Annotated in this window: 204 protein-coding genes and 1 tRNA gene (2 of these 205 only partly in view); 90 read left to right on the top strand and 115 right to left on the bottom strand. The window is 64.3% G+C overall.

The features are described 5' to 3' along the window. From C936_RS0104245 to glnE, 3 genes are all read right to left on the bottom strand, one after another. On the bottom strand, positions 1 to 11 hold the 5' end (the start) of the coding sequence (locus C936_RS0104245; protein WP_018137983.1) for a zinc-finger domain-containing protein. It extends 214 nt beyond the left edge of the window; 11 of the gene's 225 nt are visible here — the first part of the coding sequence; it begins with the start codon at positions 9 to 11; its stop codon lies off the left edge, out of view. Between the two features lie 317 nt (positions 12 to 328). Further along, the gene (locus C936_RS0104240; protein ID WP_018139068.1) at positions 329 to 1,249 is read right to left on the bottom strand and encodes a branched-chain amino acid transaminase; all 921 of its coding nucleotides are present in this window, start codon (positions 1,247 to 1,249) and stop codon (positions 329 to 331) included. A 13-nt stretch (positions 1,250 to 1,262) separates the two neighbouring features. Beyond that, positions 1,263 to 4,190: a bifunctional [glutamate--ammonia ligase]-adenylyl-L-tyrosine phosphorylase/[glutamate--ammonia-ligase] adenylyltransferase gene (gene glnE, locus C936_RS0104235; RefSeq protein ID WP_018649235.1), complete on the bottom strand. Its 2,928-nt coding sequence runs from the start codon at positions 4,188 to 4,190 to the stop codon at positions 1,263 to 1,265. Between the two features lie 433 nt (positions 4,191 to 4,623). On the opposite strand from glnE, the gene C936_RS0104230 reads away from it, so the two are divergent. The 5 genes from C936_RS0104230 (at position 4,624) to C936_RS0104210 (ending at position 14,723) form a co-directional block, all read left to right on the top strand. Further along, on the top strand, positions 4,624 to 5,661 hold the full coding sequence (locus C936_RS0104230; RefSeq protein WP_018175313.1) for a Fe(3+) ABC transporter substrate-binding protein: 1,038 nt from the start codon (positions 4,624 to 4,626) through the stop codon (positions 5,659 to 5,661). A 217-nt stretch (positions 5,662 to 5,878) separates the two neighbouring features. Further along, positions 5,879 to 7,558, top strand: coding sequence for an iron ABC transporter permease (locus C936_RS0104225; RefSeq protein WP_018649234.1), 1,680 nt, complete (start codon positions 5,879 to 5,881; stop codon positions 7,556 to 7,558). Position 7,559: 1 nt separating this feature from the next. After that, positions 7,560 to 8,675: an ABC transporter ATP-binding protein gene (locus C936_RS0104220; RefSeq protein ID WP_018649233.1), complete on the top strand. Its 1,116-nt coding sequence runs from the start codon at positions 7,560 to 7,562 to the stop codon at positions 8,673 to 8,675. Between the two features lie 172 nt (positions 8,676 to 8,847). Then, positions 8,848 to 10,578, top strand: a complete 1,731-nt coding sequence (locus C936_RS0104215; protein WP_018649232.1) for an autotransporter assembly complex family protein — start codon at positions 8,848 to 8,850, stop codon at positions 10,576 to 10,578. Further along, positions 10,575 to 14,723 carry a translocation/assembly module TamB domain-containing protein gene (locus C936_RS0104210; protein ID WP_018649231.1) on the top strand — a complete coding sequence of 1,383 codons (4,149 nt, stop codon included), beginning with the start codon at positions 10,575 to 10,577 and terminating at the stop codon, positions 14,721 to 14,723. The genes C936_RS0104215 and C936_RS0104210 overlap by 4 nt, the downstream gene beginning before the upstream one ends. Positions 14,724 to 14,751: 28 nt before the next feature. Here C936_RS0104210 and C936_RS0104205 read toward each other — a convergent pair whose 3' ends face one another. Together C936_RS0104205 and C936_RS0104200 are read right to left on the bottom strand one after the other, a co-directional pair. After that, entirely contained in the window at positions 14,752 to 15,615 is an 864-nt protein-coding gene (locus C936_RS0104205; RefSeq protein ID WP_018649230.1) for an NAD(P)-dependent oxidoreductase, read from the bottom strand. A gap of 189 nt (positions 15,616 to 15,804) precedes the next feature. Further along, positions 15,805 to 17,172 carry a hypothetical protein gene (locus C936_RS0104200; RefSeq protein ID WP_018649229.1) on the bottom strand — a complete coding sequence of 456 codons (1,368 nt, stop codon included), beginning with the start codon at positions 17,170 to 17,172 and terminating at the stop codon, positions 15,805 to 15,807. Between the two features lie 127 nt (positions 17,173 to 17,299). On the opposite strand from C936_RS0104200, the gene C936_RS0104195 reads away from it, so the two are divergent. Beyond that, positions 17,300 to 18,406: a DUF563 domain-containing protein gene (locus C936_RS0104195; RefSeq protein ID WP_081616831.1), complete on the top strand. Its 1,107-nt coding sequence runs from the start codon at positions 17,300 to 17,302 to the stop codon at positions 18,404 to 18,406. A gap of 67 nt (positions 18,407 to 18,473) precedes the next feature. Here the strand turns inward: C936_RS0104195 and C936_RS0104190 are convergent, their stop codons facing one another. From C936_RS0104190 to C936_RS14910, 3 genes are all read right to left on the bottom strand, one after another. Continuing rightward, positions 18,474 to 19,466: a hypothetical protein gene (locus C936_RS0104190; protein ID WP_018649228.1), complete on the bottom strand. Its 993-nt coding sequence runs from the start codon at positions 19,464 to 19,466 to the stop codon at positions 18,474 to 18,476. Next, positions 19,453 to 20,466, bottom strand: coding sequence for an HEXXH motif-containing putative peptide modification protein (locus C936_RS0104185; RefSeq protein ID WP_018175305.1), 1,014 nt, complete (start codon positions 20,464 to 20,466; stop codon positions 19,453 to 19,455). The genes C936_RS0104190 and C936_RS0104185 overlap by 14 nt, the downstream gene beginning before the upstream one ends. 70 nt (positions 20,467 to 20,536) lie before the next feature. Next, positions 20,537 to 20,716, bottom strand: a complete 180-nt coding sequence (locus C936_RS14910; RefSeq protein ID WP_155988197.1) for a hypothetical protein — start codon at positions 20,714 to 20,716, stop codon at positions 20,537 to 20,539. A 288-nt stretch (positions 20,717 to 21,004) separates the two neighbouring features. Between C936_RS14910 and C936_RS0104180 the strand changes: the two genes are divergently transcribed. Together C936_RS0104180 and C936_RS0104175 are read left to right on the top strand one after the other, a co-directional pair. Then, positions 21,005 to 21,967 carry a UDP-glucuronic acid decarboxylase family protein gene (locus C936_RS0104180; RefSeq protein ID WP_018175304.1) on the top strand — a complete coding sequence of 321 codons (963 nt, stop codon included), beginning with the start codon at positions 21,005 to 21,007 and terminating at the stop codon, positions 21,965 to 21,967. A 34-nt stretch (positions 21,968 to 22,001) separates the two neighbouring features. Next, on the top strand, positions 22,002 to 23,183 hold the full coding sequence (locus tag C936_RS0104175) for a DUF563 domain-containing protein (protein WP_231363201.1): 1,182 nt from the start codon (positions 22,002 to 22,004) through the stop codon (positions 23,181 to 23,183). Between the two features lie 88 nt (positions 23,184 to 23,271). On the opposite strand, the gene C936_RS0104170 is transcribed toward C936_RS0104175, so the two are convergent. From C936_RS0104170 to C936_RS0104100, 15 genes are all read right to left on the bottom strand, one after another. Then, complete coding sequence (locus tag C936_RS0104170; RefSeq protein ID WP_018175302.1) at positions 23,272 to 24,408, bottom strand: glycosyltransferase family 4 protein; 1,137 nt, start codon at positions 24,406 to 24,408, stop codon at positions 23,272 to 23,274. Between the two features lie 165 nt (positions 24,409 to 24,573). After that, on the bottom strand, positions 24,574 to 25,707 hold the full coding sequence (locus C936_RS0104165; protein ID WP_018175301.1) for a glycosyltransferase family 4 protein: 1,134 nt from the start codon (positions 25,705 to 25,707) through the stop codon (positions 24,574 to 24,576). A 322-nt stretch (positions 25,708 to 26,029) separates the two neighbouring features. Further along, the gene (locus C936_RS14215) at positions 26,030 to 26,962 is read right to left on the bottom strand and encodes a hypothetical protein (RefSeq protein ID WP_231363202.1); all 933 of its coding nucleotides are present in this window, start codon (positions 26,960 to 26,962) and stop codon (positions 26,030 to 26,032) included. 64 nt (positions 26,963 to 27,026) lie between these two features. Beyond that, positions 27,027 to 29,363, bottom strand: coding sequence for a glycosyltransferase (locus C936_RS0104155; RefSeq protein ID WP_231363203.1), 2,337 nt, complete (start codon positions 29,361 to 29,363; stop codon positions 27,027 to 27,029). Further along, positions 29,360 to 30,814, bottom strand: coding sequence for a hypothetical protein (locus tag C936_RS0104150; protein WP_018175298.1), 1,455 nt, complete (start codon positions 30,812 to 30,814; stop codon positions 29,360 to 29,362). Before C936_RS0104150 ends, C936_RS0104155 begins: the two co-directional genes overlap by 4 nt. 164 nt (positions 30,815 to 30,978) lie before the next feature. Further along, positions 30,979 to 31,638, bottom strand: a complete 660-nt coding sequence (locus C936_RS0104145) for an HAD family hydrolase (RefSeq protein WP_018175297.1) — start codon at positions 31,636 to 31,638, stop codon at positions 30,979 to 30,981. 1 nt (position 31,639) lies between these two features. Continuing rightward, entirely contained in the window at positions 31,640 to 32,371 is a 732-nt protein-coding gene (locus C936_RS0104140; RefSeq protein ID WP_081616832.1) for a 3-deoxy-manno-octulosonate cytidylyltransferase, read from the bottom strand. 2 nt (positions 32,372 to 32,373) lie between these two features. Next, positions 32,374 to 33,459, bottom strand: coding sequence for a hypothetical protein (locus C936_RS15000; RefSeq protein WP_196800026.1), 1,086 nt, complete (start codon positions 33,457 to 33,459; stop codon positions 32,374 to 32,376). Positions 33,460 to 33,561: 102 nt separating this feature from the next. Beyond that, positions 33,562 to 35,247: a hypothetical protein gene (locus tag C936_RS0104130; RefSeq protein WP_018649222.1), complete on the bottom strand. Its 1,686-nt coding sequence runs from the start codon at positions 35,245 to 35,247 to the stop codon at positions 33,562 to 33,564. A gap of 428 nt (positions 35,248 to 35,675) precedes the next feature. Beyond that, positions 35,676 to 36,056, bottom strand: coding sequence for a type II toxin-antitoxin system VapC family toxin (locus C936_RS0104125; RefSeq protein ID WP_018649221.1), 381 nt, complete (start codon positions 36,054 to 36,056; stop codon positions 35,676 to 35,678). After that, positions 36,053 to 36,259: an AbrB/MazE/SpoVT family DNA-binding domain-containing protein gene (locus C936_RS0104120; protein ID WP_018137571.1), complete on the bottom strand. Its 207-nt coding sequence runs from the start codon at positions 36,257 to 36,259 to the stop codon at positions 36,053 to 36,055. Before C936_RS0104120 ends, C936_RS0104125 begins: the two co-directional genes overlap by 4 nt. A gap of 160 nt (positions 36,260 to 36,419) precedes the next feature. Then, positions 36,420 to 38,147, bottom strand: coding sequence for a hypothetical protein (locus C936_RS0104115; protein WP_018649220.1), 1,728 nt, complete (start codon positions 38,145 to 38,147; stop codon positions 36,420 to 36,422). Between the two features lie 234 nt (positions 38,148 to 38,381). Next, positions 38,382 to 39,827, bottom strand: coding sequence for a hypothetical protein (locus C936_RS0104110; RefSeq protein WP_018649219.1), 1,446 nt, complete (start codon positions 39,825 to 39,827; stop codon positions 38,382 to 38,384). 40 nt (positions 39,828 to 39,867) lie between these two features. Beyond that, entirely contained in the window at positions 39,868 to 41,535 is a 1,668-nt protein-coding gene (locus tag C936_RS0104105) for a hypothetical protein (RefSeq protein ID WP_231363259.1), read from the bottom strand. Positions 41,536 to 41,590: 55 nt separating this feature from the next. Further along, entirely contained in the window at positions 41,591 to 42,634 is a 1,044-nt protein-coding gene (locus tag C936_RS0104100; RefSeq protein WP_018649217.1) for an MraY family glycosyltransferase, read from the bottom strand. A gap of 526 nt (positions 42,635 to 43,160) precedes the next feature. Between C936_RS0104100 and C936_RS15090 the strand changes: the two genes are divergently transcribed. Genes C936_RS15090 through C936_RS0104085 form a run of 3 tightly spaced genes read left to right on the top strand, consistent with a single transcriptional unit; the run spans position 43,161 to position 46,791 of the window. Beyond that, positions 43,161 to 44,000 (top strand): hypothetical protein, encoded by an 840-nt coding sequence (locus C936_RS15090; RefSeq protein WP_231363204.1) that lies wholly within the window; start codon positions 43,161 to 43,163, stop codon positions 43,998 to 44,000. Between the two features lie 11 nt (positions 44,001 to 44,011). Beyond that, complete coding sequence (locus C936_RS14210) at positions 44,012 to 44,845, top strand: class I SAM-dependent methyltransferase (protein ID WP_018649215.1); 834 nt, start codon at positions 44,012 to 44,014, stop codon at positions 44,843 to 44,845. Then, positions 44,842 to 46,791 carry an ATP-grasp domain-containing protein gene (locus tag C936_RS0104085; protein WP_018649214.1) on the top strand — a complete coding sequence of 650 codons (1,950 nt, stop codon included), beginning with the start codon at positions 44,842 to 44,844 and terminating at the stop codon, positions 46,789 to 46,791. The genes C936_RS14210 and C936_RS0104085 overlap by 4 nt, the downstream gene beginning before the upstream one ends. A 125-nt stretch (positions 46,792 to 46,916) precedes the next feature. On the opposite strand, the gene C936_RS0104080 is transcribed toward C936_RS0104085, so the two are convergent. The 4 genes from C936_RS0104080 to C936_RS0104065 all read right to left on the bottom strand — a co-directional run bounded on the left by C936_RS0104080 (position 46,917) and on the right by C936_RS0104065 (position 51,975). Then, a complete protein-coding gene (locus C936_RS0104080; protein WP_018649213.1) occupies positions 46,917 to 47,720 on the bottom strand; it encodes a hypothetical protein in 804 nt (267 codons plus the stop codon). Beyond that, a complete protein-coding gene (locus C936_RS15085; protein WP_231363257.1) occupies positions 47,717 to 48,139 on the bottom strand; it encodes a hypothetical protein in 423 nt (140 codons plus the stop codon). Before C936_RS15085 ends, C936_RS0104080 begins: the two co-directional genes overlap by 4 nt. A 1,141-nt stretch (positions 48,140 to 49,280) precedes the next feature. Next, complete coding sequence (locus C936_RS14900) at positions 49,281 to 50,573, bottom strand: hypothetical protein (RefSeq protein WP_155988199.1); 1,293 nt, start codon at positions 50,571 to 50,573, stop codon at positions 49,281 to 49,283. A gap of 484 nt (positions 50,574 to 51,057) precedes the next feature. Beyond that, entirely contained in the window at positions 51,058 to 51,975 is a 918-nt protein-coding gene (locus C936_RS0104065; RefSeq protein ID WP_018649209.1) for a glycosyltransferase family 2 protein, read from the bottom strand. Between the two features lie 306 nt (positions 51,976 to 52,281). On the opposite strand from C936_RS0104065, the gene C936_RS0104060 reads away from it, so the two are divergent. Beyond that, positions 52,282 to 53,208 (top strand): glycosyltransferase family 2 protein, encoded by a 927-nt coding sequence (locus C936_RS0104060; protein WP_018649208.1) that lies wholly within the window; start codon positions 52,282 to 52,284, stop codon positions 53,206 to 53,208. Between the two features lie 198 nt (positions 53,209 to 53,406). Beyond that, positions 53,407 to 54,339, top strand: a complete 933-nt coding sequence (locus C936_RS0104055) for a hypothetical protein (RefSeq protein ID WP_018649207.1) — start codon at positions 53,407 to 53,409, stop codon at positions 54,337 to 54,339. A gap of 255 nt (positions 54,340 to 54,594) precedes the next feature. Here C936_RS0104055 and C936_RS0104050 read toward each other — a convergent pair whose 3' ends face one another. The 19 genes from C936_RS0104050 to gspE (C936_RS0103950) form a co-directional block, all read right to left on the bottom strand. Then, positions 54,595 to 57,909: a glycosyltransferase gene (locus C936_RS0104050; protein ID WP_018649206.1), complete on the bottom strand. Its 3,315-nt coding sequence runs from the start codon at positions 57,907 to 57,909 to the stop codon at positions 54,595 to 54,597. Positions 57,910 to 57,926: 17 nt separating this feature from the next. Further along, positions 57,927 to 59,837, bottom strand: a complete 1,911-nt coding sequence (locus tag C936_RS15080) for a glycosyltransferase family 2 protein (RefSeq protein ID WP_231363256.1) — start codon at positions 59,835 to 59,837, stop codon at positions 57,927 to 57,929. Continuing rightward, complete coding sequence (locus C936_RS0104035) at positions 59,834 to 60,079, bottom strand: hypothetical protein (protein WP_018649203.1); 246 nt, start codon at positions 60,077 to 60,079, stop codon at positions 59,834 to 59,836. Before C936_RS0104035 ends, C936_RS15080 begins: the two co-directional genes overlap by 4 nt. Further along, positions 60,076 to 60,546, bottom strand: a complete 471-nt coding sequence (locus C936_RS0104030; RefSeq protein WP_231363206.1) for a sulfotransferase family 2 domain-containing protein — start codon at positions 60,544 to 60,546, stop codon at positions 60,076 to 60,078. Before C936_RS0104030 ends, C936_RS0104035 begins: the two co-directional genes overlap by 4 nt. Positions 60,547 to 60,797: 251 nt before the next feature. Further along, the gene (locus C936_RS0104025; protein WP_018649201.1) at positions 60,798 to 61,502 is read right to left on the bottom strand and encodes a sulfotransferase; all 705 of its coding nucleotides are present in this window, start codon (positions 61,500 to 61,502) and stop codon (positions 60,798 to 60,800) included. 107 nt (positions 61,503 to 61,609) lie between these two features. Further along, positions 61,610 to 63,442 carry a hypothetical protein gene (locus C936_RS0104020; RefSeq protein WP_018649200.1) on the bottom strand — a complete coding sequence of 611 codons (1,833 nt, stop codon included), beginning with the start codon at positions 63,440 to 63,442 and terminating at the stop codon, positions 61,610 to 61,612. Positions 63,443 to 63,960: 518 nt separating this feature from the next. Beyond that, a complete protein-coding gene (locus C936_RS0104015; RefSeq protein WP_018649199.1) occupies positions 63,961 to 64,905 on the bottom strand; it encodes a peptidylprolyl isomerase in 945 nt (314 codons plus the stop codon). Positions 64,906 to 65,154: 249 nt separating this feature from the next. Beyond that, the gene (locus tag C936_RS0104010; RefSeq protein WP_231363207.1) at positions 65,155 to 66,567 is read right to left on the bottom strand and encodes a hypothetical protein; all 1,413 of its coding nucleotides are present in this window, start codon (positions 66,565 to 66,567) and stop codon (positions 65,155 to 65,157) included. Between the two features lie 625 nt (positions 66,568 to 67,192). Then, positions 67,193 to 69,490: a type II secretion system secretin GspD gene (gspD, locus tag C936_RS0104000; RefSeq protein WP_018649197.1), complete on the bottom strand. Its 2,298-nt coding sequence runs from the start codon at positions 69,488 to 69,490 to the stop codon at positions 67,193 to 67,195. 116 nt (positions 69,491 to 69,606) lie between these two features. Next, complete coding sequence (locus C936_RS0103995; protein WP_231363208.1) at positions 69,607 to 70,170, bottom strand: hypothetical protein; 564 nt, start codon at positions 70,168 to 70,170, stop codon at positions 69,607 to 69,609. Further along, positions 70,167 to 70,790 (bottom strand): type II secretion system protein GspM, encoded by a 624-nt coding sequence (gspM, locus tag C936_RS0103990; protein WP_018175279.1) that lies wholly within the window; start codon positions 70,788 to 70,790, stop codon positions 70,167 to 70,169. Before gspM (C936_RS0103990) ends, C936_RS0103995 begins: the two co-directional genes overlap by 4 nt. Then, entirely contained in the window at positions 70,787 to 71,983 is a 1,197-nt protein-coding gene (locus C936_RS0103985; protein ID WP_018175278.1) for a PilN domain-containing protein, read from the bottom strand. The genes gspM (C936_RS0103990) and C936_RS0103985 overlap by 4 nt, the downstream gene beginning before the upstream one ends. A 146-nt stretch (positions 71,984 to 72,129) precedes the next feature. Next, entirely contained in the window at positions 72,130 to 72,975 is an 846-nt protein-coding gene (locus C936_RS0103980) for a general secretion pathway protein GspK (RefSeq protein WP_018175277.1), read from the bottom strand. Between the two features lie 44 nt (positions 72,976 to 73,019). Continuing rightward, on the bottom strand, positions 73,020 to 73,709 hold the full coding sequence (locus C936_RS0103975) for a prepilin-type N-terminal cleavage/methylation domain-containing protein (RefSeq protein WP_081617398.1): 690 nt from the start codon (positions 73,707 to 73,709) through the stop codon (positions 73,020 to 73,022). Then, complete coding sequence (locus C936_RS0103970) at positions 73,706 to 74,098, bottom strand: prepilin-type N-terminal cleavage/methylation domain-containing protein (RefSeq protein ID WP_231362981.1); 393 nt, start codon at positions 74,096 to 74,098, stop codon at positions 73,706 to 73,708. Before C936_RS0103970 ends, C936_RS0103975 begins: the two co-directional genes overlap by 4 nt. Beyond that, a complete protein-coding gene (locus C936_RS0103965) occupies positions 74,098 to 74,568 on the bottom strand; it encodes a GspH/FimT family pseudopilin (protein WP_018175274.1) in 471 nt (156 codons plus the stop codon). Before C936_RS0103965 ends, C936_RS0103970 begins: the two co-directional genes overlap by 1 nt. Before the next feature lie 167 nt (positions 74,569 to 74,735). Next, positions 74,736 to 75,173 (bottom strand): type II secretion system major pseudopilin GspG, encoded by a 438-nt coding sequence (gene gspG / locus C936_RS0103960; protein ID WP_018175273.1) that lies wholly within the window; start codon positions 75,171 to 75,173, stop codon positions 74,736 to 74,738. Positions 75,174 to 75,293: 120 nt separating this feature from the next. Then, positions 75,294 to 76,499, bottom strand: a complete 1,206-nt coding sequence (locus C936_RS0103955) for a type II secretion system F family protein (protein ID WP_018175272.1) — start codon at positions 76,497 to 76,499, stop codon at positions 75,294 to 75,296. A 2-nt stretch (positions 76,500 to 76,501) separates the two neighbouring features. Continuing rightward, the gene (gene gspE / locus C936_RS0103950; RefSeq protein WP_018175271.1) at positions 76,502 to 78,238 is read right to left on the bottom strand and encodes a type II secretion system ATPase GspE; all 1,737 of its coding nucleotides are present in this window, start codon (positions 78,236 to 78,238) and stop codon (positions 76,502 to 76,504) included. A gap of 392 nt (positions 78,239 to 78,630) precedes the next feature. On the opposite strand from gspE (C936_RS0103950), the gene rfbB reads away from it, so the two are divergent. From rfbB to rfbD, 4 genes are read left to right on the top strand one after another with little or no spacing between them, the layout of a single operon-like run. Beyond that, positions 78,631 to 79,719: a dTDP-glucose 4,6-dehydratase gene (gene rfbB, locus C936_RS0103945; protein WP_018175270.1), complete on the top strand. Its 1,089-nt coding sequence runs from the start codon at positions 78,631 to 78,633 to the stop codon at positions 79,717 to 79,719. Positions 79,720 to 79,759: 40 nt separating this feature from the next. Next, entirely contained in the window at positions 79,760 to 80,674 is a 915-nt protein-coding gene (gene rfbA, locus C936_RS0103940) for a glucose-1-phosphate thymidylyltransferase RfbA (RefSeq protein WP_018175269.1), read from the top strand. Further along, positions 80,671 to 81,237, top strand: coding sequence for a dTDP-4-dehydrorhamnose 3,5-epimerase (gene rfbC / locus C936_RS0103935; protein WP_018175268.1), 567 nt, complete (start codon positions 80,671 to 80,673; stop codon positions 81,235 to 81,237). The genes rfbA and rfbC overlap by 4 nt, the downstream gene beginning before the upstream one ends. Beyond that, positions 81,234 to 82,100, top strand: a complete 867-nt coding sequence (gene rfbD / locus C936_RS0103930) for a dTDP-4-dehydrorhamnose reductase (RefSeq protein WP_018175267.1) — start codon at positions 81,234 to 81,236, stop codon at positions 82,098 to 82,100. Before rfbC ends, rfbD begins: the two co-directional genes overlap by 4 nt. Positions 82,101 to 82,258: 158 nt before the next feature. Here the strand turns inward: rfbD and C936_RS0103925 are convergent, their stop codons facing one another. The 5 genes from C936_RS0103925 to C936_RS0103905 all read right to left on the bottom strand — a co-directional run bounded on the left by C936_RS0103925 (position 82,259) and on the right by C936_RS0103905 (position 86,624). After that, positions 82,259 to 82,759 carry a thioredoxin fold domain-containing protein gene (locus tag C936_RS0103925; RefSeq protein WP_018175266.1) on the bottom strand — a complete coding sequence of 167 codons (501 nt, stop codon included), beginning with the start codon at positions 82,757 to 82,759 and terminating at the stop codon, positions 82,259 to 82,261. A gap of 190 nt (positions 82,760 to 82,949) precedes the next feature. Beyond that, the gene (locus C936_RS0103920; protein ID WP_018993115.1) at positions 82,950 to 83,591 is read right to left on the bottom strand and encodes an OmpA family protein; all 642 of its coding nucleotides are present in this window, start codon (positions 83,589 to 83,591) and stop codon (positions 82,950 to 82,952) included. 412 nt (positions 83,592 to 84,003) lie between these two features. Then, positions 84,004 to 85,662 (bottom strand): chaperonin GroEL, encoded by a 1,659-nt coding sequence (gene groL, locus C936_RS0103915; protein WP_018649196.1) that lies wholly within the window; start codon positions 85,660 to 85,662, stop codon positions 84,004 to 84,006. 50 nt (positions 85,663 to 85,712) lie between these two features. Further along, on the bottom strand, positions 85,713 to 86,003 hold the full coding sequence (gene groES, locus C936_RS0103910; RefSeq protein ID WP_018139058.1) for a co-chaperone GroES: 291 nt from the start codon (positions 86,001 to 86,003) through the stop codon (positions 85,713 to 85,715). Between the two features lie 135 nt (positions 86,004 to 86,138). Continuing rightward, positions 86,139 to 86,624, bottom strand: coding sequence for an FxsA family protein (locus C936_RS0103905; protein WP_018139057.1), 486 nt, complete (start codon positions 86,622 to 86,624; stop codon positions 86,139 to 86,141). Positions 86,625 to 86,813: 189 nt separating this feature from the next. On the opposite strand from C936_RS0103905, the gene C936_RS0103900 reads away from it, so the two are divergent. The 6 genes from C936_RS0103900 (at position 86,814) to C936_RS0103875 (ending at position 92,919) form a co-directional block, all read left to right on the top strand. Continuing rightward, a complete protein-coding gene (locus C936_RS0103900; protein ID WP_018139056.1) occupies positions 86,814 to 87,368 on the top strand; it encodes a thioredoxin family protein in 555 nt (184 codons plus the stop codon). Positions 87,369 to 87,508: 140 nt separating this feature from the next. Then, entirely contained in the window at positions 87,509 to 88,771 is a 1,263-nt protein-coding gene (locus tag C936_RS0103895; protein ID WP_018175265.1) for a TolC family protein, read from the top strand. Positions 88,772 to 88,774: 3 nt separating this feature from the next. After that, the gene (locus C936_RS0103890; RefSeq protein WP_018175264.1) at positions 88,775 to 89,638 is read left to right on the top strand and encodes an efflux RND transporter periplasmic adaptor subunit; all 864 of its coding nucleotides are present in this window, start codon (positions 88,775 to 88,777) and stop codon (positions 89,636 to 89,638) included. A 13-nt stretch (positions 89,639 to 89,651) separates the two neighbouring features. Continuing rightward, on the top strand, positions 89,652 to 89,999 hold the full coding sequence (cutA, locus tag C936_RS0103885; protein ID WP_018649195.1) for a divalent-cation tolerance protein CutA: 348 nt from the start codon (positions 89,652 to 89,654) through the stop codon (positions 89,997 to 89,999). Next, positions 89,987 to 92,356 (top strand): protein-disulfide reductase DsbD, encoded by a 2,370-nt coding sequence (gene dsbD / locus C936_RS0103880; RefSeq protein ID WP_018175262.1) that lies wholly within the window; start codon positions 89,987 to 89,989, stop codon positions 92,354 to 92,356. Before cutA ends, dsbD begins: the two co-directional genes overlap by 13 nt. Further along, positions 92,353 to 92,919, top strand: coding sequence for a TlpA disulfide reductase family protein (locus tag C936_RS0103875; RefSeq protein WP_018175261.1), 567 nt, complete (start codon positions 92,353 to 92,355; stop codon positions 92,917 to 92,919). Before dsbD ends, C936_RS0103875 begins: the two co-directional genes overlap by 4 nt. On the opposite strand, the gene C936_RS0103870 is transcribed toward C936_RS0103875, so the two are convergent. After that, positions 92,916 to 93,794, bottom strand: a complete 879-nt coding sequence (locus C936_RS0103870) for a PfkB family carbohydrate kinase (protein WP_018175260.1) — start codon at positions 93,792 to 93,794, stop codon at positions 92,916 to 92,918. The genes C936_RS0103875 and C936_RS0103870 overlap by 4 nt on opposite strands. A gap of 115 nt (positions 93,795 to 93,909) precedes the next feature. Here C936_RS0103870 and C936_RS0103865 point away from each other — a divergent pair, with 115 nt between their 5' ends. Beyond that, complete coding sequence (locus C936_RS0103865) at positions 93,910 to 94,320, top strand: nuclear transport factor 2 family protein (protein WP_018175259.1); 411 nt, start codon at positions 93,910 to 93,912, stop codon at positions 94,318 to 94,320. After that, positions 94,320 to 94,757: a nuclear transport factor 2 family protein gene (locus tag C936_RS0103860; RefSeq protein WP_018175258.1), complete on the top strand. Its 438-nt coding sequence runs from the start codon at positions 94,320 to 94,322 to the stop codon at positions 94,755 to 94,757. Before C936_RS0103865 ends, C936_RS0103860 begins: the two co-directional genes overlap by 1 nt. Positions 94,758 to 94,784: 27 nt before the next feature. Here C936_RS0103860 and C936_RS0103855 read toward each other — a convergent pair whose 3' ends face one another. The 7 genes from C936_RS0103855 to C936_RS0103825 all read right to left on the bottom strand — a co-directional run bounded on the left by C936_RS0103855 (position 94,785) and on the right by C936_RS0103825 (position 101,933). Beyond that, on the bottom strand, positions 94,785 to 95,327 hold the full coding sequence (locus C936_RS0103855) for a shikimate kinase (RefSeq protein WP_018175257.1): 543 nt from the start codon (positions 95,325 to 95,327) through the stop codon (positions 94,785 to 94,787). A gap of 83 nt (positions 95,328 to 95,410) precedes the next feature. Beyond that, entirely contained in the window at positions 95,411 to 96,982 is a 1,572-nt protein-coding gene (locus tag C936_RS0103850; protein ID WP_018862868.1) for an Ig domain-containing protein, read from the bottom strand. A 42-nt stretch (positions 96,983 to 97,024) separates the two neighbouring features. Further along, entirely contained in the window at positions 97,025 to 99,151 is a 2,127-nt protein-coding gene (pilQ, locus tag C936_RS0103845; protein ID WP_018649193.1) for a type IV pilus secretin PilQ, read from the bottom strand. Positions 99,152 to 99,182: 31 nt separating this feature from the next. Beyond that, positions 99,183 to 99,725 carry a pilus assembly protein PilP gene (locus C936_RS0103840; RefSeq protein WP_018175254.1) on the bottom strand — a complete coding sequence of 181 codons (543 nt, stop codon included), beginning with the start codon at positions 99,723 to 99,725 and terminating at the stop codon, positions 99,183 to 99,185. Beyond that, the gene (locus tag C936_RS0103835; protein ID WP_018175253.1) at positions 99,725 to 100,306 is read right to left on the bottom strand and encodes a type 4a pilus biogenesis protein PilO; all 582 of its coding nucleotides are present in this window, start codon (positions 100,304 to 100,306) and stop codon (positions 99,725 to 99,727) included. The genes C936_RS0103840 and C936_RS0103835 overlap by 1 nt, the downstream gene beginning before the upstream one ends. Beyond that, complete coding sequence (locus C936_RS0103830; protein ID WP_018139043.1) at positions 100,306 to 100,869, bottom strand: PilN domain-containing protein; 564 nt, start codon at positions 100,867 to 100,869, stop codon at positions 100,306 to 100,308. The genes C936_RS0103835 and C936_RS0103830 overlap by 1 nt, the downstream gene beginning before the upstream one ends. Next, the gene (locus C936_RS0103825) at positions 100,866 to 101,933 is read right to left on the bottom strand and encodes a pilus assembly protein PilM (protein ID WP_018175252.1); all 1,068 of its coding nucleotides are present in this window, start codon (positions 101,931 to 101,933) and stop codon (positions 100,866 to 100,868) included. The genes C936_RS0103830 and C936_RS0103825 overlap by 4 nt, the downstream gene beginning before the upstream one ends. 143 nt (positions 101,934 to 102,076) lie before the next feature. Here C936_RS0103825 and C936_RS0103820 point away from each other — a divergent pair, with 143 nt between their 5' ends. Further along, entirely contained in the window at positions 102,077 to 104,449 is a 2,373-nt protein-coding gene (locus tag C936_RS0103820; RefSeq protein WP_018175251.1) for a penicillin-binding protein 1A, read from the top strand. After that, positions 104,449 to 105,078 (top strand): hypothetical protein, encoded by a 630-nt coding sequence (locus C936_RS0103815; RefSeq protein WP_012981687.1) that lies wholly within the window; start codon positions 104,449 to 104,451, stop codon positions 105,076 to 105,078. Before C936_RS0103820 ends, C936_RS0103815 begins: the two co-directional genes overlap by 1 nt. 21 nt (positions 105,079 to 105,099) lie before the next feature. Here C936_RS0103815 and hemE read toward each other — a convergent pair whose 3' ends face one another. The 4 genes from hemE to rpsU form a co-directional block, all read right to left on the bottom strand. After that, positions 105,100 to 106,158: a uroporphyrinogen decarboxylase gene (hemE, locus tag C936_RS0103810; RefSeq protein ID WP_018175250.1), complete on the bottom strand. Its 1,059-nt coding sequence runs from the start codon at positions 106,156 to 106,158 to the stop codon at positions 105,100 to 105,102. An 8-nt stretch (positions 106,159 to 106,166) separates the two neighbouring features. Continuing rightward, a complete protein-coding gene (locus C936_RS0103805) occupies positions 106,167 to 107,570 on the bottom strand; it encodes an FAD-dependent oxidoreductase (protein WP_018175249.1) in 1,404 nt (467 codons plus the stop codon). 388 nt (positions 107,571 to 107,958) lie between these two features. Next, positions 107,959 to 108,402 carry a GatB/YqeY domain-containing protein gene (locus C936_RS0103800; protein ID WP_018175248.1) on the bottom strand — a complete coding sequence of 148 codons (444 nt, stop codon included), beginning with the start codon at positions 108,400 to 108,402 and terminating at the stop codon, positions 107,959 to 107,961. 42 nt (positions 108,403 to 108,444) lie between these two features. Then, entirely contained in the window at positions 108,445 to 108,660 is a 216-nt protein-coding gene (gene rpsU / locus C936_RS0103795; RefSeq protein WP_012981683.1) for a 30S ribosomal protein S21, read from the bottom strand. Positions 108,661 to 108,836: 176 nt separating this feature from the next. Here rpsU and aroB point away from each other — a divergent pair, with 176 nt between their 5' ends. From aroB to C936_RS14890, 10 genes are all read left to right on the top strand, one after another. Beyond that, positions 108,837 to 109,961 (top strand): 3-dehydroquinate synthase, encoded by a 1,125-nt coding sequence (gene aroB / locus C936_RS0103790; protein ID WP_018862931.1) that lies wholly within the window; start codon positions 108,837 to 108,839, stop codon positions 109,959 to 109,961. Then, complete coding sequence (locus C936_RS0103785; protein ID WP_018175246.1) at positions 109,951 to 111,141, top strand: deoxyguanosinetriphosphate triphosphohydrolase; 1,191 nt, start codon at positions 109,951 to 109,953, stop codon at positions 111,139 to 111,141. Before aroB ends, C936_RS0103785 begins: the two co-directional genes overlap by 11 nt. A gap of 11 nt (positions 111,142 to 111,152) precedes the next feature. Next, entirely contained in the window at positions 111,153 to 112,997 is a 1,845-nt protein-coding gene (locus C936_RS0103780; protein ID WP_026278805.1) for an SPOR domain-containing protein, read from the top strand. Between the two features lie 161 nt (positions 112,998 to 113,158). Then, a complete protein-coding gene (gltB, locus tag C936_RS0103775; protein ID WP_018175245.1) occupies positions 113,159 to 117,622 on the top strand; it encodes a glutamate synthase large subunit in 4,464 nt (1,487 codons plus the stop codon). A gap of 434 nt (positions 117,623 to 118,056) precedes the next feature. Continuing rightward, complete coding sequence (dnaG, locus tag C936_RS0103770) at positions 118,057 to 119,841, top strand: DNA primase (protein ID WP_018175244.1); 1,785 nt, start codon at positions 118,057 to 118,059, stop codon at positions 119,839 to 119,841. Between the two features lie 215 nt (positions 119,842 to 120,056). Beyond that, positions 120,057 to 121,967, top strand: a complete 1,911-nt coding sequence (gene rpoD / locus C936_RS0103765) for an RNA polymerase sigma factor RpoD (protein ID WP_018175243.1) — start codon at positions 120,057 to 120,059, stop codon at positions 121,965 to 121,967. Positions 121,968 to 122,062: 95 nt separating this feature from the next. Beyond that, positions 122,063 to 122,139: transfer RNA gene (locus tag C936_RS0103760), tRNA-Ile, on the top strand. Positions 122,140 to 122,376: 237 nt separating this feature from the next. Further along, positions 122,377 to 123,063 carry a hypothetical protein gene (locus tag C936_RS14895; protein ID WP_155988200.1) on the top strand — a complete coding sequence of 229 codons (687 nt, stop codon included), beginning with the start codon at positions 122,377 to 122,379 and terminating at the stop codon, positions 123,061 to 123,063. After that, the gene (locus C936_RS0103755; RefSeq protein WP_018175242.1) at positions 123,053 to 123,592 is read left to right on the top strand and encodes a hypothetical protein; all 540 of its coding nucleotides are present in this window, start codon (positions 123,053 to 123,055) and stop codon (positions 123,590 to 123,592) included. The genes C936_RS14895 and C936_RS0103755 overlap by 11 nt, the downstream gene beginning before the upstream one ends. A 4-nt stretch (positions 123,593 to 123,596) precedes the next feature. Continuing rightward, positions 123,597 to 124,061, top strand: a complete 465-nt coding sequence (locus C936_RS14890; RefSeq protein WP_155988201.1) for a hypothetical protein — start codon at positions 123,597 to 123,599, stop codon at positions 124,059 to 124,061. A gap of 206 nt (positions 124,062 to 124,267) precedes the next feature. Here the strand turns inward: C936_RS14890 and C936_RS0103750 are convergent, their stop codons facing one another. Next, a complete protein-coding gene (locus tag C936_RS0103750; protein WP_018175241.1) occupies positions 124,268 to 124,696 on the bottom strand; it encodes a hypothetical protein in 429 nt (142 codons plus the stop codon). A 247-nt stretch (positions 124,697 to 124,943) separates the two neighbouring features. On the opposite strand from C936_RS0103750, the gene ddaH reads away from it, so the two are divergent. From ddaH to lnt, 5 genes are all read left to right on the top strand, one after another. Continuing rightward, the gene (gene ddaH / locus C936_RS0103745) at positions 124,944 to 125,756 is read left to right on the top strand and encodes a dimethylargininase (protein ID WP_369699441.1); all 813 of its coding nucleotides are present in this window, start codon (positions 124,944 to 124,946) and stop codon (positions 125,754 to 125,756) included. Between the two features lie 266 nt (positions 125,757 to 126,022). Next, positions 126,023 to 127,570: a TolC family protein gene (locus C936_RS0103740; protein WP_018175239.1), complete on the top strand. Its 1,548-nt coding sequence runs from the start codon at positions 126,023 to 126,025 to the stop codon at positions 127,568 to 127,570. Between the two features lie 153 nt (positions 127,571 to 127,723). Then, on the top strand, positions 127,724 to 128,131 hold the full coding sequence (locus C936_RS0103735) for a hypothetical protein (RefSeq protein ID WP_018175238.1): 408 nt from the start codon (positions 127,724 to 127,726) through the stop codon (positions 128,129 to 128,131). Positions 128,132 to 128,178: 47 nt separating this feature from the next. Next, a complete protein-coding gene (locus tag C936_RS0103730) occupies positions 128,179 to 128,583 on the top strand; it encodes a hypothetical protein (protein WP_018175237.1) in 405 nt (134 codons plus the stop codon). 86 nt (positions 128,584 to 128,669) lie between these two features. Continuing rightward, positions 128,670 to 130,205, top strand: coding sequence for an apolipoprotein N-acyltransferase (gene lnt, locus C936_RS0103725; RefSeq protein ID WP_018175236.1), 1,536 nt, complete (start codon positions 128,670 to 128,672; stop codon positions 130,203 to 130,205). On the opposite strand, the gene C936_RS0103720 is transcribed toward lnt, so the two are convergent. The 7 genes from C936_RS0103720 to C936_RS0103690 all read right to left on the bottom strand — a co-directional run bounded on the left by C936_RS0103720 (position 130,183) and on the right by C936_RS0103690 (position 140,146). Beyond that, positions 130,183 to 131,364: an ABC transporter permease gene (locus C936_RS0103720; RefSeq protein WP_018175235.1), complete on the bottom strand. Its 1,182-nt coding sequence runs from the start codon at positions 131,362 to 131,364 to the stop codon at positions 130,183 to 130,185. The two genes, lnt and C936_RS0103720, sit on opposite strands and share 23 nt — an antisense overlap. A gap of 8 nt (positions 131,365 to 131,372) precedes the next feature. Further along, positions 131,373 to 132,059 (bottom strand): ABC transporter ATP-binding protein, encoded by a 687-nt coding sequence (locus tag C936_RS0103715; RefSeq protein WP_018175234.1) that lies wholly within the window; start codon positions 132,057 to 132,059, stop codon positions 131,373 to 131,375. Then, entirely contained in the window at positions 132,056 to 133,831 is a 1,776-nt protein-coding gene (locus C936_RS0103710) for an HlyD family efflux transporter periplasmic adaptor subunit (protein ID WP_018139024.1), read from the bottom strand. Before C936_RS0103710 ends, C936_RS0103715 begins: the two co-directional genes overlap by 4 nt. Next, on the bottom strand, positions 133,828 to 135,345 hold the full coding sequence (locus tag C936_RS0103705; protein WP_018175233.1) for a TolC family protein: 1,518 nt from the start codon (positions 135,343 to 135,345) through the stop codon (positions 133,828 to 133,830). The genes C936_RS0103710 and C936_RS0103705 overlap by 4 nt, the downstream gene beginning before the upstream one ends. A gap of 206 nt (positions 135,346 to 135,551) precedes the next feature. Beyond that, entirely contained in the window at positions 135,552 to 135,944 is a 393-nt protein-coding gene (locus C936_RS0103700) for a hypothetical protein (RefSeq protein ID WP_018175232.1), read from the bottom strand. 229 nt (positions 135,945 to 136,173) lie between these two features. Beyond that, a complete protein-coding gene (locus C936_RS0103695) occupies positions 136,174 to 136,866 on the bottom strand; it encodes a hypothetical protein (protein ID WP_018175231.1) in 693 nt (230 codons plus the stop codon). A gap of 19 nt (positions 136,867 to 136,885) precedes the next feature. Beyond that, positions 136,886 to 140,146: an LAGLIDADG family homing endonuclease gene (locus C936_RS0103690; protein WP_018175230.1), complete on the bottom strand. Its 3,261-nt coding sequence runs from the start codon at positions 140,144 to 140,146 to the stop codon at positions 136,886 to 136,888. A 305-nt stretch (positions 140,147 to 140,451) separates the two neighbouring features. Here C936_RS0103690 and gspC point away from each other — a divergent pair, with 305 nt between their 5' ends. Genes gspC through C936_RS0103625 form a run of 13 tightly spaced genes read left to right on the top strand, consistent with a single transcriptional unit; the run spans position 140,452 to position 152,267 of the window. Beyond that, on the top strand, positions 140,452 to 141,336 hold the full coding sequence (gene gspC / locus C936_RS0103685; protein ID WP_018175229.1) for a type II secretion system protein GspC: 885 nt from the start codon (positions 140,452 to 140,454) through the stop codon (positions 141,334 to 141,336). Beyond that, complete coding sequence (gene gspD, locus C936_RS0103680) at positions 141,333 to 143,252, top strand: type II secretion system secretin GspD (RefSeq protein WP_018175228.1); 1,920 nt, start codon at positions 141,333 to 141,335, stop codon at positions 143,250 to 143,252. The genes gspC and gspD (C936_RS0103680) overlap by 4 nt, the downstream gene beginning before the upstream one ends. Before the next feature lie 48 nt (positions 143,253 to 143,300). Next, positions 143,301 to 144,809: a type II secretion system ATPase GspE gene (gene gspE / locus C936_RS0103675; protein ID WP_051074790.1), complete on the top strand. Its 1,509-nt coding sequence runs from the start codon at positions 143,301 to 143,303 to the stop codon at positions 144,807 to 144,809. A 4-nt stretch (positions 144,810 to 144,813) separates the two neighbouring features. Next, positions 144,814 to 146,040, top strand: coding sequence for a type II secretion system inner membrane protein GspF (gene gspF / locus C936_RS0103670; protein WP_018175226.1), 1,227 nt, complete (start codon positions 144,814 to 144,816; stop codon positions 146,038 to 146,040). A 2-nt stretch (positions 146,041 to 146,042) separates the two neighbouring features. Beyond that, positions 146,043 to 146,513, top strand: a complete 471-nt coding sequence (gene gspG / locus C936_RS0103665) for a type II secretion system major pseudopilin GspG (RefSeq protein ID WP_018175225.1) — start codon at positions 146,043 to 146,045, stop codon at positions 146,511 to 146,513. Positions 146,514 to 146,521: 8 nt separating this feature from the next. Continuing rightward, complete coding sequence (locus tag C936_RS0103660; RefSeq protein ID WP_018175224.1) at positions 146,522 to 147,082, top strand: GspH/FimT family pseudopilin; 561 nt, start codon at positions 146,522 to 146,524, stop codon at positions 147,080 to 147,082. Next, positions 147,079 to 147,471 carry a type II secretion system minor pseudopilin GspI gene (gspI, locus tag C936_RS0103655; protein ID WP_018649192.1) on the top strand — a complete coding sequence of 131 codons (393 nt, stop codon included), beginning with the start codon at positions 147,079 to 147,081 and terminating at the stop codon, positions 147,469 to 147,471. Before C936_RS0103660 ends, gspI begins: the two co-directional genes overlap by 4 nt. Further along, entirely contained in the window at positions 147,458 to 148,144 is a 687-nt protein-coding gene (gene gspJ / locus C936_RS0103650) for a type II secretion system minor pseudopilin GspJ (protein WP_018175222.1), read from the top strand. Before gspI ends, gspJ begins: the two co-directional genes overlap by 14 nt. Next, complete coding sequence (locus C936_RS0103645) at positions 148,141 to 148,941, top strand: general secretion pathway protein GspK (RefSeq protein ID WP_018175221.1); 801 nt, start codon at positions 148,141 to 148,143, stop codon at positions 148,939 to 148,941. Before gspJ ends, C936_RS0103645 begins: the two co-directional genes overlap by 4 nt. 48 nt (positions 148,942 to 148,989) lie before the next feature. Next, entirely contained in the window at positions 148,990 to 150,282 is a 1,293-nt protein-coding gene (gene gspL / locus C936_RS0103640) for a type II secretion system protein GspL (protein WP_018175220.1), read from the top strand. Next, the gene (gene gspM / locus C936_RS0103635) at positions 150,279 to 150,779 is read left to right on the top strand and encodes a type II secretion system protein GspM (RefSeq protein ID WP_018175219.1); all 501 of its coding nucleotides are present in this window, start codon (positions 150,279 to 150,281) and stop codon (positions 150,777 to 150,779) included. Before gspL ends, gspM (C936_RS0103635) begins: the two co-directional genes overlap by 4 nt. Position 150,780: 1 nt before the next feature. After that, a complete protein-coding gene (gene gspN / locus C936_RS0103630) occupies positions 150,781 to 151,599 on the top strand; it encodes a type II secretion system protein N (RefSeq protein WP_018175218.1) in 819 nt (272 codons plus the stop codon). Beyond that, positions 151,575 to 152,267, top strand: coding sequence for an outer membrane protein assembly factor BamD (locus C936_RS0103625; RefSeq protein ID WP_018175217.1), 693 nt, complete (start codon positions 151,575 to 151,577; stop codon positions 152,265 to 152,267). The genes gspN and C936_RS0103625 overlap by 25 nt, the downstream gene beginning before the upstream one ends. A 164-nt stretch (positions 152,268 to 152,431) precedes the next feature. Here the strand turns inward: C936_RS0103625 and C936_RS0103620 are convergent, their stop codons facing one another. Next, positions 152,432 to 153,031 carry a hypothetical protein gene (locus C936_RS0103620; RefSeq protein ID WP_018175216.1) on the bottom strand — a complete coding sequence of 200 codons (600 nt, stop codon included), beginning with the start codon at positions 153,029 to 153,031 and terminating at the stop codon, positions 152,432 to 152,434. A 585-nt stretch (positions 153,032 to 153,616) separates the two neighbouring features. Here C936_RS0103620 and C936_RS0103615 point away from each other — a divergent pair. Beyond that, the gene (locus C936_RS0103615; RefSeq protein ID WP_231362980.1) at positions 153,617 to 155,017 is read left to right on the top strand and encodes a hypothetical protein; all 1,401 of its coding nucleotides are present in this window, start codon (positions 153,617 to 153,619) and stop codon (positions 155,015 to 155,017) included. Positions 155,018 to 155,300: 283 nt separating this feature from the next. On the opposite strand, the gene C936_RS0103610 is transcribed toward C936_RS0103615, so the two are convergent. The 4 genes from C936_RS0103610 to C936_RS0103595 all read right to left on the bottom strand — a co-directional run bounded on the left by C936_RS0103610 (position 155,301) and on the right by C936_RS0103595 (position 160,410). After that, the gene (locus tag C936_RS0103610) at positions 155,301 to 156,410 is read right to left on the bottom strand and encodes a glycoside hydrolase family 3 protein (RefSeq protein WP_255325687.1); all 1,110 of its coding nucleotides are present in this window, start codon (positions 156,408 to 156,410) and stop codon (positions 155,301 to 155,303) included. A 522-nt stretch (positions 156,411 to 156,932) separates the two neighbouring features. Further along, on the bottom strand, positions 156,933 to 157,583 hold the full coding sequence (locus tag C936_RS0103605; protein ID WP_369699443.1) for a 2OG-Fe(II) oxygenase: 651 nt from the start codon (positions 157,581 to 157,583) through the stop codon (positions 156,933 to 156,935). A gap of 359 nt (positions 157,584 to 157,942) precedes the next feature. Next, entirely contained in the window at positions 157,943 to 158,779 is an 837-nt protein-coding gene (locus tag C936_RS0103600; RefSeq protein ID WP_026278804.1) for a DMT family transporter, read from the bottom strand. A gap of 281 nt (positions 158,780 to 159,060) precedes the next feature. Next, a complete protein-coding gene (locus C936_RS0103595) occupies positions 159,061 to 160,410 on the bottom strand; it encodes an ABC transporter substrate-binding protein (protein WP_038038457.1) in 1,350 nt (449 codons plus the stop codon). A gap of 434 nt (positions 160,411 to 160,844) precedes the next feature. On the opposite strand from C936_RS0103595, the gene C936_RS0103590 reads away from it, so the two are divergent. Next, positions 160,845 to 161,600 carry a GntR family transcriptional regulator gene (locus tag C936_RS0103590; protein WP_018175210.1) on the top strand — a complete coding sequence of 252 codons (756 nt, stop codon included), beginning with the start codon at positions 160,845 to 160,847 and terminating at the stop codon, positions 161,598 to 161,600. An 88-nt stretch (positions 161,601 to 161,688) separates the two neighbouring features. Here C936_RS0103590 and C936_RS0103585 read toward each other — a convergent pair whose 3' ends face one another. The 23 genes from C936_RS0103585 to C936_RS0103475 form a co-directional block, all read right to left on the bottom strand. After that, complete coding sequence (locus tag C936_RS0103585; RefSeq protein ID WP_018175209.1) at positions 161,689 to 162,507, bottom strand: sulfite exporter TauE/SafE family protein; 819 nt, start codon at positions 162,505 to 162,507, stop codon at positions 161,689 to 161,691. 67 nt (positions 162,508 to 162,574) lie between these two features. Continuing rightward, positions 162,575 to 164,170, bottom strand: a complete 1,596-nt coding sequence (locus C936_RS0103580) for a gamma-glutamyltransferase family protein (protein WP_018175208.1) — start codon at positions 164,168 to 164,170, stop codon at positions 162,575 to 162,577. Positions 164,171 to 164,181: 11 nt separating this feature from the next. Continuing rightward, entirely contained in the window at positions 164,182 to 165,708 is a 1,527-nt protein-coding gene (locus C936_RS0103575; protein WP_018175207.1) for a tripartite tricarboxylate transporter permease, read from the bottom strand. Continuing rightward, positions 165,696 to 166,298 (bottom strand): tripartite tricarboxylate transporter TctB family protein, encoded by a 603-nt coding sequence (locus C936_RS0103570; RefSeq protein ID WP_231362979.1) that lies wholly within the window; start codon positions 166,296 to 166,298, stop codon positions 165,696 to 165,698. Before C936_RS0103570 ends, C936_RS0103575 begins: the two co-directional genes overlap by 13 nt. 17 nt (positions 166,299 to 166,315) lie before the next feature. Then, the gene (locus tag C936_RS0103565; RefSeq protein ID WP_018175205.1) at positions 166,316 to 166,798 is read right to left on the bottom strand and encodes a RidA family protein; all 483 of its coding nucleotides are present in this window, start codon (positions 166,796 to 166,798) and stop codon (positions 166,316 to 166,318) included. A gap of 42 nt (positions 166,799 to 166,840) precedes the next feature. Continuing rightward, entirely contained in the window at positions 166,841 to 167,833 is a 993-nt protein-coding gene (locus C936_RS0103560) for a tripartite tricarboxylate transporter substrate binding protein (protein ID WP_018175204.1), read from the bottom strand. A 453-nt stretch (positions 167,834 to 168,286) separates the two neighbouring features. Next, positions 168,287 to 168,733, bottom strand: a complete 447-nt coding sequence (locus C936_RS0103555) for an Lrp/AsnC family transcriptional regulator (RefSeq protein WP_018141519.1) — start codon at positions 168,731 to 168,733, stop codon at positions 168,287 to 168,289. Between the two features lie 232 nt (positions 168,734 to 168,965). Continuing rightward, positions 168,966 to 169,943 (bottom strand): electron transfer flavoprotein subunit alpha/FixB family protein, encoded by a 978-nt coding sequence (locus C936_RS0103550; RefSeq protein ID WP_018175203.1) that lies wholly within the window; start codon positions 169,941 to 169,943, stop codon positions 168,966 to 168,968. Between the two features lies 1 nt (position 169,944). Continuing rightward, positions 169,945 to 170,694 carry an electron transfer flavoprotein subunit beta/FixA family protein gene (locus C936_RS0103545; RefSeq protein WP_018175202.1) on the bottom strand — a complete coding sequence of 250 codons (750 nt, stop codon included), beginning with the start codon at positions 170,692 to 170,694 and terminating at the stop codon, positions 169,945 to 169,947. A 50-nt stretch (positions 170,695 to 170,744) separates the two neighbouring features. Next, positions 170,745 to 172,379 (bottom strand): electron transfer flavoprotein-ubiquinone oxidoreductase, encoded by a 1,635-nt coding sequence (locus C936_RS0103540; RefSeq protein ID WP_018175201.1) that lies wholly within the window; start codon positions 172,377 to 172,379, stop codon positions 170,745 to 170,747. Positions 172,380 to 172,410: 31 nt separating this feature from the next. Beyond that, positions 172,411 to 173,187: a ferredoxin--NADP reductase gene (locus C936_RS0103535; RefSeq protein WP_018175200.1), complete on the bottom strand. Its 777-nt coding sequence runs from the start codon at positions 173,185 to 173,187 to the stop codon at positions 172,411 to 172,413. A gap of 5 nt (positions 173,188 to 173,192) precedes the next feature. Then, positions 173,193 to 173,543: a gamma-butyrobetaine hydroxylase-like domain-containing protein gene (locus C936_RS0103530; RefSeq protein WP_018175199.1), complete on the bottom strand. Its 351-nt coding sequence runs from the start codon at positions 173,541 to 173,543 to the stop codon at positions 173,193 to 173,195. Beyond that, entirely contained in the window at positions 173,543 to 173,767 is a 225-nt protein-coding gene (locus C936_RS0103525) for a hypothetical protein (protein WP_018175198.1), read from the bottom strand. The genes C936_RS0103530 and C936_RS0103525 overlap by 1 nt, the downstream gene beginning before the upstream one ends. Before the next feature lie 6 nt (positions 173,768 to 173,773). After that, on the bottom strand, positions 173,774 to 174,097 hold the full coding sequence (fdxA, locus tag C936_RS0103520; protein WP_018141512.1) for a ferredoxin FdxA: 324 nt from the start codon (positions 174,095 to 174,097) through the stop codon (positions 173,774 to 173,776). Between the two features lie 51 nt (positions 174,098 to 174,148). Further along, entirely contained in the window at positions 174,149 to 175,108 is a 960-nt protein-coding gene (locus tag C936_RS0103515; RefSeq protein WP_018175197.1) for a HEAT repeat domain-containing protein, read from the bottom strand. Positions 175,109 to 175,119: 11 nt separating this feature from the next. Then, a complete protein-coding gene (locus C936_RS0103510; protein ID WP_017942684.1) occupies positions 175,120 to 175,353 on the bottom strand; it encodes a ferredoxin family protein in 234 nt (77 codons plus the stop codon). A 12-nt stretch (positions 175,354 to 175,365) separates the two neighbouring features. Then, positions 175,366 to 177,111, bottom strand: a complete 1,746-nt coding sequence (locus C936_RS0103505; RefSeq protein ID WP_018175196.1) for a fumarate reductase/succinate dehydrogenase flavoprotein subunit — start codon at positions 177,109 to 177,111, stop codon at positions 175,366 to 175,368. Continuing rightward, a complete protein-coding gene (locus C936_RS0103500; RefSeq protein ID WP_081616834.1) occupies positions 177,108 to 177,899 on the bottom strand; it encodes a GntR family transcriptional regulator in 792 nt (263 codons plus the stop codon). Before C936_RS0103500 ends, C936_RS0103505 begins: the two co-directional genes overlap by 4 nt. Positions 177,900 to 177,958: 59 nt before the next feature. Continuing rightward, the gene (locus C936_RS0103495; RefSeq protein ID WP_038038461.1) at positions 177,959 to 178,837 is read right to left on the bottom strand and encodes an ABC transporter ATP-binding protein; all 879 of its coding nucleotides are present in this window, start codon (positions 178,835 to 178,837) and stop codon (positions 177,959 to 177,961) included. A gap of 47 nt (positions 178,838 to 178,884) precedes the next feature. Then, positions 178,885 to 179,652 (bottom strand): ABC transporter permease subunit, encoded by a 768-nt coding sequence (locus C936_RS0103490; protein ID WP_018175193.1) that lies wholly within the window; start codon positions 179,650 to 179,652, stop codon positions 178,885 to 178,887. Positions 179,653 to 180,188: 536 nt separating this feature from the next. After that, positions 180,189 to 180,971, bottom strand: a complete 783-nt coding sequence (locus tag C936_RS0103485) for a molybdopterin-binding protein (RefSeq protein WP_018175192.1) — start codon at positions 180,969 to 180,971, stop codon at positions 180,189 to 180,191. A 6-nt stretch (positions 180,972 to 180,977) separates the two neighbouring features. Then, positions 180,978 to 182,072, bottom strand: a complete 1,095-nt coding sequence (hemH, locus tag C936_RS0103480) for a ferrochelatase (RefSeq protein WP_018175191.1) — start codon at positions 182,070 to 182,072, stop codon at positions 180,978 to 180,980. Positions 182,073 to 182,181: 109 nt separating this feature from the next. Further along, positions 182,182 to 182,763 carry an HNH endonuclease gene (locus C936_RS0103475; RefSeq protein WP_018139016.1) on the bottom strand — a complete coding sequence of 194 codons (582 nt, stop codon included), beginning with the start codon at positions 182,761 to 182,763 and terminating at the stop codon, positions 182,182 to 182,184. Between the two features lie 391 nt (positions 182,764 to 183,154). On the opposite strand from C936_RS0103475, the gene C936_RS0103470 reads away from it, so the two are divergent. The 8 genes from C936_RS0103470 to C936_RS0103435 all read left to right on the top strand — a co-directional run bounded on the left by C936_RS0103470 (position 183,155) and on the right by C936_RS0103435 (position 196,186). Then, entirely contained in the window at positions 183,155 to 184,288 is a 1,134-nt protein-coding gene (locus C936_RS0103470) for an NAD(P) transhydrogenase subunit alpha (protein ID WP_018649190.1), read from the top strand. Further along, positions 184,285 to 184,596 carry an NAD(P) transhydrogenase subunit alpha gene (locus C936_RS0103465; protein WP_012981664.1) on the top strand — a complete coding sequence of 104 codons (312 nt, stop codon included), beginning with the start codon at positions 184,285 to 184,287 and terminating at the stop codon, positions 184,594 to 184,596. The genes C936_RS0103470 and C936_RS0103465 overlap by 4 nt, the downstream gene beginning before the upstream one ends. Continuing rightward, positions 184,593 to 185,981, top strand: coding sequence for an NAD(P)(+) transhydrogenase (Re/Si-specific) subunit beta (locus tag C936_RS0103460; protein ID WP_018139014.1), 1,389 nt, complete (start codon positions 184,593 to 184,595; stop codon positions 185,979 to 185,981). The genes C936_RS0103465 and C936_RS0103460 overlap by 4 nt, the downstream gene beginning before the upstream one ends. Positions 185,982 to 186,358: 377 nt before the next feature. Continuing rightward, complete coding sequence (locus C936_RS0103455) at positions 186,359 to 188,554, top strand: primosomal protein N' (protein WP_018175190.1); 2,196 nt, start codon at positions 186,359 to 186,361, stop codon at positions 188,552 to 188,554. Between the two features lie 75 nt (positions 188,555 to 188,629). Further along, positions 188,630 to 190,393 (top strand): arginine--tRNA ligase, encoded by a 1,764-nt coding sequence (gene argS, locus C936_RS0103450; protein ID WP_018175189.1) that lies wholly within the window; start codon positions 188,630 to 188,632, stop codon positions 190,391 to 190,393. 3 nt (positions 190,394 to 190,396) lie between these two features. Then, complete coding sequence (locus C936_RS0103445; RefSeq protein WP_018175188.1) at positions 190,397 to 190,981, top strand: SPOR domain-containing protein; 585 nt, start codon at positions 190,397 to 190,399, stop codon at positions 190,979 to 190,981. Beyond that, positions 190,981 to 194,904 (top strand): ATP-dependent RNA helicase HrpA, encoded by a 3,924-nt coding sequence (hrpA, locus tag C936_RS0103440; protein ID WP_018175187.1) that lies wholly within the window; start codon positions 190,981 to 190,983, stop codon positions 194,902 to 194,904. The genes C936_RS0103445 and hrpA overlap by 1 nt, the downstream gene beginning before the upstream one ends. A 25-nt stretch (positions 194,905 to 194,929) precedes the next feature. Further along, positions 194,930 to 196,186 carry an FAD-dependent oxidoreductase gene (locus C936_RS0103435; RefSeq protein ID WP_018175186.1) on the top strand — a complete coding sequence of 419 codons (1,257 nt, stop codon included), beginning with the start codon at positions 194,930 to 194,932 and terminating at the stop codon, positions 196,184 to 196,186. 117 nt (positions 196,187 to 196,303) lie between these two features. On the opposite strand, the gene C936_RS0103430 is transcribed toward C936_RS0103435, so the two are convergent. The 3 genes from C936_RS0103430 to C936_RS0103420 are packed head-to-tail and all read right to left on the bottom strand — an operon-like array spanning position 196,304 to position 198,706. Continuing rightward, on the bottom strand, positions 196,304 to 197,626 hold the full coding sequence (locus tag C936_RS0103430; RefSeq protein WP_018175185.1) for a HAMP domain-containing sensor histidine kinase: 1,323 nt from the start codon (positions 197,624 to 197,626) through the stop codon (positions 196,304 to 196,306). A 40-nt stretch (positions 197,627 to 197,666) separates the two neighbouring features. Further along, on the bottom strand, positions 197,667 to 198,383 hold the full coding sequence (locus tag C936_RS0103425) for a response regulator transcription factor (RefSeq protein ID WP_018139007.1): 717 nt from the start codon (positions 198,381 to 198,383) through the stop codon (positions 197,667 to 197,669). Further along, the gene (locus C936_RS0103420; protein ID WP_018139006.1) at positions 198,380 to 198,706 is read right to left on the bottom strand and encodes a PepSY domain-containing protein; all 327 of its coding nucleotides are present in this window, start codon (positions 198,704 to 198,706) and stop codon (positions 198,380 to 198,382) included. The genes C936_RS0103425 and C936_RS0103420 overlap by 4 nt, the downstream gene beginning before the upstream one ends. Positions 198,707 to 198,802: 96 nt before the next feature. Between C936_RS0103420 and C936_RS0103415 the strand changes: the two genes are divergently transcribed. After that, the gene (locus tag C936_RS0103415; RefSeq protein WP_018139005.1) at positions 198,803 to 199,117 is read left to right on the top strand and encodes a DUF2288 domain-containing protein; all 315 of its coding nucleotides are present in this window, start codon (positions 198,803 to 198,805) and stop codon (positions 199,115 to 199,117) included. Between the two features lie 7 nt (positions 199,118 to 199,124). Then, positions 199,125 to 199,520 carry a DUF3775 domain-containing protein gene (locus C936_RS0103410; RefSeq protein ID WP_018139004.1) on the top strand — a complete coding sequence of 132 codons (396 nt, stop codon included), beginning with the start codon at positions 199,125 to 199,127 and terminating at the stop codon, positions 199,518 to 199,520. A 29-nt stretch (positions 199,521 to 199,549) separates the two neighbouring features. On the opposite strand, the gene C936_RS0103405 is transcribed toward C936_RS0103410, so the two are convergent. Continuing rightward, complete coding sequence (locus tag C936_RS0103405; RefSeq protein WP_018139003.1) at positions 199,550 to 199,861, bottom strand: PilZ domain-containing protein; 312 nt, start codon at positions 199,859 to 199,861, stop codon at positions 199,550 to 199,552. 228 nt (positions 199,862 to 200,089) lie between these two features. Between C936_RS0103405 and C936_RS0103400 the strand changes: the two genes are divergently transcribed. Together C936_RS0103400 and C936_RS0103395 are read left to right on the top strand one after the other, a co-directional pair. After that, positions 200,090 to 200,404 carry a c-type cytochrome gene (locus C936_RS0103400; protein ID WP_018139002.1) on the top strand — a complete coding sequence of 105 codons (315 nt, stop codon included), beginning with the start codon at positions 200,090 to 200,092 and terminating at the stop codon, positions 200,402 to 200,404. 18 nt (positions 200,405 to 200,422) lie between these two features. Then, on the top strand, positions 200,423 to 201,718 hold the full coding sequence (locus C936_RS0103395) for an NAD(P)/FAD-dependent oxidoreductase (RefSeq protein ID WP_018139001.1): 1,296 nt from the start codon (positions 200,423 to 200,425) through the stop codon (positions 201,716 to 201,718). A 78-nt stretch (positions 201,719 to 201,796) separates the two neighbouring features. Here C936_RS0103395 and C936_RS0103390 read toward each other — a convergent pair whose 3' ends face one another. Further along, on the bottom strand, positions 201,797 to 201,997 hold the full coding sequence (locus tag C936_RS0103390; RefSeq protein WP_017926214.1) for a YdcH family protein: 201 nt from the start codon (positions 201,995 to 201,997) through the stop codon (positions 201,797 to 201,799). An 89-nt stretch (positions 201,998 to 202,086) separates the two neighbouring features. Here C936_RS0103390 and C936_RS0103385 point away from each other — a divergent pair, with 89 nt between their 5' ends. After that, a complete protein-coding gene (locus tag C936_RS0103385; protein WP_018175184.1) occupies positions 202,087 to 202,857 on the top strand; it encodes a carboxylesterase in 771 nt (256 codons plus the stop codon). A 102-nt stretch (positions 202,858 to 202,959) separates the two neighbouring features. Here the strand turns inward: C936_RS0103385 and C936_RS0103380 are convergent, their stop codons facing one another. Continuing rightward, complete coding sequence (locus C936_RS0103380) at positions 202,960 to 203,700, bottom strand: ferredoxin--NADP reductase (RefSeq protein ID WP_018175183.1); 741 nt, start codon at positions 203,698 to 203,700, stop codon at positions 202,960 to 202,962. A 149-nt stretch (positions 203,701 to 203,849) separates the two neighbouring features. Between C936_RS0103380 and C936_RS0103375 the strand changes: the two genes are divergently transcribed. Next, positions 203,850 to 204,431 carry a thioredoxin family protein gene (locus C936_RS0103375; protein ID WP_018138998.1) on the top strand — a complete coding sequence of 194 codons (582 nt, stop codon included), beginning with the start codon at positions 203,850 to 203,852 and terminating at the stop codon, positions 204,429 to 204,431. 81 nt (positions 204,432 to 204,512) lie between these two features. Then, positions 204,513 to 205,043, top strand: coding sequence for a hypothetical protein (locus C936_RS0103370; protein WP_018138997.1), 531 nt, complete (start codon positions 204,513 to 204,515; stop codon positions 205,041 to 205,043). Positions 205,044 to 205,249: 206 nt separating this feature from the next. On the opposite strand, the gene C936_RS0103365 is transcribed toward C936_RS0103370, so the two are convergent. After that, the gene (locus C936_RS0103365; RefSeq protein WP_018175182.1) at positions 205,250 to 205,606 is read right to left on the bottom strand and encodes a hypothetical protein; all 357 of its coding nucleotides are present in this window, start codon (positions 205,604 to 205,606) and stop codon (positions 205,250 to 205,252) included. Positions 205,607 to 205,692: 86 nt separating this feature from the next. On the opposite strand from C936_RS0103365, the gene C936_RS0103360 reads away from it, so the two are divergent. Continuing rightward, a complete protein-coding gene (locus C936_RS0103360; RefSeq protein ID WP_018649187.1) occupies positions 205,693 to 205,899 on the top strand; it encodes a hypothetical protein in 207 nt (68 codons plus the stop codon). A 160-nt stretch (positions 205,900 to 206,059) separates the two neighbouring features. Here C936_RS0103360 and nadA read toward each other — a convergent pair whose 3' ends face one another. After that, positions 206,060 to 207,142 carry a quinolinate synthase NadA gene (gene nadA / locus C936_RS0103355; protein ID WP_018649186.1) on the bottom strand — a complete coding sequence of 361 codons (1,083 nt, stop codon included), beginning with the start codon at positions 207,140 to 207,142 and terminating at the stop codon, positions 206,060 to 206,062. A 135-nt stretch (positions 207,143 to 207,277) separates the two neighbouring features. Here nadA and C936_RS0103350 point away from each other — a divergent pair, with 135 nt between their 5' ends. After that, on the top strand, positions 207,278 to 207,709 hold the full coding sequence (locus C936_RS0103350) for a hypothetical protein (RefSeq protein ID WP_018175180.1): 432 nt from the start codon (positions 207,278 to 207,280) through the stop codon (positions 207,707 to 207,709). Further along, positions 207,706 to 208,245: a protein disulfide oxidoreductase gene (locus tag C936_RS0103345; protein ID WP_019592238.1), complete on the top strand. Its 540-nt coding sequence runs from the start codon at positions 207,706 to 207,708 to the stop codon at positions 208,243 to 208,245. Before C936_RS0103350 ends, C936_RS0103345 begins: the two co-directional genes overlap by 4 nt. A 113-nt stretch (positions 208,246 to 208,358) precedes the next feature. Here the strand turns inward: C936_RS0103345 and C936_RS0103340 are convergent, their stop codons facing one another. Together C936_RS0103340 and C936_RS0103335 are read right to left on the bottom strand one after the other, a co-directional pair. After that, positions 208,359 to 209,240 (bottom strand): SUMF1/EgtB/PvdO family nonheme iron enzyme, encoded by an 882-nt coding sequence (locus C936_RS0103340; protein WP_018862867.1) that lies wholly within the window; start codon positions 209,238 to 209,240, stop codon positions 208,359 to 208,361. A 197-nt stretch (positions 209,241 to 209,437) separates the two neighbouring features. Beyond that, positions 209,438 to 209,869 carry a type IV pilin protein gene (locus C936_RS0103335; protein WP_018649183.1) on the bottom strand — a complete coding sequence of 144 codons (432 nt, stop codon included), beginning with the start codon at positions 209,867 to 209,869 and terminating at the stop codon, positions 209,438 to 209,440. 173 nt (positions 209,870 to 210,042) lie between these two features. Between C936_RS0103335 and C936_RS0103325 the strand changes: the two genes are divergently transcribed. From C936_RS0103325 to C936_RS0103270, 12 genes are all read left to right on the top strand, one after another. After that, positions 210,043 to 210,594, top strand: coding sequence for a GspH/FimT family pseudopilin (locus C936_RS0103325; RefSeq protein WP_255325688.1), 552 nt, complete (start codon positions 210,043 to 210,045; stop codon positions 210,592 to 210,594). Next, positions 210,594 to 211,367: a PilW family protein gene (locus C936_RS0103320; RefSeq protein WP_255325689.1), complete on the top strand. Its 774-nt coding sequence runs from the start codon at positions 210,594 to 210,596 to the stop codon at positions 211,365 to 211,367. The genes C936_RS0103325 and C936_RS0103320 overlap by 1 nt, the downstream gene beginning before the upstream one ends. Before the next feature lie 83 nt (positions 211,368 to 211,450). After that, positions 211,451 to 212,614 carry a pilus assembly PilX N-terminal domain-containing protein gene (locus C936_RS0103315; RefSeq protein WP_018649179.1) on the top strand — a complete coding sequence of 388 codons (1,164 nt, stop codon included), beginning with the start codon at positions 211,451 to 211,453 and terminating at the stop codon, positions 212,612 to 212,614. Then, the gene (locus tag C936_RS0103310; protein WP_018649178.1) at positions 212,611 to 214,473 is read left to right on the top strand and encodes a hypothetical protein; all 1,863 of its coding nucleotides are present in this window, start codon (positions 212,611 to 212,613) and stop codon (positions 214,471 to 214,473) included. The genes C936_RS0103315 and C936_RS0103310 overlap by 4 nt, the downstream gene beginning before the upstream one ends. 144 nt (positions 214,474 to 214,617) lie before the next feature. After that, complete coding sequence (locus tag C936_RS0103305; RefSeq protein ID WP_018649177.1) at positions 214,618 to 215,142, top strand: GspH/FimT family pseudopilin; 525 nt, start codon at positions 214,618 to 214,620, stop codon at positions 215,140 to 215,142. A gap of 92 nt (positions 215,143 to 215,234) precedes the next feature. Then, positions 215,235 to 215,753, top strand: a complete 519-nt coding sequence (locus C936_RS0103300; RefSeq protein ID WP_018649176.1) for a GspH/FimT family pseudopilin — start codon at positions 215,235 to 215,237, stop codon at positions 215,751 to 215,753. A gap of 9 nt (positions 215,754 to 215,762) precedes the next feature. Further along, positions 215,763 to 216,233 (top strand): type IV pilus modification protein PilV, encoded by a 471-nt coding sequence (gene pilV, locus C936_RS0103295; RefSeq protein WP_038038469.1) that lies wholly within the window; start codon positions 215,763 to 215,765, stop codon positions 216,231 to 216,233. Further along, positions 216,230 to 217,264, top strand: coding sequence for a PilW family protein (locus C936_RS0103290; RefSeq protein ID WP_018862866.1), 1,035 nt, complete (start codon positions 216,230 to 216,232; stop codon positions 217,262 to 217,264). Before pilV ends, C936_RS0103290 begins: the two co-directional genes overlap by 4 nt. 2 nt (positions 217,265 to 217,266) lie before the next feature. Next, positions 217,267 to 217,764: a PilX N-terminal domain-containing pilus assembly protein gene (locus C936_RS0103285; protein WP_018649173.1), complete on the top strand. Its 498-nt coding sequence runs from the start codon at positions 217,267 to 217,269 to the stop codon at positions 217,762 to 217,764. Positions 217,765 to 217,795: 31 nt separating this feature from the next. After that, on the top strand, positions 217,796 to 221,320 hold the full coding sequence (locus C936_RS0103280) for a pilus assembly protein (RefSeq protein ID WP_231363209.1): 3,525 nt from the start codon (positions 217,796 to 217,798) through the stop codon (positions 221,318 to 221,320). A 13-nt stretch (positions 221,321 to 221,333) separates the two neighbouring features. After that, complete coding sequence (locus tag C936_RS0103275) at positions 221,334 to 221,645, top strand: hypothetical protein (protein ID WP_018649171.1); 312 nt, start codon at positions 221,334 to 221,336, stop codon at positions 221,643 to 221,645. Further along, positions 221,642 to 222,055: a type IV pilin protein gene (locus C936_RS0103270; protein ID WP_018649170.1), complete on the top strand. Its 414-nt coding sequence runs from the start codon at positions 221,642 to 221,644 to the stop codon at positions 222,053 to 222,055. Before C936_RS0103275 ends, C936_RS0103270 begins: the two co-directional genes overlap by 4 nt. A gap of 123 nt (positions 222,056 to 222,178) precedes the next feature. Here the strand turns inward: C936_RS0103270 and typA are convergent, their stop codons facing one another. From typA to speA, 3 genes are all read right to left on the bottom strand, one after another. After that, the gene (typA, locus tag C936_RS0103265) at positions 222,179 to 223,999 is read right to left on the bottom strand and encodes a translational GTPase TypA (protein WP_018175170.1); all 1,821 of its coding nucleotides are present in this window, start codon (positions 223,997 to 223,999) and stop codon (positions 222,179 to 222,181) included. Positions 224,000 to 224,416: 417 nt separating this feature from the next. Further along, the gene (locus C936_RS0103260) at positions 224,417 to 224,665 is read right to left on the bottom strand and encodes a YcgL domain-containing protein (RefSeq protein ID WP_018138978.1); all 249 of its coding nucleotides are present in this window, start codon (positions 224,663 to 224,665) and stop codon (positions 224,417 to 224,419) included. Positions 224,666 to 224,669: 4 nt separating this feature from the next. Further along, positions 224,670 to 226,574: a biosynthetic arginine decarboxylase gene (gene speA / locus C936_RS0103255; protein ID WP_018175169.1), complete on the bottom strand. Its 1,905-nt coding sequence runs from the start codon at positions 226,572 to 226,574 to the stop codon at positions 224,670 to 224,672. A gap of 314 nt (positions 226,575 to 226,888) precedes the next feature. On the opposite strand from speA, the gene speE reads away from it, so the two are divergent. From speE to C936_RS0103240, 3 genes are all read left to right on the top strand, one after another. Then, positions 226,889 to 227,740: a polyamine aminopropyltransferase gene (speE, locus tag C936_RS0103250; RefSeq protein ID WP_018175168.1), complete on the top strand. Its 852-nt coding sequence runs from the start codon at positions 226,889 to 226,891 to the stop codon at positions 227,738 to 227,740. Positions 227,741 to 228,057: 317 nt separating this feature from the next. Then, on the top strand, positions 228,058 to 228,285 hold the full coding sequence (locus C936_RS0103245; RefSeq protein WP_012981615.1) for a ParD-like family protein: 228 nt from the start codon (positions 228,058 to 228,060) through the stop codon (positions 228,283 to 228,285). Continuing rightward, the gene (locus C936_RS0103240) at positions 228,285 to 228,569 is read left to right on the top strand and encodes a type II toxin-antitoxin system RelE/ParE family toxin (RefSeq protein WP_018175167.1); all 285 of its coding nucleotides are present in this window, start codon (positions 228,285 to 228,287) and stop codon (positions 228,567 to 228,569) included. The genes C936_RS0103245 and C936_RS0103240 overlap by 1 nt, the downstream gene beginning before the upstream one ends. Positions 228,570 to 228,857: 288 nt before the next feature. Here the strand turns inward: C936_RS0103240 and fetB are convergent, their stop codons facing one another. The 3 genes from fetB to C936_RS0103225 all read right to left on the bottom strand — a co-directional run. Next, positions 228,858 to 229,664 carry an iron export ABC transporter permease subunit FetB gene (gene fetB / locus C936_RS0103235; protein WP_012981613.1) on the bottom strand — a complete coding sequence of 269 codons (807 nt, stop codon included), beginning with the start codon at positions 229,662 to 229,664 and terminating at the stop codon, positions 228,858 to 228,860. After that, the gene (locus tag C936_RS0103230) at positions 229,655 to 230,275 is read right to left on the bottom strand and encodes an ATP-binding cassette domain-containing protein (RefSeq protein WP_018175166.1); all 621 of its coding nucleotides are present in this window, start codon (positions 230,273 to 230,275) and stop codon (positions 229,655 to 229,657) included. Before C936_RS0103230 ends, fetB begins: the two co-directional genes overlap by 10 nt. Before the next feature lie 202 nt (positions 230,276 to 230,477). Then, positions 230,478 to 230,686, bottom strand: partial view of an ammonium transporter gene (locus C936_RS0103225; RefSeq protein WP_018138249.1) — the end only. It continues 1,045 nt past the right edge of the window; only the last 209 of its 1,254 coding nucleotides appear in the window; the start codon falls outside the window, past its right edge — the gene reads right to left on this strand; its stop codon occupies positions 230,478 to 230,480.

Raw genomic sequence — 230,686 nt, 5'->3', positions numbered from 1 at the left:
GGATTGACCATGGTTTTCGTCTCGCGTGTTGGGGAAACACTGATTAATGCACGCGCTCGCGCTCGAGTCGCTTTTGCGTGCGAACAAGGCGCGGTGACTGCCGTGCAGTCATTCTGCACAAGGGAACCGCAACGCCGTTCCCGCGCCCGTTGTGATCAAAAACGGGCGGCCGAGCCCCGTCTTTCAATAGCTTGTGGGGGTTGGCACCCCAGGTTCCCCGATCCTGCGTTGCGCCGCTTGCGGGTAGGACCACTACCCGCTGCACGACGCGCCTTGTCTCGGAAAACCTGGGGTGCCAACGCGAGCGTGTGCATTAATCAGTGTTTCCCTAGAGGTAGGTCAGCCAGCCGTCGTGCTGACGGTCGCGGCCCTGTACGACATCAAAATAGCGCGATTGCAGGCGTTCGGTAATCGGCCCGCGGGTGCCGGAGCCGATCGGGCGGTCGTCGACCTCGCGGATCGGGGTCACCTCGGCGGCGGTACCGGTGAAGAAGGCCTCGTCGGCAATGTACACCTCGTCGCGGGTGATGCGCTTCTCCACCACGCGCAGGCCTTCCTCCTCGGCCAGGGTGATCACCGTGCGGCGGGTGATGCCGTCCAGCGCGGAGGTCAGGTCCGGGGTGACCAGCACGCCATCGCGCACCAGGAAGATGTTCTCGCCACTGCCCTCGGCCACGTAGCCCTCGGTATCCAGCAGCATGGCCTCGTCGTAGCCGCAGCGGGTCGCCTCCTGCAGGGCCAGCATCGAGTTCATGTAGTTGCCGTTGGCCTTGGCCTTGCACATCGTCACATTCACGTGGTGCCGGCTGTAGGACGAGGTGCGGATGCGGATGCCCTTCTCCATGCCCTCGTCGCCCAGATAGGCGCCCCAGTGCCAGGCCGCGACCATCGCGTGCACATTGAGGTTGTCCGCGCGCAGGCCCATGCCCTCGGAACCGAGGAAGCACATCGGGCGCAGGTAGGCGCTCTCCAGGCCGTTGTCGCGGACCGAGGCGATCTGTGCCTCGTTCAGGTCGTCGGCCGAGTACGGGATGGTCATGCCGAGGATCTTGGCGGAGTTGAACAGGCGCCGGGTGTGGTCCTGCAGGCGAAAGATCGCCGGGCCGCGCTCGGTCTTGTAGGCGCGCACGCCCTCGAACACGCCCATGCCGTAATGCAGGGTGTGGGTCAGTACGTGGGTCTGCGCCTCGCGCCAGGGCACCATCTGCCCGTCCAGCCAGATCACCCCGTCGCGGTCGGCCATCGACATGTCTTGTATCCCTCTAGGCGTTCTTGTTGGCGGCCGGATCCGGCGCGCCGAACAGGTCATTCCAGGTTTCGATTATGCGGTCGCGCACCGCCAGCAGCTCGTCGTCCGGCTCCTCGACCCGGGCCTCCCGGCCCGCCAGCGTCAGGCGATGGATGCGGTTGCGCAAATCCCGATAGGCATCCGCCAGCACCTCGCTCAGGTCCTCGCCGATCACGCCCTCGCGCCCGAGGGTCTCCAACGTGCGGATCTTGTCCGGCCAGTTGCAGACGGCGGGATGGTCGTGGGCGGATACCAAAACCCAGTATTGAACCATGAATTCGATATCAGTGATACCGCCCCGGTCGCGCTTGAGATGGAAGCCCTGGCCCTTTTTCGAGGCGTGCTCGGCCAGCATGCGCTGGCGCATCTCGACGACCTCCGCCCGCAGGGCATCGGTGTCGCGTTCGCGGGTCAGCACCTCGCGGCGCAGGGCATCGAACCGCTTGCCCAGCTCAGGATCACCGGCGACGAAGCGGGCGCGCACCAGTGCCTGATGCTCCCAGGTCCAGGCGGATTCGTCCTGATAACGCCGGAAGGCCTGCAGCCCGCTGACCAGCAGACCGGAGGTGCCGCTCGGGCGCAGCCGCGTATCCACCTCGTACAGCCTGCCGGCCGCGGTAAAGGCCCCCAGCAGATGGACCACGCGCTGCGCGACCCGGGCAAAGAACTCGGTGTTGTCGATCACCTTCGGCCCGGCGGTCTGCGCGTCCTCGCCCTCGGAATCATGCAGGAATACGACGTCCAGATCGGAGCCATATCCGAGCTCGAAGCCGCCCAGCTTGCCGTAGCCGATCACCGCGAAGCGCGCCGGGCGCAGGTCGTCGCCCTCGCCGCAGCGCGGCGCGCCGTGACGCTCGACCAGCTTGTCCCAGGCGAGCTTGAGCACCCGCTCGAGCATCACCTCCGCCAGCCAGGTCAGGTGGTCGGAGACCTTCATCAACGGCAGAAAGCCCATGATGTCGGCCGCCGCCACGCGCAGCGTCTGCACCTGCTTGAACTGGCGCAGGCGGTCCAGCATCTGCTCGTGGTCCTCACCCGGGAACTGCGCGAGCTCCGCCTCCAGTTCCTCGCGCATCCCGTCCCGGTCCGGCGGGGCATACAGGGCACGCGGGTCGAGCAACTCGTCCAGCAGGACGGGGAAGCGCGTCAGCTGCTCGCTGATCCAGGGGCTGGCCGCGACCAGCTTGACCAGCTGCGACAGCGCCAGCGGATTCTCGACCAGCAGCGACAGATACACCGAGCGGCGGGCGATGGTACGTACCATCTGAAGGGCGCGGGGCAGCACTGCGTCCGGGGCATCCATCTCGGCCAGGGCCCCGATCAGCAGCGGCATCAGACGATCCAGCCGTTGGCGTCCCGTGGTGCTCATCGCGCGCACGCCGGGGCTCTCGCGCAAATCCACGAGCCCCTCCAGGGCCGCTCCGGGGTCGTCGAAGCCGAGGGAGGACAAGGCCTCCCGTGCCACATCGTCATCCAGCGAGCCTTGCCACAGGCGATGCAACTGCTGTTCGCGGTCCGCCTCGGGCGAGCTGTCCATGGACTCGGCATCGTCGCGCTGCGGGGCGGTAAACACCTGTTCGAAGTGCGCATGCACCCGGCGCTGCTCGCGCACCAGCGCCGCCTCGAAGGTCACCTCGCTGTCGAATCCCAGCGACAGGGCCAGGCGGGTCCGGTCGCCGGCAGAGCGCGGCAGACGGTGGGTCTGCTGATCGTTGAGCATCTGCAGGCGGTTTTCGACCCGGCGCAGAAAGCGATAACTGCGCTCCAGTTGGTCGACCGCGTAGCCCGGCAGCAGGTCGCGCGCTCGCAGCACCTCCATCACGCCCAGCAGGTCTCGCCGTTGGAGGGCCTGGTCGCGCCCGCCGCGAATCAACTGGAACGACTGGGCGATGAACTCGATCTCGCGGATCCCGCCCTCGCCATGCTTGACGTCCTCGTAGCGCCCCCGCCGGGCGGACTCGTCGTTGATCATCTGCTTGAGTTCGCGCAGGTTCGCGAGCGTGCCGTAGTCCAGATAGCGGCGGTAGATGAACGGACGCAGACGCTTCATCAGCGCATCCCCCGCGGCCGCATCGCCCGCCAGCGGACGCGCCTTGATCAGGGCGTAGCGCTCCCACTCGCGACCATGCGCCTGGTAGTAGTCCTCCATCGCATCGAAGTGCATTACCAGCGGGCCCGAGTCGCCGAACGGGCGCAGGCGCATGTCCACGCGATAGCAAAAACCGTCGGCGGTCACCTCGGACAGCGCCGCGATCAGGGCACGCCCCAGCTTCTGAAAGTACGCACCGTTATCCAGGACCCGCTCGCCATCAGTCTCGCCGGACTGGGCGTAGGCGAAGATCAGGTCGATATCGGAGGAAAAATTCAGCTCACCACCACCGAGCTTCCCGAGCCCCAGCACGACCAGCGACTGAGGTGCGCCGTCGGCCCCACGCGGCTGCCCGTGGCGACCCTGGTAGTGGCGGTCGAGCCAGTCCAGCGCGCCCTGGATCAGGCCCTGGGCAAGCCGACTGAGGTCGTGCATGACCTCGTCCAGGTCCGCGCGCCCTTCCAGGTCCCGCCAGGCGATGCGGATCATCTCGCGATGGCGCACCTCCCGCAGCGCGTGCTTCAGCGGCCCCTCGCCCTCGGCCTTCTCCAGCGCGGCGCCCAGCATCGCGGCAAAGGCGTCGTCATCCCGCGCGGGCACCCGCCCCTTGTCATCCAGGGTGTCGAGCAGATAGTCCGGATGCCGACCCACCGTCTGGGCGAGGTAATGGCTGAAGGCCAGCGGGCTGGCCGACTGACCCGACAGGCTGCCGGGCCAGTCGGCCTTTTCGCCAAGGTCCTGCAATAGGTGCTCGACCTCCTCGTCCAGGAAGGGGGGCAGGGCTTCGGGGGTATCAGGCAGGGGCTTGTCCATGGGCCAAGCTTAGGGAAACACTGATCAATTTACACGCTCGCGCTCGAGTCGCTTTTGCGTGCGAACAAGGCGCGGCGACTGCCGTGCAGTCATTCTGCACAAGGGAGCCGCAACGCCGTTCCCGCGCCCGTTGTGATCAAAAACGGGCGGCCGAGCCCCTTCGGGGTTGGCACCCCAGGTTCCCCGATCCTGCGTTGCGCCGCTTGCGGGTAGAACCACTACCCGCTGCACGACGCGCCTTGTCTCGGAAAACCTGGGGTGCCAACGCGAGTGTGTAAATTGGTCAGTGTTTCCCTTAGGAAACACCGGCCGACGCGCATGCCACCCCCTTGGAAAGGTGCAAAGCCCCAACTCGGTGGCAGAAAATCGTTGACAAGGATGAGAACACAAATAACAATCGTTCTCGTCTAATTTGATCAATGGAAGATTCAGTATGTCGTTTCGCCCCCTTTCCTGGCTGGTGATGGCCGCCGCAGCCGTGGCCGTCTCCATGCCCCTGGTCGGCTGCAGCCCGGCCGACGAAGATGAAGTGAACCTCTACTCGGCGCGGCAGGAGAACCTGATCCAGCCCCTGCTCGAGCAGTTCACCGAGGAGACCGGCATCAAGGTCAATCTGGTCACCGGCAGCGCGGACAGCCTGCTGCAGCGCCTGCGCCACGAGGGACGCAACTCGCCCGCGGACGTGCTGATCACCGTGGACGCCGGGCGCCTGCACCACGCCCAGCAGGCGGGTGTGCTGCAGGCTGTGGAATCCGACACGCTGGCCGAGAACATCCCCGAGCGCTATCGCGATCCCGAAGGCGAGTGGTACGGCCTGTCGCTGCGCGCGCGCCCAATCCTCTATCACAAGGACCGGGTCGATCCGGACGACCTGTCCACCTACGAGGCCCTGACCGACGAGCAATGGGAAGGTCGTATCTGCATCCGCTCGTCCGACAACGTCTACAACCAGTCGCTGGTGGCCGCGATGATCGCGACCGAGGGCGCGGAGGCCGCCGAGGCCTGGGCCGCCGGCATCGTGAACAACATGGCGCGCCGGCCGCAGGGCGGCGACCGGGACCAGATTCGCGCGGTGGCCGACGGGGTTTGTGATGTTGCCATCGCCAACACCTACTACCTGGGGCTGATGCTGGACGGCGATGGTAGCGACCGCGATGTCGCCGAACAGATCGGCGTCTTCTGGCCCAACCAGGACGACCGCGGCACACACGTGAACATCAGTGGTGCGGGCGTAACGGCACATGCCCCGAACCGCGACAACGCCATCCGCCTGATCGAGTTTCTGACCTCGCAGGAGGCGCAACAGTGGTACGCCGAGGCAAACCAGGAATACCCGATCCGGGATGACGTGCCGGCCAGCGAGATCCTGCAGGGCTTTGGCGAGTTCAAGTCCGACGACATCGAGCTGCACCTGCTGGGCGACAACAATAGCGAGGCGGTGCGAATCATGGACCGCGTACGCTGGCGCTGATGCCCCTCGGGTCCACGCGTTTCGCAAGCCCCCGGCTCCGTCCGGGGGCTTACTGTTTCTGCGAAGCCTTTAATGGGGGAGCAGTCTTGGTGGTATTCGAAACAAGAACCTTTATTATTCGCACTCCATGAGCGCCCAGCCCTCCAACCCAGCCCTGCCCGCTACGCGAACCATTTCTCGGGGCCGGCCGCGACTGTCGTTCAGTCTGTGGTCGGTCGTGGCGATTACGGTGGCGCTGGTGCTCGCACTGCCGGTGCTGGTGATCTTCGGGCACGTGTTCATCCCCGCGGGCGAGGTCTGGGAACACCTGCGCCAGACGGTACTGGCCGATTACGTCACCAACTCCCTGGCCCTGCTGGTCGGTGTCGGCATCGGGGTGCTGCTGATCGGCGTCCCGGTCGCCTGGCTGGTGAGCATGTGCGAGTTCCCCGGACGCAGCATCTTTCAGTGGGCGCTGATGCTGCCGCTGGCGATGCCGGCCTACATCATCGCCTACACCTATACCGGCATGCTGGACTTCTCCGGGCCGGTGCAGAGCCTGATCCGCGACCTGACCGGGCTGGGCTACGGGGAGTACTTCTTCCCCGAGATCCGCTCGCTCGGCGGGGCGATGGTCATGCTGATGCTGGTGCTCTATCCGTATGTGTACCTGCTCAGTCGCGCGGCCTTTCTCGAACAATCGGTCTGTGTGCTGGAGGTCTCGCGCACGCTCGGTCAGGGGCCATTCGGCGGATTTCGTCGCGTGGCCCTGCCGCTGGCCCGCCCGGCGATCATCGCCGGGCTGACGCTTGCGCTGATGGAGGTGCTCGCGGACTACGGTACGGTCGCCTACTTCGGCATCAGCACCTTTACCACCGGCGTGTTCCGCACCTGGTACGGGCTGGGCGACCCAGCCGCCGCCGCGCAGCTCTCGGCGGTGCTGCTGACTTTCGTTTTCATACTCATCGTGCTGGAGCGCTGGTCGCGCGCAAAGGCCCGCTTCCATCACACCAGCCGCCGCTACTCCACCCTGCCGCGCTATCGCCTGCAGGGCTGGAAGGCCGCAGCGGCGTTCACCGCCTGCCTGCTACCGGTGGTGCTCGGGTTCCTGCTGCCCGCTGCCCAGCTCACGATCTGGGCGGCACAAACCACCGACCACTGGATGAACGCCCGCTTCGCCGAGCTGGTGTTCAACACCTTCTGGCTGGCGGTGGCCGCTGCCGTGATCGCAGTAGTCCTGGCCCTGGTTCTGGCCTACGCCAAGCGCATGCAAGGCGGGACCTTTACCAACCTCGCCGTGCGCGTGGCGGGCATGGGCTACGCGATCCCCGGCACGGTGATCGCGATTGGCGTGATGATCCCGTTCGCCGCCTTCGACAACGCCTTGGACGGCTTCATGCGCGACACCTTCGGGCTGTCGACCGGGCTGCTGCTGTCCGGCACCGTGTTCGCCCTGCTGTTCGCCTACGCGGTGCGCTTTCTCGCGGTCTCGCTGCAGACCGTGGAGGCGGGGCTGGGCAAGATCCAGCCAAGCATGGACGACGCCGCCCGTTCGCTCGGCATGCGTCCCCTGCAGACCCTGACCCGCGTACACCTGCCGATCATGCGCGGCACCCTGCTGACGGCGCTGTTGCTGGTCTTTGTCGATGTACTCAAGGAGCTGCCCGCGACGCTGATCCTGCGCCCGTTCGATTTCAACACCCTCGCGGTGCGCGCCTTCGAGCTGGCCGGCGACGAACGGCTGGCGGAATCCTCCAGTGCCGCACTGGCCATCGTGCTGGTCGGGCTGGTTCCCGTTATCCTGCTGTCGATGACCATCGGTCGCTCGCGGCCCGGTCAGGGCGCACCCGACCAGCGCCCGGACACCGAGGCCGACGCGCCACAGAAACCGCTCCCCATGCCCGCCGGTACGACCTGACATGACACAAGCCGCTACTTCCAACGCCGCCATCCAGGTCACCCATACGCCACTGCTGGAACTGGATAGCATCGACATCGGCTATGACGGCAAGGCTGTGGTGCACGGGGTCTCGCTGGCCCTGCCCGAGGGGCAGATCGGCTGCCTGCTGGGCCCCTCCGGTTGCGGCAAGACCACCCTGCTGCGCGCGATTGCGGGCTTCGAACCGGTGATGCGCGGGGCCATTCATCTGGGCGGGCGGGCCGTCAGCGAGCCCGGACACACTGTGCCCCCGGAACGCCGTGGCGTCGGCATGGTGTTCCAGGATTTCGCGCTGTTTCCGCACCTGAGTGTCGCCGACAACATCGCCTTCGGCATCCGCGACTGGAGCCGCGATGCACGTGCCGATCGCGTTCAGACACTGCTGAAGCTCGTCGGCCTGTCCGGATACGGCGACTCCTATCCGCACGCCCTGTCCGGCGGCCAGCAGCAGCGCATCGCACTGGCGCGCGCCCTGGCGCCGAAACCCGCGCTCCTGCTGCTGGACGAGCCCTTCTCCAGCATGGACGTGGAGCTGCGCGGTGACCTGGCCCGCGAGGTGCGGCGCATCCTGCGTGCGGAGCACACCACCGCGATCCTGGTGACCCATGACCAGCACGAGGCCTTCGCCTTTGCTGACCGCATCGCGGTGATCCACCAGGGCCGCATTGCGCAATGGGATACCGCCTACAACCTGTACCACCGCCCGGCCGACCGCTTTGTCGCGGACTTTGTCGGCGAGGGCACACTGATCCCCGGCATGGTATGCACCGAGGACCAGGTCGACACGGCCTTTGGCGAGATCCAGGGTTCGATGTCCGAGCAGCTCCCGCCGGGCACTGCGGTGGACGTGCTGGTACGCCCGGACGATATCGCCATCGACAACGAACAGGGCACGGTGCAAACCGAGATCCTGGACAAGGCCTTCCGCGGGGCTGACTTCCTCTACACCCTGAGGCTCCCCGACGGGATCAGCGTGCTGTGCATCGCACCCAGCCACGACAACTTCGTGATCGGCGAGCATGTGCGCCTGCGCCTGGACTTCACCCATCTGGTGGTGTTCTCGCGCGGGAGCGGAGTGGACTGCCCGAGCGTCTGAACCCAGGGGAGACACTGACGTGATCCTTGTCGGGAACTCACGTCCGCGGCAAGACACTGATAGGGACGCCCCCTTTTCCCAAAGCCCTGCGGCTTCCCGCTATCATCGATCCATGACCCTTCTTCCTCGCCCGCATCCATTTTCCCTGCTGCATGCGCATGCGGTTCGGCGGATGAGATGGATCGGGATTCTGCTGGCGCTGCTGGCATTCCCCCTGGCGGCCGACGAGGACAATGGCCCGGTACCGGGCCTGGTGCTGGAGGGCGGCACGGAGCTCCAGCGCGAGAACATTCGCAACAGCCTCAACCTGGCGCGTCAGCCCTGCGACCTGCCCGGCTTTCGCGAGCGCCGCCTGCTACGCGATATGGAGGAGCGAGCCCGCAATGCCCTGCGCGCCGTCGGCCACTACGATGCCGAACTGGACCTGAGTCTGGAACGCGACAACGACGGCTGCTGGGACCTGCACCTGACGTTCGATCCCGGCCCTCCGACCACAGTGGAAACCGTCGACATCCAGGTCACCGGCGAGGGGGTCGGCGATCTCGCGTTCGAGGCCGTACTCAGCCAGACCGACATCCAGGAAGGCGATGTCCTGCGCCATGACCGCTACGACACCCTGCGCAATCGCATGACGCGGATTGCGGCGGATCGCGGCTATTTCGACGCGGACCTGCACACCCGCCGCCTGGAGGTCGACCGCGAAAACCGCACCGCGACCATCCGCCTGCACATGGACACCGGGGAGCGCTACCGCATCGGCCGGGTCACGCTGGACCAGGACATCCTGGCGCCAGAGTTCGTCGAGCGCATGATCCCTTTCGAGGAGGGCGACCCCTACAGCTCCTCGCAGATCATCGCGCTGCAGCGAAACCTGAATGACTCGGGGTACTTTTCCGGCGTACGGGTACGCCCCCTGCGTGACGAGGCCGAGGACCGCCACGTCCCGATCGTGGCCGAGTTCGAGCCTCGTCGGCGGCACAGCTACGAGGCCGGCATCGGCTACTCCACCGATATCGGCCCGCGCCTGCGCTTTCGTTTCGAGAACCGCTATGCCAACAAGCGCGGTCACCGCTATCACGCGGAGCTGGAGGCCTCCCCGGTACGCTCCGGTGTGGGCTTCAACTACGCGATCCCGCTGCGTGACCCGCTGCGCGAGCAGCTGAACCTGTTCACGACCTACCGCACCGAGGACACCGATTCCCAGCAGTCGGACCGCTTCCAGATCGGGGCCAACCGCGTGCTGCAGCGAACCGGCGGCTGGCAAACCACCGAGGGCCTGCGCTACGAGTACGAGGACTACACCGTCGGCGAAGAGACGGATCGCAGCCGCCTGCTGATCCCGTCTTACCGCATCGGCCGCATGGAGGCGGACGACCCGATGACCCCACGCCGCGGCTACCGCTTCGATATCACCGTGCAGGGGGCCCAGGAAGAGCTGCTATCCAGCACCTCGTTCGCTCAGGTGCTGGCCAGCGGCAAAGTCGTACGCGCCATCGGCCCGGGACGGGTCCTGGCCCGCGCCGATGCCGGATTCACCGAGGTGGATTCGGTCCACGAACTACCCAGTTCCCTGCGCTTTTTCGCCGGCGGGGACGCCAGCATCCGCGGCTACGGCTACCAGAAGGTCGGCCCGACCAACGAGGACGGCGACGTGATCGGCGGGCGCCACAAGGTGGTCGGCAGCCTGGAGTACGACATCCCGGTTCGCGGCAACTGGAGCGCCGCCGCCTTTGTGGATGCAGGCAACGTCGTCAACGAATGGACCGAGTTCGACCCGGTCTACGGCGTCGGCGTGGGCGTGCGCTGGCGTTCGCCCGTGGGACCGATCCGCGTCGACTTCGCCCACGGCCCGGATTCCGATGACGACTTCCGCATCCACTTCTCCATGGGGCCGGACCTGTGAGGCGCCTGGGCAAGACACTGCTGTGGCTGATCGGCGGGGTCCTGCTGCTCCTGGTCCTGGTGATCGGGAGTTTGGTCGCCCTGCTCGCCTCCGAGAGCGGCACGCGCTGGCTGGTCGAACAGGCCGAGCAGCACGCCCCAGTGGATCTGCGCATCGAACGCGTGGAGGGCACGCTGTTCACCGAGCTCGCAATCCACGGTCTCTACCTGTCCCTGCCGGACGGCCCCCGCATCGAACTGGACGAGGGCCGCCTGGGCATCGACGCCCGCGCCGGCCTGCGCGGTGAGCTGCGGATCCCGGTTGTACATGCGACCGGGCTGCTGATCGACCTGCCACCCGAGGCGATCGATGACGACGAAGAGCCCTTCGAACTACCCGATGCGATCCGCCTCCCATTGGCCGTGCAGCTGGAGGATGTCCTGCTGAGCGACCTGCGGGTCTACCGCGAAGGCGAGCCGCTGGTCACCATCACGCAGATCGCGGCCCAGGCCCGCGCCAGCGGCGCCCTGATCGAACTCCAGCACCTCGACCTGGACATGCCGGAGATCCAGGCACGATTACAGGCGCGGGTCGAGACTGAAGGTGACTACGCGGTGAACGCCGAGGGCACCTGGACCTCGCCCCTGCCGGACGCCGTGGCCGAAGGCCTCGACACCAGCGAGGCACAGGGGCGGCTGGAGCTGGACGGACACCTGCGTGAGCGCCTGCGGCTGCATCACGCCCTGAGCGCCGGCATGGATCTGACCCTGCAGGCCGAGGTGGTCAATGTGCTGGAGGACCCGCGCTTCGACATCGAGGCCACCTGGACCCCGTTCGCCTACCGTCTCGCCCCGGACCAGACCGCGCATCTCGCCATGGGACGGCTGCGTGCTTCCGGCGAGCCCGACGACTGGTCGCTGGGCCTGGATGGCGGCGCCCGGCTGGACGACATGCCGGCAGTCGAACTCGTGCTACAGGCCCATGGCGATTTGTCCATGGCCGAGATCGAGTCACTGAGGCTGGATTCCGAGGCCGGACGCCTGGCGCTCGCCGGACCCATCCGCTTCGACGAGGTCCTCGACTGGGACCTGCAACTGGCGCTCGACGACCTCGACCCCGCCCCCCTGGGTCTGGAAATGGACGCCGGCCTGGAACGCCTGCGGGCCACCCTGCGGGGCCGCCTCCCGCTGGACGGCGAACAGACACCGCTCGCGGCCCTGGAAGCCGCGATCGACATCGACGAGCTGCGAGGCCACTTCGAGGACCACGCCCTGACCGGACAGCTGGGCCTGACGCTCGCGGACGGTACGGCCCGCCTGCGCGAGAGCGAACTCAAGGTCGACGAAGACGCCCTGACGGCCGCCCTCAGTGGACAGGTCGCGGGGCTGGGCGGGGACCTGTCCGATCCGGGGCACGCGCTGGATCTCGAAATGGATCTGGCACTGACCGCACCGGATCTCGCGCGCCTGCAGGAAGAGTTGGAAGGTCACCTGGATCAGCTGCGCATCGCCGTGTCCGGCCGCTATACCCCCGCCTCGGGACAGCTCCAGGCCCAGCTGCGCCTGGACCCCCTGCGGGCTGAAAGTCATGGCATTGGCGTGACCGGCGACGGGCGCGTGGACCTGACCGAGAGCGGCGCCCGGATCGATCGCCTGCGCCTGGCGATGGACGACGGCGGGCGCCTGGATCTGGCGGGAGACGTGGGCTGGGCCGAGGGTCTCGACTGGGACCTCGCACTGCAGGCCGAGGCATTGGACCCGGCCATCATCACACCCGAGGCACCCGGCCGCCTCGACCTGACACTCAGCACCCGCGGCGGGCAGGCCGAGGACGGCGTACTGCATCTGCAGGCCGAACTGGAGCGCCTGACCGGCACCCTGCGCGAGCAGCCGGTCGAAGGGCGCGGCCGAGCCGAGCTGGAAGGCGATGCCCTGACGGTCGAACAACTGGAGCTGGCGCTCGGCGCCAACACCCTGAGCGCACAGGGCCGCTGGACCGAGGTGCTGGATTTCCGCCTGCGGGTAGATGCCCCGGAACTGCAGCAGCTATGGCCCGACCTTGCGGGACAACTGAACCTGGATGCGCACGTCACCGGGTCTCCCGAGGCGCCACAGGTAGCGGCCGAAGGCGACGGTGCCGGCCTCCGGCTGGGGGATATCGCGCTGGCGCGGCTGCAGCTGAACGCCGAGGCCGGGCTCGCGGAAGACACCCCCGCCCGGCTGGACCTGCGGCTGGAGGACCTGGAACCGGCCACCGGGATCCACCTGGCCGACGTGCACCTGAGGGCCTCGGGGACCGTCGACGACCATCGCCTGGATCTGGACGTGGATGGCCGGGAACTGGGTACGCTGGCACTGGCGATGGCGGGGGGCTTCGACCTCGACGCCACGCACTGGAGCGGCCGGCTGACCCGCCTGGACCTGACGCAACCCCAGGCGGGCGACTGGTCGTTGCCGTCCCCGGTCGGCCTGGAAGGCGGCCCGGAGTCCGCAGACCTCGAGCGTCTGTGCCTGGCCCGGGAAGGCGGGCGAATCTGCGCCGAAGGTCGCTGGCAGGAGGCGACAGGCGGAGACTTCAGTGCACTCCTGGAGAACCTGGAGCTTGGCTGGCTGGAGCCCCTGTTGCCGCCTGAACTGGGCATCGAGGGGCAGATCAATGCCGAGGCCAGTGGCCGCCTGGATGAGCAGGGGCGCATCGACGCGGATCTGGCCGTACACCCGACGGATGGGCGCCTGATGGTGCGCGACGAGGATGGCGAGTTGCAGGATGTGCCCTACCGGGATGTCCATCTCGATGCGCGGGTACGCGACCGCGACGTGGATGTCGATTTTCGACTCGGCTTTCTCGATGGCGGTATCGCACGGGCGACACTCGAACTACGTCCCGACGGCGACGATACGCGCATCGATGGCGATTTCGAGGCCCGCCTCGATGATCTGTCCTGGATTGCGGCGGCAAGCCCCGACATTCAGCGCCTTCGCGGCGTGCTCGATGCCCGGCTGACCTTCGGTGGACGCCTGGACGCCCCGCTGGTCGAGGGCGCTGTGCGCTTTACCGACGGGGGCGTGCTGATCCCGGATGCCGGGATCGACATCCTGATCCCCGAGGTCACCGCCAACGTCGTCTCCGCCGAGGAGATGACCCTGGACGGGCGGCTGGAGTCAGGCGATGGCGCCATCGACCTCGCGGGTCGCGTGGACCTGGGGGACGATGGACCGCGTGCCGAGATGCAGCTGCGTGGAGAAGACTTCCTCGCCGTGAATCGGGTGGACGCCGAGGCGACGATCACACCGGACCTGGAGCTGGTGTTCACCCCCGAGGATGGCATCCGCGTGCGCGGGGAGGTGCTGCTGCCCTGGGCACGGATCCGTCCGCCGGACCTACCCCCGGGCGCGATCCGCGTCTCCGGAGACGAGATCATCCTGGGTGAGGAACTGGAAGAGGCGCAGGCGCTGAAGACGGATATCCGAATCCGTATCCGCCTGGGTGACGACGTGCGCTTTGACGGCCACGGGCTTACTGCACGCTTTGCCGGCGAGGTGGATGTCGAGGAGATTGCCGGGCGCCCCACCCAGCTGTTCGGGGAGATTCGCATCCCCGAGGGGCGCTTCAATGCTTACGGACAGGATCTGCGAGTCGACCGAGGCATCCTGCTGTTCCAGGGGCCTGCGGAAACACCGGAACTGGACCTGCGCGCCGTGCGCACGGTACGCGAGTACAACGTAACGGTGGGCCTCGAGATCGGCGGGACCCCGGACAACCTGCGCTCGAGGGTGTTCTCGGAACCCGCGATGGACGAGACCGAAGCCATGGCCTTTCTGCTGACCGGACGGCCACTCTCGGGGGCGTCGGAGTCGGACGGCAACATGATCGCGTCGGCGGCCGCGGCCTACGGCCTGGAACAAAGCGCGCTGATCACCCAGCGGATCGGGACGGAACTGGGGCTGGACGAGGTCACGATTGATACCGAAGGCGGTATCGAGGAGAGCGCCCTGACCCTGGGGCTGTATCTGTCCCCGCGCCTGCTGCTGCGCTACTCCGTGGGCCTGTTCGACAATACCTCGCGGGTGTTGCTGAGCTACGAGCTCAGCCGGCGGTTGACGCTGGAGACCTCCTCCGGCACCACCGAGCAGACGGTAGACCTCATCTACCGGATCGAACGCTAAGCCAGCCGAACCTTTCGGAAACGATCCCTTAGAGAATGGCCAGGTCGTCCCGAGTCGGCCTGAACGGCCGAGGCATGTGGCCCAGGACCGCTCGTGCATGTAGCGACGGAAACTCCATGTCCCGGTTCATGCGCGCCACCATTGCCGGCGTCCACCCGCGGAACCGAGGGAGAACACGGGCCGACCGCACCGCCCACTGCAGCAATGGCCACGGCAAAGTCACAACGCGTGGCGTGCGGCCCAACGCCTCGAAGACCCGTTCCACCATTTCGCGATAGGACAGCACTTCTCCCCCAGCGAACTCGAACACCCCCGTTACACGGGGATCAGCAACCAGCAAGTGCAGGCATGCCGCCGCCAGATCATCCGCGTGTACCGGCTGACGCTTTCCTCTGGCTGGCCCCTCAACCGGGAAAAAACCAAACCGTTCGATAAAACGTGCGATCGCCGAAACACTCTGATCGCGACCGCCACCCCAGATCAGCGTGGGCCGCAGGATTATGGCTCGCGTGGACAGCGCTCCCTGCATCACCCGACTTTCGCTGTCCGCAAGACGGCGCGCCAGGGCTCGCTCCGACGCCACCGGCGAATCACGCTTGGTTTGCACGCTGGTGGAACTGAACGCCACCAGACGGCGCAACCCGCGCTCGCGCAGTACCGGTAGCAGCTCAGGCAACAGCCAGATCGGCGCGACATGCACAAGCGAAGCGGCCTTGGGCAGGCGGGCCAATTGCGCCGGATCCGCCAGGTCGATTTCGCAACGCTCGACAGTCCCGCCGAACTCCGGCGGATTCCGCCCGACCACAATCGGCTCGAGCCCGCTGGCCTGCAAACGCGGCACAAGGTAATGCGCGACCGCCGAACTCGCGCCGGTTACCAGAACCCTGTTCACGCCCTTCCCTTCCAGCCGCCAGCGGCCTGTCGGGTGTGGACGTCCATCGCGAGCGCGTTGGGAGAGCGGGTCAATTTTCTTGGTTTCTCGAGGGACATGGTGGGAAGCACCTAAAGAGAGAGGAAGGGAAATTGCCCTCCCGCGCTCGCGGCATATCAATCGCAGCTCCAGTCGACAGCAAGCGCGCGATCATACGCTTCCGGTGGCATCGGGTGCAGATGCGCGCGCCCGGCTACCCTGATGTTCTGCGTCACCCCCATGGACCGAGCGCATCACCCGGTCGTGCAGGGAGGCCAGAGGGATCACCTTTTTATCGGCCTCTGTTGCCTGCTCCGCAGTGTCGATCAAGTAACCAGTGGAGTCATGGTGGCCGTTCTTAATCGCCACCAACGAGACGTGAACGGCGAGGTCGGGAATCACTCGACCTGTTGAGCTCACGACTCGCGTCCCCGGGCGTATCTCGTGCGCATACGTCAGGCTCACGAACAGTTCCGCACCGCGATTATCGACCTCCTCGAACAATGATCGCCCCTCTGCGTCACAAGCGTCCCGTAGTACACGTTCTCCAGACCACGCCGCCTCGGCATCCGAAAACCGCACCAGGAAGTCACGCGACATCCGCGGCTCCACCGCCACGACCCCGTCGATACCCATCTGTCGCAGGAAATCGGCATGGTCGGTCAGCCGATAGTAAAAGGTCAGTTCCGGATACGGCACCTGCTGCAGTCCCGTAGCCAGAATCAAACGCACCTGCGGAAAACGGGCACGAAGCTCGCGCAACATACGGTCGTACAGGGCGTACACCTCAAGCACCGGATCTGCTTCTGCCGCCACATACCACTTCGGATTGCGGCGCCCCGTCTCTCCCACCGAGGAATTAAAAAAGTAGTGATGCTGGATATGCGCGCCGGCATTGAGGAACAGCACCGAAAGATCCGGCTGATGCTTCCGGTACAGCACTGTATGGAGGTCAAACAGTAGCAAATCCAGCAGCATTGCCCGCAGCCAATGCTGGCGGATGCCACGGGCGAACAGGCGCGCATAAACCGGATAATGACGTGGCCGCGCATAGCGCAACAGGCCAACGAGCACATCCAGCATAGTTCGTGCCCCTGCCCCTCCTGTTGCGTTGGTGTTCACCGCCTGGGCCACTGCCCCCGCCAGACGCCGCACCAGCGGCGCCCCGGATGCCGGCGTGCCCGTCCATGGGTCGGGAACAAAATACGGAGAACTACGCAGCCGGTTTTCCGCGTTCATGGGCGAGATCGCCCCCACCTGAAAACCTTGTCGCTCCAGGTCTTCGAAAAACTGCGGAACCGGCTTCCCGACGATATCGCCAAGCCGGAATACGCCGTGGTCCTCGTACGGGCGGCCGGTATGCACCGTGACCCACTGAATCCAGGGCTCCAGCCACTCATAACGTTTTTCCGCCTGCGTGCGGGTCAATCCGTGCTCGCGCACCAACTCGCGAAACCCGGGCAGGTACCCGCGCTCCACATATCGCTGCACATACTCGAAGTTGATCTCGTTCAGCCCCAGCAGAATCGTCCGACCCATGCCTCCCCTCCGTGCTCCGCAGCGCGTACGATAGCAGCCGCCGGCTCCTGACAGGGTACGCGCACTGGACAAGTTCACTCGCATTCGACAACTCGCCCGACGACTGGCCCTCAGGGCCGTTCACCGCATGGAAGACGCGATCTCGGTCCGAGCTGAGCGACAGTTCAACGGATTCTGGATTCCCGTCGACCGTCAGGCCCTGAACCGGGACGAGCAAGGCGTGCCTGCCAATCCAAAGCGTTCCAATACCGACTGGCACACAGGGTCATCCATCCAGGCGCATGGGGTATGCCGCATCAAGCAGGCCAGAATCCGTTTCTTTGCGCCCAACCGGTACCCGCACGGAGGGCACCTGGATCGCCGTGGCGTCGTGTTCACCCGCCACTCTCGCCGGGTCGCCTATCCGCACGCCCCTCGCATTCTGCAACGCCAGATCCGCGAGATCGCTTCCCGAGGCTCCTTCATCCCACGCGCCAACACGCACCTGCCCGGACGCGCAGCACTACTGGGTAACGCCGTCCCCGACGCGAGCAACTACTACCACTTCTGGATCGACTCCATCGGAGACCTGCTGTTCCTGCAAAAGGTGCTTCCCATGGAACTGCAGCCCGACTACTGGCTGATGTCACACGCGGGGCAACCCTGGCAATACGAAATTATGGACATGCTCGGCATTGATCATGACCGCGTTATTCCTTTCAGCGATCACTCGCACATCGTGGCCGACGAATTGCTGGTGCCGGTGCGCGACAAGCGTCTTGAGCATCTCATGCCCGGCCTCGTCGAATGCATCCGCGGCGCCAGCCCCGTGCCGACACGTCATGAGAGCTCCAGGCGGGCTTTGTACATCACGCGTAACGACTCGCGTCGCCGCCCCGTACAGAACGAAACTGCCGTCCAGGACCTTGTCTTGCACCACGGCTTCGAGGTACGCAGCCTCTCCGGCATGTCCGTAGCTGATCAAATCGAACTCTTCGCCTCAGCGGACATCGTGGTGGCCACCCACGGAGCCGGACTGACCAACCTGATGTGGTGTCAGCCCGGAACGACCGTGATCGAACTCCTCCCGAACCGCCACCAGTTTCCATGCTTCTACAACATCTCCCGGCAGCGCAGCCTGCACCATCAGATTATTCACTGCTCTCAGCCGGGAACCGAAAGAGGCCTCACCGCCCCCATGTCCGTCCCGCTGGAGCCATTGGAGATCGCGCTGGAACAACATAGGACCGCCTGAATACAGCTAGCATCACCTAGGGGTTGGCGCCCACGCTCCAGCCTCAAAAGTTACATCCGTCGCGTCGTTACCGCATCGGGGGTGTCCTCCGCCATTGCCCCGTTCGCCAGAGATGGACCAGACGCCGCGCCAGTGAGCGATCGTCCGGCAGCGGGATCGCGGGCCCCGAGGGTGGACCGTCGATCTCGGCCATCGCATCCTGCAACCGTTCCCGCGCCAGTCGGCAGGCCTCCAGACGGATGGCATATGGGTGTGTGCGCACCCGGCTCACGGTCGGGTTGGTGTTGATCTCGTAGACCTGGGGCCGCCCGCCCACCAGCGAAAAATCCGCCCGGCCATACTCCACATAGCCCCGCTCGAAGGCGGGCAGCAGGGCATCGCCATAGGGGTTCCGCTCCACCTGTGCGTATTCCTCTTCGTAATGCGCCTGCCCGGCGATGCCCAGCTCGCCGGACTTCGCATGCCAGCAGGACTGGTGCACGCTGAGCGCCGGCACCGTGCGCTCGCCGACCCGATAGGCGGCCAGTTTCCGGTACAGCCCCTCCGCGAGCGGCGTCGCACAGTACTGCACGACCATCAACTCCCGCAGTGGGATCCCGTCGTCCAGCGCCCGGGCAATGGCCCGCTCCAGGGCCTGCTCATCCACCAGCAGGTCCGTCAGCACCCCGCGATGCGCCGAATCGGTCCGCAGGAATACGGGAAACGCCTCCGCTGGCGGCCGCTCATGCACCCGCCAGACACCAAAGTCGTTCCAGCCGTCGTGCGCCAGATCCCGGAGCAGGCGAAACCGCGAACTGACCCGGGCAGGATCATTCAGGGCCCGCGCACCCGCCTCCCGCACGCGGCGATAGACGCGCGCGGCCATCTCCAGATCCCAGAAGTCCAGCCGGTCGAAATCCGTAAAGATGAAGGTCGCGCGCGGCAGACGCCGCATACGGAACAGCCGCTCGTAGGGGATCACACGGAACCGCATGCGCCGCGACCGCTCCAGGACCCGGTGGGTACGGTCATGCGCCCGGGTGCAGAACAGAACGATCACGGCGCCATCATCCGGCGGCACACTGCATATAGTCCCGGGCACCGGCCATGAGCGCCTGACCGTGCCGGGTCAACTGCCCATGGTCCGCAACCACCCACTCACCGGCCCGGAAATTCCGGGCATCCTCGGCCATCGCCGCCTGCGCCTCGCGCGCCTCCGGCTCGGTCAGCAGGCCGGATGCCAGCAGCCGCGCCATGGCCCAGTGCATGCGCGCGGAGACAAAGGTCGCATGGTAGATACCATCCATCGGCCGGAGATCCTCGCGCAACGGCGACGGATACCGATCGGCGTCCTCATTCAGCACCAGCGGCTCACGCGTACAAAACCCGAACAGCAGGCTGTGGGCACTCTCGTGGGCGATCACCTCGGCCATCGCGATACGCGACCGGTGCAACTGCGCATTCAGAAACAGCGCCCCCCACAACTGGAAATGGGACCCGCCGTGAAACTCGCCGGAATCGTCGGGTCCGCCCACGACCCCCACCACGTCGCGCACAATGGCCTCCACCTCGGCCGCCAGCTCCGGGACGCCCTGGCGCAGCAACCCGAGGCCGGCGTGATAGCGGCGTACGAAGTCCTCCGCCACCGACGGCGGTGGCGGATGCAGACTCAGACCATCCGGCATCCCGCCCGCCATCCGGTCCCGATAGAGACGATCACGATCTGACCGCTCCGGGGGCACAAGCACCCCCACCTGCTGCCCCGCCGGCACCGGCTGCTCACCGCACATTCGCCGCAGCAGCGCCTGCGCCGACTCCAGCTCGCCATCCAGCAGCAGCACGACCAGGTCGTAATAGCGCCCGAACAGTCCGGGCGCATGCGGCAGCCCCGCCTCCAGCCGCTCCAGCAGTGCGGTCACCGGCAGATCCGCCACCCCCGTTACCTGCGCTCGAAAACGCTCGACCACATGCTCCAGGCTGGCACCGAGCTCACGGTGCATGGCCCGATCCAGCGCACGCGCCCGGTCGGCATCCGGCTCGAAACCAAAACTCACCGCATCACCGACCAGGCCCGCAGCCACCTGTGGGCCTGCGCGTCCAGCGCAGACCCGTGATTTCCGTCACTCAGGTTCCCGAGAGCAGGGGTCGAAGCTATGGAAGCGGCTTGGCGCCCACCTTCCCACCAACCTTGGAGCCCAGCAGCACATCGGAGGTCGACTGAGGGCCACCAGGGGGCTTCACACCAACCTTCCCCCCGCAACTGGCGACCCGCTGCAACCGGAAACCCAGCAGACGCGACATATCCAGATCCACCCGCTTCGAATCACTCATCAACACACTCCCCATGTATCCCGTTATGACACCATCATTGCGTGGCGCCCAATCGAGTGTAGTCCAGAGCCCCGTAACCTTGCAGCCCCCCGGTACGCCCGCAGGCCCGGGTCCTGCACCATGCGGGCCACCCCGCCACCAATCCCTGTCCCGCCTGGGAAACCGCCGCCGTCCCGGGCAACCATCAGCCCGCCGGGTCGAGGGTCCGGCCGGGGCGCTTCCAGCACCCGTGCCCGTGTAGAATCCGGGCAGCAGCTCCTTCATCCCCGTCCACCGCAAGAGGCGCCCATGCCACAGCGTCCGCGCAAGCACATCCTGGTCACCGGCGGTGCCGGCTTCATCGGCACGCATCTGTGCACCCGACTGCTGCAGGCCGGCCACGCGGTCACCTGCGTCGACAACTTCTGGACCGGCTCCCGGGACAACCTTCGCCACCTCGCCGGCCACCCGCAGTTCGAGATCATCCAGCACGACATCACCGAGCCGCTGCGGGTCGATGCCGACGAGATCTACAACCTGGCCTGCCCCGGCTCGCCAACGCACTACCAGGCCGATCCGATTCGGACCACCCGAACGAACGTGCTGGGCGCAATCAACATGCTGGAACTCGCAAGGTGCACCGGCGCCCGGATCCTGCAGGCCTCCACCAGTGAGGTCTACGGCGACCCCGAACAGCATCCACAAACGGAGAGCTACCCCGGAAGCGTCAACCCGGCCGGGCCGCGGGCCTGTTACGACGAGGGCAAACGTTGCGCAGAGACACTGTTCTTCGACTACCATCGACGGCACGGTGTCCCCATCAGGGTTGCACGGCTGTTCAACACCTACGGCCCGGGCATGCGCCCGGGCGACGGCCGCGTCATACCGACCTTCATCCTCGCGGCCCTTAGCGACGAACCCCTCACGGTTCATGGCGACGGCAACCAGACCCGCTCGTTCTGCCATATCGACGACCTGCTGACCGGGCTGATCGGAATCATGCAGTCCGAGGACTCCCTCATCGGCCCCGTGAACCTGGGCAACCCGGAAGAAATCACCATCGGCGAACTGGCCCGGCAGATACTCGAGATCACCGGCTCCGCCTCACCGCTTATCCACGCCCCAGCGCTGGCCGACGACCCGAAGAAGCGCTGCCCGGACATCACCCGCGCCCGACAAGAACTGGGCTGGAACCCGGCCACACCACTGGATGCAGGCATACGGCACACCGTCGCCTGGTACGCAGCCCGAAGCGCCAGCAACCCCGCCTGAACTACAACCCGCCCCTAACAGACTGATCAACGACGTGCGCCAGCCTCGCCTTCCGAACAAGACCCTGCAAGCTGGGCGCACACTCCTGCGCCCAGCCGTCTACTGGCTAGAAGATCGTCTTTCGGTGCAGGCCGCCGGACTGGGTGACGAGCACTGGATCGCGCTTGAACGGCATGTCCTGGACAACCCCCCGGCAGCCCGAGCGACCTGCCTTCCAGACGAGGACAGCGACTGGCGGCTACACCCGGTCAGCGACCTGACGGGCATTATCCGGCTCGACCAGGCCAGGGTCCTGTTTCTGCCGAACCGGGTGAGCCAGAACGCCGGCTTCCCGGGCCACAGGGCAGCGGTCTTCAATCGCCACGCCCGCCGCGTGTCATACCCGCATACGCCCAATATCCTGGGCCGCAAGCTCCGAGCCGCGGCGCACGGGCAGTCGTACACACGGGGGCACCCGCCCAAGCACCTGCGAGGGCGCGTGGCACTACTGGGCAACGCCACCTCCGACACCAGCAATTACTATCACTTCCTGATCGATTCCATCGGCGACTTCCTGTTCCTGCAGCAGACCCTGCCCACGGAGCTGCAACCGGACCGTTTGCTGCTGTCACATGCGGCACAGCCCTGGCAATACGAGATCCTGGATCTGCTTGGCATTGAACGCGACCGGATCATCGGCTTCAACGAACACAGGCAGATCGTGGCCGAAGAACTGCTGGTACCCGTCCGCGACAAGGGTGGCACACGCCTGACACCCGGCCTTTGTGACCGCATCCGCGATGCCATGCCCCTACCCCCGGATCGGCAGCACCTCGGCCGCGCGCTTTACATCACTCGTTCGGACTCGCCCCGCCGGCCCGTCCAGAACGAGGCCGCCGTCCGCGAACTGGTACAGCAGCACGGCTTCGAAGTACATGCCCTCTCTGGCATGCCGGTCGCCGAGCAGATCGGCCGCTTCGCCGCAGCGGACATCGTGGTAGCCACCCACGGTGCCGGGCTGACCAACCTGATTTGGTGCGAACCCGGAACCACGGTCATCGAGCTCCTCCCGAACCGGCACCGGGTTCCATGCTTCCAGCGCATCTGCCAGGAGCGAGGGCTAAACTACCAGCTCCTCCCCTGCCCCCAGCCAGGAACCGAACGCGGACTCACGGCCGCCATGGACGTCCCGCTGCCGGCACTGGCCGCCGCCCTCCAGCGCCACTGGACCCCTTGACCACCCAACAGGGCTTCGCGCGCTGGGCGCGCCGAATAAGCACTTGCCAGCAGCACGGGCAGGTCGACTGCCGCGGGATCGCGACCACCTACAAGACCTCCGTGTACAGCTCAATATGCCTGCGGCAGCAGTATTCAAGCGAATAATGCTGCCGCACCCGAGCCTGGTTACGCGCTGCCACTGCCAGCAACTCGCCCGGATTCAAGAGGAAATGGACCAGCGCAGTTGCAAACCCGGGCGCATCATTGTGGATAAAACGGACATCGCCGATCACCTCCTGAGGCCCACCACTGTCGGTACTCAACACGGCACACCCTGAACTCATTGCCTCGACTAGCACCCGCCCGAACGACTCACAACCGGGCTTGGTAGTCAGCACGAAAACATCCAGTTCCTCGTAAAAGCCAACCATGCTCGCGGGCGGACGATTCACCTCTCCGACAAAGCGTTGGCCCAGCCCCCCCTCCAGCGCCCGGAACATCGCCTCCACCGCACGCAACTCCGAAGTCTCCGAACACCCCACAGCCATATGCCATTCGACGACACCGGGGACGCGTTCCTCGACCCGCCGAACAATCTCGACCGCGAGCGGCCAGTCTTTCCAGTCCGCATACCGCCCGGAAAACCCGACCACGAGCCTGCCCCCTGCCGCATCCCGTCGCGGCCCCCTGGGTCCCAGCCCCTCATATGCCGGTCCGGCCGGATTGCCGATCACTTGAATGCGCAGTGCACCATCAACTTGCCGCACAATCGGCTCCCAATACCGCCGATTCAGCTCTGTCGTACATACCATCGCATCCAGGTCGCGCAGAGCCCATCGCAACAGGCCGCGCACCACCGGACCGTACTTGGTAAAAATACCCCGCTCGGTATGCACCAAGGCGCTCCCCCCAGGCAGCACCCTGCACCGACGCAGCAGCACGACCGCCAGCAAACTCGCCTGCCCCTGGGTATGGATCAGATCCGGCCGCTCCTCGCAAACCAGCCGCCGCAGGCGCAGCACAAACGCCAGGACCGAGAAAGGGTTTCGAAATACTTTCTTCAGGCGGTCGCGATGCGCCACCGACCGGTACTCGACTCGATTACGACGGTCAGGCGCCCTCCCCGGCTGCACGACCACCATCCGGAACTGATCCTGCAGATACTCGGCGATGATGCGGGTCGACTCCTGCTCCCCACCCACCGTCTCCAGCCCATTGTCGGTGCACAGCATCACGGTCTTCATACGCACCCCGCCCCCTGTCCAGGCGGACCCGGCCGTGCCATTGCGCTCGCAAGACGGACCACGCCGTGCTGCGGCTGCCTTACCGGCTGCACGCCGGATACTGGCCGACAGCTGGCGAGTTCAGTCACGCCAGCAACACTCGCCTTCCGGAGCACCCAACCCGATCTACACATGCGCACGCAGGATCTCGATGTAACGCCGCACCTGGACATCCACCGCATACGGCCGAACATCCTCCTGGCCCTGCAGCCCCATCTCGCGCCACCATGGACGATCGGCCCACGCACGATCAAACCCCCTGCGAAACCCCCCCGCCGAAACCTGATCAATATGCCAGCCCGACACCCCATCCCTGACCAATCGACCGGGCATTCCTCCCCGACAGCAGAGCACCGGCTTGCCACTCGCGAGGCCTTCCGCTACCGACCTCCCGAACGGCTCCACGCCCTCTCTCCCGTGCACGGCGACATCAATCGTCCGATAGATGCGCCCAACGTCCTTCACCTCCCCCAGCAAATGCACCTGTCGATTTCCACACCGCTCGATCAGCCGAGTTACCCGCCGACCATACCGCGTCTCAACGCCACGGCCCGCTATCACCAGTCGCGCGCCTTCATCGAAAGCACGGGACTCCGAAAAGCCCCGCACCATAGGCTCGACCGCTTTGGCCGCAACCACGCGCGTCAACGATCCGAATACCGGCCTGTCCGAATCCACTCCACAACCCTCAATGAGCAATCCCTCACTCGGCGCAGCATGTTGGGGCGGCTTACTAAATCCCGGATACACAATGCCGACCTTGGGCCAGCGGATCGCATCAGCCGTGAACTCGCTGTTGGCAATCACATGCACCGGGTAGCGCCGCAAAACGGTACCCACAAACATTCTCGCCCCCAAACTCCCAGGCCGCTCCGGAACGTGCCAGAAGGCGGGGATACCCAGATGTTCGGCAAGCGCCCCCGCCACCATCAGGAGATGCGTCTTTCTTACCAGCACACAGCAGACCTGCTGCCCAGCCGGCAGCCGTTTGGCGACCCGTTCCGCTGCCCGCGGACTTTCACGCCACACGTGCGCGCCCTTGAAAACTTTCTGCCAACCGTCGTGCGCCAACGCGGGGAAATTCGGCAACCAGGCATAGTCCGTCCCGAAGAGCTCTCGGTAAGCCGAAGTAGCAGGGCCATCACCCACGATCACCCCGTAAACCGAGACCCCCTCGGCGCGCAATGCCTTTACAAACCCGATTTCGGAGGAAAACACCCCGCCACCATCGCCACCCCCGACCAGTCTGATCACCAGCACATTGGCCCCCTGATAGCTAAAACCTGCCCTCGCCCCCAAGCACTCCGACCGAGGTACGCCGCACGCCCCGGGCTCACGCACGAAGTACTCAGCATTCCAAGCGAACTCCCATGGGTACCAACCCTGAGGGAACGATGGCCCCAACCGTTTCCAGCCGATGCCACTTAACGCGCTCCTCTTGTGAACCGCGAACGCCATGAACCGAACGTAACGCGATCGCTCTCAAGTCAGAGCCTTGACCACAATGCGAGACTCGGAACCAGTGTTCCGCTCGTAAAACCCCTGCGCTGCAAGGCGAAGTGTCGAACTGGACAGAGCCCCATCAGGAATCCTGATACGCCCACAAATCACTATCGATTTCCAGCATCTGCAGGTTCTCCAGCGCACTGCTGAACCAGCTCGCAATCACGGCGGGAAGGCATGCCTCCTCAAACAGACTCAACTCGTACGGGCCATTCATACGCTTGCATTCCACACCCGTGTCTCGACTGACTTGCTCAAGCCAACTGTCGCTTTCGGCGGGATGTGGAATGTAGGTCCAGTTAAGCTCGGGATGAAGCGCCATGGCCTCACACAACCATCGGAGATACTGCTTGCTGGAAACCTCTCCGCGCTCAACGAACGGCGCACCCAGAAAATGGCCGGACGAATCCGCCCCCTTCCGCGCCACCCCGAACATCGAACGAACCCAGCGATACTCGTTAGCCACCACGGGGAATCCAGCCTCTTCCGCCAGCGCCGAGTAGCGCGTGAACATCAGATCCGGCCGACTCCGCAACATGAACCTGCCGTACATCAGCCGATACAGAAGGGCCGCCGCCAGATTCACCAGCCTGCCTCGACTTGCAACACCAAGCCACCAATCCGCACCTGCCCCCCATTCAGCACAGGCCTTGAGGTACGACGCGGTGCTCGTGCCATCGTCGGCGAAAACGGTCTCCGCCCCCGCTTTCGCCGCCATATAACGCATGTCGCGATTCCACTGGTTCGTTACCACGACCCTGTCAATCAAGAAATCGGAAAAGCGTGCCAGTATTCGCAGGACCGCTCGGCGGTTTCGCAACAATGCCGTAACCGCCCGCCAGGGCTTTCCGTCAGGCGCCGGAAGCTCGAGACGCAAAGGGAGCACTTCGTCAAACGCCGCAAACAACGGCTCGGGAAGCGCCGCAGCAGCGGCGTAGTGCTCCCACCGCCGCTGGAACAGGATCAGAACCGGCCTGGCGCTTGCATCGCCGAGTGCATATCGCGCTTCCACTGCGTTCAGCACCTGTAGTGGCGTAGAGGCGAGATAGAGCTCGACACTCGGGGAAGCGTTTGATTCAGACCGCCCCATTGGCCCCATCTTCATGCTGCCGCACCGCATCAAGCAGCGAAGCTCTAGCTCGCGCCGAGACAAATGTCATGGCCAAATTCTTCGCACCGTCCAATGCATCAACTCGACCGGGCTGTTCCCTGAACAACTTGTCCAGCCACCGTCGGCTTCGACGCGCCAGCTCCTTCTCTACAATCCCGAGCTGCGGTCCCTCCAGAAGCTGTGCAGCATCCGCGCGACACCGCAGCAGAGAGCGCCACCAACCGTTTACTTTATTTTCATCTTTGACGCCACTGGTAATCGAACCCGGCGTGCGCCGCCATCGATATACGCATCCACGAAAATGGCTTGTCCGGCGTGAGCGCAGGTGAGCCTGCAACACGACCGGCATGTCCTCGTAGCAATCCCACTCGGGAAACCGCAACCCGGCATCCATCCAGAATGCGCGGCGGTAAATCTTCGCTGTCACAACGGTATCCGCCAGCAGTGCCGGCTGGTCTCTCCAACCCACGAGGCCCGACGGCAGCGTGTTGAACCCCGGAAAGACCTTGCGCACAGGCTGATCCGCCCCGCAGCGAAGCATCCGCCCCAGCACGACGTCGGCCTGATCCCGTTCGGCCACGGACAGCAAACGTCCGAAAGCACCGGCTGGAATCACATCGTCCGAATCCACGAACGCGAGGAACTGCCCCCGGGCCTGGTCCACACCCGCATTCCGCGCGCCACCCAGTCCCTGGTGGGCTGCCTGAACGAGCTGGACACTGCCATGCGTTCGCTGCCACGCGCGGGCTACATCTGCTGTTCGATCCGTACTACCATCATCGACCACGATGATTTCCGTGCTCGGGATTCCGCCGATACGGAGCGAAGCCAGGCATTTCCGCAACCATCGTTCCGCCTGAAAGGCAGGAACAATTACCGATAGCAGCGGGCGCTGGCCGCTTTGGGCACTCACCGTCATGCTTGGCGACAGCACTTCCTGCCCGGTGTCGGCGACAAGCTCTTGCTGCGGCATGGGAACGGGCCGGACATCAATCCCGCTACCGCTCTCGTGCCGGCGATAGAACGCGTCGGCTGCCCCGAAAATGGCCGCCTGGTTCGCCTTGCGCTTTTTCGACAACGTACTTTTGAAAGCGGGAATGCGATAGGCCACCAACTGAAGGTCCGGCAGGCCCACAACCTCAAGATGCTCCAGTGCCGAACAGAACCAGCTGGCCACGACAGCCGGCCGCCGTTGCATGGTGGCCAAGGCAATCTCGTACGGGAGCCCCAGGCTGCGGATCTCGATGTCGAGCTCTTTCGCGAGCCTGCCCAGGAATTCCTCGCTCTCGCGGGGATGCGCCACGTACACCATCTTCCGGCCGTCACTCGAATCCTGCTGCACACGCCGCAGCCAATCGACGTAGTCCGCAAACGGCACACCGTCTCGCTCGACCAGCGGTGCCCCGAGAAAGTGGAGCTCCCTGGCATCCAATGACGCCCAGCTCAGTCGATCGCGCAACCAGCCCAACCGATTGGGTTCCCAACGTCCCGGCGGCAGCGGCCAAGTCTCCGCAACTGTAAAGTAGGTCTGAGCCCTCGGATACGCCTGTTTTAGTATGAGGGGATCGATCCCCATGGTTGGTGCCGTCGAGGGAGGCAATCCCCGCCGTTGTTGGAGGCGCGCATCCGCTGCGCGAATCAGGCTGGCCCCACGCGGGCCAAATCGACGCCAAAGCCAAACAGCCCCAGGGATGCCCTTGATCGACTGACGAACCCGGCGCCGAATGAATTGGCGCCACGTCGCTGCCTTCCCGTTTTTTTTATTGCTCGCTTTACGCTTCTCGGGTCTCACCGACCCTCGCGCCGCATCCTTGCGGACCAGCGTGGGCGTCACGGTGCCGTCATCGAGCCAGATCAGCTCCTCGCCAGCCAGCCAGGCTGCGACCTGACGATTGACCGGCACTCGGTTCAATGCCGCCATGACGAACCTTGCCCCCCGAGCCTTCACCAGATGGCGTTGCCAGTCCGCGCGATGCCGCTCGCGCCGCATCAACGAGGCAAGGCCCGGCAGCCCCGTTTGCAGCACTGGCGACGTCGCCAACCAGACCACGCGGCCCCATTCACCGGTCTCGACAAGCGTGCGTCCCAGTGTCTCTCCATTGACACTGTGCTGTTTGAATACGACCACCCAGACATCCTGAGGTCGCACACCCCAGTGGGCGCAAGCCTCCCGGATTTGCCACGCATGCACTGGAGAATTGATAACGGCCACAGCAACGGGCGCCAAATCCCCGGCACCCGCGGCTCCTTGGTCGTGGCTTGATGCAAGAGCCTCTTTTCGGGCAAAGCGGATTCCGTTCATCCCATTTGCTCCGGGTGCACCGAGTCTTCCGCGAATACTGCGGAGCTACCGGCCTGGTACTCCAGCGCGCGGGCGAGCCGCCGGCCGATCTCTCGATCGTTCTCCGCCGGATCCAGCTGCTCCGGCGGCAGGCACGGATTGATGTAGGCATCCAGATGCCCGGGGAAACTGAGATGAGCCAGCCGGCCCAGATAGCTCCGGATCTCGGCCGGCGACGGTGCACGCCCTCGCCGAATGGCCCTCAGCGCATCGTGCGCCTCCAACCGTGTGCGCACCGGAAAAATGGCCGGGGCCGACTGATACAGAATGTGGCCAAACACAATAGCCGGCTTGCCCGTCAGCCACGCCTCCCAGGCCGCCGCCCCGGTCACCGTCGCCACCGCCCGACTCTCGCGTTGCAACGCGAACGAGTCCCAGTCCATTGGCACAAGGGTAACGCCCGGGGTTCTGGCAACGGCGTCGTACCAGCCTTCCGGCCGCGCGGCGAGCTGCTGGTGCGGATGTTCCTTCACCGCCAGCCGCCAACCGGCCGGCAGGGCCTCCGCCAGCAACCGTACCGCTCGCAGCTGTTCGGAGAAAAATCCGCCCAGCGGGTTCGTGCTGGCCTCGGGCTGCATGTGCAACGGGAAGTAGATGAAATTCTCCGGTAACTTCGCACGACGGGTCAGTTCACCCAGCTGCCGCCGATTACTCCGCTCGGTCGCCAGCAGACTACGCATCAACCGCGCCTTCCGGCGATATGGACCGACGCGTGCCGCCAGCCACCCCCAAGGCCCTCGAACCCTGGAGTCGATAAATGGCCGCGCCCACTGTCCTGGCCGCGCAATGCCACGCTCGTTCAGGCGGAGGGCGGAGAGCTCGCCCAGTGTCTTGCCGCCCTGGACCACCTCGCGGTGAATGTCTTCCAGATCGGCGGGCAAAGGGGCCGACGCCTCACTCTCGGGGATCTCCTCCGGCCGTATGAGACGGCCGTCAGCGCCGTGCACCGCGTGGTGCTCGAACAAACCCGCGGGCAAGTAGAGCCGGGCGCTGACCCCCGGAACGATCGGAAGGCGGTAGGGAAACACGGCCGGCATCCCTTTCCCTTTCGCCAGCAGGTACACAATTAGATCATCGACAAGGTGCGGGCAGTTCGAATTGATATACCCCGTCAACGCCCGTTCCTCCATCAGACGGGCCCAATGGGCGACCCGGTTCCGCAACTCCATCCGCCTTCGCTCGAGCACCTGGAAACCGGACGATTCGACGTCCTTTTGCACCTGAGAAAGTCGTCGTCCCATCATCTCCAAGAGCAGAGACTCGTACGGCGCAATGGCGTTGTACGTGTCTGCTCCCAGCGCTGCACGGCTGGAAGCTGAACCCGTTTCTTGGTCAACCGTTAAATCCCATTGCAGCGGATGGACCCGTTCATCCGGAACGTAATACTTGGCAGAACGGGACACGAGCGTCATCCGGGCATTGAGTTCATCCAGATGCGAACGCACAACGCCGGGACCATTGTCCAAACGCGTGAAAGGCGACGCCTTTATAGGAGAAAATGGAAAACCGAAGGCGATAAGGTTGTCTACGCGAAGTCCCGCTCTATTGCGTGGCGCGCTGGGATGATCCACATCGCTCACGGGATCACCTCCGACAAATACGAAACGCATGTCACATCGTGGCCATCGACATACTCCGGCCACTGCACAAACTCGGAGTATCCGGACACAAACAGGAAGTCCATGCCCCGCCTCACCGCCACCTCATGGTCGTAGCGCGCATCCCCCACAAAAAGAGATGGTTCGGCCCAGCTATGTTCACCGGCCGCCCTCTCCACCAGGTCCGCCTTGTCCTGCGGGTTGCCATAAATCCCGTGGAAGTGCCGGGCCAAGCCCTTTTCCGCCAGCACCCAGCGCACTTCGTCCTCTGCGCCACCGGAGACCACGTAGCGCCACGCATCGCCCGGCAACCGTTCGAGCAACTCCTCGGCACCTTCAGCCACCGCGCAGGACGCCAGGCCCTCCCGCACATACCTGGCGTATCGCTCCAGCAACTCGTGATAGCCTTCTTCGGATCTTGGCTGCTGGCCCACGATCCGCTCGAGGAAATAGCCGAACTTGAGCTGGCGGGAGACACCGCCATGTTCCCGGTGGTAACGCACCAGCTCGCGCGCAGCATCCTCCCCATAGGGAAGCGCTGCCGTGTAGAATGCTTCGGTTTTCACTCGGTTCGAATCCAGAAGGACGCCATCGCAGTCGAATACGAAGGTCCTGTAGTCGTTCAGCCGCCGACGCATGCTAGGCACCTCGCGCCTCCAGTGCCCCTTCCACGCGCGCCACGTCCTCCGGTACATCCACCGCAATTGAACTCCCCGAAACCGGCACCATCTCCACTTCGTAGCCAAGCTCGAGGAAACGGAGGATCTCGATATCCTCTTCGGCCTCCAGCGGGGTCTTGCCCCCATGCGCCTCGAAGTCGCGCAGCGCCTCGGGCGGGAAGGCGTAGATGCATACCTGCTTGTGCGCCCACCGAAATACGCCGTCCTTGTTTCCGGGCAGGCCCGTTCGGCTCATGTACAGCAGGCGTCCATCCTGTCGCGCCACGACCTTGGGCACTGTCAGACTCTGGTAATCCCGCTCGTCCGTAATCCGGCAATACGCATTGACCACCGCACCCGGCCTCGCCTTGGCGGCATCAATCACCTTCTGGATATCCGCGGGCTCGATCAGGGGCTCATCCCCCTGAACGTTGATGTACAGGTCCGCCGGGCACGATGCGGCGGCGGCCGCCAGCCGATCGGTACCGGTCGCACAGCTGCCAGGCGTCATCACCCACTGCATGCCCTTGTCAGCACAGTGGTCCGCGATCCGCTGATCATCCGTCGCCACCACTACGCGTTCCTCGCCCAGAACCGGCACGCACCGTTTCCAGACCCGTTCAAGAAGCGTCGTGCCATTGATCTTCGCGAGCGGCTTTCCCGGAAAACGCGATGACGCGTACCGCGCAGGAATTATGATGACAATATCCATCCTTAACCCTTTCCCCCTGACACTTTACTGGGTTGACCATTTGCACTGGACGACTCTTGACCCACGTAGGCCTCCAGATACTCAACCAGTCGCTTTTTTATTAGCTTTTCCGCCTTTTCTGTTGGTCTGCGAAGCCGGAGGTAAAACCTGGCCACATCCTTCGGCCGAAGCTCTCCAAGCGCACAGCGCACCGTCTCCATTATCCTGTTTGCGATCCCATAGAATGTTGGGCTCGGCTTAATATGAATCAGGGCTTCCTGCGCCGCATAGTGCGCGTACACTCGACACTCCTTTGATGCACTGCGATCCCCACGATGAGCAAGCACCGACGACTTCAACAGAAGAAGCCGGGTACGATTTTCCCCGTGATGGAATGGATTCGCCTTGGTCGATGGCCGGAAGCCATTGAGTGCCCGATCGATGACTGGCTCGATCTCTGCATAGGCACGGCGCATCAGCAATACGTGAACTAACGCCATCGTTGCCGATAGACGAATCTGCTCCCTGTCTTTCCGATGCTCCTTATCGGGCTGAAGCAATTCAATATTCCCAATGACTTCTGATAGCACCTCTTGTGCTAGCACCATACTTGAATCCGGAGCATGACCTTCGACAGATTTATATGCGAGCATGACAGCCAGCGGCGCAGCTGTCTCGCGCCGCCAGTCTGCGTACCGCAGAAGTTGATCCACCTGGAAGGCCAGTGTTTCGTCATCCTGCACCCGATCACCTGGACGGAAAAGCGAGGCCGCGACTTGCTCTTCAGACTCCAACCAAAGACCCGCCACCCGGTGGAGCCCGAACTCGAATGGAACAGCGAGCGAATTTTGGTTTTCCACGCCGAGAACGTTCACTTCGCAAAGAGGCTCATCAAATTCCGGGATCGGGATGGCGCCCCATCCCACAGGTTCCTCTGCCTTCTCCTTATGGCGCCACTCCAGCTGGAATTCCTGTGTACCAGTTAGAAATTGAAACTGGCCCCGAAGCACCCCGGATACTGGCGCCTCGTTCGTTTCAGGGGCGGAATTCAGGGGGTGTAGAAGAAACTCTACACCCCTCTCCCGAATTCGTGTGTCAATGGTAACCATCTTTAAATTCCTGATTCCGTTATATTTGATGCCACTTGACGGGAAACCAACCATAACCAAAAGGCTCGCTACTCCCACATAGGAGCAAATTCCTCACAACCTTTAGTTTGAGGAGCCGGACCCCATCGCCGGCGCCCGTGCATCCTCGTGCGGGGGCACCAGAATCGGCGCATAGACCGTAGATTGTCGGATGGAGCGCAAGGAAGTTGGAGTAATCGCCACAAGCGGACGATGCCCCGGCATTTCTGAGTACAGGCGGAGGGCACCTTCCAATTCCTGGTGCCTGGGGTCAGCAGGCGCATGCCCGTCCACACCCGCTAGAAGGATCGTGGTGGCCCCCGCTGCATTCGCATACGCGGCCGCATACAGCAAGGTTAGCGCTGATGGAACAATGGCGGTTCGATCAGTGATGGAGAACTGCTGCGAATCGACCTGTAGCCCGAAATCCACGTGAGACCACTGCTTAAGCGACGCCCACGCTTCAGCCGGAATAGCCGATCGCGGAGCAATCAGCGTTCCGCTGTTTGCCTCATAGAGATGCTTCTCCAGAAGCAGACGTTCAGGTGTACAGGTGCTCCAGGCATCCACCAAATCCGCAGAAATCCACGGATTCCAGTTGGTGCTGATCACATACGGCTCTTCACGGGAGATGAATTGCTCCAGCGCGGCGCAATGCTTGCTTACCTGATCTCCCGAGCCGAGAATCAGAACGGTACGCCCATCCAGACGCCCGGTTACGTCCACCGCACCTTCGTTCTCTGGAACATGCGCTGAACTTGCGTGGCTCAAGAGGCGCGGGCAGAAACTGCGTGCGTCCAGGTTGCCTAGCCGCTTGAGTGCCGCAATCACGTCGTGGTTGCTGTACCGGTCGCTCGTCAGCATCTCCTGCACGTACGTTGGGTGCACATTGTAGAGGGCCGACAGGTGGTAAAAGATACTGGGCCCCCACCCGTGCTCGTTCTGCAGGTCACCAAACTCTCCCACCACCAGTTCCAACAGGGCGTCAATCTCCTGACCGGCACGAATGCCGCGGCGGTCCAGTTCGAGCAAGAGGGTTTCGGTTCTCAGGTTCCCGGCACCCCGTCCCATGCCGAGGACGGTGGCGTCGAGCCACGTACAACCCGACTCGCTGGCACGCATCGTATTGGCGAGCGCATTACCCATGTTGTCATGGGTATGCACTCCCAGCGCACCGCCCCACTGGCTGCGTAGAGCGTCCATCATCCCCTCGATATCGACGGGCTCCATGTTCCCGAACGAATCGGCAAAGTAGAGAACATCCAGGGGCAGCGTGGCGGCGAACGCCGCTTTCGCTTCGAGCTCTTCCCGCGGGCGTCCGGTGGCCTGCATCAGGTTAAGGCCTACCCGGTACCCCAGGTGCGACAATGCACGAACCGCAGGGGCGCAAGGTTCCACCTCATTAAAATGCGCTGCGATACGTACCAGGCTGACGACTGACTCGTGCCTGGGTGCAAACAACTCATGCACGATCTGCTTCGGGTCGCCCGTTTCGAGAAGCTCCTTGGCATTGCACATGACACCGAGAGTCACGCCTTCGGGCAACGGAAGGGATTCCAGCCACTGATCACTACTAAACGCATAGGGTCCGTAGAAGTCGTCCACTTTGCGGGATCGGAATCCGATCTCAACAATGTCGACACCTGCTTTGCCCATCACGGAAAGGTAGCGCTCAACGAGTGCATCGGGAAAACACCACCCGTTGTAATAGCCACCATCCCGCAATGTGCAGTCCAGTAGGGTAAGTTCCGGGGAACGGGTGTTTTCCATTGGCATTCGTTCCTGAATGGCTTCACAAAGGGTCAACCAAGGGGGGGTCCCCTGACCAGGCAGTTGCGCGCGAGCCTGTGGCCAAGCCGGCGCCATCCCCTAGCGTCCATGACCGTCCCGGGAAGATACCCCAGCGCCCCCAATAACGGAAACGTCACGCCCACCCTTGACACCCCAGCGAGACTGCATACCTCGCATCTATTCCACACCCCGGCCCAACACCAACCAGCGTGCCGCACGCATTGTGCGCCACAGCGGCGGCAGCAATACGGACAGGCGCTTCGCGCGCAAGGCAGGCCGAAGCAACCCGTGGCCACGGAACCGCAGGAAGCAAGCCCCTCACCGGCCGGGTGTCACCCACGCCCCATTGCCCAGAGGGCTTTGCCCGTACAAGCCCGAGCCTCGGATTCGTGCAGGAACCACGCCCTCTACGGGGAATGCTTCGGGATGTAGTGAACAGCCGGAAGCCCGTCGAAATCGGCGTCCTGGGTCCAGAGGCCGGCCTGATGGGCGCGCGCGGTGGCGTAGATGATGCTGTCGGCGAGCGGGAGACCATGCTGGTTACCGAGACTGGCAGCGGACAGTGCCAAGGGCCCCGTGAGTTCGACCAGTTCGCCCTGCTGCATCAATGCGGCCGCCTGCAGGGCCGCCGCCTCGCCTCGTTGCTGGAGTACCCGTTTGAAGACTTCGTAGAGGCTGATCGTGGGGACGATCAGTTCTGCCGTGGTCTCGATTGCGTCTGCAAACGCATCGGCGTTGGGACCGTCCGCAAAGTATTCCAGCCACGCGGACGAATCAACCACGTTCACACGCGATCTCCCTCGCGCGGGATGTCGGGGTCAATACCCTTGAGGAAACCCCGCATCTCGCTCATGCGCCGTTCGGGGATCAGTTCGATGCGGTCGTCGTACGCGACAATCTGCACCTTCTGACCTGCACGCAGGTGCAACGCCTCGCGCACGGCCTTGGGAATGACGACCTGGTATTTGGGGGAGATGGTCAGGGCTTCCATTTCAACACCGCTATCGATAGGTAGATCGTTTTACCAATGTAGCATCGATACCATGGCCGGGCGAAAGCCCCTTCGCCCCAGCAAGAGCCCCATCGCCCGGAGGGTCGGGCTCCTGCGTGTCACAGAGCCCGGTACCCGCAGGAGGCGAGCCCCTCCCCGATCAGGTACTCTCCGGGTCGGCAGGCGCCAGCCGCTCGAGGGTGCTGCGGATGGGCTTGAGTGGCTTGAGGGCTTTGCTGAAACGCTGGCCATTCAGCTCCTTTTCCAGTTGCGCGGTGAGTGCGGACAGGATCAGTTGCTGCTCGCTGGCTTCGGCCAGCGACGGGCGCTGATTGCGGGCGCCGGCCAGTGCTTCCCGCAGCGCCTCTAGTGCCTTCGGGTTTGTCCGCCACCCGGCCCCGGCGGGCTCCAGTGACCAGCGCCCCCAGTGCAGCACCATGAGACCCTCCGCTTCGGGCGCCTCCAACAGGTTTTCCGGGTTCAGGTCGGGGTTGAGAAAGGCTAGTGGCGTGTCGCGCAAGTGCGTCTGCCACTCGGGCAGGCTCGCGCGCAGCACCTCCAGGTGTTGTTCGGTTGCGCCGCCGGTGGCGGCCCGCAGCGGCTCGAGCAGGGCGTCGTCCAGCCGCTGCCACAGGAATGCGCGGGAGCGGGCATACCGCTGAACCAGAGCCTTGTCCGGCTGCAACGGCAGCAGGGCCTCGCGGACCCGATCGGCTGCATCGTCCGTCTGGCCGGGGCCCTTGCCCTCGGCGGGCAAACGCAGGACGTGGCACTGGAATCCTCGCACTTCGGTGGCACCTACCCATTCGGGCGCCGGAAGGCCCACGGGCGGGTCGGTCAGCAGGGTCGCCTCGTGTCGAGCCTGGCCGGTGTGCCGGGCACCGAACAGCTTGACCAGATAGCGCGGCCCCTCCGGTGTGCGGCAGTCCAGTGCAAATACCTCGCCCGCCGCCAATTGGTGCCAGCGGATGGTGCCGTCCGCTGGCCAGGGCTCGCCGGTCAACGCCTCCAGCACGGACGGAACCCATTCCTTGCGACGCTCCGGCAGGAACAGCGGGGCCAGTGCCTTCTTCGTATCCTGCCCACTCGGCGCAAACGCGCGACGATGAAAGAACAGCGCGTCCAGCCGCGCTCGTTCCTCGTACAGCCTGGACAACGCCGGCACCAGGGAGGAAAGGCGCGTGAATGCCTGGCGCGACAGCAGCAGGGCGATGATCGCAGGGATCAGCCCGGGCGGGTCGCGATAGAGAAAGTCGGCCACCAGGTAGACAAAACTCAGCATGAAACCGACCGCGCCCAGCACGGACAGGGTCACGCCAAGCTGTTCCTCCACCCATTCTCGGAAGCGAGAACTAAAGACCTGCCCCAGCAGGAGTGCCACCGCGACCACCGCGGAATACACCAGCATCAAGCCGGCCACGGCGGGGTAGAGCCAGAGAAGCAGGACTATGACCAGGAATACAAACAGCCCGCCCGCCAGCGCGTTGGCGTAGCGCTTGTAGGCGCTGGAGGCGACCTCGTCCTGCCCCTCGAACAGGACCATCTTGCGACTACGGGCGAGGAGCTGGCCCGCCCCTCGTTCGGAACCCAGCGCGATGATGCGGTCCGCCACCAGATACAGGCCGTAGAACCCGACTGCGGCCAGACTGAGCCAGACGATCAGCGCATCGCGCTCCACCGCCGCAAACGCCGGGGGGAAGTAGCGGGGGATCCCTTCGGACCCGAGCAGGATGATGACCTTGAGGGGCAGGAAGAATGCCAGCAACATCGAGACCTGCCCCACCAGGGTGGCCAACACCACGGCGCTGGTCGCGCCGGGCACCGCCCAGAAGAACTTGGCCCCCAGCCGCGCGCTCCAGCGAATGCCGTCTTTGAGCCCATACAGCATGGGAAACCGCTCTCGAAGCCTGAAAACCGCGTCATTCTAGCCCGAATAGTGACTGCGCCGTTGATCCTCAAAGTGGCGGCGGAGGAATTCAGCGTTGATCTAGTTTCCAATGCATGGGTGAAAACAGCATCTTAAGGACATGCCTTACGTGTAGTGCCTCAGCTTAGCCATCGGTCGCGGGCATCCCGGGGTGTCGAGCCTTTCACGCCGGCGACAGACCGGAGACAGCACCCCTCATTTACCGCCCCTGGCGACCGTCAGCCTGTCGCAGCGCACACCCATCCAATCCGCACACAGCAATACGGCCCATGAGGCGATGACCGGCACGAGAGGCAGAAGATGCCGGCCGAAGCCCGTTCCGTCGAGCAATCGGTCGACCTCCACCGTGCCGGCATAGACGACAAAGGTCATCAACCCCACCGATACCACCAGGACCCAGGCAAACCGGTGCGCTGCATCTCGCCAGGCGGCGGGAACAGCGAACACCACCACCGCTACGCTCAAGAGGAATAACAGATGCCAGGAGCCTTCCAGAACCAGGCGCTGAAAGAAGAGCCCCCACTGCGGGTCGAGTGCGAATTCGCCACCGCGCGGCAATACAATGCGCTCCGGCTCGAGAATCACCGGGCCCAGCAACGGGATGTTGAATTCCAGCCCTACATACAGGACGACCAGCACGACCCCGAAAACGATCAACGCCAGCAACACGAAGCCCCAAGCCACAGGCAACGCGGCAAAAACGAAGGCCGCCAGCACGCATGCCACGAACAGGATGCCCGCCTGCTTGAGAAACGGCATCGCGAGCATGGCGGGCACCAGCACAATGGCTTCCTGCCAGCGACGTTCGGTGAACAGCGCGAACAGCCCAAGCCCGGCGATGGCCATCGCGCCGACCATCCAGATATCGGCGTACCCCCCCATCCCGATGTGCATCCCGGCCAGCGGAACCGACAGGGTCAGGTAGACACCCAGCATGGCGAAGAAAATACCCAGGCCCAGACGCCGCAGATAGCCGTACACCAGTAGCCCCAGTGCCACACCCGCCAGGAACCAGGGCAGATTGACCAGCGACTCGTGCCACCGCCCCAGGGCAAGCGCGGACCAGAGCTGAATGAGCGAGACCAGTGCCGGGTGGCGATATCCCTGCCCGTATGCATCCACACTGTCACGCCACATCGTCCAGGGCGACACGAAGGCATCGGCCTCGCCGTGCTCCAGGAACCCGCGCGCTCGATAGCTCCAGTAGTACCAGGCATCCCAGGCATAAACGGGCCGCAGAACCACTTCCAGCAAGAGTCCACCCAGTCGGATGACGACGAGGGCCAGCAATACCAGCACCACCAGACGGATCCACCATGGCGCGGAAAGCCATCCAGCACTCAAGGCATGACGCTCTACCGTTCGCGGTAGCGGCTGTGACGCCTCCCGCCAGCACAGCCAGATCGCAAGGACGAGCAACCCGGCGCTGGCTGCAAGGACGCCCGGGTAATGCCACTCACCCAGCAGCCGTTCCGCCACCAGCAAGGCCGCCGCAACCGCCAGCATGCCGAGGAAATACCCCGCACCCAGCACTCCCGGCCACCGACCCGGCATACCGGCCGGCCACACCCGCAGCAACAGCAGGCTGGCGGCCAGCCAGGGGGTCCCCAGTGCCAGGGTCAGTCTCAGTGCATCGAGCATGCAGCCCCCTCCCCGGGTCGATGCGTACCAGCCGGGACTTTCACTGCAGTTCCAGCAACAGGCCAAGTTCGTTGTACATCACCAGCCGCCCCGCTCGATGCGGGGGCTGCCCCTCATGCGACGTCATGTACCATTCATCGGCATTATCCGGGTACTCGAGCCGGAACCCCTCCACATGCGTACCCGCGGGCAGATTGCTCAGCCGGAATTCCAGCTCCCCTCTCGTCGGCAGACCGAATCCAATAGCGTGTTCGTGCACCCCCTGCTCGGGCAGCGCATCGAGTACGCGCTCGGCAATTGGCTCGCTGGAGCGTCCTCCATCGGGCCCACCGACTCGCTGCAGCACCTCAAAGTGAATCCGATCCGCTGGCTCCGGCACCTCCAGGCGCACCACGGCGCGATAGACCGCGGCCGGAAACGCCTGATCGGCCTGGCCTACCAGGGTGTCCGAGGCAGCCCCCTGGTAGGCGAAAACTTGCCCACCCGCGGTACCCCGGGATGTGGCCTCTCGCAGGACACCGGGTCCCCGCATCTGCTCGGGACCGACCCCCAGCGGAAAGCGCGCCCGGTAGGCGAACGGCAATTCCCGCCGCAACCGGGCCACATTGGATGCGGCCTCGCCTCCAAGCAGCAACAGCCCGTCCCCCGGTCGCGCGAACTGCAAAACATCGTTGCTGATTTCATCCTGGACAGATCCGGCCAGGGGCATAAGCCGGTAGCGGGCGTACAGCCCCATGCCGTCGGCCCCAGAGACGATCAGCACACGCGAGCCCTGTGGGAAATCCGCCCGGGCCCGAGTGGTCAACTCGAGCAAGTCCTCGCCCCCCAGCGCAGGAAAACTGCGCTGTTCCGCCGGAACGCCCTGAAAGGCCTCCCAGGTGGCGCGATGTTCGCGAACCAGATCGACTTGCCAGCGCAAATCCAGCGCCAGCCACGCGAACAAAGCGATCACCAAGGCTCCGGTTATCGAGAATGGCTGATGGCGGAGTAACCGGTAGCCGGATAGAAGCAACAGGGCTACCAGGAGCCAAAGCGCCGCCGCCAGCGTCGGCGGGACCAAGGTCGGCTCCCCGGAGGAGGGGATCACGTTAATCGTGCTCTGGGAAAACGGCATCGCCCGCCCCCAGGACCTGAACAGGTCGCTCAGCACCTGCCGGAAGCCGGGATTCGCCTCCCTCAATACTATCGATTCGAGCCGTGTGCCCTCGACCTGAGAACCCTCAAGGCCAAGCCCAAGCAAACCCAACTCGTCCAGCCAGTCCGCTACGTCCTCCAACGCAACCATGCGTTCACCAGGGGGCAACACGTGGAAGTGCTGGGCGGTGGTGGATCCCACCTCGCCCCAGATCAGCGTCAGCCCTGGCCGCTGACCCGGCGAGTGCAAATTGATTTCGAGGGTATCGAAGCGGGCGATATCGGATAGCTCGGGGGGAAGCGTCACCAGTAGCGCCGCTCGGTCACGCGCCCCGGTGTCGAGCAGATGAACCCCATCGTCGCTCTCCGCCGCCTCGCCTTCCACCAGGCTCATTGTCTCGGCGGGGATCTCCAGTGCGGCGCCCGGAACATGGCCGCTCCGATCGCCGGTGGCCAGCCACACCCACAAGCCACCCACGAGCAGAAACAGCGAAACGATGCCGGCCACCAGCGCCTGCATAAGCACATGCCACTGCCGTCCCGCACTGCGTGGATGCACCTGCCCTGATGTCACCGGACACCCCCCCGCGGAATGGATTGACGGCTCGCGTGCAGGCCCCATAACCCAGCTATTGCACATCCAGGCGGCTGCGAAGACGCGGCAAACCGAACTCCATCATGAGCAGGTGGACGCACCCCAGCGCTACGAAGGCCCAGAACAGCACAACACCGGGAACCCCCAGCAACCAGCCTGTTACTCCAACGCCTCCCAGCAAAAAAGTCACCAGGAGCAACCAGCAGGTCGCTGCGCGCCGAGACAGCCCGAACCACAGCAGGTAGTGGTGCAGATGCTCCCGGTCCGACTGCAGTGGGTTGCACCCCCGCCACAGTCTCCGAATCATCAGCGAGGCGGTCTCGATCACCGGCAAGGCCAGGACCCAGGCAAATACCATGGGCGGCACATGCTCGCCATGGGCAAACGCCAGGTCGACCGCGAACCAACCGAGCGCCAATGCCAGCGCCATGCTCCCGGCATCGCCCATGAAGACGCGTGCCGGCCGCGCGCCCAGCCACGGAAAGTTCCAAACCAGAAAGCCCACCACCGCACCCAGCAGAATGGCCGGAGCCAATAGCGCCTCTGGCAGGCCCGCCAGAGCCCCCACCACCAGCAGCCACCCCAGCATGACCATCAGCATCCCGCCCGCCAGACCATCCAGCCCATCGGACATGTTGATCGCATTCACCAGGCCAACCAGACACAGGATGGTGAACGGCACCGCGGCCCAGCCCAGCCCCAGAGATACCGCACCCGTCACCCCGCCGACATGGGGTAGCAACACCCCACCCACAACCACGGCGAAGGCCGCCACGGAAAGCTGCACTACAAGCCGCACTCCGGTCGACAGAAAGTGAAAATCATCCAGCGCCCCGAGCAAGAGCATCCCGATCATCGCCGCCAGCAATGGCCACCCCAGCGGCATCCCCGCCAGGCCCCAGACCATGGCAAAAGCCAGAACCACCGCCAGCCCACCCACCAAAGGGACCTCACCAACATGGTCCTTGCGCCCCCCCGGGCGGTCCACCAGACCCACCCGACGTGCCGGCCCGGCGAACGCCGGCACCAGCAGAGCCGCAAGCAACCCCGCCAGCGATGCATACAGAAAAGTGGACACAGCGCGGTCGCCCCCGGGAATCGATCGCGAAACAGGCTAGGATTCTGCACGAACCCCATCCATTATTCACCCGCGACCCCGTCGCCGAGAGGCCTGCTTCCCGCACGGCCGGAACTTGCGATCTCTGCTGCCCCGGCTCTTGCCGACGAGCCAATACCTCGCCGTCGATCGCGACGAACAAACACCAAACTCGACACATTGCTGGTGTGCCACGTCCGCGCCAACAACTGGCTCTGGTATGCTCGCACCCGGTTTGCGAACGGTCGGACCCAGGATGCCAGGTGAAGGCCGTCGAACTTCGCCGCATCAAACACATGGGCAGCGCGACCGTAGTCCACGATCGGAACATCCCGTAGCGAATTGACGGATCGTTCGAAAAACGTGGCGTGACGTATATTCGCTTGCGCTGGCAGCCCGCATTGCCGAGACAAAGCGCAACGACCAGATATCGGGGAAACACTGAACCAATGTGCCCGCTCGAACGCGAGTGCGCACACCAATCGGCGTTTGCCGAGAATATGACGAAATGATCCGGCACAAAGACGAAATCGCACGCAACCTGTTCGAGAGCGACCGGGTCTATTTTGAATTGGGCGCTCGAGTTTCGCGTATCGGACCCGCCTCGATCGCCTGGATGCCTGGCCTGGCTCACACTCCTGCTGGCTGCGTTTGTCAGAGAGTCCCTTCGTCGGCTTTCCAGGATCGGTCACGGACAGGGGATCCGCCCCCATGGCTGGATGAAGTCCAGTCTGCACACCACGCCAGGCGAAATCCGATCGTCAGACTTTATACTCTGGACTTCGAGGGTCCGCGGGCACTGCTCGCGGCGGCCGGTTTCGCATGCCGCGAAGAGATCGGATTTGCATATCAGGGGGCCGCCACCGCGCGGCCAGGACGAATCCGCCTGCACCCCATCGAAACTCCCTTGGATTGGCTGGAAAAATTGCGCCTGCACGAGGCCTCTGCGGAGTTCTCCGATGGGCATTCATACCTGGCTCGCGAGTGGGTGGAGCTGGAACGCAGAAAGTGCCTAACGGGCAAAATGGAGTGTTTCCTGATCGAGTACGAATCCGAGTTCCATGGATCTGTCTGTCTCATGCGCGAAGGGCGGGCGCTACGGATCAAGAACCTCTACCTGCAGCCGGCCTCGCGTGGGCACGGCATTGGCTCGCTGACCCTCCAGGAAATATTCGGAGCCTATGTGCGCTCGGCGGATTCGGCGGCGGTTGTTTACGCAATGAGAGGGGAACCCGGCGAGCACCTTTATCGTTCCCGGAACATGGTCGAGATTTGCAGGCAGTACGAATGGACACGGCGAGTTCGAGTACCGCCAGAGGGCGCAGCCCTTTTGCGACGGACCGCCTAGGGAGGCGCTGATTGGACCGAGACAACACCCGCGTGTGGCAGCGACATGCCGCACAATGGAATGCGGTCGGGGCGCCCCTGAAGCCTTCGCCCGAGGACCTGCAGATGCTCGGGCAGGAGATTGGGCACGCCGAAGGTGCGTTTGGAGAAACACCCTGGTGTCTGCTACTGGGAGTTACCCCCGAACTGGCACAGCATCGATGGCCAAAAGCGAGCCGCCTGGTGGCCGTCGACCAGAGCGCCGAGATGATTGGAACGGTCTGGGCCGAGAACCCGGGCATATGGTCACGCCCCTTGCGGGGCCGCTGGGAACAACTCCCGCTGCCCTCTCGAAAGTTTGCCGTAATCGCAGGGGATGGCGCTCTGAATGTGCTGGCGACAGCCGAGCAAACCCGGCTGGTGGCTGGAGAACTCGCCCGGCTGCTCTCTCCGCAGGGCCGACTCGTCCTGCGCTGTTTTGTCCGGCCAGACGTACCCGAATCCACCGCCGCTGTGTGCGCCGAGGCCATGGATGGACGCATTAAAGGGTTCCACGCGTTCAAGTGGCGTCTTGCCATGTCACTGATCGATCCGAGCCATACCACGGTCGTCGTCGAAGACATCTGGAAAGCATTTGAACGCCTTATCCCCAACCGCGAGGATCTGGCGAGAAGGTCCGCGTGGCACCGATCCGAGATCGACACCATCGATGCCTATCAGGGCAATCGCGCGCGATACACGTTTCCCACCCTGGCCGAACTGCACTCGACCCTGAACGATGTGCTGCACGTCGAGTCAGTCCGCTGGGGCACTTATGAACTAGCCGAGCGGTGTCCAACCATCGCCCTGTCCAGGAGGGAGCCATGAGCTCGCCACAACCCCCGATGCAGATTGCCGCCCCCTCCGTACGCGTCGAGGGGTACACACTGGGTCTCAGTCATCCCACCTGCTGGGTTCCCGTCGTCGTCAATCGAGGAAGCATTTCACGCGATGCCCTCGACATTCTCCAGGAGCGTTTGGCCGCAGACCTGTCCGAGCGTTTCTGGTCTCCGCTTGATTCGTTCACGCTGTCTTCGGCCGACCCCGGAGAACTGACAGCGTTCGTGCTCCGCTGGGTATTCAACTTGCAACAGGTGGCAGGTCTGTCCGTGTTCGAACCGGGGCAGCCCGTAAGCGTGGGCAGTGAAGGCCACCGCTGGTGGCTGGCAGCCACCACCAGTGCCCACGCCCAGCCCGCTACGGAAAGGGCCGTCGCCTGGCTGATCGAAACCCTTGCTCAGTCCGCGGCGGGAGACCCGCAGGACCCCAGCCTGGAAGGGCTCGAGACGCTGCTCGAGTTCATGGGACAGTTCGCTGCCCCTGCGTCCAATCTGCCACGCTTTCTGCGCGCGGCTTTCTCGGAGGACATCCCCGTTGCGAGTATCGATGGGCAGGTCTACCAGTTCGGACAGGGCATCCATGCTCGCCGAATCGACGCCGGCTTCACCGATACAACCTCGAACATCGCCGTGCGTCTGGCACGTCACAAGCGTCTCGCGGCGATCGCTCTGCGGCGCCTCGGAGTTCCTGTACCGCCGCACCTCCCCGCCCGAAACAGCGACGATGCACGAGAGGCGGCTTCCAGGATTGGGTATCCAGTGGTCATCAAGCCGGCGAACATGGACGGTGGTGTCGGGGTCACTGCTGGCATCCGGGGGCCGGAGTCGGTTCCCCAGGCCTACGCCAGAGCACGCGAACATTCAGATGACATCCTCGTCGAACGTTACGTGGAAGGCCGCGATTATCGCTTGCTCGTTTTTCAGGGCGAGCTCATATGGGCTGTCGAACGCGTCCCCGGCGGCGTAACAGGGGATGGCCAGCGGACAGTGGCCGAACTGCTCGACCTGCTCAACACCGACCCACGCCGAGGGCGCAACACACGAGCACCGAGCCGGAAACTGGTCCTGGACCGGGAAGCAAGCGAACTGCTCGCCGAAGCAGGGTTGTCCGAGCACAGCGTGCCCCAGCCGGGCGAGTTCGTACGTTTGCGGCGGACTGCCAATATCGCAACCGGCGGTACGCCGATTGCGGTCTTCGACGATGTTCATCCGGACAATGCCGAGCTGGCCGTTCGAGCTACCGCCGCGGTGGGACTCGACCTGTGCGGAGTCGACATGCTGATCCCCGACATCCGCAAAAGCTGGCTCGAAGGCGATGCCTGGGTCTACGAGGTGAACGCCCAACCGGACATGGGGCAAACCACCTCGACCAGGCAATACCCTCGGGTTCTGAGCGGACTAATCCAAGGCCGGGGCCGTGTGCCGATCGTGGTGCTGCTGGGCGACACCCCGGATAACACCGGCATATCGCCCGAAATCGCAACCCGGCTGATGCCAAAGGGGTCCTCGTTCGGACGGCTGGATGCACACGGGGTTTTCCTGCGGGACCAGCTCATGGCTCCGGGGCGGTCGAGCTTGTTCCATGGGGGATCCATGCTCCTGTCACACCCACGGACCGAATGCCTGCTGGTCGCCATCAATGACGCAGAGCTGGTTCGCAGCGGCCTGCCCTTTGATCGATTCGATGCACTGGTCCTGGCCGGCACGCACATTTCGCCGGCAGAACAGGAAGGCGACGCTTCCAGCGAGCAAACCTTTTCGCGAATCCTCTCGGCATTGCTACCGCATTGCGCAGGCCCTGTGCTACAAGTCTCCGACGGGAGCGGGCCGGCGTTGCAGGCCGCACCCGGCACTGCCATGGCTGACAAGCTAAGAAGCTGCAAGGATCGCGAGGAGTTGCTCCAGGCCACACTGGATACCCTGAGGGGAACGTAGTTCCATGTATTGGCCGCCCCCGGGAACTATGGCTGACCGTCAACCGGCCCCCAGCCCGACGGTGGCCTGGTCTTACCTGGACGCGCTGCCCGTTCCGGGCGAACCGCGAGCGCCGATGCAGCGGCTCACAGCTCGTCGGACGCGGGAGGGATAAAGCCCGCGCGTCCCCAGTCGAAGCTTACGGGCTCAGCCTTCCCGGCCAGCAATTCGGCGATTCGTCCCTCGCCCACAGGGTAGCCGAACTGACCGTTACGCATGTGGATACGCAGCCTGCTCTGCTGGACCGTCATATCGCGAAGCTGCACCCAGTCCTCATCGGACAGAGGGTCCTGACCCAAGCCGGCAATACCTTCGAGCATATGCTCCCACTCGTCTTCGAAGACGAGCTTGCTGGCAGCAGCGATGGCCTTCTCGCCGGAAGTCGCCGAAGCGTCTGCGCGCTGGGCCAATTCCATACCGGTGCTGTAGAGCGTGCAGTAGCCACCTTCGGTAAAGGCGTGGGCCCGCCATCCCAGATCGGGCCGAGCCTCGCGATGCGTCTTGCGCAACGCCATGAGTTGTTCGTTCTCGGGCCAGTTGCCGGCCAGGAGAGAGGCCATGTCGATCGACGCCGACGAATCCCTCGTTACCGCGCGCAACGCCTCGGCATAGGCTAGGAAATGGGCGAGCTCGGTACAGGTCCCTTCGTCCGCAGCGACACCTCCGGGTGTCAGCTCGTCCAGTCGGAAATCCCCCTGCATTGCCAACATGCGAAACAAGGCGCCATCAATCAGTTCCTTGTAGCACTGGCGGGTAATCCACAGGCGATCCGTGGTGGCATCACGGGCGGGCGAATGAAAATAAGTGCGACAGACCTCGGCCTCCGCACCCCACAAAGGTGCGTTGGCCTCGACCACCGCGCGCAGCCCATGAGACGGCCGAATACTCATGGCCGCACCGCCACAATCTCCGCATACTCCGCGCCCTGGGCGGTCCCCGGTGCCGAGGCCCCTACCGCACCCTCCAGGGTACGCACATCAAGGCGCTGCACATTAAGGCCCGCCCCTTCGAACGCCGCGCGAACCTCTTCGACGGACCCCGTGGGGTGACTGTGCCCCGCACGAACGAAACGCCCAGCCCAGTCCCGCAATTGCCGGGCTGGCAGTTCACAGCGCTGCGCGCTGGCGGCGTCCAGTACACACTGTACAAACTGGTTCGCCTGCATCTCGGAAACCGCCGACACCGAGGACGAGAGCCGGGTCACGGTGACCACCGCGCCACCAGGACGAAGCCGGTGGTACCAATTGCGCAGTAGCCTCTGGCGGCCCGCCGAATCAAAGTAGCGCAACAGCGAATGCGTGGTGATCAAGTCAAACTCCTCGTCCTCAGGCAACGCGGGTAAAGCCCCGGACCGCCCTATATCGGGCTCGCTCAAATCCCCGCGAACCGTACGCACAGGCAGTCCCGTCATCGCCCCATACCAGGCGCACAGCATCAGCGGTGTCGCGCAGAGGTCGACAACGGTTGGCTCCAGGAGATGATCCCCAAATGCCCGATGCACGATCTCGAGCATCCCGAAGTCGGCGCTTCCCGCGATCAGCACCCTGCGGTTTCCGGCCACGGCCTGGCGTGCGAGCTCCGTCCGGAAAAAAGCCTCATGCCGCTCAGGTCCGGCCGCCAGCCCGAGTTTTCGCAGTGCCTGCCAGGGGGCATGAAAGTCCGCACACGAACCTTCTCCCAGCCCCGAGCCACACACCTGCTCGGCAAACTGCCCCGACCAGCGGCTGGATTGCCCCAACAACGCCTCAGGGCCAAGTCTTGTCACCACACGTCACCTCTCTCTCCCGGCATTCTGTTCTAGGGAGACGCTGATTTAATCGCACGTCCGCGCTCGAGTCGCTTTTGCGTGCGAACAAGGCGCGGTGACTGCCGTGCAGTCATTCTGCACAAAAGAATCGCAACGCTGTGCGCGCCCGTTTTTGATCAACAACGGGCGGCCGAGCCCCTGATTTCGATAGCTTGTGGGGTTGGTGCCCCCTGTTCCCCGATCCTGCGTTGCGCCGCTTGCGGGTAGAACCACTACCCGCTGCACGACGCGCCTTGTCTCGGAAAACAGGGGGCACCGACGCGGACGTGCGATTAAATCAGCGTCTCCCTAGAGGTCTAGCCCGTTTCCGTGACGGGCACCGAAGGAACCATCAAGTGAAAGACTCTCGCCTGCCGGCGAAGCAAAGGCACTCCGACGCCAAACCCCCCAAATAAATACGGAATACTCGCAGGCTCCGCCCGACCGATCAAGCCACTTCGGAATCCAGCCCCGTTGTGCTCGAACCGCCCATTGCGGGCGCACGGGGGGTCGTTCACGGCCGTCCGGCCACCCTGGACCACGGCACGACATAGCCGTGCGCGCGCTCACCACCGTAGCCCAGCGCCGTGCCGTAACTCATGAACTCCACCACCCACCACCACCCCCGAATTCCCGATTGCACTAGCGCGCGGATGAAAACCATTCACGCCACAAATCTACCCTGAAACCGGTAGCTCACATCATCAAGCACCTGTACCTCAACATCGTGCGGCCCCGGGCTCACGGCTCCGGCGGGCCACTTGAACGAGAATCCACATTTGCCCGTGGGGTGAATGCCCGCATGAGCCACATCTGGGCGCTCACGCTCACACCGGGCCCGCCCCACAGGGACCCCATCCAATATTACTATCACTTCCAACCCGTCCGAAGGATCCGAACATCGAGTCACCCATCCCCACAATCCACGGCCATCAGCGCGATCGACCCACCCCCGGAAACGAGGCTTATTACCACCACCAGGATTCCTTATTTCGCCGGATGGCTTCGTTGCCCCCACCGCGGTGCCCGACACTGACTGCCTTACCTGACGACCGGTTAACCGTTTCATCAGCCCTCCGGGTGGAGCCGCATTGGTGTGCTCTACCAGCTTTCTCAACACAACCTCAAAGGCCTCTTCAACACAAGGGCTCTCGGTGACAACTTTCTTTCCTTCCGGCGAGAATATTTTAAGCCGATGATCACCAAAATAACGCTCATTCACGCGCCGGACTTCCTCGCCAAAACGGCTCTCAAAGCTTTCCAAAACGTCTGAATCAAGAAAGACCTCTGTCTCGCGCTCTGGCGTTCTGTAAATGATGGAATCCGAAACATCTGTACTAAAGGCCCGCCCCCCGTCGGACACGACCCCCCCCACAACACCATTCGCCCTGCGCAAAACCTCCGCCTCCACAACGCTCAACGATCGATTAACGGTGCGACGGTCCATGGGCGGCACGCGGTCAGCGCTCACGCCCAGCGCACGAAGAAACGCCCGATCAATACCCAGCTTTCTCTCCGAATCGTAGTGAAAAACACGAATATCATCAAAAATGCCCTCATAATCACGCAATACCTTGAACTGCTGAGGCATACCAACACCCAGCCCGAATTCATGAAATCCCCGAGCATAGCCTTGCCGCTTAACCAGCTGCAAATACAGTGAATACATTACATCGTATAGATCTCTGACAAAAATTATTACTACCGTATCCAAGCCAAATTTTTCGGCACTTTCTCTAATGCGAACAAGCTGACTTGGCTTGATATTCTGCAAGCGCTCAGATGAGTACAAAATGTCACGCCCGCCAGAGCCGATGTCATGCTCAATAATTTCCCCCGCATTCCCGGACAAAGCAGCCTCATGGAGTCGGACACCATTGCCGGAAGTAATCTCGTAACCATCTCGACGACGCTGACCTATAATCGACCATGATCGGGCCTTTTCCTGTGCGTGCAAGGGGTATGAGATCCTTTCATTCCATAACTGTCGCGAGTTCTCGCGAAGCCAGTTCTGCAAAGCAGACGACCCGGTCTTCCCGCACCCAACGTGGAGAAATAGTTTCCTTCGAGGATCCATATAGCCGCCTTTTTTAACAAGGTTCACTTGCTGTTTACAGTTTTTTATAAATAACAGGACACAAGAAAATGGATGCCCACGGTTAACATGTGATATAGATCGACTGACTAAAGACACGCGAAAGGTTGGGCAACTAGCGTCATTGCACGAGCATCGCTGATGCAGCCGAGGGAAACAAGGGGGGCACACGATTAACAAGCCTCAAGACGCTGGCACTTGTCACCCAGAGGCTGCGGCACCTCCTGGAGCAGCTCAATAGGACAAGACATTGCCCATCATGGATATTTCGCATGGTCGCGCACCCAAGCCCCCTTGGTAGCAGGCGGTCTACGGGCGTTGGTAAGATGTCGGTAACGAAAAGGGATCAGACGAAACGTTGTGATCGTAATCGGCAGACGAAGAGGCGGGGCAACACCAGCACAAAGTGCGCCCAGACAAGCAGGCATGCAGCCGCAAGCGCAAGGCGGTCCGACAGTGCGGAACCACTGAACTTGCGGTAGTAGCGGACCATCCCCCGGTGTTTGTGCCATTCGGTGCGCATCGGGCGGCCACTGCTGCTCGTGCCCTTGGCGTGGGTGGCAATCGCGTCCGGCACAAACAAGACTTGATAACCCGCGTCACGGAAACGGTGGCACCAGTCGAGGTCCTCGCCGTGCAGGAAATACCCTTCATCCATGGGCCCGACGCGGCGTATTGCCTCGCGTTCGACCAACATGAATGCCCCGGAGATCGCCTCGACCGACACAGGCCCCGGCGGCAGCGGATGATTGGCCAGGTTGAAGCCCTGTGGAATGCGCCCCAGCCAGCGCAACGGGCGGTCAAAGGCCCACTCCAACGCCCTTTGCGGCGTCGGGTCGAGCCGTCGACATCCCGCCTGCTCGCTGCCGTCCGGATTGCAGACTCGCGGCCCGGCCATCCCGGCCCGAATATCCCCGCGTAGCGAATCAAGGACCCGCTCGATCGTCTCCGGCTGCACCTCGCAATCCGGATTCAGCAAAAGGACCGTAGGCTCGTCGCTCTGCTCGATGGCGCGGTTGACTGCCGTCGCAAATCCGAGATTTCGACCATGGGCGATAATGCGAACCCGGTCATCCCCACCCCAGCAATCCCGTACCCGCGTTATGCTTCCGTCCGTAGAACCATTGTCCGAGACGATAACGCTGACCGGAATCGTAGACTCGAGCACGCGAGTTATCGCCCGGTCCAGCCAGGCACCACTGTTGAAGGCGACGATGACGACTGCCACCTCGGCGGGCGGTCGACCACGAACATGTGACTGCATCAGGGGCTCGGGCACCCGGACTCCTCGTAAAACCAAGGTGTTTCAGGCTGAGCCGGAGCCTCGCCGACGTTGAGTGGCGGGGCTCCGACGCGGAACAGAATCCTGGATCGAAAGCCCGCATTCTACACGGCGCAGCGTGCCTTTCGCCGCGCGCTGCGCAGGGCCGACCGCCAATGGTACGGAGGCCAGGCGGCCACTGGCTGCGAGAACGGGATGCGAGCCCTGCCCCAACCGATACAGAAACAAGACAAAGAAGACCTTGGCGCCCACGGCCTTCCCCGATATCATCCGCGCTCCGGAGGCGCCATGACCAACCATCGCCGGATAGAGGTTCTCCTGTCCGCGTTCAACGGCGAGCGATATATCGCCGAGCAGATCGAGAGCATTCGACTTCAAACCGCAGGCAACGTGGTGCTTCGCATCCGTGACGATGGGTCAACGGATTCGACGCTCTGGCTGCTGAACGATCTCGCCCGCGCGCACGACTGGATCAAGGTCGAGCGCGGGGAGAATGTCGGTGCCTCAGAAAGCTTTTTCAGGCTGCTTGAAACCGCTTCTTCCGACACCGCATTCGCAGCCTTCTGTGACCAGGACGACTGGTGGCACCCTGACAAGCTGGAACGCGCAATCAAGCGACTTTCCGAGCTCCCCACCGACGTCCCAGCGCTGTACTTTTCGGCCATTCGGCGAGTCAGCCACGCGGGCGTCCCCCTGCAACAGATCCCCCAGGACCGCTATCGCCCGGGACTGGCGAACGCGCTTGTTCAGAACATTGCCCAAGGCTGCACAATGGTCCTGAATCGCGCCGCCATCGATCTCCTGAACGCGGCCCGCCCCGACATGAAACACGTGGCCATGCACGACTGGTGGGCCTATCTAGTTATCTCCGCCTGCGGGCAGGTAATCCATGACCCCGTACCAACCCTCGACTACAGACAGCATCGCGACAATCTCGTCGGAGCGAAAACGGGTACAAAGGCTTGGGTCGACCGCATCGCCCGTTTCCGGGCGCGAGGAAAAACACCGCTGGTCAGACAGGCACAAGAACTGCTCGACACGCATAGCCAGAACATGCCCACCAGCAATAGGAGACTTTGCGAGGAATTCGTCGCCAGGGCCGGCAGTTCACGCATGCTGGAACGCCTGAAATATGCGCTTCGGACACCCGTCTACCGGCAAAGCTGTCGCGACAACCGGATCATGAAAATCCTCATGATACTCGGGTGGCGCTGAGCGCCCTCTAATCATCGTCTCACCGGCGCACGCCAGATCATTCCCCTCCCGAACGACCTACCGTTCGATTCCTGGCCCATTATTCCGCTGAGGCCAAATCGCTTCTCGCCAAGGTCACAAACGAGATTCGAGCACCACAAAATAACCGGCAAGAAGTCACCTGAATATTTCAAGGCCCGGAACCGCAGGAGCAAAACAATGGTTGACTGGGAAACAGTTTTCATTAAAGAACGGTACGGGATCGAACCCCAGCCTGGCGATTCCATCCTGATACTCTCCGACCTGAGTGAAAAGCAGTTCTACCATCAAGTCATAGAGCGAACAGCGGAACCGCCAGAAGAAACGCCATCAAAATTGATGCTCGGAACAATCGTGCCGGGCGCCCGCCTTGCCGAGGTCTTCGCCGATCGCATCCGAGCAGCCGGCCTGATTGTCGTTGACATACTTCACACGGAGTCGCTCTCGCGCGCTACCGCGCGGAATATTGAAGAGCTTTCCGGAAACTCCAGCGAGTTGATCCTGGCAACTCCTGCATTGTCTTCGGTGTCAACGGAATTTGACTGGGTAGATTCAGAAGACTTCTGTGGCTGGATTGCTGCAGAAGGGCTGATAAGGCAGCTGTTCGCGTCGGTCACGCTCCGGAAGATACGGGGCTCGCGATGGCAAGGGGATGTCGCCACGTTTTATGCAGGAAACCGGCGGCCAACCGTGAATCTGATCTGTGGAGTCAAGGGCACAGGGAAAACGACGCGCTACGATATCGAGCTCCGGTCGGGTGCCATCGGTGTCCGCGTGGACAGCCTCCTCAACAAACTCGACAAGAACCTGAACAAGAACTTCTTCTCCCAGGAATTTATAAGCCACATCAAAACCTTCAAAACCATTCAGGAACGCGAGGGCCGGTCTCCACGACTTCTCCAATCACAGATGTCATTCGCGAAATACATCTTGGCCACAGAGGTTCTGGAGGAGTTTTTCGATCTCCTGGCCAAGCCGGTTCTTGATGCCGACTTTAACTACGTTTTCGAAGGAGGGATCCTGACGAATGCCGAGCTCCGCAAAGGGTTCAGGCGACATCTCGAGACCGAGAAGAATTGTCTGGTATGGGTCTCGCTGCGCGAGACAGGCTAGGGAGGCGCTGATCAACATACGCGCTCGCTAGGCGGCGCAGGTTTACCGGGACAAGGCACGCCGAACAGCGGTAGTGGTTCTACGCTCCGCCCATGATTGGTTCGGGGCGCGACGAAGGGGCTAGGAACCCGGGGTGCCCTCCACGGGATTACGCGCAGCGAGCGACGCTCGTTGTCGACAAGGAGAAAGCCAACTGTAGCGTGGCGAACGGGACCCAGCATTGCAAGCCGTGCGCGAGCCGTCACGGGTTGAAGGTCATTGCCCCGAGACCTCCGACCACTCATTGCGCACGAACAGAGTCTGATACCCCTCCGGATCCGCGGACTTGAGGTCGGTCGTCGCCTTCTGCAAGAAGTGGTAGACCTTCGAGTGCGGGGTGTACACGATGGCCCTGTCGGCGATCTGCCGCACGGCTTCGCAATACAGGCGATCGGAACGATAGTGGGGCCCGTTCTCGTGATCCAGCGGGCCAATCGTACTGATCGTGTCGCGCGGAATATACACGGCGAAGAAGGGCGCAAAAGACAAACCGAAATACCCCTTTGCATGGCCCAATCCCGCCTGCAGGACATTGTCATGATGCAGGGACAGATTGACGTCCGCTTCCCTGGACGCATCCATGACCGGATTATGCACGTCAATGGTTTTGGTCCCGGGCAACAACACCTGGCGGGGCACGATCAGACCTGCATTGGGGACGTCGCGCATGGCGGCCTGCAGGGCCACGGCCCACCCGGGTGTTACGACCGCATCATTGTTCAGCAGGATGACATCGTTTTCCGGAGCGGCCAGCTCGATCCCCTGATTCACGGCGTAGGTAAACCCGAGGTTGTTGTCGTTCTGGATCAACCGCAGACGCCCGGCCTCGGCCTGCCCACGCAGGTAGTCGCGCACATCGTCGGCTGATGCGTTGTCTACCACGATCAGCTCGAAGGGCGACTCCGTGAAGCGATGAACAGCCTCGACGCAGACTTTCAGATAGTCCAGACAACCATATGAGGGAACCACGATGCTGACAGGGGCCGGGGCGTCCACCTGAGGTCTGTGGCGGGGAGGGTACATCCGCTCGACCCCGTCTACCCCGACAGGCCCCAGCAAGTCCGACAGTCTCGCCTGCGCGAGATACTCGTCGACGAACGTAAGGGCCTCGAAAAACGGCCGCTCGCGCGTAATCTGATTCTCGGCCGCATCGTGAAAATAGGTACTCAAGACGCAGGGCACCGGCTTTGGCGCACGCGCTTCGGTCGCGCGCAGAAGGAACTCCCAGTCCATCAGTCGCCGCATCGACTCGTTGAAACCGCCAATACGCTCGGTGAGTTCGCGGCGATGCAGGATTGCCCCAAGATCGATGAAGTTGCGGTTCTCCAGTAGCGACCGACTGAACTGTGCAAAGCGGACACCTTCCTGGATCGCGCCCTCGCCCGTCCCCCGAAGGAGCGATTGCGCACAGTAGACCATATCGAATTCGGGCTCGGACTCCAGCACACCCAGGAGAATCCGGACGAAGTCCGGCTCCATCGTGTTGTCGGTATCGAGATACGTCACAAACTTGCCACGCGCCTTTTCCAGACCGAGGTTTCGCGCGACCGCGGCCCCGCGATTGCGCTCCATCCGGAAATACCGAATGCGTTCGTCGTCAAACCCTCGCACGACCGATTCGGTCGCGTCTGTACTGCCGTCATCCACGATGACCAGCTCGAAACGCTCATGGGATTGCGCCAGCGCGCTGGAGATGGCCGCGGCAATGCAGGACGCACGGTTGTGAGTCGGCATCACAATCGAGACCAACGCAGTGCTCGGGGTCTGCTCGAAACGCATCGCAAGATGCTTTTGCACGCCACTCATGTGGCCGAGCACGCGACGGTCCTCTTCCGAGAACGGGGCATCCAGAGTCAGGGTGAAGATCGACAGCCGGTCAAAGCCGCTGAAGTCCTGATAAGCACCGGCGGGGGCGCCACCTGGGCCCGACCACGCGGGCTCCGAGTCCGCTGCGTCCTCGCCGACGGACCCATTGGCACGGCCACCCCCGTGCGCCATGTAGTGCGCCAGCGGATTCAGCCCGCTACCGGACACCTCGGGATGCCGGGAAAAATACCGCAGGGTATTGAAACCAGGCCCCGGATTGCGGCCCTCGGTCGCGCCGTGCTGCACAAAATGGAGGAGTGGATGCGTACGGGCAGCGGCGACGTCGGGGTATCGCCGGATGTACCAGGAGGTGTCGAACCACGGGTTGGGCTTCAGTCCTTCGCTGACCCCGTGCCGCAGATAGTGCAGCAGAGGGTCCAGACCACTCTCACGAACCTGGGAGTATTGCTCGAGATAATAGTCTCGATCGAAAAGGCCGGAGTCGCGAAGCCGCTCGTAGGTATCGAATTCCGTCGGCTTGACGCCTATCTGGCGCAATTCGCGCAGGTGCCGCGCGTAGGCCGTCCGGCGCCCAAGGCGCTCCAGTCGCCTCAGGGGGCCCGTCACCCGCCACGAGAGCGACCGCATGAGCGCATCCTTCTCTGCCTGCAGGCGTTGTCGCTCCCGGTGACTCAGCCGCAACTGAGCGGACTGGTCATTCAGCCGCTTTCGGGTCTCGTTGTGTTGTTCACCCAATGCCTGCAGCCGCGCTCGAACCGAGTCGAGCTCACGCTGCATTCGGGAACGCGCGGATTCCGCCTCACGCAACTGGTCGACAAGAGCACGCCGACGCAATTCGGATTGCCAGTGCCAATGATCATACGACTCCAGCAAACCGGATGCGGCCTCCAGCTCGCCAGCACTGGCGGCTGCCCGCGCCTGAAGCTGGTTCTCTGCATCCTCATCGGGCTGCCCGGTCAATGCGCCCAAAGATTGGAAAAGGCGGGCGACAGAGGCCGGGATGCCGGAGTCGTCCAGCACACGCTGGTGACGGTGTCCCTCGGACAAGAAGGCCTCGACCTCGGGGCAGCTCTCGGACAGCGAACGCGGCCAAGCGATCCCGAGCCGCTTGGCGATATCCGAAACCGTTTGCTGCCAGTCCGCCAGCAGATCGTCGTAGCTCACGAAGCAACGGGAAAGGTGCCGGGTAGACCGTTCGGCCTCCAGCATGTATCGCTCCCAGAGGCGCAGACCGACCCCATACGGGACCTCCATATCGCGCCGTGCCTCCAGCGAGCGGGCAACCTCAGCGGGATGCCGCAGCATGATTACCACGCGCGCGCGGGCGCCAAAGTCCGACAGCACAGCCTCCCACAAGGGCATCAGGCGACACATGCGCGGGTCCTTCATCACGAACAGGTTCGAGTCCGCGAAATCCTGTTCGAGGTAGTCCCGCAACCTGGCGCGCAGCTCGCGAATGTCCTCACGTTCCCACCACCTGTCGGGCAGCGAATGCAGGCTCTGCCAGCGCTGTCCAAGCCGGTTGAGCACCTCGTCCTGCAGCTCCACCAGGTCGCGGGATTCCCAGAAGCCGGTGCGGTTGTTCTCGGAGGGTGGCAGCAGGTTTCGGGCAATGTCCGCGCCCTGAAGGTTCAGCACACGGGACAATGCCGACGTCCCGCTACGGTGCATTCCCAGGATAATGACGGCGGTTCGGTCGTTCACGCATTCTCCTTGCGGCATCACTCCCCCCTCGCGCGGCCACCCGCGAGTTCCGGGGCATTCAGTTCCCGGCGGCCCGCAAATCTCCCGGTGCGGGGAGGAAAACTGCATCGTCCCCGCTCGTCGGTAGTGGACAGGTTCGGGCTGCCAAAGGGATCTTCGTAGCCCTGTGTTCCCCACCTCGACTGCAGAAAGGCCACCTCCCGCGCCGCGCGTTCGCGCTTTTCGGGGCTCGCCGTTTCCGGCCCCCGAGTGGCGGACTCGTGATGGAACAACAACGCGTACGGGGTGTACCGGTTGCGGTACCCATGTGCGCGCAGCTTCAGGCACAGATCCACGTCGTTAAAGGCCACCGGCAGGCCCTCTTCCTCCAGCCCTCCGACCTCCAGAAACACCTCGCGGCGCATCACCATACACGCCGCGGTCACGGCAGTGAATTCCTGTGCATCCAGAACCCGCGACGCGTTGCGGCCTTCGCCTGGATGGGTATAACGCATGAAATGTCCCGCCACGCCACCAAACCCCACCGTAACCCCGGCATGCTGGATCGTTCCATCGGGAAACAGCAGGCGCGCCCCGACCGCGCCCGTTTCCGGACGCAGGGCATGGCCCACCATGTCGTTTAACCAGTGGCGGTCGATCACCTCAATGTCGTTATTGACCAGCGCGATCAACGGAGAATCGCACCGGGCGACCGCTCGGTTGTTCAGGCGGCTGTAGTTGAAGGGGATATCATCGCGGAACACCCGTACGCGGTCCGCGTAGGGGCCCTGCGCCAGTGAGTCGAGGTAGGACAACGTCTCGGGATCATCGCTGCCATTGTCGATGATCTGGATCTCGTAGGACGGGTACGCCGTGCGCTCAAGGATACTGTCGACGCATGGGCGCAGAACGTCCAGACCGTTGCGCGTGGGGATGATCATCGTCACGCGCGGAGCAGGACCGGGGACGGGATAGCACACCCGAATGCGTTGCGGATCCAGAGGGGACCTCTCCACCGTCGCAGCGCAGTGATGACGTGACAGATATCGCTGTACCGCATCGGCGTCGGCGGGTCCGAGCCCGCAGGTCAGGTGATGCTGCAGAACACGCGGGAGATGCACCAGCCCATCCTCTCCCTTGGCTGCCACGAAGAGACTGAGGGCATGGACACCTCCGCACTCGTCGGCGCGAACGGCTGCCTGGAACAGTCCCCCGGGGACCACACAGAAACCGCCAGCCAGGTTGCGACCCAGGGCGAGATCGGTATTCCATTCCGGCTTGAAAAACGGGTCATAGTGTCGACCTTGTCTGTCGAGCCGATCCTCGTCCGTATACACCAGTCGGGCGTCGGCGCGCTGCGCGAGGGTGTCGCGGATCAGCCAGAGCGCGAGCGGATGCAGCCGGACACCTGGTTCCAGCAACATGACCGCCGGCTCTGGCTGCCCGAGCTCGGTCGACTCCCGTTCCCGGCGCTCGACGCACTCGGCGAAGGACCGTACCCACACGATCACTCCATCGCCTCGACTTCGGCGCAACCCGGAAAAGGCCGGAAACGCGCCCGCGTCCTGCACTACGAGCCAGATACGCCAGCCGCCACCCAATTGTTGCCGTACCGAATCCACTGTACCGCTCAGGAACTCGGTCTGGTGCGCCGCCAGCGGGACGACGACGTCGAGGACCGGCGATGCCCGCTTCCCCTGAAGCTGCCGCTGCACCCAGAGGCGCTGGGAAAGTGAAACCCGCCCGAATCGCCGCCACCAGCGCCGGTATTCATCCGCGCGCTCCGGTGGACGCCGAGGAAACAGCCGCCGGACGGCCATCCATACCCGCCGAACCTTCACGGCGAGGTAGCTGCGAGCATGCGACGAAGAGAACGGCAAACGAGAATAGACCGCGCGAACGCGCTGCTTCCAGCCGCCATTTCTCGGCTGCGTTACGGGGTCGTTCACGCACGCCCCCGGCGAAAATGGCGCCAGCGGAACCAGCGACGGGATGGCCGCAACATTTCCGGCACCACCCAGTCCCAGTAGCCTTCGCGCCAGGCCTGACGCACCAGTTCGTAGAGCTTCATGTCCAGGGCGTTGTTTTCCAGGATGGCGTCGATATCATCGTTGCTCACCGGAAAGCTGCGCCGGCCCCGGTTACGGTGCTCGGCCAGGTCAAGGCGAAAGGACAAATCCTCGCTGGTCATGAGCAACCCATAGTCGCCCAACGTACCGAGGAGGCCTCCGTGATACCCAACTGATGGGCCTGAAGATTCCGCTGCTGAATGGCGGCAGCGAATTCCTGCAGCGACAGCTCGCCGGTCATTACTCCTGTCGCCAGAGAATCGCCGGGCGCGCCACCATGGGACAGATAGTGCTGGTAATGGGAGATGCACCGGTCCACCGGGTGGCGCAGGATCGACATGACCTCTCCGGCTGAGAAGGCCTCATTCCAGAGCGGGTAACGGGTGTGCCCGTAAAGCACTGAAACACCGTCGCGCTCGAGGGCCGCGCGCAGTTCACCCTGAGAACGTCCGGCCGGGGCTTTCAGCTCCGGATGGGTCGACGGGTGAGTGGGACCATAGTCGCAGGCCAGTCTGGATCCGAGGTTGGCCTTCAGTCGATACCGGAGGCTGGTGCCGGCCGTCTTGGGGATATGCACAAACAGCTTCAACGAGTACTCCCTGCAAAATTCGCTTCCGAGGCACGCGGCCACTTCAGCCGAGCTCGTGAACCGGTATCGCCCTTGCGATGCCAGAACATGCGCCGGGCGCTCGCCACCGCCTTTTCACAGGCGCGGTACTAACGATCTTTTGGCGCACCATACACGGCGCCCCGGTCGTTGATCGGCCCTTTCGCGCGCGGCGCGTCAGTGTACCGGGATAGCCACCGCAAGCGGTACACGGTGGTACCGTTGTGGCCCGGTCACTCAAGCCACGGTCGAGGGTCCCAGTCGATCTCGCCCGCCAGATCCTCCACCGAATCGGCGTAGAGCTCGCACAACACGTCCCTCAGGTGCCGGGGGAGTGGATGCGCCTGCCCCGCGAATACCCGCTGGCTCAGGGCGTCGGGCGTCCAGCCCGGGTGCCAGTCGAGACCCGCGAGATCAGAGACCTGCCGCAGCAGACCTTGCGGGTCCTCCCGAATCTGCTCGAAGCGAAGTACGCAGACCCGCCCCGTGCCATAGGCGCCTCGCCACAGGCGCAGGGCACGAGCATAGTCCCCGCGCAGCCGCGAACCAAGCGAACGAAAGTGATCGATAAACCACTGATCCGAAGCCTCGTCGATCGTCATCTCGGCCCGGCCCAGCGCCATCAAGGCCGACGACCAGGCACGTTCGATCGGGTTGCGCAGCACGAAGACGACACCGGCTTCCGGTACGGCGCGATAGCACGCGCGCACCGCGTCCTCGCGCAGCGTGGAATACGCAGGAGTAATGTCGCATTCGCACCGATCCGGGTCGGCCGAGAACAACGCCCGGTATGCCTCTTCGCCGCGATCCGGAAAGTTTCGATCCCAGAAGTGGACTTCCTTGCCGGCCGGAAACTCGACCGCAGGGTGCCGCGCCAACTGGCGGTGAAGCCAGGTCGTGCCGGCTTTCTGAGCCCCTATGCCAATCAGCCGCAACATGCGATCACATCCTCAGGGTTGCGTAGCAGATGGAGGGGCCGGTTTCATGGCAAGAGCGCTAAGGCCCAGGCGGTGTAGCGCGGTGTGTCCAGCAGACATACACAAGCTCAAACCGGCTTCTCCGACGATACATATTCGCGAAGGCGGGGCCAGAGGCGCAGGCCATCCGCCATGGCGGCGCAGCTCGAGCGCATGGCCTGGAGCCATGTCGTGTCCGGAGCACAGCGGGCGCCCATCAGGTCCTCCAGATTGCGCGCATAGCGCTGGACCTCATCACGCATCTTGCCCTGAATGCGCTGATCCTCCAGGTTGGGCGCCAGCAGGCGCAACCGGAATGCAGTAGAGGACACGCGCGACTCGTCGACCGACTTGCGCAGATCCGCATCGTTCATCCGGGCCAGACGCCGCAGGTACGCGACGATTTCGGTCAGTCGGCTATCCGCCGACGTCCCCTGAAGGCCGGCGACGAACTGCTGAAGCAAATCGCCAAGCTGCTCCACCGGCGGGGCAAGCGCCTTGCTGTCCCGCTCATCGGGATGCCGCCAGGGCGCCGGTTCATCGAGACGATGAGGCAGCGCCCAGGCGAACTCGAAACGAGCCTGGTCCGGGTGGATTCCGGCCATAAGCGCTCCGAGCACATCGTCGTTGGAACCACGCCCCGCAGGCGGCACGCAGGGGAGCAGCGATCGATTGTCCAATCCAAGGAGGATACTCATGAGCGCCGGATCGAAATAGATCGCGGGTCGAGCAAGCGTGCGCCAGAAAATGCGCTGCGGGTCGCCCTCGTCCATACAGCGGTTGAAGTAATCGGTGTTGCGCAGCGCCGCATCACCCGAGCGCGCGTAGAAGGGCAATTCATCCGGCGTTCCCGGATCCCCCGCAAGCCCGTTCCGGGTGGCGGCAATTCGGGTCGCCCGCGACAGGTGATCGAGGGTGGGGGCATCGGCATTTTGCAGCCAGCCCAGGTCCTCGTTTGCCTGACCAAGGCGCTCCAGAGCATCAAACGGGTGAGTCCCCAGGGCGTCGAGATGTTGCTGCAGTGGATTGACATCCAGCCGCTCCGAACCCTTCATGAGCTCTTCTACGGAGCCCAGTGCGTCGTGGCTCCGGGAAAGGCGGCGAAGCTGGACCTCCTGGCCGGCATCCGACCGCACACGCGGCGCCAGCTCGCAGTCATCGTCCATCGCGATGATCCGAAGGCCGGGCGTCAACAAGGTCATCAGGTTGCGAACCTGCCCAAAGGTCTGCGCCGACTGATCGAGCGCGGAGGGCGCCAGCAGCCAGCGAATGCTTTCGGCTTCGGCCGGGAAGGCATCCGCAAGCTGTCGGGCGAGACTCTCCCGGCGAGCACGATCCCAGTAGTCCACCGGGAACCCAAGCGGGTCCAGGAGCTCGACCGCACGAGCCCGATTCTGGCTAATTGAGTCCTCCGACCGCGAATCATCGATCACGATGATTCGTTGTGGGGCTAAAGCGGTGGCCAGGTGGCGGGTGGCGCTCTCGGTGGCCCGAGCGAACCAGCCTGGCCGGTCGCAGGTCGTCAGGACAAAGGCCCAGGGGCCCGTCTCGGTGGGCCCGGGGTCCATATGCTCCAGCCAGGTTCCGGCGGACACGAGGATCCCGGCGCGGCTCAGCTCGTTGACGACGGTCGCGACCTGCTCGAACGGCACCTGACTAGCGGCGAGCCTGGCATGGATCGCGCGCGCGTGATCGTCCAGCGTGCGGAATACCAGTAGATCATTGAGCAAGGGCAGGAAAGAAGCGGGCAGTTCGCCACGATGCCCCGTACGCCGATTGACCAGCAGACAGCGGCCACCGGGGAGATCGTAGGTCGCTACATCATCCAGCCGAAACCACGGCGCCGTGTTCGCGGGCCCCGGCTCGCTCACGCTGGCGAAGCGAAACAGGTTATGGTCGGATTGTCGGAAATTTGCTTCCATCGCGCACTTCCTGATTCACGAAGAGGGTGTGCGAGCACCCAGAGAGGTGGCGCAGGAGCGAGACGTTCCGCTCCCGGAAAGCCGCCAGTCAGGCGGCAAGCCACATCGATCCGCCATCGGCGCCACTGACGCACGTGCCCCGCCGTGAATCGGAAATACGGATTCATCGGCTTGGCGGGCAACCAACGCGCGGCGACTGACGTGCGGCCATTCTGCACCAGGGAGCCGTAACGCCTGCTCTTGGTCAACATCAGGCGACCGGGCCCTGCTTGACTGGTTTCGTGGGGTTGGCATCCGTGCTTCATTTGGCCTGGGCTGGGCTCCAACAGCATCCCGTCGCACGCACAGAATCAACGCTCGCAGTCCGGCACCCCTGGTAGCGGGGGTGACATCGGCATCTGCGTTGGCGCCCACATGAAACCCTGGCTCACGAAAAAGCGGTATACGCCATCACTTGAACGTTAGGGCCCGGGTCGGGAACGATTCCCTGCGGACATCGCCCCGGCCCGGGACTGCGGTCAGGGCTGTTCCGGGACCATCAGCTCGTCAGCGACGTCGGGCTCCTGATCTTCCAGCTCTTCACGCATCGATTCGATCACCGCGACGATCGCCTCGTCGTCGATTTCTGCGTCACGCGGAGAGCCAACCGAGGTCAGGTAGGAGGTGAGCTCCTCTTCGACGTATTCGGCGCGCAGGCGATCTTTGATGCGCTCCTCGACCTCTTCGAAGGCCCGAGGCTCGCCACCCTCGACGTCGCGCAGATACACGAGGTGAAACCCGAAACGCGTCTCGAGCAACTCGACATCGCCCGGCTCCATACCGAACACGACTTCGTCGAATTCCTCGACCATGCGGCCGCGCTTGAAATACCCAAGGTCACCGCCAATTTGCCGGGTACCGTCCTCGCCGTGCTCTTGTGCCACCTCCGCGAAGTCGGCGCCATCGCGAAGCTTGGCCAGGAGTTCTTCCGCTTCTTCGCGCCGGCGCTCCTTGCGCTCATCGTCCGGGGCCCGCAGCAGGATGTGCGACGCGCGGCGCTCTTCTTCGACCATAAAGTCGTCCAGGTTCGCGTCGTAATACTCACGGGCCGCGTCGGAGAAGTCGGGGAGCTCGATTTGTTCGACGAAGCGACGCGGGACGATCTCCCGATAGAACCGCTCTTTCAGCCGCTTGATCTGCGCCTGCACGATCTCTTCGTCCGCGTATCCCAGCTCTTCGGCGAGCACCGCCATGCGACCGCGGAAGTACATCTGATGAATCAGGTCGCGGCCCACCTCGGGGTTTTCCAGGAGCTCCCGGCGCTGATCCTCGGGGATAATCCGAAGCTCGTTGGCCAGATCGGAACGTTCGATGACCACTCCCGGGCCGGAGGCGACAGGATCGGCATCATCGGTACCGGTAGCGCTTGCCCCCACGGGGAGCACCAGCAACGAGACGGCGACGAAGAGTGCAGTGCGTTTCATGGAATCCTCTACAGATAAAAATGTTGAGTGTACGTGACGTCACACGGGAGAAAAAGGTTCCCGTTCAGGCCCGTCAAGGACCGCCTGGCGTCTTGCTCAAGCGCCCACCCTGAGACCCGAATACTCGGGCGCGCCACAACAAAAAGGCCGCCACCCGAAGGTGACGGCCTTTATTGATGTCGCGACCCGTGGGGCCGCGACACCCTCAATCAAACCGACTTGAGGTTTGCCTACAGACCAGGCTCCGTTTTACCGGGGCTCGTTGGTGTCGTAGGCGTGCTCGGTCGCCTGACCGTAGTTGCGGCTCGGATCCCCGAAGTCACGCTGCTTGAAGATGAAGCCGGTAACCGGCAGCGCGGAATCGAAGGAGATCTCGGCCCAACCGGTGTTGGAGTTGGACACCAGCTGGTTGGTATCCACCGAGCGGGCGATCGCGGAGTTCAGCGCGGATTCCATCTCGCTCGCGTTGCGCGCGATCTTCACCACGTTGGCCTCGTAGATCAGGGTGTCGATGGTCACTTCGGGCGGCGGGGCCGGGGACACGGTGGTGCCATCGGTCTCGACGCGGAAGCTACCCTCTTCGCGGTCGTAGATGTCGTAGCCAACTTCGATCACGGCCTGGCCGTCATCGTCGTCCTGGAAGGTCGCGCTACCGAAGATGTTGGCCGGGCAAGCCGAGCCATCATCGAACGCACCGCCACCGGTACCGGTGTTCCGGTAGTCGTTACAGGCGGCCTGAATGTTGCCGCGGTCCACGTCGGTGTAGAAACGCTTGGTCGGGAACGTCAGCACCCAGTCGGTGGCCGCACCGGTCTGCGGGTTGGAGGCCCACTCGTTGGCCACGGTGCTGCTGCCGATCGCCGCCGTGAAGTCGTCGAGGCCATCCATGGACCAGAGCGTGTCGCCGGAGACCAGGGTCGGCTCCAGGAAGTACGGGAACTGCTGAGCGGTGATGAAGTTTTCGCCGTTGCCGAAGTCCGCCAGGTGCAGCGACTCGACGCCCGCGGCAATACCGCGACGCTGGTTCACCAGCGAGGCATTGACCTTCAGCGGGGTGCTGCTGGTGATCGGGCCATAGCCACCTTCACCGCGAGCGGCCGGGTCACCGGAGCCCTGTTCGCCCGGGATGGTAGAACCGAAGTCAGCCGGCGCCCAGGATGCGTCCGCAACAAAGGCCTGATCGACCATGCCGCAGTCGCGGGGCGTGCCGTCAACGTGCTTGGCCGCCCACGGGAGGGTGTCTTCGTCATCTTCGGCGCCCGCCTCGGCTTCGCCCATCGTCAGGATTTCGATGTAGCCTTCGGACATGCGGCTGATGTCGCCGTCGGTATCCGTGTGATCGCTGAAGGTACCGGAGTAGGCCAGCTCGTTGGCCGTGGCGCCTTCGTCGCGAACGCTCAGCGGGATGGTGCAGGAGGTGTCTTCGGTGCGCAGGACCGGACGGCCGTCTTCGTCGGCGCTGATCCAGGCGGTCCAGACGTCACGCGGGCTGAGGGCGACGTTGAAGTCGAGCACATCGCGGGAGTTGCGGGCTTCGTGCAGACGAACCTTGATCACCATCGAGTTGTCGGTGGTGTTGGTAACGTTCAGCAGGGTGCGCCAGCCTTCGTTAATGGTGTAGTACGGCACAACCGCAGCACTGCCGGCGCCGTTGTCGGACACAGTCACCGCACTGGCATGGACGCCAGCATAGAGGTGGACATGAGCCCCGCGGCCAGCAGGGCCGTCGTAAGCTTGCGAGTTTTGAAGATCATTCGAGTTTCCCTCTTCTTCGTGAACATGGAAATACTACTTCACGGGTTTTCCACCCCTGCCGGATCGCCCTGCGACCCCGAGTCCGTATTAAAGCCACACTGTTCAGTTTATGCAATCCCCCAATGGGAATCGGGGTGCAACTAATACATGAGGCCTCGGGATGCGCAGTTTGTCGACTAGGTCACGAAATCCCCTGATAGTGCCTGGCCAACGGCGGGCCCTTGCGGGACCGGGAGGCATACGCCCCCTTACCAGACCATTCTCCGTTTCCGGCCCCGCCAACCGCGCGGGTTCGGGACCACCGTCAACCCCGGGAGGAAATCCCGACGGGTTCGAGTGGAAGCTACACGAGCCGCTGACAAAAAACAACACCCGCGAGCTTCGGTTTCTACTTATTCTGCGCGAAGAAGGTGACATTTTTACGACACCTGCCGTTTGAGGGAGGCAACACCTGGCTCAGGCCTGCGAATGCACGCATTCGATGCGCCATCCGCCCCAAAATGGCGCGTTCCATCCGGAGCGGGAACGGCCCTCAGTTCGCGCCTTCCAGGGGCTGCGGTTCGGGTGCGCCCGGCGTGTCGCCCGACGCAGCACCACTCCCTACTTGCTGGCGCTCCCATTGCTCGCGCAGGCCGCCCAGGCCACGCATGCGCTCCTTGAATTCTTGAGTGATGGCGCGCGTATCCCCGGAACTCTCGGCCACTCGGGGGGTGAGCAAAACGAGGAGCTCGGTACGGCGCGAGGTCTCCGTTGTGGTGGAGAACAGGTTCCCCAGCACCGGAAGGCGCCGCAAACCCGGTATGCCGATCAAGCCCGAGGAAGTCTGGTCACGCATCAGTCCGCCGAGGACGATTGTTTCGCCACTTTGCACCGCCACGGAGCTTTCGATCAGCCGCTGCTGGATGGTGGGCGAGTCAATCCCGGACGATGTGGTTTCGGAGACATCGTTGACCTCCTGCAACACATCCAGGGACACCATGCCGCCCGCGTTCACACGCGGCGTAACCTGCAGGTTCACGCCGGTATCGCGGAACTGGATATTACTGATCGCCACAGGATTATCGGTCACCACGCTGGTGGCCTCGGAGGTCCGGACCGGGACCTGATCACCCACACGAATGGTCGCGCTGTGATTATCCAGCACCATGACCGAAGGCGTCGACAGGATGTTGACCATGGAGTCCTCGGCGAGGGCGCTAATCACGGCCCGCACCTGGCCCGCGCTGTCGACCAGGGAGTAGTTGAACCCGGGAAACTGACGCGACAGGGAGTCACTGCGGCCGAAGATACCCTGCCCCTGGTAGCCCCGAACACTGTTCTCCAGGAACCACTGCACGCCATAGCGAAGCTCGTCCTCGAGCGTCACCTCAATGATGCTGGCATCCACCAGAACCTGGCGGGCGGCAATGTCGAGCTGCCGCAGGGCCCGCTCCAGGACTTCGTAGTCCGGTGTGTTGGCATAAATCAGCAAGCTGTTGTTGCCGTCGTCGGCCACAATACGAGTACGACCCGAGAGCGGGCCATTGTCGTCGTCATCGCGGTTCGAGGCGCCGTTTCCGGAGTTGCCGCCCACACCACTACTGGTCGATCCGGGATTACCGCGATCATTCGCACGCGCGTCCTGCTGCGAGAGATCGGAGAACCCCTGCTGCCCCTCGCGCCCGTTGCCACTGCCGATGAGCGCGGGCTCCGCACCCTGTGCCAGCCCGCCGCGGGTATCCCGTTCGGTACGCTCTTGTCGTGCCGTGCCGGTCTCGGCCCCGAAAACCTCACCAAGAACCTCCGCCACATCGCTCGCGCGGCGGTGCTGCATGCGATACACGTGCAGGCGGGAGGCCTGCATGTCCCTTGTGCGGTCGAGACGCTGCACCCAGGTCTCGGCATCCTCGAGGTAGCGGGGTTGCGGGGTCACTACCATCACGGCGTTAAGGCGCTGGATGGGGATCACCCGGAACATGCCGGCCATCGGCGATTCGCCCTCGGCGTTCATGAGCTGGTCGACCTCCTCGGCCAACTCGACCGCATCCGCGTTCTGGAGCGTGAACAAGCCGACCGACATCCCTGACAGCCAGTCGACGTCGAAGATGTCGATCGTTTCCTGCCAATTCGCGAGCTCGCGCCGGGTACCCGCCAGAATCAACAGATTGCGGGCACCATCGACCCTGATCAGGGAACCCTCGTTCAAAAACGGTTCGAGGATAGTGGCCATCTCGGCCGCGCCAATAAACTCGAGCGGCACGATGCGAACGTTCAGGCCTGCCCGGTCGCTGCCCAGGCGGGGCGTTGCCTGACCACGCAGGGCGCCCGCCCGCGGGGTAACCCTGACCATACCGTCGCCCTCAACAAGCGTGGCACCATTGATGCGGAGGAGTTCTTCCAGGACCGCCAGCAGCGAAGATTCCGGCAAGGGGCGAGTGGTCTGCAGGGTTACACGGCCTTCGACTGCGGGATCAATCAGCACGTTGCGATCCAGCATGTCCCCGAGAATCAGGTTGGCGACCTCGCGCAGGCTGGCATCTTCGAAGTTGAGGGTGTACTCGCCAGGCTCGTCGCTCAGCGCGATGCTGCCAGCCGCCACCTCGCGATCGAACAGCTCACCGGTGCCCGGATAGATCTGGACCAGATCGCGGGCAGGCTCATCGTCAGGGCGCTCGATGGGCTGGACATCCTGAGCAGGAGCAGAGGCCGGGGCATCACCGCGTTCCAGCGCCTCGAGTACCCCCGGAGAGATCGAACCCCGATCTTCGGGTGCGTCCGACGGCTGCATTCCGGAACAACCCGCAAGCACGGCGGCCAGCAGGGCAGCGCCGAGCAGCCTGCCAAACCCCACGGTGACTCCAAAAATACTGTTACGCGTTCGTCTCATAGCCATTCTCTGGGCGTGCCTTACGCCAAGTGGATCGCGGCAGCCGCATGACCTCCGGACCCGGGGGTACATGCGGGGAATCAGGGCAGCGGCGGAGCCGGCTGACCGAGCGGTACTCGGTCGATACCCAGCGAGCGGGAACGCTGCGGACGCAATGGTACACGCTGAGTCTTGTCTTCGCTGGAAAATTCGGCCGCTCCGGCATCGAGCGATTCGAGAACCCATCCTTCGAATTCGTCGCCGACCCGCAGGCGATGCAACCGCTCTTCTTCTTCGCGCTGCACCCAGATATGTTCGTCGTCCGGAGTCATCACCACACTGCGCAACTGGATTGCCAGCGGCGCGTCTTCGTCCTCCTCGGCCGCGTCCTCCTCGGACTCGCCTTCTTCCGGCTCGTCAACGGGCGGACGCCGCGAAGGGCTGAACAACGGACGATCCACGAAAGCAGCCATGCTGCCCGGCTCCGGCCATCCCGAGGCATCCGGCATGGGCAGGGGCGCGAGATCGGCCTCCGGCACGGCGTCGTCCTGAACGAGGCGGTCGGGCGTGTATTGATCCATCCAAACCCGAAGTCCCGTTATCTGGGCGAAAAACCCAAACATCAGCAACACGGCAACAAGGATCAGGAACGTACGCAACCTCACGATGCCCCCCCGCCGCCGTTTGCGGCAGAACTGTCACTCTGCTCGGGCCTCCAGTAGGCGGAAAGCTCGATGGTCACGTCGGTCTTGCCCCGATAGTCGGCCCGCCGTTGTCGATCGAACTCGCGGCTTGCGCGCACGTTGATGTTGTCGACAAACAGCAGGGGTCGCGCCTGATCGATCGCGTCGAGAATACCGGCCAGCGACTCGGTGCGCGCCTCGAACTGTACGCGGACAGCGATACGCTGCAGGCCGCCGTCTTCGGAAGCGGACTGGACCCGGGTCGACTGCACGTTACCTTCGTTTGCCGAGATGATGTCCGTTACACGCTCCTGAAGGGCCGCCGTGGCGAGGGACTCGCTCGTTTCCCGCTGGGTCAGCCCCTGATCGTCGAGCGCCCTTTCGAGCGCCGAAACCTCCGCCTCAACGATTGGGAGTTGCGCCGCGGCCTCTTGCACTCGCTCCAGCCGAAAACCCGCGCTGGCGACCGATTCGGCCGTCGAAGCCAGCTTCTGTACGATCGGCACGACCCCCCCAAGAAGCGCGATCAGGACGAGCGCCACAAGGACCCCTACCGCCAGGATTCGCCTCTCCCTCGGCTGCAACTGCTCCAGTCGGTTCATGGCGCGCCCTCCAACGGCACCGGGACATCACTACCCATCGGCGCGATCGGGACCACCTCTTCGGGGGCATCACGGTCCAATGCCGGCCCCACTTCAGCCATTGGGCGCAACCGGGTCGTCAACTGGAAGCTCTCACGACCCCGATCGTCACGGCTGACCGGGGCCGTGAAACTCGTACGCTCGAAATAGGGCGACGCTTCTATCAGCGCGATCAGGCCCGATGCAGCATCGGACTCTCCGTGCAGGGTGAGCCGGTCCCCTCGAAACTGGAAGGTAGTGAGCCAGGTATGGTCGGGCAGGATCCGCGCCAACTCGGTCACCGAGTCGGCCAGTGGCGGGTACTCGGCCTTGAGCTCGGGCAACCGGGTCAACTCCTGCCGCAGCTCTTCCTGCCGTTCCCGTAACTCCTGCGACTGCACGGCCTGGGACTGGAGCCTCTCGAGCTCCACACGCAGATCCGAATGACGATCACGCATCAGCCACCACGGCGCCACCACCATCGCCGCGATGAGAAGGACGATCACCCCGGCGAGCCATACATTCGGGCCAGGCAGGCCACCCCTTCGACGCCGAAGATCAGCCGGAAGGAGATCCACGTCCGACTCGCCCGCAGCTCGGACGGCTTCGGGATACAGCCCCCAGTCGCTCAGCCGCAACAACCAGGCGTCCAGCATTTCGCGCGGAATCACCACAAGGCGCACCCGGATCTGCCCGGTCGCCGGAAGCTGTTCGATGAGACGGTATCCAAAGTGAACGCGACTGGCCGGAAATGGTGTATGCCGGTCCATCTCGTATTCAAGCACGCGTTGCAGGTTGGCACTGGCCGCCTGCGGCAGGGTGATATCCCGCACCAGGGCGCCGGAGGCCCTGGTCAGCTCCAGAACGCGGCGGCATTCAAGCCGGGCAGCATTAAAGGCGGGATCGCTGGCATCGGGCAGGCCCGCAGGCCGAGATTCGGAGTCATCGTGCGCCTCGAAACGGGCCAGGACCTCGGAGCTGGCCAGCCTTCGACGCTCAAGGACACCCGCCGTACCATCGCAGCGCAACACCAGCTCGTCGCGGCCCAAGTGTACGTGACCCCGCCACGATTCGGGCAGCAGGCCGACCAGCTCCCGCAACCACCAGCGCAGGAAGGTAGCCCCCTGCTGCTGCCATTGCAGGATCCTTGGGCGAAGCACCGAAAGGTTCAGCATAGAACGCTTCCAGCATCGCTACAGAACCGAAAACGAACAGCAAGCCGACCGCAGGCCGGCAGAGCACGCAGCCGCTTCGGGCACATGTTCAGGACGGGGGACATCGAGTCATCAATGCGAATGCGCATATGGATTGACGCCCCCCCCTAGTGAGCCTGACGAAAGTGAATAATCCGGAACGGCTCTGGATCCGTTGAATCCGCTTCCTGAATGACCGCCCGCACAGTGTAGCGGGCACCGGAAGGGAGCTGAGCCGTGGACCGCACAGTATGCACTTCCGTTCCACCCGAAACCACATGACGCGCCTCCAGGTCCGGTGGCTGACGTTCTTCCCGAAGTGCCCGCGCCCGATCCGCCCGCCATCGATCCACGGTCTCCTGGTCAAGATCGGGGAGCGCCCGAATGACTTCAGGCGGCGCCTGCGATGGGTCGACTCCCCGAGCGCCCGAGAACGTGGTCACCATCGGCCGCAGCGCCCTGAACTCAGCGCCGCCAATACCGGGGATCAAGAGCAACTCCTCAACTGCACGGAACGGCTCCCCTGCGGGGCCGTATTCGAGCCCAAGCCGAGCGTACTCCGACACCCCACCCCCATCGGGATCACTTCCCCCGCGCCATTCGATGATGCGACCGGCAATGGCTTCGCGCATCGACTCGGGCTCAACACCTGCCTCGGCCAACGCCGCCTCGAGCAAGTCCCGCGGCGCTTCGTTGATGTCGATACGGCCGGATTCCAGCGCAAGTTCGATCTCGAGACTGACTCCTTCCCATACCGTTCGGCGCACACCCTCCCCGGGCGCCCATCTTTGCTCGCGAGCAGGATGCGCCAGCCCCAGCATCGCAAGCCGTACCCCGGCCTCGGCCATCGCACGCGCCTGAGATTCCTCCACAAGATGCTGAGCCGCCCCGGCGTCCCTTCGGACGCCCAGCGAGAAACTCGCCGCAACGACAGACAGCAGCGTAATAATCCACAGGACAAGGATCAGCGCCATCCCGGACCGAGATCGACGCCCCGCCAGGACACGATGAGCGGTGGTCATCGCACCTCCCACGGAAACAGCGGCCCGGTATCGGCTGGGCGATGCCCGGACCGAGACGCCAGCACGAGTTCCCGGCCATCATCCCGCGTAAGCAGCAGCGCGATCAGGTGCGGCATGTCTTCGCCCCCCCACTGATCGTGCCAGCGATATGAATCCTCGTCACCGGAACGGCCGTAATACCGCACCGTGAGGCTTTGCACACCCTCGAGCAGGAGCTCCGTGTCGCGGCGGCGAGGCTCGCCTCCATCGAATGTATCGGGATGGAAGAGGCTATGGCGCAACAGCAGCCCCCGCCCGCGATCAGTACGTCCAATTTCGAGCTCGACCCAGCGAAGCCCCCCACCCCCAACATGCGCTGGCAGTGTCGATACGAAACCGACCCGCTCTTGCTCTCCGATAAACGCAAGGCCCGACTGGCCGCCCTCGGACTCATGCCAGTCCACCTGCAGGGCGTAGGAAAGGCGTTGCTGCAGAAAACGTGCAGCAATGGCCCATTCCGTCGACGTCTCGACACGGTTCTGGGCCGCGTCCCAGCTCCCCGCCCCCATCCGAAGCCCGGAAAACAGGATCACCAGCATCAGGCTCAAAACCACAAGGGCGATGAGCGTTTCCATGAGGGTAAACCCTCGGGCTCTGGCGCGACGGTGACTCTCACTGAACCGGGGCGAGCACACCACAGGCTTCATGGCGTCTGCTGCAGCCGGATAGTGTCGAGCACCAGCTCACGCTCGCCTCGCCCGGACGGCCACCAGACACGCACTGACACGTGATAGGCGGCTACACCTTCCGGACGCGGGAGGTCCATCTGCAACGTGCGAATCTCCTGCTCCCAGCGAAACTCCGTTCCCTCGAACTGCCCGCTCCGAGATCCCGCCTCCAGAGGAGGCGTGTCGGCAGCAAGCGCCAGGCGCCCCTGGGCCAGGGTAGACGCCTGCGCATATTCGTCACCCGCCGTGGTCGTCCGAAGTCCGGACCCGAACACCTGGAAAAGAACCCCCAGCGTGAGCGCCATAACAACAAACGCGACCAGGACTTCCAGCAGGGAGAACCCTTGTTGTTTGCTATAACTGGCCATCATCCACTGTCCGGTGGAGGCCCGGGACGCAAGTGCACCCGCCCGGTCAGCCAGGCGACTTCGATCGTGTACTGTCCGGCGTCGGAGGTGAGCGTCACATGGCCACCAGTCGAAGACCCATCAGGGAAAAAGCGGATCAAACCCTCGGTTTCCGACAGCAGTGACGTGCGATCGGTGAAAAGCTCGACGGCGATCGTGCTCGAAAACGTGTGGGTGCTCTCCCCGGAAAAACCAACCAGTCGATACCGCCGATGCTCGACGTCCACCGCCACGCCAGTTTCCTGCTGAGTCGCAATCGCACGTCCCCTTGCAGCCCGCAGCGCCGACGCCACATCGCGGGCAGCAGCACGAGTCTCCATGCCGGAAAGGGCGCCCTCGAACTGGACCACCATCAGACCCGCAACGCCAGCCAGAATGGCAAGCACCACGAGCAGTTCGATGAGCGTGAACCCGCGCGCGCGTCGAGCCATCAGGAGCCCACACCACGCAACACCCTCGGAACCCAGGACGAAATCTCACCATTCAGGCAGACAGGTCGGGCCGACTCTGCGCAGTCCGATCGCGGAAACCACGAAACAACAGGGCAGCGGCTCGCCTTCACGCCCGTTGCTCGTAACGCCGTGGAGAAGCTTCCGCGTTAATCCCAGTTGGTAACGGGCTGGTTCTCACCCTCACCACCCGGCTGCCCATCGGCGCCGTAGGTCCAGATATCAAACGAGCCATGCTCGCCCGGGCTGCGGTAGTTGAAGGGATTGCCCCAGGGGTCGAGCGGGACCTGGCTGCGCCGCAGGTACGACCCGTTCCAGTTCCGAACGCCTTCCGGCTCATTGACCAGCGCCTCAAGACCCTGATCCGAGGTGGGATACGATCCGACATCAATCCGATACAAATCGAGGGCTGACTCGATTTCCTGTATCTGCAACGCGGCTGTCTGGGTTTTGGAATCACTGAGATACCGCATGACCTGCGGCCCCACCAGACCGGCCAGCAGCCCGAGAATGACGAGCACCACCAGAAGTTCAATCAGGGTAAAACCGGCGGAGCGCCGGGACGTGCGGACTTGCAGATGACTCATGGATCTTTGTTTCCTGCCTGAGCGGCCTTGGCGTGAAAGTTTGGGCACCGGGATGGTGATTGTAGGCGGCACGGGGAGATAATCAATCCATTCCCCCACATCGAATACACCCGGCGGATCTCAGAATGCCAGCTCGTTCACGCTGACGATGGCTACCAGGATCGAGATAATGATCAAGGCGATCACAACTCCGAGCGTCACGATAAGCAGCGGCTCAAGGAGCGCCAGCATCCTCTGTACAGCGGTACGCACTTCACGATCATACAGGTCGGCCACCTGAATCAGCATCCCTTCAAGCTGCCCCGTTTCTTCTCCCACCTGGATCATCTGCATTCCCAGCTTGGGGAGCAGGCCGCACTCTTTGAGCGGTTCACTCATCCCCTGGCCGCCACGCAGGCCTTCGATGGCCGAATCAACGCCACGCACCATCAACCGGTTGCTTAGAGTCTCGCGCACAATCGTTAACGCAGAAAGAAGCGGTACGCCGTTACCCAGCAGCGTACCTAGCGTCCGACTGAAACGCGCAGCCTCGAGCCGCCGCACCAGCTCACCGACTAGTGGCAGGCGAAGGGTTAACCGGTCCCAGCGCTCGCGCGAAACCGGATTTCCCAACTGGCGGCGCATATAAACCCCGCTCAGGAGAATGACCAGCGGGATACTCCACCAGTAACTACCCAGCCAGTCGGCCGCCCCCACCACCATCTGCGTCAGCAACGGCAGCGCCTCCCCTGCGTCATCGAACAGCTGCGTGAACTGCGGCACCACAAAGATCATCAGGATCAGCACCGAGAGCAGCGACACCGTCAAAAGGATCGCCGGGTACACAAGCGCAGAGACAACGCTGTCCCGCAACTCCCGAGATCGGACAAGATAATCGGATAATCTCTGAAGCACCTGATCGAGACTCCCGCTCATCTCCCCGGCGCGCACCATGTTCACATAGAACCTGGAGAACGTACCGGTTTGCGCTTCTAGCGCATCCGACAAAGTGCCACCGCCCCGGACGAATTCGAGGATGCGCGATGTCACCTGGCGCGTACGCGGATGATCGGCAAGGTCGATAAGGATCTGGAGGGAACGGTCGAGCGGAAGGCCCGCCGCCAGGAGGGTAGCGAGCTCCTGAGTGAAGATCTGCAGCTCCTGCGACCGCAAACGCCCCCCGGTCGACCAGGACGCCCACTTGATGCCGCCCCCGGCAGCGACCCGAATGGGAATGTGACCAGCCGCCTGGAGCTGGGTAACGGCAGCCGCCTCGTCCGCTGCCTCAAGCTCACCCTCGGCGGTTTCACCGCTCGAGGTTGCCACCTTGTAGTAGAACGTCGGCATGGTCAGTCGGATGTTACCCGAAGCACCTCTTCCAGAGTTGTCTCGCCACGCACAACCTTTTCCAGACCATCTTCATACATGGTCCGCATACCCTCCGCCCTCGCGGCACGATCAATCTCGTGAGAGGTCGCGTGACGCATCACCAGACTGCGAATTTCTTCGGTCAAGACAAGGAATTCGACGATGGCCAGACGCCCTCGGTACCCCGTGTGGGAACAGGCCTCGCAACCTACCGGCCTGCACATTCGAATCCCTTGATCGGACACCCCGGGGGCTTTGGCCAACTCGTCTCGCAGGGAATCGGGCACTGACTGCTCTTCACGGCAGTCGGGGCAAAGCCGCCGGACGAGACGCTGAGCCAGGACGCCGTTGACGGTGGAGGTCAGCATGTAATCGTCCACACCCATGTCGAGCAACCGATTCACCGTACCCGCAGCATCGTTCGTGTGTAACGTGCTCAAAACAAGGTGCCCGGTCAGAGCCGACTGCATGGCAATCTGTGCCGTTTCCAGATCCCGCATCTCGCCGATCATAATGATGTCCGGATCCTGACGAACGATACTGCGCAGCGCAGCGGCAAAATCGAGCCCGATCTGGGGTTTGACCTGGATCTGGTTCACGCCTTCCAGCTCGTATTCGACGGGATCCTCAACAGTCAGGATCTTGGCCTCGGGCGTGTTGAGCCTGGACAGCGCGGTATAGAGGGTCGTGCTCTTGCCGCTACCCGTGGGCCCCGTGACAAGGAGGATGCCATGGGGCAGCGATAGCACTTCGAGAAAGCGATCCAGCACCTTGCCCTCGAAACCGAGGCGGGCGAAGTCGAAAATAATGCTGTCCTTGTCCAGCAGACGCATCACCACACTCTCGCCGTGCATCGTCGGGACGCTCGAGACGCGAAGGTCGAGCTCTTTGCCCAAGGCTCGAACCTTGATCCGACCATCCTGCGGCAGCCGGCGCTCGGCAATGTTCAGTCTTGCCATGATCTTGACGCGAGAGATAACTGCCGCCGCGGACCGCGAAGAGGGGGCCTCAATGTCGTGAAGAATGCCGTCGATTCGAAGGCGTACCTTGAGCTTGCCCTCAAACGGCTCGATGTGGATGTCGGAGGCGCGGGATTCGACTGCACGCTGCAGGATCTGGTTGACGAGGCGGATAATGGGTGCCTCGCTGGCCATGTCGCGCAAGTGCTCCACGTCCTCTTCGCGAATATCGTCCTCGCCTTCGAGGTCCGCAACGGCTTCCGTACCACCTTGATCAGGATGGACAACGCGCTCCAGAGCCGATGCAATATCGGCCGGAACACCAACAGCCGGTACCACTTCAGCGCTCGTGGCCAGCCGCACGGCCTCAATCACGAACTCATCTCGGGGATCCGCCATCACGAGGTCGATCGTGGCCTCGTCACGCTTGACCGGCAGGACTCTAGTCTCCGCAAGAAAGCGCCGCGAAATACCGTCCGGATGCTCGATCACGTCCGGGAAATCGTCCTGCGTCCAGAGACGCCAGGGCCCCACCGAGCCCAGCGCCTCGGCGCGATCGCGCTCTGTAATCACGCCAAGTCGGAGCAGGACCGCCATCAGGTCGAGCCCCTCGCTGCGCGCAAGGCGCCGACCCCGCCCAAGATCAGCATCCCGAAGCCTGCCGTCGGCAATCAGCCAGGCAGAGAGGGCCTCGTCATCGACAACACGCTGATCGGGTTCGGGCTGATCGGTTTCGGAGAGGGACGTTAGAACGCTCATCGGCGACTCACTGGATCGGAGGTGACGACTGTCGAATGTCTGATTCCGGGCAAACGCGCTTGGCAAAGCGTGTCAGGCAATCCCCAATCATACCGCCAGATTGCACCTGGAGAATACGTTCCTCGACCAGCATCCGCTCTTCCGTGCCCGACCAGGGCCCGACCCGGGACCAGCAAATGCCGAGGCCAGCCGAGGCAAAACATGCGAAACGCCAGCCAAGGCCCCTTCGTTCCGGCTCCGGATTGCGACGCACCGCACAATGGAGCACGTCCGTCACCATCCCCTCACCCGTCCGGGCCATCCACCCACTGGACGCAGGTGGTACACTTCCGCGCTCACTCGGCGGCAGCATCATTCCGCCGTTGACTAACGACCGAATTGTTTACAGCACCATGCCCCGAACCATACTCGTAACTGGAGGAGCCGGCTTCATCGGGTCGGCCGTCGTGCGGCTGCTCCTGGGAGTGCCCGACACGCGCGTGGTCAATCTGGATTGCCTGACTTACGCCGGCAACCTGGATTCGCTTCGATCAGTGGCGAGTTCACCAGCCTACGCCTTCGAACACGCCGATATTCGTGATTTCGAGGCAGTTCGTGAGGCGATTGCCCTACACGAGCCAGACGCGATACTTCACCTTGCGGCCGAATCGCACGTTGACCGCTCGATCGCCAGCCCGGGTGATTTCATCTCGACGAATATTACGGGGACGCACCATCTACTCGAAGCCGCCCGCCACTACTGGATGCGGCTGACACCACCGAAACAGGACCGCTTTCGCTTTTTGCACGTTTCGACGGACGAAGTCTATGGAACTCTGGGCAAGACGGGCGCGTTCAACGAGGACTCCCCCTACCGCCCCAACTCACCGTATTCGGCCAGCAAGGCGTCCTCTGATCACCTTGCGCGCGCCTGGTTCCACACATACGGATTTCCGGTAATGATCTCGAACTGCTCGAACAATTATGGGCCCTACCAGTTTCCGGAAAAACTGATTCCCCATATGATCCTGAATGCATTGAGTGGCCGCCCCCTACCCGTCTACGGCCGAGGCGAGAACGTTCGGGACTGGTTGTTTGTCGATGACCATGCTCGGGCACTAAGCCACATCTTGGACCATGGCGAGCCGGGCGAAACCTACACCGTTGGAGGGCGAACCGAACGGCGAAATCTGGATGTCGTTGAAATCATCTGCAGTCTAATGGACGAAGCCATTCCGGCGAACCGCCGAAAGACGCCTCGACACCGGGACCTTATCGAATTTGTTGCGGACCGGCCCGGACATGACTACCGCTACGCCATCGACGACCAAAAAATTCGCTCGGAACTCGGCTGGCACCCACTGGAAGATTTCGAGAGCGGATTAAAGAAAACAGTCCATTGGTATCTCGAAAACGAGTGGTGGTGGGATCGCGTTCTCTCAGGCGAATACCGCCTGGAACGCGCGGGTCTACCCGCAGCCCGGTCAGCCACCCACACCTGACCCACCCAGGGTCAGCTCTCCGAAACAGAACAGGCGACTCATGTCAGGGTTCCCCGAAACCTCATCCCGTCGACGCGGCATTATCCTGGCCGGCGGAGCGGGCACCCGACTCTATCCGGTCACTCAGGCGGTCTCCAAGCAGCTGCTGCCGGTTTACGACAAACCGATGGTGTATTACCCGCTGAGCACCTTGATGCTGGCCGGTATCCGCGACATCCTCCTCATCTCCACCCCTCAGGACACGCCAAGATTCCAGCAGCTTCTGGGGGATGGCCAGCAGTGGGGGCTATCGATCCAGTATGCAGTACAGCCACAGCCTGGTGGCGTAGCCGAAGCGCTGGTGATTGGCCGGGATTTTATCGATGGGCATCCAAGTGCGCTGATCCTGGGAGATAACATCTTTTATGGAAACGACCTCTCAAGCCTGCTGAGGAACTCCTGCACGCGGTCTCGAGGCGGGACAATCTTTGCCTATCCCGTCCAGGATCCGGAACGATATGGGGTCGTGACGTTCGATGACAAAGGAAATGCGGTCGCACTGGAAGAAAAACCGGCAAAGCCGCGATCGCGTTATGCCGTCACTGGCCTTTATTTCTATGACGAGCAGGTGTGCGGACTGGCATCCGAGATTGCGCCGTCCAGTCGGGGCGAACGCGAAATCACGGACATCAACCGTCTTTACCTCGAAAGAGGATTACTGGACGTGGAGATGCTGGGGCGCGGTATGACCTGGCTGGACACAGGAACGCATGAATCACTGCTCGAGGCCTCGAGCTTCATCGAGGCAGTCGAAAAACGGCAAGGTCTCAAGGTGGCCTGCCCGGAAGAGATTGCTTTTCGCTGCGGATACATTGATCGCGCACAGCTCGAAACGCTCGCTCACCCGCTTAGCAAGAATCAGTACGGCCAATACCTTATGGAACTCCTTGATGAATTCCCGGCGGTGAACCCGTGAAGGTTACCGAAACCTCCCTGCCCGGCGTTTTGATTGTCGAACCCCGAATATTCGGGGATCGCCGCGGCTATTTTCTCGAGACGTACCACCGCGACCGATATTCGGAAGCGGGGATTCCCGGCCAATTTGTCCAGGACAACCTGTCATTTTCGTGCTGTGGAACTCTGCGCGGCCTGCACCTGCAACATCCACATGCACAGGGCAAGCTCGTCCAGGTCCTGCAGGGCGAAGTGTTTGACGTGGCGGTGGATGTACGGAGAGGGTCCCCAAGCTTCGGCAAATGGACCGGAGTCTGGCTGTCAGCCGAGAACCATCGGCAGTTCTGGATACCGGAAGGGTTCGCCCACGGGTTCTGCGTTGTATCCGAAACGGCCCTGTTCAGCTACAAATGCACCGACATCTACCATCCGGATTGCGAATTGAGCATCCGATGGGACGACCCGGATATTGGCATTGACTGGCCACCAGTCCGTGTCTCCCTTTCAGACAAGGATTCCGCCGCTGCAAATCTCGCGGCTGTCCCGGAAGACGCGCTCCCCGCATATCGCGAGGGGCCTCCATGACCCGGATACTCATCACCGGATGCCGTGGACAACTGGGCAGAGAATTGGTTGAACGCCCCCCTCCGGGCGTGGAGCTTTGCGCGCTGGACCGAGCCTCACTGGACATCACATCGGAAGCGTCGGTCACCGACACTATCTGTAGCGTGCGCCCCGACTGGATCGTCAATACCGCCGCGTACACCGCCGTGGATCAAGCAGAAGATGATCGAGAACAGGCCTTTGCGATCAACCAGAACGGGCCGAGCCATCTCGCACGAGCAGCCGCGCGGGTCGGGGCACGGCTTGTACAGGTCTCTACCGATTACGTTTTCGATGGCACACTGGGCCGCCCCGCGCGTCCTGATGACCCACCACGGCCCGTCAACGTCTATGGTGCCAGCAAGCATGGGGGCGAAAACGCGGTACTTGAAATTCTTGGGGACCGCGCGGTCGTCCTGCGTACCGCCTGGGTTTATTCCACGCACGGCCACAATTTCCTGAATTCGATGCTGAGGCTCATGGCCGAACGGGAATCTCTGACGATTGTGGAAGACCAAATCGGTTCCCCCACCTCCACTGCGGGACTGGCCAAGGTTATCTTTTCCGTGATCCAATCGGACATCCGCGGCGTCCATCACTGGACCGACGCCGGCGTGGCTAGCTGGTTCGATTTCGCAGTTGCCACCCACGCGCGCGCTCGTTCCGCAGGCCTCCTGTCGCGCCCATGCCACATCACCCCCATCCCCTCGAGCGACTTCCCGACCCGGGCACGGCGTCCGCTCGACTCACGGCTGGACAAGTCCTCCTTGCGCCAGGCATTGGATATGCCGGGTGACGCCTGGTCGGACGCACTTGATCAAATGGTCGCTCGGATCCAGAAGTAGCCTGGCCGCATCGACTCGAGGGGCAGCCGCTCGCATAGCCCCGCCGTTCACGGCACCAAACGATACTTCACGACGGCCCGAGGGGCGCTCGTTGAAGCGCATGATCGAATCAGCAGCCCAAGCCGCGGCCAAACGAGCGCAGATGCAGCAGCCGAGGATTAACTCGATTCCCCGTTGTAGCGGATGGCCTGCTGGATGCGCTGACGGATCTGGCTGCGGTAGAGCTGCTCGTTGGGGATACCGACTAGCGGCTGGCCCACCGGATTGCCCTCGGCGTCAAAGGCCATGATGGTCGGGACCACACGCGCCCCGTAGGCACGGCCCAGCTCGTGACCGCGGCGCACCTCGCCGTCGAAGTCGCGCACCTCGTCACGGTTGAGGATGACCTTGCGAATGTGGATACCCTCGTAGCTCGCATCCTCGCTCATCGGACCCAGGTGCTGGTGTTCCGCCCGATCACAATAGGGACAGCCGTCGGAGGCGAACATGATCAGGGTCGGCTTGCCGTCCCCGTTCTGCACCAGGGACTGCAGATCCGTGGCCCGCTCGATCCCATGCGCGGAGGCGGCGCCAGACAGCAACATGCCCCCGAGCATCAGGACGATCGTCAGGCCGACCAGACGGATGCCCTTGTGTAGCTTGAGCGTATGCAGATTCATGATCAGTAAGGTCCTCCGGTTTTGGAGTTAGTCTAGGACGGAAGGCTTAACCGGAACTTAACGCGCCCCCGCGCCGCAACCACATAACCAGGGCTCCAAGACCCTTCATAAAAAAGGCCCCGCCGAGGCGGGGCCTGATTCCCGGACCATCGGACGAACCGATGGCCGGATACCGACAGCTATAGAGACCTTAGTCGGCGCGCTGACGCACGTCGGAGGTCACTTCCACGCGACGGTTGGCCTCGCGGCCTTCGCGGGTGGAGTTGTCGGCGGTCGGGCGGTCCTCACCGTAGCCCACGGTACGGATGTCGTCTTCACGCACACCTTCGCTGGCCAGGAAGTCGGCCACGGACTGGGCGCGACGCTCGGACAGGCCCTGGTTGTAGTCGGCCGGGCCGATGGTGCAGGTGTGACCTTCGACCAGCACCGAGCTGTACTCGGCGTCGTCGGCGGTCAGGCTGCGGGCCAGTTCACGCAGGGCATCGCGGCCTTCCGAACGCAGTTCGGCGCTGTCAAAATCGAACAGGGCCTGGGCGCTCAGCGTGGTGGTTTCAAACTCGGGCTCGGGCTCGGGCTCGGGCTCGGGGGCCGGATCCGGCTCGGGGGCCTCCGCGGTTTCCTGGATGTAACCGGCGCACTCGGAATGACGGACGTTTTCCGGTGCCCAGGAACGGGTGCGCACGCACTCGCCAGAGCGATCCATCACGACATTACCGCTGCGGTCGGTGACGTTGGCCGCCGGCGGCTCCTGAGCCACTGCCTGGCTCGCGGTACCGATCAGCAGCGTGGCCACGGACGCGGCCAGAATATTCTTAACCAGCTTGTGATTCATGTTCATAGCCTCCTTGTAAAAACAAACGACGACTGATCAGAGACAAGCGCGTTGCCGAACGGTTGACTCCCGACCGGAATCTGGAGCAGCGAGCGCCAAGCCCTCTACAGCAGCTTGATAGTGGCACATGCTTTCCGGTTTTGCACGCATTCCAGCCAAGAATTGTATCGGCATCACAACGTTGTCACATTAAGGAAACACCTGCCTGTGATCAGGCGACTCCCTTCTTCTGTCTGATCAGGGCAACTACCTGCCCATCAAAACGCCGACCTTACCTAGAACCTTGTTCCCTTAAGGACACACAGATTACTTGTGGGTTCCGATGTACAAGAACAGGGTGGCGCGATCCAGACAAAAAGACCCCGCCGCAGCGGGGTCTCCTGTTGCTTGGCGTCACAAAAGGCCGAGCGGCTTACATCATGCCGCCCATGCCTCCCATACCGCCCATACCACCCATGTCGTCCATGCCGCCACCGGCACCGCCGTCGTCCTTCTTCGGCAGCTCGGCCACCATGGCCTCGGTGGTGATCAGCAGGGCGGCCACGGACGCGGCGTTCTGCAGCGCCGAGCGGGTCACCTTGGTCGGATCCAGGATGCCCATATCGATCATGTCGCCGAACTCGCCGGACGCGGCGTTATAGCCGTAGTTACCCTTGCCTTCCAGGACCTTGTTCAGGATCACGGAGGGCTCTTCGCCGGTGTTGTAGACGATCTGGCGCAGCGGCTCTTCCATCGCGCGACGGGCGATGTTCACGCCGGCGGTCTGCTCGTCGTTGTCACCCTTGAGCTTGGCGATCGCCGCACAGGCACGCAGCAGGGCCACGCCACCGCCGGGGACCACGCCTTCTTCAACCGCCGCACGCGTGGCGTGCAGGGCGTCCTCGACGCGGGCCTTCTTCTCTTTCATCTCGACCTCGGTCGCGGCACCGACCTTGATCACCGCCACACCACCGGCCAGTTTGGCCACGCGTTCCTGCAGCTTTTCCTTGTCGTAGTCGGAAGTCGCTTCCTCGATCTGGGCACGGATCTGGTCGACGCGGGCCTTGATGTCCTTGTTCTGACCCATGCCGTCGATGATCGTGGTGTTTTCCTTGGTCACCTGCACCTTCTTAGCACGACCCAGGTCTTCCACCGTGGTCTTCTCCAGCGACAGGCCGACCTCTTCGGAGATCACCTGGCCGCCGGTCAGCACGGCGATATCCTGCAGCATCGCCTTGCGGCGGTCGCCAAAGCCCGGGGCCTTCACGGCGGCAACCTTCACGATGCCGCGCATGGAGTTCACCACCAGCGTGGCCAGGGCCTCGCCCTCGATGTCCTCGGCGATGATCAGCAGCGGCTTGTTGGACTTGGCCACACCTTCCAGGATCGGCAGCAGATCACGGATGTTCGAGATCTTCTTGTCGAACAGGAGGATGTAGGCGTCGTCCAGCTCGGCGCTCATGTTCTGCTGGTTGTTGATGAAGTACGGCGACAGGTAGCCGCGGTCGAACTGCATACCTTCCACGACATCCAGCTCGTTCTCCAGCGAGGAGCCTTCCTCGACGGTGATCACGCCTTCTTTGCCGACCTTGTCCATCGCATCGGCGATGATCTCGCCAATCGCGGTGTCGGAGTTGGCGGAGATCGAGCCGACCTGAGCGATCGCCTTGTGCTCGGTGCACGGCTTGGACAGTTTCTTCAGTTCCTGGGTCGCGGACTTCACGGCCTTGTCGATGCCGCGCTTCAGGTCCATCGGGTTCATGCCAGCGGTGACCGCCTTCATGCCTTCACGGACGATGGACTGAGCCAGCACGGTCGCGGTGGTGGTGCCGTCACCGGCGGCGTCGGAGGTCTGCGAGGAGACTTCCTTGACCAGCTGGGCGCCCATGTTCTCGAACTTGTCATCCAGTTCGATTTCCTTGGCCACGGACACGCCGTCCTTGGTGACAGTCGGGGCGCCGAAGGCCTTGTCCAGGACCACGTTGCGGCCCTTGGGACCCAGGGTGACCTTCACGGCGTTGGCCAGGGTGTTCACGCCCTTGGCCATGCGGGTGCGGGCGTCGTTACCAAAACGGACTTCTTTAGCACTCATGTCTCGTTCTACTCCTGCAAAAAATGGGGATAGGGGCGGATCCGCGGGGCTTAGCCCTCGATCACGGCCATGATGTCGTCTTCGCGCATCACCAGGACGTCTTCGCCTTCGACCTTGACCTCGGTGCCGGAGTACTTGCCGAACAGCACCTTGTCGCCAGCCTTCACGTCCAGGGCGCGGACTTCGCCGCTTTCCAGGATCTTGCCGTTACCGACCGCAACCACTTCGCCGCGAATCGGCTTTTCGGCCGCCGAGTCCGGGATCACGATGCCGCCGGGGCTGGTGCGTTCTTCTTCCATACGCTTCACGATGACGCGATCGTGCAAAGGCCGCAGGTTCATGGTGCGAACTCCTTATATCGATGTTCTTAACAGGTTGGAGGATGTCGGGTAGGCGCCCTGTTAGCACCCACCCCGAACGAGTGCTAATAATAGGGGCACACCAAGCCGAGTCAAGGGCGCGGGGAAGGAGAATTCTCAGCGGCGGTCGTCGTGGTCCAGGCGATCATCGGGCGCGGACTCGTCGCCGGCGTCGTGGCGACGGAACTCCCCCTCGATCGGGCCGCCCGGCCCGGCCGGACCCGAGCCACTCGTGCGTGCCCGGATCATGCCCCGACGCAGGATGCCCTCGGCCGCCCAGCGCCGCAGCGGCGGCACCAGCAGCACAAAGCCCGCCGCGTCGGTGAAAAACCCGGGCAACAGCAGCAGGACCGCCGCCGACATCAGCAGCCAGCCCTCGACCAGCCCGCGCGCAGGCATCTCGCCGCGGGCCAGGCTCTGCTGCAAGCGGCGCCAGTGGTAGAAGCCCTGCAGGCGAAACAGCAGCAGACCCGCCGCGGCCGTCGCGATCACCAGCGCCACCGTGGCGAGCGCCCCGACAGCGTCGCCCACCCAGGCAAAGCCGAAGATCTCGAGCAATACCAACCCGAGAAAAACAAACAACGGGAGGAAGGGGCTGCGCATGAATAACGGGTTCCATACAAGAAGAGCAGAACATTGGAACACGCCCCCAAACCGCTGTCGAACAGCCCTCTCAGGGGGCATGCCACCAACGCTCGCTTCGCTCTCTTTTCCTTGCAACCGAGAGGGAATTGAGGGACGCTCTGGCCCGTCTTAACTGTGAACGTCTTCAGAAATCCGGAGCCCAGCCGCATGAGACCGCGCCGCATCATTTCCCTGCTCCCCGCCCTGCTGGCGGCCCTGCTCCTGCTGCTCCCGGGATTGGGCAGCGCTGGCGTGGAAGACCCGCGCGATCCGAACCACCACTTCTTCGACCCGACCTTCGGCGACTTCCAGGAAGAACTGGAAGAGGCCCGCGAGGCCGGCAAGAAAGGCATCCTGCTGTTCTTCGAGATGGATGACTGCCCGTTCTGCCACCGCATGAAGAATCAGGTCCTGAATCAGCCGGAAGTGCAGGAGTTTTACAAGGACCGCTTCCGCATCTTCGCGGTGGATGTCGAAGGCTCGATTGAGGTCGTCACCTTCGAGGGCGATACCAAGACGATGATGGACTTCGCCACCCGCGATTTTCGGGTGCGTGCAACGCCGGTATTCCAGTTCTTCAACCTGGAAGGCGAACCCATCGCTCGCTTTACCGGGGCTACCCGGGATGTCGACGAATTCCTGCTGCTGGGCGAGTTCGTCGCCGAAGGGCATTACGAAGACGGCAATTTCACCCGCTTCCGTCGCGAACGCGCTGGACGATAGGTACCCCGATGCATCCAGCACATGCGGCGCGCCGGCAAGCGCGGCGTCGAATCGTAACGCCCCTTCTGGCCAGCCTCGTCGCACTCGGCGTTGCGCTTTTGCCTGCCACCGGTGGCGCACTGGACACTCCGGCAGATGGCGTGATCGATCCCGAACCACTGCCCGAGCCGTTGCGGCTGCAAAGCGCGCTGACCGCGGTCGACGCCCTCCACCCACAGGTCCGACGGGCGCGGGCGGAACGCGAGATCGCCGAACAGGAACTGGCCGGCACCCAGGCCGGGCGCGACGTCACGGTGAATGCGCGGCTGGAGGCTCGCTGGATCGAGCCCAATGACCTCGCCCCGGATCAGAGCCGCAACGACTCGCGGGCCACCATCGTCGCCCGCAAGCTGCTGAGCGACTTCGGCCAGTCGAACGCGCGCGAGGCCGCCAGCACCCAGCGCCTCGAGGCCGCCCGCGAGATGGAGGTTCTGGCGCACGCCCGGCACTCGCTGCATGTCATGGAGCGGTACTTCAACGTCCTGCTCGCCGATCTCGGTTTTGCCCGCGACACCGAGGCCATGGCAGCCGCATTCGTCAGCAAGGAGCGTGCGGAAGAACGCGCCGAGCGTGGACAGGTCTCGGATATCGAGGTCTTTCGCCTGGAGTCGGAGTACCAGACCCTGCGCGTGCAGCGCCAGCGCGCGCTGCAGAATCAGCGCCGAGCCCGCGACGAGCTGGCCGAGGCCCTGAACCGACCCGGCGAGCGCATCCGCACCGTCCTGGCACCCGCCCTGCCGCTGGATCTCCCGGACCTCCCGGGCCTGGACGACCTGATGGCCGAACTCGACAGCGCCAATCCAACCCTTGCCGCCGAGCGCCTGCAAGTAGAGGCCGCCGCACGCGGCGTGGATGCGGCCCGCGCCCAGCGCCGCCCACGCCTGTATGCGGAGGCCGAGACGGGCTACTGGAACCGCGAGTTTGGCGGCGATCGCAACCCCTTTGCCGCCGGGCTCGTGCTGGAAGTGCCGTTGTACGAGGGGCGCCGCCAGGACAGCCGGGTCGGGCATGCGGTCGCGGCCCGGCAGCGCGCGGAGGCGGACCTGGGGCAGGCACGGATCGAGGCCCGCAACCGCCTGCGCGAGCTCTATCACGAGGCCCAGGCCCTGCGGATGCAGCGTGACGAGGCCGAATGGCGCATGGATTATCGCCAGCTGTATATCGACCGCGCCCGCTACCTGTACGACATCGAGGACCAGGCCGATCTCGGCGACTCGATGGTCCAGCAAAGTGCGGCGGCTTATTTCAATGCCCAGACCGAGTTCGAACTGGCTATGGTCTACGAGCGCCTCGCGCTGCTGACCGGCCGCAGCGACCTGAGCCCCTTTCGCCTGGCCGGCACGGCCATGGCAGAACGGGAATAACGAATGCGCGCCCGCGGGCGCCCCGAGGGAGAACACCCGATGTCCATCGATCGCCTGATCCCGGGCAACCCAGGCCGACGACTGCTGCTCTCGGCGCTCGCTTGTTGCGCCCTGCTGGTACTGCCCTCCACGGGGTTGGCGACCGACGACAGCGACGCACTTGAGGGTCAGCTCGACTGGGGCCAGACCTACCGCATCACAGCACCGGTGGCCGGCAAGATCGAGGTGATCGAGGTCCGCCCGGGCGAGCATGTCGACCAGGACGCCGCCCTGTTCCGCCTGGATACGCGGAGGGTCGAGGCGGACCTGCGTGCCGCGCAGGCCGCCATCGAGCGCCTGCAACTGGAACTGGACGAGGCCAATCGCGAGGTCGAAAAGGCGGAGGACCTGTACGACCAGACCCTGATCGCCTTGCGCGAGGTGGAACTGGCACGCATCCAGCAGGCCACCGTCGCCGCGCGTCTGGCCGAGGCGCGCGCCCAGCGCGACCGGGCGCGCGCCGATCGCGACGACGCCACAGTCCGCGCGCCGGCCAGCGGCCGCGTCACGCGTATTGATGTCTCCCCCGGCCAGTTCGTGAATCCCGCCCTGGCGCCGGCCGTGCTGGCGGTACTGGGGGCCGGGGACACCATGCGGGTCCGCGCCCTGGTGGCACCAGAGCGTATTCAGTCGCTCAGCGAGGGGCAGGAGGTCACGATTACGGTTGGCGAGTACGAGTTTTCGGGCACGATCGACCGGATCGGCTGGGAACTTGTAGGCAAAGACGACGATCAGGGGTATCGGATCGAGGCCGAATTCTCGCCGAGCGACGATGCCGTGCTGCGCCCTGGCCAGCCGGCCCGGATCGAACTTCGCACAAACTCCTGATGCCCAAGAGTCGATGATGCCGGACAAGGAACCCGACAACTCGAACGTGCGCGCCTGGCTGGTACTCACCACACTGGACGACCCCACCGAGGCCGAGACCCTGGCGGGTGAACTGGTCCAGCGCGGCCTGGCAGCCTGCGTGCACATCCTCCCGGCCGGACGCTCAATTTACGTGTGGGAAGGGAATATCGAGACCGATTCCGAAGTCACACTGCTGATCAAAACCTCCGTCGATGCCCGCGATGAGTTGCAGGCCCACCTGACGGAACATCACCCGTATGAGACCCCGGAGATTATCGCCGTGCCGATCACGCACGGGTCCCCGGATTACCTGAACTGGATAACGCAATGCACCTCCTGAATCTGCGCAACTGGCTGGCGACCTTCCTGGTCGCGTTCCTGCTGACCCCGGCCCTGGCGAACGCCATCTTCGATGACGATCTGCTGGACCCGGATGATGCGTTCAGCCTGAGCGCGGAGGCCATTGACGCCGACACGATCCGCCTGACCTGGGAGATCGCGGACGGCTACTACATGTACCGCGAGCAGTTCGAGTTCGAACCCGAGAGCGAAGGGTTGGAGCTCGGCGAACCGAACATCCCCGACGGCGAGAAGAAGACCGACGAGTTCTTCGGCGAGGTCGAGACCTATCGCGACGAGATCAGCATCGAGCTTCCGATCCTCGCGGCCGAAAGCACCGAAATCGAACTGACCGCGCGCTCGCAGGGTTGCGCCGACCTCGGCGTGTGCTATCCGCCTCACTTCCAGACCGTATCGCTGGAGCTCCCGGGCCTGCCAGGCGAGAACGGTGAAGAGGCGACCGAAGCAGAGACCACCGAAGACGCAGCCGCAGACGAGGAACGCAGCGCCCTGGACGAGATGGGCGACCTCTCCGGCGACCTGGGCGCCGCCGATGACCTGCTCGAGCCGGAAAAGGCCTTCGCCGCCTCGCTCGAGGCCATCAGCCAGAATGCGGTCATCCTGCGTTTCGAAATCGCCGAGAACTACTACCTCTACCGCGATCAGCTCGATGTACGCATCGCCGAAGGCGACGGGATCGAACTGGGGCCGGTCAACCCGCCCGAGGGCGAACGTCACGAGGACGAGTTCTTCGGCGAGACCGAGATCTATCGCGACCAGGTCGAGATCCTGGTCCCGGTACTGCGCGACGCGGACGACGTCTCCGAGATCACCCTGGCGATTGACTACCAGGGCTGCTGGGACGGGGGCGTGTGCTACCCGCCGCTGACCCAGGAGGTCTCGGTCAGCTTCGACTCCGACCTGGCCACGGAGGCCGACGAGGACGCCCTGCCGGAGACCGGCGACGAAGCCCTGGACGAGATCGAAACCACCGACGCCGCCCCGGAAGAGGACGACGAGGCGGCAGCCCCCGTCACCCAGCAGGACCGCATCGCGGCCCAACTGGCCGACGGTCAGATCTGGCTGGTGGCGCTGGCCTTCTTCGGCTTCGGGCTGCTGCTGACGTTTACCCCCTGCGTGTTCCCGATGATCCCGATCCTGTCGAACATCATCATCGGGCAGAAGAACCTGACCACCCGCAAGGCATTCCTGATCTCGCTGGTGTTCGTGCTGGCGATGGCGCTGACCTACACCATCGCCGGGGTATTCGCGGGGCTGGCCGGGGCCAACCTGCAGGCGGCCTTCCAGAACCCCTGGATCATCGGCACGTTCGTGGCGATCTTCATTGCACTGGCGATGTCGATGTTCGGCTTCTACGAACTACAGATGCCGGCCAGCGTGCAAAGCAAGCTGTCGCAGATCAGCAACCGCCAGGAAGGCGGCACCTACATGGGCGCCGGGGTCATGGGCTTCCTGTCGGCCCTGATCGTCGGCCCGTGCGTGACCGCGCCGTTGATTGGCGCCCTGCTCTACATCAGCCATACCGGTGACGCCGTCCTGGGCGGCATCGCCCTGTTCTCCCTGAGTATGGGCATGGGTGCCCCGCTGCTGGTGATCGGCACCTCGGCCGGCCGCCTGCTGCCGAAGGCCGGCCCGTGGATGGACACCATCAAGGCGGTATTCGGTGTGGGTCTGCTGGCGATCGGGATCTGGCTGCTCGAACGGGTGATCCCGGGCGAGGTAGCGATGTTCCTGTGGGCCATCCTGCTGATCGTGACCGCGGTGTATATGGGCGCGCTGCGCACCCTGCCAGAGGGAAGCTCGGGCTGGTACACGCTATGGAAGGGCCTGGGTGTAGTCCTTCTGATCTACGGCATCCTGCTGATGCTGGGCGCGGCCACCGGTGGCAAGGACATCTTCCGCCCGCTGGCCACGCTCAATCAGCCGACGATGACGGCCAGTGGTGAACGCTCCGGCCCCACGGAGATGGAGTTCACCTACATCGACAGCCTCGATGACCTGGAACGCGAGCTGGAACAGGCCCAGAACAACAACCAGCCGGTGTTCCTGGACTTCTATGCCGACTGGTGCGTGGACTGTGTGCGCCTGGAACGGACGACGTTCCAGGACCAGCGCGTGATTAGTGCGATGGCGGACGTGCACCTGCTCAAGGTGGATGTGACCGACAACACCTCTGAACACCGTAGCCTGATGCGCGAGTTCAACCTGTTCGGGCCACCCGCGATGATCTTCTGGGATTCCGACGGCAACGAATTGCGCAACTATCGCAACGTGGGTTACCTGAACGCCGACCGCTTCCTGGCCCATGTCGAAAATGCACTCGGGGTGACGCCATGACGCATCGCTCGCACACCTTCGGCGGGATCGCCCTTGCCGCCGCCAGTGCCTTCTTGCTGGCCGGTTGCGAGGAACCCACACCGGAAATGGATACCGCCGAGGCGAATGGGGGTGAAGCCGCGGAGGCCGCCGCCGAAGAGGCCCAGGGTGACCGCCGCATCGACTTTACCCTTCCGGACCTGGACGGCAACGACCGCCAGTTGAGCGAATGGGATGGCGACCTGATCGTGCTGAACTTCTGGGCAACGTGGTGCCCGCCGTGCAAGAAAGAGATGCCTCTTTTCCAGGAGACCTGGGAAGAGCACCGGGACGATGGCTTCACCATCGTCGCGGTCGCCGTGGATGAGCTCAGCGCGACCCAGCACTTCGTCGATGACTTCGGGATCGAATTCCCGATCCTGATCGGCCAGGACGAGGCCGTGGAAGTCGGGCGCGAGTACGGCAACCGGATCGGCGCACTGCCCTACACGGTGCTGATCGACCGCGAGGGCATCATCCGCGATACCCATCGCGGCGAGGTCGAGGAAGAAGACCTGCAGGCCTGGCTAGACGATTACCTCTAAGGGCGTGCGACGTCAGCGGCGGCCAGGCCATCGAATCCCGCCTGCTGGAGCTTGCGTTCCGTCAGGCGCACGGCCGCCACAAGCGCCTGCTCGGGGGGCTCGCCCGAGACCAGTGCGTTGATCAGCCCGGCATTGAAGGTATCGCCAGCTCCCACGCTGTCGACGACACACAGGCCCGGGGTGGGGGCGCAGTACACCTGTAGTTCACCCTGTGCGAGCCAGGCACCCTCGGCCCCGGCCGTGACGGTCACGATGCGCCCGGGGTAACGGCGGGCCAGTTCGGCCGCGGCCTCTTCCGGGCGTGCGGCAATCCCCTGCGCCCAATCGCGCGACAGCATCAGGACATCGGCCCACTCCAGACACGCCTCCAGCCCTGGGCGTCGCTTCTCCAGCTCCAGTGAGATCGGCTGATCCGTTACGGCTTCGCGGACCCGGGGCAGAATCTTGCGCAAGGTCTCCGGCTGACGTCCCTCGAAATGCAGCCAGTCGTACTCCTCCCACGCGATCCGCCGTAGATCGGCTGCACTCAACTCGGGCAAGTCGCGGTGGTGCACGATGGTACGGCTGCCCGAATCACGCGACCGCAGGATATGCGAGGTCGGGGTCGCGCCCGGGTGCCGCACACACGCGCCTGTATCGACGCCGCTCGCCTCAAGGCGTTCCCGCAGCCAGTCACCCGACCCATCCTCCGCGAACACGGCGGCCAGGGCCGCACGATGGCCGAACTGCGCAAGGATGCGGGCAGTGTTGGTCGCGTTGCCCCCTGGCTGAGAGGAGCTGGCCAGGGCGCGAATTTCGTCGTCCTCGCGCGGATAGCGCTCGACGTCCAGAGTGTGATCCAGGGTTGCAATGCCCGTTGTCAGGATGCGCGCCATGCTGCTCTCGTCATTCGACCGGGCTGTATTGTGCGGGCCTCGAGGCCCGGCGTCATCCGCGACATCCCGACGACAGCCTGCGACAATGTGGCCTCACCCGATCACGACGAGCGGCATGGCAACCTTCCCCTCCCCGGAAACCGCCGAGGCGGCGTTCTACGAGGCCTTTCAGGCAGGCGACTCCGATGCCATGCGCACGATCTGGCTGGACAGCCCCGAATGCGTTTGCATTCACCCCGGGGGCGAGCGCCTGCTCGGGACCGACGTCATCCTCGAGAGCTGGGACGACATCCTGCCGAATATGCGTGGCGTCGTGATCCACCGCACCGAGCTGAACGTCATCCCGGGGCAGGACCTGGTGATCCACACCCTGCGCGAGAACCTCTACGTCAGCGGCGAACGCCGCGGCGTGATGCTGGCCACGAATGGTTACCGCCTCGAGGGCGAAAGCTGGCGGATGTTTCTGCATCATGCCAGCCCCGATCCCGACCCGCCGCCAGCCTGGGATACGGGACGGGTGCACTGATGGGCGGGGCAAGCGACGAACGTCTGGCGGCCTACTACGAGGCCTTTCGTGCCGCAGACATCGAGCGGATGATGCGGTTATGGGCCGAACGGCCGGATATCGTCTGCGTGCACCCGGGCAGCCCTCGAGCCCATCGCGGGGTTTCCGAGGTGATGGAGAGCTGGCTGCTGGTATTCGCACGCGAGCTGAATATCGGGATCGAGCCGCGCATCGTCGGGCGCCAGGAAACGGACGAATGCCTGAGTCTCGTGATCGAGGAGGCGATTACCCGCCCCGGCGATGTGGCAGCCACCGGGACCATCCTGATCAGCCAGACCTGGCGCCGCAGCGGCGATAGCTGGCGACTCCAGTTTCACCACGCCTCGCACGGACGCCGCGCCCCGCCCTCGCAGCAGGGGATGTTCGTACCGGATGGGGGCGGCTCCACCCGGCACTGACGCGCAAGCGGTCCTGGCGCGGGAAGTTCAGCCCTCTGAACGGGGCTGGCACAGATCCGGCCGCTGGACCTTCAGGGCATCACAGACCCCGCGAACGGCATCGCGCACGCGTCGTCCCCGCCCCTCCAGCGTCATACTCGCAATCTCCCGATAAAGCGGATCACGGCGCTCGAACAACTCCTGCAGCTTGGCCCGTGGGTCTGCCACCTCGTTCAGCAGGGGGCGTTTGCGATTGCGGCGCGTGCGCCGGAACTGCTCGTCCACCGGGACGCGCAGGTAGATCACGAAGTGCTCGCGCAGGAGATCGCGGTTCTCCGGGCGCTCGACGATTCCGCCGCCTGTGGCGATTACCGCTCCATCGCGTTCCAGTAGCGATTGCAGCATCGCCGACTCGCGCTTGCGAAAACCCGCCTCGCCCTCGAACTCGAAGATCGTGGGTATATCCACGCCGGTACGCCGCTGGATCTCCTGATCGGTATCGAAGAACGGGCGCCGCAACAGCCCCGCCAGCCCGCGCCCGATCGTGCTTTTGCCGGCCCCCATGGGCCCTACCAGGACAATGTTCTGCATATGGACAGGCTACCGGCCTCACCCCACGAAAAAAAGCGCGGACGGAGGACTACCCCCGCCCCGCGCCCTTTTGCGGACAAGTTTCAGCCTATCCTGTTTACTATCGCACTCCCGGTCGGACGCATTCTCCAGTACCGAAGGGACCAGGGCACAACTTGCAGAGAGAGTGCGGCCGCCGCTTGCTGACCGTCACCGGACGAAACAGTGACGCCGATGGAATACGAACCAGCCTCCGGGTCGGACCAAGAAAGCACGCCGCTTCCGGACAATTCCAGGCCGTCCGCGCCACCATCGGTATCAAGCGTCCACTGATAGGGGCTTTCACCACCGGAAGCTTCGAGAATGGTCGCGTAGCCGACGCCTGCTTCCGCTTCGGGGAGCGTACTGGTCGACACCGAAAGCGTGGCAGCAGGAGGCGGGTCCCCCTGTACGTCGATGCAGAAGGACTGGGGCCCCGCCGATTCCGGCGCCGGCGATGTGGAATCCTGGACTCCAGCGATGAAACATGACTCCCCGAGTTCAACCGGCGTCCCGGAGATCACCCCCGTTGAGGAGAGATCCAGCCCGGATGGCAAGGAGGTTCCTCCGGCCAAGCTCCACGAATACGGTGGCCGGCCCCCGGAGGCCTCAAGCAGGGTCGCGTATGGCCGACCGCGTTCGCCCGAAGGCAACGACGAATCCGTTTCGATCGTCAGCGGCGGCCCAATTCCAGTGGTCGTTACCACGATGGACGAGGCGCCAAATACCGGACTTGTGATCGCGTTATCCACATTGTTGTCGAACTGGTCAGCCGTCACTCCCAGGACGATGAATCCAGCATCGAAACCACTGACCACCTGGAAGTCGGCAACTCCGGATGATGTGGACAACAGCAAAGCCGAGCCCCGCAGGATGTCGCCATCGGCGTTTCTTCCGACCAGGTATTCACCAGCTCCCGGACCGGACAGGATCTGGACCAACAGATTGTTGGTCCCCTGTTCGGGATCATCGACAATGCCTCGATTCTCGTCGAACAGGAACACATCGACCGAGTCCGTCTGTGGTTCATTGAAGCCGGGTGGCCAAATCAGTCCGGTGCGCGGAAGCAAGAAAATTTCCGTTGGGTCGCCACTTCCTGCTCCACCCCCAATCTCGATGCTCGTTGAACCTTGTCGAGTTTCGTCGAAATTGGGATCCTCCACGGTACAGTTCACTCGCGCCCGTCCCGGCTGATTACCCGCGTGCAGGTGGAAGGTGGCGCCTCCAGCCGTTACAGGCAGGGTCACACTGCGCCTTGGCTCTCGGACCTCCACAGTCTCACCTGTGTCTGGGTCCGTTTCATCCCGGAACTCGTCCCTCGAATTATCCATGAAATAAAGTGCGGCCACATCGACGCTTGCCCCCTCCAACAAGCAGACAAACTCACCACTGTTGAGCGGCCCTTGATCATTCTCTGCCTTGACCGAAATCGTGGCCGTAAACGGCCCGCCAATGCGAGGCCCGAAATTTTCGACATTCAGGGGCAGGTGATTGACACCCTCGCTACTAACACTGATGCGGAGGGGTTCATTCGAGAACGAGCCACTGCCGCCGCTACTACCTCCACCGCAGGCAGAGATTACGAGTCCTCCAGCCAGCAGCGCCAGCGAGATCGGTGCCCATTTGAACTGAATCATCACTTCTTCACCTATCCTTATGTCCGAAGGGGGGCCCGCGACCTAATCAAGAACCCGGGGCGTCACAAAAATCAGCAACTCGGCCTTGGTATTCTGGGTCGAGCGGTTTCGGAACAAATTGCCCAGGAACGGGATATCTCCGAAGAACGGGACCTTTTCGAGCTGGGTGCGGCTGTCGATCTCGTAGACACCCCCCAAAACCACCGTCTCGCCGTTGCCGACAAATACCTGGGTCTGAACCTCCCGCTTGTTAATCCCCGGAACGCCCAGAACCTCGCGTTGGCTTGGTTCATCCTTCGTTACCAGTATGTCCAGAATGACATTGCCATTCGGCGTGATCTGCGGGGTAACCTCTGTGGAAAGCACCGCCTCGATGAACTGCGTCGAAGTTGCGCCCGAGGCGGTTGCCTCCTGGAACGGGATCTCCTCACCCTGCTTGATCGTGGCCGTTTGGCCATTGGCCGTGATGACTCGAGGACTGGAGATGATTTCGCCGCGTCCTTCAACCTGCAGGGCCGACAATTCGAGGTCCAGGAGCACATTGGGGCGCAGGATACTCAGCCCGACAGAACCAGCGGCATCGGACTGAGCCGGCAGGGAAGAATTCAGGCGGTCGCCCAGGCCAGGCACCCCCGTCTGCCCAGACGCGCCCCTTTCGGCAATTCCGCTCGAAGCGTCCGCCGAACCCGACAAGCCCAGCGAGCTGCTGCCGGACCGGCGCCCGGCGCTCACACCAAAGCGAGCCCCGAGATCACGCTGGAAACTGTCGTCGGCAATGACGATCCGCGTCTCGATCAGTACTTGCTGGACCGGCACATCCAGAGTGGAAACCAAGCGCCGCACGTCTTCGATACGGTTCTGGGTGTCCTGCACCAGCAGGGTGTTGGTGCGGCTGTCGATGGTGATGCTGCCGCGATCGGACAGGAACTGGCCGGTCTCGTCGCCACGGATCAGCGAGGCGATCTGCTCGGCCTGGGCAAAGTTGATCTGCACGAATTCGGTGCGCAGTGGCTCCAGCTCCTGGCGGTCGCGCTGCGTCTCAAGCTCCAGGCGTTCGCGCGCTGCGATCTCGTCGCTCGGGGCTACGTAGAGCACGTTGCCCTGCATGCGCTTGTCGAGGCCGCGGGCCTGCAGAATGATATCCAGGGCCTGGTCCCACGGGACATTGTTCAGGCGCAGAGTGATGTTGCCACCCACGGTATCGCTGACCACGATGTTGAGATCGGTAAAGTCGGCCAGCAGCTGGAGGACCGAGCGCACCTCGATATCCTGGAAATTCAGCGACAGGCGCTCGCCCTCGAACTGCTCTTCCTCGCGGCGCCGTGCCTCGAGTTCCGCCTCGGTAATCGGCGCCACTTCCAGCACAAAGCGGCGATCGCTCTGATAGGAGAGGACTTCGTATTCGCCATGTGCGCCCACTTCCATGCGCACACGCTCGCGCTCGGCCACGGTGTCGATGGTGCGAACCGGCGTGGCAAAATCGAGCACGTCCAGTCGGCGCTCCAAGGCTTCGTCCACACGAGCGCGCGGGAAGGTCAGCTCAACCTTGCCCGCCTGCTCGCGCACGTTAACCTCGGCCCCCGAGCGCGACAGGTCGATCTCGACTCGGCCCTCGCCCTCGGAACCACGCCGAAAATCGATACCGGTAATCTCGACCGGGCGGGCGCTCCGCGTCGCGCGTTCGGAGGGCTCGCCGGCCCGATCAACCACCTGCTGGACATCGCTGTCGGCCTCGGAAACCCCGCGACCCAGGGTCAGAATCAGGTTGTTGCCTTCGACCCGGGTCTGGTACTCGGAGGGCTGGGTCAGGTTCAGCACCACGCGCGTGCGATCACCGGATTCGACCGCCGTGGCGGTCAGCAGCGGGCCCACATTGAGGTCCGTCTCGCGGCTGCGCAGCGCATTGCCAGCATCCGGCAGGTCCAGTGCGATACGCGGCGGGGAGTCGATGGCAAAGGCCCGCACGTCTTCGGGCGGAGTCCCGGAAAAGCGCAGATTCACCTGCACCCGGTCACCGCTAATGCTGGCCGCCCGAATCTCTTCCAGTTCGGTCGCCGCCACCCCCTGCGAAACCATGAACAGCAAAGCCGCCATCACGGTGCCCGCCAGCGCACGCATGGAAGAACCCATGTGTAACCCCCTGTAGTTGTTGCCGGTCTTGCGGCCCATTCGGTTCATCATTGTTCTGCTCCCCCAACCGCTAGTCGGCCAGCGCCACGGAGTTTTCGCGTTCCACGTACCCGCCGAAGGCATCCGGGACCACCTCGACCAGCTTCACCCGGGTGGCTGTGATCTCGACGATACGGCCGTGGTTTTCACCCATGTAATTGCCAACTGTCACGCGCTGAATACCCCGATCGGGGGTACGAACCAGGGCATAACGCACCTCGTCCTGCTCCAGCGATCCCACCATGCGCAAGGAATCCAGCGGGAAGCTCTCGAGAAACTCGCGGGGGCGATCCGGGTCGACCTCGGCATCGCCGGGCTCGCCCTGGGCTGCCGCCAGCTCGGGCTGCGCAATCACGGAGGAATCGAACGGGGAGCGGGTGTGCCCCGGATACAGGTAGGGCTCGTGCGGCTCCAGCGTCGGGATCGGGTCGATACCGCTGCCCGGACGGTCATTGATCTCCGCAATGTAGCGCTCCAGGTCGCTCTTGTCGGGGGCGCAACCCGACAACCCGAATGTGGCCATCAGGCCCAGCGCCAGGGCCGCCCCCAGGGATCGCTGTGCAGGGTTCCGCATCAGTGGTCCTCCAGGTAGCGGTAGGTACGCGCAGTGGCGTCCATCAGCAGATCGTTATCGGAATTGCCCCGACGAATGTGCATGTCGTGCATGGTGACGACGCGCGGGAGCGCCGAGGTACCGCTGACGAATTCGGCCAGATCCTCGTAGTCGCCGCGCACCCTCAGCCGAATCGGCACCTCGGCATAGAAATCCCGTCGGTTTTCGCCGCGCGGCTCGAACAACTCGATCTCGAGCCCGGCCTGCAAGCCGGTCTGCGAGATATCCACCAGCAGACTGGGGATCTCGGCGCTGCTCGGCAAGAGCTCCAGCAACGAGGCAAACATCCGCTCCATCTCTTCGAGCTGTTCCTCGTAGGCCCCGAGATTCGCGGCCCGCTGCTGCTTGTCCTCGAATTCGGCGCGCAGTTGCTCCTCGCGATTCTCGGCGCGTTCCAGATCGGTGCGCTGATCGCCGATGAAGAAGTAATAGGACAGCCCCAGGATGGCCAGAACGATGACGACCAGGATCAACGCCTTTACGGCCCAGGACGCCTCGCCAATGTTATTGAAGTCGATCTCGTTGAGTTCCTTGATATTCATCAGGAATCCTCCTCGACATCCGAAGGCCGCGCCTGATTGGCGTCGAGGCGGAAGTCACGTACCTGCAGGCTACCGTCTTCACGTGTCTCGATGATCTGCAGGTTGGAATCGGCCAGCCAGGGCGAGGCGTCGATGCGGCGCATCAGCGTCGAGATCCGGGTGTTTGATTCGGCCCGCCCCGTCAGACGAATGCGTTCGCCCTCCTGGCGCACCTCGTTGAGGTAGGTGCCGTCCGGCAACGTCTCCACCAGCTGATCGAACAGATGTACGGCCTCTGGGCGGCGCGCCTGCAAGGTCTGAATCACTTCCATGCGCGCGATCAGGGCCTGGCGCTGCTCGTCCAGATCGCGGATGCGAGCAATCTTTCGATCCAGCTCGCGGATCTCGCTCTCGAGCATCTGGTTACGCGACTGCTGGTGGTCAATCAGCGCACTCATAAAGGTGTGCGCGCCGAACGCCAGCAACACGCCAACCACGAGCGCGCCGCCCACGGCACCGAAGAATTGCTTGCGCCGCTGCTCGCGGGCCTTCTCGCGCCAGGGGAGGAGATTGATGTAGATCATCCGGCGTATCCCCTGATGGCCAGACCACAGGCCGTAAGCAGCGCGGGGGCATCATTGGCGAAGCGCTGCTGATTCACACGACGGGAAAGCGCCATGCCACGGAACGGGTTGGCGACGGATACCGGGGTCCCGGAACTTTCCTCGAGCAGCTCGTCGACACCCGCGATCGCGGCACAGCCGCCACCCAGCAGGATGTGGTCGATCGAGTCCTGCGGGCGGGTCACGTAGAAGTACTGCAGCAGACGCTGGATCTGATCCATCATCGTCTGCTTGAACGGCTCGAGGATATTGCTGACGTAGTCGGCCGGAAGATCACCGCTCATCTTGGCGGAGCCGGCCTCCTGATAGTTCATGCTGTAGCGGCGCATGATCTCCTCGGTCAGCATGCGGCCGCCGAAATTCTGCTCGCGGGTATAGATCACGCCCTCGGTCTGGCTGACGACATACACCGCCGTTACCGATGAGCCGACGTCGACAATCGCGACGATGGGCTTGTTCTCGCGATCGGGGATCTGCTCGACCAGTCGTTCAGAGGCGTGCTCGATCGCGTAGGCCTCGACATCCACCAGCCCGGGGGTGAGCTTGGCGGATTCGGCGATCGCCACACGCGATTCGACGTTCTCGCGCCGCGAGGCGACGACCAGGACGTCGACCAGCTGGGGGTTCTTTTCGTTCTTGCCGAGAACCTGGAAGTCAAGATTGACCTCTTCCAGGGTGTAGGGGATGTACTGATCGGCCTCGACGAAGACCTGGCCCTCGAGCTCAGTGTCGCTGAGCGTGGCCGACATCTGGATAGTCTTGGTGATCACCGCCGAGGACGGCACAGCCATGGCGCAGTGCTTGAGCTTTGTGCCGGAGCGCTTCACCGCGCGGGCGAGCGCGTTCCCTACCGCCTCGGTGTCCTGGCAGACCTTGTCCACCATCACACCATCCGGCAACGGCTCCACCGCAAAGGCCTCAACCCGGTAGCCCTTACCTTGCCGAGCCAGCTCCAGCACCTTCACGGCGGCGGAGCTGACATCAACGCCCAGCAGTCCCTGCTTGCTCTTTCCGAGACTCAGCACACATCCCCCTGTATACCCCAATGAAAGTAACTGGTAGCGTTACAATCACGTATGCTAGCGCCTTCACAATATACACTCCGAAATCCGGGTTGCAAGTTGCTTTGAAAGCTGATTCTTAACTTGGCCCTACTTTTTCTACAGTCATGAAGCCGATTCTCAAGATTTTTGCGGCGTTGCTGGCCCTGATCCTGGCGGCCGGAATCGGCGTATCCGCCGCCATTGCGGCCCTGTACGTGCACTACGCGCCGACCCTCCCCGAAGCGGAGGCGGTGCGCGACGTGCGCCTGCAAACCCCATTGCAAGTCCGCACCGCGGACGGCCTGCTGATGGGCGAATTCGCGGAAGAACGCCGCATTCCCCTGCCCATCGAGGACATCCCCGAGCGCGTCCGCCAGGCGTTCATCGCGGCCGAGGACGAGCGCTTCTACGACCACCCCGGGGTCGACATCGTTGGCCTGGCACGAGCGGCGATCAACGAGATCTCCACTCGCGGCGAACGCAGCCAGGGGGGCTCCACCATTACCATGCAGCTGGCGCGCAATGTCTTTCTGACCCGCGACCGCACCTACGAGCGCAAGCTGCGGGAGATCTTCCTGGCCATTCGCATGGAACAGGAGATGAGCAAGGACGAGATCCTTGAGCTGTACCTGAACAAGATCTACCTGGGCCAGCGCGCCTACGGGATCGAAGCCGCCGCTCGGGTCTACTACGGCCGCTCGATCGATGAGCTGGAACTGGACGAGATCGCCGTCCTCGCGGCCCTGCCGAAGGCGCCGTCCACAACCAACCCCGTTGCCAGTGCCCAGCGCGCGGAGATCCGCCGCAATTACGTGCTGCGGCGCATGCTGGATATCGGCGCGATCAGCGAATCGGAATACGAGGAGGCGGTGGCCCGCCCGGTATCGTCCGAGCGGCACGTGGCCGCGACCGAGGTCGATGCCCACTGGGTGGCGGAGGCGGCCCGCCAGATCGTCTTTAACCTCTGGGGCGAAGACGCCTACCGGCGCGGCCTGCAGGTCCATACATCGATTGACTCACGCTACCAGGAAGCCGCCAACCAGGCCTTGCGCGAAGGCCTGCTGGAATACGACGAACGCCACGGTTATCGCGGGCCCGAAGATCAGCTGAGCGACGAGACCATGGCCGACGCCGAGGCACGCCAGCGCGCCCTCAAGGCACAGGGCGTACACGGGCGCCTGCTGTTTCCCGTGGTCGTCGTGGAACGCGACGGAGTCGGCACGCTTCACGTCGACGGCGGCCAGATCGGCGAACTCACCATCGAACCCCGCGATCAGGAATGGGCACGCAACCCCGAGTTCGAGCCGGGCGACGTGATCCGCGTCAGGCCCCACACCGACGGACGCTGGCGCCTGGCACAGAAACCCGAAGTCACTGGTGCGGTAATCGCCCAGTCGCCGGCCGACGGGGCCATCGTTGCGCTCGCGGGAGGCTTCGATTTCTTCGAGAATCGCTACGATCGCAGCACCCAGGCGCAACGACAGCCCGGCTCTGCGTTCAAGCCACTGGTGTACGCGCTGGCGCTGCAGGATGGCTACCGCCCGGACGGCATGCTGGTCGACGCCCCGATGGTCTTTGACGACCCCGCGCTGGGTGCGGAGTGGCGCCCGCAGAACTACTCGCGGCAGTTTCAGGGCGAGATGAGCATGCGCGACGCCCTGGCTCAGTCGCGCAATCTGGCGTCGATCCGCCTGCTCAACAGCCTGGGTCCGCAACGCGTGCACGAACAGCTGCCGCGGTTCGGTCTGGATCCGGACAAGCACCCGAGCAACCTGTCGATGGTGCTCGGCACTGGCGGGGTCACGCCCTTGCAGCTGAACAATGCCTACAGCGTTTTTGCCTCCGGCGGGAAACTGTACAGCCCGTGGATCATCACGCGCATCGAGACGGACGACGGCGAGGTCCTCTACACAGCCCCGACCGAACGCGCCTGCCCCGAACCCTGCGAGAACCCGGCCGGCCAGGACCTGTACCTGAACGCCAGCGGGGGTCCGCTGCAGTATACCGACCCGGCACAGGTGCTGGACCCGGGTGCCGCCTGGCAGATGAGCAACATGCTGGGGCACGTAATCACCGCCGGAACCGGGCGTCAGGCGCAGCAGCTGGGACGCTCGGATCTCGCCGGCAAGACCGGCACGACCAACAGCTATCGCGATGCCTGGTTCTCGGGGTTCAACGCCGACATCGTCGCGACCGCCTGGGTCGGGTTCGACGACAACCGCGAACTGGGCAGGCGCGAGAGTGGTGGGCGCACGGCGCTGCCGCTCTGGATTCGATTCATGGACTCAGTGCTGACCGACACACCGGAGCGCCCCGTGGAACGTCCCGATGACCTGCAGCGCGTGGCAATCCTGCCAGACGGCCGCCGCGCACCAAGCGAGGAGACCCCGGGGGCGAATATCCAGTGGCTGATCCCGCAGCAGGTACCGGAACGCGGCCAGGCCCCGGCGGGCCCCCGCGGGGAGAATGGTCAGGGCCCGGCCGAGTCGGTGTTCTGATGAGCCCCTCGCGTATTCGCCAGGAGCTGGCACAGGAGGCCGCGCGGATCCTGCTCGACGATGGCATCCGCGACTTCGCGCTGGCCAAGCGCAAGGCTGCCGAGCATCTGGGTGTGGAACCGCGCCACGAGATGCCGCGCAATATCGAGATTCAGGAGGCTGCGATCGAACGCAGCCGCCTGTTCGCAACGGACGACAGCCGCCAGGCCTACCGCGAACGCCTCGAGGCCGCCCGGATCGTCATGGAGCGGCTTTCGGCACTGGAACCCCGCCTGGTCGGCCCGCTGCTGGACGGCATCGTCGAACGCCAGCCGCTGGTCAATCTGCATGCATTTGCCGAGACGGTGGAGGAGGTCATCCTCGACCTGGGCGAGCGCGGAATCCGCTGCCAGACGGGCGAACGCCGCTATCGCAGCCGGCAGGGGCGTGAGCAGCGGGTACCGTTTCTGAGTTTTCGCGGGCCGAATGACACGGACATTGAACTGACCGTATTCCCGCTGGATGGGCTGCGCCAGGCGCCGCCGTCGCCGGTAGACGGCAAGCCCATGGCCCGCGCAGGGCGCGCGGACGTGGACAGGCTGCTGGCCGCCGCGAACGCCGACGCACCAGCGGCGGCCGACGCGTCCTGACGCCAGGAAGGCGCCGCTGCCTTAGTCGCGGCGGTAGGAGGTGACGGTCTCAACCAGGGTTGCCACCCGTTCCGGGTCGATCCCCGGATGAATCCCGTGCCCCAGGTTGAAGACATGACCGGTGTCCCGGTCGAAGCCGTCCAGCACCCGCAGGGCCTCCTCGCGCACCACCGCATCCGGCGCGTACAGCACCGACGGATCCAGGTTGCCCTGCAGCGCCACGCGATCGCCCACACGACGGCTGGCCTCGGCAATCTCGATCGTCCAGTCCAGCCCCAGCGCATCGGCACCGGTCTCGGCCTGCGCCTCGAGCCAGGCATCGCCACCCTTGGTGAACAGGGTAACCGGCACGCGACGGCCGTCGTGGTCCCGAATCAGGCCATCAATGATGCGCTGCATGTAGGCCAGCGAAAATTCCCTGTAGCCGCGCGGCGTGAGCGAACCGCCCCAGGTATCGAAGACCATCACAGCCTGCGCACCGGCGCGAATCTGGGCGTTCAGGTATTCGGTGACCGCGCTGGCGACCTTCTGCAGCAGCGCGTGCATCGCCTGCGGTTCGCCGTACATCAACCGCTTGGTCTCGGCGAAGTCGCGCGAGCCCTGACCCTCAACCATATAGGTGGCCAGCGTCCACGGGCTGCCGGCAAAGCCGATCAGCGGCACTTCGCCATTCAGTTCGCGGCGGATCAGGCGCACCGCGTCCATCACATAGCGCAGCTCCTGCTCCGGATCCGGCACCGGCAGGTTCTCGATCGCCTCGAGCGAACGGATCGGGTCGCGAAAACGAGGGCCCTCGCCGGTCTCGAAGTAAAGCCCCAAACCCATCGCATCCGGGATGGTCAGGATGTCCGAGAACAGGATCGCCGCGTCCAGCGGGAACCGGCGCAGCGGCTGCATGGTGACTTCGCAGGCCAGCTCCGGGTTCTGACACAGATTCATGAAGCTGCCGGCCTGGGCGCGGGTCTCGCGGTACTCCGGCAGGTAGCGCCCGGCCTGGCGCATGATCCAGATCGGCGGGCGATCCACGGGCTCGCGTAGCAACGCACGCAGCAGACGGTCATTCTTCAGGGTCTGGGACATCGAAAAACTCAAACGCCGAGGTATTCAAGGATGCCTTCGGCGGCCTCGCGGCCCTCGAAGACGGCGGTCACAACCAGGTCCGAGCCACGCACCATGTCGCCGCCAGCAAAGACCTTCGGGTTGCCGGTCTGGAAGGCGTGCTCACCGACGGCCTGTACACGCCCGCCCTCGTCCACGCCGATCTTGTATTCGGCGAACCAGTCCGCCGGGGACGGACGGAAACCAAAGGCGATCAGCACGCGGTCGGCCGGGATCACATGCTCGGAGCCCGGCACCGGCTCCGGACGGCGGCGGCCGCGCTCGTCCGGCGCACCCATCTGGGTGCGCACCACCTTCACGCCCTCGACCTTGCCGTCGCCGACGATCTCGACCGGCTGCACGTTGAACTCGAACTGCACGCCCTCTTCGCGGGCATGCACCACTTCCTTGCGCGAGCCGGGCATGTTCTCTTCGTCGCGGCGATAGGCGCAGGTCACCGAGGCCGCGCCCTGGCGGATCGAGGTGCGGTTGCAGTCCATCGCGGTGTCGCCACCGCCAAGGACCACCACACGCTGGCCGGCCACGTCGATGAAGCCGTCTTCATCGTGCTCCCAGCCCATCACCTGGCGGATATTGGAGATCAGGAACGGCAGCGCCGGGTACACCCCCGGCAGGTCCTCGCCGGGGAAGCCACCCTGCATCGCGGTGTACGTGCCCATGCCGAGGAACACGGCGTCGTATTCCTCCAGCAGGGTCTCCATCTGGATGTCGCGGCCGATCTCGGTATTCAGGCGGAACTCCACGCCCATGCCCTCGAGGATCTCGCGGCGGGTGCGGATCACCTGCTTTTCGAGCTTGAACGGCGGGATACCGAAGGTCAGCAGGCCACCGATCTCCGGGTAGCGGTCATAGACCACTGCCTGCACGCCGTTGCGCGCCAGGATATCGGCGCAGCCAAGGCCGGCCGGCCCGGCGCCAATCACGGCCACGCGCTTGTCGGTCGGGGTGACATCGGACAGGTCCGGGCGCCAGCCGGCCTTCAGGGCCTCGTCGGTGATGTACTTCTCCACCGAGCCGATGGTGACCGCGCCAAAACCGTCGTTCAGCGTGCAGGCGCCCTCGCACAGGCGGTCCTGCGGGCAGACGCGGCCGCAGACCTCGGGCAGGGAATTAGTCTTGTGCGAGAGCTCGGCGGCGGCGAACAGGTTGCCCTCTTCCACCAGCTTCAGCCAGTTCGGGATGAAGTTGTGAACCGGGCACTTCCATTCGCAATACGGATTGCCACAGGCCAGGCAGCGGCCCGCCTGCTGCCCCGCGGTCGCCGGGTCGAACTGACCAATGATCTCCCCGAACTCGTGGATACGAATCTCGGCAGGGGTCTTCTGAGGGTCCTGGCGCGGCAGGTCCAGGAACTGCATCGGATTGGAAGCCATGGATCACTCGCTCCGACGGGAACCGGCGGCATGACGCCACGGGGTTCAACCGTTCATGCGTTCAGGAAAGGAACGTTTCGCTCAACCGAGCGTAACGGTCAAGAAATCTCCAGGGTAACGCGGGTGAATGTACGCATTCGCGCTCGAGTCGATTTTGCCTGCTGACAAGGCGCGGTGAGCGCAGTGTAGCCGAGCCACATAAGCGAGCCGCAACGCCGTCAGCAGGCAAAATCGGCCGAGCCCCTCGCCCAATAAAATGGTGGGGTTGGAGCTGCCTGTTCCCCGATACAGCGTTGCGCCACTTGCGGGTAGATCCACTACCCGCTGCACGACGCGCCTTGTCTCGGGAAACAGGCAGCACCAACGCGAATGCGTACATTCACCCGCGTTACCCTAGCGCTGCACGGACCTTCTGACTGACGACGCCCATGTCCGCGCGGCCGAAGACCCGGGGCTTGAGCACGCCCATCACCTTGCCCATATCGCTGGGACCGGCCGCGCCGGTCTCGGCAATCGCCTCGCCGATCATCTGCTCCAGCTCGGCGTCGCCCAATTGCTCGGGCATGTAGGCCTCGATCACCGTGATCTCGGCGGCCTCGCGCTCGGCCAGGTCCTCGCGACCGCCCTTGCGGTACTGGTCGATGGAGTCGCGGCGCTGCTTGAGCATCCGGTTCAGGATGGCCAGCACCGCGTCGTCGTCGGCCTCGCGCCGCTCGTCGACCTCGAACTGCGAGACCTCGGCCTGGATCAGGCGCAACGCCCCAAGGCGTTCCTTCTCCCGGGCCCGCATGGCCTGCTTCACGTCATCCTGCAAACGGGCCTTGAGCGACATTGAAGGGTCCTCGATCCGGGCCTGAGGCCCGAGAGACGATTCTTAGTACAGACGCACCCGACGGGTCATATCGCGGGAATTCTTCTTCAGCTGGCGTTTCACCGCTGCGGCGGCCTTGCGCTTGCGCTCGGTGGTCGGCTTTTCGTAGTACTCGCGGCGGCGGACTTCCGCGACCACGCCGGCCTTCTCACAGGTGCGCTTGAAACGGCGCAGGGCAACCTCGAAGGGCTCATTCTCGCGAACTCGTACGTGCGGCATACAATCTCCGGATGCGAATGCTGATTCGTCTACCAAAACAAAAACGCCACCCGAAACACTCCGGGCAGCCATGCAGAACTCCCTATGGTAATCCAACCGGCGTCATTTGCAAAAGTCCGTGAAGCGATGCCCATCCTGACCGCGCACACGCTTACGCCCAAAGTGGCACGCACGCTATGATGCCCCTGATGAACGCACCCGGCACACAGAACCTGAACGTCGAGCTGGGCGAGCGCAGCTACCCCATCCGGATCGGACCGGGCCAGCTCGCCGCCGCCGACACCCTGCGCCCGGCGCTCGAGGGCCGCCGCGTGGCGGTGGTGACCAACACCACCGTGGGCCCGTTGTACGGTGAGGCTCTGCGCGAAACGCTCGGCCAGTGTGAGATCGCCGGCGAGATCCTCTGGATCGAACTGCCCGATGGCGAGACCCACAAGACCCTGGCCACAGTGGAATCGATCATCACCCGCCTGCTGGAGGCCCGGCTTGACCGAGGCAGCCGCATCGTCGCGCTGGGCGGGGGCGTGGTGGGCGATATCGCCGGCTTCGCCGCTGCGATCTACCAGCGCGGGATCGACTTCGTGCAGGTGCCGACCACCCTGCTGGCCCAGGTCGACTCCTCGGTGGGCGGCAAGACCGGGGTCAACCACCCGCTGGGCAAGAACATGATCGGTGCCTTCCACCAGCCACGCGCGGTGCTGATCGACACCGACACCCTGAAGACACTCCCCGAGCGCGAGCTGCAGGCCGGGCTCGCCGAGGTCATCAAGTACGGGCTGATCCGCGACGCCGAGTTCTTCGCCTGGCTGGAAGCGCATATCGACGAGCTGCGCGCCCTGGAACCCGAGGCGCTGGCCTGGGCCATTCACCGCTCCTGCGCCTGCAAGGCCGAGATCGTCGCCGCCGACGAACGCGAAGGCGGCATCCGCGCCCTGCTGAACCTGGGCCACACCTTCGGCCACGCAATCGAGGCCGGCATGGGCTACGGCGAATGGCTGCATGGCGAGGCCGTGGGTACGGGCATGGCGATGGCCGCGCGCATGTCGGAACGCATGGGCTGGCTGAGCACGGCCGAGCGCGAACGCGCCGAGGCCCTGATCCAGCGCGCCGGCCTGGCTCTGGATCCACCGGACAGCATGAGCGCCGAGCGCTTCCGCGAGCTGATGGCGATCGACAAGAAGGTCGCCAGCGGCCGTCTGCGCCTGGTGCTGCTGAGGGGGGTCGGCCAGGCCGAACTCACCGACCAGTTCGATGTGTCGGCGCTGGACGCGACGCTGCACGAGGGCGCCCGTGTCGCCTGAGGCCCTGGCCACCACACCCCGGGTCGACCGGGCCTCCGGGCTCGCGTCGTACGCCGCCGACCCCGCGGCCTCGCGCGGGCGCGCCCACCCGGAAGCGGCGCCACGCCACCGCAGCGATTTCCAGCGCGACCGCGATCGCATCGTGCACTCCAGCGCGTTTCGCCGCCTGGAATACAAGACCCAGGTCTTCATCAGCCACGAGGGCGACCTGTTCCGCAACCGTCTGACCCACTCGCTGGAGGTCGCGCAGATCGGGCGCTCGATCGCGCGTGCCCTGTGTCTGAACGAGGACCTGGTCGAGGCCATCGCCCTGGCGCACGACCTCGGCCACACGCCATTCGGCCATGCCGGCCAGCATGCCCTGAACGACTGCATGAAAGGGTACGGCGGCTTCGAGCACAACCTGCAGTCGCTGCGCATTGTCGACCTGCTGGAGCGTCACTACGCGGAATTCGACGGCCTCAACCTGACTTTCGAGACACGCGAGGGCATCCTCAAGCACTGCTCGCCACAGCGCGCTCGGGAACTGGGCGCGATCGGGGTGCGCTTTCTCGAGAAGCAGCAGCCCTCGCTGGAGGCGCAGCTCGCCAACGTGGCCGACGAGATCGCCTACAACAACCACGATGTCGACGACGGCCTGCGTTCCGGGCTGCTCGACATGGACCAGTTGACCGAGGTCCGCCTTTTCCGCGAGTGCCTGGAAGCGGTTCGCGCACGTTACCCGGACCTCGAGCCACGACGGGTTCAGCACGAGACCGTCCGCCGCATGATCGACGCCCTGGTCTCCGACCTGATCGAGAGCAGCCAGGCCGCGATCGATCACCAGCGGCCCGACACCCCGGACGACGTCCGCCAGGCCGGCCAGCCGCTGATCCGCTTCAGCCCGGAGATGGCCGAACAAGCGCGCGAGCTGAAAGCCTTCCTGCGCGAGAACCTGTACCACCACCATCAGGTCCACGCAGTGATGCACAAGGCCCGCCAGCTGATTCAGGAGCTGTTCGCCGCGTTCGACTCCGAGCCGCGACTGATGCCCGAGCACTTCCAGCGGCATGCCGAGCAGATCGCCGCGGCCGATCCGCATGCGCCGCAGCGCGCGATTGCCGACTACATCGCGGGCATGACCGACCGCCACGCCATCCGTGAACACCACCGCCTGTTCGATCTGGGCACGCTGACCTGAGACTGAGACCCATGGCGCTCTCCGACCAATGCCTGAAACAGCTCGGCCTGCACACGGCGCCGTTCGACGAGACCCCGGATGAACACTTCATCTACAGCGACCCGTTGCTGGACGGGCTGCTGGAGTCGGCGCGCGCCGCCCTCGATGCGCCGGGCGCCATCGTGATCATGACCGGCGAGAACGGCTCCGGGCGCAGCCTGCAGTTGATGCGCCTGCTGGCCATGCTGCCCGAGCCCTTCGAGCTGATCGCCTTTCGCGCCCGCATCAACACCCAGTTCGAATCGGTGGACAACACCATTCGCAACTACCTGCGCTCGCACAACGCCGATGACCCGGATCGCCCCCTGACCGAACTGCTGGCCGAACGCGTCGCCGTCGGCCGCGACCCGGTGATCGCGATGGACGACGCCCACCTGGTCGGCACCGACATCGTGAACAACCTGATGCGCATGCGCAGCGAGGTGCTCGAGTCCCAGGGCCGCGCCCCGCGCATCGTGCTGGTGGGCTCCGGCGGCCTGCTCCGCCGCCGCCTGTACCTCCCGGACCCCTCCGACGAGGACCAGGTCACGCGCGTCAACCTGCGCGCCTTCAACCTCGAGCAAACGGCCGCCTATCTGCGCCACCGACTGCAAGCGGCGGGGCTCGACGACCCGGAGCGCCTGCTCGACCAGGACACGATCCATCATCTGCAGACCACCAGCCAGGGGCTGCCGGGCAACCTGAACCGCGAGGCCAACCAGGTCCTGGAGCGCCACTGCCGCAGCGAACGCCATGCCGCCAGCGCGACCGGCACCACAGCGCCCGGCATCGCGCTGGGTGACGAGGCCGAGCGCGAAGAGGAGCCGTCACCCACGACACCCGAGGCCGCCGGCGTCACCATCGACTCCGACGCCGGCCTCGACCGCGAAACCGACACCGAGCCCGTGCTTCGTGCCCAGCGCGAAGAGGACGAATTCACTCCGGCCGCCGAGGCCCTCGCGCACTCGGATGCCGATGACGAACCGGACTGGCCGCCGGAGCCCGACCACGAACTCGACGAACCCCCGGAGGAAAAGCGCACCGCGCCCTTCTGGAATCAGCGCTGGTTCGTGCCAGCGGTTGCCGCCACGGTCGCGATCGGTATCGCCGCACCCGTCGCTCTGCAGTTGATGGACGGTGGCGAAACCGAGGCGGAACAGGAGGTCGTCGAACTCCCGCTGCCCGAAACCCGCCCCCCGGCATCCCCCGAGCAGGACGACCTGGTCGCGCCCGACCCGCTGGAGCATGCGGACGACACGCTGACCAGCCCGGGAATCGAACCCCTGCCCGGCCAGGAACGCCCGAGCGGCGATCCGATTGCCGGCATCGAGGCCGAACCCGCCGCTGAACCTGAGCCACAGCCCGAGCCAGAACCCGCTCCGGAGCCCGAACCTGAGCCACAGCCCGAGCCAGAACCCGCTCCGGAGCCCGAACCGGAACCCGAACCCGAACCAGCACCAGAGCCGGAACCGGAACCGGAACCGGAACCGGAACCGGAGACGACGACCGAGGCCCTGGCCGACGAGGATGGTGACAGCGAGCGCCTGCGCGGCGATCTGGAGTGGCTCGGCAACCAGTCCTCCGATGCGTTCACCATCCAGTTGATTGCGGCTCCGGACATGTCCACTGCCCGTGGCTATGCCGATCGCCACAACCTTGGCGGCATCCGCTACATCCCCACGCGAGTGAACAATCGCGACTTTGTGGTCGTGCTGGCTGGATCGTTTACCAGTCGCGAGGCCGCCGAAGGCGCGGCGTCCGACCTGCCCGAGGCGGTACGCAACGAAGGCCCCTGGATCCGCTCCATCGGCTCCGTACAAGGCGTGGCACGCGAGTAGACTCGCCGCCTCGGCACCCGCCAACCCGCACCTCCCCGTGCCTACTTGACCGGCCCCGGTTTGCCGGGAGAATGACGGTTCGGCTATATTCCTGCGCCTTTTTTCGTGTTCTTTTCCAGCCCGACGGCCCGCCTTTCGCGCGCCGTGACCGGAGTTCACCGATGCGACAGAACCAACTGAACGGCACCCTCTACCGCCCCGAATTCGAGCGCGACAACTGCGGCTTCGGCCTGATTGCGCACATGGACGGCGTAGCCAGCCACTGGGTGGTGGACACCGCGATCAAGGCCCTGGAACGGATGACCCACCGCGGCGCGATCGCCGCGGACGGCAAGACCGGCGACGGTTGCGGGCTGCTGATGAAGACCCCCGAAGCCTTCCTGCGCACCCTGGCCTCGGAGTCGAACATCGAACTGGCCGAGCGCTTCGCCGCCGGTATTGTGTTCATCAACCCGGACAAGATCGCCGAGACACGCGCCGCCGTGGAGGGTGCGATCGAGCACGGCCCGCTGAAGCTTGCCGGCTGGCGCGAGGTCCCGATCAACCCGGAAGACGCCTGTGGCGCCGAGGCCCTGAAGAGCCAGCCGCACATCCTGCAGGTGTTCATCAACGCCCCGGCCGACATGGACGGCGACGCCTTCGAGCGCGCGCTGTTCGTAGTGCGCCGCCGCGCCGAGATCGCAATGGGCGACGACCCGGTGTTCTACGTGCCGAGCCTGTCCGCGCGCGTGGTCTCCTACAAGGGTCTGGTGATGCCGGAGAACCTGCCGGTGTTCTACCGCGACCTGCAGCGCCCGGAGCTGGAGACCGCGATCTGCGTGTTCCACCAGCGCTTCTCCACCAACACCTTCCCGCAGTGGGGCCTGGCGCAGCCGTTCCGTTTCCTCGCCCACAACGGCGAGATCAACACCGTGCAGGGCAACCGCAACTGGGCGGTTGCGCGCCAGCACAAGTTCGCCACCGAGAACCTGCCGGAACTGGCCGAGCTGGAGCCGCTGGTCAACCTGGAAGGCTCCGACTCGCAGAGCCTGGACAACATGCTCGAGGTCCTGCTGGCCGGCGGCATGGACCTGTTCCGCGCCATGCGCCTGCTGGTCCCGCCGGCGTGGCAGAACGTCGCGCACATGGACTCCGACCTGCGCGCCTTCTACGAATACAACTCCATGCACATGGAGCCCTGGGACGGCCCGGCCGGGATCGTGCTGACCGACGGCCGCTACGCCGCCTGCACCCTGGACCGCAACGGCCTGCGCCCGGCGCGCTACGTGATCACGAAGGACCGCCACATCACCCTGGCCTCCGAGATCGGCGTGTACGACTACGCCCCGGAGGACGTGGTCGCCAAGGGCCGCCTGAAGCCCGGGCAGATGCTGGCGGTGGATACCGAGTCCGGCGAGCTGCTGCAGCCCGAGGACGTCGACCGCATCAACCGTACGCGCCAGCCCTACCGCCAGTGGCTGCGCGCCCACGTGAAGCACCTGAAGAGCCAGCTGGACGACAACCAGCTGTTCTCCGGCGAGCCGATGCCGGCCGAGCGCCTGGACACCTACGAAAAGCTGTTCGACGTGACCTTCGAGGAGCGCGACCAGATCCTGCGCGTGCTGGCCGAGGCCGGTCAGGAGGCCGTGGGCTCGATGGGGGATGACACCCCGTTCGCCGTGCTCTCCCGCCACACCCGCTCGCTGTTCGATTACTTCCGCCAGCAGTTCGCCCAGGTCACCAACCCGGCGATCGACCCGCTGCGCGAGAGCATCGTGATGTCGCTGGAGACCTGCTTCGGCCGCGAGCAGAACCTGTTCGAGGAGACCCCGGACCACGCCCACCGCCTGGTATCCGACTCCCCGGTGCTGTCCGAGGCCAAGTTCCGCGAACTGTGCAACCAGACCGAAGACGCCTTCCGCGTCGAGCGCATGGACCTCAACTACGACGTCCATGCCGGTTCGCTGGAAGACGCCGTCAAGGCCCTGACCGACAACGCGGTACAGGCCGTTCGCAACGGTGCCGTCGTATTGGTGCTGTCGGACCGCGGCATCGATCCGGAACGCCGGCCGATCCCGGCCGCGCTGGCCGTAGGCGCGGTGCATCACGCCCTGATCCGCGCCAAGCTGCGCACCGACGCGAACATCGTCGCCGAGACCGCCACCGTGCGCGACCCGCACCACTTCGCCGTGCTGCTGGGCTACGGCGCCACCGCGATCTACCCGTACCTGGCCTACTCCGCGCTGCACGGCATGTGCGAGTCCGGTGAGATCCCGAACGCGGACCCGCTGACCCTGGCGCAGAACTACCGCCGCGGCATCAACAAGGGCCTGTTCAAGATCCTGTCGAAGATGGGCATCTCCACCATCGCCAGCTACCGCGGCGCGCAGCTGTTCGAGATCGTCGGCCTGGCCGACGAGGTCGTGGACACCTGCTTCACCGGCACCACCAGCCGCATCAAGGGCACCCGCTTCGCCGATATCGAGGCGGACCTGGAGACGCTGTCCAGGCGCGCCTGGAATCCGCGCAAGAGCGCCGGCCAGGGCGGCCTGCTGAAATATGTCCACGGTGGCGAGTACCACGCCTACAACCCGGACGTGATCCAGACCCTGCACCGCGCGGTGCAGTCCGGCGACTACGGCGTATACAAGGAATATGCGGATCTGGTGAACGAGCGCCCGGTGACCGTGCTGCGCGACCTGCTCAAGGTCCGCGACGACATCGAGCCGATCGCGCTGGACGAGGTCGAGTCCGAGGCCGAGATCCTGCCGCGCTTCGACTCCGCCGGCATGAGCCTGGGCGCGCTGTCGCCGGAGGCCCACGAGGCCCTGGCCACCGCAATGAACCGCCTGGGCGGGCGCTCCAACTCCGGCGAAGGCGGCGAGGCCGTTTCCCGCTACGGCACCGAGCGCATGTCCAAGATCAAGCAGGTGGCCTCCGGCCGCTTCGGCGTGACCCCGCACTACCTGGTCAACGCCGAGGTGCTGCAGATCAAGGTCGCCCAGGGCGCGAAGCCCGGCGAAGGCGGCCAGCTGCCGGGCCACAAGGTCAACAAGATGATCGCGGAACTGCGCTACTCGAATCCGGGCGTGGCCCTGATCTCACCGCCGCCGCACCACGACATCTACTCCATCGAGGACCTGGCGCAGCTGATCTTCGACCTCAAGCAGGTCAACCCGGATGCGCTGGTCTCGGTGAAGCTGGTCTCCGAGGCCGGTGTCGGCACCATCGCGGCCGGCGTGGCCAAGGCCTACGCCGACCTGATCACCATCTCCGGTTACGACGGCGGCACCGGCGCCAGCCCGCTGACCTCGGTGAAGTACGCCGGCACCCCGTGGGAGCTGGGCCTGACCGAGACCCACGCGACCCTGCGTGGCAACGACCTGCGCGACAAGGTGCGCCTGCAGACCGACGGCGGCCTGAAGACCGGCCTCGACGTGATCAAGGCGGCGATCCTGGGCGCCGAGAGCTTCGGCTTCGGCACCGGCCCGATGGTCGCGCTCGGCTGCAAGTACCTGAGGATCTGTCACCTGAACAACTGCGCAACGGGTGTCGCCACGCAGGACAAGGTGCTGCGCATGAACCACTTCATCGGCCTGCCCGAGATGGTCATGCACTACTTCCAGTTCGTCGCCCGCGAGACCCGCGAGTGGATGGCGAAGCTGGGCGTGCGCAGCCTGACGGATCTGATCGGCCGTACCGATCTGCTGGAGATCCTGCCGGGCGAGACGCCGAAGCAGCAGCACCTGGACCTGAACGGCCTGCTGGCCAGCGGCGACCTCGACGACAAGCCACGCTTCTGCAAGGAGCCGAAGAACGAGCCGTTCGACAAGGGCGAGCTGGCCGAGAAGATGGTCGCCGAGATGCTCGAGGCCATCGAGAACAAGGCCGGTGGCGAATACCGCTTCGACGTTGCCAACACCGACCGCTCGATCGGCGCGCGCCTGTCCGGCGAGATCGCCAAGCGCCACGGCAACCAGGGCATGTCCGATGCCCCGATCACCGTGCGCATGAAGGGCACGGCCGGGCAGAGCTTCGGCGTCTGGAACGCCGGCGGCCTGCACCTGTACCTGGAAGGCGATGCCAACGACTACGTCGGCAAGGGCATGACCGGCGGCAAGCTGGTGATCCGTCCGCCGGAAGGCTCGGGCTTCGCCAGCCAGGACACCACCATCATGGGCAACACCTGCCTGTATGGGGCAACCGGCGGCAAGCTGTTCGCGGCCGGCCAGTGCGGCGAACGCTTCGGCGTGCGCAACTCCGGCGCGATCGCCGTGGTGGAAGGCATCGGCGACCACGGCTGCGAGTACATGACCGGCGGCGTGATGGTGGTGCTGGGCAACACCGGCATCAACTTCGGCGCGGGCATGACCGGCGGCTTCGCGTTCGTGCTGGACCGGGAGAACGACTTCCCGGACCGCATCAACAACGAGCTGATCGACCTGCACCGCCTCGACACCGAGGACATGGAGGCCCACCGCAACTACCTGGAGGAGCTCATCACGGAATTCGTGCACGAGACCGACAGCGCCTGGGGCCGCGAAATCCTCGAGCAGTTCGACCACTACCAGGGCTCGTTCTGGCTGGTGAAGCCCAAGGCCTCCGAACTCCGGGGCCTGCTGGCCAACCTGCGCCAGGCCGCCTGACCCGCCACCCGGCGGAACGTTCAAACGGGCCCCTGACGGGGCCCGTTTTGTTTGCAGTGCCCCAAAACCCGTCATTGCGAGCGCAGCGAAGCAATCGCTTGATGCTGTGTTCTGGTGGCAGTTCCTGGAGATTGCTTCGCTGCGCTCGCAATGACCTGGCAGCACCCTGACACCATCCCGCGACCGGAGGCTGACGGATAGCGATTGCTTCGCCGCCCCCGGCTCCTCGCAAGGACGGGGAGGTAGAAAGTAGCGTCATCGCGAGGAGCGAAGCGACGTGGCGATCTCCACGGGCAACCCCGGCGTCCGCCCCGGAGACCACCGGGGCTCGCCGCATCGGCTGCGGCGTCCCGCAATGACGTGTTGCGCCCCGACCCTGGGCTATCATGCGAACCTGACGACGAGCACACCCCCGAGGAATAGCCGGCGAAACCATGGCAGGTCTCATCCCCCAGGCATTCATCGACGAGTTGCTCGAACGTAGCGATATCGTCGAGGTGATCCAGCGCCGCGTGAGCCTGAAGAAGGCCGGGCGCGAGTTCGCCGCCTGCTGCCCGTTCCACGGCGAGAAGACGCCGTCGTTCTACGTCTCTCCGCAAAAGCAGTTCTACCACTGCTTCGGCTGCGGGGCGCACGGCACGGCCATCAGCTTCCTGATGGAGTACGAGAATCTGAGCTTCCCCGAGGCGGTCGAGCAACTGGCCGAGCAGGCCGGACTGGAGGTCCCTCGCGAGGCCGGAGCGGACGACAAGCGCGAGGCCCACGCGCCGCTGTACGAGGCCCTGAACGCGGCCGCCGACTACTACGTGCAGCAGCTGCGCCAGACGCCGAAGGCAGTCGAATACCTGAAAAACCGCGGCATCGACGGCACCACCGCCCGCGACTACCAGATCGGCTGGGCCCCGCCCTCGGGCCTGATCGAGGCACTCAAGCCACGCTTCACCCCGCAACAGCTGGTGGAAGCCGGCCTGGCCGCCCGCCGCGACGACGGCGGCATCCGCGAGCGCTTCCGCGCGCGCATCATGTTCCCGATCCGCGACCGGCGCGGCCGCATCACCGGCTTCGGCGGGCGCCTGATCGAGGACGGCGAACCGAAGTACCTGAACAGCCCGGAGAGCGAGGTCTTCCACAAGGGCCAGGTGATCTACGGCCTGTTCGAAGCGCGCAAGGCCTGCACCCGGCTGGATGACATCGTGGTGGTCGAGGGCTACATGGACGTGGTCGGGCTGGCGCGCGCCGGCTTTCGGCGCGCGGTGGCCTGCATGGGCACCGCCCTGACCCGCGCCCACCTGGACAGCCTGTTCCGCCTGGTCTCGCGCATCACCCTGTGCTTCGACGGCGACGCCGCCGGGCGCCGCGCAGCCTGGCGCTCGCTGGCCGAGGCCCTGCCCGCGATCCAGGGCCTGCGCGAGGTGCGCGTGCTGTTCCTGCCCGAGGGCGACGACCCCGACAGCCTGGTGCTGCGCGACGGCCTCGCCGGCTGGGAGGAACGCCTCACCGGCGCCCTGCCCCTGTCCGAGACGCTTGTGCGGCTGTTGCGCGAGGAACACCCGACCGACACCGCCGAGGGCCGCACCCGCTTCGCGCATGCCGCGATGAAACTGGTCTCCACCACCCGTGACCCACTGTTCCGCGACCAGCTGGTCGAGCGTGTCGCCCAGGAGACCCACCTGAGCCCGGAGCGGCTGGGCGAGCAACTGCGCGAGGCCGAAGACGGGAACGCCCGCGCGACGGGCCCCGTCTCCGCACCGGCGGACATCCCCGATGCCCCATCCGCCGAGCCGGCGGGCGCGGCGCAGGAGACACCCTCCGCCCTTTGGGGGGCGCTGCTTGCGCGCATCCTGCAGCACCCCGAGCTCGAGTGGTCCCAGTCCGAACTGGCCGACCTCACGGCCTTCCCCGGCACCGCCGCGCAAACGCTGGGCAAGCTGCTGGGAGCCCTGCAAGAGCGTCCCGGCTGTAGCAGCGCCCATCTGCTGGAACGCTTCCGCGACGATCGCCACTTCAACCGCCTGCAGGCCCTGGCCGCCCGGGAACTTGGCGATGGCGACCCGAAGGTGACCCAACAGGTGGCCATGGACTGTGCCCGCCAGCTCCTGCTCCAGCAGGCACGCACGCGGATTCGTGAACTCACGCGCGCAGACGGCGGGCTCGCTACGGAACAACGCGAGGAGCTCGCGCGTCTTAGTGCACTACTGCAGAAGAGAAACCCCGGTTAGATTCCCCCGTAGCACGCGGCCCAGAGGCCGTAAGCGATTGAAATTGAAAACTCCGCCCCCAGAGTACTTACCGGGATTTCCGCGACCCGGCAGAGGGTTTGGCGGGAGAATCCCGGCAATATAAGAATCTTCTGCTACAATGTAGGATTGATTTTTCTGCGACCCGGAATGATCCGACCCATTCAGCGACCCAGGCACCTCGGAGTACGACCGTAATGAATCGTGAAGAGCAACAATCCCAGCTCAAGGAACTGATTGCCAAGGGCAAGGAGCAGGGATACCTCACGTATACCGAGGTCAACGACCACCTGCCCGACTCGATCATCGACTCCGACCAGGTCGAAGACATCATTGCGATGATCAACGACATGGGCATCGCGGTGCACGAGCAGGCCCCGGACGCCGACAGCCTGCTGCTGTCCGATGGCTCCGTCTCTGCCGACGAAGACGCCGAGGACGCCGTGGCCGCGCTCGCCTCGGCCGATTCCGATTTCGGTCGCACCACCGACCCTGTGCGCATGTACATGCGCGAGATGGGCACGGTCGAGCTGCTGACCCGAGAAGGCGAGATCCGCATCGCCAAGCGCATCGAAGAGGGCCTGATGCAGGTCCTGTTCGCGCTCGCCCATCACCCGGGCGCGATCGAGCGGCTGATCCACGAGTACGATCAGATTGTCGCGAACAACGGCCGCCTGACCGATCTGGTGGTCTCCTTCATCGACCCGAACGACCACGCCAACGGCGAGGCCGTGGCCCGTGGCCTGGTGACGCCGGAACAGTCGCAGAAGGCCCAGGACGAGCAGAAGGCGGCGGCCGCGGCCGCCGCCGAACAACAGGCCAGCGCCGAGCTGGACGCCATCGTCGACGAGGTGGAGGACGCCGAGGAAGACGACGAGGCCGCCGAACCGGTCGACACCGGCCCCGACCCGGAAGAGGCCCGCGAACGCTTCGAGAAGCTGCGCAAGCTGCACGCCAAGGCCCACAAGGCCTTCGAGAAGGGCAACCGCGAGGCCTACGCCGTCGCGCGCGAGGCCACCGCCAAGTACTTCATGGAGTTCAAGCTGGTCCCGCGCATGGTCGACCAGCTGACCAGCCAGCTGCATGGCAGCATCGACCAGATCCGCCGCCATGAACGCCGCATCATGGAACTGGCCGTAAATCAGGCGCAGATGCCGCGCAAGGCGTTCATCGACAGCTTCCCGAAGAACGAGACCAACTTCGGCTGGATCAAGGAGGCCTGCAAGGCCAAGGGCAAGTACACCACCGCCCTCGCCGAGCACGAGGAAGAGATCGTGCGCCTGCAGAAAAAGCTCGCCGAGACCGAACACGAGGCCAGCCTGAACATCTCCGAGATCAAGGAGATCAATCGCCGCATGTCCATCGGCGAGGCCAAAGCTCGCCGCGCGAAGAAGGAGATGGTCGAGGCCAACCTGCGCCTGGTGATCTCCATCGCCAAAAAGTACACCAATCGCGGCCTTCAGTTCCTCGACCTGATCCAGGAAGGCAACATCGGCCTGATGAAGGCGGTGGACAAGTTCGAATACCGCCGCGGCTACAAGTTCTCGACCTATGCCACCTGGTGGATTCGCCAGGCCATCACCCGCTCCATCGCGGACCAGGCCCGGACCATCCGCATCCCGGTGCACATGATCGAGACCATCAACAAGCTCAACCGCGTCTCCCGCCAGATGCTGCAGGAAATGGGCCGCGAGGCCACGCCGGAAGAGCTGGCCGAGCGCATGGAGATGCCCGAGGACAAAATCCGCAAGGTGCTCAAGATCTCCAAGGAACCGATCTCCATGGAGACCCCGATCGGCGACGACGAAGACTCCCACCTGGGCGACTTCATCGAAGACGAGAAGGTCGCCTCGCCGTCAGACTCCGCCGCGCGCGAGAGCCTGTCCGAGGCCACCCGCGAGATCCTGTCCACGCTGACCCCGCGCGAGGCCAAGGTCCTGCGCATGCGCTTCGGCATCGACATGAACACCGACCACACCCTCGAGGAAGTCGGCAAGCAGTTCGACGTCACCCGCGAGCGCATCCGCCAGATCGAGGCCAAGGCCCTGCGCAAGCTGCGCCACCCGACCCGCGCCGAACTGCTGCGCACCTACACCGACGCCGAGTAACACCCGGCCGGCTCCCCGCCGGCCACCCTCTGCGGCGCCATCTCTCCCTTTCCGGGTAGAATGGCGCCGCAGTCGTTTGTACCCTCCCCGATTACGGGCCTGTAGCTCAGTTGGTTAGAGCAGGGGACTCATAATCCCTTGGTCGCTGGTTCGAGTCCAGCCGGGCCCACCATATTTACAGATACTTACACCGCACCACCAAAACCCTCGGCACCTATGTAGACACCATGTAGGTAGCTCGTCCCCTCCGATGTGGTACTTGACACTCACGCCGCACAAACCGAAGATCGCACAGAGTAGTGGCTGCAACCTGAGCCGTGACCGCATCGACGCATAACAGCTCTAATTTGGCCCTATTCCTTCCCTAATTCGTGATCAACCAATCTCTCCCTAAAGGGCTCCGATTACAGTGCCTTCGCATTTCAACCTAAAAGAGCACCAGCGCCGGGACCTCACATCCCTGGTTTCCCTAGGCCCCGAACGCCTAGACGAAATACGTGTCGCCATAGAGCGAAGCCAAGAGGCGCCGCTCACCCCCTCAGAAATCGAATCCATAATCGACCCGACACTGAAAGACCTTGAGGTCACTGGCGAGATCGTAACTCGCGTGCTTGTTTCCATGGCGATAACCTGCCGCACCGCTCGTATCTCAACCGCAGAACTCATGGACCGCCTTCAAGCGTCTATTACCTCGGAGTCCGCTAAAGGATATGAGGCCGAATGGAGCAAAGCCCGAAAACACATAGAATCGCTCATAGACCTTGCGCCGATACGGCGTGTCGCAAAAGCTCTTGACCTGTCTTACGATCACGAAAATCTACTTAGCTCTACGCGCATTTTGTGCGACGTTCGGCCGGTTTTTTCCGATGATGATGCCGAGATTTCGGGTGCCGTAGTAATGCAAACACTGTCACTCGAGTACCGGCGCAACGGAAGAACCATGACATTGTCGCTTGCGGTCGATTCAGAAGACATTGAAAAGCTCTCGGCCGAATGCGAACGCGCGAGAAAAAAGGCGTTCTCGGCACGAAGAAAAATGGACGCCTGCCACATAACCTCGTTCATTGTCGGGGAGGAGAAAGGCAATGAGAAATGAATTCGCTTTTCATCCTAGCGATAACGATCAAGAACTCTACCGCCCGGAGGCTTCGGATATTCCCAACCGGTTCGACGAAGTTCAGAGAACTTTATATTCGAAGACGTTCGACACCATACCTAACTTCCAGCTATTTTTTTTGGCCGCAAGAGCATCAGGAACGTCTTCTAGTGACGCTAGGCTGGGGGCGTATAAGATATTCCTGGAAGAAGGCGCGACGGAAGTTATCGATTATCCCAAGGAAGCGCTCAAGGGCAATACCGAGGAGATCCGCACGAGGGCAAGCGAGCCGCTCATTTCCAATGTAGATCGTACTATATCGATCGATTGGCGTATCTTCTTTATGTATCAGATGTTGCCCACGCTTTTTGTGGCCCTAGGATTTTCTTCACTGGCTTTGAGTGTGGGCTCCGCGATAGCAGGGAACTGGCTGGCGTTTGGGGCCTCTTCGGTGATTGGTTTGATGTCCATATTATCTGCCGGCATCGGCGTTTCTACATACAGAAAGATAAAGCTCGACAATAGCTGAGGCTATGAAAAGCTGGACTACTCGTAACCGGGACATAGGAGCGGCCCTTACTTATGGGTCGGCCTTTGTCATCCTCGTCGCGTTCTTTTTACTCCTGCTTGCACCCGACCAATTCACTGAGCGTTTCGAATCTGTTAGCGTAAAGATTACTCTGTTTTTTTTCGCCGTAGCTTTCGTTGGTCTGAGCGGTATTATTTTGTATCTTTTTTTGCATACCCCCCCGGTTCGGCGGCTATACATTGGATTTGTTCGATTCGCTTTTTTTACTGGACTGGTAGCCGGCCCGGTTAGCCATTTTTCTAGCTTCTATGTCCAGGCAAATACGCTGGATGTTGAAATAACCTATGGACAAGCAGCATGGGTGTCTCTGTTAATATTTCTTTTTTCATTGGGTTTTATCGCGTACGTTTTGGCCTGTTATCGCGACGTTGCAGAAAAGGAAAAGAAGGATGGCGCACCGCTTCTGTGACCGCATGTTTCCGCATTGGCCTACCCGTCTCTATAAATCACTCTGGATGTGATTCGTACAGTTATTGACAGAACTCCAAGGCGGCGCGTCCTACGGACGCCCCGCTACCGGGCGCAACTCCCAAGTGGGAGTCCGAAGGGTCAGACCTTGCCTTTTGCCTCTCTGGTGAAGGTGGGTCAAAAGGCAAGGCTTGTCCCGACCCACGCTCAGGCCGCCTCGGCAGTGACGAGGCCGCGCTGAAGGTCGACGGTGATCCGTTGGCCCTCGATGACCGTGGCGCAGGCCAGCAGGAAGATTTCCACGAACTCGTTGCGCTCCTCCTCCGGCATCTCCGAGGAGGTGTTGGAGGCATTAAAGGTACCGAACATGGTGTCGTGGGCGCCGGCCGAATACAGGATCAGGCGCTGCATGGCGGCCTGGTCGTCCGGCGATGGGGCCGCGGTATCCAGGACCGGCTCGCCGAGCTTCTGCTTGATGGTGGAATAGAGATGAAACAGGTATTCCGCCGCGCTCTCTCGGCCCCGCCGATCCTGCAGGGTGAAGTTAGCCGAAACCGCCTCGCCACTGCGAGCACGCAGGAGGATGTGCTTCGGCTCGGGCTGATCGTCGGCGTACGGGTTCAGGATGTTGACCACGATGTCTCCAGCGGGGTTGGACAGATGGCGGGCCAGAGTACGAGACCGCCTGCGAGATTTCCATGACGCCCCCGCCAGCCATGTAGCTATCCACTGCGGGGGGATACGCAGCCATGCTGGGTCTGCCTCCACCGAACCCGGCGCGCCTGCTCACACACCTCGACGAAGGCACTTGAAGGGACGCACCCTTGCTGGCACGTTTCAAGTCAAAAGCGTGTTCGTGCCGATTCCGGAGTGGAGCACCACGATGGCGAAATCCGTTTTGATGTGTCGTCCGGAACACTTCGCCATCCACTATGAGATCAACCCCTGGATGGACCTGGAGTGCCCCGTGTGCCCGGACGCAGCGGCCCGGCAATGGGAAGCGCTTTATCAGCTGTACACGGAGACCCTTGGCTGGGAGGTCCATCTGATCCCGCCCGTCGAGGGGTTTCCGGATATGGTCTTCACGGCCAACGGCGCGCTTGTCGTGGGTGACAAGGTGGCGCTGCCCACCTTTCGGCATCCAGAGCGTCAGGGCGAGACCTGGTGGTTCGAAAGCTGGCTGCGCGAGCAGGGGTTCACGGTGCTCTACCAGCCCCGCCACGATTTCGAGGGCGAAGGCGACGCGCTGATCTGGAACGACACGTTCTTCGCCGGCTACCCATGGCGCAGCGATCAGGCGGCGCATGCCGAGCTCGCGTCGTTTCTGGATCTGGAAGTCGTCAGCCTCCAGCTAACCGATGCCCGCTTCTACCACCTCGACACGGCGTTCACGGTGGTCGACCGCCAAACCGTTGCACTCTATCCGCCTGCATTCACCCGAGAGAGCCTGGAGGCGGTACGGCGTCGGGTGCCCAATGTGATCGAGGCGGACGAGGCCGATGCCATGGCCTACGGCCTTAATGCGGTCAGTGATGGCGAGCGCATCGTCCTCAGCGACCGCGCCACGGGCCTCGCCGAACGCTACCGGCAGCACGGCATGGAGGTGCACCCGGTCGCGATCGACGAATTTCAGAAATCCGGTGGCGGCATGAAGTGCCTGACCCTGGACCTGAAAGGAAGACTGCAAGGCCGATAATCAAGACTCTCGTCCCTGGCACTGCGAGCCGCGACAAGCGGGGCAACCATCGATGGCGCCAAAGTGACCGCCTGGATGGAATGTGCCACTCCAATCCGGACGGTTCGCAGCGGTTTTCCTTTAGACACCCATCCTGGTGCAACCGACCCTGCCTTTACGGGGTTGCGGCAAGGTTGGGATACTGCCGGTATGTGATGGCGCGCACGGTTTGCGGGCGGTCGCCGGAAACTCACCTGCCGACCGAGAGAGCGACCTCCGCCGCCTCCATGCGCCTGCTCAAGCACCCTGTCTTCTTCGGCTGCCTGCTGTTCCTGGCTACGGACGCCGGGGCGAGCAGCCTGCCTGCGGAACCCGGCAACGGCGTCGCGGGGCCCGACCCGGTAGTCGGCTCCGGCGATCAGTCGGCGGACGGGCCACTGAGGCTCACGCTGCGCGATGCACTGCAACTGGCCATCGCTCGCAATGCGTCGCTGCGCAGCGCGTATCTAGGCCGCGTGCTCGATCGGGCCAACCTGGATCTGGCCGAACGCACGTTCCAGCCCCGCAGCTCGGTATCGCTCGAGGCGCGGGAAGACCGCTCGGCCGGCTTGAACGGCACACGCACGCGGACCGCCAGCGTGGCTCCGGGAGCCAGCATGGCGCTCCCAACAGGTGCACAGGCCAGCCTGAACTGGCGCGTGGAGCGAGTGCTGCAATCCAGCGCGCCCGATGGGACGGAGGACAGCACGTCCGAGGTCACGCTGGACATCAGGCAACCGCTACTGCGCGGCGGCGGGCTGGAGATTGGGCGGGCCCCCGTCGAGCGGGCACACCTGAATGAAGAACGGAACGTGCTGGTCCTGGAGTCGCAGGTCACCAGCACCCTCGCCCAGGTGATCCAGTCCTATCGCACGCTGATTCTGGAGAACCAGCGGGTGGAGCTGGCCGAACTGGCCCTGGAGCGCAGTCGCCAGAACCTCGAAACCCGCAGCGAACTGGTGAACCGCGGTCGGCTTTCCGCGGCCGACCTGGCGCCCGCGCGCGAGAGCCTCGCGCGCCAGGAACTGCAGCGCGAGCAGACCCTTGAGCGCCGAGACCAGGCCGAGCTGGAACTGGTGCGCCTGATCGGACTGGAACCGGGGACGAGGGTCGAGCCGGAAGACACCATCGATATCCGCTCTGTAGAGGCGCTCCATACCGACGCACCCAGCCTGGACCAGGCGCTGGATATAGCCATGGAGCAGCGCCCGGAGCTGCGCCAGTCGCTGGTTTCCCAGCAACTGGCCGCGCTCGATCGAACGCTGGCCGAGGATGCCAACCGCTGGCAACTGGACCTGTCCGCCTCGGTCGAGGTCAGGGGCGATGCCCCTTCCACCACGCGCGCGATCGAGCAGGGCTTCGAGGAATCGCCCGGCCATGCGGTAGGCCTGCAACTCAGCATCCCCTGGGGCGACCGCCCCGCTCGCCAGCAGCGCCTGGGTACGGCGCGTGTAGAGCAGCGCCAGGCGCGCCTGCGCACTGAAGAGCTGCGAACCTCTATCCGCATCGAGGTGCAGCGCAACCTGAACGCCCTCGAGAGTCGCTGGGATCAGCTGCGCCTGGCGGAGCAATCGCTGGAGCTTGCGCGCCAGGCCGTGGCCGTCGAACAGGAAAAACTCGGCGTGGGGCGATCCTCGGGATTCGAGGTGGAAAGCGTAGAACGCGATCTTCGCGAAGCGGAACAATCCCTGCTGGATGCCGCCATCAACTACCAGAATGCCCGAACCGATCTCGATCGCGTCATGGGTGTCGTGCTCGAGCGCTGGGAACTGGCGATCCCTCAGCCGACGAGCTGACTCGGTCTCCCACATCTCCCCCGAACGCCCCGTGTACAGCAATCCCCGGGGCGCTCCACCTCACGCCGAACTAACCATTCCCGCGGGGATTACAACCTTGCTGTGCTAGGTTGAGCCACTCCACTCGACAGTCCGCACGGAGGCCACCCCCGCATGATTGATCAGCCGCTTCGACGCGCCGCGCTAATGGCAGGCGTTGTGACCGCCCTCACGGGCATCTCGGGCTCGGCTATGGCCTCAGGCGTATCCAGTGCGAGCGTGGGCGACACGCTCCGCGCCGGGGACTCTGTAAGGGTCGAGGCCGCGATCGGTTCCACGGGTTGCATGGGCCTGCGCGGGCTGTCCGACAGCGAGGTCCACGGATACCAGTTGATCGTCTCCTACAGGGGAGGGGACCCGATCACCAAGCAGCGGGGACGCGAGAGCTGGAGGGAAGGAGAAACCAAGCGCTTCGACTTTCGCACCTCCGAGATCCGTGTGCTGTCCGGCGCCGTAGAGATCACCGAGATCAGTAATAGCGGTGGCGGCTGCCCCGACCGGCTTGGACTGCGCGTCAGCTGACCGCGGCCGCGCAAAACAAAACCGAACCCACCGAAACAGGATCCGGAATGCCAAAGATCACCCAAGCTCTTGTCGCCACGGCCCTGCTCTCGATCGCCGCTACCTCGCCCGCAGCCGCCTCGGGGGGCGGAAGCTCGGCCAACGAAGGCGATGTCCTGCGCAGCGGCGATCGCGTGCAACTGGCTACGCAAAGCTTCGCGACCGGGTGCATCGGCTTTCGCGGGCTCGAGTCCAGCGAGCTGCAGGGATACGCATCCGTAATGGACGATGACTACCCCCACCGGGAACGGATGACGCTGGAGGCCCGTGACCGGGAAAGCTGGCGTTCCGGCGAGACCAAGCGGCTCGACTTTTCCCACCGCTCGGAGATTCACGTGGTCTCCGGAGAGGTCGAGATCACCGAAATTCGCTATAGCGGTGGCGGCTGCCCGAACCGCCTCGGCATACGCTGACCCGCTCGATCTCCCCGACCGGGGAGGCCGCCCGCGCGGCGGCCCTATCCCCGCCGACTGCCCTGTTTGCGCTCGCCCGCGGTGCGTTGCTGGCGGGCTCCGCGATCCTCTTTCACCTGAGTTTTGCCGAAGGGCCGCTCCCCGGGGTCTTCACTCTGTTCTCCATAAGCCTGCTGGGGCTCGCGCTTCAGGGGCTTAGGCCGGGGGCGGCCGCCGCGGCCGGGCTGCTCGCCGGCCTGGGCTACTGGTTGCCATCGGTGGGATGGGTGTTACCGGGCATGGAGGCATGGCTGGACCTTCCGTGGGCAGTGGGCGGTCTGACCGTGCTCGGGATTGCGCTGTTCCAGGCGCTCCCGTATGCCGCGTTCGCCGCGACGGCCTCGCTCCTGGCGCTGCGCCTGGAGCGACCCGCGCAGGCCCTGCTTGCGGCGGGTCTGCTGACCGTCATCCTGTCGTTCTCGCCGCAGATCCTTCCCGGTCATTTCGGCTATGCCCTGCTCGCCCATCCACACCTCGCTCAAGTGGTCGATGTCGGCGGCATCCCGCTCCTGCTGTTTTTTGCGGCTGCGCTCGGCTTTCTCGCCGCCGGCATCCTGACCGGGCTGCACCGTCGTACGCTCGCGCCGGCTGCACCGCTGCTGCTGGTACTACTGCTCGCCGCCCTGCTCGCATACGGAAGCTTTCGCCTGGACGCGCTGGACCAGGCCGCGCCGGAGCACAGCTCACGCCTGGGGCTGGTGCAGCCCAATATCCCGGTCCATGCGCGGCGCGACGACATGCCAGCGGCCGACCGCGACAACGACATCGAGACCGCGATCGAGATGACTCGACGGCTGCATGCGTCCGACCCCGACCTGGATCTGGTGATCTGGCCCGAGGCCGCGATCACGATGCAGGCGGCGCCGGAATCCTGGGGTCATCGCGCGCTCGCCGATCTCGCCGACGAGATCGGGGTGCCCATACTGGTCAACGGGACCGAGCAGCGCCGCGACGGGGATCATGTCGTCCACAATGTCGCCCTGCTGTTCGAGCCCGACTCTGGCCTGTCCGGGACCTACCGCAAGCGCAAGCTTGTGCCATTCGGGGAATACCTGCCTCTTGAAAAGCAGCTCCCCTGGCTGCGCACGCAGCTCCCGCAGGCCTCGCGCTTCAGCCCGGGATCGATGGCGGCGCCGCTGACTGGCCCCGATGGCATACCCCTCGCTCCGGCGATCTGTTTCGAGAGCCTGTTCGCTGACCTGGTGCGGGAAAATCTGGCCGGGCAGGCCGGCCTGATCGTGAACATCAGCAATCACGCCTGGTTCGGCTCCCCACGGACAGCCGATGCCCACCGGGCCATCGCCCGTGCACGCAGCCTGGAAAACCGCAGCCCGTTGATCATGCTGCACAACACCGGGGGTGGTGCCGTGTTCGATGCCGCCGGCCGGGTCGTACCCGGAAGCGAGACCCCGCATTGGGAAAGCACGACCCGAAGCATCGATGTACACACCGTAGCGGACCGGCCGTTCTATCAGCGCCATGGCGATCGTGTCCTGCAGGGCCTGGCCGTGCTGGTGATGCTGGCCGGGCTCTACCGGGGATGGCGGCGGTTTGCGCGGCCTACTCGCTGCGCAACGCGATGATCGGATCCAGCCGCGAGGCCTGCAACGCGGGGTAGTAGCCGAAGGCCACCCCGGTCAGGGTCGACACGGAGACGCCCAGCGCGACCGCCACGGGTGCCGCCACAAAGGCATTGCCGGTGAAGTGTGCGAAGCCGTATGCCACGCCGGTACCCAGTACGGCGCCGAGCACGCCGCCCAGCAGACACAGCAGCACGGCCTCGACCAGAAACTGCCGGCGGATGTCGGCATTGCGTGCCCCGATGGCCAGACGGATTCCGATCTCGCGACGGCGCTCGGTCACCGACACCAGCATGATGTTCATGATGCCCACCCCTCCGACGATCAGGGCGATGCTGCCGATCGCACCGAGCATGACGGTAAACATGCGGCTTTGCGCCTCCATGTTCTCCAGCAGTTGCTCGGCGCTGTTGACCTCGACCCGCAGCCCCGGGACACGATCGGAAAACCACTCGATGATCTGCTGCCCCAGGGCGCTGTGATCGACCTCGTTGTGCACCCGTGCAAGGATGCCGTCCAGGTCCCCGTCCGGCTCGAATCGCTGCAGGGCCTCCAGCGGCAGAAACACCGTGCTGTTCGGTGACACCGGGCTGACACCCCCGCCCCGCGGGTAGGGTTCGAGGATCCCGGCGACGGTCACATAGTACGCCCCGATACGGACCCGCTCGCCCACCTCCAGCGGACTCCCGGCCTCGCGCGCATAACGCTGCGCCACCTCGGCGCCGAACACCCCCTGCAGGCTGACGCCATCGATATCCGATATCCAGCGACCCTGGGCGAGACGCACCCGCAGCAGGTCGCGCAGCGATTCGGTCGCGCCCGTCAGGCGCAGGTTGTGATTGTCCGCGCCCATTTGCAGCTGGGCGCTACCGGTACTGAACGGCGCCACGCGCTGCAGGCCATCGGTCTCGCGCCCCAGATCAAACGCCAGCTCCGGAGTCAGCGATACCGCTTGGCCATCCTCTTCGCGCTGAAAGCGCTCGCGGATATTGACCACATTCGTGCCCATGGCACGAAACTGCTCCAGCATCGCGTTCTGCATGATCGTGCCGACATTCAGCATCGCGATCACCGAGGCCGTGCCGATCACGATCCCCAGCAGGGCCAGCAGCGATCGCTGCTTGGTCGCGGCGATGTTGCGCAGGGCCTCGCCCAGCAGCACACGGGGCCTCATGCGCCATCCTCGTCGACCACCCCGTCGCGGATGACCAACTGACGCCGGCACTGCCGCGCGACATCAGTATCGTGGGTGATGATGATCAGCGTGACACCCTCCGAATTCAGCTCGAGGAACAGATCCATGATCTCCTGCCCCACGCGGGAATCCAGCGCCCCGGTCGGTTCGTCGGCCAGCACCACCGAGGGGCTGCCCACCAGGGCGCGTGCAATCGCCACGCGCTGACGCTGACCGCCGGAGAGCTCGTTCGGCCGGTGATCGCCGCGATCTCCCATGCCGACTCGCTCCAGGATGGCGCGGGCACGACGTCGCATCTCGCGCTTGCCGACATCCTGATACATCAGCGGCAAGCCGACGTTGTCGACCGCAGTCAGGCGTGGCAACAGGTGAAAGGTCTGGAACACGAAGCCGATCTGGTGATTGCGATAGCGGGCGAGGTCGTCGGCGGTCATCCGGGAGACATCGTGGCCGTCGAAGTGGTAGTCACCGGCCGACGGGCGTTCCAGCAGCCCGGCAATGTGCATCAACGTGGACTTGCCGGAACCGGACCCGCCCATCAGCGACACCAGCTCGCCACGCTGGATGTCCAGGTCGACCCCGCGCAGGACGTGAACATCGGATGGCCCGACGCGGTAGCGACGGTGTACATCCCGCATCTGCACCAGGGGCTGAGCGCTCACGACCCGCCACCGGGCGGCGCGATCAACCGATCCCCGGCCTCCAGCCCTGCACTGACCTGTACGCCGTCAAACCGCGAATTTCCCAGCTCGACCGCGATCCGTTCCGGCTCGCCATCGTCGCGCTGGCGCCATACCCAGTACTCGTCGCCGTCGCGCTCGACAAAGGCGTGCGGGATGACAACCGCATCGGGTTCCTCCTGGGTGACCACATCCACCGAGGCCGACATCCCGACGCGAATCCGCTCCAGCGCCTCGGCGTCCAGATCGTCGATGCGGGTAATCAGGCGAAACACCGGCAAGCCACGCCCACTCGACTCCTGTGCCTGCGAGGAGACATACGACACTCGGGCCGGAAACTCCTCGCCGCCCCCGCGTGCAATCCGCACACGAGCGGACTGACCAACGCGCACGTCGTGGATATCCAGCTCGTCCACACTGCCCTCGATCTCCATCGACGACAGGTCGCCCACCGCCAGCAGGGCCTCGCCGCTGTTCACCCGCGACCCGGACTCGACCCGGCGATCGCCGTCCTGTTCGTCGTCGATCGGGGCCAGCACGATACCGTCCACCGGCGCGATGACCCGCTTGCCCTCCATCTGAGCGCGCACCTGCTCGTATTCAGCACGCGCGTTCTCGGCCTCGGCGCGCGCGCGCTCGAGCTGGCGCGTACCGCCGCGGCGCTGGGTCTCGGCCATGTCCTCGCGCGCCGCTTCGACGCGCACTTCGGCCTCCTGCACTCGGTCCTCGGCCGCGCGCAGCTCGCGTTCCGGCACGATGCCACGCTCGAAGAGATGCTCGACGTCATCCAGCTCGCGACGGTCATTGTTGAGCGAGCGCTCCGCCTGGCGCAGGCTGCGCCGGGCGGAAGCCATGTCCCGGCTCTGCTCCCAGTCTTCCAGCGATTCCACCTCGGCCTCGGCATCCGCCAGATCGCTGCGAGCGCGGCGGTAACGAATGCGGACCTCGGTGGGGTCCAGCTCCAGCAGTACGTCGCCTTCGGATACGCGTTCGCCATACTCCACATGGCGCGACAGGACGGTGGATTCGAACGGGGCGACCAGCGTAATTACATCGCCCGGCCGGAAGCGCCCGGAAAAGCCTGTCGTGGATTCGAGCGAACGCGCCTGCACCTCGAACACACCCGGATCCACAACATCCGGCGCAGCGCGCGAAGCCGTGGTCTCGCCAAAGTCCGGTAGTGAGAGGCTGGGCATGGCCCAGTACGCGGCCAGGGCAAACACGCCGATCACGGCGACGGTGGCGGCCAGACGCAGACGGTGAGTGCGCCGAAAGACATGCTGCAGGGCTTCGTTGCTGGACTCGACCTGCACATAGGCATCCTGCAACTCGCGGTGCTTGCTGCGCAGCTCCTCGGCCAGTGCGTGTTCGCTGCGCCGGGCGGCCTCGAGATCGGTGACATCCGTGAATACGGCCAGGACCGCCCGCTCCCCGCCGGCCGCCCCCTCGTCGAGGTAGGACGTGGTCAGCTTGAGGGAACGGGTCTCGCCGCCCAGTTCAACCGCCACCACACGATCGGGCACCATCTCGCCGGAGTAGATGGCCTCCAGCAATACATCCACGAACTCGCCATAGCCGGATTCGCCGAGGAAGACCTCGGCCAGACTGCGCCCCAGGGTGGACTCCGGCGACAACGAGAGGATGCGGGCCGCAGCCGGATTGAGCGTTCGAATCATCCCGGCGGCGTCCACGACCAGGACGCCATCGGCCATCGCATCGAGGATGTGCTGACTGACCGGTTCCTGTTGACTCATGGCATGACTCCGGCTTCGGGGAGTGCCAGGCCCCAGGTGTCCAGCGTGGTGCCCAGCACACGATCCAGCACACTCTGGGCATTCAAATACGCCACAACCGCATTGAGCAACGACTGCTCCGCCTCCCGCAGGCTGCGTTCGGTGGCATTGACCTGAAACGAGGTGCTGCGCCCCACCGACAGCTTTTCGCGCTCGATCTCGAGGCTCTCGCGGGCTAGCTCCAGCGATTGCCGGGCAAAGCCGATCTGGCGCCAGCGGCTATCAAGGTCGTTGAGCGCGCGCTCAACCTCCAGACGCAGTTCGGTCTCGCGTTCGGCAAACTGGATATGCGCCTGCTGCAGGCGGATCTCCGATTCCAGCAAGCGCACCGGCCGCTCCGGATCGAACAGCGGGACCTCCATCTGCAGCCCGGCGCTGTAGCCGGGACGCTCGTCAAAGGTGGCCTCAAGAGCGCTGCGCGCGGAATCCCCCTCGCCACCGGCACCAAGACTGGCCACCAGGTCCAGCCGCCAGAGATGATTGTTCTGCGCCAGCATGCGGTTGACGTCCTCGATGGCGCGCCCGAGACGCAGGCGCAGGTAGTCAGGGCGATTCTGCAGTGCGATATCCAGCGCTTCATCGACCGCCGGGGCGTCCACGCGCAGGGTATCCAACTCATCGAGGTCGATGGTGTCCAGGAGCCGCAGCCGCGTGTCGCGCCCGAGGTTCAGCAGACGCAGCAGCTCCAGCTCGGCCTGTTCCAGAGTCTCCTCGGACTGGCTCACATTGAAACGCTGATTGGCCAGACTGGCCTCGGTCTGTACCAGTTCATTGCGCGCCATGCGCCCGCGCTCCACCATCGCCCGATTGCGTTCCAGCTGATCCTCGGTGCGCTCCAGTGACAAACGGGCGATCTCCAGGCGCCGCTGCTCCTGCAGCAGCGAACGGTACGCGTTGATCACGCTCTCGATCACCGTGACAACCTGTTCTTCAAGGCTCAACGCACTGATCGCTTCCTGGATACGCGCAATCTCGAGTGGCGCACGCCCAACCGCCAGCCCGCCTCCGCGCAGCAGCGGCTGCGAGAGATCCAGCGACAGGTTGGAGACTCGCGAGCTGGCTGCGGCCAGCCCGGTCTCGCCATGCGACTGGGCCAGGTTCCAGCTAAAGCCGATCCGGCCGCCGGTTCGCAGTTCCGCCTCCAGGGTGGGTGACAGGGTCGAGCTTCGCTGCGTCTCGGCATCGTCGCCGGGCGATCGGCTCTGCTGCGCCGACAGGTCAATCGTGCCCTGCGGCCGGAACTGCGCCTCCGCCACGGCCAGGTTGAGCTGATCCACGACCCGGTCGAGATAGGCGCTTTGCAGCTGCGTATTCCGGCGCAGAGACAACGCCACGGCCTCCGCAAGCCCAAGCTCGATGGTGCTGCCCGCGAGCGGGGCCGGGGCATATTCCATCGCCTGTTGTTCGAAGGCATCGGTGCCCGCTACGGCCTCGACAGCCGGGCCCAACAACAGCAAAGGGCTGAGCAGGAACAAGCCCCGCACAGCCCACCGAACGACCCATTCGATCCCTGTCCCGTTTTCAGTCACTCAAAAGATCATGGCGCTAATAGAGGCATTGATTGACGCGCTTCCCGACGGCCGGTGGCCACAAACACCGGCCCTGGCCTGCCGGCAAACGCCACGCAGCTGAATCGGACAGGAGGGCGCCGGCGCGCCACAGATGGAGAGATCGATGCGGATCAGGGCCAGTAGCAGGGCTCGCCGCACTCGATCTCGTGTTCCACCCCGTCGTCACCGTCGAAATAGGTGATCGTGATGTCGTTCGACAGGTAATCGCGGTTGGGAAAACGGGACTGAAAGCGCACCACATTGGGTGACTCGCCATCCAGGTTGTACACGTATTCGTGATACCAGCCGTCCCATTTCAGATCCGTTCGCGCCCCCGGGGCGAGATTAAAGGAACGCTCGGTGTAGCTGGAGAGTTCCAGCACCGAGCCCTGGATCGACTCGCTGGAGCGATTGTCGACCTCAACCACCGAGGAATCGGCCGCGGCGATCGCGCCGACGCCCAACATCGCCGCACCCACGGCAACCGCCGCACCCCACTTCGCCTTCCGCCCCACATTATTCATGCGCTGTCCTCGTTGCCTGAAATGTGCCCCCACGAACCGAGACTGGGCGACCAGGACCGTTGCACCCCTGCCGCCGCGTCTGCACCCGAATCGGGGATCCCGGACCCTGTGTATCACCCGGCCGTGGGTGGGCGCAAAACGCGGCATCACGACGGGCTAACGTCCGCCGTAGGAGGCCGCCCCTCAACGACCGATAACGCGCCGGGTAATCCTTACCCAGGAACCATGCTCAGCACTTCGAGTAGCCGCAGTCGCGACAGGTGGGGCAGCCGTCGATGATCTCGAGATGGCCATCGCACTGCGGGCAAGGGGTGACAGTGGCCACCAGGTACGGGGCTTCCAGGATGCCGGAGGCTTTCGGAGTCCGGTCGCGGTAGTTGGCGACCAGTTCGCGTAGCGGGCGGGGGTGGCCGTCGGGATCCAGGAAGCCGCGGCGCTGGAGGATGCGCTGCAGGGCGTGGGCGATCGCGGCGACCTCGGAGGGGTGGTACAGCGGTTTGCCGTATTCGTTCTCGCCGCAGCGAACCGGGCTGCGGTCCCAGTTGACCTTGCGCAGGTCGCGCAGGGCGCGGGCGGCGTAGCCGCCACGGGCCGCCAGCGACAGGCTGCGCATGGTCGCGGAGATCCACTGGTAGGACTCGGAGTGCTGCCCGGTGGGCAGGAAGAATTCGATCGGGCGCTCGATGGTCACGCGCTCGCCGCTGACCGTGCCGGAGACGGCCACGAAGCTGACCACCAGATAGACCGTCTGTGGCCCGTCCTGTGTCCAGTAGCGCACCTTCTCGGTGACCGACTCCAGTTCGCCCTCGGGGCGCGACGGGATGCGCTTGCCGAGCGGGTGGTCATCCCCACCGGATGCGCCCTCGCCCTGCGGGGTGTCCGAGCGGCGAAAGGCGATGATGGGCTGGTCGATCCGGTGCATCGTTTCCTCCCCGACGGCGTCAGACGTCGTCGTAGTAGCCCTCGTCCAGCGCGGCAAAGAGATTCGCGGCGGTGTGGATCTGGCCTTCGTATTCGACTTCTTCGTCGCCGCGCAGGGTCAGCTCCCGGCCGTCCGCCAGGGTGAAGGTGTACCAGGTACTGCGCAGGCGTTCGGGGTCCATCAACACGCCCATCTGCGCCTGCGGGTTGGGCCGGTAGGTGGTGCAGCCCTTGAGGCCAGCGCGCCAGGCCTGCAGGTAGACCTGCTGGAAGTCCTCGAACGGGATATCGGTCGGGACGTTGAGCGTCTTGGAGATGGCCGAGTCCACCCAAGGTTGCGCGGCGGCCTGCATGCGGATGTGGGCGTCCACACTGACCTGGTCCGCAGTGATCGCGTGGGCGGGCAGATCCCACGGTCCCGCCTCGGCATCGACCCAGGCGCGGTAGGCCAGCAGCTCAAACGAGTAGCAGTCCACGGCCTCGCGGGTGCGCCGCCCGGGGCGGCGGATGTTGCGCGTGGTGTGATGGAGAAAGGTCGGTTCGATGCCGTTGCTCGCGTTGTTGGCGACCGAGAAGCTGATGGTCCCGGTGGGCGCGATGGAGGTGGCGTGGGTAAAGCGCGCGCCCTCCTCGGCCAGCGCCGCAACCAGCGCCGGGTCCTCCTCGGCGATGCGCTGCATGTAGGGGCTGAAGCGGGCATGCAGCTCCCGACCCTTCAGCACGTCGCCCACCTGATAGCCGGCCTCGGCCAGCGCCGGCTGACGCCGGAGCATGTCCGCGGTCAGCGTGAAGTCCTCGTCCATGATCGGGGCCGGACCCTTCTCGCGTGCCAGATCCAGCCCGGCCCGCCAGCTCTCCAGCGCCAGGCGGCGACAGACCTCTACGGTGAAGTCGGCGGCCGACTCCGAGCCATAGGTCTCCCCCAGCATCGCCAGAGCCGACCCGAGCCCGAGGATGCCCATGCCGTGGCGGCGCTTGCGCAGCATCTCGGCGCGCTGTTCCGGCAGCGGCAGCCCGGAGATGTCCGCGACGTTGTCCAGCATGCGCGTGAACACGCGCACCACCCGCTCGAAGCGCGCCCAGTCGAAGGCGGCATCGGCGCTGAACGGCGCGGACACGAACCGGGTCAGGTTCACCGAGCCCAGCAGGCAGGCCCCGTCCGGCGGCAGCGGCTGCTCACCGCAGTTGTGCGCATGCAAACCGTTAGCATCAAATGCGTGCACATCTGGAACAGACACATCAAAAACTTCTTCAATCCCGCCGGGTTCGGTCTTCGTAACCCGTGCGACGAAACGCTCACGGTTCAGGCCGCGCTTGTATCGGGCCAGGGCTTGTTCCAGACGTCGTTTCTTGTCCGTGTCCGCGAAGCCGACTTGCTGGAGAAAGCGTTGGAGGTTCTCCCCCCTGACGATCAGTTCGTGCTGCGCTTTGATCGCATACTCCTTAACGCCGCCGTTACCGTCTGGCAGGTGGCGCATCCCGTCCGAACGGCGGTTTCTGTAGATTGATGACGCAATCCCCAGCCTCAGAAGCATCCGTTGTACGGCTTCCAAACACGACATATCAGACTGTGAGAGGCGAACGCTGACACCCTTCTGCTGACCGCCCTGAACGGAACCATCAGCGTCGAACATACCCCGGAGAAATCCTCGACAAAACTCGCTTGAAGCTTGCTCCATAGCCGGAGTAACCGACTTCGCGCCCGGCCCCATGCCAACTTCTTCTGCCAGAGACTTTAGGGCAGCCAGGCTAAGCCTGAATTCGTTCCGGCCAGCCACTTCCTGCCATCCTGAAAAATCACTGCGATGTGGCAAGCTCCGGGCAGACCTCATTACCTCTGCCATAATCCCTTCCACCCCCGCCGGGGAAACCGCATCGGGACTGTTGCCAACAACAGCGGCCGGCTTCCAAACCGATAGCACCGCCTTGTCCTTCTTGAGGGTGCCGTCACCGACCAACATACCCAGCAAATAACCTTGCTCATGGGTGTATTCACCAGGCCACTCGGCGTGGGCGCGATGGTCGTTGAGCAACACCCGATCGCCTTCGCGCAGCCGCGCCGCCGCACACCATTCTGTTTCCGTGACATAACGTGTGTAGCGGGTAACGCGACGCAACCGGTGATCGGCCGTCAGTTTCAACTGATAACCCTCAGCAGTAGCCAATCGAACGACCTGCTTTACCCCAGTCGGGACGAAACCTTGTTCGCCCGTTGTGTAGTCTCGGCCATCAACCCTCACGCGGAATTGCTGTCCCAACAGATCTCGCACCTGACGCGGCCCGATAGACGTGTGGATCCATGTGTCTGCCGTAATGCAGGGGTTGGTGGCGCGGATTACCTCGTCGAACCAGGCGTTGTTCTGGCGGTTGACCTGGTCGATCAGGATGACGCCGGGCTCGCCGACGTCATAGGTGCTGCGCATCAACGTGTCCCACAGCTCGCGGGCACGCACGCGACGGTAGATGCGGCAGGCGACCCGGCCCTGGTCGTCGACGCGGTAGCCGTCCTCGACCACCGGCCAGTCGCGGTAGATAAGCTCGGAGGCGGCCACCCGGTCCTGCTCGACGGGCAGCAGCGGGAAGGCAAGCGCCCATTCGTCGTCGCGCTCCACGGCCTCCAGGAAAGCATCGCTTACCAGCACGGACAGGTTGAACTGGGTCAGCCGCCCCTTGCGGCGCTTGGCGAGGATGAAGCGCTCGATGTCCGGGTGGCCGATGTCCAGCGTCGCCATCTGCGCCCCGCGGCGACCACCGGCCGCGCCGATGGTGCGGCAGGTCTGGTCGAAGATCTGCATAAACGCGACCGGGCCGTTGGTCGGCGCGCCCGCACCCGCGACCAGCGCACCCTTCGGGCGCAGGGTGCTGAAGTCATAGCCAATACCGGCCCCGGCCTTGAGCGTCAGCCCGGCGGCGGTATTGGCATCGAGGATGGCCTGCAGCGAGTCGCAGATCGTGCGCGAGACGGTGCAGTTGATCAGCGTGGTCTGCGGCTTGTACGCCTCGGCCCCGGCATTGGCCAGTATCCGCCCGGCCGGGATGGCGCCGTTGTCCAGTGCCCAGCGGAACTCGGGCTCGATCGACGCGCGTTTGTCCGGTGCCTCGACTGCGGCGAGGGCCCGGGCGACACGGTCGAACATCGCCTCGGCCGAGGCATCCACCGGCTCGCCCTGGGCGTCACGCAGTTGATACCGCTCGGCCCAGATCGAATGGGACGAGGACTGCACCGCCAAGCGCTCCCGGCTGGCGCGCTTTGGGTAATTCCCGTTGTCCTTGTCGCTCATAGACCCGCCCCGCCGATGGCTTGTAGCCCGGCCCCGCAATTTGGTCTCCACCCATCAAAAACGACGCGACGCGTCTTATGATAGATTTTGAGCCAAAGTGGGCGAATTCGCATATCGCTAGATGCGAACAACCTCTTCGAACGATCGTCGCGGCTTCATTCCGCGCCCGACGTCGAGACCCCCCTCAGAGCCATCATGCTAAGCAAAACGATCGGAGCCACAGCCTTCTCTGGTGCTCGGCCAGACTCGACCCAGCAATCCATTCGGGAATCGTACACCCGAACAAACCGCGCACCCCGCTGGCAATGACCCTGTTACCCCGACTCGCGCCCAATTATCTGCCCTGGACACTCAGTGCCGGGCTGCTTGCAGCCAGCGCATGGGTCATCGCCGGGCTGGCGTGGACGATCACCACCCCAGGCCACAACTACGCACCGGATACCGCAGAATACGTAGATCGAGCCGCCACCAACCAGGCCAGCCCGTCCCCAGCAAGCGCCAAGCCCACACGGTCCGGCTTCACGAGAAGCGCGGACTTCTATCCGTTCGGGAACCTCCAGCAAGACAAGTCCGAGGCAATAAAACAGGCCCCTGACACGCGCCTGAGCCTCGGACTTCTCGGGGTCCTGGCGAAGGGGCAGGGCCGCGGAAGCGCAATCATCTCCGCCGGCAGTTCGGACGTAGCGCTCTACCAAGTAGGCGACACGATCGGGAATCAGCTGGCGACACTACATCAGGTTCATCCGGACCGGATCATCCTCGAACGCGAAGGGCGGCTGGAAACACTCCGGCTTCCCCGGGGCGAGGATCTGCGGGACGGCAATCGCAGGACCGACCCTCTCCCGCAATCATCCCAACCAGCCGGTTCCACAGCACCGGTCACCGCGAGCGTAAGCCGTTCCCGCTGGCTCAAGGACCCGGAGCAGGCCATGAACTCAATGCGAGTGCAACCAGTAATTCGCGATGGCACGCTCACGGGCATCCGAGTCACTCCGACGCGCAACCAACGCGAGTTCGAACGGGCTGGACTGATGGAAGGCGACATCATCACTTCGATCCAGGGGCAGCAAATCGGCGACATCGACGACCCCGATCAGATCCTCGCTGGACTCGATGGCATTGACCGGGTCAACATCACCATAGAACGTGACGGGCAAACCCTGCCACTTGCCATCGAGTTAACCGAATGAACTTCCGACTGCGCCTCTTTACCCTCGCACTATCTCTTTTCTGCGCCTCGGGGCCTGTCGCGGCGGACGAGCTGACCCTTAACCTCCGCGACACGGACATTGGCAACCTGATCGATCTGGTGTCCGAGGAAACCGGGACCAATTTCATTGTGGACCCGCGGGTACGCGGAAACATCACGGTGGTTTCCAGCCGCCCCGTGCCCCGGGATGACCTCATGGATCTGTTCCATGACATCCTCAAAATCCACGGATTCGCCGCCATCCCCGGCGAATCATCGATGCACATCGTGCCCGACGCCCAAGCCAAACAGAGTGCTCCGGCAGTCCTGGACATCGAGGCAGAAACCGGCCCCGATATACACGGCGGAAACATGGTCACCCATGTCATGGCACTGCGCCATGTGGCCGCCGCCCAGCTCGTACCGGTCCTGCGCCCGCTGATCCCCCAAGGGGGGCACCTGGCTGCGGCTACTGAACCCAACACACTGCTGATTTCGGATACACGCAACAACGTGCATCGGATCCGCGCTCTGGTCGAGCGCATGGACCAGCCGTTTGCGGATGATTACGAGGTAATCGAGCTCCGCCATGCGCGCGCCGGGGAACTCTCCGAGCAGCTGCGGATGTTGGCCCAGGAGGGTTCTGAGGATCTCGGCTCACCGCAGGTCCTCGCCGATCGCCGCAGCAACGCCATCATCCTCTCTGGGCGCGAGGAGTCTCGTTTGCGTCTGCGCGGGCTTGTTGCCCAACTCGACCGCGAAATGGAGGAAGGCAACGTGCGGGTGCATTACCTCCGATATGCGCGCGCCGAGGAAGTAGCCGAACTCCTGCGCAACATCGCTGAACAACATCCAGGTCTGGACGCAGATGAACCGACAGGAAGCGGAATCCATATTGAGTCACACGAACCCACAAACGCCGTGGTGACCTACGGCCCACCCGACTTTATCCGGGATTTTGACGTCATCGTGGAGCAACTCGATATCCGGCGGGCACAGGTCCTGGTCGAGGCCGTCATCGCCGAAGTTTCGTCGGACCGCGTGCAGGACCTTGGCGTTCAATGGGGGGCCATCGGAAGCAGCGGTGCCGGTGTCCTCAACTTCTCTGAAGCCGGTTCGGGCGGAATCCTTGAGCTCGCCGCCGGTGTGGAGGCATTCCTTGACGGGAGCGTTTCCTCTCCCCCAGGCGTCGGGGACGGCCTCACCGTCGGGGGGGTAGGGTCGACAGGTAGCACCCGGATTGCAGCCCTAGTCAACATGCTGCAGCGCGACAGCTCAAGCAACATCCTGTCCACCCCTAGCCTTCTGACCTTGGACAACGAGGAAGCCGAGATCGTCGTAGGCCAGAACGTGCCGTTCGTCGTCGGTCGATCGATCGAGGATTCGGGACAGGCCTTCGACACGATTCGTCGCGAAGATGTAGGGGTAAAGCTCCGCGTACGCCCGCAGATCAACCAAGGCAATGCGGTGCGGCTAGAGATTGAACAGGAGGTATCGCAGCTGGCGCCCGGCACCTCGGGCGCCGCCGACCTCATTACTAACACCCGAACACTGAAGACGCACGTCCTGATTGATGACGGTGACATGCTGGTCCTCGGAGGACTCATCGAAGAGCAACAAACGGACAGCGAGACACGCGTTCCCGGACTGGGAGGCATCCCCGGGATCGGTCGCCTGTTCCGAGCGGATCGGAGCCAGACCGAGAAACGGAATCTGATGGTATTCCTGCATCCACGCATTGTCAGGGACAGTGCTCGCGGCGCCGAGTTGACCAGTGAAAAATACAGCTTCATTCGCGGCGAACAACTGCGCGAGCAAGCGCGAACTCAACGCCAGAGTAGCCCTACCCTTCCCGAATGGGAGCGCCTGACCCAGCTTCCCCCGAGCTTCGAAGATGTGCATGGCAAACGTGACTGAACGGCCAAGGCTACCCCGGCCATGAATATGGAGGAGCCCCGGCAAGAGATGCCAGCCGAGCCACATACCTCTGAGGTGTCGGGTCCCGATGCACTCGCGGTGAGCTACTCGTTCGCCCGCCGGGTTGGCGCGGTACCCGGCGATCTTGTGGAGGGCCGGCTCCGGATATTCCTCCGCCGTGACGCAGACCCGCAAGGACTACTGGAGCTGCGCCGACGCAGCCCGGCCCCCCTCACGTTGGAAAGTGTTGATGAAAAAACCTTCGAACAGCGTCTGCGCGAACGCTACGAGTCGTCCAGCTCGCACGCGATGCAATCGATCGAGGGGTTCGATGACACTCTCGACCTGTCCAGCGTGGCGGAGTCCCTCGCGGAGCCGCAGGATCTTCTGGAGGCCGAAGACGATGCTCCTATTATCCGGCTCATCAATGCGCTGCTGACAGAAGCAGTTCGGGAAAACGCATCGGACATCCATATCGAACCCTTTGAAAGCCGACTGGCCGTTCGTCTGCGCGTGGACGGCGTGTTGCGCGAAGTCCTTACTCCGCCTGCAGGCCTGGCTCCTCTCATCGTCTCGCGCATCAAGGTGATGGCTCGCCTGGACATCGCGGAAAAGCGGCTGCCTCAGGATGGACGGATCTCCCTGAAAATCGCAGGACGCGCCGTGGACGTGCGCGTCTCCACCCTGCCCTCAGGTCACGGGGAACGGGTGGTGATGCGACTGTTGGACAAACAGGCCGGGCGCCTCGATCTCACCCACTTGGGCATGGATGCGGCTACCCATGCCGCACTGGAACGCGTGGTGACCCGGCCGCACGGCATCGTGCTAGTGACCGGCCCGACCGGGTCGGGCAAGACCACCACGCTGTACGCGGCGCTGACCCGGCTTAATGACCGCAGCCGCAACATCCTCACGGTTGAAGACCCGATCGAGTATTACCTCGACGGTATCGGGCAGACCCAGATCAACAGCCGGATCGACATGACCTTTGCCCGAGGGCTGCGTGCCATCCTGCGCCAGGATCCGGATGTCGTAATGGTCGGCGAGATCCGCGATGTTGATACCGTCCAGATCGCAGTGCAGGCGAGCCTGACGGGGCATATGGTCTTCTCGACACTGCACACCAACTCCGCGATCGGTGCCATCACTCGCCTGCGCGACATGGGCGTGGAACCGTTTCTCCTCTCATCCACCCTGAACGGTATCCTTGCCCAGCGGCTGGTAAGGGTCCTTTGCAAAGATTGCCGGGAACCCCACGCAGCCTCGGAACGGGAATGCGAACTCCTTGGTGTCACCTCTAGCCAGCCCCCCACTCTTTACCGTGCGAGCGGCTGCCCGGCCTGCAACGAGCTGGGCTACCGGGGACGGACCGGGATCTATGAACTGGTGGAGGTGAACGAACAGATGCGCACGCTCATTCACGACAACGCCAGTGAGCAGGCCATGGTCCGGGCCGCCCGCGAATACAGCGTCAGCCTACGCGCCGATGCCTGCCGCCGCGTGCTCGACGGCACCACCAGCCTCGAGGAAATGCTGCGCGTCACCGAGGCAGGCTAGGGTCGTGCCCGCCTTCGAGTACCAGGCGCTGGACGCCGCCGGGCGGACCCGCAAGGGCGTAACCGAAGGGGATACCGCTCGGAGTGTCCGGTCCCAGTTGCGCAACGAAGGCCTGACCCCGCTCGCCTTGCACGAAATCGGCGAAACCTCGGTTTCCACTCGGGGCAGCCCCCTCCCCTCCGGACGCATGGCCGGCGGTGTAAGCGCGCTCGACCTGGCACTTGCGACGCGCCAGATGGCCACACTGGCGCGGGCCGGATTGCCCGTCGAAGAATGGCTGGCGACCGTCGCCCGCCAGTCGGAAAAACAGAAGCTCCGCAGTATCCTGAGCGCTGTCCGCACGAGGGTCATGGAAGGGCACTCGCTTGCACAAGCACTGGGCGCATTCCCCCGCGTGTTCCCCGAGATCTACCGCAGCACCGTCGCGGCCGGCGAGGCCTCGGGGCATCTGCACCTGGTGCTGGAACGCCTCGCCGAATACCTCGAAAATCGCCACGCGCTGCGGCAAAAAGTCATGCTCGCCCTGATCTACCCGGTCATACTGACCCTGGTGGCCCTGGGCGTCACCGTGGGTCTAGTCGTCTATGTCGTGCCCGAAGTGGTCCAGGTCTTCGAGGGGCTGGACCAGCAGTTGCCCACCCTGACCCGCGTGCTGATCAGTACCAGCGATCTCCTGCGCGCCTACGGCCTGTACGCACTGATCGCCCTGGGCGTTTTGCTGGCATTGCTCACCCGCTTGCTGCGCCAGCCCGGCCCGCGCATGCAGTTCGACCGGCTGATCCTTCGCCTTCCCCTCCTGGGCCGCCTGGTCCGCGGGCTCAACACCGCCCGTTTTGCACGCACCCTGAGCATCCTGGCCGCCAGCGGCGTATCGCTGCTGGAGGCGCTGCGCACCGGGGCCGAGGTCATCAGCAGCCGCCCGATGCGCGCTGCCGTGGAGGAGGCCTCGCTACGAATCCGCGAGGGCCGCAGCATTGGCCAGGCCCTGGAAGAGACGGGATACTTCCCTCCGATCACCGTACACTTGATCCGGAGCGGCGAATCCAGCGGGCGACTCACCGAGATGCTGGAGCGGGCCGCTGAGACCCAGGAGCAGGAGGTCGAATCGCGCATCAGTGTCAGCATGGGCCTGTTCGAACCCCTGCTCATCCTGACCATGGGCGGCATCGTCCTGACCATCGTACTCGCCATCCTGCTTCCGATCTTCGAACTCAACCAGCTGGTGAACTGAACATGCAAGACTCCCGCTCTGCCTTTCCTGCGCGCCCCCGCCCTCGCGGCGCCCAGGGTTTTACCCTGATCGAGATCATGGTGGTGGTGGTCATCCTCGGCATCCTCGCGGCCATCGTGGTCCCACGCGTCATGGACCGACCGGACGACGCCCGAATCACCAAGGTCAAGCAGGACATACGCACCATTGAGAGCGCCCTGAATCTCTACCGTCTGGACAATTTCCGCTACCCGACCACCGACCAGGGGCTGGATGCGCTGGTGGAACGGCCGCGCAGCGGGCCCGAGGCCCCTCAGTACCGCCAGGGGGGCTACATGGACCGCCTGCCAAGCGATCCCTGGGGCAATCCCTATCAGTACCTGAACCCCGGGCGCCATGGCGATATCGACGTCTTTAGCTTCGGTGCCAACGGTCGCCGTGGTGGCGAGGGTATCGAAGGCGAGATCGGCAACTGGAACATGGACGAATTCTGACAACGCCCATGGCGACACGCCCGAACCGCACCTACGGCTTTACCCTGATAGAACTGCTGGTCGTCATGTTCGTGATCGGCGTCGTCGCCAGCATCGGCGTGCTGTCCATGAGCCAGCTGGGCAGCCGAAACCTCGAACAGACCGCACGCCAGCTCGCGTCCCAGATCGAACTGGCCCGGGAGCACACCCTCCTGACCGGACAGGCACTGTCCATTGGCGTTGGCACCGAGGGGCTGGTCATTCTGGAACGCCAGTGGATCGACGACACCCGGGTCACCTGGATCCCCATCGAGAGGGGACCACTGGGGCCGCACGACTTCCGGCAGCACGGGCTGCAACCCCGGCTCTACGTGGACGGCCGCCGGAGCGATCTTCGCGAGTCTCCGGAGCACAACCGCATCGCCATTAACGGCAGCGGTCACATCGAGCCCTTCGAGCTCATCCTGGAGCACCCCGACGGACGAAGCGGCTTCGTGCTCCGCCTCGAACGGGGTCAGCCCCTCCAGGCCTTCGAGCACCCGCCACCGGCCGGCGGCGAACCGCGACGCCTGCTGGCGCAACGCCCGTGACGGCACGAGCCCCAACACGCGGCTTCACCCTGCTCGAGGTGCTGATTGCCCTGGTCGTACTGGGGGTCGCTCTCGGTGCCCTCATCAAAGCGGGCAGCGAACACGCCCGCAATACCGCATACCTGCAGGAGCGGACGCTCGCCGGGTGGGTGGCGAGCAACCTGATCGCCGACTACGAGGCCGGGGTGCGCCGGGTCGAGCCCGGCACCGAGCGTATTCGGTCGACCCTCGCCGATCGCGAATGGGAAGCCCGCGTCGAGATCAGCGACACCGTCATCGACGCCCCGCTGCCGATGCCGTCGGTGCGCCGTATCGAGGTCCGGGTGTGGCCGCTGGACGGCGATCCCGACCACCCCCTGGCCCAGGCGACCGGATATGCGCTGCCCTGATCGCCCGGCCCGTTATACATTCGCGCCTGGCGCATCCCGCGGCTTCACCCTGCTCGAGCTGCTGGTCGCGGTGGCGGTGTTCGCCACCGTGGGCGTATTGGCCATTGGCGGGCTGCGCGCGGTGCTGGTGGCAGACCACGCTACACAAGAACAGAGCCAGCGCCTGACGGAACTCCAGGTAACGCTGGCTGTACTGGAGCGCGACCTGCGCCACAGCATCGAGTTGCGCCCCCGGGATGGCTACGGCGATCGCCTGCCACCCTTGCGTTACAGCTCGGTCACGGAACCACGGCAGCTGGAACTGGTGCGGGCGGGGAACGGGGAACACGACCGCCTGGCACGCGTCGCCTGGAGGATCACGGAGCGCGGGCTGGAGCGAGTCACCTGGCCGGCTCTGGACGGCGCGCTTGCAGAATCCGAGCAAGTACACCTGTTTATGACGCCAAAAGTGCGCGATAAAGGACCCTACAGTGCTCGCCGTGAAGAGACTCGTGATCCGGATCAAGAGCTGCAAATCCGCTTCGAGTTTGTCGACGGCCAGACCCAGGACGTCGCGGATAGCTGGCCACCACTGGATGCCAGCGGGCGACGTCCGACTCAGGTGATTGTGAGCCTAGTCGTTCCGGGGCTGGGTCTTATCGAGCGGCGCATCGCCCTGACGGGGGTCAGGTGAAGCGCGAAACATCCGGGGCCGCCCTGATCACGGCGCTGTTGGTGGTCGCGATCGCCAGCGTGGCGGCAGTCACCATGACCATGCGCGACAATCAGCAGGTATTCCGAGCGGCGACTATTCAGGATCAGGACCGCGCCCGGCGTCTGACCCAGGGGGCGGAAACCGTCGCTCTCCACATGCTGGAAAGGATGGAAAACTACGACGATCTGCCGTGGGATAGCTGCGTCTCACCCACGATACCTCTGGAGGTAGAAGGCACCGGCGTCCGTGCTCGCCTAGAGAATCTTCATTGCCGCTTCAACGTCAACAGCCTCGCGCGGGCCGACGACCCGCCCCTCGATGCATTCGCCGGCCTGGTCGAGCACGCCCTTGGGCAAACCGAGAGTTCAACGGGCAACGCCCAACGCCTGGCATTCGCCGTACATGACTGGCTGAATCCGGAAACGGATGATCCGGTGTACCGGGGGATGGAACCGCACCGGCTCAGCGGTAACCGACCCATGCGGCTTGCGTCGGAGCTGCTCCAGGTCCACGGTTTCAGCCCGGACCTCTGGTCGGCACTGGCACCCTACGTAGTGGCCAGGCCGGGCACGGACAACGCCATCGACATGGACCGGGCCCCGGACCCGGTCCATGCAGCAGGTCTGGACCAGGCCACCGAGGAAACCCCTGAAATTCGCTACTTCCGACTGCAACTGGTTGTCCGCATCGCCGGACGGGATTATTTTCACTGCGCGACCTTGGACGGACCCAACGGACGTACCATCATTCGCGAACAGACCCCCTGTGAACCCTGAACAGGAAGAACGGATGCCAGCAGACGCTTTTCATTGGCCGGAATCGGAATGAAGTGGCTCGTGTTCCAGTTGCCGGAACCCGAGATGCTCGGCGCGGATGCGACGGTACGGCTGCGCTGGCTTCGCCTGCACAAGAACGGGGCCCTAGCTGGACAGGGCGAGGCAACACCGGAAGAGCTGTGTACCTTGATGACTCCGGACGACCGGACTGTTGCACTGCTGCCGGGAGAACGCGCGCCCCTGCATCGAGTCTTCGTCCCCGGCAAGTCGAACCGTGTCCGGCGCCGGGCGCTGCCGTTCGCCCTAGAGGAGCGCCTCAGCGAGGACCTGGAGCAACTCCGGGTTCTCGCCGGCCCGCGTCACGGCACCGAGACCACGGCCAGCGTGGCTGCCCGCCGCGACCTGGAACACTGGGAAGGCTGGCTTCACGAGCAAGGCATCCATGTCTCGCACCTGGTTCCGGACCTTTCTCTCGTTCGGGGTCTGGAAATCAGTGACCAGAGCTTTCTGTTCTCGGGAACACAGCGCAGCATTGTGCTCTCACCGGAGGCCGAACCCCTCGCGATGCCAAGCGAGGTCGCCAGTTGGTGGTTGCAGCAGCACCCCGTCTCCACACCCTCCGACGGCGCCCATGGCGAGGCGCAGCCTTCTCGGCGCGCGACTCGTATAATCGAACCAGGCTCGGAACCGGACCCGCGCACACCCATCCGCCCCCCACCCGACTGGTCAGGAGGTATTCTCGAACTCCTTCTGTCCGGGGTGCAATCAGGCGGCATCCCGCCGTCCTGGCTGCAGCGGGCTCTGCGCGACGCACTGGCCTTCGATTTCGCATCTCCCATCGAGGGTCCGGCCTCATTCGCGGCGCTGCCCACCCCCTGGCGCGCGCCCGCCGCCCTGGCGCTCGCGTTGATCGCGCTCTGGATAGGGTCCCTGTGGCTGGAAAGCACACAACTGGAGCGTGAATATCGGGCGACCGAACGCGATATCGCCGAGCTGTTTGAGGCGACCCTGCCGCAATCCCGCATGGTCGACCCGGTCGCCCAGTTCGAGGCTCTGCTGGGACAAAGCGGTTCGGACACGACAACGCCAACCGTGCTGAGCCCACTCGGGGAATCCATAGCCGGCATCATGGAGGGCCTCGACCCGCGCGATCTAGCCCTGCAGCGTCTGCGAGGCGGACCGGACCGCCTGGAACTTGAACTGGAAGGCAGCGAAATCGCGGAACTGGAACGCCTGCGAGAGGAGCTGCGCGAAGCCCTGACCGCACGTGTCCGGATCGTTTCGGCAGAGACCGGGGAACGGGGCGTTCGGGCACGCATGACCATCGAGCAAGAACAATGAAAGCCTTCTGGAACAACCTGCGAAACCGGGAGCAACGCCTCCTGCTGGTGGGCGGGCTGATACTCCTGATCGCAGCGGGGTTCCTTGGTGTGACGGAGCCCCTGCTGGACAGCCGTGAACAGTCCCGCGAGCGGCTGGCAGAGGCCCGGGCAGAACTCGCCTGGATGCAGGCCAATGCCTCTGCGGCCGCGGATGCGGCCTCCCGTGACCGGGGACCAGACCAAGCCGACCAGCGCTCGCCTGTCGAAGGCGGATCGCTGATCGCCCATGTGGATGCCTCCGCCCGGGCCTCCGGCCTGGGCGAGCACCTCGCTCGGGCGCGGCCGAGCGAGACCGGCGTGAACGTACACCTCGAAGCCGTGCCCTACAGCGCCCTGATGCGCTGGCTCGGCGAGCTGGAGCTGGAAGACGGCGTCGTCCCGGGTCGCATCATGCTTGAACGCGTCGCCGACCCGGGGCGAGTCAATGCTGAACTCTTTCTCACCAGCGAGCCCTAGTGTGAATACAGGCCGAGACAACCAGGCCGCCCAACGGCAAGGGTATCGCGCACCGTGGTTCTCGCTGGGGGTCTTTTTCGTGCTCGCGCTGCTGGTCGCACTGGTTGCGCGCCTGCCGGCCTCCGTCGTGCTGGCGGCGGCCGAACGATGGGCCGGTCTGCCGGATAGCATCGCCTGGGAGCAGGTGCACGGATCAGTCTGGCGGGGCAGCGCCAATGGGCTCCAGTCCCGGGTGGGGCCCATGGGGCATCTGCAGTGGGAGATCCGGCCTGGCGAATGGCTTCGTGGCGGTCTGGCGACCGACCTCCACTGGCTCCCGCCCGGCGGAGGCGAGCTCCGTGGGGTCTTGCGGGTCACCCCCGGCAGCCTGCAACTCTCGGGGCTCGAAGGCTCCCTGCCCGCAGCCGCCTTGCATCAGTGGGATACCGGTATCCCGCTCGTGCTGGACGGCCGCCTGCTGGCAAGCGACCTGCAATTTCGGATCCTGCGGGACGGGTCGGTGGAGCACGCCTCGGGACGGGTCAACTGGCAGCAAGCGGCAGCGGGCTTCCCGCGTCCCTTGCCTCTGGGCGAACAACGCGCCACTCTGCGCGTCGGGGATGGGCTCTTGGGAATCGAGCTCGATGCCTCACCGGAGGCCGAACTGGCGATCATCGGCAACCTCCGCCTGGACCTGCGAACGAACCCGCCGGGCATGGACGCGCAAGTACGGCTGGGCCCACGCGACCACGCCGATGACAGCATCAAGCGCTTACTCGAAAACAACCTCCGTCGTGATGATCAGGGACGGTATTTATGGACCGCAGGATCAACCCCGTGACACCTGAACAACCCACGTTCGCAACACACGGCCTCCGACTTTCGCTTGCGGCTTGCGCACTGTTCGGCCTGACTCTGACCGGTTGCGCCACGACCCCGCCGCAGGGGGCCGGCTCCCCTCCGGCGGATATCCAGAATGCGCTGGACCGCGGGGAATGCCGGGCGGCCTACGATGCACTCGATGCCACCGATGCGGAGGCCTCGGTCGACGTCCGTCTATCCGTTGCCCGCGTGTGCTTGCAACGCGGGGAGTTTACGCGCACACGCAACCTCGCCGATGCCATTCTTGAGGACCACCCGCACCACCCAGACATCGACTACGCCGCCTACCTAGGCTCCCTGGCGCAGCTGGGAACCTGGAATCGGGCCTCTTCCGTGCCGCCGAAGCAGCGCAGCGAGCAAGGCCGTCAGGTCTTCCTGCGGCTCGCCGCCTTCCTGAACGACTACCCCATGTCGGAATACACGGAGTCCGTCGCCCCGCGCCTCGCACGCCTGCGCGAGAATCTGGCCGAGATCGAGCTCCAAATCGCCGACCAGTCCGCCGCGGACGGAAACCAAGAAGAGGCCCATGCACGCACCGAGTACGTGCGTGACTACTATCCCGGCACCGCGGCTGCAAAAACCGCCGCCGATCGGCTCCAAAGGCAGGAGGAGGATGCCGGGGACTAACCGTTAATCGGAAGCGCGACATCAAGGACTCAGCCACGCGCACTGGATACCCCGCGCGCCATAGTTACCGCAGCCGGCGCCCGCCTCGGAAAGAAAAAAGCCCGGACCTTTCTGCAGGATTCGGGCTTTTTTGGATGCGATTCCCGAACGATTCAACTGGACGCCTACGCCAACCTCAAGTGTTGAAGACGATCATTCCACAGGCTGCAAGGGCCTGAAGACAATGGCATTCGGATTGGAAACCACAATCTGCAGAATCTCCCCCAAGCCTGGGTCATCCAGCAACGCCGCGAAGCCGGCATAGGCGCCATCGAATGCACCACAGGAATGACACCCATATCAACAGAGTAAAGGTTCTTGTCCGGATTCAGAGAACGGGCCTCACCGAGATAGGTACACCCGTCAGTATCTTGGGCGAAGAAGTCGCCCGAATCTTCGATCGCAACAATCGCCTCGTACCCCGGTTCGCCATAACGCCACAATCCTTCGATCATGGATGTATCCGAAGGCTGGTCGTATTGAGCGTCGTACTCGAGAGAAACCGAACTCTCGGTGCCGAGTGTAGTTTCAAACTCTAGACCCATGGATTCGGACGGCCCCACTGCACCCTCCAGATCGGCGTCTGCGAAGTACCAGCCATTAATCTGATAGGCACGGACTGACGCCTTTATCGAGTCACCCGTTACCGAATACTCCCCATCGTAGATAACACCGCCGTCCTGACTGATCGCAACCACCCGACCATCGTACAAAACCTTGGGCATCGAAAGTCCCAACCCCGTCTTCGGTGAAGGTGCCACGCCAGATCCCTTCCGCAGACGCTGCCCCCTGAGCATCGTCCTTCTCATTCCCGCTGGATGAGCCGCCATCATCGGACGCCCCCCGCACCCCGCACCCCGCACCCCGCACCCCGCACCCCGCACCCCGCACCCCGCACCCCGCACCCCGCAATCAAAGCGAGCGTCACCGCTACCAGCCCAAACTTCCATGCCGATCCTTGGACCATTTTCGGATTCCACATCCTGTCATTCTCCCTGAACGTTTTTCCCTTGAAGGTCTTGTGGCCTTAGAAAGGTCTAAAGACCCCGATACCCGATCTCCACTCTGGACCACACACCCGGCCCCGGCAGAGTCAAGGGCAAGCGGCTTGATGGATATCGAAAAAGAGAACTCGCCCGCACGGTGGGCGGCCCGGACCAACAGCCACCCATTAGCATCCGTGGCCTCTCGGAAGAAAACCTCGTGCGACAACATGTGGTGCCGGAAATTCGACAGCTTGCTGGCGCCCTCTGGACAGTGTATATAAAAACCTTACGCACAAAGGGTGTTGTCAGAGCGAGGGCTGAGGGGTGTTAATTAATCTGCGAGAGTTTTCGGGGCGCACAATCTTCATTAGCGTTGCGCTGATTGCGTTGGTGCTATCGGGGTGTGGCGGTGGGTCTAGCGGCGGCGGATCGAGCGGTGATGGATCAGCAGGCGGGGATACCGATGGCGGCACTGCCGTTTCTTCCAACCCCCAGCCCACAGGCGTCTTCGTCGATGCACCAGTAGCGGGGCTTAATTACACCCAGGGTGACATCACGGGTGTGACGGACGAGTTCGGCGCCTTCGTCTATGACCCCGACGGCGGACCCATTACCTTCTCGGTGGGCCCCATTCAAATTGGGCAGGCAGCCCCCGATGGGAGAATCACTCCGGAAGACCTGTCGGTGGACGCTGTGCCCGTGAATCCGGTCAATGTTGCCCGCTTTCTCCAGAGTTTGGATGAGGATCGCGATCCGAATAACGGTATTGATGTGAGCGCGGCTGCGGAATTCCTTGGGTCCGCCAGTTTCCTGGCTCTGGACTTCACCCTTTCACCCAACGATTTCGATAGCATCCTCGATTCCTTCTGGGTACAGGGGGGGTTCGCCAATGAGGGGTTTGGTGACAATCCTGTCCCACGTGAGGAGGCAGACAGCGCCCTGACGGAAGGAACCATAACCCGCTTCCAAGATAGCGATGTGGCCAATAGCATCTTCTTCTATCAGGTGGCCGGCACGGATGGCGTCCAGGATTCCGGCCTGATCGCGTTCGAAGGGGATCGAGGGATCATCAACCCGATGTCCGACTTCCAAGAACACGGCGGCACCGGTGTTGGCGAGAGCGACGGCGATCGCGAATTCACTTGGTCGATTGAGGACGGAGAGGTGGTCCTTACGCTACGCCGAGGCGGCGAGGCCAGACTGACGCGGGTATCGGCCAGCACGCTAAACGGCATCCGGCGCTTTAGCGTCATCTATTCCGAGCAGGGCTTCCGATCCGATGATGACCGAGTCTTGGTGCACCTAACCCGCGGCCGGGTACCGGCCACGCCGAGCCGCTATTTCCTCCGCGGCCTGACCGGGGAGCGGTTCTTGGTGTATCCAATGGGGAATGTCGAGGTTCCCTGGGCGGTTGATCAGCCGGATATCGGCATAGACGTCTGCGCACAGGGGAAGGCCGGCCGTACGCCGGACCTTAGCTGGCACGGCGGGGATGCCATCACAGAGGTTCGCTGGAATATACGGGCCCTGCGGCAGATTCGCTTCGACGAGACCCAGGAGCCATTCAGTCCGGGGCAATACATGATGCAATTTGGCGGTCTCACCGGTGGCTACAACATCCTGTTTGTGGAAACCTTTGACGGGTCGGACACCGACGGATGGCCGGGCTGGATCACCTACTTCTGGGCGCGCGCGGAAGCCACTACGGCTACCAGCTGCCCTTGAGCTCAGAACCACAGGCCCCGGATGCTATCCGGGGCCTTTTGGGTGCGCCAGATGGAGCGCTTGTACAAGTGCTGGCTAAGTGAAGACACAAGATTCGGGCGCACTCGAGCGAACGCACAGGAGACTGTCGCTTGCGTGGTCCTGCTCACCGACTTGCCGAAGCCCAAAGGTGCGGGCCCGGCGGGGGGATCGAGGGACCGATCAAGATGGTAAGGCGCTCATCCCCTCGCACGAAACGCAAATGGGTCTGGATGCCACGCCTGCGGAATCGGTGTTTGCAGCCTCAGTCGTTATCGCGAGTAGCCAGACGCTGCTTCAAATTCTGAATGCGGCGCCAGGAACGTTCAATGCGCTGCTCGCTGATCGCGCCAGCCTCGACTCGTGCGACGATGTGTTGGATCGCCCGCTGGGCCAAGGTCGGGTCGTAGACGTCCGCGTTGTTGGCCAAAACCAGCAGGTCGTTGCCCGCATGGATGGCGAGTTCGAGCGCCTCCTCAAAGCCGTAATACTGCACGATCGCGCCCATCTGCATGTCGTCGGATACCACCACGCCGGTATAACCGAGATCCTCACGCAGCAGCCCCTGCAGAACTGGGCGTGAAAGGGTCGCCGGGTGCTGGCTGTCCAGACCTTGATGGTAGACATGCGCGGTCATCACAAGATCTACACGCTTTTCGTCGATCAGCGCGCGGTAGGGTTCGAGCTCCAACGGGTCCCAGCTTTGGGTCACGTCGGTGAATCCGTCGTGGGAATCCTCACTGGAGCTGCCATGCCCAGGGAAATGCTTGAGGGTAGTCAGGATGCCACGTTCATGATGGGCATCGATGTACGCCCGTGCGTGCCGGGTCACGGCCCCGGGGTCGACAGAAAAACTACGCCCCCAGCGTGCGATCACCGGGTTGTCCGGATTGGTGTTCACGTCAACGACCGGTGCAAAATTGATGTTGAAGCCATGGGTTGCGAGGGTCTCGGCGATCCCCGCGGCTGCGGCATGGGTTAGCTCCAGGTCATCCTGCGCGCCGAGCTCATCGTGCGAGGGGCTGTCGGGAAAACCGTCGGTCGGGGTCAGGCGACGGATAACCCCCCCCTCCTGGTCTATCGCAATCAGCAGCGTGTCGTCCGGCCGGATCGACTGCAGCGTGGCGTTCAGACTTGCCAGCTGCGCCGGCGACTCGACGTTGCGCGGTAGCGCAAAGCCGGAGGGTACGTCGCGGTTAAACAGAATCACGCCGCCGAGGTTGCGCTCCTCGATATCCCCCCAGATCCTGTCCGAGGCGGTGACCTCGGTGCCGCGGAAGCCCACCATCAGCATCTGCCCGACCTGCTCCTCTAACGCTGGGGTATGGTCGTTGCTACTCAGGCAACCGCTCAGTAGCCCTACAATGCTCAGCATGCAAAGGCGCGCAAGGACGTATGACCTGATTCCGGCATAGCTCATAAGAGTCGTGTCTCCAAGGGGACGGCGGTCCAGTCTGCCGCGATTACTTATCGAAGATGGGGGATAACGGGGTTAAACAGGCATGAGCGTCCGGCAAGTCACTCTTGGGCTCGTTCCCACCTCCTTGATCAAACCAAGGTGGGGCTTTCGTCCGGCGTCACCATAGTCTGGCCCCGGGACGGCTTCTGTTGCTTGTTGACTTGGTCGAGCCGCGCGCTCAAGCAACCCAGTCGCCGGTGCCGACGGTTGAGGCTTGCTGCCTCAGGCTCTATGCCAACCTGATGGTAGCCCGACACCAGCGGGCAATGCAGCCCGAAGAGCATCCATCGCAGGGAGCAGCCTTCAAAAGCACTGTCATTTAAAAGGAAATACCTTGTGAGACTCCACACACGGCCGGCTTATCCTCCTCGGTAACAACAGAACCCGCGTGAGCACCGGAAAATCCGAAACCGCTCACGAAGGCACAGCACCCGACCTTCAAACTCGGTCAATGCTAGCCAACGGACCTGACAGGTCGCGCACGCGCATCCAGGAGGCGATGCTGGCGCGCCAGCGGCGGGTGGGCAGCACCGCGTGCGGCGCGCTCTGGCTGAGGAACATCACCAGCGTGCCGGCCGTCGGCTGGATGCGCTGGCATTCGCGGTCCGCATCGTCATAGATCGCGAGCTGGCCGCCGTCCCGCTCGTGCCAGTCGCGGTTGAGGTAGAACACCAGCGACAGCCGGCGGCAGTTGCCGGCCTGGAAGGCATCTACATGCCGGGCGTAATGGGTGCCGGGCGGATACAGGGCAAAGTGCGATTCGGTCTCGAACAGGCCCGGGATCAGCGTGCGGCTCACCTGCAGACGGATCTCATCCAGGCGTGCCATGAACGCCTGCTGCGCCGGGCTGGCGCCATCCAGCCAGTGGATCCAGTCGCCGCGAGTCGCCCGGTCGCGATGCCGCTCGCCACCCCGACCGATCCGCGCCTGCGCCAGCTGCGCGGCATCACGCAGGGCATAGACCTCGTCGTGCAGCGCATCGACCGTCTCCTCGGGCAGGAAATCGGGCCAGACCACGGGCTCGCCAACCGCAAGTCCGCGCAGCCAGTCGGGAACGGAAACATCTCCGAATGCCCCCTCCCTGGGCATTGCCGCAGGAACTACAGCCCTGGACACCGCGATCGGCGGAGTGGTTATCTCGGGAGCGGGGATCACTAGTTCAGTTTTCAAGCCCTTGTAGCCTCGTCCAACATCGCACGGGGATGCGCGATCAGTAATTTCTGATGCCAGCCGTGTTCAATTATGCGGCAGCCGCCGGAACGGCGGGTCGAAAGCACCGAAGCCTCCTGCCAACCCGCTATCGAATGCAACAACTGCTTATACACCAGAACAGGGCGAAACAATGACAACCGCCGACGAGGTCATTGAGATTTTCCTGAGCCAGGGCGTCATCGGCAGATCCAATGCCACCTGACGTCGCGTTCTCCGACGCTGCCGAACATCGGTCTTCAGCTCTTCGGCTTTACAACCACCAGGGCAATACCACCCAACACGACAACGCCGGCGAGCACCAGACGCAGGGTCAACGGCTCCGCGAGGAGGCCAATCCCTGCAATGGCGGTGATCACCGGCACGCTCAGCTGGGCAACCGCAGCGGTGGAGGTCCGAATGAGCTTGAGCGCGGCGTACCAGACCGCATATCCCAGACCGGAGGCAAGGGCACCCGACGCGGCGGCCAGCAGCACGCCCGGAACGTCCACGACGGCGCCTGGAATGAAAGCCATCGCCAGGACCAGCGCAGGCAAGCTCGCCAGGAGGAAATTGGATGCCGTGACCCGGGTCGGATCACCACTGCCGCTCGCCCGCAGTGTGTAGACACCCCAAGCGACGCCGGCCACGATCATCAGTGCAGCAGGAATCGGGGGCGGTGCCGAGAGCCCGGGCGACAGCAACCAGAGGAGTCCCGCTAACGCCAGGGCGAAGCCGACCCATTGGCGAGACGTCAATCGTTCGCCGGTCGCCAGATACCAACTGACCATGGTCACCTGGACCGCTCCGAACAGCAGCAGCGCTCCGGTCGCCGCCGTCAGGGAAATGTAGGCGAACGAGAACCCGATGGCGTACACGAAGAGCGCAAGCGCTGACCCCCAACTGCCCCTCCCTTCGGGAAGGACCGGCTGGGCCCGAACGATCAGCCACAGCATGATCGCGCCGGAGACAATCCGGATTGCGGTAAAGCTGACCGGATCAATGGAGGTCGAAGTGAACGCGGCACGCGTCAGGATGGAATTGGCGGCGAACGCCACGAGCGCCACTGACATTAGTGTTACTACGCGCACCGGCATCGTCGTCGGATTCCTTTGATGTGATGGAAAAATGCGATGCATCCACACCCAGCGGGAGGCGAAGATGGCCGAACAACCCGAGCGGTTGAGTGACAAGCAAGGCATGGCGGCGAAAATCGCACCGCGACCGCGGCGGGGTACGGGGGGCGGATTGCTCCCTCGGCTTCACCGCAGCGTATGCGACCCGCCGACCCCGTTTCAGGAAAAAAGCCATGGCCGATCGGATCGGCCATGGCTTCCTCAGACAAGCGAGTCGGATAACCCGCTAAATGGATTGCACCCTAATAACGAAGGACGGCCAGCTCAACCGTGGTGCCACCGTTCTCGCTGGCATATTCCTCGGCGTCACCCGCCCGCATGAAGGCGACGTAGTCGTCGTCGGTTTCCACAAACGAGGCGACATGGCCGAACAGCTTAAGGCCCGTGCCGTGGTCGTAGACATACGTCGCACGAACCTCGTCGGAACCGGATTCCTCGACCTCTTCAACCGCGGCCAGCATCTCGCCGATGGAGTCGTACTTGATGATACCTTCTTCGGCAAACCAGACCTCGGCCGGCGGAAGCCCGCCCGCGCCCGGTTCGGAGCGGGTGATCTTGCCTAGTTGCTCCTCGTAGTCTTTGCCCTGAGCCTCGTAGACTGCTCGCACGAAGCGGTCGTCCACCCAGCGATCAAAGTCTAGATCCGGGACCGAACGCTCCCGCTGCAACGTGGAGTGGTGGTACTTGAGCGCATCGACCCACTCGGGCTTCAGGGTCGGATCGACCGAGGTAATGCCACCCTCGCTAAAGTACAGGTACAGGACCTCTTTCTCGATCGTGGTCCACTCTTCCAGCTTGGTCGCCGCCCGCTTGGGGTCTTCCATGATCCATTCCTGAGCCTCCATGGTCGCCGCGATGTACGCCTCGACCACACGCGGATGCTCTTCCGCGAAGTCATCCCGCACTACGGTCCCGTGGAAGGTCGGCTGGCCAACCTCGCTGCCATCGAAGACCTTGCGGCCAAAGCCGCGATACTCCATGACCTCGGACCAGGGCGTGAAATTCGCATGGGCATCGATGTTGCCAGTGCGGATATTCGCCACCCCGACCGGTGGCCCCTGATCCCGAAGTTGCACGTCATCCGCAATGCCGGCCTGGCTCAGTGCGTCCAGGGTCATGCCCCAGGCGGCACTACCGAACGGCGTCGAAAGCTGCTTGCCGGCAAGATCTTCCAGCCGCTGCGCAGGGGAATCGACGGGGACGACGATACCGTTGCCCGTCCCACGGGCGTTGTAACCCGTCATAGCAACGAACAGGGACTCGGCACTGCCGGTATTCTGGAAGTTCGCACCGTTCACGATGAGCGGGTAGTCACCCATGACGCCGAACTCGAGCTGCCCGGCGATCATTCGATTGGTAATCGGCGGGCCGGAGTCGAAGTCGGCGTACTGGACGACAAAATCGACGTCCTCATATTTGCCATCCGTCGGCAAATGTTCCTCGAATAGACGCAGGCGTTCGATGACGACCCCGCCCGATACCGTATTGGTGACCTGACTCTGGTGCCCGACCCGGATCTGGATCGTCTCGGCCACCGCGGCCCCGGAAAAAGCCGCGATTGCTATACCGGCAACTATTGGCTTCCAACGCATGGTTCTTCTCCCAAAAAAGTGTCCGCCAAAATGGCGCATCCAACGTCTGACCAGTCGACTGACCCCGGCGTGAGGACTTGCCTGTACTAACAGGCCATGACTGATCTACCGGATACGCAGCAGGTTCCGTGCCGTAGCGATAAATCGAGAGAAAATGAACTTCAATTAATTGTTTTTAATGGCTTATCTTTTTCAACCCGTGGCGCATTAGCATCAACCATCAGTCGCGATACCGCCCCAACCTGGGGAATCCCTGCGCCATTGAAGTGCCGTATCACTGGATTGAGCGTCGGCAAGCATGACAAGCAATACACCTTCCGCATGCAGCGCTCCCACCGCCGGCCTCACCACTCAGCCACCCCTCCGTTCCACTACCCATCTCACCCCTTCTATGACACGATATGATGAGTCGAATCGAGGAACGAGACGCGCCCATGGAATCCAGCACTCCGGACCGCCAAACGCTTCAGGAATCCCCGCAGCCCCTGTATGTCCAGATCAAGGAAGCGTTGCGTCAACGGATCCTCGACGGCACCTATCAGCCGCACCAGAAGCTCCCATCCGAGAGCGAGCTTACCCGACGCTTCGGTGTCAGCCGCATTACCATTCGTCAGGCACTGCGTGACCTGCACAACGAAGGCCTGATTTTCAGCTCACAGGGCAAGGGCAGTTTTGTCAGCAAGCCGAAGGCGGTGCAAAACGTACGACGCCTGGAAGGCTTTGGCGAGGCCATGGCGGCCCAGGGCTACGAAGCAACGGCGCGGGTCGTTTCGATCGAGGAAATGGTCCCACCCAAGAATGTGCGCGACGCACTCGACCTTGGGGGTGCAACAAGCGGCTCGGTGGTCGAAGTGAAGCGGGTGCGCTACCTGAACCGGGTGCCGGTTTCACTGGAGATCAGCTATTTCCCATTGGATGTGGGGCGCCCCTTGTTCAATCAGGACCTCTCGGGCGATATCTTCCCGATCCTGGAAAACCTCTCGGGCATCCCGCTGGGTGCGGCCAACATCAGCATCGATGCCGGGCTCGCGAACAGCGAAGTACAGAAGGAATTGGGCCTGTCGGAAGCCGACCCGGTTCTACAGGTGGAACGTCTAACCCACGATCGCTCCGGACGGCCCATCGACTACGAGTTCCTGTTTTTCAGTGGCGACTCGTTCAAGTATCGATTCGAGATCGATCGATCCTGAATCGACACAGTCGCGGCAATACCCGGACGCACCTGGGCGACCCAGGGCTCCGGTGACAAGAGGTCCGGTCACTGCCATGGGGGAGGGGCTAGATACTCACGCGGATCATGTTGAGCGCGACGAGCAGCAGGAAAAACCCGAAGACCTTCTTGAGTGGCCGGGGATCGAGGGCGTGGGCCAAACGGACTCCGATCGGCGCACTGAGATAGGCAATGCTGACGATGCAGGCAAACGCGATCAGGTTCACGGCGCCGATGCTCCCGGGTGGCTGATGGGCCGGCTCGACGTTGACCAGCATAAAACCAAGCGCAGCCGGCCCCGCAATCAATATCCCCATACCTGAGGCCGTCGCGACCGCACGGCGCATGGATGTCCCCAGGGCCGTCATCAGGGGAACGGAGAGCGTGCCACCCCCTATGCCCATGATCACGGACACCGATCCGATCACCGGAGGTGCCGTTCTAATAACGGCACCTTCAGGAAGGTGCGTGATGATCCGAAACCGCAGGTCGCCGACCAGCAGATGGATCGCAATCAACAGGGCCAGCACCCCGAAGATCACCTGCAGCACCTCGGACGAGAGCTGCGCCGAGATCCAGACCCCGAGAATCGCCCCACCAATGATGCCGGGGCTCCAGCGCCGAAGGATGGCCCAGTCCACCGCCCCGCGCGCGTGATGGAGAAAAGTGGATCGTGCCGAGGTGACCACGATGGTGGCCAACGACGTCCCCAGGCAGATCTGCATGAGCTGTTCGCTGGAATAACCCAGCAGCGAAAAGATATGAAACAGGCCGGGTACCAGGACGATGCCCCCACCCACCCCCAAAAGCCCCGACAGGATGCCGGCGATGCCGGCCAGCACCACGAGCAACACCGCCATCCAGACGATCAGACCGGGATCAGGCACGGATCAGATCCGGGAACGGCGGGGCACGTGGCCCCACCCGCTCGGGTATCCGACACAACGGCTCGGATTAGTAGCCAAGCGCACACCCGTCCTTGCGGTGATCGGAGGCCCCCACGAGCGTCCCGGCCGCATGATCAATCCAGATGGCCTGCGAACCGCCAATCGGACGTGGTGGGAATATCAACCGATGGCCACGATCCCTCAAACCCTCCAGCACTTCGGGACGGAAGGTGGACTCGATTTCGACCATCCCCTCTCCCAGAATCGGGAACAGGCGTGGCAGGTCCATGGACTCCTGCAAATCGAGCCCGAAGCGCAGCAGGTTGGACAACATGTACGCATGTCCAGCTGACTGGTAGTGCCCGCCCATCACTCCGAACGGCATCACCGGCCGACCTTTGTGCGACAGCATGCCCGGGATGATCGTGTTCAACGGACGCTTGCCGCCATCCAGCTGGTTCGGGTGCCCCGCCTGCATGCTGAAGCCCTGGCCACGGTTGTTCAAAAGCACGCCATGCCGTGGTGTAAGGATGCCGCTACCAAAATTCAGGAACAGCGAGTTAATCAGGCTGACCGCATTGCCGTCGCGGTCCACCACGGCGATACAAACTGTATTCCCCGCCACCGGAGACAGCGGCTGGACGGGCACGGAGGCGGCGGAATCGGGATCAAGGCTTTGACGCATCCGGTCCGTGTACGAGTGCGCCAGTAATGGCTCGAAACCGGCTTCCATGGCATCCGGTTCGGCGACCCACTCATCCCGCGCGGCATAGGCGATACGGGCAGCTTCGATAAAATAATGGAGGCGTTGAGGGCTCAGCGGATCACCGCAGCCTGCCTCCAGTGGCTCCAGCATCTGCAGCAACATGAGCGCGATAATGCCCTGGCCATTCGGGGGGCACTCGTGGACCTCGTATCCCTGGAATGTCGTGGAGATCGGGTCGACATACTCCCCGCGAGCGAGCGCGAAATCCTCGAGCGAATGGAACCCGCCCAGTTCACTCAAGACCGACACCATCTCCTCGGCCACGGGCCCGTCGTAAAAACCGGATGTCCCCTGCTCCGCGATGCACTCGAGGGTTCTGGCGAGTTCGGGTTGCCGATGAACGGACCCCACTGCAGGGGGCTGGTCGTCGGGCAGGAAACGTGACCGGGTGGGTGCATGGGTGCGCAATAACTCCTGATGGCGGCTCCAGTCCCAGTGAACGCGTGGCGAGACGGCGTACCCATCCCCCGCCAGACGGATCGCGGGGGCCAGGATTTCACGCATGGAAAGGCGCCCATGATCGGCCGTCAGCCGACACCAGGCCTCAACCGATCCCGGTATCGTCACGGCATGGGCAGAGGTCCGCTCGATGTCGGCCAGCCCCATGTGCGCAAGTCGCTCGAGACTCGCAGCCGCCGGCGCGCGCCCCGAGCCGTTATAGGCCACGGGACGTTCGGATCCCGCCGGCCAGATCATTGCAAAGCAGTCCCCGCCAATACCCGTTGACCCCGGCTCGACTACACACTGCACGGCGCAGGCCGCCAGGGCCGCGTCCATCGCATTGCCGCCATCACGCAAAACCTGCAGCGCTTCGACACTGGCGAGCGAATGGGAGGTTGCCACCATGCCGCTGGTCGCATGCACCGTGGAGCGGCCGGGTTGCTCGAAGTTTCTCATCCTCTACCTCTTTACGATCTCAAGGAGTGAATGGCACTGGATTCGGTGCGGCCCCGAAGCACGCTACGCACACCCGCCACCACCGCCATGAGCAACAGCAAGACCGTCGCGGCCAGGAAAAACATGCTGATCCCACTGGAAACAAAGTATTCCGCCTCGCCACGGCCCAGCTGAATGGAACGGCGGAAGTACCGCTCCAGCATCGGCCCCAAAATGAAACCAATCAGCACAGGCGCCATCTCGAATCCATAGCTCCGCAGGAAGACGGCGATCACGCCCAGCATCAGCGCGAGCCCGACATCGAAGGGGCTGTTGTTGACGCTGTAAACACCAATGCAGAGCAGCACGATGATCATGGGAAAAAGCAACTGATAGGGGATCTTGAGAATCCTTACCCACAGCCCGATCAAGGGGATGTTCAGAAGGATCAGCAGGAAACTGCCAATCCAGAAACTGGCGATCAGCGTCCAGAACATGTCGCTGTTCTGGGTCACGAAATTCGGTCCCGGTGTAATGCCGTGAATCATCAGGGCACCCAGCATTAGAGCCATGGTGGCACTGCCCGGTATGCCCATCGACAGCGTTGGAATGAAGGCGGTCAGCGCCGCGGCATTGTTGGCCGATTCCGGCGCACTAATGCCCTCGATCGCGCCCTTTCCAAAGCGTTCCCGGGTTCGTGAAACCCGTTTCTCCACCGCGTAGGCGACGAAGGACGCAATGGTCTGGCCGGCACCGGGGAGCGTCCCCAGGAACGAGCCAACGGCCGTGCCCCGAACCATTGGGAAACCCGAAGCCCGCAGATCCTCGCGTGTCGGAATCATCGACTTGAGGCTGACCTGTGCCGTGGCAAGATGCCCGGAACGCATGACCATGGAGCGCATGATCTCGGAGATCCCAAACAGGCCCATCGCCAGAACGATCAGGTCAATCCCGTCGAACAGTTCGGGTATGCCAAACGTGAACCGGGCGACCGCCGAGTTCTGGTCCATCCCAATCAGTCCGAGCAGCACGCCAACGGCCACCATCGCCAGTGACTTCGCCGTACTGCCGTTAGTGATGGTCGATGTCGCTACCAGGCCGAACAGGATCACCGCAAAGTACTCGGCAGGTCCAAAATTCAGTACCAACCGTCCGAGCGCCGGGGCCGCAAAAGTCAGAAAGAAGATCGCGACTGAAGACCCCACCAAAGAAGCCACTGCCGTGATGAGCAAGGCCACGCCTGCCCGTCCGGAGAGCGCCATCGGATGCCCATCCAGGCAGGTCACCGCCGAGGAAGGCGTACCCGGGATGTTGAGCAGAATCGACGTGATGGAGCCACCGTACTCGGCACCGTAATAGACACCGGCGAGAAGGATCAGGGCACTGGCCGGCGGCATGTAGAAGGTAATCGGCAGGAGCATGGCGATGGCCGCCATCGAACCGATTCCGGGGAGCACGCCGATGAACGTCCCAAGCGTAACTCCGAGAAGAACATAGAGAAGATTCTGCAGCGTGAAGGCCGCTGCAAAACCACCGGCAAGGCCGATCAGAACATCCACGGCATGTTCCTGGGGAACGCGCGAAAGTGCAGATCAAGCAGGACGACGAATACGATCCAGATCGCCGCCGTATTGAAGGTGGCAAGCGCCACCGCCGACAGGGGCCGGAAAGGTGGGCGCGCGATGGACGAGATCAGTGACGTCACGAAAGCCGCAATCACAAGACCCAGGCTCGGTAGCAAGGCCATGAAGGCCAGCACCCCACCCGATATCATCAAGATCCCGCGCAGCCCCTGCCAGTCCAGGTCCAACGCATCCAGCCGAGGCTTGATGCCGGGACCGAACATGCCCCATATCAACAGGCCGCCTGCAATAAGCAGTGCCACGGCCAGGACGAGGCCCGGGACCATTCCCGGACCTATTCGTTGCAACGTGCCAATCGGAAGCCTTTCCAGGCCGAGAATGAACGGTGCGCACACCAGCAGGAGCAAGAATCCGGAGCCGGTATGGGTATTGAACAACCAGCCCCAGCTCAGCCGGTTCCGCAAACGCTCCGCCACGACGGCAACATCGATGTACGTACCCGCATAGGCCCGAGCCTGGAATTTCGGGCGCTCAGTAATCTCACTTCTCATGGCGTCATCGAACATGGCGTTTACCTGCGTGATCAATCAGGATCGATCTGTACAACCATTTCGGTCTCGATAGGGGCCTGGAAAGCCAGACCCGCCACCACCACGATGGCCCGGGCGTGCTGGCCGCGCTCCGGGCCCAGGACCTCGACCAGAAGATCGGAAGCCCCGTCCGCAACCCAGGGGCCTCGGTCAAATCCCTCGACCCCATTCACGTACCCATTGATCTTCACAATTCGCTGAATGCGGTCGAGATCACCGAGATAGTCCTTGAGCCAGGCGAGGTGATTCAGGGCGCAGCGACGCGCCGATTGATAACCCTCTTCGTCACTGATCTCACGTCCCAGCTTTCCGGGCTTGGGGATCCTGTCGGCACCGCTTTCGTCCTTGACGGTGCCGAGCGTTCCAGAAACCCACACCAGGTCGCGTACCTGCACGCAGGGAATGAAGTTGGCGGGGACCGTTCGCGGTTCCGGCAGATCGATCCCCAATTCCTGCAAGCGCTTTTCGGTATGCATGGTGGTTTTTACCTGTGCTTTCCGTGTCACTGGGGAATGGGGCTACTGCGAACCTTTCAGTCCAGCGTCTTCGAGGACGATCGCCCACTTCGCGATTTCATCGGCAACATGGGTTTCAAACTCGCTCGCCGTCGAACCGATCGTTACAAAGCCCTGCGATTCAAGCGTCTCGACCACATCGTCGGACTTCATGGCCCACTGAAAAACCTCACTCAACCGCTCGACGATCGCATCCGGTGTATTGGCGGGGGCCTTGATTCCCCACCAGCCATAGGTCTCGAAATCGTCCAGACCCGATTCCATGGCGGTCGGCACGTCGGGCAACAGGGTGGAGCGCTCCTGGCTCGTGACCATGACGGCATGCAGGTCGCCACTTTCAACGAAGCCTTTACCCGAAGAGATGTTGTCGAACATGAAGTCGACGCGACCCGCAATCAGATCCTGCAGGGCCGGGGCGCTACTCTCGTAGGGGACGTGCTCCATCTCTACGCCCAGGGTGCTCGCGAAGAATTCAGCCGCCAGGTGCAGCGGACTGCCGATACCGGAGGAAGCGAAACGCAGGGTGTCGCCTTCAGCCGCTGCGATCAGGTCATCGAGAGACTCGATACCGGAATCGGTGGGTACCAAAACCAGGTGAGCCTGGGAGGCCAGCAGGCTGACCGGCGCGAAGTCCTCGATCGGGTCGTAGGGGAGCGACGCAAACAGGGACGGCGTCACCGCGTGGGTGGCGAAGTTTGCAAACAGCAGGGTGTAGCCATCGGCCGATGCATTCGCCACGGTATTCGAAGCAACGGAACCACCCGCGCCCGGACGGTGTTCAATCGAAAAGCGCTGGCCAAGCTCTTCCGAAGCCTTATTGGTGGCGATTCGCGCCAGATTGTCAGTCGCTCCACCGGGACCCAGTGGAAGGTAGACAGAAATCGGGCTGTCGGGATAGTCGGCCGCCGCGGACGGAACTCCAGCCATGGCCCCAACCAATGCAAGGCTCAACACAACGCCTCGCAGGTTCAGTCGCGCAAACTCAGGGATCTTCATTGGTCAAGTCCTCTCATATGTAAAAACGGTCGCGATCGCAAATGCACGGCAGCAGAACCCTCAACCAACCGGAGGTGCGGGATGTCATGCGTTCTTGATGCGCAATAGAGTTATTGCAAGGGGTGTGCCATTCGAATGAAAAATTTCAAGTTACTGAATTTAATCAGTATTTAAATTATCGAAACGAAGCAAAGAATCCACAAAGGGGCATGCGGCGGGAAGATACAATTGCAACCTGGAGAGGGGTCGAAACAACAAACGTCAAGCACGGAATGGCAGCCGGACGATTTTCGGTTGGGAAGAGACAAGCAAAAAGCCCTTTTGTCGAGTTCGGCCAAGTGAAGGGGTGCGTCCAATATGGTGCACAGCGCACCATTCGAGCGCAGCAACACAACCGGTCGAAGAAACAATCGGGGAACACTGAGTTTATGGCACTCAGCACTGGGAGGCAGACTACAGGCGGGCACCACCGCGGCGGTTCTTGATCCGCTTCAGGAGTGTCTGGCTCTCGACACTCGAGACATCCGGCTGCGTGGAAACCTGTGATTGAATCAGGCTGTAGAGATCGTCATAGGAATCCACGAGTACATGGACGTGCAGGCTGCGCATGTCGGTCATGATGTAGAGACTGACCACTTCGGGCTGCTCGGCCAGATGTCGGGCCACTTTCTCCAGACCCTGGGGGACTACCTTAATGTCCAGAAAGGCGGAAACCGACTTGCCGAACTTTTCCGGGTCCACGATCGCGGCGAACTTCTCGATGACCCCTTCATCCTGAAGCTGCTGCACCCGGTGCTGCACATGCGCGCGACTCACACCCAGCTGGCGTGCGATCTCGGCGAATGACATGCGTCCATCCGCGACCAACAGGCGAACGATCTGTGCGTCCAGGGAATTCACGCTTGCCCCTCCGGCCATTCAGTCGACGTGGCCGACGACCTATTCATGAATGTACCTGATCTGGCGTCCAGTCGGGTCAGGGCACAGTCGGTTCGCACTCGCTTTGGGTATCGAGATACGTGAACGGCGTCGCCTGCAGGAAGGGCTTCGGTCAGAAGAGGCGCACCTAGCCGGTGCGCCCGGCTGGCAGGCATACAGGGACACCCACCCTCCGGGCCGGCCGGTACCGACATCAACCCTCGGCGAGTTCTGGCTTGGCCTCGCTTCGCAGCTGCCGGATCTTCTCGTGAAACTCCGGCAGGATATCGAACAGGTCGCCGACCAGGCCGTAGTCGGCCACGCCGAAGATCGGGGCATCCGGATCCTTGTTGATGGCGACGATGACCTTGGATCCGGTCATGCCGGCGAGGTGCTGAATGGCGCCGGAGATACCCACCGCAATGTATAGCTCCGGTGCGACCACCTTGCCGGTCTGTCCCACCTGACAGTCGTTGGGGGCATAACCGGCATCCACGGCTGCACGCGAGGCGCCCACGGCGGCGTTCAGATCCGCTGCGAGCTCCTCCAGCAGACGGAATTTCTCCAGGCTGCCGAAGGCTCGCCCCCCGGAAACGACGATCCCGGAGGATTCCAGTTGCGGCCGGTCCGACTCGTCGAGTTGGAGTTCGACCTCGCGGGACTGGGCCTGGGTCTCACCGACGTCAATGCGTTCCAGTTGGGCCTTACCGCCGCCCACCACCTCTTTGGCGAACGCAGTCGGGCGTATGGTCAACAACTTGTGCGGCTCCAGCACCCGCAAGGTTTCGTTGGCATTGCCCGCGTAGATCGGGTGCACGAACGTCTCCGCGTCCTGGATCACGGTGACATCCGAGACCATCTGGATGTCGACCAGCGCCGCCACCCGGGGGAGCAGGTTTTTCCCGAACGTGGTGGCGGGCGCCAGCACATGACTGTAGTGCTCGACATGTCCGGCCACCACCCCGGAAAGATCCTCAGCAAGGCCGCCTGCCAGATGGGGCGCCTCGGCGAGCAGCAAGCGGCGGACCCCGGCCATCGAGGCGAGGCTTTCGGCCGCCGCCGCGGGGCGTGCGCCCGCCACCAGGACGTCGATGGGACCGTCCAGTTCGCGGGCGGCCGTCAGGGTGGACAAGGTGCTGGCGGCCAGTGTATCCCCTGCCGTCTCCGCTACAACCAGTATCGTGTTCGTCATCTCAGATCACCCCCGCTTCGTTGCGCAGCTTGTCCAGCAGTTCGTCCACGTCCGCGACCTTCACACCCGCCTCGCGGGGAACGGGCTCGGAAACCTTGACCCGCTCCACCCGCGGACGCATATCCACGCCCAGGGCCTCGGGCGTGCGCTCCTCGATGGGGCGTTTCTTCGCCTTCATCATCGCGGGCAGCTTCACGAACCGGGGCTCGTTAAGTCGCAGGTCCGCTGTCACCACGGCAGGCAGCTCCAGTTCAACGGTCTGCTGCCCGCCATCGATCTCGCGTGCTACCCGCGCCCGGCCCTCTTCGACGGTCAACTCGGACGCGAAGGTACCCTGGGGCCAGCCGAGCAATGCAGCGGTCATCTGCCCGGTCTGGTTGGCGTCATCGTCGATCGCCTGCTTGCCAAGAAGCACCAGGTCGACGGCTTCCTCGCGCGCGACCGCGGCCAGCAACGCGGCCACGTTCAGGGGCTGCGGCGATTCCGGCACATCGATCCGGACCGCGCGGTCCGCGCCCATTGCCAGGGCACTGCGCAGAACCTCCTGACTGGCCTCGTCACCCACCGTCACCGCCAGCAATTCGCTGCAGATGCCAGCCTCTTTCAGGCGTACGGCCTCCTCCAGCGCAATCTCGTCGAAGGGATTGGCGGACATCCGGACATTTTCCGTCTCGACACCGCTGCCATCCGTCTTCACGCGGATGTTCACGTTGTAATCGATCACGCGTTTCACGCCGACCAGTACTTTCATCGCATTCACTCCCGTTGACTTTGCGGCCCGGCAATCGGCCTCGATGCGGCCTACATGCCCGAATAGATCGGGCCCTCGCCGCCTTGCGGTACCTGCCACTGGATATTCTGGGTGGGGTCCTTGATGTCACAGGTCTTGCAGTGCACGCAGTTGGCTGCGTTGATCTGCAGGCGCGGCCCCTGGTCGCCATCGACAATCTCGTACACCCCGGCCGGGCAGTAGCGTGTCTCCGGCGCTCCGAATTCGGCCAGGTTCACCTGGATCGGGACATCGGGATCACGTAACCGCAGATGGCAGGGCTGGTGCTCGTCATGGTTGGTGTTCGACAGGTGCACCGACGACAACAACGGGAACGTGAGCTCCCCGTCCGGCGCCGGATACTCGATGGGCGAGGCCTCCGACTGCCGCTGTAACTGCTCGTGATCCGCGTGCTGGGAGAACGTCCATGGCGCACGGCCACCGAACAGGTAGGTGTCTGCGGCGGCATACGCCAGCCCGCCCCACAATCCCCAGCGGGCGAAGGCGGGGCGGATATTGCGCGCGCGCCTAAGCTCGGACCAAACCCAGGAATCCGCCAGCGCCCGGTCCACGCCAGTGGCCGCCGCCGGCTCGGGTGCGTTCGCCCAATGCTCGAACACCGCCTCCGCCGCCAGCATCCCGGACTTCATGGCGGTGTGGGTGCCCTTGATGCGCGCCACGTTCAGCAGGCCCGCGGCATCCCCCACCAGCATCCCGCCCGGGAATTCCAGCTTGGGGCAGGACTGAACCCCACCCTCCACCAAGGCCCTCGCACCATAGGACAGGCGGCGCCCACCCTCGAGATGGCGGCGAATCTCCGGATGGGTCTTGAACCGCTGCATCTCCTGGTAGGGCGAAAGGTTCGGGTTGACGTAGTCGAGCCCGACCACGAACCCCACGGACACGCGGCGCTCGTCGAAGTGGTACAGGAAGCCGCCGCCGTAGGTTCGAGCGTCCAGGGGCCAGCCGACGGTATGCACCACGGTGCCCGGCCGGTGGACGGATTCATCCACTTCCCAGACCTCCTTGATGCCAATCCCGTAGGTCTGCGGATCGGCATCTTGATCCAGTTCGTAGGCGGCAATCACCTGCTGGCTCAACGATCCACGGCAGCCCTCCGCCAGCAGGGTTCGCCCGGCCACGATCTCCACACCGGGCTCGTGCTGCGGGCCGGGCGTACCGTCCGGCTGCAAGCCGGTGTCCGCGGTGGCCACACCACGCACGGCACCCTGTTCGTCATACAGCACCTCGGCCGCCGCGAAGCCCGGGTAAATGTCCACGCCCAGCGCCTCCGCCTGCTCGCCGAGCCAGCGGCACAGGTTGCCCAGCGAGCCCACATAGTGGCCCTCGTTGCGCAATGCAGCCGGGGTGGGCAGCCGCAGGCTTCCATGCTCGCGCAGCAACAGGAAGTGATCGTCGACGGCCGGCGTTTTTAACGGCGCTCCTAGATCGCGCCAGTCGGGAATCAACTCGTCCAGTGAGCGCGGATCGATCACCGCACCGGAAAGGATATGCGCCCCGACCTCGGGCCCCTTTTCCAGTACGCAGACCGAGAGGTCGTCCCGGCCCTGGTCCTGCGCCAACTGGCGCAGCCGGATCGCGGCCGCGAGACCCGCAGGCCCGGCACCGACGATGACCACATCCATCTCGATCTGCTCGCGTTCCATGGTGATCTCCCGCTCAGTCGGCGCCGCCGGACTACTGCTCGACAAAGGCCCGCTCGATCACGTACTCGCCCGGCACACCCGTCTTGGGCGAGGCGGTGAAGCCCATCTGATCCAGCAGGTTCGACAGGTCCTCGAGCATCGCCGGGCTGCCACAGATCATGGCGCGGTCCTGTTTCGGGTCGAGCTGCGGCAGACCGAGGTCTTCGGCCATCTTGCCGTTCTCGATCAGGTCGGTGATGCGGCCCTGATGCACGAAGTCCTCGCGCGTGACCGTTGGGTAGTAGAGCAACTGCTCCTGCGCGAGCTCGCCGAGGTATTCGTGGTTCGGGAGCTCATCGGTCAGGTATTCCTGGTAGGCCAGCTCACTCTTGAAGCGGACACCGTGGACCAGGATGACCTTCTCGAAGCGCTCGTAGGTCTCCGGATCGCGGATGATGCTCATGTAGGGCGCAAGTCCGGTACCCGTACCGAACAGATACAGGTTCTTGCCCGGTAGCAGATCGTGGATCACCAGCGTGCCAGTCGCCTTGCGGCTTACCAGGAGCTGGTCACCCTCATTGATGTGCTGCAGGCGCGAGGTCAATGGACCATCCGGCACCTTGATGCTCAGGAACTCGAGGTATTCCTCGTGGTTCGGGCTCACGATGCTGTAGGCCCGCAGCAAGGGCTTGCCCTCCACCTCGAGGCCGATCATCACGAAATGACCGTTCTCGAAGCGCAGGCCCGGATCGCGCGTGGTCTTGAAGCTGAACAACGTGTCATTCCAGTGGTGCACGCTCAGCACTTCTTGTGGGTCACAGGCTGCCATGGGGTCTACCTCCCAGATTCGAGTCGGGTTGTGCTTCCATCATTGATTGAATGGGCCGGGGCCCGGGCGCTGCTGATCTCCCACAGATAGCGCCACGGATAGATGCCCTGCTCGTGACCATCGGAGAACACGAAACGCACCCCGCTGATCCCGAACGGAACGATGTCGACCACGTCCACTTGAGCGGCATCCGTTACCGGCTCATCCCTGCGCCGCGCCACGGTGCAATGGGCACAGCGACAGGCCAGGCGCAATGCCTCGAAGCGTTTGCAGGTGACCTCGCCGGACGGCCAGCAGAACTGAACCTCGCCGGTCTGCCCCTGCAGACGGATCTCGTCGGGCGGTTGCATGCTCATTACGCGCTACCTCCGGCGGCCATCGGGCCGCCCTCCACAGGACAGGTTCGGGCGAGTTCCGCGAGCACGGTCTCCTCGATCACCAGGGTGGTGACCGGCGGCCACAACAGGGGGTTGTCCGGGTCGTCCACCGGACGCGCCCCAAGCAGGGTGGCCACGCCGGTCAACCACGCCCCCAAAAAGGCGCCGCGCGTTACCCAGCTTGTAATGACAAGATGCGACATAATGAATCAGCGCTCCAGCTCGGCCAGCTTGCCCGTGCGCTCGATCCACTCTTCCGCGTCGGGCAGCGGGTCTTTCGCAGAAGTTATTACCGGCCAGATAGCCGCCAGCTCGGCATTCAAATCGAGGAGATGTTTCTGATCCTCGGTCAGCTCGCCCTCTGGCTGAATGGCCTCGGGCGGACATTCCGGAACACACAGGTCACAGTCGATGCACTCCACCGGGTCGATCACCAGCATGTTGGGACCCTCGTGGAAGCAGTCCGCCGGGCACACCTCGACACAATCGGTGTACTTGCACCGGATACAGTTTTCATTCACTACGTAGGTCACGGTCGTCTCCGTTCGGCTGCAGGGAACACTTGGGGAAACACGCGCGGCGAATCAGCTCGCCACGCGCAGTTTCGACTGGGCCCACAGGGCCGTCTTGCGGACGTCGGGGTCGGGGTCGTCCAGGGCGCTTTCCACATACGCGCTGGCCCGAGCGTCACCGATCTCGCCCAGCGCGCCGACCGCGGCCTTGCGCAGATTCGACACCGGGTCATCGGTGCAAACACCCACCGCCTCGACCGCCTTCGGATCACCCAGGGTGCCCAGCGCCTCCACGGCCTTCTCACGCACCTGCCAGAAGGCGTCGCGGGTCGCCTCGATCAGGCTCTGGAGTGCGGCGCGCAGGCGCAGCTTGCCGATCATGGAGGCCGCCTCGGTTCGAACCTGCCAGTTTTCGTCTCGCAGGCCACCCAGCAACGCATCCACAACGGAGTCGGGATCGCCGTACGACAGGGCACTCACCGCCACCCGCCGAACATCCGGGTCGGAATCCTCGCGGGCCCGCTCCATCAACACCGGAAGGTTGGCCGGCGACCGCAACCACCCGAGCACGGAGACCGCTTCACGGCGCACCCCTGCATCGGAATGTTGCAGCATGGCCAGAGCGGGTTCGCAGCTCTCGGCGAGCCGCATGGGCTTGAGTGCCCCGAGCACACCGATAATGACGAATGGGTCGTCACTGCCCTTCAGGGCATCCAGCAACGGCTGGGCCGCGTCGGTATCTTTCAGGTCCGCCAGGGCGTGGGCGGCAGCATTACGTACCGCCTCGTCGCTATCGCTGAGCGCCGCGAGCAGGGCATCGGCGATATCGGCCGACTCGAACTCGTCGACGACCTTGGCCGCCTCTCGGCGGACCGAGGGGTCGGGGTCTTTCAGGGCCTGGGTCAGCAGGTCGGCCGCTTCGGGCTCCGCACTGTCCACCAGGGCCAGGACCCCGACGCGGCGCATCTCCACGTCGTCGGAGGCCAGCTTGTCGGCAATGTCCTGCAGTTCTGGATCGTCATATTCGCTCATCGGGTTCACCTTCAGCTCAGCAGATACGGAATGTTCACAGTGACTGCGTCGGTCGGGCAGTCCTTCTCGCAAGGCATGCAGTACCAGCACTCGTCGTAATGCATGTGGGCCTTGCCCGTGACCTCGTCGATCAGCAGGACATCCAGCGGGCAGACGTCGATGCAGACCCGGCACCCCTTGTCGGCGATGCACTTCTCTTCATCAACGACCACCGGGACGGTCGTCTTGTGGTTGGCTACAGGCATGTCACTTCCCCTTTATTCAGCCGGGACTTCATCGGTGTTTTCGATCCGCATGGACTGGTAGGCCGACAGCTCGTCGTCGTCCAGCGGGATGATGTAGGGGTCCACCGCACGCGTACCGGTGCACATGGACCCGTCCTCGCCCTTGTACAGGCGGCTGTGACAGAACCAGTTCTCGTCGTCGCGCTCGGGGTGGTCGATGGAGTAGTGGTACAGCCCCCAGCGGGATTCCTTGCGCGCCATCGAGGCACGCGCCGCCATCTCGGCGCAGTCGACAATCGCATGCACCTCGAGGGCACGCAGCAGTTCGTGGGGATCCCGGGCGTGGAGCTTGGCCAGGTCCTCGCGCACCTGCAGGATGCGGCTGAGCCCGATCTCCATCTTCTTGGTGACCTTGGGCGGCTGCAGGTAGTCGTTCACCAGACGGCGCACCTTGTATTCCATCTGCTCCGGCGGAATACCGTCCTCCGCATTCAGCGGTGCCATCACGCGTTCGAGTTCCGCCGCAATCAACGACTCGTCCAGTGGTGCGTCGGTCCAGTCGCTGACGTAACGCGTCGCGCTCTCGCCGCAGATCTGGCCGTATACGAATGCGCCCAGCATGTAACTGTGCGGCACCGAGCCCATGTCCCCGGCCGCATACAGGCCCGGCACCGTGGTCTCGCCGTGTTCGTTGATCCACACCCCGGAAGCCGAGTGGCCGCTGCAGAAACCGACCTCGGAGATGTGCATCTCCAGCATGTGCTCGCGATAGTTGGTACCGCGCCCGGCATGGAAGCGTTCTCGCGACGGGCGCTCGTTGGTATGCAGGACCGTCTCGATCTCCTGGATGGTCTCCTCGGCGAGGTGATCCACCTTCAGGTACACCGGGCCCTTGCCCCCTTCCAGCTCGCGGTAGAACTCCAGCATCATCTGGCCCGACCAGTAGTCGCACTCGATGAAGCGCTCGCCCTGGGCATTCGCGGTGTAGCCGCCCAGCGGGCCGGTCACGTAGGCACAGGCCGGACCGTTGTAGTCCTTCAGCAACGGGTTGATCTGGTAACACTCCAGGTTCGCCAGGTCGGCGCCGGCGTGATAGGCCATCGCATGCCCCTCGCCCACATTGGTCGGGTTCTCGTAGGTGCCGTACAGATAACCGGAGGTCGGCAGGCCCAGGCGCCCGGCCGCACCCGTCGCCATGATCACCGCCTTGGCGCGGATCAGCAGCGGCTCGGAGGTCCGGGTGTTCACTGCGAAGGCCCCGGCGATCTTGCCGTCGCGATCCTTCAACAGGCGGGTGGCCTGATAGCGATTTTCCACCTTGACCCGGTTACGGCGCAGACGCCGATACAGGATCTTCTTGACGTTGTGGCCCTCGGGCATGGGCAGCACGTAGCTCCCCATGTGATGGACCTTCTTCACGTCGTAATCGCCAGTCTCGTCCTTCTGGAAGTGCACCCCCCAGGAGTCCAGCTTCTGAATCATGTCGTAGGAACGCTCGGCATAGGCCAGGACCGCCTTCTGATGGACGATGCCGTCATTCGCCGTGGTGATCTCCTTTACATACTGCTCGGGCGTGGCCCGGCCCGGGATGATGGCGTTGTTCAGGCCATCCATCCCCATGGAGATGGCGCCGGAGCGTTTCACGTTGGCCTTTTCCAGCAGCATCACGCTCAGGTCCGGGTTTTCCTCCTTGACCGTCACCGCCGCCAGCGGCCCGCCGGTCCCGCCGCCGATCACCAGGACATCCATCTCGACTGTTTTGATTTCGCTGACTTTCATAGGTACTCCTCATTGGGATCCGTACGGAACTTGCAGTTGAAGGTGTCTTCGCGGAACGACAGGCACTCCACGTCAAAGGCCCGACCGCTGCGGTCGAGAAAGACACGGGTGAGTTTCAGGACAGGGGCCTCCACCGAGAGCGCCAGCGCTTTCTGGACCCCAGGCTCCGGGTGACAGGCCTCGATTTCGATACGGGCACTCCGCACCCCGAGACCCAGGCGATTCTTGAGAACGGACAATGTGTCCACCGTCAGATCCCGGCTGAAGATCCGCCGGCCGATGGCCAGGGGCAGAAAACTCTCGCTGACCATCACCGGCTCCGAGCGCACATACTGCACCTGGCGAATACGGGTAACCGTGTCGTCGGGCGCCAGGCCCAGCTCGCGCGCCACCCGCGAAGGCGGGGTCATCTCCTGCATGGAAAGCAGGCGCACATCGGCCTCGCCGATCTGGCTGGTCACCGTCTCGCCGAAGGCCTCCATGCGCCGCAGCTCCTGGCTGACCCGCGGTCGGGCGACGAATATTCCACGCCCCTGCGCCGTCACCACCAGGCCTTCGGCACACAACTCGCGAAGCGCCCGACGCACCGTGATCCGGCTGACCCCGAAAGCCTCAATCAGCTCTTTTTCAGTGGCCAGGCGCTCGTTTGGCGCGCGCACACCCTGAAGGATCTCGCGGCGCAGGCTGTCGCGGACCCAGCCGTAGAGCGGTCTGGATCCGCCGGACCGGCCAACGGGACGCGGAGGTACCGTGCTTGCAAGCCCTATTTGGCGGTGTATATCCAGCATATGTACTACCCTATCATAACAAGTTATGAGGAGCATACGGATCCAGTGCCCATATGGCTCTAGACCGACTGCCCCTGCTGCTCGAATGCCCGTGTCGTCTCGGCCCGAATCAGGTCCAGGCACTGTTTTTTCAGCTCAACGAATCGGGGCTCGGTCACCACCTCGTGGGTACGCGGGTGCGGGATGTCGACGCGAATATCCTTGATCAACCGTCCCGGGCTGGCGCTCATCACGATGATCCGGTCCGCCAGGAACACGGCCTCCTCGATGTCATGCGTAACGAACACGATGGTGGTGTGAAACTCCTGGCGCAGATCCACCAGGTTTTGCTGCATCATCGCTCGGGTCTGGGCATCCAGCGCCCCAAACGGCTCATCCATCAGCAATACGTCCGGGTAATTCGCCAAGGCGCGCGCGATGCCGACCCGCTGCTGCATGCCCCCGGACAATTGCGCCGGAAAGTGATTCTCATACGCCGACAGCCCTACCATCCCGAGAAAGGTACGCGCGATGCTGTCGGACTCGGTCTTCGAGTGACCGGCCATGAGGGGGCCAAAGGCGACGTTCTTGCGCACACTCTTCCAGGGAAACAACGAGTGCTGCTGGAACACCATGCCCCGTTCCGGCCCCGGCCCGCGGACCCGCTTGCCATCCACTTCGACACGCCCCGACGTGGGCGCGACGAATCCGGCCACTGAATTCATCAAGGTCGACTTGCCACAGCCTGAAGGCCCCAGCAGGCAGATGAATTCGCCCGGCTCGATCTCCAGATTCGCGCCATCCACCGCCAGGTTGCGACGCCCACTGGTGTTGAACTCGATGGACACGTCCGAGACCTGAACCCGACCCGCCGCTGGACGCCCCGTCAGCGTCCCACCAGGTGCGGATTTCTTGCGTGATGGCCCCTCGCCGAAGGCCCAGAGGTTTCCAATTCTCATTGCGCTATCCCGTTGCTTAGCATGATCCGAAAGAGGTGCGGTTGGCCCTAGCGCTGCCAGCGCAGGAACGGCCGGGCGCCATAGCGCACCAACAGCGTGGACAGGGTCCCCAGGAGGCCGATCGTTACCATCCCGACAATGATCTGCGGGTACTGAACCAGTGAGTAGGAACTCCAGGTGAAGTAGCCGATCCCGTACTGGCCACTGATGATCTCGCCCGCCAGCAACGAGAACCAGGCGATGCCCATGCCAATGGCCATTCCCGCCACGATGCTGGGCAGGGCCGCCGGCAGGACGACATGAATCAGAATCGAGCCACTGGAAGCGCCCAGTGCGCGGGCGGCCCGCACGAGGTCCTTGGGCGTCTGATCAACCCCGTGCATGGTGTTCAGCACGATCGGGAAAAAGGCCCCAAGAAAGGTAATAAAGATGATGCTGCTCTGTTCTGTTGGGAGCATCAGGATCGCCAGCGGGATCCAGGCCACCGCCGGGATGGGCCGAAAGATCTCCACGTAAGGGGAGAAGACATCCTCCACAAATCGATTCCGGCCCATGAAGACACCAAGAGCAACACCGGAGACCGTGGCCAAGCCAAAGGCGATGGCGACGCGCTCGACGCTGGCACCGATATGCCGATAGAAGAGATCCGACGACAACAGATCCAGCAGAACCGCGCCCACAACACCGGGTCGAGGTACATTTTCGAAGTTGAGGAGCAGTCGGAAGTCATTGACGGAAGCCAGATGCCAAAGGCCAATCAGCACCACCACCGAGAGCGCGCGGACGCTGTAGCGTGCCCACCAGGTACCGCTCAAAACCTTCAGGCGCTCGCCGATAGAGACGTCACCCGTTCCACCAGACGGGGACGCGCCCGCTCGAGGGGCTTCCAGCGACGAAGGCGCAGTATCCGTTGTCTGGGCCGTCGATATCGTGTTGTCAGACACGGAAGGAGTGGTCTCCACCGTCTCGTCTGCTACAGGCACAGTCTTGTTTGTCATTTGAACCCCTTCCCTCGCGGCCACCAGGTCTTGCCCAATGGATTGATCTGTAACGCCACGACTCAACTTGTTCTGACGTGTTCTTACGCCCTGAAGTGAGAGCAGCATCCATGCCAATACCCCCGGGGCACCTAGAAAGAGGCTTAAGGCGCTGTTTCCAAGGGGCTTTGCGGTACAGAGGGAAAAGGATCCACATGGCGGCGCGGGCCCCATGCATCACGTACGGGCGAACACGCCCCAGGACGGGGCACGCAAACCCGAAATTGCGAGGCTCATGATGACAAGTGCGGCAAGAACCGGCTGCCTGCCGACCACCAGGGAGACGCTGATTGAATCACGCGTCTCCCTGGGACTCAGCAGGGGGTCAAAAAACCCGCCGCGATCAAGGACTGGCGCAGCGCGGCCTGCCCCTCGGTGACGCGGGCGCGGGGGCCGCGCAGGCCCAGCTCGACCTGCGGGGCCTGGCGGTCCATCCGTGGCAGACAGGAGATGCGCAAATCGGGGAATGCCGCCTCCATGGCCTCGAGCACCGGGACCAGGCGGCTCTCGGTCACGTTCTCGAGCACCAGCACCTCCTCGACCGAGCCGGCGGCGGCATCGCGCCCGGGGAAACGCTGGTCCAGCACCCAGCGCACCATCGGTTCGGCCATGACCGGGAATCCCGGCACGCAGTGATGCCGCTGGCAGCTGAGCCCCGGGATGCCGTTGACCGGATTCGGGATCAGGCTGGCCCCTTCCGGCAATTCGGCCATGCGCACGCGATGCGGCCAGGCCTCTGCGCCAAAGCGTTCCTCGAGGATAGTCATGAAATCCGGGTGCGGCCGCAGGGGAAGCCCAAGCGCCTCGGCGAGGCAGGCGCGGGTGCGATCATCCGGCGTGGCCCCGATCCCGCCAAAGCTGAAGACCTCCGCCCCGGTTGCCAGCGTCTCGCGAAAGGTCTGCGTCAGGCGGCCGGCGTGGTCCCCGACAATACGGATCCAGGCCAGCTCCAGCCCCTTCTCCGCCAGGGCCGCGGTGAGGTGTTCCTGGTGCCGGTCACGGCGCTTCCCGCTGAGCAGCTCGTCGCCGATGATCACGGCGCCGATCTCGGTCTCGCCGGGTTCGCCGACTCGCCCGGGCGCGGTGGTCTCGTCCATCGCGGCCTACTGCTGCGCGCCCAGGGCCAGCGCCCGTTCACGGGCGGCGGCGCGTGCCTCGGGGGCATTGTCCGGATCGTCCAGCCACGGGGCGATGTGCTGGCGGGCCAGTCCGGCCAGGAAGTCGAGGTGGTCGGACCGGTCGTTCAGCGCCGGGATGTAGTGGAAGCGTTCGCCACCGGCCTTGAGGAAGATCTCGCGGTTCTCGTCGCCGATCTCCTCGATGGTTTCCAGGCAGTCGGCCGAGAAACCGGGGCAGATCACGTCCACCGTGCGCACGCCCTCCCTGGGCAGCGCCTTCATCGTCTTGTCGGTATAGGGCTTCAGCCACTCCTCGCGGCCGAAACGCGACTGGAAGGTCACCTGCCACTGGTCGTCGTTCAGACCCAGCCTTGCAGCCAGTTTCTGGCCGGTGGCATGGCACAGGCAGTGGTACGGGTCACCCTTGAGCAGATAGCGCTTCGGGATGCCGTGGAACGACATCACCAGGCGGTCCGCCCGGCCGTGCGCATTCCAGTGCTCGCGCACGCTGCTGGCCAGTGCTTCGATATAGCCGGGCTCGGCGTCGTAGGCGGCGACGAACTGAAGATCCGGAACCCAGCGCCAGCCCTTCAGTACGTCGGCCACCGCGTCGAAGGTGGAGCCGGTGGTGCTCCCGGAATATTGCGGGTACAGGGGCAACACGATCACGCGGCGAACGCCCTGGCGGCGCAGCTCGTCCAGGCCCGCCTCGATGGAGGGGTTGCCGTAGCGCATCCCCAGCGCGACCGGTACCTCCTCGCCGACCTGTTCGGCCAGACGCTTGCGCACGCCCTCGGCCTGGCGCCGCGAGATGGCCAGCAGCGGTGAGCCGTCGTCGGTCCAGACGGTGGCGTACTTGGCGGCCGAACGCTTCGGGCGGATATTGAGGATGATGCCGTTGAGAATGAGCCACCACAGCGGGCGCGGGAACTCGACCACGCGCGGGTCCCAGAGGAATTCCTTCAGATAGCGCTTGAGCGCCGGGGCGGCGGGCTCGTCCGGCGTACCGAGGTTGGTCAGCAGTACGCCCGCCTTGCGCGGCTGGCCGTGGCGGTAATCCGCTTCTCCGAAGTACTTCATGGTGCTCCCTGCGGCAATAGAGGGTGGATGACTCCTGTCGGAGTCACGCCAGTTGCGTTGGTTCCCTGCCAAGGATAGCGCGAGCCGCGCACGAGGCGCGCGGGTGCGATCAGCCGAGGCGGCCGCGCAGGGGGCTGGTCCGGGGGAAATGCGCCAGCAGGAACTCCATCTGGTCGGCCAGCACCCGCTTGCCTTTCAGATAGATGTACTCCGCGTGGGTGGGCGTGAACGGAATCGCCAGCAGCTGCATGTCGGCCTGCTCGGGGGTGCGCCCGGCCTTGTGGTTGTTGCAGCGTTTGCAGGCGGTGACCACGTTGTTCCAGGTATCCGCCCCGTTCTGGCTGATCGGGGTGACGTGGTCGCGCGAGAGATCACGCTCGCAGAAGTGCTGGCCGCAGTACAGGCACAGATGTGCGTCGCGGCGAAACAGAGTGGTGTTGTTGAGCGGCGGGATGTAGTGATTGAAGCGGGACTGGCGGGTGCCGAAGGTGGCGATGATCGAGTTGACCTCGACTCGGGACTGCAGCCCGGTGCGGGCGTTGATGCCGCCGCGCACGCGATACAGCAGACTCCCGCAGGCGTAGGCGACCTGCTCGGTGTAATAGAGGCGCACGGCCTGTTCCAGGCCGATCCATTCCAGTGGCATGCCCGCAGCGTCCGTACGCAGGACCTGATGCTCGGTCGGCAACATGACCTCGTCCCGTCTCCAAGGAAACACGGATTTGCTCACGCGGAATTTGAGCAGGCCCGACGCCGCCGGGCGTGAGCAAATCCATGTCCCCTTCGCCGAGTCGACCGCTGGCGCGGTGCGGGATCGCACGAAACTTGCTTGACAATAAACAGGCCGGGCGTTCAACGCAATTACAAGGGCATAAATACCGGTTTGAGCCGCCGGCGGTGGCCCGGAATTCGCGACAAATGGGTGGGCTGTTTAAGCGCGAAGGCGATTCCGCTACACTTGCTGGCCGTTTTTTCCGCCGAATGGGCCACAAAAGCCTTATTCGGCGTCCTTATTACCACCCGCGAGCGCGGCCGAACGTCCCGGAGGGATTGCGGGAACGCTTGGCCCGGGGAGAGAGCGCATGGCAATCAAATTATCCGTTCCCAAGGAGAGTGCCAGCGGCGAGCGCCGCGTGGCCCTGGATCCGACGGTGGCGGCCAAGTTCGCCCAGTTGGGCGTCACCGTGCAACTGGAGAAAGGGGCTGGCACCAACGCCCATTTCCCGGATGACTCTTACGAGTCGGCTACCGTAGTCGACACCGAAGCGGCCTACGGCCAGTCGGACCTGATGGTCCGCGTGGCGCCGCCGACGGTGGAAGAGGTCAATCAGCTGCCGGAGGGCTCGACCGTCGTCAGCCTGTTCCACGCCCACCGCAACCCGGACGTGGTCAAGGCGATGCAGGAACGCAAGATCCTGAGCTTCGCGATGGAACTGATCCCGCGCATCTCGCGCGCGCAGAGCATGGACGTGCTGTCCTCGCAGGCGGCCGTGGTCGGCTACAAAGGTGCGATCATGGGCTCGGATCTGTCCTGCCGCTTCTTCCCGATGCTGACCACCGCGGCCGGCACCATCCGCCCGGCCAAGGTTATCGTGATCGGCGCCGGCGTGGCCGGGCTGCAGGCGATCGCCACGGCCAAACGCCTGGGCGCGATGGTCGAGGCCTACGACGTACGCTCCGCGACCAAGGAGCAGGTCGAATCGCTGGGCGCGAAGTTCCTGGATCTGGGCGTCTCCGCCGAGGGCGAAGGCGGCTATGCCCGCGAACTGACCGCGGAAGAGAAGAAGCAGCAGCAGGACGCCCTGGGTGAATACATCGCCAAGGCGGACGTGCTGATCACCACCGCCGCGATCCCGGGCCGCGAGTCCCCGAAGCTGATCCCGAAGGACATGGTCGAGGGCATGAAGCCAGGCGCGGTGATCGTGGATCTCGCAGCCGAGGGCGGCGGCAACTGCGAGCTGTCCAAGCCGGGCAAGACCAGCAAGCACAAGGGCGTGGTCATTCACGCGCCGCTGAACGTGCCTTCGCAGGTCCCGCTGCACGCCTCCGAGATGTATGCCAAGAACCTGCTCAATTTCCTCACGCCGATGATCGCCGAGGGCGGCGAATTCAAGCCGGACTGGGAAGACGAGGTCATCGCCAAGAGCGTGCTGACCCGCGACGGCGAAATCGTGCACGAGGCCACCCGTGAGGCCCTGAAGGGAGCGCAATCATGATCATCGAAGGCTTTATCGCGCTGTACATCTTCATGCTCGCGGCCTTCACCGGCTACGAGATCATCTCCAAGGTGCCGGTCATCCTGCACACCCCGCTGATGTCCGGTTCCAACTTTGTCCACGGCATCGTGCTGGTCGGGACCATGGTCGCGCTGGGCCATGCCCAGACGCCGCTGGAACAGGCCATCGGCTTTGTCGCCGTAATCCTGGCCGCGGGCAACGCCGTGGGTGGCTATGTCGTCACCGAACGCATGCTGGAGATGTTCACGACCAGCAAGAAGGACGACAAGAAGGGAGATAAGGCATGAGTCTGATCATCAACCTCGCCTACTTCGCGGCGGCGGTGCTGTTCATCGTCGGCCTCAAGCAGATGTCCTCCCCGACCACCGCGCGTCCGGGGATCATCTGGGCCGGCGTGGGCATGGTGATCGCCACGCTCGTGACCTTCGTGCACCCGGAGATCTCCGGCGGCGTGAACTACACCCTGATCATCCTGGGTATCGCCATTGGTGGTGCGCTGGCCTGGTGGAGCGGCAAGAAGGTCGCGATGACCGACATGCCGCAGATGATCGCGCTGTACAACGGCATGGGCGGCGGCGCCGCGGCCGGTATCGGTGCGATCTACCTGCTGCAGGCCACCCCGGAAACCGTCACCAATACCGGTCTGGCGATCGCCGTGACCGGCTCGCTGATCGGCTCGGTGGCGTTCTCCGGCTCGCTGGTGGCCTACGCCAAGCTTGAAGGCCTGATGAAGAAGACCTTCACCTTCGGCGGCCAGCAGGTCGTGAACATCGCGATCTTCGCGATCACCGTGCTGCTGGGCTTCATGATGGCCACCAGTGGCGGCGAGATCGGCTCGTTCACTCTGCTGCTGTTCTTCGTGCTGTCGCTGGCCTTCGGCATACTGATGACCCTCCCGATCGGCGGCGCCGACATGCCGGTGGTCATCTCGCTGTACAACGCGCTGACCGGCCTCGCGGTCGGCCTTAAGGGGATCGTCCTCGACAACCCGGCCCTGATGATCGCCGGTATCGTGGTCGGTGCGGCCGGTACGCTGCTCACGCAGCTGATGGCCAAGGCGATGAACCGCCCGATCAAGAACATCCTGTTCAGCCAGTTCGGCGGCTCCTCCGGGGGTGCCGAGGAAGAGATCGAAGGCACGATGAAGGAGATCCAGGCCAACGATGCCGGGATCATGATGGCCTACGCCGAGAAGGTCATTATCGTGCCGGGCTACGGCATGGCCGTCGCGCAGGCGCAGCACAAGATCTGGGAGTTCACCCAGCTGCTGCAGAAGCGTGGTGTGGACGTGAAGTTCGCGATCCACCCAGTCGCGGGCCGTATGCCCGGGCACATGAACGTGTTGCTGGCCGAGGCCGGCGTGCCCTACGACATCATCTTCGATCTTGACGAGATCAACGAGGAGTTCAAGACCGCGGATGTCGCAATGGTGATCGGCGCGAACGACGTCGTGAACCCGGTGGCTCGGACCAATCCGGAGTCGCCGATCTACGGCATGCCGATCCTGAACGCCGACCAGGCCCAGAACGTCATCTGCGTGAAGCGCGGCAAGGGCGCGGGGTTCTCGGGCATCGAGAACCACCTGTTCTATGCCGACAACAACCAGATGCTGTACGGCGACGGCCAGAAGGTGGCCGCCGAACTGGTGGCCTCGGTCAAGGCCCTCGGCTAGGCCCGGACCGGGCCTGGCGCCCGGCCCTCGCTTGCGAGCCCGGCCCCCGTTTTCGGCGGCCGGGCTTTTTTGTGCGCAGCCCTCCGGCAGATCAATACCGGACCAACACCTGTACACGACCTGTACAGGATACCCACAGGCGGATACAAACGATGGCAGTTAGGTGACACAACAGCCAACCGATATCACCAATACCTCACAAGCTGTTGATCTAAATACACAAAAACACTTTGGTCGCTTTTTGGCCATTCTGATACGAACCAAGCAGCAACAGGCGTTTAGCGCGTTTCACCCCATTTCCTCCACAGAGTTATCCACAGGTTTTGTGGATAACGGTCACACTCTTGCGCCCCTGCGGACTGGCGTAGACTAGTCGCATGCCCGAGAACGGAATTGCCCAGGTCGTACTCGACCGACCGCTGGACCGCCTGTTCGACTACCGGATCCCCGACGACACCGATCTGAGACCCGGGCAACGGGTCCGTGTACCCTTCGGGCGTGGCGAGGCGATCGGCATCGTCGTCGCACTCGCGAACCAAAGCGACGTGCCCGAGAACAAGCTGCGCGAGGCACTGCCCTCCCCCGATCCGGGGCCGATCCTAACGCCGACGGTTCTGGAACTCCTGCGCTTTGGTGCCCGCTACTATCACCACCCGCTGGGCGAGGCCCTCCTCGGCGCGCTGCCACCCGGCCTGCGGCGGGGCCACCTTCTACCCACCCTGACCCCTGAACCCCTCTGGCGGCTCACCCCGGCTGGCCACACAGCGCTGGCGGAAGGGCAGGTACGGGGCCGCCGCCAGCTCGCCATCCTTCGTGCCCTGCCCGCGCTCGGGGCCGCGCTGGACCGGACGACGCTGTCCACCACGGCCGCCCTGCAGATCACCGCCAAGGACCTGCGACAGCTGGAGGCACGCGGCTGGCTGGAACAGACGCGTGCCAATCCACGCGCCCCAGCGCCCCCCACCGGCATCGGCTACACCCTGACCCCCGAGCAGGAGACGGCCATCGCGGCGGTGTCGCCGGACGATCCCCGCCCGATGCTGCTGGAGGGCGTCACTGGCAGCGGCAAGACCGAGGTCTATCTGCGCATGGCCGCCGATGCGGTCGCGTGTGGCCGTCAGGTCCTGTTCCTGATCCCGGAAATCGCGCTGACGCCGCAACTTGCAGGGCGCATCCAGCAGCGCTTTCCGGGACAGGTCGCACTGCTGCACTCCGGCCTGGCCGAGGGCGAGCGCCTGCGCGCCTGGGAGGCCGCCCGTCTCGGGGAGCGCCGCATCGTCGTCGGGACCCGTTCAGCCCTGTTCGTCCCGCTACCCGAGCCGGGCCTGATCATCGTCGACGAGGAACACGACAGCGCGTTCAAGCAGCAGGACGGTTTTCGCTACAGCGCGCGGGATCTGGCAGTCAAGCGGGGGCAACTGGAACGCACCCCGGTCGTGCTGGGCTCGGCGACGCCCACCCTGGAGACCCTGCACGCCGCGCGCCAGGGCCGCTACACCCATGTACATCTGCGCACCCGCCCGGATGGCACGCAGCCACCTGGCGTGGAGACGATCGACACCCGCGTGCACAGCCCGGACGAGGGCCTGACCGCTCCACTGCTGGATGCGATGCAGCAAACCCTGGCCGAGGGCCAGCAGTGCTTTGTCCTGCTCAACCGGCGCGGCTTTGCCCGGGTGCTGACCTGCGAGGCCTGCGGCTGGGTCGCCGACTGCCCGGACTGCGATGCCCACCTGACCGTGCATGCCCATGATCGCCGCGCGATCTGCCACCTGTGCGGGCACCAGGAGCCCCGCGCCGAACACTGCCCGGAATGCGGCGAGACCCTGGCCCACCGCGGGCTGGGCACCCAGCGCCTGGAACAGGCGCTGGCTCGGCACTTCCCGCAGACACCAATCATCCGTCTCGACCGCGACAGCGTGCGTCACAAGGGGGCCCTGGAGGCCGCACTGGATCGCATCCGGCAGCTGGATGCCGCAATCGTCGTCGGCACCCAGATGCTGGCCAAGGGGCACGATTTCCCGCGCGTCGGACTGGTCGGCGTGGTCGACGTCGATCAGGGGCTGTTCAGCGTGGACCTGCGTGCCACCGAGCACACCCTGCAACTGATCGTGCAGGCCGCCGGTCGCGCGGGCCGGGGCGACGGGGGCGGGCGGGTACTGCTGCAGACCGGCCACCCCGATCACCCCCTGATGCGGAGGCTGGATGCCGGTAACTACCCGGCGATGCTGGAGCCGCTGCTGGCCGAACGCGAGGCGGCCGGGCTGCCGCCGTACGGGCACCTGGCCCTGGTCCGCGTCGAGGCCGCCGAGGCCGCGGCGGCGCATCGCCACGCGGAGACCATCGCGGGACACCTGCTCGCGACGCGGCACGGGGACCTGCGCGTGCTGGGTCCGGCGCCCGCCCCGCGCCACCGCGTGAACCGGCGTTTCCGCGAGCAGATCCTGCTGCGCGCAGCCGAGCGTCAGGCCCTGCACCGGACGCTCGCGCAGGCGCGGCATTCCTGGCAGACCGAGGATCTGCCGCGCGGGGTTCGCATCGCGATCGACGTGGACCCGGTCTCGCTCGCCTGAAACCCGCATCCAGCGGGCACTGGCACCGGATTCTGGTTAGAATGCGGGCCTTTTGAGACGACGGACCCGGTTCCCTTGAAAGACGCCCTTACCCAGGCCCTCGCGGCCGCCCTGGAGACCCTGGTGGCCGATGGCCGCATACCCGCCGATCACGGTGTCGAGGTGCAGGTGACGCGTGCCCGCGACCGCGAACACGGCGACTTTGCCAGCAACCTGGCGATGCAGCTCGCGCGCCCGGCGAAGACCAAGCCCCGCGACCTGGCCGAGGCCCTGTGCGCCGCGATGCCCGAGGTGCACGGCCTGGCCGGTACCGAGATCGCCGGCCCCGGCTTCATCAACTTCCGCCTGGCCGCGGATGCCCGCACCCAGGTGCTGGGCCGCATTGCCACCCAGGCTGCCGACTTTGGCCGCTCGAGCGTAGGCAACGGCCGCCCGGTGCAGGTGGAGTTCGTCTCCGCCAACCCCACCGGCCCGCTGCATGTCGGCCACGGCCGCGGCGCGGCCTTCGGCGCCACCGTCGCCGACCTGCTGGACTTCTGCGGCTTCGACGTCACCCGCGAATACTACGTGAACGACGCCGGGCGACAGATGAACATCCTCGCCGCCAGCGTCTGGCTGCGCTACCTGGAACAGCACGGCGTACAGGTCCCGTTCCCGGCCAACGGCTACCAGGGCGACTACATCTATCCGGTCGCCGAGGCCCTGACCGCACAGATCGGCGACCAGGCCGTGCACCCGACCGAGTCCGTGACCCGCGACCTGCCGCCGGACGAGCCGGCCGGTGGCGACAAGGAGGTCTATATCGACGCGGTGATCGCCCGCGCCCGCGAACTGCTGGGCGTGGAGCTGTACCGCACGGTGTTCGACTGCGGCCTGAACGCGATCCTTGAAGACATCCGCGACGACCTGCGCGAGTTCGGGGTCGAATACCAGTGCTGGTTCTCCGAACGCAGCCTGGCCGACTCCGGTGCAATCGATGCCGCGGTGCAGGACCTCGAGGCGCATGGTGCGCTCTATGAAAAGGACGGGGCCCTGTGGTTCCGCTCCTCCGACTACGGCGACGACAAGGACCGCGTGGTGCGCCGCGAGAACGGCGACTACACCTACTTCGCCTCCGACATCGCCTACCACCGCGAGAAGTTCCAGCGCGGCTTCGAGCGCGTGATCAACATCTGGGGCGCCGACCACCATGGCTACGTCCCGCGCGTGCGTGCCGCCCTGCAGGCCCTGGGCCTGGAGGCCGATCGCCTGGACGTGCTGCTGGTACAGTTCGCGATCCTCTACCGCGGGGGCGAACGCCTGCCGATGTCCACCCGCGCCGGGCAGTTCGTCACCCTGCGCGAGCTGCGCGACGAGGTCGGGTCGGATGCCGCGCGCTTCTTCTATGTACAGCGGCGCTGCGACCAGCACCTGGACTTCGACCTGGACCTGGCCAAGTCGCAGTCCAACGACAACCCGATGTATTACATCCAGTACGCCCACGCGCGCATCGCCAGCGTGCTGCGTACCGCCGCCGAGCGCGGCCATACCGCCAGCGCGCTGGACGACGCCGGGCTGTCCGCACGCCTGACCGAGCCGCAGGAAGACGACCTGCTGGATCGGCTCGACCGCTTCCCCGAGGTGATCGCGGCAGCCGCCGAGACCTGCGAGCCGCACCAGATCGCCCAGTACCTGCGCGAGCTGGCCGCCGGCTTCCACACCTACTACAACGCCGTGCCGTTCCTGAATGCAGAGGACGCCAACGTCATCGGCGCGCGCCTGGCGCTGCTGACCGGCATCAAGCAGGTGCTGCACAATGGGCTGCGCCTGCTCGGCGTCACCGCCCCCGAACGGATGTAGCCCATGGCCCAGGCCCGCCGCAAGCGCCGCAAGACGACCCCCGCCCGCGCCTCGCGACCGATCCCGGGCTGGGTCTGGATGTTCGCCGGCCTGCTGATCGGGCTCGGGATCGCCGCCGTGCTCTATCTCCAGGGGGCCGATCGTTCACCCGACATCGGTGCCCTGTTCGGCGAACCGGAGCCCCCGGTCGAGCGCGCACCGGCAGCGGAGCCGGAGCGCCTGCCCACCGATGACGAGCCGCGGTTTCGCTACTACGAGCTGCTGCCCGAAGACGAAGTTCGCGTCCCCCGGGGCGAACGCGAAGTCCCGCAGGATCAGGTGGTCCCGCCCCCGGCCTCCCCGGCCGAGGGCGATCCTGTGATCCTGCAGATCGGCTCGTTCCGGCGGTTCGAACAGGCCGACGAGATGAAGGCCCGCATCTCTCTGCTGGGCCTGAGCCCGCAGGTGCACGAGGTCGAGATCGAGGGCGATACCTGGCACCGCGTCTTTGTCGGCCCCTTCACCCAGGAGGACGACGTCAACCGCGCCCTGGACCGCCTGCGCTCGGAGAACATCGAGGCCCTGCGCCTGCGTCATCGGGACGGTTGATGGCCGCGGCCGGCCCGGACCTGGACGCGCTGGCGAGGACCGTAGAGGCCCTGCCGCAGGGCAGCGAACGCCGCGAACTGGGCGAACTGCTGCGCCGGGCCCGCCAGCGGCACAAGCGCGGCCAGCCCTGCGACCGGCTCGTCTCCACCCTGACCGAACGCCTTGCACACGCCGAACAGGGCGCCGCCGAACGCGAACGCCTGCGCCCGCAGCCCGTCTATGCCGGCGACCTGCCGATCCATGCCGAGCGCGAACGGATTGTCGCCGCGATCCGCGAACACCCGGTGCTGGTGCTGTGCGGCGAGACCGGCTCCGGCAAGACCACCCAGCTGCCCAAGCTGTGCCTGGAGGCCGGGCGCGGCGAGGCCGGGCTGATCGGCCACACCCAGCCGCGCCGTATCGCGGCCCGCTCGGTCGCCAGCCGCATCGCCGAGGAGCTGGGCACCACGCTCGGGGGCGACAAGACTTCCACCGTCGGCTTCAAGGTACGCTTCTCCGACCAAACCGGGCCGAACAACTGGGTCAAGTTGATGACCGACGGCATGCTGCTGGCGGAGCTGGCGCATGACCCGGAACTGCGCGCCTACGACACCCTGATCGTCGACGAGGCGCACGAACGCAGCCTGAACATCGATTTCCTGATGGGCGTGCTCAAGCGCCTGTCGAAGAAGCGCCCGGAGCTGCGCATCATCATCACCTCCGCGACGCTGGACCCGGAGCGGCTGTCCGCGTTCTTCGACGACGCCCCGATCCTGACCGTGGCCGGACGCACCTATCCGGTGGAGCTGCGCTACCGCCCGATCGAGCCGGAAGAGACTGGCGAGGACGAGAACACCGGACGCGGCGAACGCGACCTGTTCGACGGCATCCGCGACGCGGTCGCCGAATGCGAGCGTGCCGGCCCCGGCGACATCCTGGTGTTCCTGCCCGGCGAGCGCGAGATCCGCGACGCCCACAAGGCCCTGCGCGGCCAGGTGCGCGCGGACACCGAGGTCCTGGCGCTGTACGCGCGCCTATCCGCCCGCGAGCAGTCGCGGGTCTTTCAGTCCCACGCCGGGCGGCGCATCGTGCTGGCCACCAACGTCGCCGAGACCGCACTGACGGTCCCCGGCATCCGCTTCGTGATCGACTCGGGGCTGGCCCGCGTCTCGCGCTACTCCTGGCGCTCGCGGGTGCAGCGCCTGAGCCTGGAGCCGATCTCGCAGGCCGCCTGCGACCAGCGCGCCGGGCGCTGCGGACGGCTCGGCCCCGGCATCTGCATCCGGCTGTTCGCGGAGGACGACTACAACCTGCGCCCCCCGTTCACCGACCCGGAGATCCAGCGCTCCAACCTCGCCTCGGTGATCCTGCAGATGGCCGCGCTGAAGCTCGGCCAGCCGCGCCAGTTCCCGTTCGTGGACCCGCCCGACCCGCGCCTGGTCAAGGACGGCTACCGCCTGCTGGAGGAGCTGGGCGCGGTGGATGCGCGCGGGCGCATCACCCCGCGCGGCCGCCAGCTGGCGCGCATGCCCATCGACCCGCGCCACGGCGCGATGCTGCTGGCCGGGGCCGATCACGGCTGCGTGACCGAGACCGCGACCATCGCCGCCTTCCTGTCGCTGCAGGACCCGCGCGAGCGCCCGGCCGAGGCCACGCAGGCCGCGGACCAGGCCCATCGCGAGTTTCAGGTCGAGGGCTCCGACTTCATGGGCATGCTGAGGCTGTGGGAGGCCTGGCACACCGCACGCGAGGACCTTGGCTCGAATGCGCTGAAACGCTGGTGTCGCGAGCACTTCCTGAACCTCCTGCGCATGCGCGAGTGGCAGGAGCTGCGCGTGCAGCTCCTGCGCCAGGCCCGCGAGATGGACCTGAAGCCGAACCACCAGCCCGCCGACGCCGAGCCCGTGCACTGCGCGCTGCTGACCGGACTGGTCAGCCAGATCGGACAGAAGACCGAGCGCGGCGACTATCTAGGCGCACGCAACCGCCGCTTCCAGATCCATCCCGGGTCGGTCCTGGCGAAGAAGAAACCAGCCTGGGTGATGAGTGCGGAGATCGCCGAGACCACGCGCGTCTACGCCCGCGACAATGCCCGTATCGAGCCCGACTGGATCCTGGGCGCGGCCCCACATCTGCTCAAGCACCACATCTTCGAGCCGCACTTTCAGCGCCGCAGCGGGCGCGTCGGGGCCTTCGACCGCATCACCCTGTACGGCCTGGTCGTCGCCCCGAAAAAGCCGGTGGACTTCGCAAGACACGATCCGGCCGAGGCGCGGCGTATCCTGATTCGCGAGGGCCTGGTCGGCGGCGAGCTGCGCACCCGCTCGAAGGGGGTGCAGGCCAACCGCGAGGCGGTGGCCGAGATCGCCGAGCAGGAGGCGCGCGGACGCCGGCGCGACCTGCTGGTGGAAGAGGATCGCCTGTTCGACTTCTATGACACCCGCCTGCCGGCGGAGATCACCGACGGCACCAGCTTCGAGACCTGGGCGCGCAAGACCGAGAAGCGGGACCCCGACGCCCTACGGATCGACCGTGCGGAGCTGCTGAACGAGCCGGACACCGCACTCCCGCAGGGGGCCTACCCCGACCACCTGGAGCTCGAGGGCCTGCGCCTGCCACTGGCCTACCGCTTCGAACCGGGCCAGCCGGACGACGGCGTCACCGTAACCATCCCGATCGCGGCACTGAACGCGGTGCCCGACTGGCTGGGCGACTGGCTGGTGCCGGGGCTGCTGGAGGAGCGCGTGACCGGCCTCTTGCGCAGCCTGCCTAAGGGCCTGCGCCGCCAGTTCGTGCCCGCGCCGGACTTCGCGCAGGCCGCGCTCGCGCGCATCGAGCACCGCCAGGCCCCGCTGATCCCGGCGCTGGCCGAGGCCCTGCGCGCGATGACCGGCACCGAGATCCCGCTGGATGCCTGGCGCCCGGAAAACCTGGAGCCGCACCTGGTGATGCGCTTCCGCATTCTCGACCCGGAAGGCCACGAGCAGGCCAGCGGCCGCGACCTGGCCGCGCTGAAGCGCCGGCTGGGCGACAGCGCCGAGGCCCACTTCGACGCCAGCCGCCCGGACGAGATCACCCGCGAGGGGATCACCGAATGGGACTTCGGCGCGCTGCCGGAGAGTGTGGAGTTCGACCACCAGGGGGCGCAGCTGCGCGCCTTCCCGATCCTGGTCGATCGCGGTGACGCCGTCTCGCTGGAGCTGGAACCGGACCCGGCGCGGGCCACGCGCGCCCACCGCGCGGGGCTGCGCCGGCTGTTCCTGCTGGGTGCGCGCAAGACCGCGCGTGACCTGCGCCGCCAGCTCCCGGAGATCGAACGCGCCTGCCTGAACTACTCGACACTCGGCAGCTGCGAGGCTCTGCGCAACCAGGTCCTGGAGGCCGCGGCCGACCGCGTGTTCCTGACGGAGCTGTGGCCGCGCGATGCCGAGGCCTTTCGAGAGCGCCTGGAGGCCAGCCTGCCCGAGTTCTCGCCGACGGTGATGGAGCTCTCGCGCCTGACCGCCGAGATCCTGCGCCACTGGCACGACCTGCGCACCCGGCTGCAGGGGGATCTGCCGCTTTCCTGGATCGAGGCCGCACGCGACATCCGCGGGCAGCTCGAGGCCCTGGTCCCGGCCGATTTCCTGCTGCGCACCCCGCATGACGTGCTGCCCGAGCTGCCGCGCTACCTGCAGGCAATCGACAAGCGCCTGGAACGCCTGACCCAGGCGCCGGACAAGGACCGCGCCCGTCGTGTGGCGGTCGAGCCGCTGTGGCAGCAGGCCCAGGAGCTGATCGCGCGGGCGCCGGACCACCCGGACGTGCTCGCGTTTCGCTACCGCATCGAGGAGTTTCGCATCTCGCAGTTCGCCCAGGAACTGGGCACGCGCGAGAAGGTGTCGCCGAAACGGCTGGAACGCGAATACGCGGACGTGATCCAACGACTGGCAAGTGGTACATGAGCGTTCTTGATAAGGGAAGCAGCGGATGCGCGTAGTCGTGATCGGGGCCGGCGTGATCGGTGTGACCACCGCCTGGTACCTGCAGGAGGCCGGGGCCGAGGTCGTGCTGGTGGACGCCGCCCCCACCCCCGCCACCGGCTCCAGCCAGGCCAACGGCGGCATGCTGCATGCAAGCCACGCCGAACCCTGGAACACCCCCGGCGTCGGGCTGGACCTGCTGCGCTTTCTCGGCCGCACCGAGTCGCCGCTGCTGCTGCGCCCCCGCGCCCTGCCGGGGCTGGCCGGCTGGGGCCTGCGCTTCCTGTGGCACAGTCGGCGGGAATTGTTCGAGCAGCACACCCGCCTGAATGCCCGCCTGGCCGCGTTCTCGCTCCGGGAGATCGACCGCCTGCAGCGGGAACTGGCGAGCGCGGGGCTGGACTTCGACTTTCGCCGCTGCGGCATCCTGAAGCTGTTCCAGGACCCGGCCAGCCAGGCCCACAACCGTGCCGCCAGCGAGGCGATGCGTGATGAGGATGTGCGCTTCGAGGACTGGGACGTGGAACGGATCATCGCCGAGGAGCCGGCATTGGCCCCGGTGCGCGACCGCCTGTGCGGCGGGCTGTTCTTCCCCGGGGATGCGATCGGCGACGCCGCCCGCTTCACCGAGCAACTGCTCGCGATCGGCCAGCGCCGGGGCATCCGCTATTACCCGAATGTCGCGGTTCGACGCCTGCGCACCCACCGCGGCCGCATCGATGCGGTGGAGACCTCCGAAGGGCCGATCGCAGCGGCGGCCTGCGTGGTCGCCAACGGCTACCACGCCCCGGACCTGCTGCGCCCGCTGGGGCTGCATCTGCCCGTCGCCCCGGTGAAGGGCTATTCGCTGACCCTCCCGATGAACGCCGACTGCCAGCTGAACCTGCCGCTGATCGATGACGCCAACAAGGTGGTGATGACCCCGCTGGGGGAACGCCTGCGCCTGGCCGGCACCGCCGAATTCGCCGGCCGCGATCGCCATCTGAATACCAAGCGCGCGGCGAATGTCCTCGATCAGTGCCGGCGCACCCTGACCGGCCTGCCCGCGACCTTCGACCCGCAGACGATGGCACCCTGGACCGGGCTGCGCCCGATGAGCGCCCGTGGCACGCCGATCCTCGGCCCGACCGCCATCGAGGGCCTGCACCTGAATACCGGGTCCGGGCACCTGGGCTGGACGTTTGCCTGCGGCGCGGCAGCGCTGGTTCGTGCGGGGGTGCTGAACGAATCGCCGTCCCTTCCGATGGAAGACCTTAGGCTTTGATCTCGGCCCGGGGCGATGCGTTTCGCTGCGCTCAACACATCCTACAGCCCGCCCTGCCTATCGTAGGATGCGTTGAGCAACGCGAAACGCATCATGAGGCAATGCAGGCCACCCGGTTTAAGACGCCGGGAACACCATCCGGATGCGGGCACCATGCAGCTCCGGTGCCTGTTCGATATGCAGCTCGCCACCGTGGTCCTGCACCAGGGCCTGGATGATGCTGAGCCCCAGGCCCTGGCCGGCCTCGGCATCGCCGCGCACGTCGGCGCGCTCTCCCCGCTCCAGTACCCGGGCGCGATCCGCTGGCGCGATGCCGGGCCCATCGTCATCAATGGTCAGGGTGACGGACTGCGGCGTGCAATGCGTCGAGATCCGCACCCGGCTGGTCGCATGGCGGATCGCGTTGTCCAGGGTGTTGCCCAGCAGTTCGAAAATCGCACCCGGCTCCATGCGCAGGGCACAGCCAGGGTCGAGCTCGCTGTCCAGGTCCACGCCCTGCTGGCTGGCGAGCCGTCCGAGCGCCTGGCAGGTACGCTCGATGATGGGGGCCAACGGCTCGGGCGCCTGGAACGGCGCCGGACCCAGGCGCTGCGCCTGACTGAGTTGGTGCTGCACCATGGCCTGCAGCCGGTCGACCTGGCGCCGCATGTCCTCGGGGTCGGGGTTCTGGCTCTCCAGGTTGAGACGCAGCGCGGAAATCGGGGTCTTCAGGCTGTGGGCCAGGTCAGCCAGGGCGTTCTGCTGGCGGTTCAGCCGCGCGCGCTCGAACTCGATCAGATCGTTGATGCTTCCGGTCAGGGCCTGCACCTCGGTCGGGTACGGGCCCTCCAGTCGCCCATGATCCCCGTGCCGCAGCGCCTCCAGGTCGCCCTGTACGCGGCGCAGCGGCCACAACCCCCAGAACCACAGCGCCAGCCCCAGGGCGACGATCAGCGAGAACGTCATCGTCATCAGCCCCTGCCAGAGGCTGGCGCGATACTGCTCCACCTGTTCCTCGAAGGCCTCTCGGTCCTCCAGCATCTGGAAGGTCAGCCCGACCTGGCCACCGTCCAGCTCCCACTGCACGGGGAGGCTGAAGGCGAAGAAGTCGTCCTCCGACCAGCCGCGCAGGGAGACCCCCACCGCGGACGGGGAGCGCCAGAGCGTGCGACCGTCGGGACCGAGGATGCGGGCATAGAGGCCACTGGCGGGCAGTTGCAGGCGGCTCTCGGGCAGCATATCGGGGACGCGGACCTCGTTGCGCCCGACGACCTCGACCAGCCCCATCAACAGCAGGACCTGGGCCTCCAGGCGTGTCTCGACGGCATCTGCCGCGTTGTCGCGAAAGGCGGCCTCCAGCACCCAGGCCGTCAGCAGGGAAAACACCAGCACGGTAGCCCCCGCGACCAGTGCCAGGCGCAGGGTCAGGCTGCTGCGGATCTGGCGCAGGGGGCGTCTCATGAGATGGCGGACGAAGGGGCGATGCAGCCTGTATGCGGCGTCATGAGTCCGAGGTGGAATCGGACGGGGTCGTGGCATCCGCCTCGCGCACGAAACGGTAGCCCCGACCGCGCAGGGTCTCGATCAGGCCCAGGCTGCCGTCCGGGTCCAGCTTGCGGCGCAGGCGGCCGATCAACACCTCGATCACGTTGCTCTCGCGATCCTCGTCGTGCTCGTAGAGGTAGTCCGCCAGCACCTCCTTGCTTAGCACGCGCCCCGGCTGGCGCACCAGCGTCAGCAGCAGGCGGTACTCGAAGGTGGTCAGCGAGACCGGCTCGTCGTTCAGGCGGACATCGTCGGTGGCGGTGTCGATCACCAGCGGCCCGAACAACAGCCGTTCGCGGCCGGCCTGCAGGCTGCGGCGAGCCAGGGCACGCAGGCGCGCGACCAGCTCCTGGATGTGAAATGGCTTGGTCAGGTAGTCATCGGCCCCGGCCTCGAGCCCTTCAACCTTGTCCTGCCAGCGGTCACGGGCCGTGAGGATCAGGATGGGTAGTTGTGGCTTGACCTCGCGGGCCTTGCGAATGACGTCGAGCCCGTCCATGCCCGGCAGCCCCAGGTCCACCACCGCGATATCGCAGTGGTACTCGGTCAGCAGGTACAGGCCGGTGTCGCCGTCCGAGGCGGTATCCACGCGACAGCCATTGTTCTCCATCTCTTCGGCGATCTGGCTGCGCAGAGCCAGGTCGTCCTCGATAACTACCACGCGCAGATTCATGGGTCGAGCTCCGTCCCTTCCTCGATCTTGATCGTTCGTACCTGCTGGTTGTCGGTCAGGATACGCACGATAAACACGCGATTCCCGTACTCGGTCAAATCTTCGCGTGCGGACAGGACTCGCCCCGGGTAGTTGGCCTCCACCCGCGACACCGCCTCGTCCAGGGTCCAGACGGCCGCGCGCGGGTCTTCGGTGATGAACTGGGCCTGCGCCGCGAAGGGCGCCACCAGGATCGCCAGCAGAAGCCCGAGCACACCCGCGCCGCCGATGACTCGGCGTCTCCGGCCACCGCCTTTGGCAACGGTCTCCGGTCCGGGGCGCATAGCGGTAGTCTCCGTGACGGTGTGGGCGAACAAACTCTTGCAGCTACAAGGCTATAGGCCTAGCCTGAACGTTATCTGAAACCGGATGTTCCCGTCATGACCCAAGCCCCTGCCCCCTCCGAACCCGAGGTACCCCTGGAGGAAGAAGCCGGCCCCCTGCGCTGGGACGAACTGATGCCGCATTTCGCCCGTGGTGTGGTGATTCGCGTGGCCCCCGAACTGGACCTGATCGAGGTGGCCCGCGCAATTCGCGACGATGCCACGCATCAGGTCAGCGAATGGCTGGCCAGTGATCAGGTCGCCCGTGCCACAGATGACGACGCACGGCGCTGGGCGGCGAACAACCCCGTCTTTACCGCCATCGTCGCCGCCCCCTGGGTACTCGCCCAGGAGCGCAGCACGGCGCACTGACCCGGCCATGGCCTCCCCCCTGGGCATCGAGGACGACACGCTGGCCCGCCTGATCCAGGCGGCGCGGGAGTTCCACGCCAAGGAGGAGGTCGTGTTCCCCGACTCGAACCCCGACACCTCGGACGATGACTGGGCCATGCAGGTCCTGGCGGACCACGCGGGCGATCTGACCCTGCGCGAGCTGGAGGACACAATGAGTGGGCTCGGGCCGGAATACCAGGCGGAGCTGCAAGCGCTCAGTGCGGTCGGCCGAGGCGACTACGCAGTCGAGGAATGGGAAAGCGCTCTGGAGGATGCCCGCGACGACTGGAGCCCGGACACAGCCCACCGCCTGGTTGCCAATCCGATGATCGCGGACGAATGGGAGGCCGGGCTGGAACAGATGCAGGCCGCCGATCAGTAAAAAGCGCTCCGGGCTCAGCCGGAGTCGAATTACACCCCCAGCGCGGCAGAATCGAACTGTACGGCGACCCCGTCTTCCATCACTCGCACCACCTGCGCCTGCACCCGCGGCGGTTCACCGCCATCCCCCAGCAGGCCGAACACCTGCAACATAAACTGATCGCCCGGACTCAGCCCCTTCAGGACATCAATCCCGGCCTGATCACGATCCTCCCAGGCCAGGAAGGCCCCACCGCCGGAGATATCGTTTGTGGTGAGCCGTACCTGGCTTCCATCACTGCATTCCGCCACCACCTCGACGGTCATCGGGATGCGCGGATGGCGCCGACGTTCCCCTGTCATGGCCTCTCTCCTGCTGCAGATGCCTTCTCAAGGCATCGAAAAGATGGATACGTTGTGCTATATCCCAGAACAATGATCGTTCCATCACACGATCAGGCGCAACTCCGGGCGAACACACCCGGAAGTGCATACCGGCCCGGCAACCGCACCGGGCAGTAGAAACAAGGCAGTACCGAGATAGCTGTCGCCATATAACAAAGTCACTTCACGACGGAGGAGTCCGTTCACATGAAGCAATCACGTTTGTTCGTGGCGGGGCTGGTGGCCTCGCTGGCGATGGCGGGTACCGCATCCCAGGCTATCGCCGACAATGACGAAATCACCCGTGGCCAGCTGATGGCCGCTTCCTGCAAGGCCTGCCACAACGCCGCCGGCGCCGAAAAGGGCGTGCCCGATCTGGGCCGAATCCCGCCGGAGGTAATCCAGAGCCAGATGCGCGCATTCCGCGATGGCGACCGTGACGCGACCATCATGGATCGTCACGCCAAGGGCTACACGGACGAAGAGATCGAAGCGATGTCGGTCTACTTCTCGCGCTTCTGATCACGGGGGATGACAACAATGCACAATTTTACTCGACGCCATTTCCTGAAGGCCTTCGGGATCACCAGCGCGGCCGCCCTGACCGGTATTGGCTGCGCCCCGCGTGCCGCCCGTAACGGCGCCAAGGCCCATGTGGTCGTGGTCGGGGGCGGCTCCGGCGGTGCCACCACGGCGCGCTACCTGAAACAGTTCTCTCCGGACATGATGGTCACGCTGATCGAACCCAACGCCACCTACGTCACCTGCTACGGCAGCAACTGGGTGATCGGCGGATTCGAGAGCATGGATGCAATCACGCACGGCTACGACAACCTGCGCGACCGTGACGGCATCGACGTGATCGAAGACAAGGTCGTTGGCGTGGACGCCGACAGCCGCACCGTCCGGCTCGAAAGCGGCGACAGCCTGCAGTACGACAAGCTGGTCATGTCGCCGGGAATCGACTTCAAGTACGACGACATGCCCGGCATCGAAGAGGCCGACGCGGAGACGATCCCGCACGCATGGAAGGCCGGCTCGCAGACCGAGCTGCTGCGCTCGCAGCTACTGGAGATGCCGAACGGTGGCGTGTTCGTCATGGTCGCGCCGCCGAACCCGTTCCGCTGCCCGCCGGGGCCGTACGAACGCGTCTCGCTGATCGCGCATTACCTGAAGGAGCACAAGCCGCGCTCCAAGATCATCGTGCTCGACGCCAAGGACAACTTCTCCAAGCAGGGCCTGTTCGAGGAAGGCTGGGAGATGCACTACGGCGACATGATCGAATGGCGTGCCGCGTCGGATGGTGGCCTGGTCGAGGAAATCGATGTCGGCGAGATGACCGCCCGGGCCGACAGTGGCTTCGAACGCGTGCGCGCGGACGTGATGAACTTCATCCCGGCGCAGCGGGCCGGCCAGATCGCCCACGATGTCGGCCTGACCAACGACGAAGGCTGGGTCCCGGTCGACCAGCGAACCTTCAAGTCGGAGATGGACGACAACATCTACGTACTGGGGGACGCCAGCGTGGCGGGCGCCATGCCGAAGTCCGGCCACTCGGCCAACAACCAGGGCAAGATCGTCGCCGCGGCGATTGTGCGCGAGTTGATGGACCAGGAGCCGCTCGATCCCTCGTCGGCCAACACCTGCTACAGCCTGATCACCCCGGAACACGGGATCAGCGTGGCGGCCGTGTACAAGTACCAGGATGGTGCTCAGGCAGGCGTCGAAGGCTCTGGCGGTGTCAGCCCCTCGGGCGAGACCTCCAGCTTCCGCGCTCGCGAGGCCGCGTACACTCAGGCGTGGTACGCCGGGATCACCCAGGACATCTGGGGCTAGCCTCACTCACAGCCATGACGGCTGTAAACGACGGATGAAGACGGCGCCTGGGGGCGCCGTCTTCTTTTGTGGGGCGGCTCAGGCGTTCAAGTCAGGGATCAAGCGACTGCGCAGCCGCTGGATGGCGTCTTTCAGCTGCAGCTTGCGCTTTTTCAGCCGCTGGATCGCGAAGGCATCCGGCGCCGGTTGCTCGTGCATCACCGCGATCGCGGAATCCAGCGCCCGATGCTCGGACTCAAGCTCCGCCAGTCGTGCACGAATCTGACTCTCCGTCTCCAACAGCCCCTCCTCGCTTGTCTGTGCGGTCACGAGATACTTCCAGCTCGCGTATCATCGCAGACCCACCCCGCCCGGACCATCCCGAGCCCATGGCCATCCGCAACACCAGCCTGCCTATCGACACCCCCCGCGGCATCCGACTGAACGGCGTCCTGGTCGAACCGCATGACGGCCCACTGCTGGGCCAGGCCTGCATTGCACACTGCTTCGCCTGCTCCAAGGACTTCCCCGCGACCGTACGCCTGGCGCGCGCCCTGGCGGAGGAAGGCATCGCCACGCTGCGCTTCGACTTCGCCGGCCTGGGCGACTCCGAAGGCCGCTTTCGCGACAGCACGCTGGACACCTATTGCGAGGACCTGAACGCGGCCCTGGACGCATTGAAACAGGCGACCGGCGAGCCCACCGACCTCCTGATCGGCCACAGTTTCGGCGGGGCCATGGCCATCCACGTCGGCAGCCAGCGCGAAGAACTGGGCGGCATTGTCACCATCGCCGCACCCAGCCGGCCCGGCCATGTCGCGCACCTGTTTGGTGACATCGCTGACACCATCGAGCGCGAAGGCTTCGCCCGCGTCAATATTGGCGGCCGCCCGGTCGAGATCGGACGGGCATTCCTGGATTCGATCGAAGAGCCGACACTGGACAGTGCCCTGGAACGCATGACGCAGCCGCTGCTGCTGCTGCACGCCCCCGGCGATACGGTGGTGAGCGTCGATCACGCCCGCCGGATCTTCCAGCAGGCCCACCACCCCAAGAGCTTCGTCGCCCTGCACCAGACCGACCACCTGCTCTCGCGCCCGGAGCACACCCGGTATGTCGCCGGGCTGATCCACGCCTGGGCCGCCAACCTGCTCGATTAGCCCCAGCGCACGCCGAACTGTAGGAGGCCAGCCCTCTGGCCGATCGGACGCCGGAAAAAACCATCGGCCAGAGGGCTGGCCTCCTACACCATGACCCAGGGCCTACCAGTAATTCTCGGTGGTGATGTGTCCCGGCTTGCGGCGGCGGTTCTTCTCCAGCCCGCGCTCGCGGAGGATGGTGGCGGTGTCCTTTACCATGGCCGGGTTGCCGCACAGCATCACCTGCGAGTGCTCCGGCGCGATCTCGAGCCCGGCGTGATGCTCCAGGCGGCCCTCGGCAATCGCCGCGGGGACGCGGCCCTCGAGCCCGCCCGGGCAGGGTTCGCGGCTAACGAACGGGATGTACTGAAACTGTTTCGGGGCGCGTTCCTGGAACTGCCGGATCGTATCCTGGTAGGTCAGTTCGTCCGCCTTGCGCACGGCGTGGACCAGCCGGATGTTCTCGAAGCGCTCCCACGGGGTGTCGGTCTTCAGCATCGACAGGAAGGGCCCCAGCGCGGTGCCGGTGGACAGCAACCACAGGTCGCGACTGTCCGGCAGCTCGTCCAGGGTGAAGAACCCCGTGGCGCGAGGCATCAGCTCAACCATATCCCCGGGCTCCAGCTGCACCAGCCGGTTCGACAACGGGCCCTCCGGCACCGTGATCAGGTAGAAATCCAGCGGGGTTTCGTCCGGCGCGTTCACATAGGAATAGGGGCGTGCGACCGGCTCGCCGTCGATCTCCAGGCGCAGCCGGTTGAACTGCCCGGCCTTGAACGGCTCCACATCCGCCTCTACCCGCAGCGAGAAGAGGCGATCCGTCCACTGTTTGCACTCCTGCACGGTCCCCGTGACCCAGCCCATATTTCCGACTCCATGACTCAAGTATTATCCAGACTGGTGCCGCGCCCGGATGGTTTCAAGCTGTCCTTCAGACGATGCGGATTAATCCGCCCCGCCCCAATCCGTATAATCGGCGCCCGAATCCCCAATCAAAGCTTAACGGAGCAACCATGGCCCGCACCCCCTCGCAGATGATCGAACTGGGCACCGAGGCCCCGAACTTCTCCCTGCCGGACGCCATCTCCGGCGACACCATCAGCCTCGACAGCTTCCCCGACGCGAAAGGCTACATGATTGCCTTCATCTGCAATCACTGCCCGTTCGTGCAACTGATCCGCCACGAGTTCGCGCGCTACGGCCGCGAATACTCGGACAAGGGCATTGCGGTGATCGCAATCAACTCCAACGACATCCAGGCGGTACCGGACGACGCCCCGGACAAGATGCGCGACGACGCCCGTCGTTTCGGCTACAAGTTCCCCTACTGCCTGGACGAGGACCAGTCCGTGGCCAAGGCCTACCACGCCGCCTGCACCCCGGACCTGTACCTGTTCGATGCCGACCGCAAGCTGTACTACCGCGGCCAGTTCGACGAGACCCGCCCCGGCTCCGACACACCGGTCACCGGGCGTGACCTGCGCGCCGCCAGCGATGCCCTGCTGGCCGGCCAGCCGGCCCCCGAGCCGCAGCATCCAAGCCTCGGCTGCAACATCAAGTGGCGCCCGGGCAACGAGCCAGACTACTACGGCTGACGCACCTGCCGGAGCGGGCCGGCCCGCGCAGCGGCCGCGCCCGCCGTATACTGAACGCACACCCTGAACCATGGCCACCGCATGCCGCCCAGCAACGTGATCGACGGCCCGCGGGTCGCCACCTGGCGCTGTCCCTCCTGCCAGGAGGCCGTCCCGCGCCTGCTGCCCAATGGCGAGAGCAACCGCATCCCGATCCCGCCCGCGCGCATGGTCTTGCCGGACAATACCGTGCGTCAGGCCTGTGAACGCGTGCAGGGGTTGCGTGCGCCGGAGATCTGCTTTGCCTGCGGCCAGGCCTACCATGAGCTGCTGGGCACGCTGGTACGCCCGCCAGCCGAGTTGGGCGATGCCCGTGGCGAGCCCGGGCTCAATGACACCGGGATCATCGGGGCCCTGCTGCCGATCGCCGACCAGGGCACACAGATCCTGATCTTCAACGTGGTCGACCAGGAACTGCGCTGCACCGAGATCGAGCGCCTGGCCAGCTTCAACCCCGACCGCCTGACCTACCCCGGTTCGCGCGGCGCCATCGCTCCGCGCATCTGGGCCCTCTACGAAGACCACCTGGCCCAGTTGCACGCCCGCGCACCGGTCCCGTACCACCCCGAATAGCACTTGTCACCGCGAGGCGCGCAGCGCCGTGGCCATCTCTTGGAGCAGCATGAGTCCATGCCCTCTCGCCGTCATCCCGGAAACCGCGCCGCGGTTATCTAGGATCTCGTGCGCCAAGGCGATGGGAACCGCGGGAGACTCCGGCTCTACGCTGCGCTCCGGCCGGAATGACACGGGAAGCGCACTGACCGGAAAAAGACAGTGCCTCAGGCGTCGTCGTCAGCATCCACGCGCGCCAACATGCGCATACCGCCGACCATGCAGCGCAGCGCCTCCAGGGTCTGCAGATCGAAATCTGCCCCGGTCTCGCCGGGCAACTGCCAGTACTTTGGCCGGCAGGTCGCGGGGCGCTGTGACGGTATGGCGCGGGCCGCGGCCGTATCCAGCGCCACCAGCAGATCGGCCCAGGCCAGATCGGCGTCCGTCACCTCGGCCATCGCCTGCGCCGGGCGCACCTCGATCCAGTTCTCCAACTCGGCCGCCGCGGCCAGCTCCGCCACTCGCGCGGCGCGCCCGTCGGGGCGTTCCGCGGCCACCAGCAGCCGCGCACGACGCTTATACATCTCCGCCACCGGGCAGGTGCTTTTGAATGGTACCGCTGACCACCGTCAGGCTATAACGCAAATGATCGAAACGGAGAACGGACGGCATGGCCCACCTCGACTGGTCGCATTATCCGGTGAATGAACTCAAGCTCGTCTACAGCACGCTGCACGCGCAGCTTACGCTGGCGCCGGAGTTGATGGATTCCGAACTGATGGCCGACCTGCAGACCCACCTGCAACAGGCCGCGAAGGCCGACGGCGTGGACGTCTCCACCCACTCCCAGTGGGCCGCCTGGCTGAACGACCGCTGAGCCCCAAGGGCATCACTGCGCACAAGTGCCCGATCGGCCAGAGGGCTGGCCTCCTACAGGGGGTGCCACCAACGGCGGCCACATCCACCCGGAAACCCGCAGCTTGCGCCGCCCCCGAAGATCGCATCGGCGCTGCGCGCCTCGCGATGACGGGCAGCCCCTAGGCGTCGCCTTCGGTGGCCTTGCGGTGTTCGGCGGCGAAGTCGAGCATGCGCTGCGTGGCCACCAGGGCCTTCTGGCGCGCGGCTTCGTCGACGAAGATCTCGTTCTTCGCCGGCTCCGCCGTATCTTCCAGCGTCTCAGCCAGCGAGACCAGGTCGTTCATGGCCATCCACGGGCAGTGGGCGCAACTGGTGCAGGTCGCACTGTGGCCACCGGTGGGGGCCTCGATCAGGGTCTTGCCCGGGGCCGCCTGCTGCATCTTGTAGAAGATACCCTTGTCGGTGGCAACGATGAATTCCTGCTCCGGGCGGTTCTTCACCGCCGCGATCAGCTGGCTGGTGGAGCCCACCACGTCGGCCTGATGGATGACCTCGCGCGGTGACTCCGGATGCACCAGCACCGCGGCACCGGGGTGGCGGCCGCGCAGGTCCTCCAGCGCCCAGGCGCGGAACTCGTCGTGCACCACGCAGGAGCCGTCCCACAGCACCATGTCGGCACCGGTGGTGCGGCGGATGTAGTCGCCCAGGTGTTTGTCCGGCGCCCACAGGACCTTCTTGCCCTGATCGCGCAGATGCTCGACCAGCGGCACGGCGATGCTCGAGGTAACGACGTAGTCGGCCTGTGCCTTTACGTCCACCGAGGTGTTGGAGTACACGACCACCGTGTGGTCCGGATACTGGGCGCGAAATTTCGCGAACTCCTCTGCCGGACAGCCAAGATCCAGCGAACACTCGGCCTCCAGCGTCGGCATCAACACGCGCTTCTCCGGGCTCAGGATCTTGGCCGTCTCACCCATGAAGCGCACCCCGGCAACCACCAGCGTCTCGGCCGGGTGTTCCTTGCCGAAGCGCGCCATCTCCAGGGAGTCGGCTACGCAGCCGCCGGTCTCGTCCGCCAGCCGCTGCAGCGACTCGTCCACGTAGTAATGGGCCACCAGCACGGCGTTACGCTCGATCAGCAGGCGCTTGATGCGGCGCACCAGCTCGTCACGCTGGGCATCGCTCAACGAATGCAGCGAAGCCGTCACGTGATCCGTGCGCGGAACCTGGAAGATCGGAATTTCGGCCACCGGTGCGGTCATGGGTCCTTAACACCCCGGCATGCGGGGCAAATTATCGTTGGCTAATAGTACGACAGGCCCCAGGGCGCTGTCGTTCCTACACATTGTGGGGGCGTGCCCGCGCATCCCAACCCGGGCGCCTATAATGCCCACGCGATGGACGACCTCACCCGCCAATACAAGGCGCTGTCATTTGAAGAGCGCATGGACCTGGCCCTGTCCGCGGACTTGGAGGCGCACTGGCGCCCCCTGCTGGTCCGCGACCAGCACGCACAGGTGAAGGCCTACTTTTCCCGCCGCATGGACCTCACGCCCGAGGAGGTCGCCCTGCTGCTGGCCGACCCCAACCAGACCGTGCGCCTGAACTGCGCCAAGCGCCCCGACCTGACACCGGAACAGGTCGAGGCCTGCGTGAACGACCGCGACCCGAACCTGCGCTACTTCGTCGCGCGCAATCCGCTTCTGACCGAAGCGCAGCGGGAACAACTGATGGATGACGAAGACGAACTGGTGCGCATTGCGGTGCGCAAGGGCCCGAAAAAACGCGGGACCCGCGCCCGCCCCGGACAAGCCGAGATGATCCGTTGACCGAGACTCGCCCCGAAAAACCGCAACGCCCGAAGCCTTCCCGGCGCCGCCGCGCCTTGAGCTGGGGCGTCCAGATCGGCATCGCGCTGTTGATCTTCCTGGCCGTACGCGCCTGGATGGCGCGCGACATGGTCGAGGGCCCGGCACCCGAATTCGAGGCACAACTGCTGGATGGCACGCCAGTAACGCTCGCCGACTACGCGGACGAGCCCATGCTGCTGCACTTCTGGGCCACCTGGTGCCCGATCTGTCGCCTGGAGGAAGGCGAGATCGTGCGCCTGTCGCAGAGCCACCCGGTGCTCACGGTCTCCATGCAGTCCGGCACGCCGGAGGAGGTGCTGGAGCACCTGAACGAACGCGAGCGCGAACTCGCCGTGGTCAACGACCCGCAGGGCGCACTCGCTTCGCAATACAACGTCCGCGGCGTACCCGCGACCTTCATCATCAACCCCGACGGCGAGATCGTCTTCCGCAAGCAGGGCTACGCCCCGCCCCTGGAGTTGCGCCTGCGCCTCTGGCTCGCCCGCTGGCTGTAGCCCTACCGCTCTACGGTGCAGTTCGCTGCGCTCAGTGCACCCTACGCATCGCCAAACAACCGTAGGATGCTGTTGAGCGCAGCGAAACGCATCTCGCTCAGGCAACCAAGCATCTAATCATCCAGCTCCCGCAGAACGCGGAAGCCGAGGTTGGTGTCCATCTCGTCGATGTTGCGGCGGCGCCGGGCAGCGCTGCGGGTGTTTACGGCCGGGTCGAACCACGAGCCGCCCTTGACCACGACCCACTCGTTGTCCGGGTCGCGACGATAGACGCCATCGCGCGGCAGGCTGGCATGGTTGTCATGCCAGGGTGAGGAGGTGAACTCCTGCACGTTGCCGTGCATGTCGTACAGGCCCCACAGGTTCGGCTGGAAGCTGCCGACATCCAGCGGACGGGACAGCGGGAAACAAGCCGGGATGTACCACCTGCGGCGCTGGCGGCGCTCCTCATAGGGAAACAGGGAGTTGAAGTGCACGTCGCGGCAGCCCACCACCTCGCCGAAGGCAAAAGGCGTGCGCGTACCGGCCCGGCAGGCGTATTCCCACTCCGCCTCGGTGGGCAGGCGGTAGCGCTTTCCGGTCTCCTCGCTCAGCCATTCGAGATACTGCTGGATCGACGCGGGCTTGATGTTGAAGATCGGCGTGCGCGGGGTCCGCGGCCACACCAGCCAGTCCCAGGGCTCCCAGCCTGCCGCCTCGGCGAAGGCATCCCATTCCTCGCGCGTAACGGCAAAGCGGCCCAGGGCAAAGGGCTTCTCCAGCACCACATAGCGCCGCGGCGACTCGTGCTCCTGATGCCCGTACTCCGAGGCATCCGCACCGATCTCGCCCTCACCCGCCGGAATCACCTGCAACTCGGGCGTCAGCGCACCCGAACGCGCCTCGTCACGAAACGTGACATCCAGCCGCGCCTGGCGCGCCGCCCGCTGCTGCAGATCCAGCAGATCCGCCTGTTCCATCGCCTGAACGTTGCGTGTTACCGCCTCAACCGTCATAGCACCCTTTCACCGAATGGAATGAAAGCCCCATAAACATGAGCCCTCGTCCAGATAGGCAAGCCAAGTCCCAAACCGTTCCGTGGCGGGCCCAGAAAGCAGACAAGCCACACAATGGTGGCTTGTTCCTGCCGTCAACGCGTTGAGCGAGAGCCGCTTAGAAAAGGACTCCGTGGTCGAGCTGGAGACGAGATACGCTACCAGCACTCCTCCGGCGTCCGGGTGGTTTCGCCGGTATCGCGAGTAACGGTCACGACCATCGGGTCACAGGTAGAATCTGTGCGCCCGGAAACCTTGTCTGCCTGCACCGTAAAAGCATTGGAGTCCGAAGAGGTAATCGTCAGCCGCCACCGTTCCTCATCGCTGTCGTACGAGGTTACCTGTGACTCACTGTCGAGCCGAAGCCCGTTCTCTGACCCAAAGTTATTCGTGTACTGGGGATTGTTGGCCCGGAACCGCTCCTGGCGCAGCAGGACGTCCGTCAACGCGTTTTGCCCATCCGCTCGCTCGGCCCGTGTGACGTAGCGGTCATAGGCAGGGAAAGCAATCGACGCAAGAATGGCCACGATCACAACGACGATCATGACCTCGATGAGTGTAAACCCGAGTACTCTGTGCTTTGCATCCATGATCGTGCCCCCCTACCCGGCGATTTCCCTTCCCCCGAGAATACCACCGGATTCTCAGTCTTCCGGAGCTCTCCCGCGAGCGGGGCATTCGCCCCCATGAGCGGTCAACCCATACCCGCTCGTTCAACCCATACTACATATACGAAATCGTATACCCGGCGAGGTCAATCCGCATGCCGCTTGCGCCCACCATCTCTGCAAGCCGAATCACCCGCAGGCCCCAGTCCAGCACGGGCTTCACCTTGATCGAACTGATCGTGGTGGTGTCCGTGCTTGCAATCATCGCGACGCTCGCAGCTCCCAACCTGATCAGCTTGCTTGACAACCGGCGTCTGAACGGTGCTGCCGAAGCGGTCCTGGCGGAGCTCCAGTTCGCACGATCGGAAGCGATCATGCGCTCCGGCGAGGTTACGCTGGAACTACCTTCCAACGGAGCCTGGCTTGTGGTCCGCGATGCCAACAATCAAGACATCCGACGGATCAACAACGATGACTTCCCCCGCATCCAGATCGCCGCCAACGAAACCTGGGATGACGGGATCCTGATGGACCCCGTGCGCGGTCTGGCGCTTCGCACGACCAACACCGATCAGGTGATTTCACCGGTGGCCTCCATAACGGTGTCCGACCCGCGCGGACGATCCCTGGAAATTCGCCTGAACGCGCTTGGCCGGTCATGGATTTGCCAGCCCGATGGTAGTGGGCGTTACGGGGCCTGCACCTGATGCGGAAAGAAACGACGAAATACACGGCCGTCACCAACCCAGGGAAAGGAGTCCCTGGGCGGCGGACTGCTCAGCATGGTGTGACACTGATCGAACTGATGATTGGTCTCGTCGTGGGCCTGATCGTGCTTCTCGCACTTTCCACGGTTTACATCGTCACCGTGAGTGCCAGCAACGAGACATTGTCATCCGTTCGTCTGAATCAGGATATGCGTTCCACCATGCTGATCGTCTCATCGGACATCCGACGGGCCGGATACTGGAACCAGAATCTGAACGCGGCCAGCCCTTTCGCTCAGGGAACCGGACAGGGCTTGCAACTGGACGACTGCGCTTCCGAAAGTACCAACTGCGGGCGCCTGGATTACGCCTTCGACCGAAATCGTGACGGCACCATCGGCAGCAACGAGTTGTACGGGTTTCGTCTTAGCGAAGGATCGGTCCAGATGCTGAATCCGTCATCGGCCCCCGATGACGAAGAATGGGTGGTACTCGTCGGCGGGGCCAATGACCCAGTGGAAATCACCAGCCTGACTTTTACTGCGATCGCAGATCCGGGGCAGGAAGGTCAGTTTCTCTGCCGGAATATCTCCACGGGCGAAGGGAGTTTTTCATCCTGCTCTGCGGATGCCAGCGACGCCGGCGACCCAGGACAGACCATTCTGCAAAAGCGCCGCATTCGTATTGTCATGGAGGGTCGGCTTGGTGACCACCGGGTCACGCTTACCGAGACCGTGCGGGTGCGCAACGACCGACGGGTAACACTGCAATGAATCGCGTGACCCAAACCATGAGACCGACCCGCATGCGAAACTTTCCAGCGCTGTCGTCGCCTCCGAGGAGACAGGCCGGCGCCATGGCGTTGGTCGTCGGCGTCATTCTATTCTTCGGCGCCACCCTGATCGCCCTTTACACCACTGACCCTGTTCGCACCGAGCAGCAAATGGCGGGCAACGAATACCGGTCGTTTCAGGCCCTGAACGCGGCTGAGGCTGGACTGGGTTACGTGCAGTCCATTTTCGTTTCCTACGATGTCGACAGCCTCGATTGCGGCCCTCATTTTCTCGGTTCCAACGATGCCGGCCCCAACAATAATCGAGGAAGCTTCGAGGTCGTCCGCATTGATGGTCAGGCATGCTCCGATTTCGAAGCGCCATCCGACGTCGCCGCAATCGGCTACGTAACCCTCGATATCGAGGTGGAAGGCCGTAGCGACGATGGATCCGCCGTTCGCCAGTTGTCGCAAAGCGTGTTCCTGATGGACTTTGGCGAAGGCGCTTCAGAAGGGAGCCTGGCTCCCCTCAACTTTGCCGGCGACGTCGACTTCGACGCACCGAACAGTAACTCGTTTCGGGTGGATGGCGCTGGCGGGCCGGCCATCTCGCTCCAGGATGCAGCGAACCGCGACGCGGTAATCAACGCGATCACCGAAGTGGGGCGTGCGGACAACTACGACGGCCCCATCTCGGACGGTGGATTTGGCGACCCTTGGGACAATCCCAACGCCCTGAATGACTTTGTCAGTGCCATCGAAGCAGAGGCCAATGTGATATCCGGCAATCATTCGGTTGGCGGCAACAGCAGTCTCGATGGCGTGAACGTCGTGAATGGAGATATGGAATTCAGCGGCAACGCGGGAGGGTCGGGTGTCCTGGTGGTGAAGGGGGGCCTGACCACATCCGGGACACCGCAGTTTGACGGACTGATCATCGTCCTGGGCGGCAGCTACACAGTGACTGGCGGCGGCAGTGGCGGCCTGGAAGGCTCCATGTTCGTCTCGAACTTGATTCAGAACAATGGGGGTTATGAATACGGCGAGACCACCTTCCAGAGCTCGGGGGGCGGAACCGCCGACTTCAATTACAACTTTGCGGCGCTCAATGCCGCCCGTGACCTCCTGAGCCAACAGGCACGGGACCTCTGGTATCTGGAGGACCCCACCGGACCGTCCGGGCCCAATATCTATGGCGCGGGCATTCAGACAGGCATCATCGCAGGCAGCTGGGTGGACTTCGAATGAAATACTCTTTCTATCGCACGGGCGATGCAGCGCTGCCAAAGGCGCGCACCCACGGCTTTGCTCTTCTTGAGGCCTTGATTGCGTTGATCGTTTTCGCGGTAGGCCTGCTCGCGATCGCGCAGTTCCACGGCACGTTGATGCAGACGAGCGGCCAGAGCAAAGCCTCAAGCGAAGCCCTCTATCTAGCCCAGCAGAAGATTGACGAATTGCGATCCGTCAGCTGGGAAGAAATGGAAAGCGGTAGCGAAGCTGGGCTCGAAGGGACCAACGACGTCTTTGAGCTAACGTGGGAGGTGATCAAAGACGGCGATCTCGCCGATATCAGGGTACGCGTAAACGGCTCGGAGATCGATGGCATACAACTGTACACCTCAATTTCCCGCGTCGCCGACATCGCACTCGCGCAAAGCGACGGAGACGGCACTACCGGCACGTATCGAAACGAAGATGGCGAAGTCGAATTACCCACTGATGCCCATGAAGGGCAAACGGTCGATGGCATGATGGTCCGCACGGACGAAAGCGGGGAGATCACCGAGATCATTGACCCGGATACCGGTGACTTCCTGGAAGTTCCGAACGGCAGTGCGCGCATTAGTGGGAACATCTTTTTCCGAGGGGACGACTTCTTGGACAACGGACTCCCTCCAATCCAGATTACAGCCACGGGGAACACCCTTTGCCGTGTATTCCCCGGGCAGGGGCTCAGCCACAGCACCACATTCGGTAGCTATGAGGCGATCGGATATTCGTGTTACGTGTCCAACGGCTGGCTGGGCAATATCGTGGCCTTCCCGCAGGACCCGACGACACAGGTTTGCATTGGTTCGCCCAACGAACGGCCTCAGGCATTTTCCGGCGGACTGGGCGGGGCCGTGGAACGCCGTTACTTTGGCAATCGCATCACCGAAGAGGACACGATTGTCGAAATCGGGATCACGGGCAGCACCATCGAAGGGAAGGCCAGCATCGGCACGGTATGCGATCGCGACGGAGACTGCCGCGACACGGAGGTTGAATATTTCGTCCCCGGAGGTCATCACTTCCTGGTAAAAGACGACTCCAGTGACTGCGAGCAAGCGATGCTCCAGTTCAGCGAGGAACACGTCGGGCACGAAAATCACCAAGCCGACAGTGCGGACAACCCAAATAACCCGTTCTACGACAACCCGGCTGGCCTGGTGTGCACCACTCGCCCCACCTGCGGGGCCGTAACGCAAACACGCACCACCTTCCGCACCCGAATGAGCGGATTCCTCGACGCGGACAGCAACGTCTCGACCGCCGATGCACGGATGTCGGGTGGCTCTCTCGAATGTCAGACGTTTGGGCGCCTCGGGGACGGGGATGGCAGCGGAGCCTACTGGTGTCCGGTTACCGACCCCATGCGCAATTCCGCCCAAGGCGTGGTCGGTGCGGCCTCCGGGTCCGGAGTCGAGGTCGATGAACTGTGGGGCTACCGAATCGAGCGCGACGGACAGGGCGAGCTCATCGAAAAGCGGGCCGGGCGCTCGGCTTCCTCTCTCAACATTGAAAAAATACTCGACTTCAACAACCTGGGGTTCGTACTGGCCGCCCGCGACAGTGGTGTCGAAGACGATGATGATGACGACCCGCCCCCGTCCGGATCGGAATGCACGACCGTGGTGCAGGGCAACCGCCAGAACCAGAACTGGAGCGTTTCGGTCGACCTGCCCTCGTCAGGGGGTTCCTGCTCCTACCCGAGCAACAGCACCTATTCCTGCTCCATTGAAGCGCTCGAAGGAGAGACGATCGAACTGTTGGCTTCGGGGCCCGGCAATCAACTGCGTGAGTTCCGCGGAACAACGAACTGCGGAACGATCAACTATAACTTCTAGCATCATGAGACGAAGTTACGTCACGAGAGCAGGGGGCGTGCCCGGATGACGCGAGCATCAGAAAGGTAGCGTGCTCGCTCCAGTAGCGATAATTCACGCAAACCATTAGAGTCATCGCTCAACCTACTCAGGGAGGAGTCTGGTATGCGCAAGGATGCGCTCGGGCTGACGCTCGTAGAATTGATGGTGACGCTGGTGATGTTCGCGGTGCTGATCGGCATCGCGGCGCCCGCTTTCGGCAAGCTGGTCGAGCAGAATCGCGTGACCGGCGCGACGAACTCCTTTCTGACCACCCTGCACCTGGCGCGTAGCGAGGCGATTCGTCGCGGCTCGCCGGTCACGCTGTGCACATCCCAGAATGGTTCTACCTGTTCGGCAGCCGGCGACTGGGACGGCGGCTGGATTCTCTATCAGAACGCTGGACTGGCCACACAGCCGCCGGGGCCTGATGCGATCGTGCGCGTGGGGCCTGAGGCCCCGCGCGTCGAAATCGCCGGCAACACCCCCACCCGTCACTACATCAGTTTCGACGCATTAGGGCAGTCGCAGCAGCTCTCCGGTGCCTGGCTAATGGGGACCGTCCGTGTCTGCGCGGGCGAAGACTCGGGGCGGGCGATCGTGCTGTCGAATACGGGGCGACCACGAGTGGGAGAAGCAACATGCGGCTGAAGTGATAAAAACACCGTCCATTGCCGTATTTGGACCGCCGGTTAGAACAGGACTACTCGCGGCCCTTCCCATCATCTAGAAATGAGCCCGTCATGGAAGACTCGGCTATCCGACAAACCCGGCGAAAGGGATTTTCGCTGGTGGAGCTGATGATCACGATTACCGCGCTGGTGATCCTGATCAGCCTCGCCATCCCGCACTTCTCCACCCACGTGGAGAACCACCGCACCTCGGCGACCACCAACGAACTCGTCAATGCCCTGAATCTCGCCCGCAGCGAGGCAGTCCGCCGCGGGCGGCCCGCAGCCGTATGCCCGGATGGCAACGACTGGGAGGGTGGCTGGGAGGCACGGGTGTTTGCCGTGGACGAAGACCCGAACGACTGCAGCCAGGGCACGGCCATGCGGCAATGGTCAGGCCCGGCCAGCCCCATTCGGCTCGCGGCCAATGGCTCACTCGCCTTCGACGCCCTGGGTGCCCAGTCCAGTCCGGAACCGACCGATGCCGCTATTCGCGTCTGGCCGCAAGGCTGCAACGGCGAGCGCGCGCGTTCGCTGCATGTCGAGCCGGGCGGGCGCGTATCGACACAGCCCGACAGCTGCCCGGAATAGGCCACGTCGATGCCATCACATTCACTCCCCGTTGTCCGTTTGGCCCGCGCCCGTGGCGTCACCCTGATCGAGGTACTCGTCGCCCTGGTGGTGCTCTCCATTGGCGTCATTGGGCTGGCGGCCCTTCAGGCGCAGGCGCTTCAGATGAACCAGGGTGCCTACATGCGTGCACAGGCGACCAACCTTGCCTACGACATCGCCGATCGCATGCGCACAAACCGGGCGGCCGCCCTGGATGGCACCTATGACACGAGCTTCCAGTCACCACCCGATTGCGAGGCCCCGGGAACGGGGCCCGACCTGGCAAGCGCCGACCTGACGCAATGGCGGGTGGCGCTGGCCTGTGCCCTTCCGGAAGGACAAGGCCGCATCGAACGCAACGGTGATGTTTTCACCATCACCATTCGCTGGGACAACCGGCGCCTGGTGGAGGACGGCGAAGAGCCCTTTGAAGAGTTCGTCACGAGGACCGGGATATGAATGCCGGCCCCTCATTTGGCCCGACCAGGAACCGTGTGCGCGGCTTCACCCTGGTGGAGCTGATGGTCGCGATGGTGCTCGGACTGTTGATCGTGGGCGGGGTCATCGCCCTGTTCGTCTCCACCCAGCAGACCTCGCGCACACAGGAGGCCATGTCGCGCGTGCAGGAAACAGGGCGCTTTGTCATCGAACGCATCGCTCGCGACGCACGGGAGGCCGGGCACCAGGGCTGCCGTGGCGGCAATATCAACAACCTGCTCGACACGGCTAGCACGGATTTCGACCCCTGGTCGCACACGGTCGAATCTGCATTCCTGCCCCCGCAGCCACCCAGCGACCATCTTCGTGGTGACGTCCTGACCCTGCATGGCATGACCTCGATCGGGTCGGTTGCCGTCGCGGTGCCCAATACCACCGCGCCGATCAACACGGTGGACCCGGTCAATGTCTCCCAGGGCGAGATCGTGCTGGTCGCGGACGAGGCCGGCACCACCTGCGAGCTGTTCCAGAACGCCCCAGCCCAGCCCGGCGTGCTCAGCCGTGCGACCGGCGCGAACATCTCGCCAGGCAACGTGGGCGGAGACCTCACGGACTTCTCCGGGCCCGCCACCCTCTCGATCTCCCGGCTCGAAACCATCACCTATTACATCGGCGAATCCTCCGCCAGCCCCGGTGTGACCAGCCTGTTCCGCCGCAGCACGGCGGATACCGATAGCAACGGCAACCCGGTGCGCCGCGAGATCGCCGAGGGGGTGTATGACATGCGGCTGGAATTTGGGCAGGACACCAACGACAACCAGCAGGTCGACCGCTTCGTGGCCGCGGGCAATACCACCAGCTGGAGCGAAAGCGACTGGGCCCGGGTCGCCGCGGTGCGCGTCCACCTTCTCGTCTACAACGGGCTGGACAACAACGTGGTGGATCAGCCCCGCAGCGGACTGCTGTTCGCGAACGAGTTGTTCGATGCGCCGGACCGGCGTCTGTACCAGGTGTTCACTACCACCGTCGCCACGCGCAACCGGCTGGAATGACCATGAACGTGACACCTCGAAGCGCTTCCCGTCGGCATCGGCAGCAGGGCTCGGCCCTGATCGTCGGTCTGGTACTGCTGCTGGTGATCACGCTGGTCGCCGTCACCGGCATGCGCAACACCATTCTGCAGGAGCGGATGACCGGCAACATGCTGGACCGCAACCTGGCGTTTCAGGCCGCCGAGGCTGCCCTGCGGCATGGCCAGATGAATCTTGATCCGGGTGCAGCGGCGGAGCCCGTGGACGCACCAGCCGATCCTCTCGCCTGGGAAGAACGACTCGCCAACGGCGGCGGAACAGCCTATGCCCCGCCGGACGCAGAGGGCTTCGGGCTGTACGCGATGCCGCGCTACTACATCGAGGCCGTGCCAGTTCCCCCGGTGGATGCACTCGCCGCAGACGAAGCCCTGCCCAACCAGGATCTCTACCGGATCACGGTGCGCGCGCAGGGCGGATCACCCGAGGCTGTCGTGATCCTGCAGGCCACCTTCCGCCACTAACCCTCGGCCACCGCATGACGCAAGGATGCCCATGACGCCAGGAATCTCCACGCCGCGAGCCGCGACCCGCCACACCCTGGTTACAGCTGCGCTGGGCGTCGCGCTAGCCAGTATGCCGGCGATCGTGACGGCACAGGTCGCCAACAAGCCGCTGTTCCTCACCGGGCCAGGCCTGCCGCCCAACGTACTGCTGATTCTCGACAACTCGGACAGCATGCAGGAGGGCCTGAGCCAGGGCCGGGTCGCGATGGACTGGGATCAGTGTGCCCCGGGCGAGGACCTGGAACCCGACACGTGCCCGGCCGGTGCCCGCTACGAAGACAGCAAGGGCAGCATCGTCAAACGTGTAGGACAAAACCTGATCAACGAGTATCGAGGGCGCATCAACCTGGGACTGATGGCCTATCAGCAACATCCGCCCAGCAACGCCCGCAACGACGTCTTCATCAGCGCGGTAGACGACCCAGCCGATCTGGGCACCGTGCTCTGGCGTCTGGTCCACCGCCCGCATGACGTGCGCTACGCCCCCACGCCGAATCCCGATTTCTACGATCCGGACCACGAGGGCCCATGGGATTCGGATACCAAGCGCTTCCGCGAGCCCCACCCCACGCGCGACGATGTCTGGGTCTTTTATAACGTGGCCGTGCCCGGCTATCAGTGGATCACGGCGGAGGATGGGGCGACCGGCTTTCCCGAACACGACGAGACCTGGTTCTGCGAATACACCGGAAACTTCGCCGAGGACGACCTATTTCCGTTCGACTGCTACCGCGATGTCGCCACGGGTTTCGGCGGGCAGCCCGTTTATTCGAACCAGATCCCGCTGAACCTGCTCGGCACCCTGACCGACAGCATGCGCCAGCGCGGTGTTACGCACTGGGGCGAACACATGATCTTTTCCCAGCTCAATCAACCGGAATGGCGCGCCAACCATTCACCGGGCCTCGGCTATCTGCATGTACCCATCGGCGGGTTCGACGCCGACGGCAACGTGGACCCCGACCACTGGGAAGCGATCGAGCGCAAGCTGGAGCCTCAACGCCACGACTGGTCACCCGGCGATGGCAATGTGCTGGTGGACCCGGACTGGCCACTGATTGCCGCCGGGCTCACGCCACTCGAGGGGACGATGCGCACCGCGCGTGACTACTTCCTCGGACAAACCGAGCACTTCGGCAGTGATCAGGGGAATCTCGATACGCCCGAGATCCCGCGCAGTTGCGATGTCAACGCCGCGGTCTGGGTCACCGACGGCCTCCCTTCGGTGCAGGCCGACGGTACCGAACTGGGCGACGACCCGGCCACCGCAATCCGCCAGGCGTCCGACGCGATCGAGGACTTCCACGCCACAACCGACGTGGACACCTACATCGTGGGCTTCGCGCTGCCGCCCGGAATCGAGGAACTGGACGACGACATGCCGGAGAACCCGCTGAACCTTCTGGCCGAATCCGGGGGCACCGGCTCCGCCTTTGACGCGGCCAGCGAGGACGGCCTGCAGGACGCCATGTCGCGGATCTTCGAGGGCGTAATCGCGGAGGCGACCGGCAGCTCCGCTGCCGTGGCGGCCAACTCCACCAGCCTGCAGGCCGGGTCCGCGATCTTCCAGGCCGGTTTTGACTCCAGCGACTGGTCGGGAGAGTTGCGGGCCTTTCGGCTGACCAGCCCCGCCCTGGATGGCGGCGAACTGATCGAATCGAGCCCAGCCTGGGATGGCGAGGCCCAGCTGCCATCACCTGCGGGGCGCGACCTGCTGACCTGGGCACCCAGCGAAGAACCGGATGATTTCTCGCCGACCTGGAGCCAGGGCGAAACCGTCGCCTTCGAATTCTCGGCACTCACTGATACCCAGCAGGAAGCCCTGGGCGGAGACGGGACCGGCCCGCAGCTTCTCGACTGGCTGCGTGGCGTGTCAGATAACGAGGGTTTTGGCGCAGACCAGTTCCGCCCCCGGCAGCGCCTTCTGGGCGATATCGTGAACTCACGCCCGCTGTTTGTGCATGCGCAGGACTTCGGGTATGGGCACCTTGAGGGCATCGGCGAATCCTACAGTGACGCGCTCGATTCCTGGAGGGCCCAGGCCCCGCTGGTGGCCGTCAACGCGAACGACGGCAAGTTCCATGCGTTCGACGGCCGACTCCCCTGTCAGGACAACCTCCCCGAACCCATTGGTGGCTGCTCCTCGGAAGGCGGACACGAGGTCTTCGCGCTCGTCCCCAACGCCGTCTATGGCGACTTCCAGGACCTCTCCAGACCCGATTACGACCGGCGCTATGTGCTGGATGGCTCACCCCGGCTCGGTCACGTGCATGACGGAACCGGCTGGCGGCGCATCGTGGTGGCCTCGCAGGGGGCGGGTGGAACCGCCGTGTTCGCGCTGGATATCGACCGGCAGGAAGTTCTGTGGGAGATCGACCACCGTCACGAGGCATTCGAGTCCTCTCTCGGCCGGGTCATCGGCGACCCCGTGCTCGGGCGCGCCGCCAGCGGGCAATGGATCACCGCGATTCCGAACGGCTACGGCAGCGAGAACGGCCAGGCTTCAATCCTGATTCTCGACACCCTGAGCGGCGAACAGCTGTCCGAATGGATACCGAACCACCCGGACAACACCGCAGACAACGGCATGTTCAGCCCCGTACCCGTCGACACCAGCGGCGACCGCAAGATCGACCGCATCTACGCCGGGGATCTGAATGGCAACCTCTGGCGTCTGGATCTGGGTGGAAACGGTCCCGCGCAGTGGGGTGCCCCGGGGTTCCTCACTACCGGCAACCAGACTACACCGCTATTCCAGGCCCGTGATGCGAGCGGCACCCGTCAACCGATCACGGCGCGTCCAGCGGTCGCGCGCGACGACAGTGGGCACGTGAACCTGTTCTTTGGCACCGGCCAGTATTTCGAGGTCGACGACAACAACCCCGACAACAGCTCCACGCAGAGCCTGTACGGGGTACGAGATCGCGACGAGGGCATCGTCGAGCGCGCCGATCTGCTGGTCCAGGCGATCCGGCACGAGGTCCAGGCATTCGGCTTTGATCTGCGCGTTACCAGCGATCACACCATGGAGGACAGCCACGCCGGCTGGGTGATGGATCTTGTCTCGCCGCTGTTCGGTTTTCAGGGCGAACGGGTGGTGGAAGATGCCCTGATCCGGCACGGCGACCGCGTCGTCTTTGCCACCCTGATCCCCGAGCCCAGCAGCGATCCCTGCGACCCCGGTGGCGGGACCGGCTGGATCATGGAGTTCGATGCCTTCAGCGGCGGCCGGCTGGAGCGATCGCCCTGGGACCTCAGCGGCGAAGGCTTTGGCGAAGAAAGCTTCGTGGAAGTCCCGGTCGAGAACGAGGATGGCACCGTGGAATCGATCGCCCTGCCCGCCCACGGAATCCGCTCGCCAGTCGGCATTCCCTCGCGGCCAACGGTGGTCGAGGACCAGCAACGGCGGGATCGCGAATACAAACTGCCCGTCGGCTCCGGAGGAGAGGTCTGGCAGATGCCGGACGAGGAACGCCCGGGCTTCACCTGGCGCAGCTGGCGTCAGCTCCGCTAACAGGAGATACAGGATGAACAAACCGGGAACAACCTTCCCCGCGATGGGCCGCCGACGGGCGATCGGCGTGCTGGTTGCGTTGGGTCTGACCCCGACCTTCGCGATGGCCTACGTCGAGCAGGAACGCACGGTTGAAGGCGTGCTGGAACGCAGCCTTCCGGAACAGAAGCAGGTCGTCATCAATGGCGAACGACTGCGCCTGCATTCGCGTCTACCGCATCCGAAGCATCGTCGCACTCATGGCGACACGAGTCCGGCGGTCGGCGACCGGGTACGGGCCACAATCGCTAACGGCCGAGTCGTGCAGCTGGAGCGAAAGCCATGACCCCCAAAGTACCTCGGGGCGGTCTCGGGTTCACCCTCATCGAGGTAATGGTGGTGGTCGCCGTCGTGGGCATCCTCGCAGCGATTGCCTACCCCTCCTACCAGAACCATGTGACCAACACCTGGCGGGGCAATGCCGCCGGCTGCCTGACCGAGGCCGCACAGTCGATGGAGCGGCGCTACACCCGTGAAATGAGCTACGAGGGCGACCTGCCCAGTCGCGGCTGCATGACCGAAAGCGGCATGCCGGATCGGTACAGTTTCCGTCTGGCCGAGGTCGACCGGGCCTCGTTCCGGCTCGAGGCCGTACCCCAGGGGGTCCAGGCCAGCCGTGACACCCGGTGCGGCACCCTTACCCTGAACGAGCGCGGCGAACGCGGTGCCAACGGTACCGCGTCCGATTGCTGGTGAAATCGACGGGCCAGCCCGAACAAGCCCCGGCGATCCGATGCCCAAACAAAAGCGCCCGGCGGGTAAACCCGGCCGGGCGCCTGTTATTGCCTTGCCCCTTGTAGGAGGCGCTGGCGTTGACCGTTACGCCGAGGCGGCGCGGGCGGCCTTCTTGCGTTCGTGCTCGAGCAGGAACTTCTTGCGGATGCGGATGTTTTCCGGCGTGACCTCGACGAGTTCATCGTCGTCGATGAACTCGATGGCCTGCTCCAGCGTCATGCGGATCGGCGGGGTCAGCTGGATGTTCTCGTCCGTGCCGGCGGCGCGGATGTTGGTCAGCTGTTTGGCCTTGAGCGCGTTGACGACCAGGTCGTTCTCGCGCGAGTGCAGGCCGATCACCATGCCCTCGTAGACCTCGTCGCCGGGGCCGATGAACAGCTTGCCGCGATCCTGCAGGTTGAACAGGGCAAAGCCCAGCGCTTTGCCAGCGGCGTTGGCGATCAGCACGCCGTTCTGGCGCGAGGCGACCGCACCCGGCTGGTAGGGGCCGTAGTGGTCAAAGATGTGGTGCAGGATGCCGGTGCCGGAGGTCGCGGTCATGAACTCGGTCTGGAAGCCGATCAGCCCGCGCGACGGGATGATGAAGTCCAGGCGCACGCGGCCCTTGCCGTCCGGGACCATGTTGGTCATGTCGCCCCGGCGTTCGCCGAGCTTTTCCATGATCGTGCCTTGGTGCTGTTCCTCGACGTCGACGGTGACGGCCTCGTAGGGCTCCTGCTTAACGCCGTCCACTTCCTTGATGACCACTTCCGGGCGCGAGACGCCCAGCTCGTAGCCTTCGCGGCGCATGTTCTCGATCAGGATGCCCAGGTGCAGTTCGCCACGCCCGGAGACCTTGAACTTGTCAGCGTCGTCGGTCTCTTCCACGCGCAGGGCGACGTTGTGCTTGAGCTCTTCCAGCAGGCGGTCGCGCAGCACACGCGAGGTCACGTACTTGCCTTCGCGCCCGGCGAACGGCGAGGTGTTGACCTGGAAGGTCATGGTCACCGTCGGCTCGTCCACGGTCAGCGGTTCCATCGCCTCGACGTTATTCGGGTCGCACAGGGTGTCGGAGATGTACAGCTCGTCCATGCCGGTGAAGGTAATGATGTCGCCGGCGCGGGCCTCCGCGACCTCGACACGCTCCAGGCCATGGAAGCCCATGATCTGCAGCATGCGGCCATTACGCACCTTGCCCTCGCGGTCTACCACCTTGACCGGGGTGTTCGGCTTGATGCGCCCGCGCTTCACGCGGCCGATGCCGATCAGGCCCTGGTAGGAGTTGTAGTCCAGCGAGGAGACCTGCATCTGGAACGGGCCGTCGGCGTCGACGTTCGGCGGGGACACATGCTCGACGATCGTCTCCAGCAGACAGGTCATGTCGCCTTCGGTGACACTGGAATCCATGCCGGCGAAGCCGTTCAGGGCGGAGGCGAACACGATGGGGAAGTCCAACTGTTCGTCGGTCGCGCCGAGGCGATCGAACAGGTCGAACACCTGGTCCACGGCCCAGTCCGGGCGCGCGCCGGGGCGGTCGACCTTGTTGACCACCACGATCGGCTTGAAGCCCATCGCGAAGGCCTTCTGGGTCACGAAGCGGGTCTGCGGCATCGGGCCGTCGACCGCGTCCACCAGCAGCAGCACGGAGTCGACCATGGACAACACCCGCTCGACCTCGCCACCGAAGTCGGCGTGTCCGGGGGTGTCGACGATGTTGATGCGGTAGTCCTGCCATTCGATGGCCGTGTTCTTGGCCAGGATGGTGATCCCGCGTTCTTTCTCGATCGCGTTCGAATCCATGATCCGCTCGCCGTGGTCGCCGCGCGCATCAAGCGTGCCGGACTGGCGCAGGAGCTGGTCGACCAGCGTGGTCTTGCCATGATCAACGTGGGCGATGATGGCGATGTTGCGAAGCTTCTCGGTCATGGAATACGAACTCTGGATACTGGCAAAAGGGCCGACACTATACAGACTTATTCGTGACCGCGCTGCGACTTCCCTGTTTTGTGCGCAGGCTCCTTCGCCTTCACGCGCCGCCAGCGCAGCACATCGACCACCTGCCCTGCATCGGTAGCCGGCGCCCTCGGCCGCAACCGATTCACCTCGTTACCCCGCCCACAGTCACCCTGCCCCGGTCATCCCGGCCGCAGCGCAGCGAAGAGCCGGGATCTCCCGCGCCGGATCGGCCTCAAGGGTTGGGAATACCCCGACGCATGAGATCCCGGATAACCGCTTGGCGGTTTCCGGGATGACCGTGTGGAGGCTTCGAGGGTCCGGGATAGCCCGAGCAAGGGTCGGTTCGAGGGGGTTGGCGGCGCCATGTGCGGGCGACCGCGCGGGAGATCAGGTGCTGGGTTCGTCTTCCGGGGGCGGGAGCTGGAGGTGAAAGCCCTGCTCCTTGAGGTTGGCCAGGACCTTTTGCGGGTCTTCCTGGGCCAGGCTGCGCTCCGGGGTCAGTTCGAACTCCAGGGCGAACTCGAGGCGCCCGAGTGCACGGGTCAGGCCATCGGGGAGTTCGGAGAAGTCGTCCTTCTGCGGCAGGTAGACGTAGGTATCGGCGCGCCGGGTCGCGCGGTAGACATAGCACTGCATGGGTTCAGTCCTCGAGATAGGTGTAGCCGGTCAGGCCCTGTTCCAGCTCCGCCAGCAGCCGGCCCGCGGCCTCGCCACGCAGGCCGGCGGCGTCGATCTTGGCGCGGAAGGTGCGGCGCAGGTCATCCGGGGCAAAGTGCACATAGGAGAGCAGTTCGTCGACGGTGTCGCCCCGTTCCGGGTCGACCAGTCGGTACCCGCCCTCGGGCAGCAGCTCAACGTTCACGGTATCCGTGTCGCCGAACAGGTTGTGCAGATCCCCAAGGATCTCCTGGTAGGCGCCCACCAGGAAGATGCCGAGGTAGTACGGCTCGCGGTCGTTCCACGGGTGCAGGGCGAGCGTGGTATGCGTGCCCTCGCGCTCCACGTAGTGCTCGATGTGGCCATCGGAGTCGCAGGTCAGGTCCTGCAATACCGCGCGCCGGGTGGGCCGCTCGGCCAGCCGGTGCAGCGGCATGATCGGGAAGATCTGGTTGATCGCCCAGGTGTCCGGAATCGACTGGAACACGGAGAAGTTGCAGAAGACCTTGTCCGCCAGCTTGTCGGTCAGTTCCGCGTGGATCTCCGCCGGCAGGGCCTCGGGCCGCGCCAGCAGGCGCTGGCACAGGGCGAAGTAGATCGCCTCGGCGCGGGCACGGTCCGCCAGCGACAGCATCCCGCGGGCAAAGCGTGCCTGCACCTCGGACAGGCCGTAGGCGGCATCGTGGTAGATCTCGGAGGCCGGGCGCTCGCCGTCCTCCAGCAGGGCGCGCATGGCGGCGATCTCGGGCAGCTCGCCATTCTCGGCGGGCGGGACGTCGCCATCACCCGGGGCCGGCTCGCAGTCGATCACGTTGGTGATCAGCACCGCGTGGTGCGCGGTCAGGGCGCGGCCGGACTCGCTGAAGACCTCGGGCATGACCAGGCCCTGCTCCTCGCAGATGCGCTTGAGCGGGCGCAGGATGTTCAGCGCGTACTCCTCCACCGAATAGTTGATGGAGCACTCGTTGCGCGAACGCGAGCCCTCGTAGTCGATTCCGAGACCGCCGCCGACATCCACCACCCGCAGGGCCGCACCGGCCTCGGTCAGCGCGGCGAAGTAGCTGGCCGCCTCGCCCATGCCATTCTGGATGTCGCGGATGTTCGCGATCTGCGAGCCCATGTGGAAGTGCAGCAGTTGCAGCCGGTCCAGCCGGCCAAGACCCCGCAGGCGCTCCAGGATGCCCAGCACATCCGCCGCGGACAGGCCGAACTTGGCCTTCTCGCCACCGGTGTTCTGCCACTTGCCCTTGCCGATTGAGGCCAGGCGCACGCGCAGGCCCAGCAGCGGCTCGACCTGCATGGCCTCGGCCTGGCGGATCACCTCCTCCAGCTCGGAGGGCTTTTCGATCACGATATACACGCGATGCCCGAGCTGCCGGCCGATCAGCGCCAGGCGCACGTATTCGCGGTCCTTGTAGCCATTGCAGATGATCGCCGCACCCGGGCGCGACTGCGCCAGCACGGCCATCAGCTCCGGCTTGCTGCCGGCCTCCAGCCCCACGCGTGGGGTCAGCCCCTCGGCATCCGGCTGATCGCCGGCCGCCAGGATCTGATCCACCACGCTGCGCTGCTGGTTGACCTTGATCGGGTAGATGGCGGTGAACGTACCTTCGTACTCCAGCTCGCGCGCGGCGGTATCGAAGGCCCGCGCCAGGCGGCGCACCCGGCCGTCCAGCACATCCTGGAATCGCACCAGCACCGGCGGACCCACATGCTCCTCGCGCAGACGACCCGCCAGCTCGTACAGATCCACGCCGGGGTGATCCGGCCAGTCCGCACGGCGCATCGCCACGTGGCCCGCGGCGTTCACCTCGAAGAAGCCACCGTTCCAGTGATCGATACCGTAGGTGGCGCGGGCCTCATCCAGATTCCAGGGCGTGACGGTCATGGTATTCCCGGATTTTAAAAGCTAGGAAAGCCCCGTCATTGCGAGGAGCGAAGCGACGTGGCAATCGCCTTCATCATCCACCCGAACACCAGGGGCGATCAGGGCAACCAAGCGCACTGCCCTCATTCAGGAGATTACTCGCTACGCTCGCCCTTCGGGCCGGCCGGCGGCCGTTCAACGCAGCTTCGCTGCTTTTGTACGTCGTCGCCTACGGTTCCTCGCAATGACGAGAAGAGCGGAGTTGCCCGCAGGATACAGGGCACTATCATAGCGGCGCATCATACCGTCCACCGCACCGGCAAGGGGAGCCGCCAATGGCACTCGACAACAACTGGTTCAGCGAACCGCACGAAGACATGGCGCTGTCCCTGCGCATCAAGCAGAAGCTGCACGAGGAACAGACCCCGTACCAGAAGATCGAGATCTACGAGACCGAGGCCTTCGGCAACCTGATGGTGATCGACGACTGCGTGATGCTCACCGGCCGCGACAACTTTATCTACCACGAGATGATGTCGCACCCGGTGCTGTACTCGCACAGCGCCCCGAAGAACGTGGTCATCATCGGCGGCGGCGACTGCGGCACCCTGCGCGAGGTGCTCAAGCACGACGAGGTCGAGCGCGCCGTGCAGGTGGATATCGACGAGCGCGTCACCCGCCTGTCCGAACAGTACTTCCCGGAGCTGTGCGACGCCAACGACGACCCGCGCGCCGAGCTGCTGTTCGATGACGGTGTGCAGTACCTGAAGGACGCCGCCCCCGGCTCCATCGACGTGATCATTGTCGACTCCACCGACCCGGTCGGCCCGGCCGAAGGCCTGTTCTCCACCGCGTTCTACAAGGACTGCGTGAAGGCCCTGGGCGCGGATGGCCTGCTGGTGCAGCAGAGCGAATCGCCGCTGCTGCACACCGACAGCATCATCCGCCCGATGCACGACAGCCTGCGCGCGGCGAATTTCATCGACGCCCTGACGATGCACTTCCCGCAGGCCACCTACCCCTCCGGCTGGTGGACCTGCACCATCGCCGCGAAGGACTGCCCGGTGTCATTCCTGCGCGAAGAGGCAGCCGAGGAGCTGCCGTTTGTCACGCACTACTACAACGCCGCGATCCACCGCGCCGCCGGTGCTACTCCGGAGTTCTTCCGTCGCAAGCTGTTCGCCTGATCGCGCGCCAGGCCCCTGGCGGGGCCCTTCAATAACCCGTCATTGCGAGGCCCCGCAGGGGCCGTGGCACAAAAGCGCGAAGCGCGTTGAACGGCCGCAGGCCGGCCCGAAGGGCGAGCGCAGCGAGTAATCTCCCAACGAAACCCCCGACGTCTGCCCCGGCCGGCGTCAGGGCGCCCACGGAGATCGCCACGGCGCTGCGCGCCTCGCGATGACGGGCACCACAAACGCCGCAGGGTGCACCAATCCGGGCGTTTTCTTGCTGGCAATTCGGGCGCGCGCTACCATTGCTACATTTGTAGCAAAAGGAGCAGGCCATGAGTTTGCCCGTCCGCATTGATGAAACGCTCTACCAGCAGGCCCGCGCCCACGCGAAGGCCGAGCACCGGACCATCGCCGGCCAGATCGAGTTCTGGGCCGAGGTCGGGCGTACCGCCATGGACAATCCCGACCTGCCCATCGACTTCATCTGTGAACTCCTGATCGCCCGTGCCGAGGGCCGGGAACTGGCCACGCCGTTCACCCCCGAAGGCCAGCGCGACTGATGACCACGGACCTGGAGGTGCTGCAAAGCACCCGATTCCGACGGGCTTACAAGCGCCTGCACCCTGCCCAGAAGGCGGACGTGGACGACGCGGTCGCCGACATCATCCGCGACCCCGAGCTGGGTACCAGCAAGAAAGGGGATCTGGCGGGGGTCATGGTTTACAAGTTCAAATCACGCGGGCAACTGATGCTGCTCGCCTATGAGTACGATCCTCGCACGCGCCACCTGCTCCTGCTGGGGACACACGAGAACTTCTACCGGGACCTGAAACGCGATTCTTAATGCCGCCCGGACGTGTATCTGACCGATGCGGTTCGCTGCGCTCAGCGCATCCTACGGGGCTTCAATAACCCGTCATTGCGAGGCCCCGCAGGGGCCGTGGCACAAAAGCGCGAAGCGCGTTGAACGGCCGCCGGCCGGCCCGAAGGGCGAGCGCAGCGAGTAATCTCCCAACGAACCCCCCGACGCCTTCCCCGGCCGGCGTCAGGGCCGCCCACGGAGATCGCCACGGCGCTGCGCGCCTCGCGATGACGGGCACCACAAACGCCGCAGGGTGCATTGAGCTCGTGACTAGGCGTGGCGGCCGGCCTTGAGGCGGTCGAGGCGCAGGCGCTCGCGGGTGTCGAACAGGCGGCGGGAGGCGAACCAGACAGCGCCCAGGGTGCCGAAGCCGGTACCGGCGGTGATCAGGAACATGATCAGGATCTGGTACTTCACGGCCTCCACTGGCGGGGCGCCGGCCAGGATCTGGCCGGTCATCATGCCCGGCAGGCTGACGATGCCGGCGGCGGCCATGGCGTTGATGGTCGGCATCAGGCCGGAGCGCGCGGCCTCGCGGCGCATGGTCGTGACCGCCTCGCTCCAGGAGGCCCCCATCGCTAGCCGGCCCTCGATGGTGCGGCGCTCGCGCCAGACGGTCTGGGTTAGTCGGTCCAGCCCCAGCGCGATGCCGGTCATGGTGTTGCCGAGCAGCATGCCCAGTAGCGGGATCGCGTACTGCGGCTCCCACCAGGGGGTCGGGCCGACCATGGTGGTCAGCGCCAGCACCGTGACCGCGAACGCCGAGATGAACATGGTCACGGTGCCGATCCCGTAGCCCCACAGCCCGGCGAAGCGGCGCTGCTGGCGCGCCATCACCTCGTAGCCGGCCACCGCCAGCATGACCACGGCCATCAGCGCCACCCAGCCAAGCTGGGCGTGGTCGAACAGCGTCTGCAGGATCAGCCCGACCAGCAGCAGCTGGATCACGGTGCGCGCTCCGGCGATCAACAGGCTGCGCCCCAGCCCCATACGCGCCCAGACGGTCACCCCGGCCAGCGCGACGACCAGCAGCGCCGCCAGACTCAGATCGAATGGGGAAAGCGAGATCAGCTCCATGCGGGGGCCTCCAGCTTGCCGTTGCTGATGGTCAGGATGCGTCCACCGAGGCGCTGGCGTTGCAGCGTGTCATGGCTGACCCAAAGGGCCGCCGCCTCTTCCTCCGCTAGATATGTGCGTACCGCGCGTTCGATGCGCCTAGTGTTTTCCAGATCAAGGTTGGCGGTGGGCTCGTCCAGCAGGAGGACACGCGGCTGGTTCAGCAATGCGCGCAACAGGCCCAGGCGCTGCTTCTCGCCGCTGGAGAGGCGTTCGACCTCCCAGTGCAGGGACTCTTCCGGAAGGGCAACCTGCTCCAGCAGGTGCAGCGCCGTCTCGCGCGAGAAATCGGCGGGTAGGTGCTCGTCCACGCGCTCGCTCCACCAGGCGGTCTCGGCCGGCACATAGGCGACCTGCCGGCGCCACTGCACCGGGGGCATCGAGTCGCGGGGTGCACCAGCCAGACGGACCTCGCCAGTGTTCGGGTCCAGATCGGCCAGCGCGCGCAACAGCAGGGACTTGCCGGAGCCCGAGTCACCGGTAAGTTGCACCAGTTCGCCGGGCTGGAGTTGCAGTTCCAGCGGGCCCAAGTGGGCCGTTTTCAGCTCGTGTGCTTCGAACAGGCGATCCATGCTGGCGGTTCCGGTCAGGCGAAAGCGGAATCGTAACCGAACCCGCGGGGCTTCGCGGGGGCAAAAAAAGAGGGCGCCGGGGAGGCGCCCTGAAAGCCAACATCCTTGAGTCCTGGGAGACTGTTGTTGTCGGCGTCGGAGGAGACACTTTTGGGGTTCGGCCCGGCCCTCCGGGCCGAACCCCTACTCGCGTTTCGAGCGTTTACTGCTTCCCGGTGAATTCCGGGTAGGCCTCGAGGCCACACTCGGTGATGTCGGCACCGATGTCCTCGTCCTCTTCGCTCAGGCGAATGCCCATCACCGCCTTCAGGATGGCCCAGACGATCAGGGAAGCCGTGAAGACGAAGGCGAAGATGGCGAGCAGGCCCGCGATCTGGCCGAAGAACGTCGCGTCCGGGTTGGACAGCAGCA

This window comes from Thioalkalivibrio sp. ALJ4, from assembly GCF_000377225.1.
In the GTDB taxonomy this organism is placed as follows: Bacteria; Pseudomonadota; Gammaproteobacteria; order Ectothiorhodospirales; family Ectothiorhodospiraceae; genus Thioalkalivibrio.
The sequence above is the reverse complement of the archived record's forward strand: the minus strand, read 5'-3'. Positions and strand labels throughout refer to the sequence as shown.

Coding starts and splice junctions, on each gene's coding strand:
- C936_RS0104195 (WP_081616831.1), top strand. CDS start 17,300: ATGGAAGACGCGATCTCGGTCCGAGCTGAGCGACAGTTCAACGGATTC.
- C936_RS0103980 (WP_018175277.1), bottom strand. CDS start 72,975: ATGGCGCTGATCCTTGTCCTGTGGATTATTACGCTGCTGTCTGTCGTT.
- C936_RS0103375 (WP_018138998.1), top strand. CDS start 203,850: ATGGCCCGCACCCCCTCGCAGATGATCGAACTGGGCACCGAGGCCCCG.
- C936_RS0103415 (WP_018139005.1), top strand. CDS start 198,803: ATGACCCAAGCCCCTGCCCCCTCCGAACCCGAGGTACCCCTGGAGGAA.
- C936_RS0103545 (WP_018175202.1), bottom strand. CDS start 170,694: ATGAAAGTACTGGTCGGCGTGAAACGCGTGATCGATTACAACGTGAAC.
- C936_RS0103815 (WP_012981687.1), top strand. CDS start 104,449: ATGAGCCCCTCGCGTATTCGCCAGGAGCTGGCACAGGAGGCCGCGCGG.
- C936_RS0103900 (WP_018139056.1), top strand. CDS start 86,814: ATGAGACCGCGCCGCATCATTTCCCTGCTCCCCGCCCTGCTGGCGGCC.
- gspL (WP_018175220.1), top strand. CDS start 148,990: ATGAAGTGGCTCGTGTTCCAGTTGCCGGAACCCGAGATGCTCGGCGCG.
- C936_RS0103435 (WP_018175186.1), top strand. CDS start 194,930: ATGCGCGTAGTCGTGATCGGGGCCGGCGTGATCGGTGTGACCACCGCC.
- C936_RS0103565 (WP_018175205.1), bottom strand. CDS start 166,798: ATGCATACCGAAAAGCGCTTGCAGGAATTGGGGATCGATCTGCCGGAA.
- C936_RS0103730 (WP_018175237.1), top strand. CDS start 128,179: ATGCCAAAGATCACCCAAGCTCTTGTCGCCACGGCCCTGCTCTCGATC.
- C936_RS0103970 (WP_231362981.1), bottom strand. CDS start 74,098: ATGGCCAGTTATAGCAAACAACAAGGGTTCTCCCTGCTGGAAGTCCTG.
- C936_RS0104200 (WP_018649229.1), bottom strand. CDS start 17,172: ATGGGTCGGACGATTCTGCTGGGGCTGAACGAGATCAACTTCGAGTAT.
- C936_RS0103780 (WP_026278805.1), top strand. CDS start 111,153: ATGGCGCTCTCCGACCAATGCCTGAAACAGCTCGGCCTGCACACGGCG.
- C936_RS0104155 (WP_231363203.1), bottom strand. CDS start 29,363: ATGAACGGAATCCGCTTTGCCCGAAAAGAGGCTCTTGCATCAAGCCAC.
- C936_RS0104025 (WP_018649201.1), bottom strand. CDS start 61,502: ATGTTGCGGCTGATTGGCATAGGGGCTCAGAAAGCCGGCACGACCTGG.
- C936_RS0103590 (WP_018175210.1), top strand. CDS start 160,845: ATGGAATCCAGCACTCCGGACCGCCAAACGCTTCAGGAATCCCCGCAG.
- C936_RS0103425 (WP_018139007.1), bottom strand. CDS start 198,383: ATGAATCTGCGCGTGGTAGTTATCGAGGACGACCTGGCTCTGCGCAGC.
- dsbD (WP_018175262.1), top strand. CDS start 89,987: ATGCACCTCCTGAATCTGCGCAACTGGCTGGCGACCTTCCTGGTCGCG.
- gspG (WP_018175225.1), top strand. CDS start 146,043: ATGCAAGACTCCCGCTCTGCCTTTCCTGCGCGCCCCCGCCCTCGCGGC.
- C936_RS0103660 (WP_018175224.1), top strand. CDS start 146,522: ATGGCGACACGCCCGAACCGCACCTACGGCTTTACCCTGATAGAACTG.
- C936_RS0103820 (WP_018175251.1), top strand. CDS start 102,077: ATGAAGCCGATTCTCAAGATTTTTGCGGCGTTGCTGGCCCTGATCCTG.
- C936_RS0103710 (WP_018139024.1), bottom strand. CDS start 133,831: ATGAGTCAACAGGAACCGGTCAGTCAGCACATCCTCGATGCGATGGCC.
- C936_RS0103505 (WP_018175196.1), bottom strand. CDS start 177,111: ATGAAAGTCAGCGAAATCAAAACAGTCGAGATGGATGTCCTGGTGATC.
- C936_RS0104020 (WP_018649200.1), bottom strand. CDS start 63,442: ATGGAAGCAAATTTCCGACAATCCGACCATAACCTGTTTCGCTTCGCC.
- C936_RS0103600 (WP_026278804.1), bottom strand. CDS start 158,779: ATGCCGGTGCGCGTAGTAACACTAATGTCAGTGGCGCTCGTGGCGTTC.
- C936_RS0103800 (WP_018175248.1), bottom strand. CDS start 108,402: ATGTCGCTCAAGGCCCGTTTGCAGGATGACGTGAAGCAGGCCATGCGG.
- C936_RS0104085 (WP_018649214.1), top strand. CDS start 44,842: ATGAGCTCGCCACAACCCCCGATGCAGATTGCCGCCCCCTCCGTACGC.
- C936_RS0103370 (WP_018138997.1), top strand. CDS start 204,513: ATGCCGCCCAGCAACGTGATCGACGGCCCGCGGGTCGCCACCTGGCGC.
- C936_RS0103470 (WP_018649190.1), top strand. CDS start 183,155: ATGGCAATCAAATTATCCGTTCCCAAGGAGAGTGCCAGCGGCGAGCGC.
- gspM (WP_018175219.1), top strand. CDS start 150,279: ATGAAAGCCTTCTGGAACAACCTGCGAAACCGGGAGCAACGCCTCCTG.
- C936_RS0104015 (WP_018649199.1), bottom strand. CDS start 64,905: ATGAAACGCACTGCACTCTTCGTCGCCGTCTCGTTGCTGGTGCTCCCC.
- C936_RS0103495 (WP_038038461.1), bottom strand. CDS start 178,837: ATGAGAATTGGAAACCTCTGGGCCTTCGGCGAGGGGCCATCACGCAAG.
- C936_RS0103260 (WP_018138978.1), bottom strand. CDS start 224,665: ATGCAGTGCTATGTCTACCGCGCGACCCGGCGCGCCGATACCTACGTC.
- C936_RS15090 (WP_231363204.1), top strand. CDS start 43,161: ATGATCCGGCACAAAGACGAAATCGCACGCAACCTGTTCGAGAGCGAC.
- C936_RS0103380 (WP_018175183.1), bottom strand. CDS start 203,700: ATGGGCTGGGTCACGGGGACCGTGCAGGAGTGCAAACAGTGGACGGAT.
- C936_RS0103410 (WP_018139004.1), top strand. CDS start 199,125: ATGGCCTCCCCCCTGGGCATCGAGGACGACACGCTGGCCCGCCTGATC.
- C936_RS0104240 (WP_018139068.1), bottom strand. CDS start 1,249: ATGTCGATGGCCGACCGCGACGGGGTGATCTGGCTGGACGGGCAGATG.
- C936_RS0103835 (WP_018175253.1), bottom strand. CDS start 100,306: ATGAATATCAAGGAACTCAACGAGATCGACTTCAATAACATTGGCGAG.
- C936_RS0103700 (WP_018175232.1), bottom strand. CDS start 135,944: ATGAATAATGTGGGGCGGAAGGCGAAGTGGGGTGCGGCGGTTGCCGTG.
- C936_RS0103610 (WP_255325687.1), bottom strand. CDS start 156,410: ATGCTGAGCATTGTAGGGCTACTGAGCGGTTGCCTGAGTAGCAACGAC.
- C936_RS0103270 (WP_018649170.1), top strand. CDS start 221,642: ATGACCCCCAAAGTACCTCGGGGCGGTCTCGGGTTCACCCTCATCGAG.
- gspJ (WP_018175222.1), top strand. CDS start 147,458: ATGCGCTGCCCTGATCGCCCGGCCCGTTATACATTCGCGCCTGGCGCA.
- C936_RS0103385 (WP_018175184.1), top strand. CDS start 202,087: ATGGCCATCCGCAACACCAGCCTGCCTATCGACACCCCCCGCGGCATC.
- C936_RS0103905 (WP_018139057.1), bottom strand. CDS start 86,624: ATGCGCAGCCCCTTCCTCCCGTTGTTTGTTTTTCTCGGGTTGGTATTG.
- C936_RS0103985 (WP_018175278.1), bottom strand. CDS start 71,983: ATGCTGAACCTTTCGGTGCTTCGCCCAAGGATCCTGCAATGGCAGCAG.
- C936_RS0103310 (WP_018649178.1), top strand. CDS start 212,611: ATGAAATACTCTTTCTATCGCACGGGCGATGCAGCGCTGCCAAAGGCG.
- C936_RS0103855 (WP_018175257.1), bottom strand. CDS start 95,327: ATGCAGAACATTGTCCTGGTAGGGCCCATGGGGGCCGGCAAAAGCACG.
- C936_RS0104055 (WP_018649207.1), top strand. CDS start 53,407: ATGGTTGACTGGGAAACAGTTTTCATTAAAGAACGGTACGGGATCGAA.
- typA (WP_018175170.1), bottom strand. CDS start 223,999: ATGACCGAGAAGCTTCGCAACATCGCCATCATCGCCCACGTTGATCAT.
- C936_RS15000 (WP_196800026.1), bottom strand. CDS start 33,459: ATGGTTACCATTGACACACGAATTCGGGAGAGGGGTGTAGAGTTTCTT.
- speE (WP_018175168.1), top strand. CDS start 226,889: ATGGCACTCGACAACAACTGGTTCAGCGAACCGCACGAAGACATGGCG.
- C936_RS0103460 (WP_018139014.1), top strand. CDS start 184,593: ATGAGTCTGATCATCAACCTCGCCTACTTCGCGGCGGCGGTGCTGTTC.
- C936_RS0103850 (WP_018862868.1), bottom strand. CDS start 96,982: ATGATTCAGTTCAAATGGGCACCGATCTCGCTGGCGCTGCTGGCTGGA.
- C936_RS0103890 (WP_018175264.1), top strand. CDS start 88,775: ATGCGCGCCCGCGGGCGCCCCGAGGGAGAACACCCGATGTCCATCGAT.
- C936_RS0103580 (WP_018175208.1), bottom strand. CDS start 164,170: ATGAGAAACTTCGAGCAACCCGGCCGCTCCACGGTGCATGCGACCAGC.
- C936_RS0103605 (WP_369699443.1), bottom strand. CDS start 157,583: ATGCCCAGGGAGGGGGCATTCGGAGATGTTTCCGTTCCCGACTGGCTG.
- C936_RS0103570 (WP_231362979.1), bottom strand. CDS start 166,298: ATGTTCGATGACGCCATGAGAAGTGAGATTACTGAGCGCCCGAAATTC.
- C936_RS0103525 (WP_018175198.1), bottom strand. CDS start 173,767: ATGTCGCATCTTGTCATTACAAGCTGGGTAACGCGCGGCGCCTTTTTG.
- C936_RS0103755 (WP_018175242.1), top strand. CDS start 123,053: ATGAGAAATGAATTCGCTTTTCATCCTAGCGATAACGATCAAGAACTC.
- hemH (WP_018175191.1), bottom strand. CDS start 182,072: ATGAAGTACTTCGGAGAAGCGGATTACCGCCACGGCCAGCCGCGCAAG.
- gspD (WP_018175228.1), top strand. CDS start 141,333: ATGAACTTCCGACTGCGCCTCTTTACCCTCGCACTATCTCTTTTCTGC.
- C936_RS0103365 (WP_018175182.1), bottom strand. CDS start 205,606: ATGTATAAGCGTCGTGCGCGGCTGCTGGTGGCCGCGGAACGCCCCGAC.
- C936_RS0104065 (WP_018649209.1), bottom strand. CDS start 51,975: ATGCAGTCACATGTTCGTGGTCGACCGCCCGCCGAGGTGGCAGTCGTC.
- hemE (WP_018175250.1), bottom strand. CDS start 106,158: ATGTCCCAGACCCTGAAGAATGACCGTCTGCTGCGTGCGTTGCTACGC.
- C936_RS0103515 (WP_018175197.1), bottom strand. CDS start 175,108: ATGAGCGAATATGACGATCCAGAACTGCAGGACATTGCCGACAAGCTG.
- C936_RS0103925 (WP_018175266.1), bottom strand. CDS start 82,759: ATGAATCTGCATACGCTCAAGCTACACAAGGGCATCCGTCTGGTCGGC.
- gltB (WP_018175245.1), top strand. CDS start 113,159: ATGCGACAGAACCAACTGAACGGCACCCTCTACCGCCCCGAATTCGAG.
- C936_RS0103540 (WP_018175201.1), bottom strand. CDS start 172,379: ATGGAACGCGAGCAGATCGAGATGGATGTGGTCATCGTCGGTGCCGGG.
- fetB (WP_012981613.1), bottom strand. CDS start 229,664: ATGGAGCTGATCTCGCTTTCCCCATTCGATCTGAGTCTGGCGGCGCTG.
- pilV (WP_038038469.1), top strand. CDS start 215,763: ATGCCATCACATTCACTCCCCGTTGTCCGTTTGGCCCGCGCCCGTGGC.
- C936_RS0103620 (WP_018175216.1), bottom strand. CDS start 153,031: ATGCCCAAGGTTTTGTACGATGGTCGGGTGGTTGCGATCAGTCAGGAC.
- C936_RS0103405 (WP_018139003.1), bottom strand. CDS start 199,861: ATGACAGGGGAACGTCGGCGCCATCCGCGCATCCCGATGACCGTCGAG.
- C936_RS0103625 (WP_018175217.1), top strand. CDS start 151,575: ATGGACCGCAGGATCAACCCCGTGACACCTGAACAACCCACGTTCGCA.
- C936_RS0103475 (WP_018139016.1), bottom strand. CDS start 182,763: ATGTTGCCGACCGAGCATCAGGTCCTGCGTACGGACGCTGCGGGCATG.
- C936_RS0103740 (WP_018175239.1), top strand. CDS start 126,023: ATGCGCCTGCTCAAGCACCCTGTCTTCTTCGGCTGCCTGCTGTTCCTG.
- C936_RS0103805 (WP_018175249.1), bottom strand. CDS start 107,570: ATGGCTTCCAATCCGATGCAGTTCCTGGACCTGCCGCGCCAGGACCCT.
- C936_RS0103690 (WP_018175230.1), bottom strand. CDS start 140,146: ATGAGCGACAAGGACAACGGGAATTACCCAAAGCGCGCCAGCCGGGAG.
- C936_RS0103485 (WP_018175192.1), bottom strand. CDS start 180,971: ATGGACGAGACCACCGCGCCCGGGCGAGTCGGCGAACCCGGCGAGACC.
- C936_RS0104060 (WP_018649208.1), top strand. CDS start 52,282: ATGACCAACCATCGCCGGATAGAGGTTCTCCTGTCCGCGTTCAACGGC.
- C936_RS0103870 (WP_018175260.1), bottom strand. CDS start 93,794: ATGGCGCGCATCCTGACAACGGGCATTGCAACCCTGGATCACACTCTG.
- C936_RS0104120 (WP_018137571.1), bottom strand. CDS start 36,259: ATGGAAGCCCTGACCATCTCCCCCAAATACCAGGTCGTCATTCCCAAG.
- C936_RS0104130 (WP_018649222.1), bottom strand. CDS start 35,247: ATGGAAAACACCCGTTCCCCGGAACTTACCCTACTGGACTGCACATTG.
- C936_RS0103560 (WP_018175204.1), bottom strand. CDS start 167,833: ATGAAGATCCCTGAGTTTGCGCGACTGAACCTGCGAGGCGTTGTGTTG.
- C936_RS14890 (WP_155988201.1), top strand. CDS start 123,597: ATGAAAAGCTGGACTACTCGTAACCGGGACATAGGAGCGGCCCTTACT.
- C936_RS0103285 (WP_018649173.1), top strand. CDS start 217,267: ATGAACGTGACACCTCGAAGCGCTTCCCGTCGGCATCGGCAGCAGGGC.
- C936_RS0103500 (WP_081616834.1), bottom strand. CDS start 177,899: ATGCTGGATATACACCGCCAAATAGGGCTTGCAAGCACGGTACCTCCG.
- C936_RS0103395 (WP_018139001.1), top strand. CDS start 200,423: ATGCACAATTTTACTCGACGCCATTTCCTGAAGGCCTTCGGGATCACC.
- C936_RS0103275 (WP_018649171.1), top strand. CDS start 221,334: ATGAACAAACCGGGAACAACCTTCCCCGCGATGGGCCGCCGACGGGCG.
- C936_RS0104215 (WP_018649232.1), top strand. CDS start 8,848: ATGAGATGGATCGGGATTCTGCTGGCGCTGCTGGCATTCCCCCTGGCG.
- C936_RS0103920 (WP_018993115.1), bottom strand. CDS start 83,591: ATGAATCACAAGCTGGTTAAGAATATTCTGGCCGCGTCCGTGGCCACG.
- speA (WP_018175169.1), bottom strand. CDS start 226,574: ATGACCGTCACGCCCTGGAATCTGGATGAGGCCCGCGCCACCTACGGT.
- groES (WP_018139058.1), bottom strand. CDS start 86,003: ATGAACCTGCGGCCTTTGCACGATCGCGTCATCGTGAAGCGTATGGAA.
- C936_RS0103420 (WP_018139006.1), bottom strand. CDS start 198,706: ATGCGCCCCGGACCGGAGACCGTTGCCAAAGGCGGTGGCCGGAGACGC.
- nadA (WP_018649186.1), bottom strand. CDS start 207,142: ATGACCGCACCGGTGGCCGAAATTCCGATCTTCCAGGTTCCGCGCACG.
- C936_RS0104170 (WP_018175302.1), bottom strand. CDS start 24,408: ATGAAGACCGTGATGCTGTGCACCGACAATGGGCTGGAGACGGTGGGT.
- rpoD (WP_018175243.1), top strand. CDS start 120,057: ATGAATCGTGAAGAGCAACAATCCCAGCTCAAGGAACTGATTGCCAAG.
- C936_RS0103875 (WP_018175261.1), top strand. CDS start 92,353: ATGACGCATCGCTCGCACACCTTCGGCGGGATCGCCCTTGCCGCCGCC.
- hrpA (WP_018175187.1), top strand. CDS start 190,981: ATGGCCGCGGCCGGCCCGGACCTGGACGCGCTGGCGAGGACCGTAGAG.
- C936_RS0103465 (WP_012981664.1), top strand. CDS start 184,285: ATGATCATCGAAGGCTTTATCGCGCTGTACATCTTCATGCTCGCGGCC.
- C936_RS0104220 (WP_018649233.1), top strand. CDS start 7,560: ATGACACAAGCCGCTACTTCCAACGCCGCCATCCAGGTCACCCATACG.
- gspM (WP_018175279.1), bottom strand. CDS start 70,790: ATGAACCGACTGGAGCAGTTGCAGCCGAGGGAGAGGCGAATCCTGGCG.
- rpsU (WP_012981683.1), bottom strand. CDS start 108,660: ATGCCGCACGTACGAGTTCGCGAGAATGAGCCCTTCGAGGTTGCCCTG.
- C936_RS0103245 (WP_012981615.1), top strand. CDS start 228,058: ATGAGTTTGCCCGTCCGCATTGATGAAACGCTCTACCAGCAGGCCCGC.
- C936_RS0103975 (WP_081617398.1), bottom strand. CDS start 73,709: ATGAAGCCTGTGGTGTGCTCGCCCCGGTTCAGTGAGAGTCACCGTCGC.
- C936_RS0103230 (WP_018175166.1), bottom strand. CDS start 230,275: ATGGATCGCCTGTTCGAAGCACACGAGCTGAAAACGGCCCACTTGGGC.
- C936_RS0103445 (WP_018175188.1), top strand. CDS start 190,397: ATGGCCCAGGCCCGCCGCAAGCGCCGCAAGACGACCCCCGCCCGCGCC.
- C936_RS0103865 (WP_018175259.1), top strand. CDS start 93,910: ATGGCAACCTTCCCCTCCCCGGAAACCGCCGAGGCGGCGTTCTACGAG.
- C936_RS0104080 (WP_018649213.1), bottom strand. CDS start 47,720: ATGAGTATTCGGCCGTCTCATGGGCTGCGCGCGGTGGTCGAGGCCAAC.
- C936_RS0103430 (WP_018175185.1), bottom strand. CDS start 197,626: ATGAGACGCCCCCTGCGCCAGATCCGCAGCAGCCTGACCCTGCGCCTG.
- C936_RS0103280 (WP_231363209.1), top strand. CDS start 217,796: ATGACGCCAGGAATCTCCACGCCGCGAGCCGCGACCCGCCACACCCTG.
- C936_RS0104110 (WP_018649219.1), bottom strand. CDS start 39,827: ATGCTCGATGCACTGAGACTGACCCTGGCACTGGGGACCCCCTGGCTG.
- glnE (WP_018649235.1), bottom strand. CDS start 4,190: ATGGACAAGCCCCTGCCTGATACCCCCGAAGCCCTGCCCCCCTTCCTG.
- C936_RS0103840 (WP_018175254.1), bottom strand. CDS start 99,725: ATGCGGAACCCTGCACAGCGATCCCTGGGGGCGGCCCTGGCGCTGGGC.
- ddaH (WP_369699441.1), top strand. CDS start 124,944: ATGGCGAAATCCGTTTTGATGTGTCGTCCGGAACACTTCGCCATCCAC.
- C936_RS0103695 (WP_018175231.1), bottom strand. CDS start 136,866: ATGCACCGGATCGACCAGCCCATCATCGCCTTTCGCCGCTCGGACACC.
- C936_RS0103535 (WP_018175200.1), bottom strand. CDS start 173,187: ATGGCAGCCTGTGACCCACAAGAAGTGCTGAGCGTGCACCACTGGAAT.
- rfbA (WP_018175269.1), top strand. CDS start 79,760: ATGTCAGGGTTCCCCGAAACCTCATCCCGTCGACGCGGCATTATCCTG.
- C936_RS0103830 (WP_018139043.1), bottom strand. CDS start 100,869: ATGATCTACATCAATCTCCTCCCCTGGCGCGAGAAGGCCCGCGAGCAG.
- C936_RS0103400 (WP_018139002.1), top strand. CDS start 200,090: ATGAAGCAATCACGTTTGTTCGTGGCGGGGCTGGTGGCCTCGCTGGCG.
- C936_RS0103965 (WP_018175274.1), bottom strand. CDS start 74,568: ATGGCTCGACGCGCGCGCGGGTTCACGCTCATCGAACTGCTCGTGGTG.
- C936_RS0103325 (WP_255325688.1), top strand. CDS start 210,043: ATGCCGCTTGCGCCCACCATCTCTGCAAGCCGAATCACCCGCAGGCCC.
- C936_RS0103955 (WP_018175272.1), bottom strand. CDS start 76,499: ATGCCGACGTTCTACTACAAGGTGGCAACCTCGAGCGGTGAAACCGCC.
- C936_RS0103860 (WP_018175258.1), top strand. CDS start 94,320: ATGGGCGGGGCAAGCGACGAACGTCTGGCGGCCTACTACGAGGCCTTT.
- C936_RS0103455 (WP_018175190.1), top strand. CDS start 186,359: ATGCCCGAGAACGGAATTGCCCAGGTCGTACTCGACCGACCGCTGGAC.
- C936_RS0103240 (WP_018175167.1), top strand. CDS start 228,285: ATGACCACGGACCTGGAGGTGCTGCAAAGCACCCGATTCCGACGGGCT.
- rfbB (WP_018175270.1), top strand. CDS start 78,631: ATGCCCCGAACCATACTCGTAACTGGAGGAGCCGGCTTCATCGGGTCG.
- C936_RS0103340 (WP_018862867.1), bottom strand. CDS start 209,240: ATGACGGTTGAGGCGGTAACACGCAACGTTCAGGCGATGGAACAGGCG.
- C936_RS0103305 (WP_018649177.1), top strand. CDS start 214,618: ATGCGCAAGGATGCGCTCGGGCTGACGCTCGTAGAATTGATGGTGACG.
- aroB (WP_018862931.1), top strand. CDS start 108,837: ATGATGCCCCTGATGAACGCACCCGGCACACAGAACCTGAACGTCGAG.
- C936_RS0104150 (WP_018175298.1), bottom strand. CDS start 30,814: ATGACGCTCGTGTCCCGTTCTGCCAAGTATTACGTTCCGGATGAACGG.
- C936_RS0103530 (WP_018175199.1), bottom strand. CDS start 173,543: ATGAGCATGCAACCGCCCGACGAGATCCGTCTGCAGGGGCAGACCGGC.
- pilQ (WP_018649193.1), bottom strand. CDS start 99,151: ATGGGCCGCAAGACCGGCAACAACTACAGGGGGTTACACATGGGTTCT.
- gspE (WP_051074790.1), top strand. CDS start 143,301: ATGCCAGCCGAGCCACATACCTCTGAGGTGTCGGGTCCCGATGCACTC.
- C936_RS0103735 (WP_018175238.1), top strand. CDS start 127,724: ATGATTGATCAGCCGCTTCGACGCGCCGCGCTAATGGCAGGCGTTGTG.
- gspE (WP_018175271.1), bottom strand. CDS start 78,238: ATGAGCGTTCTAACGTCCCTCTCCGAAACCGATCAGCCCGAACCCGAT.
- gspC (WP_018175229.1), top strand. CDS start 140,452: ATGACCCTGTTACCCCGACTCGCGCCCAATTATCTGCCCTGGACACTC.
- dnaG (WP_018175244.1), top strand. CDS start 118,057: ATGGCAGGTCTCATCCCCCAGGCATTCATCGACGAGTTGCTCGAACGT.
- C936_RS0103510 (WP_017942684.1), bottom strand. CDS start 175,353: ATGCCTGTAGCCAACCACAAGACGACCGTCCCGGTGGTCGTTGATGAA.
- C936_RS0104115 (WP_018649220.1), bottom strand. CDS start 38,147: ATGCTGTATGGGCTCAAAGACGGCATTCGCTGGAGCGCGCGGCTGGGG.
- gspG (WP_018175273.1), bottom strand. CDS start 75,173: ATGAGTCATCTGCAAGTCCGCACGTCCCGGCGCTCCGCCGGTTTTACC.
- C936_RS0103315 (WP_018649179.1), top strand. CDS start 211,451: ATGGCGTTGGTCGTCGGCGTCATTCTATTCTTCGGCGCCACCCTGATC.
- C936_RS0104230 (WP_018175313.1), top strand. CDS start 4,624: ATGTCGTTTCGCCCCCTTTCCTGGCTGGTGATGGCCGCCGCAGCCGTG.
- C936_RS0103300 (WP_018649176.1), top strand. CDS start 215,235: ATGGAAGACTCGGCTATCCGACAAACCCGGCGAAAGGGATTTTCGCTG.
- C936_RS14910 (WP_155988197.1), bottom strand. CDS start 20,716: ATGAGTGATTCGAAGCGGGTGGATCTGGATATGTCGCGTCTGCTGGGT.
- C936_RS0104145 (WP_018175297.1), bottom strand. CDS start 31,638: ATGCGTCGGCGGCTGAACGACTACAGGACCTTCGTATTCGACTGCGAT.
- rfbD (WP_018175267.1), top strand. CDS start 81,234: ATGACCCGGATACTCATCACCGGATGCCGTGGACAACTGGGCAGAGAA.
- C936_RS0103550 (WP_018175203.1), bottom strand. CDS start 169,943: ATGACGAACACGATACTGGTTGTAGCGGAGACGGCAGGGGATACACTG.
- C936_RS0104035 (WP_018649203.1), bottom strand. CDS start 60,079: ATGACCAGCGAGGATTTGTCCTTTCGCCTTGACCTGGCCGAGCACCGT.
- C936_RS0103360 (WP_018649187.1), top strand. CDS start 205,693: ATGGCCCACCTCGACTGGTCGCATTATCCGGTGAATGAACTCAAGCTC.
- C936_RS0103595 (WP_038038457.1), bottom strand. CDS start 160,410: ATGCGTTGGAAGCCAATAGTTGCCGGTATAGCAATCGCGGCTTTTTCC.
- C936_RS0104140 (WP_081616832.1), bottom strand. CDS start 32,371: ATGGATATTGTCATCATAATTCCTGCGCGGTACGCGTCATCGCGTTTT.
- C936_RS0104180 (WP_018175304.1), top strand. CDS start 21,005: ATGCCACAGCGTCCGCGCAAGCACATCCTGGTCACCGGCGGTGCCGGC.
- C936_RS0103335 (WP_018649183.1), bottom strand. CDS start 209,869: ATGGATGCAAAGCACAGAGTACTCGGGTTTACACTCATCGAGGTCATG.
- cutA (WP_018649195.1), top strand. CDS start 89,652: ATGATGCCGGACAAGGAACCCGACAACTCGAACGTGCGCGCCTGGCTG.
- C936_RS0103290 (WP_018862866.1), top strand. CDS start 216,230: ATGAATGCCGGCCCCTCATTTGGCCCGACCAGGAACCGTGTGCGCGGC.
- C936_RS0103350 (WP_018175180.1), top strand. CDS start 207,278: ATGGACGACCTCACCCGCCAATACAAGGCGCTGTCATTTGAAGAGCGC.
- groL (WP_018649196.1), bottom strand. CDS start 85,662: ATGAGTGCTAAAGAAGTCCGTTTTGGTAACGACGCCCGCACCCGCATG.
- C936_RS0103320 (WP_255325689.1), top strand. CDS start 210,594: ATGCGGAAAGAAACGACGAAATACACGGCCGTCACCAACCCAGGGAAA.